Genomic DNA, 221,731 nt, shown 5'->3' on the forward strand with positions numbered 1-221,731 from the left:
TTACATTCCGAACCCGGAAGCTAAGCCTCACAGCGCCGATGGTACTGCAGGGGGGACCCTGTGGGAGAGTAGGACACCGCCGGACTTCTTTTAAGATAAAGAGCCACCCAATGTTGGGTGGCTCTTTGTCGTTAACGAGCGCAATCGTCGACGCGCATCGTCGTTCACACAAGCGTGCGGACGCACAGCCGCTGATCGTTAGGTGTGCTCGGGAAGGCGCAGCGTGACGACGGTCCCCGAACCCTCGGCAGATCGGATCGACACGTCGCCGCCGTGACGGCGCAGAATCGTTGCCACGAGCGTGAGGCCGATGCCCGAGCCGCTCACATCGCGCGCGTTCTGTGCGCGGGCGAGCTCGTCGAACACCGACGGAAGGTCGGCCGCGGGAACACCGCGTCCTGAGTCCGCGACCTCGAGCACGACCCATCCACTGTCTTCGCGCAGCCGCACCTCGATGGGGCCCGAGGTCGAGTACTTCACGGCATTGCCGAGCACGTTGTCGATGGCCAACGACAACAGATCCAAGTCGGCGTCGAGCTGCGGCACGGGCCACGGCACACGCGTCACGACGAAAACGATGCGCGCTCGCGTATGCGGATGCTGCTGAGCGATCGCTTCGATGGCCTCGGTGACGAGTGCCTCGACGTCGACCGGCTCGCGCTCCAGCGGCCGCGTCTCGAGCTCTGCGAGCTTGCGCAGATCACGCACGAGCCCGCTGAGCTTCTGCGTCTGGTGATCGATCGTGTGCCAGGCATCCGCGGGTTCGTCCGACGGTGGGCGCGTCGCATCAATCGCGTTCGTGTCGGCGAGTGCAGCGCTCTGCGCGGCGACCGCGGTGGCGCGGATCGCCGTGAGCGGGTTCTTCAGCTCGTGATCGAGGCGTGCCAGGAATCGTCGGTGGTTCTCGCGCTCGTGCTGCGCTGCGGCGTCGACGGCCGCGGCGAGGGTGGCGGCCTGCGCGTCTGCGGCCTGGGAGTCCCGCCGACGGCGGCGGCGCCGGGAGAGGAAGGCCACGGCCGGCACGGCGGACAGCAGAAGCCCGGCGGCGAACACGGCACCCGGCAACGCGATCTCGATGGCGAGGACACGCTGGTCATCGGCGAGCAGCAGTGCGCCAGCCGTGAGCGAGCACAGGGCGACGGGTGCGATCGTCGTGACGCCCAGGGCGGCGCCCGCACGATCGGCGACGCGTCGGGGCGCGGGTCCGGATGTCTGCGCGGTCATGCGGCTGTCACCTTCGCTCCGAACATGTAGCCCATGCCCTGCACGGTGTCGATGAACGGCTGGTCGGCGGCGCCCTCGCCGAGCTCACGCCGCAGTTCGGCGATGCGATGGTCGACAGCGCGACTCGACGATGCGAAGTCGAACCCCCACAGCGTCGCGAGCAGATGATCGCGCGAGTGCACCTCCTGCGGATGCAGCAGGAAGAACTCGAGCAGCGTGAACGCCTTCGGGGTGAGGGTGAGTTCGGTGTCGCCCCTCCACGCCCGTCGCGCCGTGCGATCGAGCGTGAGGTCGCGGGCACGCAGCCGCTGCGCCGAGCGGAGCGAACCGACGCCCTGCGCCGTGCGACGCAGCACCGCCCGGATGCGCGAGATCAGCTCGTGCGGGTCGAACGGCTTGTTGAGATAGTCGTCGGCTCCCTCGTCGAGCGCGGCACTGCGCTCCCACGACTCGCCCACCTGGGTGAGCAGGATGATCGGAAGCCACAGTTGCCGCGATCGCACGCGGCGCACGAACTCGCGTCCGTCGATGTGCGGCATCAGGACATCGCACACGATGAGGTCGGGCACGTCACGCTCGACCTCGATCAACCCGGCGCGGCCGTCGTCGGCGACGCGCACGTCGAAGCCGCTGCGGCCGAGGAACGCCGCGAGCGCCCCCGTGATCGCCTCGTCGTCATCGACCAGGAGGATGCGGGGGCGCGCGGAGACGGTCACGGTCAGCCGTGCCGGAGGGTGTTCGCGGTTCCCCGGTCGGCGACGGTAGGGGTCGTGCCCGTCCAGTAGACGATGCTCGCGCTGCCGGTGACGGTGAGGCTCCCGACGCCCTCGGCGAAGACGACCGTTCCCGACCCGGAGAGGGTGAGATTCTCGACGTCATCGGCGATCACGACGCCGGCGTCGATGTCGATCACCAGATCTGCGCACGCGCCCTCGACGCGGATGACGGCGCCGTCCTGATTCAGCGTCTCGGATGGGCACGTCAGGGTGATGGTCGCCTCGGCGAGCATCCGCTCGCGGTCAGCCGCGTTCTCCGGCGTGAGACCCGAACCGCCGGGCGTCGAACCCTGGTCCGCCCCGCCGTCATCGGTGGCGGCATCCGCGGCATCCTCGGCATCCGATGCGCCGGCCTGCGGGGCATCCGTCTCTGCGGACGTCTGCTGCGGAGCCGGGACCCGATCGTCGGCGGCATCGGAGCGATCCACGATCGCGGCCGAGCATCCACTCAGGGCGCCGACGAGAACGGTGCTGGCGAGGACGATGCCGGCGAGAGCGGTGCGGAGCTCTCGGGCGGTCGCACGAAGAGGGCGTCGCGTGGTGCGCATGGTGTCCATCCTGTCGTAGGGGAGTGGCGGTCGAGACCAGCGGTCAGAGCGCGGCGGGGATGAAGATCTCGACGCGGCGGTTGAGCTGGCGGCCGGCCGGGTTGTCGACACCGTCGATCTCGTTCGCGGCCACGGGGCGACTCTCGCCGTATCCCTCGGCGGTGAAGCGTGTTGCGACACCGCGATCCTCGAGCCCGTCGACGACAGCATCCGCTCGATCCTCGGAAAGCCGCTGGTTGTACGCGTCGTCCCCGATCGCATCGGTATGCCCCGAGACGACGGCATCGCCGACGCCGAGCGTCGTGAGCACCTCGGCGACCGCGTCGAGCGTCGACGAGGCGTCGGCGCGGATGTCGCTGCGGTCGAAGTCGAACAGCACGCCGTCATCGAAGGTCAGGGTAGTGCCGCACGACTCGAGAGGGGCCAGAGCGCCGAGCGGTGGGAAGACCCCGAGCCGCGGTACCTCGGGGAGCGGGTCGGCCTTCACGTCCTCGCCGTTGACCTTCGCGGTGCCGTCGCCCCAGTTCTGGATCGTGAGGTCGCCGTCGCTGTAGTTGCCGGAGCCGTCGCCGAAGTTCTGGATCGTGACGCCCTGGCCCTCGAAGTCGCCGGAGCCGTCGCCGAAGTTCTGGATGGTGACGTCGCCGTCGGTGTAATTCCCCGATCCGTCGCCGAAGATCTGCACGGTCTTCGAGGCATCGGTGTAGTTACCCGATCCGTCGCCGAAGTTCTGGATCGTGACGACACCGTCGGAGTAGTTGCCGGAGCCGTCGCCGAAGTTCTGGATCGTCACGCCGTTGATCGTCGAGGTGCCAGAGCCGTCGCCGTAGTTCTGCACCGATCCATCGGGCCCGGTGAAGGTGCCGGAGCCGTCGCCGTACAGGTAGGCGCTGCCGGTGCCCGAGGTGACCTCGCCCGAGGCGTCGCAGTGCGCGGGCGTCGCGGTGACGCCGGGGATGTCGGCGAGGGCGGTGTTCATCTCGATCGTGAAGGCCGAGGCCGAGGTGTCGAGGAGAGAGAGGTCGGGCAGCACGAAGAGCGGCACCGGCGGGAACTGCCCCACGTCGTAGCCGGGCACGGTGTCGGCGCTCGAAGCGGCGGTCGCGGTCGGGGTCGAGGCAGGGCGGGGAGTGGCCGATCCGGCGGGTGCGGCCGACGGTTGCGGAGCGCATCCGGCCAGTGCGCCGCCGGTGAGAGCGAGCGCGGCGACGAGCCCTGCGGTGAGAGTGGAGCGCCGAGCGGTGGTGCGTGCGGTGGTCATGGAACGAGCGTATCGAGCGGATGTGGCGGGGCTGTCGCTGCGATGTCGCAGTTCTGAGACATCTCAGCGGGCGAGGCGCGCCTCCAGCACGGAGGCGGTCGAGCGCACGGCATCCGCCAGGTCGCCCTCGGTCACGGCGTCGCCCGCCCAGGTGACGGCCACAGCGGCGACCGGCCAGCCGTTGCGGTCGCGTACGGCCGCGCCGACCGATCGGAGCCCGTCGGCGACCTCGCTGTCCTCGGTCGCATAGCCGCGGGCCCGCACCTCGCGCAGCACCTCGCGCAGGGCCGACGGCGTGCGCGGCCCGACACCCGTGCGATCCGTGAACGACGAGGCGCTCGGGTACAGCGCCCGCACCTGTTCGCGGGGGAGTGCGGCGAGCATCGCCCGGCCGCTCGCGGTGAGGTGGGCGGGTAACCGCACCCCGACGTCGGTGATGAGCGCCGGGCGTCGGGGTGCGCGCTCCTCGACGATGTAGAGCACGTCGCCGCCGCTCATCACCGCGAGGTGCGCGCTCTCGCCGAGGCGGTCGGACAGCGCGGCCACGAGCGGGCGCCCCAGCCGGGCGAGCGGCTGCTGCCGCGCGTATCCGCCCGCGAGCTCGAAGGCCGAGGTGCCCAGACTCCACCGGCGGTCCTCGCGCAGGTGCAGCACGAATCCGTGCGCGGCGAGCGTCGCGAGCAGGTGGTAGACGGTCGAGCGCGGCAGGTCGAGCTCGCGGGCGATCGCGGATGCCGCCACCGGGGCGGGGCGCCCGGCCAGGTAGCTGAGGATGCGCAGGGTGTGCTCGGCAGCCGGCACCTGTGCGGGCAGCGCCGGGCGTGACACGGGTGTGCCCGCAGCGGCATCCGAACTGTCTGGGATCACAGACACAGCATCGCATGATCGGCTGTCGCGGACGAGCCCACGGGTGTGGAATCGAGACATGAGTGAACTCACCCCCGTGCTCGTCGGCGCCGCCCCGCTGGCGCCCGCCGATGTCGTCGCCGTGGCGCGCCACGGCGCCCCCGTGGTGATCGCCCCCGAGGCGCTGGCCCGCGTCGCCGAGACCCGTGCCGTGATCGACGGCCTGGCCGCCGACCCGCATCCGCACTACGGCGTCTCGACCGGGTTCGGCGCCCTCGCCACCACATTCATCGCCCCCGATCGTCGCCTGCAGCTGCAGGCCAGCCTGATTCGCTCGCACGCCGCGGGCACGGGAGCCGAGGTCGAGGCCGAGGTCGTGCGCGGGCTGCAGCTGCTCCGCCTGCAGACCCTCGCCTCCGGTCGCACCGGCGTGCGCCCGGTCGTGGTCGAGACCTACGCCGCGCTGCTCAACGCGGGGATCGTCCCGGTCGTGCGCGAGTACGGCTCGCTCGGCTGCTCGGGCGACCTCGCGCCGCTCGCCCACATCGCGCTCGCGGCGATGGGCGAGGGCGAGGTGCGCACCGCCGACGGAGCGCTCGTCGCGGCATCCGATGCCCTGCGCTCCGCCGGGATCACCCCGGTGACCCTCGTCGAGAAGGAGGGCCTCGCCCTCATCAACGGCACCGACGGGATGCTCGGGATGCTGGTGCTCGCGCTCCACGACCTCGACGAGCTGCTGCTCACCGCTGACATCGCCGCCGCCATGTCGATCGAGTCGCAGCTCGGGACGGATGCCGTCTTCGCCGCCGACCTCATGGCGCTGCGCCCGCAGGCGGGCCAGGGCGTCTCCGCGGCGAACCTGCGCGCGTTCCTCGGGGACTCGCCGATCGTGCACAGCCACAAGGGGCCGGAGGACGGACGTGTGCAGGACGCGTACTCGCTGCGCTGCTCGCCGCAGGTGCACGGCGCCGCGCGCGACACGGCCGGATACGCGGCGACGATCGCCGGCCGCGAGCTCGCCAGCGTCATCGACAACCCGGTGATCACGGTCGACGGGCGGATCGAGTCGAACGGCAACTTCCACGGGGCTCCGGTCGCTGCCGTGCTCGACTTCCTCGCGATCTCGGTCGCCGATGTGGCCTCCGTATCGGAGCGTCGCACCGACCGGGCGCTCGACCCCGCGCGCAACCACGGTCTGCCGCCCTTCCTCGCCGACGAGGTCGGCGTGGATTCCGGCCTCATGATCGCGCAGTACGCCGCGGCCGGCATCGTGTCGGAGCTCAAGCGCCTCGCCGTCCCGGCATCCGTCGACTCGATCCCGTCGTCCGCGATGCAGGAGGACCATGTGTCGATGGGGTGGGCGGCCGCCCGCAAGCTGCGCCGCGCGATCGACGGTCTCGGTCGCGTGCTCGCGATCGAGATCCTCACCGGCGCCCGCGCGCTCGACCTGCGTGCGCCGCTGCAGGCAGGGCCCGCCACCGGAGCCGTGCGCGACCTCGTGCGCACGGTCGCCGCGGGTCCCGGACCCGACCGTTTCCTCTCTCCCGATATGGAGGCCGTGACCGCCCTGGTGCAGTCCGGCGCCGTCGGCCGCATTGCGAAGGAGCACGCGAATGACTGACCAGAAGCCGACCCTCACCGACACCACGCGGACCGTGCGCGCCGCGCGCGGGAATCAGCGCACGGCCAAGAGCTGGGGCGCCGAGGCCGCCAAGCGGATGCTGATGAACAACCTCGACCCGGAGGTGGCGGAACATCCCGAGAGCCTCGTCGTCTACGGCGGCACCGGACGTGCGGCGCGCAGCTGGGAGGCGTACGACGCGATCGTCCGCACCCTCGACGAACTCGAGCCCGACGAGACGCTGCTGGTGCAGTCGGGCAAGCCGGTGGGCGTCTTCCGCACGCACGAGTGGGCGCCGCGGGTGCTCATCGCCAACTCGAACCTCGTGGGCGACTGGGCGACGTGGCCCGAGTTCCGCCGGCTCGAAGAACTCGGCCTGCTCATGTACGGGCAGATGACGGCGGGCTCGTGGATCTACATCGGCACGCAGGGGATCCTGCAGGGCACCTACGAGACCTTCGCCGCCGTCGCCCGCTCGCTCGGGCGCGACTCGCTGCGCGGCACCCTGACTCTCACCGGCGGGGCCGGCGGCATGGGCGGGGCGCAGCCGCTCGCGGTCACCATGAACGACGGGGCCGTGCTGATCGTCGACGTCGACGAGTCGCGCCTCGCCCGCCGGGTCGAGCACGGCTACCTCGACGAGTACACGACCGACCTCGATGCGGCCGTCGCCCGCGCGCTGGCCGCGAAGGAGGCCGGGGAGGCGCTCTCGGTGGGTGTCGTCGGCAACGCCGCCGAGGTGTTCCCGGAGCTGCTGCGGCGGGGCGTGGCGATCGACATCGTCACCGATCAGACGAGTGCGCACGACCCGCTCGCGTACCTGCCGATCGGCGTTTCCGTCGCCGACTGGAAGTCCGAGGCGGAGCGTGATCCCGAGGAGTTCACCCGGCGATCCCGGGAGTCGATGGCGGCGCACGTCGCTGCGATGGTCGCCTTCCAGGATGCCGGGGCCGCGGTGTTCGATTACGGCAACTCGATCCGCCGCGAGGCGGAGCTCGGCGGCTTCGACCGGGCGTTCGCGTTCCCCGGTTTCGTGCCGGCATACATCCGCCCGCAGTTCGAGGAGGGGCGCGGGCCGTTCCGGTGGGCCGCGCTCTCGGGCGACCCCGGGGACATCGCCAAGACCGATCGGGCGATCGCCGAGCTGTTCCCCGAGGACGCCGCGCTGCACCGCTGGCTGGAGAAGGCCGGCGAGAAGGTGCACTTCGAGGGACTGCCCGCCCGCATCTGCTGGCTCGGATACAAGGAGCGCCACCTCGCGGGCCTCAAGTTCAACGAGATGGTGGCGTCGGGCGAGCTGACGGCTCCGATCGTGATCGGACGCGACCACCTCGATTCGGGTTCCGTGGCGTCGCCGTACCGCGAGACCGAGGCGATGAAGGACGGCTCGGACGCGATCGCCGACTGGCCCCTGCTCAATGCGCTGCTCAACACGTCCTCGGGCGCCTCGTGGGTGTCGCTGCACCACGGCGGCGGCGTCGGCATCGGCAGATCCTTGCACGCGGGACAGGTCACGGTCGCGGACGGCAGCGAGCTCGCGGCGCAGAAGCTCGAGCGCGTGCTCACGAACGATCCGGGTACCGGCGTGATGCGGCACGTGGATGCCGGGTACGAACACGCCCGCGAGGTGGCGCGCGAGCGCGGCCTGAACATTCCGATGCTCTGAGCGCGCTTCCGGATACGAAAGGCTGACGGCATGACGATCCTGGTCACGAACATCGGCGAGCTCACGACGAACGTTGAAGGCGGTGGGGGCCCTTCGACAGGCTCAGGGACCCAGACAAGCTCAGGGGCCCATGCCGTCGCAAGGACCCATGCGGGGTCAGGCACTATGCACGATGCGGCCGTGCTGATCGATGCCGGGCGAATCGCGTGGGTGGGGACGGCGGCGGATGCTCCCGACGCCGATGAGGTCGTGGATGCCGCAGGTCGGGCGGTGATCCCCGGATTCGTCGACAGCCACAGTCACCTGGTCTTCGGCGGTGATCGGGCCGTCGAGTTCGAGGAGCGGATGGCCGGACGCAAGTACGCGGCCGGCGGCATCCGCTCGACCGTCGCCGCCACGCGCGCCGCGACAGAGGACGAGCTGCGTGCGCGGGTGCGTGGGTTCCTCGATGAGATGCTCGCCCAGGGCACGACGACCGTCGAGATCAAGAGCGGTTACGGGCTGAGCGTCGCCGACGAGGAACGCCTCGTCCGTCTCGCCGCCGAGGTGACACCCGAGGTGACGTTCCTCGGTGCGCACGTCGTGCCGGCCGAGTATGCCGATCGCGGGGACGAGTACGTCGACCTGGTCACCGGGCCGATGCTCGACGCCTGCGCGCCGCACGCGAGATGGATCGACGTGTTCTGCGAGACCGGCGCCTTCACCGTCGCGCAGTCGCGGCGCGTGCTCGAAGCCGGGATCGCGCGGGGGCTGGCCCCGCGCGTGCATGCCAGCCAGCTCGGACCGGGCGAGGGCGTCGCGCTCGCGGTGGAGCTGGGTGCGGCATCCGTCGACCACGGCACGTACCTGACCGATGACGATGTCGCGCTGCTTGCGGCATCCGACACCGTGCTCACGCTGCTGCCTGGTGTGGAGTTCTCGACCCGCCAGCCGTACCCCGATGCGCGACGGCTGATCGACGCGGGCGTCACGGTCGCGCTCGCCTGCGACACCAACCCGGGGTCGAGCTTCACGTCGTCGATACCGTTCTGCATCGCGGTCGCCGTGCGCGACATGGGCATGACCCCGGCCGAGGCCGTGTGGGCGGCGACGGCCGGCGGCGCCCGCGCGCTGCGCCGCGACGACATCGGGATCATCGCTCCGGGAGCACGTGCCGACCTCGTGCTGCTGGATGCGCCGACCCGCATCCACCTCGCCTACCGGCCCGGCGTTCCGCTCGTCGCGCGGGTCTGGAAGGACGGCGTCGCCGTCTGACGGTTGTGGTCTGAGGGGTGCCGTCAGGTGCTCAGTCCGGCGATGATCCGGGCCAAGCCGTAGTCGAAGGCCTGGTCGACGTCGCCGCCGAGACGGAAGGCTCCCGACAGTTCCATCTGCAGGAAGCCCGTCGCCCAGGCGGTGAACAGGCGTGCAGCGTCGAGGGCGTCCGTCTCGCCGACGAGAGCGGCGCAGGCACGCAACACGGATGCCGAGGAGCGGTGCAGCGCAGCCTCCGGAGTCGCCGGCGAGAACAGGAGGCGGAACGCCTCGGGGTGCTCGTGGGCGAAGGCTCGGTAGGCGACGGCCAGCGCGGCGAGATCCTCGCCGACCGCATCGAGACGCGAGGTCAGTTCGTCGACGGATGCCTCGGACACGGCGGAGAGCAGGGCGTCGCGATCGCGTACGCGCTTGTAGAGGGAAGGCGCGCGCACGCCGACGCGCAGCGCGACGGCCTGCATCGTGAGACCCGCCGGCCCCGCCTCCTCGAGGATTGCGCGACCGGCCGCGATGATCGCCTCGGTCGAGGTGCGTTCGGGTGCCGGCATGGTCGCCTCCTGGGGCCGTCGTCGATGGCTATTGACAATAGCCATGATAGCTACGTATCGTAGCCTTCGCAATCGGATCGCCGGTCGCACGTCCAGAAAGGACCCGCCATGCTCCTCGCTCCTCATCTCCACCGCCTCGGTAACGACATCGTCGCGTCCTACCTGATCGAGACGGATGCGGGCATCACCCTCATCGACGCTGGCATGCCCGGCCACTGGCGCGACCTGCAGCGCACGCTCGCCAAGATCGGCCGGCCCGTCTCCGACATCCGCGGCGTCGTGCTCACCCACGGCGACAGCGACCACATCGGATTCGCCGAGCGGCTGCGGCGAGAGGCGGGAGTGCCCGTCTTCATCCACTCCGCCGATGCCCACCGCGTGCGCACGGGCGAAAAGCCGAAGACGCCGATGGGGTCTGCGAAGCTCGGACCGATGCTGTCGTTCCTCGGCTACGGCATCCGCAAGCGTGCGCTGCGCACCCCGCAGGTCGCCGAGGTGCACGAGATCGCCGACGGCGATGTGCTCGACCTGCCCGGCTCGCCCGTGGTGATCGGCATGCCGGGGCACTCGCCGGGCAGCATCGCCGTGCACGTTCCGGTCGTCGATGCCGTCTTCGTCGGCGACGCGCTCGCCACCCGACACGTGCTCACCGGAAAGGTCGGTGCTCAGCCCGCCCCGTTCACGGATGAGCCGACGGAAGCGCTCGCCTCCCTCGGCCGGCTCGCCGGGGTGGAGGCGTCCTGGGTGCTTCCCGGGCACGGGGCACCCTGGCGCGGCTCACCGGCCGACATCGCGACTGCGGTGCGGGCATCCGCCTGAGGGCGCTGCCCGGGGCTCAGCGTCCGGCGAGTACCGCCGCCGTGTCGCTGATCGTGATCTGCGGCGGGTAGAGGCCCATCACCTGGATTGCCGCTGCGTGGTTCTCGGAGGTGGAGCCCGCGCAGGCGTCGGCGGCCACGGTGACGTGCGCCCCGGCATCCGCGGCGGCGAGTGCCGTCGAGATCACGCAGCAGTCCGTCGAGACGCCGGCGAGCACGATGCGAGCGCCGCGTCCGACGATCCGCTCGATCTCGGCGCCCCACTTGCCGAACGTCGGCAGGTCGAGCGTCGGCAGCGGCGACAGGGCGGATGCCTCGGGCACGAGTGCGAACAGCGGATCGGTCGCGGGCTGATCGGCGAACGGCCAGGCGGCGAAGTAGTCGCCCCACGAGGTCGAGCGGTCGGCCGTCGGCATCCACCGCGTCACGAGCACGCGCTCGCCGAAGGACTCCGCCAGCGCCCGGATGCGGGGCATCGCCTCGGTGAAGAACGGCGACCCCCACGCGGAGTCGGGCGCCGCGAAGATCGCCTGCGGGTCGATCACGACCAACCAGGGCTGCTCGGCGATGCTCACGCCTCCTGCCGCCGGATCCTGCCCGCGCGGGCGAAGTACGTCACCAGGAACGAGAGCACGAGGGCGAAGAAGACGCCGAGGTTCGCGTAGGCCCACTCGCCCTCCTTGCCGCCGATGAGGAACAGCAGGTAGCCCTGCCAGTTGTTCCACGCGGCGTCCTCGGCGAAGTTGTTCACGACGAGTCCCCAGCCGATCACGCTCGTGACGACCATGGTGCCGATCGAGGTCCAGTCCCACGCGCCGTATCGTCCGTTCGCATCGAACAGCGCCTGCTCGTCGTAGTCCGTGCGGCGACGCAGGATGTCGGCGATGAGGATGCCCGCCCACGCGGCGAGCGGAACGCCGAGCGTGATGAGGAAGCTCTGGAACGGGCCGAGGAAGTCGGTCGCGAAGAACACGACGAAGATGGTGCCCGCGGTCAGGATCGCCCCGTCGATCGCGGCGGCAGAGGGTCGGGGGATGCGGATGCCGAGGCTGAGCAGCGTGAGGCCCGAGGAGTAGATGCCGAGCACCGCGCCCGAGACGAGGGCCAGGACGGCGGTGAGGAGGAAGGGCACGAGCACCCAGACCGGGAGGATCGTCGCGAGCGCACCGATCGGGTCGTTCTGGACGGCCAAGAGCAGTTCGTCGTTCGAGCCCGCGAGCAGCAGACCGAACACGACCAGGATCACGGGGGCCACCGAGCCGCCGATCGTGTTCCACGCGACGATCGCCCCGTCGGATGCCGTGCGCTTCTGGTAGCGCGACCAGTCGGCGGCGATGTTGATCCAGCCGAGTCCGAAACCGGTCATCACCATGACGAGGGCGCCGATGACCTGCCCGATTCCGCCGTCCGGGCGGGCGAGCACGGCTTCGAGGTCGATGCTCGGGGCGGCCAGGATGACGTACAGCACGGTGACGGCGCCCGTGAGCCAGGTGAGGACCGACTGCATCTTCATGATGGCGTGGTAGCCGAGCACCGAGGCGCCCACGATGAGCGCCGCGACGATGACGGTCGCCGTGATCTTGAGCGCGATGCTGTCGCCGTCGCCGCCCAGCTGCGTGATCACGGTGGCCGTCGCGAGCACGGCCATGATGGCGAGGAACGTCTCCCAGCCGATCGACGTCAGCCACGACACGATTCCGGGAACCTTCTGCCCGTGAACTCCGAACGCGGCGCGCGAGAGGACCATGGTCGGCGCCGACCCGCGCTTGCCGGCGATCGCGATCAACCCGCAGAGCAGGAACGACACCACGATGCCGATGATCGAGACGATCGTCGCCTGCCAGAAGGAGATGCCGAAACCGAGCACGAACGACCCGTACGACATTCCGAACACCGACACGTTCGCCGCGAACCACGGCCAGAACAGGTCGCGCGGCTTCGCGGTGCGCTCGGACTCGGGGATGATCTCGATGCCGGCGCGCTCGATGAGGCCGGGCGGGTTCTGCGTCATCCCCTCATCCTGGCACCGTGCGCCGACATCGGGGCGAATACGACGAACCGACCGTGTCAGGAGCGGAAGAACGCCTCAGCGGTGCGGGTGAGATCGTGGAGGTCGGAGACACCGGCGAGCTCGCGTGCGGAGTGCATCGACAGGATCGGGATGCCGACGTCGACCGTGCGGATGCCGAGGCGGGTCGCCGTGATCGGTCCGATCGTCGAGCCGCAGGGCACGCCGTTGTTCGACACGAACTCCTGCGTGGTGACGCCGGCCCGCTCGCACCAGGAGTGCCAGGCGGCGGCGCCGACGGCATCCGTCGCATAGCGCTGGTTCGCGTTGATCTTGAGGATCGGACCCGACCCGAGAACGGGCTGCACGACGGGGTCGTGCTTGCCGACGTAGTTCGGGTGCACCGAGTGACCCACGTCGCTCGACAGGCACCACGACGACGCGAAGGCGCGGCGGCGCTCCGTGGCATCCGCCCCCAGCCCGTCGGAGATGCGCCCGAGGATGTCTTCGAGGAAGGGTCCGGCGGCGCCGGAGCGCGAGTTCGAGCCGAGCTCCTCGTGGTCGAAGGCCGCGAGCACGGCGATCGGGCCGCCCGCCGCCGTGTCGTGCGCGGCGAGGGCCACGACGCCCGCGTGCACCGAGGCGAGGTCGTCGAGGCGGCCGGAGGCGAAGAACGCGTCGTCCTTGCCGAACACGGCGCCTCGGGCGGTGTCGGCGATCACGACGTCGTAGCCGCGGATGTCTGCGGCGTCGACACCGGCGGATGCCGCGAGCTCGCCCAGCACATCGGCTTCGGTCGGGTCGCCCAGGCCCCAGACAGGTTGCGTCTCGACCTGCTTGTCGAGTGCGAGGCCGCTGTTCGCGGTGCGGTCGAGGTGGATCGCCAACTGCGGCAACCGGAGGAGCGCGCCGGTGTCGGCGAGCACGATGCGGCCGTCGCGGAGGGCGAGGCGGCCGGCGAGGCGAAGCTCGCGGTCGAGCCAGGAGTTCAGCAGCGGGCCACCGTAGACCTCGACGGCGGCCTGCAGCCAGCCGCGGGTGCCGGTGGTCGGCTGCGGCTTCAGCTTGAACCCGGGGGAGTCGGTGTGCGCCCCGAAGACGTGCACGGGTGTGGTCGGTGCGGCGTCCGTCGGCACCACCCAGGCGATCGCCGCGCCGTCGCGCACCACGACGAAGCGGCCGCCGGGCTGTGCGGGCCAGGCGTCCTCTTCATTCAGGCGAGTGAAGCCCGCGCCTTCGAGGCGTCGGGCGACCTCGGCCGCAGCGTGATAGCTCGAGGGGGATGCGGCGACGAAGTCGACGAGGTCCTCGGCGTGGGCGAGGGCGACCGGAGTGACGGGCATGGAGGGCCTTCCTGCAGACGGGCGTCCTTCGAGCGTACCCGCGGATGTGGTTGCGCTGCCGCGCGCGCCGGCTCCTGAGCGGGCAGGGCGAGACGAAGGACCGTGCGCGGCCGGTCGCATCATCGGCATCGATGTCGGAGCCGCCCCGTAGCCTGGACGCATGCTCGCTCGCACAGCCCTCGAGGTCGCCGACTGGCGCCGCCGCGTCTTCTCTCTCTACGCCGCCGTCCGCGACGCCGATTCGCCGGAAGACGCCCACGAACTCTGGCGTATCGAGCGCGACGACCTCATGCTGCATCACCCCGCCACGGCGCTGCTGCCCGAGGACCGCGTGATGTTCGAGGGGCTGCCGATCGCCTCATACGACCCTCAGTGGCGGTTCGAACTGCCGATCCTCGAGGCCGAGCCGGGCGGGTTCGATTTCGCGACCGGCACCGACGGCATCGTGCCGTTCGAACGCATCGGCCGGGTCGAGGTGCCGGATGTCGGCTCGCTCGACGTCTGGCGGCTGACCACGTACGGCGGCGGACTGTTCATCCCGGTGCGCGACGGGCTCGCCGGAAAGCCCGGCGGCACCTACGGCGGCGGACGCTACCTCGTCGACACGATCAAGGGCGCGGATCTGGGGTCGGATGCCGCGGGCGGCACGATCGTTCTCGACTTCAACTTCGCCTACAACCCGTCATGCGCCTACGACCCGGCGTGGGCGTGCCCGCTCGCCCAGCCCGGCAACGTCCTCCCCGTCGCGGTGCCGGTGGGGGAGATGTACGCGGGCTGAGCCTGTCGAAGCGTCCCGCCCCCGCCGATCGGCCGCGACTCACTTCCTCCCGAGCCGCGGCACCAGCGCCGGCGTGCGGTCGCGGTAGGCGACGTAGTCGGCGCGGTCGCCCCACTTCTTCTGGGCACGCGCCTCCAACAGTGGGATGCCGCTCACCCGCGTGAGCAGCAGGATCACGAACAGCGGCGAGAGCACGGCGACCCACTGCCACCCGGTGAGCACGGGCGCGGCGGTGACGAAGACGCCGACCCAGATCACGATCTCGCCGAAGTAGTTGGGGTGGCGCGAGCGCGACCACAGCCCGGTGCGGATGAACTCGTCGCGATTGCGCGGGTCCTTCCGGAACGCCGACTTCTGCGCATCGGCGACGACCTCGATCACCATGCCGAGCGCCCACACGACGATCCCGACGATGCTCAGCCATCCGAGCGTCGGACGGGCCGCGGCATCCGTGCTGATCGCGATCCACGCGGCCGCTGCGGTCAGCGACACCCATGCGCCCTGGATCACCCAGACCTGCAGGAAACGCAGCGGCGAGCCCTTGATCTCGTCGAACCGGCCGTCCGATCCGGCCTTGTGCACGCGCACGGCGAGGAACGAGCCCAGGCGCGCGGCCCACAGCATCACCATCGCCGCGAGGATCCAGCTGCGCGCATCGGGCATCGGCGTCAGCAGCACGAGCGCGGCCGAGATGATGAAGAACGTGGCGCTGCCGGTGAGGTCGAAGAACCGCTCGGTGCGCAGGAGGAACGCGGGGATGAAGGCGAGGATCTGGATGGCGAACGCCGCCGCGACCGCGAGCGCGAACAGCGGGATGCCGCCGAGCGATGCGCCGTTCTGGCTGCCGGCGAAAGCGACGAGCGCTCCGATGACGAGCGCAGCGACGATCGCGATGAGCGAGGTGCGGGAGGAGCGGGTGTTCGTGGGCGTCGGCGACGACATGGGGTGCTTTCCGTTTCTCAGAGGTAGAGGTCGTTGACGGTGCCGGCCGCGCGGTCGAGCACGACGTTCCGCTTGAGCTTCATGGTGGGGGTGACGAGCTCGCGGTCGTCGAGGTCGGCGAGCACGACGCTGAACCGGCGCACCTGCTCGCTGTGCGCGACGAGCGCGTTGGCGGCGTCGACGGCGTGCTGCAGACGGGAGTGCAGGGCGGGTTCGGCGACGGCGCGGATGTCGGTGTGGGGGCCGTCAGGGAGGACGATGCTTTCGGCGGATGCCCAGGCCCGCGTCTGCTCAGGATCGAGGATCAGCAGCGCCGACAGGTAGGGCTTCCCCTCGCCGACCATCACGGCGTGCGAGACGAGCGGGTCGGATTCGACCGAGCTCTCCCAGCGGGTCGGCACGATCGTCTTGCCGTTCGAGGTGACGATCACGTCCTTCAACCGGCCCTCGAGGATCAACCGGCCCTGGTCGTCGAGCCGCCCGAGGTCGCCGGTGCGGAAGAAGCCGTCGACGAAGGCATCCGCGTTGTGCGCCGGGTCGCGGTACCCGTCGAACACGCCGACTCCGCGGGCGAGCACTTCGCCGTCGTCGCTGATGCGCACGATGAGACCGGGGAGGGGCGGGCCGACGGTGCCCGACGAGATGAGGCCAGGCAGGTTGCCGGTGAGGGGCGCCGTCGTCTCGGTGAGCCCGTAGCCCTCGATGACGGGCACGCCGAGGCCGCGGAAGAACAGCGACAGCTCGGGGTCGAGCGCCGCGCCGCCGGAGAGGATGTACCCGACGCGGCCGCCCATCACACTGCGCAGGCGGCGGTAGAAGAGCGCGTCGAAGAAGCGATGGCGCAAGGTGAGCCCGAGTGCTGTCGCGCGGGTGCGTCCGTTCTCGCTCCGCTCCGCCCGGCGACCCCAGGCGGTGGCGGTCGATACCGCCGCGGCCCACACGCGCGCGAGACCCTTGTCGGATGCCTTCGCCGCCGCAGCCGCCTGGATCTTCTCGAGCACCCGCGGCACGACGACGAGGAACGTCGGGCGCAGGGTGTCGAGGGTCGAGACGACCGTCGAGGGGTCGGACAGGTGTGCGATGCGCATGCCGCTCGCCAGGCAGATCAGCTGGAGTCCTCGCGCCAGCACATGGGCGAGCGGCAGGAAGATCACGGTGTTGCCGTTCTCGTTCACGATCTCGCGGTACGCGGCTGCGATGTTGAGCACCTGACCGAGGAAGTTGCGGTGCGTGAGCACGACGCCCTTCGGGGTGCCGGTCGTTCCGGAGGTGTAGACGATCGTCGCAGGGTCGTCCTGTGTGGCGGATGCTCGGCGGGCCTCGAGCTCGTCGTCGGTGACGTCGGCCCCGAGGACGACCAGGTCGGTGAGGGTTCCGGATGCCGCGGCTCCGGGCACGTCGGCGTGCGGGGTCGCGGCATCCATCGTCCACGTGCCGAGCGCGGGCTCGGCGGACTGCGCCAGTGCCGCCTGCAGGAGCTCGGCGTGCGCCGTGCCGCCGGCGATCGCCAGGCGTACGCCGGCGTCGGCGACGATCGCGTTCACCTGCGACGGCGACGACGTGTCGTAGATCGGCACCACGACGGCACCGGCGAACCAGGCTGCGAGGTCGGCGACCGCCCACTCGTAACGCGTCGGCGCCATGATCGCGATCGGATCACCGGCGCGGATGCCGCGGGCGATGAATCCCTTCGCGAGGGCCCGCGCCTCCGCTGCGAACGCACGGGTCGTGACGGGGTGCCAGGCGCCGGCCCGCTCGACCTCGAAGGCGACGTGGTCGGGCGACGATTCTTCGCGTCGGGTCAACAGGTCGGTCACGTTGCGGTAGTCCTCGAGGCTGGCGAGGGCGGGTGTCGACGACTCGATCATGGGGAGGTCCTCTCGTCGTGCGGGCGCGCTGAATCACCCGTCTGCACCTGTTCGGAGCGGGTGGGGATTCGGATGGGAGGGAGATCCCCGGAGCGTCCGTGTGCGTCGATGGAGGTGTCGTTTCTCGGCGGGCCGGGTCGCAGTCTATCGCCCGCGGTTCGCGACGCCTCGGTTGTGCGCGAGGATCGCGATGAGGGATGCTGCGGGCGCGACGATCATCAGTGCGAAGCTCCAGGCCCCGATCGTCGACGTCAGCATCACTGCGCCGAGCACGAAGAGGGCGGCTCCGAGCGTGCGGAGTGCGAGCGTTCCGCGGGGAGCGATGGCGGGAGGGCCGTAGAAGGGGACGGGAGTGTTGGCATTCGCGCGCAGCGTCAGCTGCAGTGCCGTGAGGAACATAGCCGCTCCGGCGATGGTCAGAATCCAGCCGAACGCTCCCATCCGCCCAGTCAAACACATTCAGGCGAATGAGCCGGACGGCTGGCATCCCCGCGGAGGATGGGGTGAGATGTGGAGGGGCTGACGGGAATCGAACCCGCGCTGTCTGCTTGGGAAGCAGAAGTTCTACCATTGAACTACAGCCCCGCACCCCGCATCCTCGCGGAACGGGGTGACGCCAGCCTACCCGGCCGGGCCGACAAGGCCAAAGCGCGCCCCCGGCGAAAGGCCGGGGGCGCGATCGGGCGTCAGCCTGCGATGGATCGGACGATCAGAAGGATGCCTTGATCTGCGCTCCGGTCGCCCAGCTCTTCGACACCGTAATCTTCACCTTGCCCTTGTAGCCGAACAGGGAGCAGGTCTTCCCGGCCCCGTTCACGGTGATCGTTCCCGAGCAGAACACGTTGCCGCTGGCCGTGCTCATCGTGAATTTCTGCGAGCTCGTGGCCATATGCGAGCCCATCACGCGGAACGACACGGTGCTCTGCTTCGCTGTCACCGTGGTCGAACAGCTGAGGCCGTCGTATCCACAGGTCTTGTACGACACCGCCGCATTCGCCGCCTGCGGCACCGCCACCGTTCCGCCCGCCACCACGAGGGCGGCCAACGCCAGCGCTACCAGTCGGTTCTTCTTCGTCTTCATCGACATGTTTGTTCTCCGGTCATCATTCATTGATGGATGACGCACCCGGGGGAGTGCGTCATCAGTCCAGACGATCGAGTTTCCGGATTCGGTCGTTGCATGCGGGCATACTTCGTGGACGCGAACCGAGCGGCAACTAGGCTGGTGCCCGTGCTTCTCAGTGATCGCGACATCAGGGCAGACCTCGCTTCCGGAAAGATCGGGCTCACCCCGCACGACCCGGCGATGGTGCAGCCGTCGAGCGTCGACGTGCGGCTCGATCGGTACTTCCGGCTGTTCGACAACCACAAGTACCCCTTCATCGATCCCTCGGTCGATCAGCCCGAGCTCACGCGTCTGATCGAGGTCGACCCCGACGAGCCGTTCATCCTGCACCCCGGAGAGTTCGCGCTCGGCGCGACTTTCGAGCAGGTCTCGCTCGCCGACGACGTCGCCGCTCGCCTCGAGGGCAAGTCCTCGCTCGGACGCCTCGGCCTCATCACCCACTCCACCGCCGGATTCATCGACCCGGGCTTCACCGGACACGTCACGCTCGAACTCGCCAACGTCGCGACGCTCCCCATCAAGCTGTGGCCGGGCATGAAGATCGGCCAGCTCTGCTTCTTCCGCCTGACGTCGCCCGCCGAGAACCCCTACGGCTCCGGCCCCTACGGCAACCGGTACCAGGGACAGCGCGGGCCCACAGCATCCCGTTCCTTCCAGAACTTCCACCGCACAGACGTCGGCGTCACCGACGTCGGAGCCCTCGGAGGCTGACATGACCAGCGACAGCACCACCCCGTCCGAGCCCGAGAAGCGCGAGGAGGACGTGGCGGATGCCGTCGTCCCGCCGCCTCCCGTCTTCGACGATGCCGCGGCGGCTGCGGTCGTGCCGCCGCCACCCGTCTTCGACGACAACCGGGCCGACGTGGTCGTGCCGCCGCCGCCCTCGTTCGACGGGCCGCTGACCGGTTCGGTCCCCGGAGCGGGGGATTCGGCACCCGCCCCTCTGCGTCGGCGCCCGCTCCCGCCGGTCGCCGTGCCCGAGCCCGGACCCTTGGCGCCGGAACCCGACCCGGCTTTCGTGGCGCCCGAGGTGCCGGCCTCCGGCGGATATCGGGGCTGGACCGTCGCGATCTTCAGCTTCCTCGTGCTGCTGTTGGCCGGGGCGATCGCGCTCGTGATCTATCTCGCGACGAGCACGACGCTGAACTTCCCGAGCTTCGATTCGGCCTCGTCTGACGACGGATCGAGCACGGTCTCCACCTCGTCGCCGGTGGCCGACGCCGACGACCTGGTCGATCCGGACGACCTGCCGGGGGTCGGCGTCGTCGCGGGCCAGCCCTGCAGCGACTTCTGCGGCCAGGTCGCCACGGCGGTCGGTGCGCGCGTCGTCGGGCAGGACGGTGACGTCGACTGGCGCATCGCCGAACCGTGGATATCTGAGGAGATCGCACAGCAGGGCGTGCGCGAGCGTACGGTCGGCGCGTATTCGTCGTCGGTCGGCACTCTGGAATTCACAGTGTGGAGCTTCGACGACGACGCGACGGCGCTGACGGGTTTCGAGGCGCAGAACCTCGACCGCGGAGAGCCGACCGAGAGCGACACCGTCTACGCCGACGGCAGGGGACAGCAGAACACGTACGTCGACGCCGCGGGTATGACGATCATCTGGGTCGTGGCCGATGAGGACGGGCATCCGTGGGTGCTACAGGTGGTCGGTCCCGACGACGACGCCGTGCACCAGTTCTACCTCGCGCTGCCGATCTGATCGCGGCGCTCGGCGTTCATAACTCCGGAGAAACGCGCCGCGAAGACGTCGGAACCCGGATTGTGAGGCGTTCGGCGGGCGGTCTTCCGGAGTTGTGAACGCGAGGCGTGGCACTCACTCACGACGGATGCCGTGGGATCGGGGCCAGATCGGTGATTGCGGTGGTTTCGGGTGCGGTCTGTCCTGAGTTCGGGACAGACGCAAACACATGAAGGAGGGGCGGACGCCGAAGCATCCGCCCCTCCTTCATGGGGTATCTCGGGTCAGGCGTCGCGTCCGCGACTGAAGCCGGCGTCGAAGCCGCGCTCGTAGGCGTTCTGCGCCATGCGGGCGACGCGGTGCGAGCCGTGGCCACGCTGTCCGTGGCGCTCGCCGTGAGCGTGCTCGCCGTGGTTGCGACCGTGGCCGTGCTCGTGGTGACCGCAGTCCGGTCCGAAGGCGCGACCGTGACCGGGGCCGAAGGCGCGCTCGCCGTCGGCATCCGGGCCGAAGTCGTGCCCCGGGCCGAAACCGTGACCGGGTCCGTACGCGTGATCGGGGCCGAAGCCGCGCCCGTGACCGAAGCCGTGCCGCGGTCCCGCGTGCTTTGCGAAGCGTCCGCGCGGGCCGAAGCCGTGGCGGCGCGAGCGGGGCAGAGGGGTCTCCTCGTCCCAGCCGAACGCGCGGGCGATCTTCTCGAGTGAGGCGAGGGTGGTGGTGAGCTCGTCCTCGGAAACGGCTTCGGTGACCTTCGCGCGGATACCGTCGACGATCGCGCCGAGGCGCTCCTTCGCAGCGCGTCCCTCGTCGGTGAGCGCCCAGCCGTCGCCGTCGGCGACGACCCAACCGCGCTCGATGAAGCGGTGCAGCTTGTGCTCGTTCAGGGGGCGTCGGGCCGGCATCGTGCCGTCGACGACGTTGAGGAGCCGCCAGTCGCGGCGGCCGACCTCGTCGCCCTCGCGCTCGAAGGCGGAGGCGAACTCGGCCGCCATCAGGCGGTCGACGGCCTTCAACCAGTAGCCGAAGGGGCGGGTGGTGTTCTCGGGGTTCTGTTCAGAGGTGTTCATGGGATGCGTCCTTTTGCATGTCAGGGTGCACGTGTATGTCACTGTGCATGTACATGTAGTGTGACATGTGATGTGAATGCATGTCAAGTCGCATGTAAAATCGAGGGGTGAGCACCGAAGAGACCGACCCCGCCGAAGCGATCGCCCAGGCGCTGTCCCGCCTGCGCGGACGCCGACCGGGAGATCGCGGCGAACGCGGAGGCCCCCACGGCCACGGGCACGGCGGCCCGCACGGCTGGCACGGCGGCCCCCACGGTGGCGACCACGGCGGACCCTTCGGGTACGGGCAGCCGGGCATGCCGCCGTGGATGGGTGATCCGTCGGGCCGGATCGGCGGTCCCGCGCGCATGCGGATGCTCGAAGCTCTGGCCGCGGCATCCGCACCGCTCAGCGTGAGCGAACTCGGCGCGGCCATCGGCGTCGACCAGCCGCGCGCCTCACGGCTGGTGCAGCAGGGTGTCGCCCACGGATTCCTGCGCCGCGAGGCCGACCCCGACGACGCACGCCGCACGCGCATCGCGCTCACCGACGAGGGGCGCAGTTTCGCCCGTGGCCTGCGGGGTGAGCGGCGTCAGATGCTCAGCGGCGCCCTCGCCGCCTTCAGCGACGAGGAGCGCACCGAGCTCGCGCGCCTCCTCACGAAGCTCGCCGACAACTGGCAACGCTGACCCCTTCGTCTTTCGAATCGCTCACTTTGCCGTCTCGGACGCCTGCCGACGACGAAGTGCGCTACTCGAAAGCCGGGAAGAGGGCGACTCAGCGCGGAGCCTTCACCGGGAGCAGCAGCAGGAAGCCGATGATCAGCACGATCACGATGCCCAGGATGCCGAACGCCGTCTGCGCCGTGAGCACGATGAGGAGCGTCCAGGCGCCCGAGGCCATCCAGCTCGCCGCCCGGCCGGTCGTCGCGTAGAGACCGAAGATCTCGCCCTCGCGCCCGGCCGGCGTGACCCGGGCGAGGAACGAACGGGCCGCCGCCTGCGCCGGTCCGACGAACGCGCAGAGGATGAGCCCGCCGATCCAGAACACCATCGCCCCGCCGTCGCGCAGCAGGAAGACCGCGAGCCCGGCGACGACCATCGACCCGATCGACACGAGGATGATGCGCTTGGGGCCGACCCGGTCGTCGAGGCGCCCGGCGAGGATCGTCGAGACGCCGGCGATGAGGTTCGCGGCGATGCCGAAGATGATGATGTCGTCGGTCTCGAAACGGAAGACCGCGGTGCCGATGATCGCCCCGAACGCGAACACTCCGCCGAGGCCGTCGCGGAAGACCGCACTCGAGAGCAGGTACCAGAACGTCGGACGCGTCTCGGGGTCGCGGTAGAGGCCGGCGACGTCCTTCACCAGCACCGCGTACGAGCGGAAGAACCCGACTTTGCGGTCGGGGCGGCCGAGCGAGGGCTCCGGCACGTTGAGGAAGATCGGGATGCTGAACACGATCGCCCACACCGCGCAGCCGACGGCGATCAGGCGGTAGACGAGGCCGTTGTCGGTCGGCATCCCGAACCAGTCGACGGCGTTGAGCGCGACGACGATCGCGAGGGCGATGATGCCGCCGAGGTATCCGAAGCCCCAGCCGAGGCCCGAGATGCGGCCGACGTTCTTCGCGTTGGCGATGCCGATCAGCATCGCGTTGGAGTTGACCGCCGCGATCTCCTGGAACACCGTCGCCGCCGAGATCAGCGCGACACCCAGCCAGAACAGGCTCGGCACGGGCTCGACGAACCACAGTCCGAGCATGCACAGGATCAGCGCGCCGGTGCCGAGGCCGAGCCACAGCTTCTGGCGCCCCGCGGCATCCGCGCGCTGGCCCAGCACGGGCGCGAGCAGCAGGATGCCGAACGCCGCGATCGTCGACCCGAGGCCGAGACCCGACGTCAGGTCGGCCTCGGCCGCGAGACGCGTCGGGTCGTTCTCGTCGAGCGCTGCGATGTCGGCGGGCAGGAATCCCTCGCCGACGAGGTAGAGCGCGGTGAAGACGAAGGTCAGGATGACGGTGTTGAAGGGCTGCGTCGCCCAGTCCCACAGTGCCCACGAGAAGACCTGCTTCTTGGGAGCGGGAGTCTCGCCGCGCAGGTCGAGGCCGATCACGGCGACGGCGCCGCTGTTCGCCGTGGCGACCGGCTCGGGGACGCCGGGCTGAGGTTCGGGTGCGCTCATGTCTCGAAGTCTGGCCGCCCGCGGTGAACGGGCGGTGACGCCACTCCGGACGATCGGTCGGATGCCGTGGACGAGACGTCGGGCGCGCGGCATCCGCCTGCTCCAGGCTGGAAGCATGACGATCACCTCTCCCGTGCCCACCACAGCATCCGCCCCCGCTGAACGGATGCGCTACGGCGGGCTGATCGTCGTCATGCTCATGAGCTTCCTGCTGGTGACGGCGGAGTTCCTGCCGAACGGCGTGCTCACCGAGATGGCCACCGCCCTCGGCGTGACCCCGGGCCAGGCCGGCCAGACCGTCACGGTCACCGCGCTCGTCGGATTCATCGTCGCGCCGACCATCGGGCTGGTCTTCCCGCGTCTCGACCGCCGGTCGCTGCTGGTCTGGATGGCGCTCGCCGCGGCCGTCTCGAACCTCATCGTGGCGATCGCCCCGAACCTCATCATCGTGCTGCTCGCCCGGTTCCTGCTGGGCGCGGCGATCAGCGCCTTCTGGTCGATGTCGATCACCGTGGCCGCGCGTATCGCGGGGCCCGAGCGCCTCGGCCGCGCCGTGATGTTCACCGCCGCCGGCACCTCGCTCGCGACGGTCGCCGGTGTGCCCCTCGGCGTCATGCTCGCCGAGATCGTCGACTGGCGCACGGTGTTCGCGATCGCCGGCGTCGCCACCGGACTGCTCGCGATCGCCCTGCGCGCTCTGCTGCCCTCGGTGCCCGCGGCGCAGGCGTCGAGCATCCGTCTGCTGGTCGACACGATCCGCCAGCCGGGCATCGGCCTCGGCCTCATCGGGCACGTGTTCGTCGTGCTCGGGCACTTCCTCGCCTACACCTACGTGCGGCTCGCGCTCGAGCGCATCCCCGACGCGGATGCCACGACCATCGTCGTGCTGCTCGCCCTGTTCGGCGCCGGAGGGCTCATCGGCAACCTCGTCATCGGCTTCGTGATCGACAAGACCTTCGCGTTCTTCGCCGTGCTCGCGCCGCTGGTGATCGCGGTGTCGGTCGCGTCGATGCTGCTGCTGTCGGGCTCGGTCACCGGGATCGCCGTCGTCGTGTTCGTGTGGGGCTTCTTCTTCGCCTCGTGGCTGATCGTCGTGAACACCTGGGTCGGGCATCGGATGCCGTCGCGCCTGGAGGCCGGAGGCAGCCTGGTCGTCGTTGGATTCCAGGGGGCGATCATGCTGGCGGCGGGACTCGGCGGGTTCCTCGTCGACGGTGCCGGGGTCGAGGTCGCCTACGTGATCGGTGCGGCGCTCCTGGTCGTGGGTGCCGTGCTCTTCGGCTTCTCCAACCGCGTGCGCGGCTGAACTCGCGCGGGGTGGGCCCTTCGACAGGCTCAGGGACCCAGTTCGTGTAACCGGGTCGCTGAGCCTGTCGAAGCGTCCCGCCCCGCGCGCGCCGACCTACGCGGAGACGGGGGTGCGGTGCGCGAGGCGCCACGACGACGGTGTCATGCCGGTGCGCCGGCGGAAGGCGCGGCTGAACCCCTCGTCCGAGGCGTAGCCCAGCGCGCGCGAGATGTCCGACACCGAGTCGCCGGCGTCGAGCATCCGCTTGGCCTGATCGACGCGCACCTCGGTGACGTACTCGGCAGGGGAGCGGCCGATCGCACTGCGGAACCGCTCGGCGAACACCGATCGCGACATGGCGCCGACGCTCGCGAGGCGCTCCACGGTCCAGTCGCGGCCGGGTTCGTCGTGGATCGCGTCGATCACGCGGTCGAGGAAAGGGTCGGCCGACAGGGATGGCCACCCGGCGGGCGCGCAGCCGTTCTCGGCCCACGCGCGGATCACCGAGAGGAAGACGGTGGTGGCCATGAGCTTGCAGATGACCGGGTCGGTGCGCCGCAGCGGGAACTGCGTCGGGTCGACGAGGCCCATGCTCGCCGCGAGTGTCGCGGCGGCGGGTTCGAGGGCGTCGAAACCGGTGACGGTCACGAGATCGGGCAGCAGGACGAGCAACGGGGATGCCGCATCGGCGAGCTCGATGTCGAGCACGATGAGAGTGGTATCGCCGTCGGCTTCGAGGGCGAAGGGAGAGCCGCCTCGGGTGAGGAACGCATCGCCGGCGACGAGCAGATCCCGCGGTGCGCCCAGGTCGACCGAGACTTCCTGCGAGGAGCGGTCGACGTCGAGACGGCATCCGGCCTTAAGCGGTGGATGCCCCGCCACCGCGCCCTCGGCGACGTAGACGAGCGTCATCGCCCCCGGCATCATCGGCAGCAGGTCGCCCGAGGAGATGGGGACGCGGCGGGCGAAGCCCACGCGGAGGTCGACGGTCGCGAGCACGCGCGCCAGAGCATCCGCATCCACAGTCATGCTTTCGGGAACGCTGTCGTCGCCGCCCTTATTCCGGTCATAGGAACCACCGATACCGTGGAACCACCCCCACCCGAGGAGTCCCGTGTTCCGTACGCCCGACCGCCTGTACCGAGTTCTCGCGATCGCGGAGGCGATCACCTGGACCCTCCTGATCGGGGGGATCATCGCCCGGGCGCTGGGCGCCCCCGGCGTCGTCGTCACGATCGGCGGCGGCATCCACGGGTTCGTGTTCCTCGCCTACGGGGCGACGGCACTGCTCGTGGCGATCAGCCAGCGCTGGCACCCGGGTGTCGCCGTTCTCGCCGTCGCGAGTGCCGTGGTGCCGTACGCGACCATCCCCATGGAGATCTGGCTGCACCGCTCGGGCCGACTCGAGGGAGCGTGGCGTCTCGACGCCACCGATGACCCGCGCGACCGCCGCTGGTACGACCGCCTGATGCGCTGGTTCCTGCGCCGTCCCGTCGTGCTGGTGCTGCTGCTCGCCGTCGCGATCGTCGCCCTCTACGTGATCCTTCTGCTCGCGGGTCCTCCCGGCGGCAAGTGACGACCGTCCAGACGGTCTCGCTCAGGGCGTGATGACGATCGCGTTCCGATCGGCGATCTCCGCGAGCGCAAAGGCGGGATCGCCGCTCGTGCAGTCCACGATGACGTACAGCCCGACGCCCACCGCGCTGAACGCTCGAGCCGCCATGATCCAGCTGCGGCCGGTGTCCTGGCCGACGACCTGACGGTTCTCGACGGTGTCGTTGCCGCTGATCTGGTAGCTGAACGCACCGGTCGTCGCGTTCGGCGTGATGTCACCGGGCGTTCCGCCGAGGACCGTGGCGATCATGGCATCCGAGGTCGCGCTGTCGTCATCGGCGACGAGGATGTCGTCACCGATCAGGCCCTGCCAGAAGTGGGCGGTGCAGTAGCCGTCGACCGTGGCGTAACTCCAGTTGCCCTGACCGTCGTCGGGTGATGCGATCTCCCAACCGTCGTCGGTGAGGAGCCCGTCTCCCCACTGGATGTAGGCGGTGGCAGGGAGGGAGCTGCCGTCGTCGAACGACATCGTCGTCGGGAGGTCGTCATCGGCGGAGGTGCTCGGCGACTCGTCGGGCATCGGCGCGGGCGTTGACGTGTCGTCGGACGCCGGGACGTCGGCGGGGATCTGGGCGTAGAGGCATCCGCTCAGGGGCAGGAGGGCGGCGGCCACGACGACCGCGGCGGCGAGGCGGGGCAGAGGCATCCAAGGCATATGCGGAGCCTAATCACCCGTGCGCCGTCGTGCACAGGGGGAGGAATGCCCACCTGATTTCAGTGCGCGGTTGCGATGCCGAGGCGGTCGTGCACCATCACCGCGGCGACTCGCGCTCCCGCCCCCGCGGCGACGATCAGTTGCTGCGGTCCGGGTGCCGCCGCATCGCCCGCCGCGTACAGCCCGGCGATGTCGGTGCGTCCGGAGCGGTCGGTGAGCAGATGCCCGGCGGCGTCGCGCGCCGGATCGATGCCGTCGAGGAACGGCAGCGTCGCGTCCCATTCCGGGCGGACGAATCCACCATCGACCGCGACGGACGTGCCGTCGGCGAGCCGTACGGCCTCGAGCCGCCCGCGGTCGCCGACGAGTTCGACGATCGGATGCCGCTGCACCACCACACCGGCGGCCGCGAGCTGTGCTTCCTCGACCGCGGTCACGACCGCTGACCCGTTCGTGAACACCGTGAGGCTCTCGGTCCATCGGGAGATCAATCGAGCGCGATCGGCGAGGTCGTCGGTCTCGCCGATGAGCGCGAGCGTGCGCCCCTGCAACTCCCAGGCGTCGCAGGCGGCGCAGCTGAAGAGGCTCATGCCGTAGAAGCCGCGCAGATTCGGCACGTCCGGCAGCGTCTCGCGCAGCCCCGTCGCGATCAGGACGGCCGGGGCGGATGCCGTGCCGGCGGGCTCGCGTCGTCCGATCTCGGCCGTGAACCCGGCATCCGTCCGTCGCAGCGAGGCCACCCGCACCCGGGAGCGGATCTCGACGTTCGGGTAGGCCGCGAGCTCCTCGCGGGCGATTCGGCGCAGTTCGTGCGGTGGGATGCCGTCGCGCGTGAGGAAACCGTGCGAGGCGAGCGTGGCGGCGTTACGCGGCCGGTCGGCGTCGACCACGAGCACGCGGGCGAGCGAGCGGCCGAGGTTGAGGGCGGCTGAGAGCCCAGCGGGTCCACCGCCGATGATGATCACGTCGTACTCGGTGTGGTCCACAGTATCCTCCCGAGAGTAAGGGTCACCTAACTTCAATCCTGCCATGCGGGGAATGGTCGGGCACAGCCGCCGCAAAATCAAAGTTGAGCCTTTTCATATCAAGTTTGTTTGACAGTCATCTTCCGTCGATGTACAGTTGAGCCATCGCGACTCAGGTTTTCCTGATCGCCGCAGATTTCAGACCAACCATCGTCAGCAACACAAAGGAGAACAACATGGCACGTGCTGTGGGAATCGACCTCGGTACGACGAACTCCGTCGTCAGCGTCCTCGAGGGCGGCGAGCCGAAGGTCATCGCCAACGCCGAGGGCTTCCGCACCACCCCGTCGGTGGTCGCCTTCACCAAGGACGGCGAGGTGCTCGTCGGCGAGACCGCCAAGCGCCAGGCCGTCACGAACGTCGACCGCACCATCGCGTCGGTCAAGCGTCACATCGGAACCGACTGGACCTTCGACGTCGACGGCAAGAAGTGGACGCCGCAGGAGATCTCCGCGCGCATCCTCATGAAGCTCAAGCGCGACGCCGAGTCGTACCTGGGCGACACGGTGACCGACGCGGTCATCACCGTCCCCGCGTACTTCAACGACGCCGAGCGTCAGGCCACCAAGGAGGCCGGCGAGATCTCGGGCCTCAACGTCCTGCGCATCATCAACGAGCCCACCGCCGCGGCTCTCGCTTACGGCCTCGACAAGGGCAAGGAAGACGAGCTCATCCTGGTCTTCGACCTCGGTGGCGGAACGTTCGACGTCTCCCTCCTCGAGGTGGGCAAGGACGACGACTTCTCGACCATCCAGGTGCGCGCCACCGCCGGTGACAACCGCCTCGGTGGAGACGACTGGGACCAGCGCCTCGTCGACTACCTGATCTCGCAGTTCAAGTCCACGACCGGCGTCGACGTCTCGGGCGACAAGATCGCCCTGCAGCGTCTCAAGGAGGCCGCGGAGCAGGCGAAGAAGGAGCTGTCGTCCTCGACGAGCACCTCGATCAACCTCCCGTACCTCTCGCTCACCGACTCGGGCCCCGTCTCGCTCAGCGAGACGATCACCCGTGCGAAGTTCGAGGACCTCACGAAGGACCTGCTCGACCGCACCAAGAAGCCCTTCGAGGACGTCATCCGCGAAGCCGGCATCAAGGTCGCCGACATCGACCACATCGTGCTCGTCGGTGGTTCGACGCGTATGCCCGCCGTCGCCGAGCTCGTCAAGCGCGAGACCGGCAAGGAAGCCAACAAGGGCGTGAACCCGGATGAGGTCGTCGCCGTCGGCGCCGCCCTGCAGGCCGGTGTCCTGAAGGGAGAGCGCAAGGACGTCCTCCTCATCGACGTCACCCCGCTGAGCCTCGGCATCGAGACCAAGGGCGGAATGATGACGAAGCTCATCGACCGCAACACCGCGATCCCGACGAAGCGCAGCGAGACCTTCACCACGGCAGACGACAACCAGCCGTCCGTCGCGATCCAGGTCTTCCAGGGCGAGCGCGAGTTCACCCGCGACAACAAGCCGCTCGGAACGTTCGAGCTCACCGGAATAGCTCCAGCCCCCCGCGGCATCCCGCAGGTCGAGGTGACCTTCGACATCGACGCCAACGGCATCGTGCACGTGTCCGCCAAGGACAAGGGCACCGGCAAGGAGCAGTCGATGACGATCACCGGCGGCTCGTCGCTGTCGAAGGACGACATCGAGCGCATGGTGCGCGAGGCCGAGGAGAACGCCGCCGAGGACAAGAAGCGCCGTGAGGCCGCCGAGGTCCGCAACCAGGCCGAGACCCTCGCGTACTCGATCGACAAGCTGATCAAGGACAACGAGGACAAGCTCCCCGCCGACGTCAAGGAGTCGGTCCAGGCCGACGTCGACGCCCTCAAGACGGCTCTGGCCGGCGAGGACGACGACGCCGTGAAGACCGCGTTCGACAAGCTCAACGAGTCGCAGACGAAGCTGGGCGAGGCGATCTACGCGCAGTCGCAGGCGGATGCCGCGGCCGGTGCCGCTCCCGAGGGCGACGCTCCTCAGGGCGAAGCATCCTCCGACGAGGATGTCATCGACGCCGAGGTCGTCGACGACGAGGACGAGAAGAAGTAATCATGGTGGACAAGAACTTCGACGACAACGCCGGGGTTCCGGAAGAGGGGTCGGCCGCGAATGCGGCCGGCCCCCAGCCGCAGAACCCGGACTCCACCGAGGCCGCAGCGGCCGAAGGATCGGACGAGACGCCGGTCGACGCGATGGATTCGGTTCCTGAGCCTGTCGAAGGGCTGACGGTCGACGACATCCTCGGCGCGACGCAGACCGGCGAGGCTGCGGCGGAGGATGCCGTGCTCGCCGACCTCGAGTCGACGCTGCTCAACGACCTCAAGCGCCTGCAGGCCGAGTACGCGAACTACCGTCGCCGTACCGAGGAGCAGCGCCAGGTCGAGATCGAGCGCGCGAAGGGCGAGGCCGTCAAGGGCCTGATCCCGGTGCTCGACGACCTCGATCGTGCCAGCCAGCACGGCGACCTCGTCGAGGGCACCCCCTTCGCCGTGATCGCCGAGAAGGTGCGTGCGGTGGTGGAGCGCCTCGGCGTCGTCTCATACGGCGCGGCGGGCGAGGAATTCGACCCGCAGCGGCACGAGGCCATCTTCCAGCAGCCGACGCCCGGCGCGACGGCGACCACGATCCTCGAGGTCGTCGAGGTGGGCTACCGCCTCGGAGACGTCGAACTGCGTCCCGCGAAGGTCGTCGTCGCCGCTCCGGCCGAGTAGGCAGGTGATCGATGGCTAGCCAGGATTGGTTCGACAAGGACTTCTACAAGACCCTCGGGGTCTCGAAGGACGTCAGCGAGGCCGACCTCAAGAAGGCCTACCGCAAGCTGGCCCGGAAGTACCACCCGGACTCCAACCAGGGTGACGCCAAGGCCGAGGCGACCTTCAAGGAGATCAGCGAGGCGTACTCGGTGCTCTCCGATGCCGAGCAGCGCAAGGAGTACGACGAGATCCGCGCCATGGGCTCGGGCGCCCGCTTCACAGCGGGTGGCTCGGGCGCCGGCGGGTTCGAAGACGTCTTCAGCCGCTTCGGTCAGGGGAATCGCGGACAGTCCGCCGACTTCGAGGACATCTTCGCGATGTTCAACCAGGGTCAGAGCGGCGGAGGCTTCGGCAACGGGCGATTCGGGCAGACGAGCGGCGGGTTCCGCGGCTTCGGTGGTCCGCAGCGCGGCGCCGATGTCACGGCCCGCACGACCCTCGATTTCGCCACCGCCGTGCAGGGGGAGACGATCTCGCTGCAGGGCGACGACGGTAAGCCGTTCAAGGTGAAGATCCCGGCCGGGGTCGCCGACGGGCAGAAGATCCGTCTGCGCGGTCGCGGCCGGCCTTCGCCGGACGGCGGGGAGAGCGGCGACATCGTGGTGCAGATCACGGTGCGCCCGCACCCCGTCTTCACCCGCGACGGCCTCAACCTGCGTCTCGTGGTTCCAGTGACCTTCACCGAGGCCACGCTGGGCGCGACCATCGAGGTCCCCACGCTGGGCGGCGACATCGTCAAGCTGCGCGTCGCCCCCGGCACTCCCTCCGGGCGGGTACTGCGGGTCAAGGGCCGTGGCGTCACGACCAGTAAGGGCACCGGCGATCTACTCGCCGAGCTCCAGGTGGCCGTGCCGACGCACCTCGACGATGCGGCGCGCGAGGCGCTCGAGAAGTTCCAGGCGCTGGAGCCCACCGAGAACCCCCGCGCCGAACTCATGGCGAAGGCACGGCGATGATGAGCATCCGCTCTGCGCACGCGAAGACGGAGGTGTCGGATGGATGCTGACACCCCCGTCTTCGCGATCGCGGTCGCGGCCGAGCTCGCGGGCATGCACCCGCAGACCCTGCGCCAGTACGACCGCATCGGCCTGGTCACCCCCGGCCGCACGCGTGGCGGCTCGCGCCGCTATTCGCACCGCAACATTGAGCAGCTCCGCGAGGTGGCGCAGCTGTCGTCGGAGGGCGTGAGCCTGCCGGCGATCGCCCGCCTCCTCGACCTCGAGGACGAGAATCGGATGCTGCGCCGCCGCGTCGCCGAGCTCGAGGCGTCTCTGCGCTCCGAGCGCGAGAACCGCCCCGGCGTGCGCGTGTTCGCCGCCGGTTCCGCCGGCGTCGTGCCGATGCCCTCGGGCCGCCGCATCCGCCGATCCACCGAAGTGGTTCTCTGGAACCCGCGCGACAACCGCAGCTGAGGTTCCTCGGGGCGGGACCCATCGACAGGCTCAGGGACCCAGTTCCTCGGAACTGCTTCGGCTCGCTGACTCACCGCGCTGGGTCGCTGAGCCTGTCGAAGCGTCGCAGGGCACCTGCCGCATGCACCTGTGTATCCTGTCAACTGTTAACAGGAGGTCGGAGTGACACAGATCGTCAAGCGGGCGGAGTCGCTCGGGGCCCAGGTCGCCCGGGTACTGCGGCAGAGAATCGTGCGCGGGGATCTCGCGCCCGGCACCCGCATCACCGAAGAGGCGCTCGCCGAGGAGTTCGACGTGAGCCGCGGTCCGATCCGCGACGCCCTCACCCAGCTCAGCTTCGAGAACCTCGTCGAGGTGCAGCGCCCGCGCGGCGTGTACATCGTGGGTCTCACGAAAGACGACGTCGACCAGCTCTACAGTCTGCGCGGCGCGCTCGAACAGCTCGCCCTCTCGCGGGCGATGCGGGTCGACGACGCCTCCCGCTGGGCGCCCATGGCGGCGGCCGTCGGGCGCATGGGCGCTGCCGCGGACGCCGGTGATCACGCGGCTTTCGTGACCGCCGACCTCGACTTCCACTCCCAGATCTACGCGCTCGCCGACCACCCGCGGCTCGAGGGGGCGTGGAGCCAGTACCTCCCGACCTTCGCCGCACTGCTCGAGGTCACGATCAACCACGACGAAGATCTGCATGAGTCCTCGGGCGATCACTTCACGCTCATGGACGTCATGCGCACCGGAACGCCGGACGAGGCATCCGCTGTCCTGGCCGCCCACCTCGACGGCGCCCGCGACCGCATGCTCGCCGAGATCCAGACCCGCGACTGACCTCACCTCCTCACCCCCGGCTTTCGAATCGCTCACTTTGCGCTTTCCGGCCGTCGAAACGACAAGGTGAGCGATTCGAAAGCCTGCCGGGTCGGGGCGGGTACAGGCCGGCGAGGAAGGCGGATGCCGGCGCGCAGTGTTGACTGTTAACAGTCAACACTGTTAGCCTCGCGATGTCGACAACACGGTCGACCCACGTAGAGGAGCAAAGATGCCCCGCAAGCGCATCACCCGGGCGGCCGCCGCACTCGCCGCCCTCGCAGCCACCGCTCTCGTCGTCTCGGCCTGCACCAAGGTCGAAGAGGGCGAAGATGCCGCGTCGGCATTCCCCGAGAACGACATCCGCCTGATCATCCAGGCCAACCCGGGCGGCGGATCCGACCTGTCGTCGCGCGCCCTCGCGACCGAGCTCGAGAAGATCCTCGGCGTCAGCGTCATCCCCGAGAACATGCCCGGTGCCGCCGGCGCTCTCGCGATGGAGTACGTCGGTTCGCAGGACGCCGACGGCTACGTGATCGGCTTCGCCCCGGTCGAGATCGCGATGCTCAACACCACGCAGGGCGCGAACGTGCTCCCCGAGGACTTCGACCTGCTCGGCCAGATCATGCTCGCCCCCGGCGTCATCACGGTCGGCGCGAACAGCGGCATCGAGACCCTCGAAGACCTCGTCGCCCAGGCGAAGTCCGGTCCGGTCACCGTCGCCAACTCCGGCGCCGGCTCGATCTGGGAGGCCGCGACGATCGGCCTCGGCACGGCGACCGACGCCGACTTCACCCCGGTTCCCTACGACGGCGGCGCGACCGCCGTCGCCGCCGCGGCATCCGGCGAGACCGTCGCGGCTGTCTCGGGTCTCGGCGAGGCGCTCGCGCAGGGCGAGTCCGTGCGCATCCTCGCCGTCATGAACGACGAGCGTCACCCCGACGCCGAAGACGTCGAGACGGTCGAAGAGGCCATCGGCGACGACGTCGTGTTCGGTGGCTGGGGCGGCATCTACGCGCCGAAGGGTCTGCCCGACGACGTGAAGTCGACGCTCGAGGCCGCGGTCAAGGAGGCCGTCGAGTCCGACAGCTACCAGAAGTTCCAGGCGGATGCCGGCAACCTCGTCGTGTACCGCGACTCGGCCGAGTGGACGACGTTCGTCGACGACCAGTTCACGCTGTTCCAGGACCTCCTGGGCTGAGAGCACTCCTGCGGGGCCGGCGTCCGTCGGCCCCGCAGCGCACCCCTCCAACGAAGGAGAACCCCATGTCGACTCCCGACATCGCCGCTGAGTCGGCCGCGACCGACGAGTACGAGGGAGCCCCCGCGTCGCGCGGCCTCGAGATCGCGTTCGGCGTCGTGGCCCTCGCCTTCACCGCGGGCTACGTCTTCCTCGCCACGCAGATCCCACTGCGCCGCGAGGCCGCCCCCGGCCAGATCGACGCCCGCTTCTGGCCCATGGTCATCGGCGTCACCGGCGTGGTCATCGCGATCGCGATCCTCGCCATCGCCCTCACCCGACCGGCGCCCACCCGCGAAGACCTCGAGCGCATCCAGCCCGGCGGCTACCTGCGCGTCATCGCCACCCTCGCGATCACCGGAGCCTTCATCGCCCTCTGGTCGCTCGGCACCGTCATCCTGTTCGGCTACCGCATCGAGGTGTTCCCGGTCGCGGCCGCCCTGCTGATGGCCGCCCTCATGCTCCTCTACGGCCACCGTCGGTGGCTGAGCCTCGTCATCTACTCCGCCTCCGTCACGGCGTTCGTCTACGTCGTGTTCGGGATGCTCCTGAGGATTCCCCTGTGAACGCGCTCATGGAGGGGCTGAACTCGCTCCTCGACATCTCGATCCTGCTCTACATGGGCGTCGGCCTCGTGCTCGGCTTCATGGTCGGAGCATTCCCCGGCATCACCGCGACCATGGCCGTCGCCCTCGCCGCCGGCTTCACGATGACCCTCGAGCCCGTGCAGGGCCTTGCGGTGCTGCTGACGATCTATGTCGCCGCCAACTTCGGCGACCGCGTGCCGTCGATCCTCATCAACACCCCGGGTACCCCGGCATCCATCGCCACCACCCTCGACGGGTATCCGATGGCGAAGCAGGGCAGGGCCGGACTCGCGCTCACGATCTCGGCGATCGTCTCGGCCGTCGGCATCCTCGCCTCGCTCGTGCTGTTCTCGGTCGCGGCCGTGCCGATCGCCAGCTTCGCCCGCGACTACTTCAAGTCGCCCGAGCTGTTCGCGCTCGTCGTCTTCGGCATCTCGATCATGATCGGCATCTCGTCGAAGTCGATGCTCAAGGGCATCCTCGCCGGACTCTTCGGACTCATGCTCGGCAGCGTCGGCACCTACGCCGCGACCGCCGACCAGCGCTTCACCTTCGGCATTCTCGAGCTCGTCGAGGGCGTCAACTTCATCGCCGTGATCATCGGCCTCTTCGGTATCGCCGAGCTGTTCGACCAACTGCTCACGTACAAGAAGTCGAACGTGCGCCCCATCTCGAGCCTCGGCCGCTGGTGGCCGAACCGCAAGGAGCTGAAGCAGTCCGGCCGCGCCACCGCTGTCGGCGGGGCCGTCGGCCTCGGCGTCGGACTCATCCCGGCCGCCGGTGGCGACATCGCGGGCCTCATCGGATGGGAGCGCGCGCGCAAGGTGTCGAAGCATCCCGAGATGTTCGGCAAGGGGTCGATCGAGGGCGTCGCGGCATCCGACACCGCCTCCAGCGCTACGCTCGGCGGATCGCTCACCACCACGATGGCGCTCGGCATCCCCGGCGACTCCGTCATGGCGGTCATGATCGGTTCGATGATCATCTGGGGCATCACCCCCGGCCCGACGCTGTTCACCAACCGCCCCGATCTCGTCGTCTCGATCGTCGGCATCATGCTTGTGGCGACCCTCCTCTCGCTCGCGCTCAGCCTCGTGCGCATGAAGGGCATGGTGAAGCTACTCGACGTGCCGCAACCGTACCTGTGGAGCGGCATCCTGATCTTCTGCATCATCGGCACCTACGCGACCTCGAACAGCCTCTCGACCGTCGTCACGATGCTCGTCTTCGGAGTGATCGGCGTGCTGCTCAAGCGCATGCAGGTGCCGGCCGGCCCCGTCGTTCTCGGCCTGCTGCTCGGTCCGCTCGCCGAGGAGAACCTCGCCCGCACCCTGGCGATCCTCCCGACCCGCCCGTTCTTCGAGGTCGTCAGCCCGATCGCGATCGTGCTGCTCGCCCTCGCCGTGCTCTCGATCGTGATGCCCGCGATCCGCGCCGCCCGCAAGCCGCGCGGCGAGCGGAAGTCGCTGGAGGACTCGATCCTCGACGACGAAAGCGTCGAGCAGATCGAGAAGGCGCACGACGAACTCGCCGCGAACCCCGACCTGCTCACGTCGACCGTGCGCAACGTCGACACATCCCCCCGCGCGCTCCGCAAGGCGCGCAAGAACTCCAAGGAGAACGAGAAGTGACCCGCTACGACATCCTGACCGCCGTCCCCACCGCGTTCCACCGCGACGGCAGCCTCGACCTGGAGGGGTCGCGCGCGATCTTCCGCTTCGTCGGGCAGTCGGGCAACGAGGGCGCGTTCATCCTCGGCACGACGGGGGAGTTCCCCGCGGTCGACGTCGAAGAGTTCCGCGCGCTGGTCGGCGCGGCGATCTCCGAGCTCGCCGACACCATGCGCGTGATCGTGCACGTCGGCCAGCCCAGCACCTTCGAGGCGGTGCGCCTGGTCGAGATCGCCCGCGGGCTCGGAGCGACCGAGTTCGCCGCCCTCACGCCGTACTACCTGAAGTCGACCGACGACGCGATCTTCGACTACTTCCAGGCGGTGTCGGATGCCGTCGGCGACGGGCGCCTGTACGTGTACATCTACCCGGCGCGCAGTGGCAACCCCGTCTCGCCCGAGTTGCTTGTGCGCCTCGCGGCGCTGCCGAACATCGTGGGGGCGAAGCTCAGTGAGCTGACGCTCGAGCAGATCGCGGCCTACCGCGCCGTCGTGCCCGCCGACTTCGACCTCTACACCGGAGCCGACCGCGACCTGATCGCCGCCGTCGGCGCGGGTGCGCAGGGTGTGGTCTCGGGTGTCTCGTCGGTGACGCCGAAGCCCTTCCGCGCGCTGGCGGATGCCGGGCGCTCGGGGGATGCCGCAGCGATCGCCGCCGCGCAGACCGCGGTCGACGACGTGGTGTCGCTGATCGGCGGCGACATGGCGCGCATGAAGGAGGCGTACCGCGTGCTGAACGTGGTCGACGCCTACTGCCGCATGGCGATCGCGGAGCCCACGGATGCCGAGCGCACCGCCGTCGCCGAGGTCGTCGCCGCGCACCGCTGAGGTTCCTCGGGGAGGGACGCTTCGACAAGCTCAGCGACCCAGTCTCGAGCTCAGCGACCCAGTCTCGTGCTCAGCGACCCAAACTCGGTTCTGGGTCCCTGAGCCTGTCGAAGGGCCCCGCCCCGTGCTCGGCGCCCCAGTCTCCACGGGGCCCCGCCCACAGGAAACCGAAAGGTGGCCTTCCTAGCGTCGAAGGCGGGTTCCCCCGCCCGCTCCGCGCCTGGCGCGCGGTGTCCTGCCACGAAGGAAGGCTCCCTCATGACGAACACCACCGCCCACAACTCCGCCGCCACGGCCTGGGGACTCCTCGTCCTCCGCGTCGTCGTCGGCGGCATCTTCTTCGCTCACGGCGCGCAGAAGATCTTCGAATACACGCTCGCCGGCACCACCCAGAGCTTCGCCGGGATGGGCGTGCCGCTGCCCGAGGTCGCGGCTCCGTTCGTCGCCTTCCTCGAACTGATCGGCGGGGCGATGCTCGTGCTCGGTCTCTTCACGCGCCTCGCCGGCGTGCTGCTCGCGATCGACATGGTCGTGGCGCTCGTGCTGGTGCACCTGCCCGCCGGGTTCTGGGTCGGTGAGGGCGGATACGAGTTCGTCGCCCTGCTCGGTGCTTCCGCGCTGGCGATCGCCTTCACGGGCGCCGGGCGCTTCTCGGTCGACCGCGGCGTGCTCCGCGGGCGCGCCCCGGCCTGGCTCGCCTGAGTCCGGATCGCAGAACGACGGATGCCACGGGGCTCAGCCCCGCGGCATCCGTCGTTCTGCATTCCCCGCGGACGGTTAGCCGGCCGCGACGTACACCCACGCCGTGACGCCGGAGGCGAGCGAGACCTCACGGCGCGCGTAGTCGGCGACCTCGTAGGCGTCGGTCGCGGCGAGTTCGGCGTCGTCGAGTTCGAGGAACGCGCCGGCGACGGCATCCGTCGGCGCGCCGGGGTGGAGGATCGGATGCCGGTCGGATCCGCTCGTGGCGATGACCGCGGCATCCGTGATCGTGACCCAGTCGAACCGGAATCCCGGGAGCGAATCGTCGGTCGTCACGACCTCGCGTCCGTACAGCGCGCGCTGTACGCCCGGCTGCCGAAGGGTTCCGTAGGAGAAGACGCGGCGCATCGTCTCAGCGTATCGAGCGATTCGAATCGCTCACTTCGTCGTTCGCGCACCTCGGAAACCGAAAAGCAAGCGATTCGAAAGCTAATGCGGTTGCGTAACCATTTTACGCTTGACATCACGAAGACTACGAAGTTATCTTTGTGAAACCGATTTCACGCACCCGGGCGAGAAGTCGGCTGCACCGTCGCAGAGAACTTGCTGGCCAAAGGAGTGAACAGTGAAGTCGAACCCCGTACACCCGTCCCACCGCGCGCGTGCGCTGCGGATCACCGGCCTCGTCGCCGTCGGCGCGATCGCCCTCGCGGGCTGCGCGTCGAGCGGAGAGAGCGATGCCGGAAGCGCCGGAGGAGAGCTGACGTTCTCGAACTGGCAGTTCCTCGAAGACGGCAAAGGCCCCATCATCTGGGACGCCGTCAAGGGATACACCGGACCGAACGACGACATCGAGCTCACCAAGGTCGAGATCCCGTTCGCGAACTACGCCGACAAGCTGAGCACCGAGCTCGGCGCCGGCGGCGGCCCCGACGTCATGGTGCTGCAGGACAGCCAGTTCGCCTCGCTGGTGGATGCCGGCGTGCTCGAGCCCCTCGACGACATCGCCGACGAGCTCGGCGACGACCTCAACAACACGAACGAGGCGGGCGTCTTCGACGGCGGGCAGTACGGCTTCAACTGGGAGCGCCCGACGTACAGCACCGTCATCTACAACAAGGACATCTTCGCGGAGCTGGGCCTCGAGGCCCCGACCACGTTCGAGGAGTTCCTCACCACCGCGCAGACGATCAAGGACGAGCTGGGCATCGCCGGTTGGGCGGGCCGTCACCAGACCGCCGAGATCGACGGCTGGACGCTCGAGATGGCCAACTGGATCTACGGATTCGGCGGCGAGCTCAGCGACGGCGAGAAGCTCACGATCGACAAGGCCGAGAACATCGAGGCCGTCGAGGCGTTCCTCGAGACCTTCGCCTCGGGCGTCGCACCCATCGGCGACGACGCGTCGACGTTCCGCGCGAAGTTCGGCCAGGGCCAGGTCGGGATGCTGTTCGAGAACTCGGGCGTCGCAACGACGATCACGAGCAACCCCGACAACGCCGTGAACGGGCAGAACATGGGCGCCGCCCCGCTGCCGCTCGCGAACCCCGGCTCGAACTCGCAGCTGATCATCGCCGTCAACGCGAACAGCGACAACAAGGAGGCCGCGAAGGACTTCGTGCGCTGGGTGCTCGGCGAAGAGGGTCAGACCGCGATCCGCGCCGGCCTCGGAGCCTCCGCCATGGCGACCGACGTCGAGCCCGACGCCGCCTTCCTCGAGGAGAACCCCTGGGCCACCCAGTTCCTCGAGGCCGCCAAGACCTCGAAGTCGACCCTCGTCGAAGGCTTCGAGACCGAGAGCAAGGTCATCTGGCGCGAGGTGCTCACCGCGGTCGAAGACCTCCGGGTCAACGGCGGCGACGTGAAGGCCAAGCTCGCCGAGGTGCAGGAAGCCCTCGAGGCCGAACTCGGCTGAGCATCCCGGGGAGCGGGCGGATGTTCCACCCGCTCCCCGGCCCGTCAGGCACACCCGAAAGGACACCGGCCATGGCCACCCCCACGCTCGAGGCGCCGCAGACGGCGCCCCCTGCCTCGCCGCCGAGGCGACGCCGCGACAGCGGCGCGATCTCGCGCTTCATCGAGCGCAACGGCGCCTACCTCTTCCTCTTCCCGGCGATCGCGTACCTGGCGATCTTCACGGTCTTCCCGCTGATCCGCGGCGTGCTGCTGTCGTTCACCGCGACGAAGCTCGTCAACCCCGCGGGCGGTCGGCCGGTCGGCCTCGAGAACTACGAGTACCTGCTCTCGAGCGACAAGTTCTGGTCGTCGGTCGCCACCACCTTGCTCTACACGCTCTTCACCGTCGTGTTCTCGGTCGCGATCGGCACCGCCGGCGCCCTGCTGCTGAACACCGCATTCAAGGGGCGCGGCATCATCCGCGCCATCGCGACGATCCCATGGGCCGTGCCGACGGTCGCCGCCGCCCTCATCTTCGTGTGGATCTACAACAACGAGCAGGGCATCCTGAACCGCACGACCAGCGCGCTGGGTCTCGGGCAGCACGGCTGGCTGGTCGATCCGCAGTACGGGCTCTTCGCCGTCACGCTCGCCACGGTCTGGAAGCTCACCCCGCTCGTCATGCTCGTGATGCTGAGCGCACTGCAGAGCGTGCCGCACGAGTTGCGCGAGGCGACCTGGGTCGACGGGGCGACGCGCTTCCAGTCGTTCCGCGCCGTAACTCTCCCGCACATCATGCCGACCGTCCGAGTCATCACGCTGCTCATGACGATCTGGTCGATCCGGCGATTCGAGATCATCTTCCTCATCACCGGCGGCGGACCGCTCGATGTCACCAACACGCTCGTGGTGAACGTCTACCGCACCGCCTTCCAGGACCAGAACCTCGGGCGGGCCGCCGCGATCGGCGCCCTCGGCCTCGTGCTGTCGCTGTTGGTCACGGTCGTGTACTTCGTCGTCGAGCAGATCCAGGAACGTCAGGAGAGCCAGCGATGACCACCGTGCGCATTCCCACCGACCTCCCGCGCCGTCGGGGCGTCACCGCCAAGTTCGGCAGCCTCGGCAAGGCCGCGCTCATCACGCTGCTCGTCGTGTTCGCCGGCTTCCCCGTGTACTGGATGCTGTCGACCTCGCTCGGAACAGAGGCATCCCTCTACGGCGGATCCCAGCCGCTCGTTCCCGAGGTGCAGAACATCGGGCAGTGGGGCGGGTTCCTCGCCGACATCCCGATCTTCCGCTGGCTCGGCAACTCGTTCGTGATCGCCGCGGGCACCACGATCCTCAGTCTCGTGCTGGCGACCATGGCCGCCTACGCGCTCAGCCGCTACAAGTTCCACGGTCGCGGCGTCGCCGGGTTCATCTTCTTCAGCACCCAGATGCTGCCCGAAGCGCTCATCATCGTGCCGCTGTACGCGATCTTCGCCGGGGCTGGGCTGCTCAACAGCCACTGGGGCCTGGTGCTCGCCGACACCGCGTTCGTGATGCCGGTCGCCATGTTCATCATCAAGAGCGGCATCGACAAGATCCCCTACGAGATCGAAGAGTCGGCGCGCATCGACGGATGCTCCCGCCTGCGCATCCTGACCACGATCGTGCTGCCGCTGATCATGCCGAGCATCGCAGCCGCGTCGGTCATCGCGTTCTTCGACGGCTGGAACGAGTTCATGTTCGCGAACACGTTCATCTCGTCGAGCGATCTGTGGCCGGCATCCGTGGGGCTGTCGTCGTTCCTCGGCCAGTTCTACACACCGATGAACGTCGTGATGTTCTGCGCGCTGCTGTTCGCCCTGCCCGCCATCATCTTCTTCCTGTGGGCGCAGCGCGGCATCGTGTCGGGCCTGACCGCCGGATCCGTCAAGGGCTGAGCGCCCTGCAACCTGGAGTATCGAAAGACATGTCTGAAGGAATCGATCCGCTGTTCTCGGTGCGCGACAAGGTGGTGGTCGTCACCGGCGGCTTCGGCCAGATCGGCGCGGAGTTCGTGCGCGAACTGCACGGGCGCGGTGCGCGCGTGGCCGTGACCTCCCGTCGCGAGATCGCCGATCCGTCGGCAGAGCTCGGCATCGCCGACCCCGAGGGGCGTCTGCTCGCCGTCGCGATGGACATCACCGATCAGCAGAGCGTGGATGCCGGATTCGACCGGGTCGTGGAGACCTGGGGAGTGCCGACCGTCGTCGTCAACAACGCCGGACTCGACACCCAGCCCAGCGCGCCGCCGGAGGTCTCGGGCCCGTTCGAGAAGTTCCCCGCCGAGGTGTTCCGCGAGGTCGTCGACACGAATCTCGTCGGCACGTTCCTCGTCACCCAGGCCGCCGGACGTCGGATGCGCGATGCCGGACTCGGCGGATCGATCGTCAACGTCGGGTCGATCTACGGCATGGTCTCGCCGGTGCAGGACATCTACGCCTACAAAGAGGAGCAGACCGGCATCCCGTTCATCAAGCCGGTCGCCTACTCGGCCGCGAAGTCGGGGCTCTACAACCTCACCCGCTACTGCGCGACGTACTGGGGTCGTGCCGGCATCCGCGTCAACACCCTCACGCCCTCGGGCGTGCGGCGCGATACGCAGGACGCGACGTTCCAGGCGAACTACACCGCGCGCATGCCGATCGGTCGCATGGCTGAGGCGAACGAGTTCAACGGCGCCCTGGTGTTCCTGGCGTCGGATGCCTCGACCTACATGACCGGATCGAACGTGGTCGTCGACGGAGGGTGGACCGCATGGTGAACGACCTGCTGGGAACGCGGCTCTTCATGGCGGCCGTCACCCCGATGCGCGCCGACGAGAGCGTCGACCACGACGCGCTCGCCGCGATGCTCGACGGTGACATCCGCCGCGGCGTCGAGGGCGTGTACGTGTGCGGATCATCGGGCGAGGGCGTCCTGCTGTCGGAGGCCGAGCGCATCGCCGTGGCCGAGACCGCCGTCGCTGCCGCCGTCGGGCGCGTGCCGGTCGTCTCGCACGTCGGTGCGATGTCGACGGGGGAGGCGGTGCGCATCGCGGCCGCCGCGAAGGATGCCGGGGTCGGTGCGATCTCGATGATCCCGCCGCTCTACTACGGTTACTCGACGGCTGATGTCGTGCGGCACTTCCGCACCGTGATCGACGCCGTGGACCTGCCATTCGTGCTCTACAACATCCCGCAGTTCACCGGCCGCGACATCTCGGAGGGCGGCTTCGACGAGCTGCTGGCACTGCCGCAGGTCATCGGCGTGAAGCACACCTCGCGCAACCTCTACGGCGCCGAGCGCATCCTGCACCGGTACCCGCAGCAGACCCTCATCAACGGGTTCGACGAGTTCTACCTGCCCGCGCTGTCGATCGGGGCGCGCGGGGCGATCGGCACCACCGTCGCGCTGCAGATCGACCTGTTCCTGTCGCTGCGACGCCGGTTCGAGGCGAGCGATCTCGCGGGGGCCCGCGCGGTGCAGGTGCGCATCAACGACACGGTCGAGGCGATGGTCGAGGTCGGCGTCTTCGGTGCCGCGAAGTATCTCGGGGGCAAAGCATCCGATCTGTCGCTCGGCGACTGCCGCTCGCCCCTGCCCGCGCTCGCCGACGAGGATCGCACGCGTCTCGACGCCGTCCACGCGCGCCTGCAGCAGCACATCGCGACCACCGCCGAGGAGGATTCGTTCGACCGGCGATAGGGTGAAGCATCCGGGCAGCAGAGGGCGGAACATGACCACGATCTACGACGTCGCTTCGCGCGCCGGAGTGTCACCGGCGACCGTCTCGCGGGTGTTCAACGGCACGAAGGTCTCGCCCGAGAAGGTCGATGCGGTGCGCGCCGCCGCCGCCGAGCTGAACTTCACGCCCAACCGCGCCGCCCGCACGCTGCGCCGCCAGAGTGCCGAGGTGATCGCGCTCGTCATCCCCGACATCGAGAACCCCTACTTCACCGAGATGGCGCGCGGTGTCGAGGACGTCGCGAGCGAGGCCGGCTACTCGGTCGTGCTGTGCAACTCCGACTCGCAGCTCGAGAAGGAGGCGACGTACCTGCAGATCGCCGTCGCCGAGCACATGGCGGGCGTCATCATCGCGACGGCGTCGCCGGCGACTTCGCTCGACAGCATCCTGTCGACGGGCCGTCCTGTCGTCGCGGTCGACCGTGCGACCCGCTACGATCTCGACGGCGTCGTGATGGCCAACCGGGAAGCGGCGATCGCGGCGACCGAGTCGCTGATCGCCGCCGGGTACCGCCGTATCGCCTACATCGGCGGTCCGGAAGACATCGACACCGCCGCCGACCGCGCGGCCGGGTGGCGGCAGGCGCTGACGGATGTCGGGCGCGAAGCCGACATCGCGGCTCTGCAGAGGTTCGCGACGTTCCGGGTCGACGGGGCGCGCGCGGCGATGGAGGAGCTGCTGGCTCTGCCCGAGCCGCCGGATGCCGTCGTCGCCGGCAACAACCTCATCGGCGTCGGCGCGATCCAGGTGCTCACCGAGCGCGGTCTCACGCCTCCCGCCTTCGGTGTCTCGGTGGTCGGTTCGCTGCCGTTCACGACGCTGTCGCCGACGGCCGTGAGTCTCGTGCGCCTGCCCGCGCGGCACATGGGGGTGACGGCCGCGCGGATGTTGCTCGAGCGCATCGCGGGCGATGCTCAGCCCGCCCGCACCGTGGTGCTGCGCGGCGAGACCCAGCACGCGCCCCCCCCCCGGACGGCGCCCCTCCGGCGGGCGGCGCCCCCACAGACCCCGGTTCCTGAGCGAGCGAAGCGAGACGAAGGGCCGCCCCGTGATGCTTCGACAGGCTCAGCAACCCAGGGCCGGGTGACGCGATCTGACTACGCAACCACGATTCCTGCTTGCGATCTGAAATCGATTTCAGATACGCTGAACCCAGCGTGATCAAGGAGGACCACATGCGCTGCACCCTCGGGGTCGACGTCGGCACATCGAGCACCAAGGGCGTGCTCGCCAGCGAAGACGGCACGATCCTCGCCACCGCCACCCGCGCCCACGACGTCTCGCGTCCCCGCATCGGGTGGGTCGAGATGGATGCCGCGATCTGGTGGACCGAGTTCGCCGAGATCGCCCGCGAACTCCTCGCCGCGCAGCCCGACGTCGAGGTCACCGCCGTCGGCGTGAGCGGCATGGGCCCGTGCATCCTGCTCGCCGACGAGAACGATGAGCCCGTGCGCCCGGCGATCCTCTACGGCGTCGACACCCGCGCGACCGCGCAGATCGAGCGCATCACCGCCGACCTCGGCATCGACGAGATCACCCGCGTCGGCGGGTCGGTGCTCACCTCACAGGCCGGCGGCCCGAAGATCGCCTGGATCGCCGAGGAAGAACCGGATGCCTGGGCGCGCGCCCGCCGCCTCTTCATGCCGGCGTCGTGGCTCGCCCGCAAGCTCACCGGTGCGTACGTGCTCGACCACCAGTCGGCCAGCCAGGTGTCGCCGCTCTACGACATCGAGAACGAGCGTTGGCACGCACCCTTCTGGGGTCGCTACGCGACCGCGATCGTGCAGCCGCGCCTCGCCTGGGCGGGCGATATCGCCGGAACGGTGACGGCGCAGGCATCCGAGATCACCGGCATCCCGGCCGGCACTCCCGTCATCACCGGCACCATCGACGCCTGGACCGAGGCGGTCAGCGTCGGCGCGCACGAGGTCGGCGACCTCATGCTCATGTACGGCACGACGATGTTCCTGGTGGCGACGGGCGAAGACACCCTCCGCACCCCGTCGATGTGGACCACGGCCGGGGCCTTCCCCGGCACCCGCAACCTCGCCGGCGGGCTGTCGACCTCGGGCGCGCTGACCGCGTGGCTCAAGGACCTGACGGATGCCGACTACCCGCAGCTCCTCGCCGAGGCCGAGGCATCCGGGGCCGGTGCCCGCGGCCTGCTCGTGCTGCCGTACTTCGCGGGGGAGCGCACCCCGATCCAGGATCCCGACGCCCGCGGCGTGATCGCCGGACTCACCCTCGAGCACACGCGCGGCGACCTCTATCGCGCGGCCCTCGAGGCGACGGCGCTCGGCGTGCGGCACAACGTCGAGACGATGCGCGCGGCGGGTGCCGACATCCGCCGCATCGTCGCGGTCGGCGGTGGCACACAGGGGCGGCTTTGGCTCCAGGTCGTCTCCGACGTCACCGGCCTCGTGCAGGAGGTTCCGGCGACCACGATCGGCGCGAGCTACGGCGCGGCCTTCCTCGCCGCGGTGGCCACCGCCGACGAGGCTCCGCTCATCACCGACTGGAACCCGGTGACCGAGACCATCGCTCCGAACGCCGATCTGCGCGGGACCTACGACACTCTCTTCGACCGGTACGTGCGCCTGTACGCCGGAACCGAAGACGTCGTCCACGAACTCGCCGCCGAGCAGCGCGGCGCCACCCACTGAAGACCCCACACCTCGGAGGAACCATGACATACACCCTGCCGACCCCGGCATCCCGCCCGGCATCCGCCCCGAAGACCGCGTACCTGATCGCCTCCGGCGACCTGCGCGAGGCCGCCAACACGGGCGGCTGGCCCGTGCAGGTCGAGCTCGAAGCGGGCGTCACCGGCGTCTTCAACGACCTCGGCTGGACCGTGATCCGCGCCAACGAGGTCGACCCCGCCACCGGCCATGGCTTCATCTCGAGCCAGCGCATGGGTCTCGAGGTGTTCAAGAACATCCCGACGGATGCTCCGCTCATCGTCGCCGAGGCCGTCTGGCAGTACTCGCACCACGTGCTCGCCGGGCTCCGCACGCACCAGGGCCCGATCCTCACGGTCGCGAACTTCGCGGGCGACTGGCCCGGCCTCGTCGGCCTGCTCGGCCTCAACGCCGGACTCACCAAGATGGACAAGCCCTACGCCTCGATCTGGTCGGTCGACTTCACCGACGAGTGGTTCAAGGCGGGCATCAAGGAGTGGACCGAGACCGGTGCCATCACCCACGACGCCTCGCACGTGCGCCCGCTGCCCGAGCTGCCCGACAGCCCCGAGAAGCAGCTCGGCGAGGCGCTCGCCGCCGAACTGCTCGCCGAGAAGGCCATCATCGGCGTCTTCGACGAGGGCTGCATGGGCATGTACAACGCCATCTTCGACGACGAACTGCTCAACCAGACCGGCATCTACAAGGAGCGCCTCTCGCAGTCGGCCCTCTACGCCGAGATGCTCGAGGTCACCGAAGATGAGGCGAACGGCGCTTACGACTGGCTCATCGACGCGGGCATGACCTTCGTCTACGGTGAGGATGCCGCCACCGAGCTCACCCGCGAGCAGGTGCAGTGGCAGCTCAAGATGTACATCGCCGCGCTCCGCATCGCCGACGACTTCGGCCTCGACGCGGTCGGCATCCAGTACCAGCAGGGGCTGAAGGATCTGGTGCCGGCATCCGACCTGGCCGAAGGCATCCTGAACTCCACCGAGCGCCCGCCGGTCACCTCGCGCGACGGCTCGCGCGTGCTGCACGAGGGCCGCGCGTTCCCGCACTTCAACGAGGCCGACGAGGGCGTCGCGGTCGACGCGCTCGTGACCGACCGGGTGTGGCGCGCGATGGGCCTCGTGCCCGACAACACCCTGCACGACGTGCGCTGGGGTGAGGACTACGACGGCCAGTTCGTGTGGGTGTACGAGATCTCGGGCTCGGTGCCCGCCTCGCACCTCGGCGGATGGCAGAACGCCGAAGGGTGGCGTCAGGGTCACGTGTTCTTCCCTGCGGGCGGCGCCACGATCAACGGCGTCTCGAAGCCGGGCGAGCTCGTGCTGTCGCGCGTGTTCATCGCCGATGGCATCCTGCAGGCCGACATCTTCCGGGCATCCGTCGTCGAGCTGCCCGCGGAAGAGACCCAGCGCCGCAAGGACGCCACCAACCCCGAGTGGCCGATCGCCCACGTCGTGCTGCACGGCGTCTCGCGCGACCAGTTCATGGCCCGCCACAAGGCCAACCACGCCCAGACGGTCTACGCGCCCGACGCCGAGACCGCCGACAAGGCGCTCATCGCCAAGGCGGCGATGTTCGCGGGCATGGGCATCAAGGTCAACCTCGTCGGCGACGTCGCGGTCTGAGAACCCCGGAGGGGGCGAGGGGCGGATGCTTCGGCATCCGCCCCTCTGCTGTGCCGCCCTGCGACGCTTCGACAGGCTCAGCGACCCAGGGCTGGTCTCGCCAACTGGGCGCCTGAGCCGCAACTGGGTCCCTGAGCCGCGACTGGGTCCCTGAGCCTGTCGAAGGGCCCCGCCCCGTGACGCTCAGACCTCGGTATTGCGCGACACGTACGCCGTGCGCTCGACCACCGGGCGCACCAGTTCGCTGATGCCGCGCCGTTCCAGAAGCGCCGCGTCGTCGGCATCCGTCGACGTCACGAATGCCGGGTCGACGCCGGACTCGCACGCATCCACCCACGCCTGGAAGATCGAGCCGCCGGGGCTCATCGCCCCGCGGCTGATCGGCGTCTCGTTCTCGTCGACCTCGACCACGATGCCGAGCGTGCGCGGCGGCGCGGGGCGACGCTCGCGCAGCTCGGGGATGAGCTCGGCGAAGCGGCGCCCGATCGGCTTCGCCGCCCCGCTCTGGTCGACGAGCCCGAGCGTGTACTCCAGGTCGGGGAAGTCGGCGAGCTCGCGGCTGACATCGTGCGAGCACCACCACGTCACACCCCACAGGTCGTCGGTGCGCGCCACCGAGCGCAGCGTCGCCTCGAGGAAGTCGGGCGTCTGGTCGGGGGTGAGGCAGTTCGACGGCGCCCCGACCTCCTGCAGCCAGATCGGCTTGTGCGGATCGGTCGCGAACCCGCGCGCGAGCTCGATCATGTACTCCGCATGACGATCGGATGCGGTCGACCGCCCGCCGTACTTCTGCGCGGTGCCGTTGAAGATCCACGAGTGCACGGTGGTCATCGCCCCGAGCCGTGAGGCCAGCGCGGGGGTGAAGCCGTGGCCGTCCATGTACCAGGCGGCGTCGTACTCGCTGTGCACGTGCTGCTGCGCGGGAGCGGATGCTTCGGCCGCATCGAGCAGCGTCGTGATCCAGTTCGCGGCTTCGGCCTCGGTGACCGGCCAGGGGGAGGGGTGCGTCTGCGCCGAGAACTGGTTCGTCTCGTTGCCGAGCGTGAAGCCGAGGAAGTTGCGGGCATCCGTCAGCCGCTCGCCCAGGCGCGTGACCAGTTCGGCCTGCGCGCTGAGGGCCTCGGGGTGCGTGAACATGTTCTTGTCGTGCCAGGTGAACAGCCATGACGGAATGAAGTCGAAGCTCGACAGGTGCCCCTGGATCACGTCGACGCTCGCATCGAGCCCGAACTCGGCGGCGACGTCGACCACCGCGCGCACGTCGTCGACGGCCTCTTCGCGGATCAGCGTGCGGTTGGGCTGCAGCACCGTCCACAGCGGGAAGATGCGCAGGTGGTCGAGGCCGAGGTCGGCGAGGGCCGCGAAGTCGCGGCGCACCTCGTCGAGGTCGAGCGACATCCACGCGTGCATCCACTTCGATCGCGGCGTGTAGTTGGCGCCGAAGCGCAGGGGGCTGTTCTGGGCGACACTGTCCATCCGTCCAGCCTAGCCACGCGGCATCCGTCGGCTGCGGCCGGCCTGATGGCTTTCGAATCGCTCACTTTGCCGTTTCCGGGCCGCCGAAACTGCAAAGTGAGCGATTCGAGAGCCCGGAGGGGCTACCGGGCCCCGGAGAACGCCCGGTAGTCGGCGTGGGAGACCTCGGCGTAGGCGCGGGCCCAGTCGAGGATCGCCTCGCCGACCACGCGCCCACCCCCCATGTACCCGGCGACCTCGGTGGCGGTGACGCACTGACTGTGGGCGCGGGCGATCACGGCCGCGCAGGCCTGGGCGTAGGTGACGAACGGGCCGTCGTCGAGCTCCTCGACCTCGACCCCGCCCTTCATGTCGTGGAATTGCCGCACGTAGTAGTCGGCCGCGGGCCCGCGCAGGTGACCGAGGAACGGATCTGACACCGCCTGCAGGATCCGCTGCATCGCGACCACCCGTGCGCCCTCGCCATGCTCGGCGATGACGCGCTGGAGCCCGGCGGGCTGCTCGACCCGGCCGTACTCCACGAGCACGCTCTGCGATGCCTGCTTCGGCTGCATGAGCAGAGTGCCGCCCGTGCCGTCCTGGAACAGCACCAGATAGCAGCGCGTGCCGACGCTCCCGACCCCGACCACGCGACGCGCGACGTCGCTGACGCCGTAGTGCTCGAACAGCAGGGTGACGTCGGCGCTTGCGTTGCGGCGGTACTGCAGCACCAGCTCGTGCACGACCGCGTGCACCTCGGGGCCGACGGGGCTGGTCGTGGGCTCCTGGTGCACGAAGCGGCGGCGTCCGTCGGCATCCGCCTCGGTCAAACGGCGTACGGCGCGCTCGCCGGTGCGGCGCTCGGCCTGCCGCACCGACCGGCGGATCGCCTTGCGCGCGGCCGGGTCGAGCAGCCCGCGCGAGGACTCCACGTCGAAGTGCGTGAAGTAGCGGGCGGTCGGCGTGAGCTGCGTCGCCCGTCGGATGCCGCGGACGTACGACGCGACGGCCGCGCGCACCGCCTCGTCGATGACCTCATCGCTGCGTCCCGTGGCGCGCCCACCGACGACGATGCTCGCCGCGAGCCGCTTGACGTCCCACTCCCAGGGCGCCCAGGCCGCCTCGTCGAAGTCGTTGAGGTCGAACATCAGGCTGCGCTCGGCCGAGGCGTAGAACCCGAAGTTCGACACGTGCGCGTCGCCGCAGGATGCGACGAGGATGCCGGAGTGCGGGGCATCCGCGAGGTCGGCCGCCATCAGCGCCGCCGTACCGCGGTAGAACGCGAAGGGGCTCGCGGCCATGCGCTCGGCGCGCAACGGCACCAGCTCGGGGATGCGGTCATGGTTCTGCCGGTCGAGGATGCCGAGCGGATCGCGCGGCGTCACGGCGAGGGCCGCGAGAGCGCGGCGCGGGGTGCGCTTGCGGGAGGCGGCGCCCCGTTCGCGCAGCGCGTCGCGCGTGATCGGGGGCGTCCAATCCGGGTTCATGGGGTCATTGTGGCAGTCCGGCGGGCGTCAGTGGGAGGGTTTCGAATCGCCTACTTTTCGGTGCCCGGGCCGGCAGAACTGCAAAGTGAGCGATTCGAAAGTGGGGAGCCGGGTGGGAGACTTGAGGGGTGATCCGCCCAGCCGACCTCCGAGGGACGGATGCCGTCGCCATCGGGCGCCTCGTCGAGGACTACCTCCTTCAGACCGAGAGCGAGAAGGTCGCGCACGGTGCGGCGCCGGCATCCGACGCCCTGCCCGAGTCGTACCGCCGCGAGGTCGACGACCCGGCGGATGCCTACGCCGACTGCGCCGTGTGCGTCGCCGAGCTCGACGGCGAGGTCGTCGGGGTCGTGGTGTTGCGACCGGATGCCGCGGGCATCGAGATCAAGCGCCTCTGGGCATCGCCCGAGGTGCGGGGTCGGGGCGTGGGCTCGGGGCTGCTCGACGCGGCGATCGCGACAGGCGTCGGCGACGTGCGCCTGTCGGTCTGGGACTGGCGGGTCGACGTCATCCGTCTGTACGAATCTCGCGGTTTCGTGCAGGTGCCGTCGTGGGACGATCGCCCGGCGCTGGTCTGCATGCGCCTCGGGCGCTGAGCGGGGCGGTGGAGGCGCGTCTGCGGTGCGAGCGCGCGTCTGCGCGTCAGGCCGGCGGCAACCGCAGAACGCCGGGCGTCTCGCCGCCGGTGAGGTCGTCGGCGATGCGGATGCTGCGCGCCAGATCGTCGAGTGCACCGTCGAGGGTGCCGAAGCGCTCGCGCTCGCTGCAGATCGCGGTGAGGGTGACGAGGTGCGTGCCCGTGTCCCACGTGTAGGTCGTGAACGGCGGGGCGCTCGGCGACGGCGGCATCGCGACGACGAGCTTCTCACCCGCGCCGAGGGCCGTGCGGAACGACACCGTGTCGTCAAACTCCATCGGCATCGACGCCCGCGCGATGCGCACCTCGGGGGTGAGTTCCTGGGTGGTGGCCATCGCGACGACCAGCTCGGGGTCGGCCTTCCACGTCCACACCAGCACGCGTCCGTCGGCGCGCTTCATGAGCATCGGGGCGGCCTGACTCATCATCCACGCGCCGAGGCGCGACCCCGGTCGCTCGGTCGCGCCGAGCGCCGCGTTCGCCTGGCCGAGCAGCATCCGGATGGCCGCCTTGCGGTGGCGCCGGCCTTTCCAGCCCAGGGAGTCGGTCACGGGGATCCACAGCGAGGGGTCGGCATCCGCAGTCAGGCGCATGCCTCCACGGTAGAGCGTCAAGCCGTGAGGATGCCGGTGGGCCGCGAAGGCTCGCCCAGGGGCCTCGGGTAGAGTTGCCAGCGCCCTCACGGGCACCGCCCTCCGGGGCACTCCTGGCCGCGAACCGTAAGGCAGCATGTCTGTTTCTCCCTCCGACTCGACCAGCGCACCCGACACCGGGGAGCGACCGCTGCGCATCCTGATCGGCGCCGACACGTTCGCGCCCGACATCAACGGCGCCGCCCGCTTCGCCGAGCGTCTGGCCGCGGGCCTCGTGCAGCGCGGTCACGACGTGCACGTGTCGGCTCCCAACCAGGCCTACCGCCGTTCGCGCCCGCACACCGAGATCATCGAGGGCGAGCGCATGACGCTGCACCGGTTGCCGTCGGTGCGCTGGGCGCCGCACGACTGGCTGCGCTTCGTATGGCCGTGGCGGTCGAAGCACTACGCCCGCACCGTGCTCGACCGGGTCAACCCCGACGTCGTGCACATCCAGTCGCACATCGTGATCGGCCGCGGCCTCGCGCGCATCGCGCGCCAGCGCGGTATCCCGGTGATCGCCACGAACCACGTCATGGCCGAGAACATCCTCGAGCACACGACGATGCCGGATGCCGTCAACCGCTTCATCACGAAGCACGCCTGGGCCGACGCCAAGCGCACCTTCGACCTGACGCGCGCGGTCACCACGCCTACGCGCCGTGCCGCCGACTTCCTCGAGAGCACGGTTGCGGTGCAGAACGTGATCCCGGTGAGCTGCGGAATCGACCGTAGCCAGTACACCCCGGTGATGGGCGCGCGCGAGAAGAACCGCATCGTCTTCGTCGGGCGCCTGACGGCCGAGAAGCAGGTCGAGGTCATCCTGCAGGCGATGACGAAGCTCGACCCCGCGCTCGACACCACGTTCGACATCGTCGGCGGTGGCGACCAGCGCAAGCAGCTCGAGACCCTCGCGAACCAGCTGGGCCTGGGTGACCGGGTCACCTTCCACGGCCGCACGACGGATGCGGAATTGCGCGCGATCCTGTCGCGGGCGAGCCTGTTCGTGATCGCGTCGATCGCCGAGCTGCAGTCGATCGCGACGATGGAGGCCATGGCCTCGGCGCTGCCGATCGTCGCCGCGGATGCCGTCGCGCTCCCGCACCTCGTGCACGACGGTGAGAACGGCTACCTGTTCGAGCCGGGCAACGTCGACGAACTCGCGGCCCGCCTGACGGACGTGCTGACCGCGGAGCCCGCCGAGTTCGAGCGGATGCAGCAGGCGTCGCTCGACGGCGTGATCATTCACGACATCAACCGCACCCTCGACACCTTCGAGGCACTGTACCGCGACGCCCCGCTGCCCGAGTGACGCGTATGCACGTCGTGTTCTTCGGCGACCAGCACCTCGACTCGCTCGGTGGGGCGCAGGTCTCGATGCGACTGCAGCGGGAGTTCCTCGAGCGCGCCGGGCACACCGTCACCGTGGTCGCGCCGCGCATGCGCGGGTCGCGCGCTGCGGGAGAGACGGATGCCGCGTACCTCGACCTGCCTTCGATGCCGATCACACTCGACCGCGAGTACTCGATGACGTGGCCGGGTCGGGCGACCGACCGCTTCCTCGACCGCGCGATGACCACGCGCCCGCCCGTCGATCTCGTGCACGTGCAGGCCGACTTCTGGGGGGCGTTCATCGGCCACCGGTATGCCCAGCGCCACGGAATCCCGGTCGTGCACACGATGCACAATCGGGTCGACGTCGGCATCGCCGCCGTCACGCCCCTGCATCGCCCGGTGCTCGCGGCGCTGAACCTGTGGCGCCGCGCGGCGCTGCGCCGCGTCGGCGCGCAGGTCGGCGGGAGCGACGGCTGGGCGTTCCTGCGCGGACTCGCGGCCGGAGCATCCGCCGTCACCGCCCCCTCGACGCACTTCGCCCGCCGACTCGAGCAGCACGACGTCTTCGGCCGGGTCGACGTGATCTGGAACGGCATCGACGACGACGTGCGCGCTTCGGTGCTCGCCGGGGCCCCGGCCGAGCGCGCGCCGGGTCGCCCGCGGTTCGTGTGGCTCGGGCGCATGAGCCCCGAGAAGCGGTTGCTGCCGTTCCTCGAGGCGTGGAACGCGGCGGGTATCGACGCCGACCTCGAGATCATCGGGGGCGGCGGTCAGCGCGCGGCGGCCGAGAAGCTCGTCGCCGGACGCTCGGGCGTGCACTTCGCCGGGCGGCTCACCTACCCGCAGACGCTGGCCCGCATCGCCGCGGCCGACGCGCTCGTGCAGACCTCGATCGGCTTCGAGACGCAGGGCATGACCCCGTTCGAGGCCGCGACGCTCGGCACGCCCTCGATCATCAGCGACCCCGATATCGCCGCGGAGCTCGGCGGCGGCTTCTGGGCAGTGGATGCTTCTTCGACGGGCTCAGGGACCCAGGGGCTCGAAGCCGCACGCGTCGCGGCGCTCGCCGAGACGCTACGAGTCGCGGCATCCGACATCGCCGCCGGAGCGGCGCCCACCCCGCTGCCCGCGGTGGCCGAGGCGTTCCGGCAGTCGTCGCGCACCGCCGCGATGATCGAGGTCTACGAACGCGTGCTCGCCGAGGGGTGAGTCTTCGCCGCGCGTGCCCTTACAGGAACGCGTAGAACAGCGACGAGATCCAGCCGAGGACGATGCCCAGCAGCTGCACACCGCCCACGCCGATCGCGATGCCCGCGAACACCTGCCCGCCGGGGCGTCGCACGGCGATGAGACCGAGCACGAGGGCGGCGGCACTGGCGAGGAACGAGACGATGCCGAACAGCAGCGTGAAGACGCCGTATCCGCCGTCGCCGTACGTCGAGTAGTAGCCGATCGATGAGAGCAGGAACGGCTGGATCAGGACCTGCAGAGCGCCGATCGCGGCGACGGCGAGGGCGATGATGAAGGCGACGCGCGCGAGCGTGTTGGTCGACCCGGCGGGGCGGGTCGTTGCGGGAGCCGCGCCGTATGCGGGCTGCTGCTGGGTGGACGCGTAGGGGGCAGCGCCCGGGTGCGCGTACGCGCTTTGCTGCGGTGTCTGCTGGCCATAGGGCTGCGGCTGCGGCTGGGCCTGAGGCTGGCCGTATGCCGGCGCCTGCTGCGGTGCCTGCTGACCGTAGGGCGGCTGCGGGGTTCCGTACGGCGGCGCGACCGGGTACTGCGGGTTCGCGGGGAGAGCGGATGCCGCGGGCGGAGCGCTGGCGAACTGCTGCTGCTGCGGCGGCTGGGGCGGGTTCGTGGAGTTCCCGTTCGGGGCCGTCGGCGGAACAGGGGGCAGCTGCGGGTCGCTCATGCGTCCGAGCGTAGTCGTCTGAGGCGCCGGGTGGGGTGAACGGTTGGAGATGCAGTGCGCGCGGGGTGGGCTCTTCGACAGGCTCAGGGACCCAGTGGGTGGGCGGTGCGCGGGGTGGGCCCTTCGACAGGCTCAGGGACCCAGTGGGTGGGCGGTTCGAGGAACTGGGCCCTTCGACAGGCTCAGGGGCCAGTCGGTGGGCGGCGCGAGGAACTGGGCCCTTCGGCAGGCTCAGGGCCCCGGTGGGTGGGAGGTGGAACGAACTGGGTCGCTGAGCCTGTCGAAGCGTCCCCGCCCGAGAGGCATCCGGCGTCAGCGGTAGGCGTGGCCGGACTCGGCTCGGTGCAGGGGTTCGCGCTCCGCGACGCGGCTCCAGTCGGTGGGGGTGGCGCGGTATCCGTCACGGCGAAGTTCGACGACCGTGGCGACGAGGGCCCAGATGGCCAGGGCGGCGAGGAGGATGAGGAGTACCATGGCAGAAACGCTACGGTCGACGCCGATCCGCCACGAGTGGCAGGATGGACGCATATCGTATGAAAACTGCCAATCGGGAGCGCGCATGAAGACAGTGGCCTGCATCGTCCAGGACGGATTCGCCCCGTTCGAGTTCGGCCTCGCCTGCGAGGCCTTCGGGCTCGACCGGTCGAACGACGGCGTCCCGAACTTCGACTTCCGTGTCATCGCGCCGCATCCCGGCGTCGTCGCCTCCAAGCTCGGCTTCTCGATCAACGTCGAGCACGACCTCTCCTTCGCCTACGAGGCCGATCTCGTCGTGTTCTGCCCCGTTCCGCGCGAGTACTGGGATCGCATCGACCCGCTGCTCCTCGACGTCGCGCGTCACGCGGTCGCGCGGGGGGCCTGGGTGCTCACGATCTGCAGCGCCTCGTTCATCCTCGGCGCGGCGGGCGTGCTCGACGGGCGTCGCGCCACCACGCACTGGATGTACTCGGAGATCATGGCGTCGATGTACCCCGAGGTCGAGATCGACCCCGACGTGCTCTTCGTGCAGGACGGCCGGATCATCACGAGCGCCGGCACGGCCGCGGGCATCGACGCGTGCCTGCACCTGCTGCGGCAGGAGCTCGGCGCTGAGCTCACCAACCGCATCGCCCGCCGCATGGTCGTGCCGCCCCAGCGCGACGGCGGGCAGGCGCAGTTCATCGACCGTCCGATCCCGGTCGTGCCGAGCGACTCGCTCGCCGCGGTCGCCGACTGGGCCGTGGAACACCTGCGTGACGACCTCGGAGTCGATCAGCTCGCCGCCCGCGCTCTCATGTCGCCGCGCACCTTCGCGCGCCGGTTCAAGGCCGAGTACGGGGCGACGCCCGCGGCCTGGCTCGCGCGCCAGCGCATCATCCATGCACAGCGGATGCTGGAACGCACCGACTTCCCGCTCGACCGGGTCGCCGATGAGTGCGGGTTCGGGTCGGCGGCTGTATTGCGTCAGAACTTCGCGCGCGTGCTCGGGCTGACCCCCACTGCCTACCGTGCCCGCTTCTCCTGCGCCGATGACGAGATGCCCGCGGCGTAAGTGTCTCGGGGTGGGGCCCTTCGACAGGCTCAGGGACCCAGTGTCGCGGGCGCGAGGCTCTCTTCGGGAGGAGATCTCGCGTTCGGCAGGAGGCATCCGCTGTTCTGGTCCTGCGGAGGGTGTGTTCTCCTGCAGGGCGTGCGTCCGGACCTGGGTCGCTGAGCCTGTCGAAGCGTCCCCGCAGGGAGCGTGCGTCGCCCCGCGTCAGAGGGCGCGCGTCGTGGAGCGCTCGACGAGCGAGCAGGGCAGCAGCACGTGCGCGGCATCCTGGTCGGGGGTCGCGAGGCGCGAGAGCAGCAGTTCGACCGCGCCGTGCGCCATGTCGAGGATCGGCTGGCGCACCGTCGTGAGATCGAACGCCTGCCACGAAGACATCGCCACATCGTCGAACCCGAGGATCGAGACCGCGTCCGGCACGGCGACGCCGAGCTCTTTCGCCGCGTTGAGCGCACCGAAGGCGACGAGGTCGTTGTGGCAGAACAGTGCGGTGGGCGGCTCAGGCAGCCGTAGCAGTCGGGTCGTGGCGTCGAAGGCGCGGGTGTAGTCGAGGTCGGCGACCTCGAGCAGGCTCTCGTCGAAGGCGACCCCGGCGGCCTCGAACTCGAGCAGGAATCCGCGGTGACGGTCGTTGACGGATGCTGCGCCCAAAGGTCCGGAGATCACACCGATGCGCCGGTGGCCGAGGCCGAGCAGGTGCCGGGCTGCGATGCGTCCGCCCTCGAAGTTGTCGGGCGAGATCGAGTCGGCCGCGGGGGCGGCGCCGGGGCCCATGGTCACCGAGGGGACGCCGAGTGAGACGATGCGCCCCTCGTCGTCGGGGGAGAGCAACGTGGTGGTGAGGATGACGCCGTCGACGTTCGTCTCCCAGAGCGTGCGCGCGAGGTCTTCGGTGGTGTCGGCGCGACCCGAGAGGATGAGTGTGCGGTAGCCGGCGTGATTGAGCTCGCTGCTGATGGTGTGCAGCAGTTCGGCGTAGTAGCTGTTGCGCGGATCGCCGAGCACGACGCCGATCGTCTGGGTGCGGCTGGTGACGAGGCTGCGGGCGCTGAGGTTGGGCCGGTAGCCGAGCTTCTCGATCGCCGCCTCGACTTTCGCGCGGATGTCGTCGGACACTCCTTCGCGCCCGTTGACGATGCGCGAGACCGTCGTCTGCGAGACTCCGGCCGCCTTGGCGACATCGATGCTCGTGACACCGCGGGACTTCGGCGGCATGGGATCTCCTCTGGGGCGACGACGGCAGGTTTCCCCATCGTAGACGGACGCTTGACAACCTCGGATGAATACGTAACCATTCTGGAGGAAGCAACCCGATGTGGCAATGGAGACACGATGCAGATTCTGGGATCCGAACGATGAACGGTCCGCTCGACGGCGTGGTGATCGCCGACTTCTCGCAGCTCCTGCAGGGGCCCTTCGCGACACAGGCCATGGCCGATCTGGGGGCCCGCGTCATCAAGATCGAGCCGCTCGGCGGTGACTGGACCCGCTCGTACGCGATGCTCAACGCGTACCCCGGCGGCGAGTCGGTCAGCTACCTGGCCTTCAACCGCAACAAGGAGTCGATCGCGATCGACCTCAAGTCGGAGGAGGGGCTCGCGCTCGCGCGCAGCATCATCCTCCAGGCCGACGTCGTGGTCGAGAACTTCCGCCCCGGTGTCATGGACCGCCTCGGCATCGGCTACGAGGCCTCGAAGGCCGACAACCCCGGGCTCGTCTACGTGGCCTCGTCGGGCTTCGGCGTCGACGGCCCCTACGCGAAGCGCCCCGGTCAGGACCTCCTGGCGCAGTCCGTCGCCGGACTCCCGCACCTGCAGGGGGATGCCGACGATCCGCCCGTGCCCGTGGGCGTCAGCGCCGCCGACGTCTCGGCCAGCCTGCACATCATCTACGGCACCCTCGCCGCCCTGGTCGAGCGGGCACGCACCGGTCTCGGCCAGCGCGTCGACGTGTCGCTGCTCAACAGCATCATCGCCTTCCAGACACAGGAGTTCGTGGCCGCGATGGCCGCACCGACCCCGCCGCAGCGCCCCGAGAACGGGGCGGGCAACGCCTTCACCGGCGCCCCGTACGGCATCTATCGCACGCGCGACGGATGGATCGCGATCGCCATGACCCCGCTGAAGCTCATCGCCGAGGTGCTCGGCATCCCCGAGCTGGCGCACGAGGAATCGAAGAACGTCATGGACGGGCGGGATGCCGTCAAGCCGCTCATCGATGCGAAGACCGCCGAGTGGGAGCGCGATGCCCTGCTCGACGAGCTCCTGCGACACGACGTGTGGTGCGCCCCGGTCAACGACTTCGTCGACGTGCCGAACGACCCGCAGGTCGTGCACAACCGCATGTTCCGCACGGTCGAGCACCCACTCGCGGGCGAGGTCACGCTCGTCGCGCCGCCCATCCGGTTCTCGAACCAGCAGACCGAGCGCTTCGACGCTCCGCCGCTGCTCGGCGCCGACAGCCGCCGCATCGCCGAGGAGTTCGGCGGGATGGATGCTGCGACCGCCGACTCCCTCATCGAGAAGGGGGTGCTCCGTGGCTGAGCAGAACGACAGCGCCGGCTCGGCATCCGCCCCGAACCCGTCGGATGCCGTCGTGCGCACCGACGTCGTCGGGCGCACACTCGTCGTCACGATCGACCGACCCGAGGTGCGAAACGCGGTCGACCTGCGTGTGGCGCGCGCCCTGGCGGATGCCTTCACCCGCGCCGAGGACGACCCCGAGATCTGGACCGTCGTGCTGACGGGCGCGGGCGACCGCGCCTTCAGCGCCGGCGCCGACCTCAAGGCCGTGTTCCGCGGCGAGGTCGTGCACGACCCCGAGCGGCCGGAGCGCGGTTTCGCGGGACTCGTGAAGCACGACATCTCAAAGCCCGTGATCGCGGCGGTCAACGGCCTGGCGGTCGGCGGCGGCTTCGAGATGGTGCTGCACTGTGACCTGGCGGTGGCCGTCGCATCGGCGGTCTTCGGGTTCCCCGAGCCGCGCGTGGGCAAGATGGCCGCGGCCGGCGGAGCGTTCCGGATCGGCGGGCAGATCCCGCCCAAGCTCGCCGCCGAGCTGCTGTTCACGGGAACGCCGATCAGCGCCGCCCGTGCCGCCGAGCTCGGCCTCGTGAACCGCGTCGTGCCCGACGGCGAGGCGCTCACCGCGGCCCTCGCTCTCGCCGACGAGATCAACCGCAACTCGCCGCTGTCGGTGCGCGCGAGCAAACGCGTGCTGCTCGGGATCGATCCGGGTGTGCAGCGCGACGGCGACGACTGGGCGCGCATCGCCGCGGCCGATGACGAACTGCTCCGTTCGGCGGATGCCGAGGAGGGGGTGCGCGCCTTCGTCGAGAAGCGCGAGCCCCGCTGGACCGGGAAGTAGGAGAGACATGACCATTCAGACCGAGCGCCCCGCAGAGACGCGGACGCGCGAGCAGATCGCGGCGAGCATCCGCCGTACCGTCCTGCTCGAAGCCGAGATCGCCGGCAGCGGGCACTACGGGCCCAGCCTGTCGTGCGCCGACCTGCTCGTGGGGCTGTACTACGGGTTCCTGCGCATCGATCCGGCGCGACCCGATCTCGTAGATCGCGACCGCCTCGTGCTCAGCAAGGGGCACGCGTGCTCGGCGCTGTACGCCGTACTCGGTGACCTCGGCTTCTTCCCGCTCGACGAGCTGCGCACGTACACGCGCCTCGGCACCGCCTTCGGTGACCACCCCGACATGAAGAAGGTCGCGGGCCTCGACTTCTCGTCGGGCGCGCTCGGGCACGGCCTCTCGGTCGCGTTGGGTATGGCGCTGCACGCCCGCGTCCGCGGCGACGAGTCCCGCACCGTCGCGATCATCGGCGACGGTGAGCTCAACGAGGGGCAGATCTGGGAGGCCGCCGGCTTCGCGGGCGCCAATCGGGTCTCGAACCTGCTCGCGATCGTCGACGTCAACACCGTCTGCGTCGACGGAACCACGCGCGAGGTACTCGACTACGAGCCGATCGGCGACAAGTGGGCCGCATTCGGATGGGCGGTCGAGCGCATCGACGGCCACGACCTCGACGCTATCGACGCGGCGCTCGCGCGCTTCGAGCAGCGTCGCGCCGAGGGCGGTCAGCCCACCGTCATCGTCGCCGACACCGTCGCGGGCAAGGGTGTTCCGCCCATCGAGGGCATGGCCGAATGGCACATCGGCTACCTCGGCGGGGCCGACCTCGCCACCGCCCTCGAGACCGTGGACGACGTGCACGCCCCCGCCCAGGAAGGAGCGAAGCGATGACCCTGCTCCGCCAGCCCACCGTTCTCACCGACCCGGTCTCGTTCGACCACGAGGGACGGAACGGCTATCCGACGCGTTCGATCGGCACGATCCTCGCCGACCTCGCCGATGAGGACTCCCGCATCATGGCCGGCAGCGCCGACCTCACCTGGTCGACGTTCATGGCCGACTTCGCCGAGCGGCATCCCGATCGCTTCCTGCAGGTCGGCATCGCCGAGCGCAACATGTTCGGCATCGCCGCCGGTCTCGCCTCCTGCGGTGCCGTGCCGTACATGTCGACGTTCTCGGCGTTCGCCGCCCTGCAGAGCCTCGACGTGATCCGCAATGACCACGCCTACACGAACCTCCCCGTGCGCACCATCGGTACCCACACCGGCATCTCGATGGGGTACTTCGGGTCGTCGCACCACGCGATCGAAGACATCGGAGCCCTGCGCTCGATCCCGAACCTCACCGTGCTCTCGCCCGCCGACCACGCCTCCACCGAGGCTCTCGTGCGCGCGACCGTCGACCTGCCCGGGCCGGTGTACTTCCGGCTCGGACGCGGCGCCGCAGGGCCCGACGTCTATGACGCCGGCACCGATGTCGTGTTCGGCGAGGCGAGCGTCGTGCGCGAGGGATCCGGCGTGCTCGTGATCGCGAGCGGCATCACGGTGCACCCGGCGCGCGACGCCGCCGACGCGCTCCGCTCCGAGGGCCGCGTGTCGCCCACCGTGGTCGATCTGCATACGATTCGGCCCTTCCCCGAGGAGCAGATCGCTCGGCTCGCCGAGTCGCACGACGTGGTCATGGTGGTCGAGGACCACATGGTCGACGGCGGCATCGGCACGAGCGTGCTGACCACGCTCTCGGAGTTCGGCATCGCGCGCCCGGTGTACCGCCACGGTCTGCGCGACTTCGCGATCTTCGGTCCGCCCACGCACCTCTACCGGTACTACGGTCTCGATGCCGACGGCATCCGCACCGTCGTCGAGCGCGCCGCCGCTCGCACGCCCGCCGATCCCCGCACGCCGCTGTGGACCGACGACGACCGCGGCCGCGCGCTCACCGCGCAGCAGGAGCAGGATGCCGCGCGCAAGCCGGAGGTCGTCTTTGGGTGAGGCGCCCGGCGCCCGCTCCGCTGAACTCGGTGCCGATTCGATCAGGAGGGTGCGCTTCGCGGACGTCGGACGCGTCGAGATCGAATCGGCACCGCGACCCGAACCCGGGCCAGGTGAGGTCGTCGTCCGGGTGACGAGCTGCGGTCTCTGCGGCTCCGACGCCACGATGCTCAGCGGGCGGCATCCGGTCATCCGGCCGCCGCTCGTGCCCGGTCACGAGATCGTCGGTGTCGTCGCGCGGGTCGGTGCGCAGGCGGTCGCCGGTGTCGGCGCGCGCGTCGCCGTGCTGCCGCAGGTCGGCTGCGGAGAATGCCGCCAGTGCCGGCGGGGGCATCCGCGGCTGTGCGCCCGGATGCGCCTGATCGGCGGGCAGATCGTCGGGGGAGCGTCCGAGGAGGTCGTCGTGCCCGCCGATGCGCTCGTCGTCGTGCCCGCCGATGTGCCGGATGCCGTGCTTCCGATCGTCGAGCCCCTCGCCGTCGCGGCGCACGCCGTTGCGCGCGTGCCCGCGCTCGCGGGGCTCGAGGTTCTGGTGGTCGGCGGCGGGCCGATCGGTCTGCTCGTGGCGCTCGCCGCGGGAGCTGCCGGGGCCGCCGTGACGCTCGTCGAGCCGGTCGAGGCGCGCCGCGCCGTCGTGGCGCACTTCGGGGTGGCGGTCGTCGGAGCCGTGCCCGAGTGTGAGGTCGACGTGGTGTTCGACTGCGTGGGCGGGGCGGAGTTGCCGTCGTCGCTGCTGGGGTCGGTCGTCGCCGGGGGCACGCTCGTGCTCGTCGGGGTCGCGGCTCCGCAGGTGACGTTCGACGGCATCCTGCTGCAGCGTCAGGAACGCGCGATTCTCGGCTCGCACATGTACACCCGTGAGGACTTCGAGGCTGCGCTCGGGTTGCTCGCCGGTGGGCTGCTGCGAACGGATGCCGCATCGCTCGCGCTGCTGTTCGACCGGCGTCCGCTCGAGGGTGCGGTGTCGGCGTTCGAGGATCTCGTGGGGCGCCGCTCGCCTGCGCTGAAGATCCTGCTCGTGCCCTGAGGTTCCCTGTGGCGAGCCCTTCGACAGGCTCAGGGACCCAGTTCCTCGGGGTGGGCCCTTCGACAGGCTCAGGGACCCAGTTCCGCGGGGTGGGCCCTTCGACAGGCTCAGGGACCCAGTCTCCGGGTCGCTGGGTCTCCCCACTGGGTCGCTGAGCTCACCCCACTGGGTCGCTGAGCCTGTCGAAGCGCCCCGCCCCGCGCACACGCCGAGGGGCCAAGACTCGCCCGACGGCATCCGCCCGGCGTGTCCTGATCCCTCACGAAGCGCGTCAGCGGCGGGCGGGCTCCGTCGGGCGAGCGGATGCCTCAGCCGAAGCATCCGTCGCCGCAGCTTCCGACGACGACCCCGCCGACGAACCCGCCGCGCGGGCCGGGCTCACGAGTGTCTCGGGCAGGAAGGTGATCCCGACCAGTCCGACCACGCTGAGCGCGATGAGATACACGGCGACGAGCCACGGCTGGCCGCCGCTCGCGGCCACGAGCGCCGTCGCGACGAGGGGCGCGGTGCCGCCGACGATCGCGACCGGAATCTCGCGCGAGATCGCGATGCCGCTCCAGCGCATCGAGGTCGGGAAGAGTTCGGCGAGCATGGCCGCCGAGACCCCGATCGTCGAGCCCTGGATCACCGCGAGTCCGATCACGAGGGCGAGGGCGACGAGCACCGGGTTCTCGGTCTGGAACAGCAGGAACATCGGGAACGCGTAGGCGATGCCGAAGATCGCGGCGCCGATCAGCACGGGTTTGCGACCGATGCGGTCGGCGAGGCGTCCGAAGAGCGGGGCGGCGGGCATGGTCAGCACCTGGGCGATGATGAGTCCGATGAGCGCGTGCGTGGGGTTCACCGAGAGCGTGCCGGTGACGTAAGAGAGCGCGTAGGTACCGACGACGTAGGTCCACGGCAGGGCGAACACGAAGATCGCCATGCCGGCGAGCAGGGTGCGCCAGTGGTCGCGCACGGCCTGCACGAGCGGTGCGCGGCGAATCTCGCCTTCGCGCTCGACGGCTTCGAAGGCGGCGGTCTCCTTGACCTTGAGGCGGAAGTACAGCGCGAACGCGACGATCACGATGCTCGCGATGAACGGGATTCGCCAGCCCCACGACAGGAACTGCTCGCTGGGCAGCAGGCTCACGAGCGCGAACGTGCCGGTGGCGAGGGCCATCCCGAGGTAGACGGCGGCCCCCGGGAACCCGGCGATGTAGGCGCGGTTCTGCACCGCGCTCGACTCGCTCGCCATCGTCATCGCCCCGGCGAACTCGGCGCCGGCGCCCGCTCCCTGGAAGATGCGCAGGAAGATCAGCGCGATCGGTGCCCAGACCCCGATGGTCTCGGCGGTGGGCAGCAGGCCGATGATCGTGGTCGCGGCGCCCATCATCAGCAGGGTCACGAGCAGGGTGGCCTTGCGGCCGACGCGGTCGCCGTAGTGGGCGAAGATCAGGCCGCCGATCGGGCGGGCTCCGAATCCGACGGCGAAGGTGGCGAAGGCGCCCAGCATGCCGGCGAGGTCGCCGCCGCCGGGGAAGAAGAGGGGCGCGAAGACAAGTGCCGATGCGAGCCCGTAGAGGGTGAAGTCGTACCACTCGATGACCGTGCCGACCGAGCTGCCTACGACGGCGCGGTTGCGTTGCTGCTTCGAGTCCAGGCCGAGGCCGTCGATATCGGATGCGTGGGACATGACACTCCTTCGTGCTTTGTCGTCGTGACCACGCGGGCGTGGTTACGTAACCATCGTTGGTTGCGTATTCATCGTAACCAGAGAGGGCCGATCGCGCCAGGGTTGAGACGCGCGCTGGCTGTCAGGCGCGCCAATGCGCGGGTGAGGGCAGGGTGTGATCGCGCACGTCGACACCGTCGGGAGTGACGGATGCCGTGGCGTACAGCAACGACTGCGTGGGGTACCCGTGCGGGCGGTTGTCGCGGATGATCGCGCGGTCGTCCTCAGGGGAGAGTTCGGCGCTCTCGGCGAGGAGGGCGGTCCACTCGGCCGCCCAGTCCGCACTGTCGACGGCGGGAGTGAGCGCGCGGAATCGCGGAAGCCAGGTGCGGATGCGCGGGGTCACCGCGTCGTCGAGATCGTCGTGCGCGATCATGTGCGTGCCCAGGGCGACCGGGGTCTCGCGCAGCTCGGCGCCGTCCCACGAGAGCACGCGCGCCCCCTCGGGCCGGACCTCGAGCAGGTTGAACCCGTGCATCGGCAGCGGTCCTTCGGGGGAGCGGCCCGCGACCGATTCGAGCGCGAGCGACCCGCGCGAGACGGCGCGCTCGTCGGGCAACTCCTGCACGTCGGCGCGGTTGAGCAGCACGGCGAGGCGTCGGCGTTGCGGATCGACGGCGAGCCAGGCGCCCCCGGCACGACGATCGCGGATGCCGACCACGCCCGGGTACTGATCGGGCCACCACGGGCCGAGGGCATCCCACTCGCGCTGGGGGTCTTCATCGCGCACCGCGAGGAGCCTCACGGACGCGGCATCCTCGACATCGATCACGACCGTGCACACGCCCTCGAGTCTAGGCGCGCCCGTCGCCCCGGGTGTGGTTGCTGCGCACGAGACCACCCCTCGTCGAGACCCATCGCCCGCGTCGAGACCCATCGCCCGCAACGTCGAGAGTGGTGGGTTTCGACGACGGCGGTGGGTTTCGGCGAGGGGAGAGAGCGAGGGGCGGGGTGAAGGGAGGCAGGGGGTGGGCCGGAGTGGCATCGGGCGGAGTGCTCGCTGTGGGGCGGAGTTTCTCGGGTGAAGCATCCGCCCATCGCGGAGTTCTCCGCCCGTTGGGGAGGAGATCTCTCGTTCCGGAGGATCGAAAGAGCGGATGCTTCCTGCGGAACGCGAGTTCTCCTCCGCTGCGTGCGACTCCGCCCCGGACCCCCGGATGCTGGGGCAGAATCGAACCGTGAACATCGTCGTCGGAGTCACGGGCGGCATCGCCGCGTACAAGACGGTGCACCTCGTGCGCCTGCTCATCAAGGCCGGTCATGACGTGACCGTCGTGCCCACCGAAGACGCGCTGCGCTTCGTCGGCACCCCCACGTGGGAGGCGATCAGCCGTCACCCCGTCACTACGAGCGTGCACGACGATGTCGCCCGCGTGCGGCACGTCGCGCTCGGTCAGGCCGCCAAGCTCGTGATCGTCGCCCCGGCCACGGCCAACACCATCGCATCGATGACCGCCGGGCTCGCGGGCGACCTGCTCGGCACGACGCTGCTCGCCACGGAGGCGCCCGTGCTGATCGCACCCGCGATGCACGCCGAGATGTGGCGACATCCGGCGACGCAGGCGAACATCGCCACCCTCCGCGAACGCGGCGTGCACCTCGTCGGCCCGGCCGACGGCGAGCTCGCCGGCGGAGACAGCGGACCAGGTCGCATGTCGGAACCCGAGGAGATCTTCGCTGCGGCGCAGGCACTGCTCGCCCCGGGTGACCTCGCGGGGCTCCGCGTCGCCGTCTCGGCGGGCGGCACCCGTGAGCCGATCGACCCCGTGCGCTTCCTCGGCAACCGTTCGAGCGGGCGGCAGGGCGCCGCGCTCGCCGCGGAGGCCGCCGCTCGTGGCGCGCAGGTCACGCTCGTCGCCGCGCACATCGACGCCGCCGTGCTCGCCTCGGCGACGCATCCGTCGGTCGCGATCGTGCCCGTCGGCACGGCCGCCGAGCTCGGGACCGCGATGAAGGATGCCGCGGCATCCGCCGATGTGGTGATCATGGCCGCCGCGGTCGCCGACTACCGCCCGGCCGAAGCCGCGCCGCACAAGCTCACGAAGGCCGAGGGCGGTCTGGGTCGCATCGAGCTCGTCGAGAACGAGGACGTCGTGGCGGCGCTCGCCGCGGCACGCGCTGCCGGCCGCGCCCCCGAGGGGCAGACGATCGTCGCGTTCGCGGCCGAGACACTGACGGATGCCGCGCAGCGGCGTGAGCGCGCCCGCGGCAAGCGCGAGCGCAAGGGTGTCGACCTGCTGGCCGTGAACCTCGCGGATGCCGAGCACGGGTTCGAGCGCGCCGACAACGCGGTCGAGGTGATCGGCGACGGTGGGGTGGTCGTGGCGGAGGCGTCCGGAAGCAAGCGCGAGGTCGCGGGCGCGATCTGGGATGCGGTGCGGATGCTGCGCTGACCGGGGGATTGTCGGTTCGGCGGCGTCCTGTTAAACTTGAGTCAACATCACTCAACTTTGAGTGACCATCGACCAGAAGGAGTCTCCCAGGAGGGACAGATGACCAACCCCCAGACCGGTTCTCAGAACGACCAGCAGTCCGCACTCGAGCAATTCGGGATCAACCTCACCGATCGCGCACGGCAGGGCAAGCTCGACCCCGTGATCGGACGCGACAGCGAGATCCGTCGCGTGAGCCAGGTGCTCACCCGCCGCACCAAGAACAACCCGGTGCTCATCGGTGAGCCCGGCGTCGGCAAGACCGCCGTCGTCGAAGGCCTCGCCCAGCGCATCGTCGCGGGCGATGTCGCCGAGTCGCTCAAGGATAAAGAGCTGGTGTCGCTCGACATCTCGGCGCTCGTCGCCGGTGCGATGTACCGCGGGCAGTTCGAAGAGCGCCTGAAGAGCGTGCTCAAAGAGATCACCGAGTCCGACGGTCAGGTCATCACCTTCATCGACGAGCTGCACGTGCTCATGGGCGCGGGCGGCGGCGAGGGGTCGGTCGCGGCATCCAACATGCTCAAGCCCATGCTCGCCCGCGGCGAGCTGCGTCTCATCGGCGCGACCACGCTCAACGAGTACCGCGAGTTCATCGAGAAGGATGCCGCGCTCGAACGCCGCTTCCAGCAGGTGTACGTCGGGGAGCCCACAGTCGAAGACACGATCGCCATCCTCCGTGGGCTCAAGGGGCGCTATGAGGCGCACCACGGGGTCACCATCTCCGACAGCGCCCTGGTCGCCGCCGCCGCGCTGTCGAACCGGTACTTGCCGTCGCGGCAGCTGCCCGACAAGGCGATCGACCTCATCGACGAATCGATGTCGCGCCTCAAGATGGAGATCGACTCGTCGCCCGTCGAGATCGACCAGCTCAAGCGGCAGGTCGATCGGATGAAGCTCGAAGAGCTCGCCCTCAAGCGCGAGAAGGATGCCGCCTCGAAGGAGCGCCTCGGCACGCTGCGCGAGCAGCTGGTGGGCATGGAGGCGCAGCTCGCCGAGCTCGAGGCCCGGTGGGCCCGCGAGCGGCAGGGGCTGAACCGCGTCGGTGAGCTCAAAAAGCAGCTCGATGACGCCGTGACGCAGCGTGATCTCGCGATGCGCGAGGCCGATTACACCCGCGCGTCGAAGCTCGAGTACGAGACCATCAAGCGCCTCGAGCGCGACATCGCCGAGGCCGAGCAGGCCGAGGCCACGGCATCCACCGAACCCCGCATGGTCAACGAGCAGGTCACCGATGAGGACATCGCCGCCGTGATCGCGGCGTGGACCGGCATCCCCGTCGGTCGTCTGCTGCAGGGCGAGAGCGAGCGTCTGCTGCACCTCGAAGGCGAGCTCGGTCGACGCCTGATCGGCCAGAAAGACGCCGTGAAGGCCGTGTCAGATGCCGTGCGCCGCTCGCGCGCGGGCATCAGCGACCCCGGTCGCCCGACCGGATCGTTCCTCTTCCTCGGACCGACCGGTGTCGGAAAGACGGAGCTCGCGAAGGCCCTCGCCGACTTCCTCTTCGACGACGAGCACGCCATGGTGCGCATCGACATGTCGGAGTACGGCGAGAAGCACTCCGTGTCACGGCTCGTCGGTGCCCCTCCCGGGTATGTCGGCTACGAGCAGGGCGGCCAGTTGACCGAGGCCGTGCGGCGGCGCCCCTACAGTGTCGTGCTGCTCGACGAGGTCGAGAAGGCGCACCCCGAGGTGTTCGACGTGCTGCTGCAGGTGCTCGACGACGGGCGTCTCACCGACGGTCAGGGCCGCACGGTCGACTTCTCGAACGTGATCCTGATCCTCACGTCGAACATCGGCTCGCCGATCCTCATCGACCCGACGCTGTCGCCCGACGCCAAGCGCGAGCAGGTGATGGCGCTCGTGCGCCAGGCGTTCCGCCCCGAGTTCCTCAACCGTCTCGACGACATCGTGATGTTCCAGGCGCTCAGCGAAGACGACCTCGCTCAGATCGTCGAGCTGTCGATCGACCAACTGCACACGCGGTTGCACGACCGTCGGCTCGCGCTCGCGGTCACGCCCGATGCGCGATCGTGGCTCGCCGAGCGCGGGTACGATCCGGTATTCGGAGCGCGTCCGCTGCGCCGCCTCATCCAGAGCGAGGTGCAGAACAAGCTCGCGACCGCGCTGCTCTCGGGCGGTGTGCGCGACGGCGACACGGTGCGCGTCGACGTCGCGGCCGACGGCACGGGGCTCGTGCTCACGGCCGAGGCCCCGGCATCCGTTCCCGACGACGATGACGACGTGATCGAGGCCGAACTCCTCGACTGAGCCGCCGCGGCTGCGACGCTTCGACAGGCTCAGCGACCCATCCACGGGGTCCGTGATCCGGCACGGGTCCCTGAGCCCAACTGGGTCCCTGAGCCTGTCGAAGGGCCCACCCCGAGACGCCCCCACATGAAAGGGCCCGGTCCGCAAGCTGCGGACCGGGCCCTTTTCGGCGTCGAAACGAGGTCAGGCGCTGAGGATGACCGTCTCGGCGATCGGGCGGCGCACGCGCGGCGCGGTCTCGCGCTGCTGCAGCACCTCGGGGAGCGCGGCGACATCACCGAACTCGCCGACGGCGAAGACCGTGACGGCCGAGAAACGGGGCTCGAGGTCGGCGAACTCGCGCACGGCCTCGGGGTCGAAACCGCTCATCTGGTGCACGAGCAGGCCCTCGTGGTGCGCCTGCACCGAGAAGTGCGCGACGGCCTGGCCGAGGTCGTAGAGGGCGTGGGTGATCGGCGTGCCGTCTTCGGTGGCGGTCTCGGCGACGGCGACGACGAGGGCGGCGGCGTTCACGGCCCACGCCTGGTTGAAGCCGACGAGCGAGTCTACGATCTGCGCGTGCAGGGCGGTCCCCCGGCGGGCCACGATGAAGCGCCACGGCTGCGAGTTGTTGGCGGAGGGCGTCCAGCGGGCGGCCTCGAGGGAGGCGGCGAGCTTGGCCTCGTCGATCGCGTTCTCGGCGTCGAAGGCGCGGGGGCTCCAGCGCTCGGCGAGAACGTCGAGCACCGGGTGCTCGGTGGGGGCGGTGCGGACGAGGGTGGGAATGCTCACGGTGGTGCCTTTCAGACGGGGTGCCGATCGGACTCCGTCGTCCGCGTACGCGTGTCTGAACGCATGTGCCCGCATGGATATTCCTGAGGAGGTGCGGGTTTCGCCGGATGACGATTCGCCGAGGCCCACCGGGAACGCCGAGACCCACCACCCCCGACGTGCGGGGCGGGGGTCTCGACGACCGTGATGGGTCTCGGCGCGCGGGGCGGGCGCGTCAGCCGCGCAGCGCCTCGGTGAGCTTGACCCGCGAGCCCATGCGCAGCAGCGAGTTCTCGTAGATCTTCGCGCCGATGGCGATCGCGGCGACGCAGCTGGCGAGCAGGATCGCGAGCGACAGGATCGGCTCCCACCACTGCGCCTCGCCGACGAACAGGCGCATCGGCATCCCGACCGGGGCCGAGAACGGCACGTACGACATGATCGTCAGCACCAGCGGGTTGTCGTTGAAGACGATGACGAGGATGTACGGCGCCATGATCAGCATCGTGATCGGCGTCGTGGTGGCGCCGATGTCCTCCTGCCGCGAGACCATCGAGGCCGCCGCGGCGAACAGCGAGGCCAGCAGCACGAACCCGAACAGGAAGAACACCGCGAACCAGATGATCGGGGTGCCGAGCATCGTGAGCACGTCGTTCTGACCCGTGGCGATGAGTCCGATCGTCGCGACCGCCGCCAGCACAAGGATCTGCGCCATCGCGAGGATCGTGTTGCCGATCACCTTGCCCGCGAGCAATGTGCGGGCCGGCATCGCCGACAGCAGCAACTCGACCACGCGGGTCTGCTTCTCTTCGACGACGCTCTGCGCGATCGTGCCGCCGAACGTCGATGCCGCCATGAGGAACACCAGACCGAATGCGAGCGCGATGAAGTAGCGCAGCAGCGGATTCGTGGTCGCGGGTTCGAGGATCTGCACCTCAGGGGCCTGCGAGAGTCCCGAGACGAGCGAGCTGGGGGCATCCTTCAGCGCGAGGATCGTGACGCCGGTCGGTCCGGTGCCCGACACGACGGCCGCGTCGACCTTCTCGTCGCGCACGAGCGCCTCGGCGGCCGCGTCGTCGGCGACCTCGGTCACCTCGACGCCCGGCAGCGCCGACACGACGCTCGAGGTCTCGGCGGTGACGGCGACCGGCGTCTTGTCGTCGGCGCCGCTCTTGCTCGCGAAGCCTCCGATCAGGATGCCGGCGAGGGCGATCGCCATCAGGATGACGGTCGAGATGATGAAGGCCTTGCTGCGGAGCTTCGAACCGATCTCGCGCTCGGCCACGAGCCAGATACCGCTGGAGCTGCGCAGGGGCGAGCCGCCCCCGGGGGTCGACGTGGTCACTGGATGACCTCCTTGAAGATCTGGGCGAGGGACGGATGCTTGGGCGCGAAGCTCGCGACGTCGCCGTGAGCGACCGCGGTGCGCAGGACGCGCTGCGCGGTCTCGGCGTCGTCGGTGTCGAACAGGGCGTAGCCGCCCTCGAAGTCGACGACCGTGACGCCCGGTTCGGTGCGCAGCCAGCCGGCGTCGCCCGCCGACACCAGCTCGTAGCGGCTGCCGGCGTGCTCGGCGCGCAGTGCGTCGCGCGAACCGGCGGCACGGATCGTGCCCCCGGCGAGGATCACGAGGTCGTCGCACAGGCGCTCGACGACATCGAGCTGGTGCGAGGAGAAGAGGATCGAGGCGCCCTGCGTCGCGGTCGCCTGCAGTGTCGAGGCGACGACGTCGACCGCGAGCGGGTCGAGGCCCGAGAACGGTTCGTCGAGGATGAGCACCTTGGGCCCGTGCACGAGCGCGGCGGCGATCTGCGCGCGCTGCTGGTTACCGAGCGACAGCGACTCGATCGTGTCGTTCAGACGCTCGCCGAGACCGAGATCGGTGAGGATCGCGGTGGCGCGGGTGGAGGCATCCGCCTTGCCGAACCCGTGCAGACGGGCGAGGTAGACGATCTGCTCGAGCACCTTCATCTTGGGGTAGAGTCCGCGCTCCTCGGGCATGTAGCCGAAGTTGCGGCGGTCGTCGCCGGTGACCGGCGTGCCGTCGAGGGTGACGGTGCCGGAGTCCGACGAGAGGAGTCCGAGCACGATGCGCATGGTCGTGGTCTTGCCCGCACCGTTGCCGCCCACGAAGCCGGTGAGCCGGCCGGGGGCGACGTCGAACGAGACGTCATCGAGCACGCGCCGCGAGCCGTAGCTCTTGGTGATGCCGTGGAGTTCGAGCTTTCCTGAGGTCATGCCTCCACGTTAGGGACGGGGCGGATGCCGCGGCATCCCCCCTGCGGGGGATTGTCGACCGTCCACCGCGCGGCTGACCTACCGGCGTGCGCTGCGCAGGACGGTGCGGACGACGAGTCCGGCGACGAGCGCCCAGAAGGCGGCGCTGACGCCGAGCACCGAGATGCCGGATGCCGCGACCAGGAAGGAGACGACGGCGGGGAGGCGCTCGCCGGGGTCGTCGATCGCCTGCTGCACGGCCGATCCGAAGGCGGCGAACAGGGCGAGGCCGGCGACGGCGGGGATGACGGCGGCGGGGGCGAGGAGCACGAGGGCGGCGAACGCGGCGGACGCGGCTCCGAGCACGAGGTACGACGCCCCGGTCGAGACACCGGCGACCCAGCGGCGCTTCGGGTCGGGGTCGGCGTCGGGCGAGGCGGCGAGGGCGGCGCTGATCGCGGCGAGGTTGATCGCGTGCCCGCCGGCCGGAGCGCCGATCGCCGTGCCGAGGCCGGTGACAAGCATCGCCGGACGCCACGGCACCTCGTAACCGAAGCTGCGCATGATCGCGACGCCGGGAACGTTCTGCGACGCCATCGTCACGATGAAGAGGGGCAGAGCGAGGCCGACGATCGCGCCGACCGTGAAGGTGGGCGCGGTGAGCTCGACGCGGGGCAGCAGGATCGCCGGATCGATCGCCGTGCCCTGGCGCACGAGGTCGACCGCGACGACGACCGCCGCGGAGACGAACGCGATCGGCACCGCCCAGCGCGGGGCGAGGCGCGCGACGATCAGCCACGTCACCACCACCGGAACCACGCCCCAGGGGTTCTCGACGATGCCGGTGATCGGCGCGAGGCAGAGCGGCAGCAGCACGCCCGCGAGCATCGCCTGCGCGATCGACGCGGGGATGCGGGCGATGAATCCGCCGAGCGCGGGCCACAGGGCGGTGAGCAGGATGAGCGCCGCCGTGACGAGGAATGCCCCGACCGCGGCGGGCCAGCCGCCCTCGATCGCGCCCGCGGTGGTGCCGGTCGCGGCGAGCAGCGCGGCACCGGGTGTCGACCACGCGACGGTGATCGGCATCCGATAGCGCCAGGCGAGCACGATGCACGCGAGGCCCATCGTGAGGCTCGCGGCGAGCAGGCCGCTGGCGGCCTGGGCGGCGGATGCCCCGACCGCCGAGAGCCCGGTGAGCACGACCGCGAACGAGCTGGTGAAGCCGACGAGCGCCGTGACGATGCCCGCGAGGATCGGGCGCGAGAGCGGGGCGGAGGGCGCGGCGGATGCTGCGGGCGCGGCGGCGGACATGGATCCGAGGCTATCGCCCCGGCGGGCGCGGGCGAGCGTGCCGTTCTCGCCGGGAGGTCAGGCGAGGCCGAGGCGGTGGGCGAGCACCACGGCCTGCACGCGGTCGCGGGCGCCGAGCTTCTGCAGGATGCGCGAGACGTGGGTCTTCACGGTGGCCTCGCCGATGAACAGCGCGGCCGCGATCTCGGCGTTGCTGCGGGCGTCGGCGAGGAGGGTCAGCACCTCGGACTCGCGCTCGGTGAACGGCTCGGCGAGGACGGTCGCGGTCTCCGGCGGGGGTGTGGTCGCGGTGACGGTCGGCGCTGCGGGGCGAGGGGCGGATGCCCCGGCGAACCGGGCGAGCACGCGGCGGGTCACTTCGGGCGCCAGCATCCCGTCGCCCGCCGCCAGCGCGCGCACGGCGGCGATGAGGTCTTCGGGGCCGGCGTTCTTGAGCAGGAACCCGCTGGCTCCGGCATCCAACGCCTGGTAGAGGTAGTCGTCGCGGTCGAAGGTCGTGACGATCGCGATGGCCGCGGTGATGTCGGCGTCGGCGACGATGCGCCGGGTCGCCTCGATGCCGTCCATGTCGGGCATCTGCACGTCCATCGTGATCACGTCGGGCCGCAGCGCCGACGCCTGTGCGACCGCGTCGGCGCCGGTCGCGGCCTCTCCGACGATCTCGATGTCGGGCTGCGTGCCGAGGATCGTGCGGAACCCTGCGCGCAGCATCGCGTGGTCGTCGACCAGGAGCACACGGATCGGGGCGACGGTCATTCGGGGGTCCTCACGGATCGCGGGGCGGTGGACAGTGGAACTCGCGCGCGCACGCGGAGTCCGCCGGGGGAGCGCGGGGTGACCTCGATCGTGCCGCCCGAGGCGATGGCGCGCTCGCGCATGCCGAGCTGGCCGAGGCCCGGGCGCAGCTGGCCGACCATGCGGCCGGTGTTGACGATTTCGATCTCGACGCTCGTGTCGTCGTAGCGCACCCGCACGTCGGCGGTCGCGCCGAGGCCGGCGTGACGACGTGCGTTGGTGAGCGACTCCTGCGTGATCCGGTAGAGGTTCACGGCGACGACCGAGGGAACCTCGACCGGCTCCCCGATCACCGTGTAGTCGGTGGGCAGCCCCGCTTCGGTCGACGCGTCGACCAGCTCGCGGATGTCGTCGAGCCCCAGCGTCGATGCCTGCTCGGTGGTCTCCCCGCCCGGGGCGCGCAGCGTCTCGAGCAACTGACGCAGTTCGCCGATCGCATCGCGCGCCGACCCCTCGACACCGGCGAGGAGGTCCTTCGCCTTGCCGGCATCCTGATCGATCACGAGTCGGGCCGCCCCCGCCTGCACCCCCATCACCGAGACGTGGTGCGCGACCACGTCGTGCAGTTCGCGGGCGATCCGCACGCGGTCGAGGGCGACCGCCTGCGCGGCGGTGACCTCGCGCTCGCGCTCGAGCTCGGCCGTGCGCTCCTCGAGCACCGCGCGTTCGGATGCCGCGATCCACGAGCGCTCGCCGAAGTAGTACGCCCCGCCGAAGTAGAGGAGGTTGATCAGGATCTGGATCATCATGAACGCGACGTACGGCGACATCGCGCCCGCGACGACCTCGGCCTCGTCGGCCTGGCCGATCGCGTCACGGTACATCGTGATCAGCAGCCACGACAGCATGCCGACGATGATGCCGGCGCGCACGATGAGCGCGGCGCGACGGTTGTTCATCCACGCGCCGGCGGTGTAGATGGCGATGAACATCGCGATGTTGCCGACGTAGACCTCGGGGATCCGGATCGTGACGGCCGCGAAGTACGCGGCGGAGACGACGAGCGCGACGACCGCCGGGTAGCGCCGCCGGAATGCCAGCGGGGCGGTGACGATGACGGCGTAGACGAGGGCGGTCCAGAGTTCGGCCTGCTCGTCGCCGTAGATCTGCGAGATCGACGACAGCACGGCGCTGAGGATCGCGCCGACGAACAGCACGGCGGCGAGCAGCAGATCGCTGCGGTGGTCGCGCGCGGTCGGCGTGCGCTGGAACTCGGCGGGCATCCCTCCACCGTAGGGCGCGGGGTGGGGCGGCGGCATCCCCCGTGCGGTGGATGCGGGGGCTGCTTGCGGGGCGGGGCCCTTCGACAGGCTCAGGGACCCAGTGCCTCGGGGCGGGGCCCTGAGCCTGTCGAAGCACCCGAGCCGAGAAACTCGCCGGTTCCAGCACCCCGTTGACACCGGTTCCTCGGCGGACGAGTATCGGCCAAGCGGAAGATCGCGCCGGGAGACGCATCGCCGTCAGCATCCGATGCATCGACGAAGGAGTCCGCGCATGACCGCTCAAGGCCGCATCCTGATCGACCTGTTCGTGACGCTCGACGGCGTCGCGCAGGGGCCGGGTGGCACCGACGAAGACACCTCGGGCGGGTTCCGCTTCAGCGGGTGGCAGGCGGGGCATCCGAGCGACGGCGTGGGCCCGCAGATCGAGCGCGGGATGCGCGAGCTCGACGCGTTGCTGCTCGGACGCCGCACGTACGACATCTTTGCCTCGTACTGGCCGCATCACACCGACGGCGACGTGGGGGCGATCGGACGGCTGTTCAACGACGTGTCGAAGTACGTCGCGACCCGCGACGCGCACTATCCGCTCGACTGGGCGGGAAGCGTGCGGGTCGGCACCGACCTCGCCGCAGAGATCGCCGGGATGCGGTCCGCCCACCGTGAGGTGCACGTGATCGGCAGCGTCGACCTCGTGCACTCGCTGCTCGCCGAGGGATTCTTCGACGAACTGAACCTGTGGGTCTACCCGATCCTGCTCGGCGCCGGCAAGAAGGTGTTCGACGACGGCGCGCTCCCCGCGGTGCTCGAGCTGATCGAACCGGCGGTCACCGACGAGGCGGGCGTCACGCTGCTCCGCTACCGCCGCACCGACCGCATCCCGGCGGTGTCGACCTTCTAGCGGTCAGCCAGGATCCGCTCGATCACCCGCGCGACCCCGTCATCATCGTTCGACTCCGCGATCTCGTCGGCGGCATCCTGTACGACGGCATCCGCGTCGGCCATCGCGACCCCGCGGCCGGCCCAGCGCAGCATCTCGACATCGTTGAGGGCATCGCCGAACGCCATCACATCGGTGCGGTCGATGCCGAGGTGGGCGCAGAGGCGGGCAAGGCCGGTGGCCTTCGTGACGCCCTCGGCCATCACCTCGACGAACGGCGCACCCGACAGGGTCGCCTCGAAGCCGGTGAGTCCCAGCGAGGTCAGTGCATCGAACAGGGCGGACGGCGCGAGCTCGGGATGCCGGATCACGAACTTGAGGCTCGGGGCGTCGAGCACCTGATCGAGCGGCACGCCGCCCATCGTCTTCGGGTCGCGCTTGTGGTCGGAGAGGTCGGCGATCGCCGCGTACCCCTCCTGGGCGACGAAGGTCTCGCCGCCCTCGCGCACGCTCGCGAACAGCAGGCCGGGCACGCTCGCGCGCAGCGCCTCGGCCAGCGTGCGGATGGTTTCGGCCGGCAGTTCTTCGGCGAACAGCATCCGTCCGTCGGTGAGGTGCGTGGCGTAGGCGCCGTTGCTGCAGAGTGCCCAGTCGCGGAAGTCGGCGTCGCCGGCGATCGCGCGCAGGCCGATCGGCTGCCGGGCCGTGACGGGAACGACGTGGATGCCGCGGGCCCGCGCCGCATCGAGCGCCGCCCGTGTGCGGGGTGTGACCGACGAGGTCGAGTCGAGCAGGGTGCCGTCGAGATCGGTGGCGATCAGCCGGAGGGTCATGGCCGACGCGTCACGAGAAGATCATCGGCAGGTCGTCATCGTCGTCCGCGCCCCCGAGGTCGATGTCGGCGACGACCGGCACGTGGTCGCTGGGCTGCTCGCCCTTGCGCTCGTCGCGGTGGATCGAGGCGCCGGTGACCGCGTCGGCGAGCGTGCGCGACCCGAGGATGAAGTCGATGCGGATGCCCTCGTTGCGGGGGAACTTGAGGCGCTGGTAGTCCCAGTAGGTGTAGCCCTCGGGGAGGAGCGGGCGCACGACGTCGGTGAGCCCGGCATCCGCCATCGCGAAGAATGCGGCGCGCTCGGCGGGGGAGACGTGCGTGGAGACGCCCTCGACGATGTCGGGGTCGCCGTTGTCGGTGTCGAACGGGATGATGTTGAAGTCGCCGACGAGCGCGAGCGGCAGAGCGGGGTTCGCCGCGAGCTCGGCCGCGGTCGAGTTCTTGAGCGCCTCGAGCCAGTGCAGCTTGTAGGCGTAGTGCGGGTCGTCGAGCGAACGGCCGTTGGGCACGTACAGGCTCCACACCCGCACGCCGTCGACCATCACGCCGAGCGCGCGCGCCTCGAGCGGAGCATCCGGGCCCTCGTGCCCCTTCGCGAAGCCGGGCATGCCGTCGAAGCCGGTACGCACATCGCTCATCGGCAGGCGGCTGGCGATCGCGACGCCGTTCCACTGATTGAGGCCGTGCACCTCGACCTGGTACCCCGCCTCTTCGAACGGCCCGTAGGGGAACTGCTCGGGTTTGCACTTGATCTCCTGCATCGCGAGCACGTCGATGTCTTCGCGAACGGCGAACTCGACGGTGCGGGCGACACGGGTACGGATGGAGTTGACGTTCCAGGTGGCCAAGCGCATGCATCCAGCCTAGTTGCGGCCTCCGACACGCTTGGTGCGGGGTGCGACACGCAGATGACGCCATCACGACATCTGACAGCGCAGTCATAGCGCGTCTCTCCTACACTGGATGCCGTGACCGCACTCGACGCAGACCGCCAGAACCTCCTCGCCCTCATCCAGGACGAGGCGGTGTTCCACGGCGACTTCACTCTCTCCAGTGGCAAGAAGGCGACGTACTACGTCGACATGCGCAAGCTCACGCTCGATCATCGCGCCGCGCCCGCCATCGGTCGCATCATGCTCGACCTGATCTCCGACCTCGACGTCGTCGCCGTCGGCGGGCTCACGCTCGGTGCCGATCCGATCGCGAACTCGGTGCTGCACGCTTCCGTCGCGACCGAGCATCCGCTCGACGCGTTCGTCGTGCGCAAGGAGCCGAAGGACCATGGTCGCGGTCGTCAGATCGAAGGGGCGGATGTCGCGGGCAAGCGCGTCGTCGTGCTCGAAGACACCTCGACCACCGGCCAGTCGGCGCTCAAGGCGGTCGAGGCGCTGCGCAAGGAGGGTGCGGAGGCCGTCGCCGTCGCCGTGATCGTCGACCGCAAGACCGGCGCCCAGGCCGCGATCGAAGCCGAGGGCCTCGAGTGGCGCGCGGCGTTCGACCTCGACGACCTCGGGCTCGACCCCCAGTGACCCGCTACGCCCTCGCCGTCGACGTCGGCGGCACGAAGATGGAGGCCGCCCTCGTCTCGGAGGACGGCACGCTCGTCGACGGCTCCCGCAGCCGACAGGCGACCGGGCGCGAGGCGACGCCGGCATCCTTCGACGCCGCGGTGGCCGCGATCGTGAAGCACGCCCTGGCCGCCCTTCCCGCGGATGCCGAGCTCGTCGGCGCCGGTGCGGGAAGCGCCGGGCCCGTCGATCGCCCGAGCGGCACGATCGTGCCGGTGAACATGCCCTCGGCGCGCGGCTACGGACTCGCCGCAGCGGTGCGGCGCGAAGCATCCGCCGTGCTCGGCCGCGACGTGCCGACCGTGCTCGGTCACGACGGCGGGGCGCTCGCGCTCGCCGAGGCGTGGCGCGGGGCGACGCAGGATGCTCGCGCGTCGCTGTCGATCGTCGTCTCGACCGGCGTCGGCGGAGGCTTCGTCGTGAACGGCGCGTACATCCCGGGCGCCTCCGGCAATGCCGGGCACCTCGGGCAGATCCGCCGTGAGGGCGGGCTGACGCTCGAGGAGATCGCTTCGGGGCCCGCCAGCGTCACCTGGGCGCAGCAGCAGGGATGGGTCGGGGCGACGGGTGAAGACCTCGCGCGCGACTCGACGGCCGGCGACACCATCGCCCGCGCCGCGATCGAGCGGTCGGCAAAGGCCGTCGGCGAAGCCCTGGCGGATGCCGCCACCCTCGTCGACCTCGACATGGTCGCAATCGGCGGAGGCTTCTCGCGGGTCTCCGACGACTACATCGCGCTGGTGCAGGAGGCGCTCACCGCGAGCGCCGTGCACGAGTACTCCCGTCGCGCCCGCGTCGTGCGCTCGGGGCTGGGCGACGAGGGCCCGCTGATCGGTGCCGCGGCGCTCGTGCTGCGGTAACTCGCCGTCCGGTCAGCGACCGGGGACGTAGAGGTGTCGAGCGGGGCCCTCGAAGCGGGCGACCGCGATCTTGAGTTCGGTGACGTCATCCGCGACGGCGTCGATGCGAGTGGTGAGCTTGTCGATGCGGGTGGTGAGCTTCATGTCTACGGCGTCGATGCGAGCGGTGAGCGTCGTGTCGACCGCATCAATGCGTCGCACGCACCAGGCGAAGCCCGCGAGCATGGTGGTGCCGAGGGTCAGCACGACCCCGATTGCACTGAGCACGATCGCGAAAGTCTCTGCGGACACGAACACGCTCCTATTGTGCGACCTGATCTCGGGTTTCGCCACCGACGATACGTGTCGTGCGAGGCGTGTCGCGACGCGCCCCGTGCCATGAAGCTGAACTGGGGGAAACTTCTCTTTCAGCGGGGCTGTGCAGGAGGAGTGGGAGAGAGCGCGGACGGCATCCGTTCACGCTCCTAACAAATACCGCGTACCCTCGAGACAGGACGACGAAAGGGGCACGCATGCGCGTACTCGGACTGCTCTCGGGCACCTCGCACGACGGGATCGACGTGGTGGTGGTCGACTTCGCCGAGAGCGACGGCGCCCTGCGCGGCATGGTGCTCCACGAGGACAGCGTGCCGTACGCGCCCGAACTGCGCGCCCGCCTCGTCGCCGCGCTGCCGCCCGCGCAGACGACGCTCGCCGAGGTGTGCGAGCTCGACACCCTCATCGGCCAGGCCTTCGCCGAGGTCGCTTCGGCCGCCGCGGCATCCGTCGGGGGAGTGGATGCCGTCTGCACCCACGGCCAGACCGTCTACCACTGGGTCGAAGACGATCATGCCCGCGGCACCCTGCAGATCGGACAGCCCGCATGGATCGCCGAGGCCGTGGGTGCGCCGGTCGTCTCCGACGTGCGCATCCGTGACATCACCGCCGGCGGGCATGGCGCCCCGCTCGTCTCCTTCCTCGACGAACTGCTGCTGCGTGGTCGGGGCGACGTGGCCGCCGCCCTCAACCTCGGCGGCATCGCGAACATGACGGTCGTCGCCGACGGCCGCGTCTCGGCCTACGACATCGGTCCCGCCAACGCGCTCGTCGACGCCGTCGTGGTCGACCGCGCGCTCAACGACAAGGGCTACGACGAGGATGCCGCGATCGCCCGAGCCGGCGCGACGGACGAGGCGCTGCTCGCCGACCTCCTCGCCGATCCCTACTACGCGCTCACCGCGCCCAAGAGCACCGGCAAGGAGCACTTCCACCTCGACTACGTGCGCGCGCACGTCGCGGATCGCGACATCTCCGACGCCGATCTGGTGCGCACCCTCACCGAACTCACCGTCCGCACGGTCGCGCAGGACGTCGTGGCCGCCGGCATCCGCTTCCTCGCCGTGTCGGGCGGAGGATGCCACAACCCGGTGATCCTCGACGGCCTGCGCTCCGCCCTGCCCGAAGTCGACGTGGTGCTCGCCGATGAACTGGGGGCGTCGGTCGACAGCAAGGAGGCGATCCTCTTCGCGCTGATCGGCTGGTGCACGATGCACGGTGTCGCCGCGATCGTGCCGGGTGGCACGGGCGCTCGTGCGCCACGCATCCTCGGTACGATCACGCCGGGCGAAGGACCGCTCCGGATGCCGGAGCCCGTCGCCGCGGTGACGAGCCTGACGCTGGCGACCGCCGGCTGAGATCGGGCGGTCGGCCGGCTAGCGCCGCTGGTCTTCGTCCCAGGGGCCTTCCCACCAGTTGCCGCCACGGTCGTCGGAGTCGCCCCCGCGTCGCCGCGACCGCACGAACTGCACGATGACCAGGGTGAGCGAGCTGAGCCCGATCACGATCAGCACCAGGAAGAGCATGTCGCTCTGGTTCACGGTCGCTTCCCCTCCGCGGCATCCGCCACGATCTTGGCGATGCGCGCATCGCGCGTCTCGGCGCGCTTGGCCATCGCGATGTGCGTGAGCCCGAACTTCTTCACCGACTTCGGGAACGCGTCCCAGTTCGCGCGCGCGGCAGGCACCGCATCGAGCGCCGCGGCCAGCTCGGGCGGCTCGATCCCGGCTTCGGGTCCGTCGAGCACGGTCCATGAGCCGTTCGCCTTGGCGGCGTCGAGCACGCGGATGCCGGCGGGTGCGAGTAGCCCCGCCGCTTCGAGCTCCGCGATCCGGGCCTTGTTCGTCGCTGCCCAGCCGCTGCCGGGCCGGCGGGGCGAGAACCACTGCGCGTTCACCCCGTCGAAGGTGCGCACGGGACCGTCGATCCAACCGAAGCAGAGGGCGTGGCGCACGGCGTCCTCATAGACGAGTCCGCCGCCCGCGCCGCCGCGCACGCTCAGCAGCCAGACGCCGGCGGTTCGTTCGTGGTTCTCGTCGAGCCAGGAACGCCAGGCCGCAGCATCCGCCGCTGTGAGGCGCTCGCCGTCGTCGAGAACGCCCATGTCAGTCCTCGTCGAGCGTCGGGATCGACTCGGTGACCGTGGGAAGCAGGTCGGCGACCGAGTCGACGATCTCGTCGGGGCGGAACGGGTACTTCTCGATCTCGGCCTGATCGCTGATGCCGGTGAGCACGAGCACCGTGTGCAGGCCCGCCTCGATGCCGGCGACGATGTCGGTGTCCATGCGGTCGCCGATCATGCCGGTTTTCTTCGAGTGCGCGCCGATCTTGTTGAGCGCCGAGCGGAACATCATCGGGTTCGGCTTGCCGACCACGTAGGGCTCCTTGCCGGTCGCCTTCGTGATGAGCGCCGCGATGGCGCCCGTCGCCGGCAGCACGCCGTCGGCGCTGGGGCCGGTCGCGTCGGGGTTGGTGACGATGAAGCGCGAGCCGTTGATGATGTGGCGGATGGCCTTGGTGATCGCCTCGAACGAGTAATTGCGCGTCTCGCCGACGACGACGAAGTCGGGGTTCGTCTCGGTCATGATGAACCCGGCTTCGTGCAGGGCGGTGAGGATGCCGGCTTCGCCGATCACGAACGCCGAACCACCGGGAAGCTGCTGCGCGAGGAAGTCGGCCGTCGCGAGCGCCGAGGTCCAGATGCGTTCCTCGGGCACGATCAGTCCGCTCGCGCGGAGACGAGCCGAGAGGTCACGTGCGGTGAAGATCGAGTTGTTGGTGAGCACGAGATAGGGGATCTCGTTCTGCTCCCACCCGGCGAGCAACTCGGACGCGCCGGGGATAGCCGTGTTCTCGTGCACGAGAACGCCGTCCATGTCGGTCAGCCAGCATTCGATGTCGTCGCGGTGTTGTCCCATGTGCTCAGCCTAGAGCCAGCGGGTTTCCCGCGCCTGAGCGTGTTGCGCCGACGCTCAGGCCCCGAGCCAGACCACCTCGGCCGCGCCGTCGGGCAACTCCGCCGCGACACCGTCGATCTCGACACCGGATGCCGTCACCCGCACCGTCGACGCGACGTCGAGGCCGAGGGATTCGAGGGCGCGCAGCAGCTCCGGGTCGCGGTCGTCGACGCGCAGCACCGTGCCGGTGTGGCCGGTCGGAGCATCCGCCAGCAGCACGAACGGCACCCGCTCGACGTTGCCCTCGGCATCCGGGATCGCATCGCCGTGGGGGTCGAAACGCGGGCGACCGAGGCGGGCGTCGATGCCCTCGAGAAGGCGGTCGCTGATCGTGTGCTCCAGCACCTCGGCCTCGTCGTGCACCTCGTGCCAGCCGTAGCCGAACTCCTGCACGAGCCACGTCTCGATCAGCCGATGGCGGCGCACCATCGCGAGGGCGCGGCGGGTTCCGGCATCCGTCAGGCGCACCGCGCCGTAGGGAACGTGCGACACGAGGCCGGCCGCGGCGAGCTTCTTCACCATCTCCGTGACCGACGAGGGAGCGATGCCGAGCTTGCCGGCGAGCACCGACGGTGTGATCGGTGCGTCCTGCCACTCGGTGTGCGCGTACACCGTCTTCAGGTAGTCGTCTGCTGCCGGGGATGCCACCGCACCAGTGTAGGCGAGCGCGTCCCCGCGCCCCGGCCCGGGCGTCAGTTCGCGACGGCGACCAGGATGCCGAACGCCGCCTGGCCGGCGAAGAAGATCACGAGGAAGCCCAGGATCGCCCCGGCCAGCGAGAGGCGCCCGTCGTAATCGGGCACCTCGGCGATGCCGATCTTGCGGGCGCGGAACGTCAGCACCAGCGTCGCGACGCCGAGCGCGAGCTGCGTCCAGGGGCTGGCCGGGCCGATGACGGTCGGGAAGGCGACCAGCACGCCGCCGAGCAGACCGCACGCGAGTCCGATCCAGCTGAGGAGACGGACGTTGCGGCGGGCGGTGTCGGCGGACATGACATCGAGCCTATCCGCGCCCCGGACGCGCGCCGTTCAGGCCCCCGTGAGCACCAGCCAGAGCAGGGCGGCGTTCAACGCGATCAGCAGCGCCGAGGCGACGATCCCGGCGGCGGTGGTGAAGCCGCGATTCGCCCACGCACCGAGCGTGCGCTTCTGCGCCGTGAGCGCCACCAACGGGATGAGCGCGAACGGGATGCCGAACGACAGCACCACCTGGCTGAGCACCAGAGCAAGCGTCGGATCGACGTTCAGACCGAGGATCACGAGGGCGGGGATGAGGGTGACCAGTCGGCGGGCGAGCAGCGGGATGCGCACGTGCAGCAGGCCGTGCATGATCTCCGCTCCGGCGTAGGCGCCGACGGAGGTCGAGGCGAGACCCGAGGCGAGGAGGCCGACGGCGAAGAACGTGGCGACGACCGGGCCGAGTCCTGCCGTGAGGGCGGCGTGCGCGCCCTCGAGAGAGTCGGTGCCCTCGACGCCCGCGAGGTTCGCCGCCGCGAGCAACAGGATGCCGAGGTTCACCGAGCCCGCGATGATCATCGCGATCGTGACGTCCCAGCGGGTGGCGGTGAGCAGGCGACGGATGCGCGACGTCTCGGTGCGCGCGGCCTCGGTCGTGGCATCCGCGGGCGTCTGGTGCGGGTTGGCACCGAACCGGTCGCGGGTGAGCGCGGAATGCGCGTAGATGGCGTGCGGCATGATCGTCGCCCCCAGGATGGACGCCGCGAGCAGCACCGATCCGGTTCCCTCGAAGCGCGGAACCAGGCCGCCGATGACGCCCGCCGGGTCCGGCGGCGCGACGAAGACGCCGGCGACGAAGCCGATCGTGATGATCGCCATGAGCGCGATGATGACGAACTCGAAGGGGCGCGCGCCGCGACGGTTCTGCACCGTGAGCAGGATCATCGAGACCGCACCCGTGATGAAGCCGCCGAGCAGAAGAGGCACGTTGAAGAGGAGGTTCAGGGCCACCGCGCCGCCGATGATCTCGGCGAGGTCGGTCGCCATCGCCACGAGCTCGGCCTGCAGCCAGTACGAGCGTCGGGCCCAGCGGTTGCGCAGGCGGGAGCCGAGGACCTCGGGCAGGCTCTGTCCCGTCACGACGCCGAGCTTGGCCGACAGGTATTGGATCAGCCAGGCCATCACGTTGCCCGCGATCACGACCCAGACGAGCAGATATCCGTACTGGGCGCCCGCGGTCATGTTGCTCGCGACGTTGCCGGGGTCGAGATAGGCGACACCCGCGACGAGCGCAGGCCCGAGCAACCACAGGCTGCGCGGAGGCGTGGTGCGGGTGGTCGGGGCGTCGATCACCGATATATTTTTCGGCACGCCGAAACTCTACTCCCGTGGCGAGGCGGATAGCCTGGCGGGATGGAAGAGCAGACGCCGGAGCGCACCACCCACGGCGTCGGGCCCTGGCCCGGAGAGGCATCGGAGTGGCCCCCGGGCGCGGAGTACGACCCCGAACTCCTCGAGCACGGCGACACCCGCAACGTGATCGATCGATACCGCTACTGGCGGATGGAGGCGATCGTCGCCGACCTCGACACGCACCGGCATCCGTTCCATGTCGCCATCGAGAACTGGCAGCACGACATGAACATCGGGTCGATCGTGCGCAGCGCCAACGCGTTCCTCGCCGACACCGTGCACATCATCGGACGGCGCCGCTGGAACAAGCGCGGCGCCATGGTCACCGACCGCTACCAGCACGTCGTGCACCACGAAGACATCGAAACCTTCGCGGCGTGGGCCGCGGCGGAGGGGATGCCGATCGTCGCCGTCGACAATGTCGAGGGGTCGGTGCCGGTCGACAAGGCCGAGCTGCCCGAACGGTGCGTGCTGCTGTTCGGTCAGGAGGGGCCGGGGCTGTCGGCGGAGGCGCTCGCCGCGGCATCCGCCCACATCGAGATCACCCAGTACGGCTCGACGCGTTCGATCAACGCCAGTGCCGCAGCCGCCGTGATCATGTACGAGTGGTGCCGGCGGTACGCGGACTGATCACCCGATCCGGGCGCTGATCCGGATCTCGTCCGCGACCGTCACGCGCACGTCGTGCAGGCGCACGGTCACCCCGCCCACCGCGAGGCTCGCGTTCAGGTCGTGGCGTCGCCCGATCTCGGCGCGGATCGTCTTGCGCGCGGCGCGCAGAGCGAGGGCGATGAACGGGTTGCGGCTGCCGACGCGCAGGTCGCGCACCGTGAGCACTCCATCGGGATCGATGCCGATGCGCGCACTGCCGCGGGCGGATGCCGAGAGGAGGCGCCAGCGCACCTCGGCGGCTCCGTCGACGCGGATGCCGTCGGCTCCGTCCTGCGCGGCGGTGACCGTGAGTCGGCGGGGGCGCGCGCCGGACGCCTGGAATGCCGGACGAAGGAGGGCGGTGAGGAGCGGCGTCAGGTCGGAGGTGCGCATCGAGGCGAGGAACGACCCGCGCATTCCCGCGCCGCCCTCGGCGAGGGTGAGGCCGTAGCGGCTCTCGGGGCGCCCCTCGGCGACGGGGGAGGCGTAGACCTGCCATTCGATCGGTGCGTCGTCGATCTGCGCGTCGATGGCGAGGGGAATGCCCTCGATCTCGACGGGGCGCGCGAGCATCCGCACCGTGCGTGCTGCACCGCGTCGACGCTCGACGATCTCGGGTGTGACGGGCGGGAGGGATGCCGTCGGCGTGCGGTCGTGTCGGGGCGCGCCGAGGTCGAGAGCGACGCCGCTCGCGTCGACGACGAGCTGATCGAGGTCGTCGCCGTCGACCGTCGCCGAGATGCGCACGTCATCGATGCCGCGGATCTCGAACTCGGACGGGTCGGGGCGCAACGACGCCCGCGCCCACCGCGTCACGGTGAGGGAGTCGCCGGGCCAGTCGTGCGTCGTCATCCGGCGTCAGTCGCGATCGATTCCGAGGACGTGTCGATACAGTGCGCTGACGTCGCGGTCGAGGGCGTCGATTCGGCTGTGGACGCTCCGGATCTCGGTCTTCATCACGTGGATGAAGAGCGTCGAGACGATCGTGATCATGCCGAACATCGCCGCGGCGAAGACACCGATCAGTACCCATACCTGCGGTTCGTCCATGCCCAGCATTCCTCCATTGTCGATCGCGAGCCTTCAGACTTCCAGGCCGGGTCAGGGTGAAGTTTCGCCGGAGACAAGATGTGTGGAGAACGCGTCGAAGGGCGCAGTTGTGCAGGACTAGACGCCGGCTGTCATCCATCGACCCGAGCGCACGCGCCAGCCGAGGGTCGCGAGCCTCGCGAGCAGGTAGACGCCGAAGAACGCCACGGCGAGCCAGATGAGCCCCGCGGTATCGTCGACTCCGAGCGCCGAGATGAGCCAGAGCGTCGGGAGGAACGGCACGAGGGTGAGGCCGCCCGCGATCGCGAGGTACCGTGCGTCGTTCGCGCCCATCAGTACCCCGTCGAGCACGAACACGACACCCGCCACCGGCTGCGCGACGGCGAGCACGAGGAGCGCGGGCTGCACGAGGGCGGCGATCTCGGCATCCCCCGTGAAGACGATCCCCAGCACGCCGGAAAGAGCGGCGATCACCCCGCCCACGATGACGCCGAACCACACGCCCCAGGCGACCGTGCGCCCGAGCACGCGCTGCACCTGGCGTTCGTCTCCGGCGCCGAGCTCCTTGCCGATCAGCGCCTGCGCGGCGATCGCGAGCGCGTCGAGCGCGAACGCAGCCGCCGAGAAGATCGTGAAGACGATCTGCCACCCGGCCAGTTCGTCGGTGCCGACGGCGGTCGCGACGGCCACGGTCGCGAGCAGCGCGACGCGCAGGCTCACGGTACGCAGGAACAGCCATCCGCCCGATCTCGCGGTGCTCGCGAGTCCGGTGCGCTGCGCGCGGAGCGAGGCGTCGTGCTTCGCGGCGAGTCGGCGCACCACCAGCACGTACGCACCGACCATGCCCCACTGCGCCGTGACCGTGCCCGCCGCGGAGCCGGCGATGCCCCACCCGAGCCCGTAGATGAAGAGCACGTTGAGCAGCGCGTTCGCGCCGAAGCCGAGTCCCGCGATCCAGAGCGGGGTCATCGTGTTCTGCATGCCGCGCAGCAGGCCCGTGGCGGCGAACACGATGAGCATGGCGGGCAGGCCCCACATCGAGATCACGAGGTAGTCGTTGGCCTGCGCAGAGACGGCCTCGCTCGCACCGAACAGGGAGACGAGCCAGGGGGAGGAGACAGCGCCCACCACCGCGAGCACCGACCCGAGCCCGAGCGCGAGCCACATGCCGTTGATACCGACGCTCACGGCCTCGCCCGGCTGCCCCGCACCGAAGCGTCGCGCGACGGCGGGCGTCGTGGAGTAGGCGAGGAACACCATCAGGCCCACGATGGTCTGCAGCACGGCTCCGGCGATGCCGAGGCCGGCGAGCGGCGTCGTGCCGAGGTGGCCGATGAGTGCGGCGTCGACGATGAGGAACGCCGGTTCGGCGATCAGCGCGCCGAGGGCGGGGACGGCGAGGCGCAGGATCTCTCGGTTGAGGGAGCGGCGCGCGGTCATCCTCCGAGCCTATTGGCCACCGCCGACACGGTGACGCGCCCGCGCCCGGCGGCGCGCGGCAGGCGCACGTGACGGAGGAGAACTCGCGCAGGGGAGGATCGATCGGCCGAAAGCATCCTCCGCAGCCCGAGATCTCCTCCCGAGCGTGCGCCCGCGCCCGGCGGCGGGGACGGTCGTAGGGTGGAAGGAGGTCGGATGCCGCAGATCGGAGCGTCATGACGGATCCCCGTGAGGAGGCCGCCCGCTATCGGGCGCGGCAGCAGGCGCGCCACGACGGCGACGAGGCGGATGCTGAGGACGGCGTGGCTCCGGGCATCGCCGCGGCCGTCGACCGGGCCGCCTTCATCGAGACGGCGATCCAGGTCGCGATCCGGCGCGGCGAATTCGACGACCTCCCCGGTGCCGGCAAGCCGCTGGAGGGCCTCGGGACGCATCACGATCCCGACTGGTGGATCCGTCGCAAGATCGAGACCGAGAACCTCACCGGCCTCGGTCCACCGGCGCTGCTGTTGCGCTCGGAGGATCGAGAGCTCGAGGGCGAACTCGACCGACTCGGTCGGGAGGCGGACGTCCGCTCCGTGCTCGAGGACTTCAACCGTCGCGTGAAAGAGGCTCGTCGGCAGCTCCAGGGCGGGCCGCCCGTCGTCACCGAGCCGCGCGATGTGGAGGCCGAGGTCGAGGCATGGGCGACGCGCCGGGCCGAGCGGTCGGCGGCCGCGGCGGCGACAGCGCCCGCGAGTCCGAAGCGCCGCCGGTTCGGCCTGCGCAGACGCTGACCGTTCGTGACGGATTCCCTTCGTCCCTGGACACGATGTCGGGGGTGCGTCCTAGGGTGGAGCGTATGACTGATGCGCTTCCTTCGGGCCTCGCCCTCGACGAGTTCAGCTCCGACATCCGCCCGCAGGACGACCTCTATCGCCACGTCAACGGCGCCTGGCTCGACCGCACCGAGATCCCCGGAGACAAGGCTCGCTGGGGATCGTTCCACCTGCTCGCCGAGCAGGCCGAGAAAGACGTGCGGGCGATCATCGAGGAGTCGCAGGATGCCGAGACCGGCACCCTCGCGCGCAAGATCGGCGACCTCTTCGCGAGCTTCATGGACACCGATCGCATCGCTGCCGCGGGTACGGCCCCCCTCGCCGAGACCCTCGCCGAGATCGACGCGATCGACGATGTCGCTTCCTTCCTGCGCACCGTCGGCGCCTACGACCGCGACGGCCGCGCCGCCGTGATCGGGCTCTACGTCGACGGCGATCCCGGCAACCCCGAGCGCTACGTGCCTGTGCTCGTGCAGGCGGGGCTGTCGCTCCCCGACGAGAGCTACTTCCGCCTCGACACGTTCGCCGACACGCGCGCCGCATATCGCGCGCACCTCGAGCGTCTCCTCGCGCTGGCGGGGATCGCGGATGCCGCGGCGAACGCCGAGCGGTCGATCGCGCTCGAGACCGAACTCGCCGGTCACCACTGGGACAACGTGCGCAGCCGCGACGCGGTCGCCACCTACAACCTCAAGACCTGGGACGAGTTGCAGGAGCTCGCGGGCGTCGACCTCACCCCGTGGCGCGAGGCCGTCAGCCCGTCGAACTCGGGTGCCTTCGACGAGGTCGTCGTCTCGCAGCCGAGCTTCTTCGAGGGCCTCGGCTCGCTGCTCACGCCCGAGCGCCTCGACGACTGGAAGGCGTGGTTGCGCGCCAAGGCCGTGCATGCCGCCGCCGCATACCTCACCGACGACCTGGTCGAGGAGAACTTCTCGTTCTACGGCACCCAGCTCACCGGCGTACCCACCATCCGCGAGCGGTGGAAGCGCGGCGTCTCGCTCACCGAGGGCGCCCTCGGTGAGGCGATCGGCAAGGTCTACGTCGAACGGCATTACCCGGCGACGGCGAAGGCCGCGATGGACGAGCTGGTCGCGAACCTCATCGAGGCGTACCGGCAGAGCATCACCGCTCTCGAGTGGATGACGCCCGAGACGCGCGAGCGTGCCCTCGCCAAGCTCGACTCCTTCACGCCCAAGATCGGCCACCCCGAAGTGTGGCGCGACTACTCGAGCCTCGAGATCGACGCCGCCGACCTGCTCGGCAACGTACGCCGTGCGTCGACCTTCGAGCATGACCGCAACATCGACAAGGTCGGCAAGCCCATCGACCGCACCGAGTGGCACATGCCGCCGCAGATGGTCAACGCGTACTACAACCCGTCGATGAACGAGATCGTCTTCCCGGCCGCGATCCTGCAGTACCCCTTCTTCGACGCGTCGCGCGATGCGGCCGCCAACTACGGCGGCATCGGCGCCGTGATCGGGCACGAGATCGGCCACGGGTTCGACGACCAGGGCAGCCGCTACGACGGTGACGGTCGACTCGAGGACTGGTGGACGGATGCCGACCGCTCGGCGTTCGAGGAGCGCACCAAGGCCCTCATCGCGCAGTACGACGCGCTGGTTCCGGAAGGGCTCGACGCCGAGCACCACGTCAACGGTGCCCTGACGATCGGTGAGAACATCGGCGACCTCGGCGGTCTCGGTATCGCGCTCAAGGCGTACGAGCTCTCGCTGAACGGCGCCGAGGCGCCCGTCATCGACGGACTCACCGGCGTGCAGCGGCTGCTGCTCTCGTGGGCGCAGGTGTGGCAGCAGAAGAGCCGTGAGGCCGAGACGCTGCGTCTGCTCACGATCGATCCGCACTCGCCGAACGAGTTCCGCTGCAACCAGATCGTGCGCAACATCGACGCCTTCTACGAGGCCTTCGACGTGACCTCCGGCGATGCTCTGTGGCTCGCAGAAGACGCACGCGTGACGATCTGGTGACCAATCACCGGAGTCTGTGAGACCGTCCCACGCGGCGGGGTTACGATAGCCCTGCCGCGGGGGACGAGCCCCTCGGCATCCCGCCATCCGTCTCCCCGATAAGGATCACGCGTGGGCTCCCCCCAACCCTCGATTCCCGAGCCTGTCGACGGCTCGAACGCGGTGCTGCGTCGCTCACAGCGCCCCACCAGACGTAGTCCTCGGCGCGCAGCCGTGGGGCGTCGGTCCTTCACCGCGACTCTCGGCGCCCTCGAGAATCTGGTCGATTCCGGCGCGCAGGTCTCGGTGCACGTCGTCGATCTCGACAGTCACGTGCACGTGCTCGCGGGCGACGACCACGTCACCATGCCGGTCGCCGGACTCGGCGTCGTGCCGCTCCTCATCGAGGTCGCCGCAGGCTTCGAGAGCGGCGCCCTCGACCCGCTCGAGATCATCGACCGCTCGAGCGTCGAGGAGGTGTCGACCTCGGGACTGTGGCGTCATCTGCACGCACCGGCCCTGCCGCTCGAAGACCTCGCCGTGCTCGCCGCCACCGCGGGAGACCCGATCGCGGTCAATGCCCTGCTCCGCAAGGTCGGACACGACCGCGTGCGCGAGCGCATCGAAGCCCTCGGCCTGCGGCGCACCGCCGTGCTCGACCGGTTCCGCGACCAGCGCGGCCCCGACGACGCCCCGCAGGTCGCCGTCGGCTCCACGCGCGAATTCGCCGGCCTCTTCTCGGCCCTCGTGAACTCCGCCGTGGTGGACGCCGCGGTCAGCGCTCGAGTGTCGGAGTGGCTCAGCCTCAACCAGGATCTGAGTCTGGTCGCGGCATCCACCGGCCTCGATCCCTTCGCTCACGACCACGACGCGCACGGCCTCCTCTTCGTCAACAAGACCGGGCGCGACCGGGGCGTGCGCGCCGAGGCGGGGGTGCTTGCGGGCCCGCGCGCCGGCGTCGCCTACTCGCTCATCGTCTGCTTCGACGACCTCTCGATCACCCACCGGTTGCGTGCGCACGATGCGTTCCGCGTGCTCGGCGTCGAGCTCATGGAGTACACGCACTGACCGACCCGCGGGGCGGGATGCTTCGACAGGCTCAGCAACCCAGTTGTGTGACTGGGCCCTGAGCCTTTCGAAGGGCCCGCGAGTGACTGGGTCCCTGAGCGCACACTGGGTCCCTGGGCTTGTCGAAGGGGCCACCACCAGACCCCCGAACGCTAGGGTCGAGGGATGCCACGACCCGACTGGACCCCGCACCGCCGCGACGACGGCGAACTGCTCGGCTGGATCCACCCGGCGGGCGATGACTGGGTCGCCGTCGATGTGCTCGGACGCCCGGCATCCGCTCCCACCGAATGGCTCGATGCCGAGGCTGCTCTCGACGAGCGAGGCATCGCCTGGCTCGCCGATCCGTGGATGCTCGAGGGCGAAGCGGATCGTCCGTTGCGGGTGCGCATCGTCGAGGTGACGCCCGACCGAGAAGCCGCTCCCGGACGCATCGTCGTGAAGATCGATGACTTCGGCGACGTCACCCGTCCGGCGACCGAGCCGTACGTGCTGCCGTGGCCGATCCCGAGCCGCCTGCGGCCGCCGCGCGCCGACGACCCCGACCCGCGCACCCTCTAGGCCGCGCACCCTCTAACCCCCGCCCCTCTGACCGACGCCGCCCCGGTCAGGGCAGAGACGGATGCTGCTCGGCAGCGCGCTGCTTCGGGATGAAGAGCGAGAGTACGAGCGCCACGATGCCCGCGGCGATCGCCAGCCAGAAGCACACCTGGAACGCGTCGTGCGTCGGCACAGCGACACCGTCGACGTCGATGCTCATGGCCGCGAGCACGCCGCCCATGACGGCGGAGGCGCTCGAGGTTCCCACCGAGCGGAACAGCGCATTGAGGCCGTTCGAGGCACCGGTCTCGTTCGCGGGTACCGAGCGCATGATGATCATCGGCATCGCGGCGAAGGTGAACCCGATGCCGACACCGATGAGCAGGTTGCCGACGAGGATGTGCCACACCTCGCTCGACAGCAGCAGCACGAAGAGGTAGGCGAGCACGATCGCTGCCGCGCCGACGGTGAAGAGCGGGCGGGGGCCGACGGTGCGCTCGAGCCAGCCCGACAGCGGCGAGATGACCATCATCACGAGTCCGGCGGGCATGACGACGAGCGAGGCCGCGATCATGTCGAGTCCGAAGCCCGCGCCGGTGCCGACGGGCATCTCGAGCATCTGCGGGAAGGTCACGTTCGAGGCGAAGAGCGCGAAGCCCATACCGATCGCGGCGATGTTCGTGAAGAGCACAGCGGGGCGCGCGGCGACGCGCAGATCGAGCAGGGGATCGGTCGTGCGCAGCTGGTACCAGCCCCAGACCAGCAGCACGACGAGTCCGCCGATGATGCAGGCGAGGGTCGGCAGCGAGGTCCAGCCCCATTCCGCTCCGCGCGAGACGAAGAGCAGGATGCCGGTGAGGCCGATCGCGAGGCCGATCGCCCCGAGTACGTCGAGGCGTCCGGGTGAGCGGAGCACGTCCTCGGGCACGACGAAGAAGATCAGCAGCAGTCCCACCGCGCCGAGCGCGGCGGCGAGCCAGAACAGGGCGTGCCAGTCGGCGTTGACCGCGAGGTAGGCGGCGATCGGCATCCCGAGCGCTCCGCCCACGCCCATCGTCGCGCTCATGAGGGCGACCGCGGTGCCGAGGCGTTCGGGAGGCAGCACGTCGCGCATGATCGCGATGCCGAGGGGCACCACTCCGGTGACCGCACCCTGCAGTCCGCGCCCGATGATCACCCCGACGATCGAGCCCGACAGAGCGGCAATGAGCGAGCCGACGATCAGCAGGGCGAGCAGCACCATGGCCACGCGGCGCTTGCCGTACATGTCGCCGAGTCGGCCGGAGATCGGCGTCGCGACCGCGGCGACGAGCAGCGTGATCGTGACGACCCAGGTGGTGTCTTCGCGCGAGGAGTTCAGCAGCGCCGGAAGCTCGGCCTGCAGCGGCACGACCAGCGTGAACATGAACGACGAGCAGAGCCCCGCGAAGGCCAGAACCGCGACGATCGCCCACCGCGGAGTGTTCCGTGAGAGTCGTTTCCTGGCCTTGTCGTCGTTCGCTCCCACCGACTCAGGCTATCGGCGTCCGACAGGGGTGAGGGCCGTCGGGCCGCATGTCAGAGCGGCGGCAGCACGAAGTCGCCGGTCTCGCCCGGGTTGACCGCGACCTCCCAGCGGAAGCCGTCGGGGTCGGAGAAGTACCCCGAGTACCCGCCCCAGTCGCGCTCGCGCCCCGCGCTCACCGGCGCCCCGAGCTGGGCGACCTCGGCGAGCACCGCATCGACCTCGGACGGTGTGGCGAGGTTGTGGGAGAGGGTGATCGGGGCGACGCCGGATGCCGGGGCTTCGCCGATCTCGGCGGTGAAGCCCTCGACCGACCACAGCGACAGCATGAGACGCTCGCCGATCGGCAGCATCAGCACGTCGTCGCCCGAGAACATCGGTTCCCAGCCGAGCCCGTCGACGTAGAAGGCGCGGGTGCGCGCGAGGTCTGAGACGGCGAGGGTGATGAAGCTGAGTCGTTGTTCCATGCGGGCGAGTCTGTCACCGGCATCCGACATCCGGAACCGGCCGCCGAATCCGCCGGACGACCGATCGCGTCAGCGCACGTCCTTCATGAGCTTCAGCACCGGCTTGATCGACAGCAGCAGGCCGACGCCGACGAGGATCGCGATGCCGCCCAGGATCGAGAAGTACGGCACCTCGTTGTCGGGGTCGTAGTACCCGACCAGCCAGCCCGAGATCGCCGTGCCGAGCGCGACCGATAGGAAGAACAGCGCCACCATCTGCGTGTGGAACACCTTCGGTGCGAGCTTGGTCGTGACCGACAGACCGACCGGCGAGAGCAGCAGCTCGGCCACTGTGAACACGAACAGGATGCCGACAATCGCCAGCAGCGGCGTGGAGTTCGGCCCGCCGCCGGCGAACGGGAGGAAGAGCAGGAAGGCCGTGCCCATGATGATCGCGCTGAGCCCGAACTTCGCGGGCGTCGACGGCTGGCGCTTGCCGAGGCGGGTCCAGATCGCGGCGAAGACGCCGGAGAGGATGATGATGAAGACGGGGTTGATGGACTGCACCCACGAGACCGGCATCTCCCAGCCGAAGAGGTCGCGGTTCAGGCGTTCGTCGGAGTAGACCGTGAGCACCGTGAACTGCTGCTGGTAGAGCGACCAGAAGGCCACGCTCGTGACGAACAGCGGCAGGAACCCCCACACCCGTGAGCGCTCGGTGCTGTCGATGCGCCGGCTCGAGAGAATCACCGCGAAGTACGCGATCGCGGCCACGACGGTCACGCCGATCACGATCGGGGCGAGGTTGTCGGCGCGGATGACGCCGAGCAGCACGAGCACGACGATGACGACGACGGCGGCGATGCCGATGATCGCGACCACCGGGTAGCGCGTCGCGGGCAGCGGGTTCGGCACGCGCCGCGCCTCGTCGGGCAGCGCACGGCGGCCGAAGGCGTACTGCACGAGTCCCAGCGTCATGCCGATCGCGGCGAGTCCGAAGCCGTAGTGGAACCCGAGGGTCGACTGCAGGATGCCGGTGAGGATCGGCCCCAGGAACGCCCCGAGGTTGATGCCGAGGTAGAACAGCGAGAATCCGGCATCCCGGCGCACGTCGTCGGGCGCATAGAGCGTCCCGACCACCGAGGTCGCATTGGCCTTGAGACCGCCCGAGCCGAGTGCCACCAGGATCAGCCCCACGCCCACGCCGAGGAGTCCCGGCAGGAACGCCAGGGAGAGGTGCCCGGCGACGATGACCATGGCGCTCACGAAGAGCACACGCTCCGAGCCGAACAGTCGATCCGCGAGCCAGGCGCCGAGGATGGTCGACAGGTACACCGAGCCGCCGTAGGCGCCGACGATGCCGCCGGCGACCGCCTGCGGGATGCCGAGACCGCCGTCGGTCACGGAGTAGTACAGGTAGATGAGCAGGATGCCCTGCATGCCGTAGAAGCTGAACCGCTCCCACATCTCCACGCCGAACACGTGCACGAGCGCCCACGGCTGCCCGAAGAAACGGGTGTTCTCGTCGCGGGGCGGGCGGGTCTGTGCGGTCGAACTCATGGTTCGACGGTAGTCCTCGCGGTCGCTGCGTGCGAGGGGCAGAAGGCTCCGACCTCGCGGAGAGCCGCAGATAGAATGGGGGATGCCGCGGCATCCGCGTGCCGCATCCTCACTCGCATCCGACCATTGGAGCCACCATGGCCGAACAGTCCCGCCTCGACAAGGTCATCGCCCTCGCCCGCCACCGCGGGTTCGTGTTCCAAGCGGGTGAGATCTACGGCGGTTCGCGCTCGGCCTGGGACTACGGCCCCCTCGGCACGGAGCTCAAGGAGAACATCCGTCGTCAGTGGTGGCAGACGTTCGTGCGCGGTCGCGGCGACATGGTCGGCCTCGACTCGAGCATCATCCTGCCCAAGCGCGTGTGGGAGGCCTCGGGCCACGTCGCCACCTTCACCGACCCGCTCGTCGAGTGCCTCAGCTGTCACAAGCGCTTCCGCGCCGACAACCTCATCGAGGACTTCGAGGCGCGCAAGGGTCGCAAGGCCGAGAACGGCCTCGCCGACATCCCCTGCCCGAACTGCGGCACCAAGGGTCAGTACACCGAGCCCAAGTCGTTCTCGGGTCTCGTGAAGACCTACCTCGGTGTCGTCGACGACGAGTCGGGCCTGCACTACCTGCGCCCCGAGACCGCGCAGGGCATCTTCGTGAACTTCTCGAACGTGCTCACCGCCAGCCGCAAGAAGCCGCCGTTCGGCATCGGCCAGGTCGGCAAGGCGTTCCGCAACGAGATCACCCCCGGTAACTTCATCTTCCGCACCCGTGAGTTCGAGCAGATGGAGATCGAGTTCTTCACCCCACCGGCCGACGCGCAGGAGTGGTTCGAGCATTGGGTTGAGGCCTGCTGGAACTGGTTCATCGACCTGGGCATCGATCCCGAGAACATGCGCCAGTTCGACGTGCCCGAAGACGACCGCGCGCACTACTCCGCCGGCACGATCGACGTCGAGTACAAGTTCGGCTTCCAGGGCAAGGAGTGGGGCGAGCTCATGGGTGTCGCCAACCGCACCGACTACGACCTCTCCAGCCACAGCGAAGCATCCGGCCAGAGCCTGACGTACTTCGACCAGGCGACCGGCGAGCGGTACACGCCGTACGTGATCGAGCCCTCGTTCGGCCTCACGCGCGCCATGATGGCGTTCCTCGTCGACGCGTACCGCGAAGAAGAGGTGCCCAACGCCAAGGGCGGCACCGACGTGCGCACCGTGCTCAAGCTCGACCCGCGCCTCGCGCCGGTCAAGGCCGCGGTGCTGCCGCTGTCGCGCAACGAGCGCCTGTCGCCGCTCGCCCGCGAGGTCGCCGACACCCTGCGCAGCTCGTGGGCCGTCGACTTCGACGACGCGGGTGCGATCGGTCGCCGTTACCGCCGCCAGGACGAGATCGGCACCCCGTTCTGCGTCACGGTCGACTTCGACTCGCTCGACGACCGCGCCGTCACCGTGCGCGACCGCGACACCATGGCGCAGGAGCGCGTCTCGATCGACGAGCTGCACGCCTACCTGGCCGAGCGCCTGAAGGGCGCGTGAGTCGCGGCATCCGCTCGTCCTGATCCCGGGCGGATGCCGAGCCACCCCCTCTCGCCCGAACCACCCCTCTGCGCACCGTTCGCAGAGGGGTGTTTCGTCTCTGGAGGGGTGGCTCGGCGCAGGTCTATGCTGACCGCATGGTCGAGGACTGGAGCGAGTTCAACGTCGCGATGGCGGGGGCGACCGCCGCGCTCGCCGGACTCGTGATCGTCGCCGCGAGCGTCAACATCGCCGAGATCGTGAAGTCCCGCACCCTCACCGCACGATTGCTCGCGGGCATCGCGGCGCTCGTGCTCGCGCTCGCCGTCTCGGCCCTCGGCCTCGTGCCCGGCCTCGACCTCACCTGGTACGGAGTGCTCATCGTCGCCGCGACCCTGCTGATGTCGGTGTTCCAGGTCAACGTGACGCGCCTGATCGCGCGCGACCCGAATCCCGCCGACCGTGCGCGGCCGCTCAAGTATCTGATCGGCTTCCTGCCGCTCGTCGCGTATCTCGTCGCCGGTGTGCTGGTGGGGGTGGGGCATCCGTCGGGGTTGTATCTGGCTGCCGCCGGATGCCTGCTCGCGATCGTCTCGGCGATCGTCGTGTCGTGGGTCGCACTGGTCGAGGTGCTGCGCTGAGCGCAGCAGGCCGGACGACCAGCGAATGCCGCGATCTCAGCCCGTGACCGTGAGCTCCATCTCGGGGGTGTCGCCCGCTTCGACCCACGCGAGCGAGCGTTCGAGCACACCCCGGAGCACGTCGAGGTCGACCTCGTCGAGGTCCTTGATGTAGAGGCATCCGGCGCCGGTCGTGTGTGGGCCGAGCGCGGCCAGCGCTTCTTCGTGCGCCGCGACGCCGTCGAGCAGGTAGACCGTCGTTGCGGCCTTGCGCGGCGCGAAGCCCAGCAGGCCGGAGTCGCCCTCGGTGCCGGTCGGGTACCGGTAGTGGCAGGATCCGAACCCGATGATCGTGCCCCAGGTGACGGGCTCGCGGCCCGTGACCTCCTGCATGAGCGCGGTCAGCGTTTCGGCATCCCGCCGGCGCTTCGCGGGGGAGGATCGGGCGATCAGACCCGCGACGTCGTCACCGGTGGGCTGCATGATCAGGCCTTCTCGGCTTTCGCGGCGGCCTTCATCGCCTTCTTGTGCTCGCGCACCTTCGTGAGCGATTCGGGCGAGACGATGTCGGCGACGCTGCGGAAAGACCCGTCGACGCCGTAGTCGCCCGCAGCCTCACGCCATCCGGCGCCCGTGAAGCCGTACTGCTTGCCGAGCAGCGCAAGGAAGATCTTTGCCTTCTGCTCGCCGAACCCCGGCAGGGCCTTGAGTCGCTTCAGCACCTCGGCGCCGTCCGGGTCGCCCTGAGTCCAGATCGCCGCGGCGTCCCCGCCCCAGTCATCGACGATGGTCTGGCACAGCGTCTGCACGCGCGTCGCCATCGATCCCGGGAACCGGTGCACGGCCGGCGTGGTCTTGAACGCCTCGAGGAACTCCTCGGGGTCCATGCCCGCGATCGCCGAGGCATCCGACGCCCCCGTGCGCTGCTCGATCTTCAGCGGCCCCGCGAACGCGGTCTCCATCGGCACCTGCTGATCCAGCAGCATCCCGACCAGGAGCGCGAGCGGATTGTCGGTCAGGAGCGCGTCGGCGGCGGTGTCTCCGGTGATGTGAAGGGCCATGCGTTCATTCTCGCACCGGGCGCGGTCTCTCGTGGGGCGCTCCGCGATGGAAGCCCGCGACCGGCGTCAGGCGGTGGCGGCGTCGTCGAGCGGGGCGACGGCCGGGACGGCGGGCTGCTCGGGCGACAGGCCGTAGAGGGTCGCAAGAGCGGCGGCGAAGTCGTCGGCGCGGCCGGCGGCGGCGAGCTCGTGCGCGCGCGTCGTCGGCTCGTGCAGCAGCACGCCGGCGAGGTGACGCAGCGCCTGCTCGACCTTGCCGTCCTCATCGCCGCGCGCGCGGGCGCGGTCGATCTCGGAGTCGAGCAGCGAGAAGATGTGCGAGCGCAGGGCGATCACCGACGGCGTCACGCTCTGGCGGGCGCCCACGACGTGGAAGGTGTCGGCGGCTTCGCGCACGACGGTGCGCGCGGCATCCGTCGCCTGCAGCTCTTCGAGCGGGGCGTGCAGACGGATGGTTTCGAGGTCGAGCAACGCGACGCCTTCGAGACCCGCGACGGCCGGGTCGACGTTGCGGGGCATGCCGAGGTCGACGACCAGCTGTCCACGCTGGGGCCCTGAGCCTGTCGAAGGGGAGACCGGGCATCCGGCCGCAGCCAGCCCGACGGGCGCCTGCAGATGCTGCGGCCCGAGCACCGGCTCGGTGGCCGTGGTGCACGTGATGAGCAGGCTGGACCGCGCGGCGGTGCGCGCGTAGTCGGCCTCGGCGACAGGGCGGATGCCGTGCTTCGCGGCGAAGATCTCGGCGCGGCCCGACGGCGAGTACACGGAGATGTCGACGGCACCGCGTTCGCGGAGTGTCGCCAGGGTGACGGCCGCGTAGGCACCGGTGCCGACGAGCAGCACGCGCTCGGCCGACCAGTCGGCGATGCGGGAGTCGGCGAGTTCGAGGGCGAGCCGCACGAGCGAGCGGCCGGCGCGGCCGAGGGCGGTGACGTTCTTGACCTTGCGCTGTGCCTGGCTGGCGCGCTGGAACAGGCGCTCGAGCTCGGGGGAGGTCGTGCCCTCCTTGCGGGCCGACTTCAGTGCGCGGCGCACCTGGCCGGCGATCTCGCCCTCGCCGGAGACGACGGATTCGAGACCCGAGGCCACGGAGAACAGGTGCTCGGCGACGTGGCGACCCGAGTGCACGGAGTAGGCGCCGTCGAGTTCAGCGGCGGGAACGCCGGTCGCGGCCTCGACCGCTTCGAGCACGGCCTCGACGCCGATGGCGCCCGCGGCGGTGACGGGTTCGTCCATTTCCACGTACGCCTCGAAGCGGTTGCACGTCGCGAGAACAACGGCACCCTGCACGCACGGCGTCATGCCCACGAGAGTGGGGGCGACATCGTCGGGGGTGCGGCTCAGGCGTTCGAGCAGATCGAAGCTGGCGGTCTTGTGACTCGCCGTGACACACAGCAGCACCCTTCGATTGTACCGGAGGCTCCCGACACCGAGGTCGCCGGGCCCACAGCATCCGCATCGGGGCCGGATGCGAGGATGGAGGCATGGCCCTCTCCGACGCCCCCCTCCTGCGCGCCCTCGCGGGCGAGCGCCCCGCTCAGACCCCCGTGTGGTTCATGCGCCAGGCGGGCAGGTCGCTGCCCGAGTACCGCGAGTTGCGGGTCGGCACGCGGATGCTCGACGCCTGCCTCACCCCCGATCTCGCCGCCGAGATCACGCTGCAGCCGGTGCGACGTCACGGCGTCGACGCGGCCGTCTTCTTCAGCGACATCGTCATCCCGCTGCGCCTCGCCGGAGTCGAGGTCGAGATCGAACCGGGGCGCGGCCCGGTGTTCCCGAACCCGGTGCGCACGGCATCCGATGTCGACCGCATCACGGCGATCGATCCCGCATCGCTCGATGCCACCGCGATCTCCGAGGCCGTGCGCCTCACCGTCGCCGAGCTCGGCGACACCCCGCTCATCGGCTTCGCGGGAGCTCCCTTCACCCTCGCGGCCTACCTCGTCGAGGGCGGCCCGTCGAAGGAGCACCTGCGGGCACGGGCCATGATGCACGCCGACTCCGATTCGTGGAACCGTCTGGCCGGATGGCTGGCGCAGGTCTCGCGGGTCTTCCTCTCGGCACAGCGGGATGCCGGGGCATCCGTCGTGCAGCTCTTCGACTCATGGGCGGGCGGACTCAGCCCCGCCGACTACCGCGCCTTCGTGCGCCCGCACTCGAAGACCGCACTCGAGGGCATCGGGCTGCCGACCATCCACTTCGGCGTCGGCACCGGACCGTTCCTCGCCGACATGCGCCTCGACGGCGCGGCCGACGGCGTCGGCGTCGACTGGCGGCAGCCGCTCGACGAGGCGGCCGCGATCCTCGGCCCCGACACCACGGTGCAGGGCAACATCGACCCGGCACTGCTGTCGGCCCCGTGGCCGGTGCTCGAGGCGCACGTGCTCGACGTGCTGGCGCGCGGCCGCGCCGCCCGCGCCCACATCGTCAACCTCGGCCACGGCGTGCCGCCCGAGACCGACCCCGATCAGCTCACGCGCATCGTCGAACTGGTGCACGCTCAGCGCGACTGAGCGCCCCTCGCCGGGTTATCCCCGGCGGGCGCTGAGCCGCACGATGCGAGGATGGAAGGCATGACCGAGCCCTCCGAACTCGCCGCCCGCGCCGCCGAGAAGCACGTCGTCGTGATCGGCGGTGGGATCGGCGGTCTCATCGCCGCCCGCGAGTGCGCCAAGGTCGGCATGCGCGTCACGGTGCTCGAGGCTTCGGATGCCGTCGGTGGCGCGATCCGTCGGGCCGAACTCGACGGGGTCGCCGTCGATGCGGGCGCCGAGAGCTTCGCGACCCGCGGCGGCCACGTGCGCGCGCTCCTCGCCGAGCTCGGAATCGACGACCGCATCGTCGCCCCCGCTCCGGGCGGAGCCTGGCTCGCCGGTGTGCCCGGTGTCGGAGCCGCACCGCTGCCCGCGGGCGGCCTGCTCGGTATCCCCGCGAACCCGTTCCAGGACGACGTGCGCCGAATCATCGGCTGGTCGGGCGCCTGGCGTGCCTACCTCGATCGCGTGCGTCCCCCGCTGACCATCGGCCACGAGCACAGCCTCGGCAAGCTCGTCTCCACGCGTATGGGCGACAAGGTCCGCGACCGCCTCGTCGCCCCCGTCACGACCGGGGTGTACTCCGCATCGCCCGCCGACATCGACGTCGACATCGCCGCACCGGGCCTCAACGCCGCGCTCACGCGCACCGGGTCGTTGTCGGGCGCGGTGTCCGCGCTGCGCGACCAGGGGGCGGCTCGCGCCGCCGAGAAGAAGCCGGGTGCCGCGGTCGAAGGACTCGACGGCGGCATGACGGTGCTCGTCGACGCCCTGCTCGCCGACCTCGAGAGCTTCCGCGTCGAGGTGCGCACGGCATCGTCCGTGCGCGCGATCACGCGCGACGGCGACGGCTGGATCGTCGTCGCCGATGCGCCGATCGACCCCGCTGACGAGATCGCGCCCGAAGCATCCGACGACGAGGTCGTGGCGGTCGCCGAGGAGTGGCAGGCGGATGCCGTCGTCGTCGCCGTCGATGAGCGCACCGCCCGCGCGCTGCTCGCCGGGGTCGTTCCTTCGTTCGCCTCCGCTGCTGACGCCCCGGCCCCCGAGATCGAGATCGTGACCCTGCTCCTCGACGCTCCGGCCCTCGACGCGGCCCCCCGTGGCACCGGGGTGCTGACGGTTCCCGGCAGCCACGTCGCCAAGGCGCTCACGCACTCCACCGCGAAGTGGGAGTGGGTGCGCGAGGCGGCCGGCGACCGTCACGTGGTGCGGGTGTCGTTCGGCGCGCAGGGCGAGCCTGCGGCGACCGCGACTCTCGACGACCATGCGGCGGCGGCCCTCGCGCTGCGCGAGGCATCCGCTCTGCTCGGCGTCGATCTGGCGCCCTCGGCTCTGGTCGCCGCGCACCGCGCGCGCTACGTGCAGGCGCAGCCGGCATCCGTGATCGGCTCGGCCGAGCGGCGCTCCGCGGCGCGGGCGGCGGTGCAGGCCGTTCCGGGACTCGCGGCGGTCGGCGCCTGGCTCGCGGGAACCGGTCTCGCGCAGGTGATCCCCGACGCGACCGACGAGACCGATCGACTGCGACGCACGCTCATCTGGGAGTGAACGCCGCGCACCTGTCAACCCCCACAACTCTCAATGCCGAAAATGGCATATGGGGTTACGCTGGGAACCTGGCCGACGGGGATCGAACGCCTGCGGCTCGACCGGAACAACGTGAGGAGACCCCATGAAGGGGAAGATCGGACTCGTCGTCGGACTCGGCGTCGGCTACGTCCTCGGCACACGTGCCGGGCGGGAGCGCTACGAGCAGATCAAGACGCAGTGGCTCAAGGTCTGGAACCTCGACCCCGTGCAGGAGCGCGTCGACCAGGTGAAGGATTTCGTGGGCCAGAAGGCCGCAGCGGTTCCCGGCGCTCTCTGGAACGGTGCCGTGAAGGTCATCAAGTCGGTCGGCGGTGACGGCACCCCCGGGCAGAAGCTCGACTCGGTGATCGCTGCGGGCAAGGACGTCGCCGAGGACCTCGAGGATGCCGCCGAAGAGGTGAAGGAGCGCGTAGACGACGCGAAGAAGTCCTCGACCTCGAAGACCTCCTCCGCCAACGCGTCTTCGTCGACCGGGGCGGCTCGCAAGCCCGCCGCCAAAAAGCCGGCCGCGCGTAAGCCCGCCGCGAAGAAGACCGGGAACTGATCATGCCCCGCGGCTATCGCGACCGCGCCGATGACAGCTTCCTGTCGCTGATCGGCGACCTCCCCGAACTCGTCTCGAACCTCGTCAAGGCCGAGATCAACGCCGCAAAGGCGTGGGTCTCGCGCACCGCGAAGGATGCCGGTATCGGCTCCCTGTGGTTCGTCGTCGCCCTGTTCTTCCTGTTCTGGGCGATCCCGGTGCTGCTCGTCTTCGCCATCGCGGGCATCGCGTCGTGGTGGCCCGTGTGGCTCTCGGCACTGGCGGTGTTCGGCATCCTGATCCTGGCCGTGCTGTTCTTCGCGCTGCTCGGTCTTCTCAAGTTCCGCAAGGTGCTGCGCCGGGAGAACCCCGCGCAGGCCGTCGCCACAGACGTTCGCATCGTGAAGGAGGCCGGCGACAATGACGAATTCTGACCTGCCGATCACCGCTGTCCCCGCCGGTATCGTCGACCCGGTCGCTTCGGCGCGGGCGGAACTCAAGGCGGCCCTCGCCGCCATCGAGATCAAGGGCAACGTGCCGCGTCGCCTCGACAAGGCCTCGAAGCGTGCGGCTGTGCGCCTGCGGCACTTCTCCGAACGCAACCCCGCGGGGGCGATCGCGATCGCCGTCGGAGCGGCGGCCGTCGTCGGCAGCGCCGTCTGGGTGATCGCGCGCGCCATCTCGCGCTGACCGCTTCTCTTCGCGAAGCCCCGGAACTGAGGTTCCGGGGCGTCGTCGTTTCGAGGCGACGGTTTTTGCACGCCGGGCCGCATTCGCCGCCGCCCGATAAAAGGGGCAGACTGGGATCATGTCCGATGAGAGCGCAGAGAACCCGTCCGGCTTCACCCTCTGGGCCGTGTGGCGACGCAACCCCGATGCGGCGGTCACCGAGTCCGACTCGACCGAACTCGAGACGATCGTCTCGCACATCGAGGACTCCGGCATCACCGTCCGCGGTTTCTACGACGTCTCGGGTCTCAAGGCCGACGCCGACCTCATGGTCTGGCTGCACGGTGACACCGCCGAAGACCTGCAGAAGGCGCTGCGCCGTCTGCGCCGCACCGAGTTGCTGCGTTCGCTCCTGCCCGTCTGGAACGTCATGGGCGTGCACCGCGACGCCGAGTTCAACCGGGCCCACGTGCCGGGCTTCCTGCGCGGCGTCGAGCCCAAGGACTGGCTCTGCCTCTACCCGTTCGTGCGCACGCCCGAGTGGTACCTCGCCCCGGAGGGCGAGCGTCGCGAGATGCTCATCGACCACGGGCGCAAGGGCGCCGCGTTCACCGGCGTCGTCGCCAACACCGTCGCGGCCTTCGCGCTGGGCGACTACGAGTGGATCCTCCCGATGGAGGCCGATGACGTCACCGATCTCGTCGACATGATGCGCGATCTCCGGTACACCGAGGCTCGACGCTTCGTGAAGGAGGAGGTGCCCTTCTACACGGGGCGCAGGCTCCGGTTCGACGAGATCGCGGACGTGCTGCAGTAGGCCGGCCGTGACCACTCCGATCCGTCTCGGCACCCGCCGCAGCGCCCTCGCGCAGGCTCAGTCCGGTCACGTCGCCGTCGCCCTGGAGAAGGTCGTCGGCCGCCCCGTCGTTCTCGTCCCGATCACCTCCGAGGGCGACACCAACCGTGCCTCGCTGTCGGAGATCGGTGGGCAGGGCATCTTCGCCACGCGTCTGCGCGAGGCTCTGCTGGCGGGGGAGTGCGACTTCCTTGTGCACTCGCTCAAGGACCTGCCGACCGCGATCCCCGAGGGCCTCGTGATCGCCGCGACCCCCGTGCGTGAAGACGCCCGCGATGTCGTCATCACGCGCGGCGGCACGCCGTTGCACGAACTGCACGCGGGCAGCACGGTCGGCACGGGGTCGCCCCGCCGTATCGCGCAGGTGCGCCGTCGCGCGCCGCAGTCGACGGTCGTCGACCTGCGCGGCAACGTCGACTCGCGCCTCGCTCGCGTCGCTTCGGGTGAGCTGGACGCCGTCATCCTCGCCGCCGCGGGCCTGTCGCGCCTGGGGACGGATTCCCCGCTGCATCGGGAGAAGCTGGGGCTGACCGAGTGGCCGACGGCTCCGGGGCAGGGATCGCTCGCGGTCGAGACCACCGCGGATGCCCCGGCCGAACTGCGCGACGCCCTCGCTGCTCTCGACGATGCGCCCACCCGCCTCGCGATCACGCTCGAGCGCGCGATCCTCGAGGGTCTGGACGCCGGATGTCAAGCCCCCATGGCTGCGCACGCCGTCGTCGAAGGGGCCGAGATCCGCGTCAGGACGGTCGTCTACGACCCCGAGAGCGATCGCCGGATCGGGCTCGACGTCACCGAACCTCTGAACGAGGGGTATATTCAACGGAACGGCAGTGGCAATGATGCGGATGCTGCCGATGGTGCAGATCCGATCCAGGCTGTTCGATCGCTGGGATTGGCTGTCGCCCGTCGGCTGCTCGAACAAGGGGCGGCCGACCTCGTCCCCCGAGAGCAATCCTGATGACCACGACACCCGAATCGAAGCACGACAAGCCTCTAGACGGCTGGCGGATCCTCGTCCCCCGCGGAGGCCCCTGGGGCGACGGCGTCGCCGCGAGCCTGCGTCTGCAGGGAGCGGTCCCCGTCGTCGCGCCTCTCATCAACTTCGCGCCGACGACCGATCAGGCGGCGCTCGACGTCGCCCTCGAGCAGCTCGCGGCCGGCGCCTACGATTGGCTGACGGTGACGAGCGCGACCACGGTCGACGTGCTCTTCGCGCACCGTGCGGTCGTGCCGGCGACGACGCGCATCGCGGCGGTCGGTGAGACCACGGCCGCGGCGTTGCAGGCGGTCGGGTACGAGGTCGCGCTGGTGCCCTCGCAGGACAACTCCGCCGAGGGAATGGCGCAGCAGATGATCTCGCTCGAGACCGAACCGCGTCGCATCCTCGCCCTCCGAAGCGAGATCGCCAAGCCGGTGTTGAGCGTGCTGCTCAACGAGGCGGGGCACGACGTCGACAGCGTGGTGGCGTATCGCACGGTCGGCGTGCCGGTGACGGATCGCATCAAGCGCGACGTCGAGAACGGCCGCATCAACGCGATCCTCATCACGAGCGGTTCGGTCGCCGAGCAGGTGCGCGAGCAGTTCCCCGAGATCCCCGATGACACGCTGCTCGCGGCGATCGGTCCGCGTACCGCGCGCGATGCCCGCAATGCCGGGCTGCCGGTGTCGGTGGTCGCGGATCGCCAGACGGTCGACGCCCTGATCGACGCGGTTTCGCACTTCACCCTTCCGCACTCCGCCGACGAGTTCACGCCGTGAGCTTCCCCGAGGTGCGCCTGCGACGTCTGCGCCAGTCGCCGGCCGTCCGCCAGCTCGTGCGCGAGACCAGCCTGCAGCCGCAGCAGCTCGTCCTGCCGATGTTCGTGCGTGAAGGTCTCACCGACCCCGCGCCGATCGGATCCATGCCCGGGGTCGTCCAGCACTCGATGGACTCGCTCCGCGCGGCGGCCGTCGAAGCGGCCGAGACCGGCGTCGGTGGCGTCATGCTGTTCGGTGTCCCCGCGGTGCGTGATGCCCGCGGATCCGGTGCGGACGCGCCGCACGGCATCCTGAACCTCGCGACCGAGGCGCTGGCCGCCGAGGTCGGCGACGCCCTCGTCGTGCAGACCGATCTCTGCCTCGACGAGTTCACCGATCACGGTCATTGCGGTGTGCTCGACGCGCATGGCGCCGTCGACAACGACGCGACCCTCGAGCGTTACACCTCGATGGCTCTCGCCCAGGCGCGCGCGGGTTCGCAGCTGCTCGGGCTCTCCGGGATGATGGACGGGCAGGTCGCCGCCATCCGCCGGGCGCTCGACGCCGAGGGCTTCACCGACACGATCCTCATGTCGTACGCGGCGAAATACGCGAGCGCGTTCTACGGCCCCTTCCGTGAAGCCGTCGACTCACAGCTCAGCGGGGACCGTCGCACCTATCAGCTCGACCCCGGCAACCGCCGCGAGGGCGTGCGCGAAGCCGTCGTCGACGAGCAGGAGGGCGCCGACATCGTCATGGTCAAGCCGGCGATGGCCTTCCTCGACGTTCTGCGCGAGGTGCGTGACACCGTGCATATTCCGGTCTGGGCATACCAGGTGTCGGGCGAGTACGCGATGATCGAGGCCGCCGCGGCGAAGGGCTGGATCGACCGCCGCGCCGCGATCCTCGAGTCGCTGCTCTCGATCCGCCGCGCCGGCGCCGACGCCGTTCTGACGTACTGGGCGACCGAGGCCGCCCGCTGGCTGCGCGACTGATCGGTCGCCGCCGCATTTCGAGAGGAAGCACCATGTCCGATCGCAACGATGATCTCTTCTCCGCCGCCCGTGCGGTGATCCCCGGCGGAGTGAACTCGCCCGTGCGGGCCTACGGCTCGGTCGGCGGCACCCCCCGCTTCCTCGCCTCCGCGCAGGGAGCGACGGTGACGGATGCCGCGGGCACGACGTACATCGACCTCGTCGCCTCGTGGGGGCCTGCGCTGCTCGGTCATGCGCACCCGGAGGTCGTCGCGGCGGTGCAGGAGGCCGCGACCCGTGGCCTGTCGTTCGGCGCTCCCACCGAGGGAGAAGTCGAACTCGCGGCACTGATCGCCGATCGGGTGCGCTTCGGAGAGGTCCGGCCCATCGAGCGCGTGCGCCTGGTGTCGACGGGCACCGAGGCGACCATGACCGCCATCCGTCTCGCCCGCGGGGCGACCGGTCGCGATCTGCTGGTGAAGTTCGCGGGCCACTACCACGGTCACTCCGACGGGCTCCTGGCCGCAGCGGGCTCAGGCGTCGCGACGCTCGCGCTACCGGGGTCGGCGGGTGTGCCCGCCCCGATCGCCGCGCAGACGCTCGTGATCGACTACAACGACCCCGAGGCACTCGCGGCCGTCTTCGCCGAGCACGGTCAGCGGATCGCGGCGGTCATCGTCGAGGCATCCGCGGCGAACATGGGCGTCGTCGCCCCGCTGCCGGGGTTCAACCGCCTCATCGCCGACACCGCCCACGCGCACGGCGCGCTGATGATCCTCGACGAGGTGCTCACGGGCTTCCGCGTGCACCCGGCCGGTTTCTGGGGCCTGCAGGCCGCGGAGGGCGAGGACTACCTGCCCGATATCGTCACCTTCGGCAAGGTCGTCGGCGGAGGGATGCCGTTGGCCGCGCTCGGTGGGCGCGCCGACGTCATGGACCTCCTGGCGCCGCTGGGCCCGGTCTATCAGGCCGGCACGCTCTCGGGGAACCCGCTGTCCGTCGCGGCGGGTCTCGCCACGCTGCGCCTCGCGACGCCCGAGGTCTACGCGACCATCGACGCGGCCGCCGACCGGCTCTCGCGCGCGCTCGACGCGGCGCTCGCGGATGCCGGGGTCGAGCACGCGGTGGCGAAGGCCGGGAACCTCTTCAACGCCTCGTTCCGCGCTTCCGCGCCCCGCGACTACGCCGAGGCCCAGGCGCAGGAGTCGTTCCGCTACGCACCGTTCTTCCACTCCCTGCGCGAGCAGGGCATCGCCCTGCCGCCGAGCGTGTTCGAGGCGTGGTTCCTCACCGCCGCCCACGGTGATGAGGAACTCCTGCGCATCGAGGCGGCGCTGCCCCTCGCGGCCGCCGCCGCGGCATCCGCCCGCCCCTGAGTGAGCGTATTCCCACAACGGATCGTTGTGTTCCTGTGAGCAAGATCCAGACAACTGGGAGGATGCCGCTGGCAGACTGGGTGTCATGGTGACGTTGCTGTTGGATCAGACGCAACTCGAGATCGTGCTCTCGCCGCTGGAACGTGCCGCGAGCTTCCACCGCGACAACCTCCGCATCGTGCGCGAGACGATCACCAAGGTGCAGCTCACCGATGATGCCTGGACGTGGCTCCGCGGCGTTCCGAACCCCGGCACCCACATCCCCGGCATCCTCGCCGCGGGAACGTGGAAGGCCGCGGGCAGCACCGACTTCGTACTCATCCGCAAACGCCGCCCGAGCGTCGTGATCGACCTCACGGGCGATGAGCAGTACCGCCGCCTCATCCTGACCACCCGGCACGGCCTCGCCCTGACCCAGGCTCTGCGGCTCGAGGTCTCCCAGGAGCCCGCCGACGTCGAGGAGATCGTGTCGACCGGCTCGATCCCCACGAAGCAGCCCCGCCGCCCGGTGATCCGGCCGCGGCCCGCCTGAGCCGCTGCTCTCGCAGACCACAGCGAAACGCCCTCTCGACCGTCGGTCGGGAGGGCGCTTCGCTGTGCGGCGGGTGATCAGTCGCGCGGGCGGTACTCGCCGTGCTCGTGGTGCTGGTCGGACTCGTCGCCCTGGTCGTAGTCGTCGGCGTTGGCGAGCTCGTCGTCGGTCGCCGTGAGCGGGACCTCCGGGATGATCTCGATCACCGTGGTGCGCGGAGCGCCGTCGGCGGGGGCGGATTCGTCGGATGCTTCGCCGTCGCGGCTCTCGTCGGTGACCGCGTCGTCGGTCGTCTCTGCGGGTGCCTCACCGAGGGGGTAGTCCTTCGGCTCGTCCTCGAAATAGGTGCGGGCGGCATCGGCGAGCATCGAGCTCACCGCGGCCGAGCGCGGGTCGACCTCCTCGGCCTGCTCCTCCGCGGTCTCCTCGTCGGCGCTGTCGGTCGAAGGACCCAGGTCGTCGAACACCTCGACCCCGGCCTCCTCGCCGATCGGCACGCCCGCGGCCTCGCCATCGACGGCGTGGGCCGGAGCATCGACGCCCGGGAAGGACGAAGCCTCCTCCTCGGCCGGGGTGCCGTTACCGAAGAGGATGTCGTCGAAGGAGGGCAGTCCCGCAGCCGATACCTCGATCGGGGCGTCCTGCGGGGCATCCGCGTCGGTGACGGGATCTTCCTCGGCCGTCGGCTCGACGTCGGCCGTCTCCTCGACGTCGGTCGCGTCGGCGCTGCCTTCATCGGATGCGCGGTCCTCATCGGCACCGTCGGATGCGTCGGCCCCTTCGGATGCGTCCGGTGCGGCTGCGTCGTCGATCGAGACGTCGACGGAGCCCTCGGCATCCGCCTGTTCCTCGACCACGTCGCCGTCGTTCACGATCGCCGCTCCCGCGCCGGAGGCGACGACGGCCGCCGCGACGGGGCCGCCGGGAACCGCGGCCGCAGCGTCCGCGGCGATGGCGGATGCCGCCAGCGCTGCCGTTTCGTCCGTCGTGGCATCCGCGTCTGCATCTGCCGGAGCGGCGGTCTCCGCCGGAGTCTCGGCAGGAGCCGCCGGCGCCGCCGGGGGAGCGACGAGTTGCGTGGCCAGAAGGCCGGCGTGCGGCTCGAGCCGACCGCCGCGGGTCAGCTGGATGAAGACGTCTTCGAGCGTCGGGCCGCGCTGCACGAGCGTGGTGAGGGCGATTCCTGCATCCGCGGCGACCGCGCCCACGCGGCGGGCGTCGGTGCCGCGCACCGTGAGGCCGGAGCGCAGGATCTCGATGTCGAAACCGGCGGCGGCGAGGGCGGCGGTCAGCGCGGCGCGATCGGCCGCATCGACGATGACGGCGCCCGCCGAGGGATCGGCGAGCTCCTCGATACCGCTCGCGAGCACGAGCTGCCCCTTCGAGAGGACGAGCACGTTGTCGGCGACCTGCTCGACCTCGCTGAGCACATGCGACGACACCAGCACGGTGCGGCCCTCGTCGGCGAGACGGCGCATGAGCAGGCGCATCCAGCGGATGCCTTCGGGGTCGAGTCCGTTCGCGGGCTCGTCGAACACGAGGGCTCCCGGGTCGCCGAGCAGGGCGTTCGCGACGCTCAGGCGCTGGCGCATGCCGAGGGAGAAGCCTCCGATGCGGGCATCCGCCTCGTTCTCGAGCCCGACCAGCGCGAGCACCTCGGCGACGCGGCCGAGCGGGATGTCGTTCGCCTTGGCGGCGATGGTGAGCTGACGGCTCGCGGTGCGGCGCGGGCGGTAGACGGTCTCCTCGAGAACCGAACCGATCACCCGCAGCGGCTGGCGCAGGTCGGCGTACGACTGGCCGCCGATCGTCGCGGTGCCGGACGTCGGGCGCACCTGGCCCAGAAGCATCCGCAGCGTCGTCGTCTTGCCGGCACCGTTGGGGCCGAGGAATGCGGTGACCGCACCCGGCTCGATCCGAGCAGAGAAGTCGGAAACGGCGGTCACCTCATTGAAGCGCTTCGTCACGCCCGAGAATTCGAGAACCTGTCCGTTGGCCATGCGCGACCTCTCCTTGCTTGGTCAATTCCCCCTATCCTGCCGGAAAACCGCTCGGATCGCGCATTTCCTGTGGATTGCGAGCCCGCGCGGCGACCGGGGTAGCCTGGCTCCCGTGACCGAGACCTCTGCTGCCGACCGCGTCCTCGTCCGCACGGAAGGGGCTCTGGGGCGGCTCACACTGCAGCGGCCCGAGGCGATCAACGCCCTCGACCTGGGTATGGTGCAGACGCTCACCGCGGCGCTCGAGGCCTGGCGCACCGACACCGACGTGCAGATCGTGCTACTCGACGGCGAGGGCGAGCGCGGCTTCTGCGCCGGGGGAGACGTGCGCGCCCTGCACGCGCAGATCGTGTCGGGGCATCCCGAGGCGACGGCCGACTTCTTCCGCGCGGAGTACGCGCTCAACGCCATGATCGCCGAGTATCCGAAGCCGATCGTCGCCTTCGCCGACGGCATCACGATGGGCGGCGGCATCGGCCTCGCCGGTCACGCGGCGATCCGCATCGTGACCGAGCGCTCGAAGCTCGCGATGCCCGAGACGCGCATCGGCTTCACCCCCGACGTCGGGGGTACCTGGCTGCTGGGACGTGCGCCGGGCCGCGTCGGCGAGTACCTCGCCCTGACGGGCGGATCGATGAGTGGCGCGGATGCCATCGCCCTCGGCTTCGCGGACTACTACGTGCCCTCCGCCAACCTCGACGCCCTGCGCGAAGCGCTCGCCTTCCGTGCCGATCCGACCGGGCCCAGCGAGATCGTGCTGCTGTTCGACGAGACGCCGGAGCCGTCGGAGCTGTCGCCGTCGCCGGCGTGGATCGACGACGCCTTCTCCGCCGACACGGTCTTCGAGATCGTCGACCGGCTGCAGGCGCAGGGAACGACGGATGCCGCCGCCACGGCCGATCTGCTCGAGGGGCTCGCGCCGACCGGGCTGGTCGTGACGCTCGAGGCGGTGCGCGAGGCGCGGGCGGCGTCCGGGTTGCGGGAAGCGCTCGAGGGCGAGTACCGCCGGGTGCTGTGGTTCGTGCACGAGCACCCGGATCTCGTCGAGGGCATCCGCGCGCAGCTGGTCGACAAGGACCGCGACCCGAAGTGGCAGCCGGCGTCGCTCGCCGAGCTCGGGGCGGATGCCGGAGCGGACGCCCGCGCGTACGTGCCGGAGACGCCGCTGTTCTGAGATTCCGTGCGTTCTCGCGCCTTCGAGTGGTTCGCTGTGAGCGAAGGTTCCGAACTCGACGGTACGAATGTCGGACCTTCGTGGCACTCTATGGTGTGGCCGATCGCGGTCGCCCAATTCCCCCACACCTGAGTCCGCAGCTTCACCTCTCAGAAAGTCCGCCTGTGCTGGGTAAAATCCTCGTTCGATATCTGTCCAGATATAAATGGCTGCTCGCGGCCGTGCTGGTCTTCCAGTTCGCCAGCGCGCTCGCCACTCTGTACCTGCCGCGTCTCAACGAAGACATCATCAACAAGGGCGTCGCACAGTCCGACACCGACTACATCTGGCGCACGGGACTGTTCATGCTCGCCGTGTCGCTGGGTCAGATCGTCGCTGCGATCATCGCGACGTACTTCGCCGCTCGCGCATCGATGGGCGCCGGCCGTGACATCCGCGCCGACGTCTTCCGCAAGGTGAGCGGATTCTCCGAGCGCGAGGTCTCGCAGTTCGGCGCCGGATCCCTCATCACCCGCAACACGAACGACGTGCAGCAGGTGCAGATGCTGGCGATGATGGGGGCGACCATGCTCGTCACCGCTCCGCTGCTGGCGATCGGCGGCATCATCTTCGCGGTGCAGACGAACATCGGGCTGAGCTGGCTCATCGCCGTCTCGGTGCCGCTGCTGCTGATCGTCGCGGGAATCATCGTCAGCCGGATGGTCCCGCTGTTCCGCAGCTACCAGGGCAAGCTCGACACCGTGAACCGCGTGATGCGCGAGCAGCTCACCGGCGTCCGCGTCGTGCGCGCGTTCGTGCGCGAGCGCATCGAGGAAGAGCGCTTCCGCGGGGCGAACACCGACATCATGGTCGTCGGCCGCAAGGTCGGTTCGCTCTTCGTGCTGCTCTTCCCGCTCTTCATGCTGATCCTCAACGTCACGGTCGTGGCGGTCGTCTGGTTCGGCGGTGTCGAGGTCAACAGCGGCACGGTGCAGGTGGGCACGATCTTCGCGTTCATGCAGTACATCGGCCAGATCATGGGCGGTGTCATCATGGCCAGCTTCATGGCGATCATGATTCCGCGCGCCGCCGTCTCGGCAGAGCGCATCGGTGAGGTCCTCGACACGGTCTCGAGCATGGAGCGTCCGACGAACGGCGTCACGTCGTTCCCCGCTCCCGGTTCGGTCGCCTTCGACGACGTCGAGTTCACCTACCCGGGTGCCGACGCGCCCGTTCTCACGGGGATCAGCTTCGCTGCAGAGCCGGGAGAGACGGTCGCGATCGTCGGTTCCACCGGTGCCGGCAAGACGACGCTCGTCTCGCTCATCCCGCGTCTGTTCGACGTGTCGGGAGGCGCGGTGTTCGTCGGCGGCGCCGACGTGCGCTCCGCCGATGTCGAGTCGCTGTGGGCGACGATCGGTCTCGTACCGCAGCGCCCCTTCCTCTTCACGGGCACCGTCGCATCGAACCTGCGCTACGGGCGCGAGGACGCGACCGACGAAGAGCTCTGGCAGGCGCTCGAGATCGCCCAGGGTCGGGACTTCGTCGAAGAGATGCCGCAGGGCCTCGAATCGCGCATCACCCAGGGCGGAACGAACGTCTCCGGTGGTCAGCGACAGCGACTCGCGATCGCCCGCGCGATCGTTCATCAGCCGCAGATCCTGGTGTTCGACGACTCGTTCTCGGCGCTCGACCTCACGACCGATGCGCACCTGCGGCAGGCGTTGTGGCGAGAGCTGCCGCACGTGACGAAGATCGTCGTCGCGCAGCGCGTCTCGTCGATCACCGATGCCGACCGAATCGTCGTGCTCGAAGGCGGCACCATGGTCGGTGTCGGCACGCACGAGGAGCTGCTCGAGACGAGCGCGACCTATCGAGAGATCGTCGAGTCGCAGCTGGGGGTGGACGCATGAGCGAGCAGAACTCACCGCAGAAGCGGCGCGGTCGTGCCGCGGCGCCGGCGACCACTGTCGTCGAGGTCGAACTGACCGACGAGGAGAAGTACGAGGCGGAGCTCGCCGAGAAGGCCCGACAGGACGGCGGTGGCTGGGACAGCGTCGCTCCCGGGAAGGCCGACAACTTCGGCAAGAGCTTCTCCCGCATGATCGGGCTCCTCAAGCCCTCGGCGGTCTGGTTCGTCATCGTGTCGATCCTCGGGGCGATCGGAGTCGTGCTCACCGTCGCGGCGCCCAAGGTCCTCGGTGAGGCGACGAACCTCATCTACAAGGGGTTCCTCTCCGTCCAGCTGGGCCAAGCGAACGGGGACTTCCCCGGCTTCCCGGCCGGTACGTCGCAGGACGACGTGGTGGCGACTCTGCGACAGGCCGACCAGACCGACTACGCCAATCAGGTGGCCGCACTCGGCGACTTCCAGGTCGGCGACGGCGTGGATTTCGACGCGTTGCGGTGGGTCATCGCCGCCGTGCTCGCGATCTACGTGGTCGCGGCGTTCCTCAGCTGGGTCCAGGGCTATGTGATCAACGTCATCATGGTGCGCACCATGTGGCGCCTGCGTGAGCAGGTCGAGGCGAAGATCAACCGACTGCCGCTGTCGTACTTCGACAAGGTGCAGCGCGGTGACCTCATCTCGCGTGTGACCAACGACATCGACAACATCACGCAGACGATGCAGCAGTCGCTGTCGGGCGCGATCACGGCTGTGCTCACGGTCGTGGGCGTGCTGGTGCTCATGTTCTCGATCTCGTGGCAGCTCGCGCTGGTCGCTCTCGTGGCGCTCCCGCTCATGGGCGTGATCTTCGGCGTCATCGGGCCCCGCTCGCAGAAGGCGTTCGGTACTCAGTGGCGCAAGGTGGGCCGTCTGAACGCCCGCGTCGAAGAAGCCTTCTCGGGTCACGCGCTCGTCAAGGTCTTCGGGCGTGAGCAGGATGCCCTCGACAAGTTCCAGGACGAGAACGAAGAGCTCTTCCAGGCGGCGTTCAAGGCGCAGTTCCTCTCGGGGATCATCATGCCGGCCATGACCTTTGTGGGCAGCCTGACATACGTGGGCATCGCGGTGCTCGGCGGTCTCATGGTCGCGAACGGGCAGTTGCGTCTCGGCGACGTCCAGGCGTTCATCCAGTACTCGCAGCAGTTCACTCAGCCGCTGTCGGAGCTGGGCGGGATGGCGGCCGTCGTGCAGTCGGGTACGGCTTCGGCCGAGCGCGTGTTCGAGCTGCTCGACACGGAAGAACAGGAGGCCGATGCGCCCGATGCTCCGGAGCTCGCCGACGGCGAGGGCGTCGTGCAGTTCGAGAACGTCGCGTTCTCGTACACGCCCGAGCGTCCACTCATCACCGATCTCTCGTTCCGGGTCGAGCCCGGTCAGACGGTCGCGATCGTCGGACCCACCGGTGCAGGAAAGACGACTCTCGTCAACCTCATCATGCGGTTCTACGAGCTCAACGGCGGGCGCATCCTGCTCGACGGGCAGGACATCTCCGAGGTCACCCGCGACGAGCTGCGTTCGCGCACCGGTATGGTGCTGCAAGATCCGTGGCTCTTCAACGGCAGCATCCGCGAGAACATCCGCTACGGTCGGTCCACCGCGACCGATGACGAGGTGCTCGAGGCCGCGAAGGCGACGTACGTCGACCGCTTCGTGCATGCGCTGCCGGACGGGTACGACACCGTGCTCGACGAGGACGCGTCGAACGTCTCGGCGGGTGAGCGTCAGCTCATCACGATCGCCCGGGCCTTCGTCGCCAAGCCGTCGATCCTCATCCTCGATGAGGCGACCTCGGCGGTCGACACCCGTACCGAGCTGCTGCTGCAGAACGCGATGGCGGCGCTCCGTGAGGGGCGCACGTCGTTCGTGATCGCGCACCGTCTGTCGACGATCCGCGACGCCGACCTCATCCTCGTGATGGAGCACGGCGACATCGTCGAGAAGGGCACGCACGACGAGCTCATCGCGGCACAGGGCGCATACTGGCGCCTGTACCAGTCGCAGTTCGAGCAGGCGGCGACCGACATCGACGCCGAGGAGGCCCTCACCGGGTCGACGCCGACGGTCATCACGGGTGACGCCGACGACGCGGATGCCGCCGAGGCCGCCGCTGCGGATGCCGTCGCCGGAGCATCGGTCGGAGCCCAGCAGCCCGCAGCCGAGGCCGCTGCGGCTCAGGCCGTGGTCGAGCATCCGTCTCCCGAAGGTGACACCGGCCGCGGCTGACCGCCGCAACTTACCCGCCACCGGCACCCGGGCTCACGCCCCCACGAAGCGCCCCGACCCGCACCCGCGGGCCGGGGCGCTTTCGCGCGTGGCACCCATGCGCGTGGCGCCGTGTGCGTGGCGGCCGTGCGCGTGAGCAGCTGCGCTCCGCAGCACGTTCGCTGCCCGTCATCCGCTCGCCCCGGCCATCCGCCGGGGCTCACTGCCTGCCCGGGCATTCGCTCACGTCCGCTCGTCTGCACGGAGCGCGCATGTCTGCACGGAGCGCGCACGTCTGCACGGCGATCCCGCGGTTCTCGCCGTGCAGACGTGATCCAGCCGTGCAGGTGTGACGGTCCGACTTCATCTGCAGGGAGAAGGGACATCTGCATTCGGGCGCGAAGAGTCACGACACGCCTCTCGGGCGGGTCCGGAGGGGCTGTGCGACGGCCCCTCGCGGAGTCAAGAACCCCGCGCCTACTCCGAGTCGAGGCCGAACAGGTTGAGCGGGTGCGTGAGGCGCCACCAGATGCCGGGGCCTTCGACATCGTCGTCGAGCACGAGTTCCGTCGTCGTCGCGTCGATCGGGCCGGTCGTGCTCAGCGATCCCACCGCGTCGCCGCCCTCCCGCGCGTCGCCAAGCGAGAAGCTCGTCGAGGTCGTCGCCGCGGCGCCGTTCCAGAGCAGTACGTCGGCGTCGGCATCCGTCACGATGTCGACCTCCTCGCCCCACTCGGTGCGCACCTGACCGACGACCGTGCCGGCCGGAACGGCGGGTTCCTGGGCGAGGAGTGCTGCCTCGACCTCGGCGAACAACGACCGAGTGGCAGCGAGCCGCTGCTCGTCGTCGTCCTGGTTCAGCACCGCGGCGTAGAGCTGCACCGTGCTGTCGTCGACGGTCACGTTCTTCGCCGTGAGCAGGTTCCACCCGACGAGCGTGCCGGTCTTGATACCGACGACGCCGGGATCGGCGAGCATACCGTTCGTGTTGGTGACCAGGCCCGCGCCCGGCAGTTCGACAGCCGGTGTGCCGACGATCTCCGCGAACACGGGATTCTTCATCGCCAACTCGCCGAGCCGCACCAGCGCGTCGGGGGTCGCGACGTTGCCGACGTCGAAGCCCGAGGGCGTGACGACCGTGATGTCGCTGAGCCCGCGCTCGCGCAACCACACCTCGGCCGCGGCCGCGAACTCCTGATCCGACCCCCAGATCTCCCGCGCGAGACGGTCGACGTAGTTGTTCGCCGAGCCGAGCAGCGTGCCCTGCAGCATCTGGTACTCCGTGAGCACCCCGCCGACCGGCACATCGAGCGACGACTGATCCGAGATCCGGTACGACCAGTACGTCTGGCTGTCGGCGTAGGTGAAGGAGAATTCGGGGCCCTGTTCGCCGAGCGCCAGGGGCATCTGATCGAGAACCATCAGGGAGCTGACCACCTTGGTGATACTCGCGATGCTCGCAGCATCCAGCGAGGATGCCGTGGAACCGATGCCGCCCACCCCGACGGCCGCGCTCCCGACGCCGGGCCAGGTGACCGTGGCCGCGGGAGCCGCGACCGTGGTGAACTCGACCGAATGAACGGTGGGGGCGACCTCGTGCAGCGGCCAGAGGAGGGTCGTGCCCGCGTAGGCGCCGACCAGCCCGAGCACCATGCCGATCGGCACGAGCACGCGGGCGCTCGCGATCGCCGGGCGCAGGCGGGCGCCGCGCATGATCGCGACGGCAGGATCCTCGACGTATGGCTCGTCATAGGTGCGCGCAGCGGAGCCCGCTGCCACAGCAGCGGTGTCGATCCAGGTCAGGGCGGTGGCCGGGCGCTTCTCATCGGCCCATGCGGCCTCGGGCGTCTCCGGTGCATCGGATGCCTCGCCATCGGTCTCGGCATCGACGCCGTCGAGGTCAGCACTCGCGACACCCGCGTCCGCGCCTTCCAGGGCGACGGCGTCGCCCTGTGCCGGCGACGACACGCTCGCCTCTGCCAGCGCCGCCCCTGCCGGCGCCGCGTCTGCCGGAACGGATGCCGTCGCCACGCCAGTGGACTCGCCCGGGGCGTCGGCCGCGCGCGCGCCGGAGTCGGGCGCAGCGGCGATGTCGGCGTCGGCGGGAGGGAGGGTCACCCGTTTACGGTACCCAATCCCCGGGCTGATCTGCGGCGATGCGTCACGGGCGGGCGCGGGTGTCGGCGCGCGGGTATGCTGGTCAGCACAACCACGGGAGTCCGGCGAGCCGGGCTGAGAGGGAGCGAATCGCGCTTCGACCGTCGAACCTGATCTGGGTCATGCCAGCGCAGGGAGGAGTTCAGATGACTACGTCCACGCCCGAATCCGCCGCGAAGAACGCCGGCGAGACGGCATCCGCACCGGCATCCGCCGCGACGAAGCCGGCATCCGCGAAGGCCGCCGCCAGCATCTGGCGCTGGCGCGTCGTCGACATCGTCGTCGCCAGCGTGCTCGGTGTCGCCGCCGGCCTGATCTTCCTGGCCTGGAACGTCGGCTACCTCGGCCCGAAGGCGCTCCTCGAGCCGCTGCTCCCGGGCCTGCAGGGGCTGCTCGACGGGCCGTGGCTGTTCGCCGGTGTGCTCGGCGGACTGATCATCCGCAAGGCGGGCGCGGCGATCTACGTCGAGCTGCTCGCCGCGGTCGTGTCAGCGCTGATCGGCAACCAGTGGGGCGGATTCCTCACGCTCGAGGCCGGCCTCGTGCAGGGGCTCGGCGCCGAGCTGATCTTCCTGCTCTTCTTCTACCGCCGCTGGTCGCTGCCCGTCGCGATCCTCGCCGGAGCCGGCGCGGCCCTCGCGGGCGGTATCAACAACCTCATCCTCTGGTACGCCGGGTCGGGCACCGAGTTCACGGTGATCTACCTGATCAGCACGGTCGTATCGGGCGCGGTGATCGCCGGGGCCCTGTCGTGGGTGCTGGCGCGCGGTATCGCGGCCACGGGAGCGCTCGACCGGTTCGGTTCGGGCCGTGAGGCGCGCGTCCGCGTCTGATGACGACGGATCAGGCCGGCCCCGCGACGGTCGAGGCGACCGCGTGGGGCTGGCGTCACGCCAGCCGGTTGGCGTGGGCGCTGCAGGACGTCTCGTTCCGGATCGAACCGGGCGAGCGCGTGCTCGTGCTCGGCGCGTCCGGTGCCGGCAAGTCGACGCTGCTGCAGGGCCTCGCCGGGGTACTCGGTGGCGACGAGGAGGGCGAGTCGCAGGGCTCGCTGCTCGTCGACGGGCAGATGGCCGCCGCGACGCGCGGACGCACCGGCCTCGTGCTGCAGGACCCGGATTCGCAGGTGATCCTCGCCCGGGTCGGTGACGACGTCGCCTTCGGGTGCGAGAATCTCGGCATCCCGCGCGCCGAGATCTGGCCGCGTGTGACGCAGGCGCTCGACGCGGTCGGCCTCGATGTGCCCCTCGATCGCCCGACCAAGGCGCTGTCGGGCGGGCAGAAGCAGCGGCTCGCGCTCGCCGGCATCCTGGCGATGCGTCCGGGCCTGGTACTGCTCGACGAGCCGACCGCCAACCTCGATCCCGAGGGTGTGGTCGAGGTGCGCGACGCGGTGGAGCGGATGCTGCAGGCGCACCCCGCGACGCTGATCGTCGTCGAGCACCGTCTCGACGTGTGGCTGCCGCTCATCACCCGGGTGATCGTCGTCGGGCAGGGCGGGGTCGTCGCCGATGGATCGCCCGCGCAGGTGCTCGGGGAGCAGGGTAGCCGGCTCGCGTCCGACGGCGTGTGGGTTCCCGGGTTCACTCCGGATGCTCCGCCCGCCCCACTGTCGACGCCCGGTGAGGTGCTGATCTCGGCCCGCGACCTCGCCGTCGCCCGGGTGAAGGGTAAGCCGGTCGCAACCGGCATCGACCTCGACGTGCATGCAGGGCAGGTTCTCGCGATCACCGGACCGAACGGGGCCGGCAAGTCGACCCTCGGGCTCACGCTCGCCGGGCTCCTGCAGCCTGCGGGCGGTGCGGTCACGGCATCCGCTGCGCTCGCCGCCGACATCGGTCGGGCCCCGATCGACTGGGCGTCGCGTGATCTGCTCACCCGCATCGGCATGGTCTTCCAGGAGCCCGAGCACCAACTGCTGGCGAAGACCGTGCAGGACGAGCTCGCGGTCGGCCCGCGCGCCCTCGGCATCCCGGAAGACGAGATCGTGGCGCGCAGCGACGAACTGCTGCACCGACTGCGCCTCGACCGCCTCGCGCGCGCCAACCCGTACACGCTGTCGGGCGGGGAGAAGCGGCGGCTGACGGTCGCAGCGGCCCTCGCCACCCGACCGCGGATGCTCGTGCTCGACGAGCCGACCTTCGGGCAGGACGCCCGCACCTGGGCCGAACTCGTCGCGATGCTCGCCGCTCTGCGCGACGAGGGCACCGCGATCGTCACGATCACGCACGACCTCGATGTCGCTCGCGCACTCCACGCCGAACGCTACGAGCTGGGCGGCATCCGATGACCGTCCTCGACACCACCGCTCGCACCGGACGCATCGCCGGCATCAACCCCGTCGCCAAGCTCGGGGTGAGCGCCCTGATCGCGATCCCGCTGATCCTCACACTCGATCCGGTCTCGGCCTCCGTCGCCCTCGTGCTCGAGTGCGTGCTGTTCTTCTTCGCCGGCATCGGGTGGCGCGAGTTCTGGCTGCGTACCTGGCCCGTGTGGCTCGCGGCGCCACTCACCGCGGTCACGATCGCCCTCTACGGCGAGACGAGCGGCACGATCTACGTCGAGTGGTTCGTGCTGCGCATCAGCGACGGGTCGCTCGCTCTCGCCCTCGCGACGTTCCTGCGCGTGCTCGCGATCGCGCTGCCGTCGGTCGTGCTGTTCATCACCGTCGACCCCACCGACCTCGCCGACGGGCTCGCGCAGGTGCTCAAACTGCCCGCCCGGTTCGTGCTCGGTGCGCTCGCCGGGTTGCGCATGATCGGGCTGTTCCTCGACGACTGGCGGGCGCTCGAACTCGCGCGACGGGCCCGCGGGGTCGCCGATCGCGGACGCATCCGCCGCTTCTTCGGCATGGCCTTCGCACTGCTCGTGCTCTCGATCCGCCGGGGGGCGAAGCTGGCGACCGCTATGGAGGCGCGCGGCTTCGGAGCGCCCGGCCGGCGCACGTGGGCGCGCGAGTCGCGGTTCGGTGCGGCCGAATGGATGCTGCTCGCGATCGGTCTCGCGATCTCCGGAGTGGCCGTGGCCGCCGCGATCGCGACCGGGGCGTGGAACTTCATCCTCGGGCCGAGTTCCTAGCGCGGGGTGCTCAGGTCTCGTTCCAGAGCCGTGTATAGAACTCGAGCCGCTCGTCGTCACGCTCGACGCCATAGGCCTCGAGCAGGGTGTCCTCCCACCCGGGGCCGAAGTTCCATCCGGTGCTGAGGGCCGCCGCGGCGAGATCGGCCCAGCGGTCGGCGAGTCCGAGGGCGGCGAGATCGACGTGTGCGACCGGGTCACCGACGGCGTCGAGGAGCGTGTTGGGCATGCAGGCGTCGCCGTGGCACACGACGAGACGGTCGATCGGCGGTGCCGTGTGCAGCTCGGTCGGCACGATGACGCCGCGCTCGGCGGCATTCGAGACGCGCCACTCGACGCTCCACTCCCATGGGCAGTCGGCGACGGGGAGCGTATCGTGCAGCATCCGCAGGGCACGACCGACGGCGGGCACCGCGATCTCGGCCCTGCCCGCCCATCGGGGGTCGACGGCGCTGAACGCGTCGAGCGCCCGGGTGACGAGCCACTCGTGGGCGTCGTCCTCGCCCTGCGCGAGCACCTCGGGCACCGCGATCCAGCGGCGGGCCCAGCGCATCCGCTCGGCCTCGTCGTGCATGTTCGCCTCGTCGTCGAGCGGCCCCCACTTGATGTAGCGCCCGTCGTCGGCGCGGAAGGTGAGGCCCCCGATGTTGTTGCGCCAGACCGGGGTCACGGCGGCCCGACCGGCGAGGCCGCGCACGCGCGCAGGGACCTCGAGAGAGGTGTCGGGGATGCTCATCCCTCCAGTCTGCCGCGCCGCGCGTTCATAACTCCTCAGAATCGGGTGTGCCCCGGGCGTGGCTCCGCGTCATTCCGGGGGTGAGCCGGGTCCGCGGGCTCGATTCTCCGGAGTTGTGAACGCCGACCGGCGTAGGCTCGCTCACACGCGGCCGTCCCGAGGGATCGTGGTGAAACCAAGAACCACGTAGGCTGAGACTCAGTCGCACGACCTGATCGGTCGAGTCGACGTTCGAAGGAGAACACCATGCAGATCAGCGGACAGGGCGCGCTCATCACGGGCGGCGCCTCGGGGTTGGGGCTCGCGACCGCGCGTCGGCTCGCCGCCGACGGCGCTCACATCACGATCATCGACCTCTCGACGTCGAAGGGGGCCGAACTCGCCGACGAGCTCGGCGGACTCTTCGTGCCGGCCGACGTCACCAGCGTCGACGAGGTGCAGGATGCCGTGGCCCAGGCGCAGGCGGTCGCCCCGCTGCGCGTCGTGGTCAACTGCGCCGGCATCGCGCCGCCCGCGAAGGTGCTCGACCGCGACGGCAATCCCGCCGTGCTCGCCGACTTCGAGCGCATCGTGCGCATCAACCTCGTCGGCACGTTCAACGTGCTGTCGCAGGCATCCGCCGTCATCGCGAAGAACTCTCTGCTCGGTGACGGGAACGACCGCGGCGTGATCGTGAACACCGCCAGCGTCGCCGCGTTCGACGGGCAGATCGGCCAGCCCGCGTATGCCGCGTCGAAGGGCGGCGTGCACGCGATGACCCTTCCGGTCGCCCGTGAGCTCGCGCGCTACGGCATCCGCGTCGTCACCATCGCGCCCGGCATCATGGAGACCCCGATGCTCATGGGCCTGCCGCAGGCCGCGCAGGACTCGCTCGGTCAGCAGGTGCCGCACCCCTCGCGCCTCGGCCGACCCGACGAGTACGCCGCCCTCGTGCAGCACATCGTCGAGAACGACTACCTCAACGGCGAGACGATCCGCCTCGACGGCGCGATCCGCATGGCGCCGAAGTAAATGGCGCCGAAGTAAATCGATCGCCCCGGCATTCGACCCAAAAGGAGACCCATGTCACTCGAAGGAAAGACCATCCTGATGTCCGGCGGCAGCCGCGGGATCGGACTCGCGATCGCGTTGCGCGCCGCCGCGGACGGCGCGAACATCGCCATGCTCGCGAAGACCGACACCCCGCACCCCAAGCTCGAGGGCACGATCCACACCGCCGCCGAGCAGATCCGCGCGGCCGGCGGGCAGGCGCTCGCGATCGTCGGCGACGTGCGTGACGACTCCGACATCACCGAGGCCGTGATGAAGACGCAGGGCGAGTTCGGCGGCATCGACATCGTCGTCAACAACGCCAGCGTCATCGACCTCTCGCGCTCGCTCGACCTCGACCCCAAGAAGTACGACCTGATGCAGGACGTGAACGTCCGTGGCACGTTCATGCTGTCGCGCGCGGCCGTGCCGATGCTGAAGGATGCCGAGAACCCGCACATCCTGTCGCTCTCGCCGCCGCTCAACCCCACGCCGAAGTGGCTCGGTGCGCACACCGGGTACACGCTCGCGAAGTTCGGGATGACGATGGCGACGCTCGGTCTCGCCGCGGAGTTCGCGCGCGACGGCATCGCGGCGAACACGCTCTGGCCGCGCACGACCATCGCGACGGCGGCGGTGCAGAACCTGCTCGGCGGCGACAAGGTCATGGCCGCGAGCCGCACCCCCGACATCTATGCGGATGCCGCGTACGAGGTGCTCCTGCAGCCGGCCGGGTCGTACACGGGGCAGACGCTCATCGTCGAGGACGTGCTCGAGGCCGCCGGGGTGACCGACTTCTCGGGCTACGCCGCGATCCCGGGGACCCCGGATTCGGCGCTGTTCCCCGACATCTTCCTCGACTGAGGCGGGTGGCTCGCGGGGGACGCTTCGACAGGCTCAGCGACCCAGTTGCGTTACCTCTCCCTGTCGCGCCACTGGGTCCCTGAGCTTGTCGAAGGGCCCCGCCCGAAGTCACTGGGTCCCTGAGCTTGTCGAAGGGCCCACCGCGCGTCGCTCAGAAGAGCAGGTACACCGCGCCGAGCACCGTGAGCACGATGACGATGCGGTCGAAGAGTTGCTGATCGAGCCTCTTGGCGACGGCGAGCCCGATCAGCGCACCGATGACGACGAGCGGGACGAGCGCGGCATCCATCAGCAGCACCTGCCCCTCGAAGAGTCCGAGCCCCGCGAGGAACGGCACCTTGATCAGGTTGATGATCGCGAAGAACCACGCCGAGGTGCCGAGGAACACCTGCACCGGGGTGCGCGTCGCGAGGAAGTACATCGACATCACCGGGCCCCCGGCGTTCGCGACCATCGTCGTGAACCCGCCGAGTGTGCCGTAGGTGCCCGCGAGCAGGATGCCGCCGCGTCTCGGCCCCACGGCATCCGTTCTGTTCTGGCGCCACCGGCGCCACAGCGTCACCGCGATCATCACCAGGAGGATCACGCCGATCGCGCGTCGCACCACACCGTCTCCGGTGAGCGCCAGGAACGCGAAACCGGCCAGCAACCCCAGCACGACGGCGGGCGCGAGGCGCAGCAGCGTCGGCCAGTGCGCGTGCCGGCGGTAGGCGATGAGGGCGAACACGTCGCCGACCATCAGGAGCAGCAGCATCGCCGCGGTCGACGTGCGGGCCGGAAGCACCGCCGCGAACAGGGCGATCGCGAGGATGCTGCCGCCGGGGAGCGCCGTCTTCGAGATGCCGATCGTCAGCGCCGCGAGGGCGAGCGCGACCCATGCCCAGGGATCGAGGGCGATCACGGGGCGATCATCGATCGATCTCGGCGATGGGAGCGTCGTATCCGCGAGCGACGGCGAGGTCGCGGGGCAGGACGCCGTCGCCGTCGCGGATCGACACGTCGGCGCCGCCGTCGATGAGCGCACGCACGGCCTCGGCGTAGACGGCCGAGCCGTCGCCCAGCACGATCGCCTCGTGCAGCGCAGTCCAGCCGAGGTTGTTCACGTGATCGGGGTCGGCGCCGGCCTCGATGAGCACGCGAGCGGCGGCGGCACGATTCGCCTTCGTCGCGGCGACCAGCGCCGTCGTCCCGCCCGCGCCGCGCGCCTCGATGTCGGCGCCGTCGGCCAGAGCCGTGCGCACGCGGTCGGCGTCGCCCTCGGTCGCGGCGGCGAGCAGTTCGCGGGTGGCATCGGACACGGGGGCCTCCTCGGCGGGCGGGTCGGTGGCAGCGGACGACGGGACGGGAGCGGATGCCGTGCAGGCCGACGCCGAGAACATCACGCCGAGCGCGAGTGCTCCGGTGGCCAGCATCCGTCCCGTCCGCGTGGTTCTGGTATACCAAATCGCCCCGGGAAGGCGGAAGCCGCGTCAGCCGCGGACGGCTGCGAGAGCAGCGGCGAAGCGCGCAGAGCGCTGTTCGATGTCGGTCCAGTCCTGAGCCTTGAGTGACGCTCCGTTGGCGAGGTCGCCACCCGCGCCCACGGCGACGGCGCCGGCTGCGAACCAGGCCGCGAGATTGTCGGGGTTCACGCCACCGGTCGGCATGAGCGGAGCGTCGGGGAACGGGCCGCGCAGCGCGCCCAGGTAGGAGGGCCCACCGAGCGATGCCGGGAAGATCTTGACGACGTCGACGCCGAGCTCGAGCGCCCCCATGACCTCGGTCGGGGTCATGGCGCCGGTCATCACGACACGGCCGGTGTCGAGCATCGAGCGGGTGAGGTGGGGGAGCGTGCCCGGGCTCACGAGGAACTCCGCACCCGCGTCGGCGGCGAGCGTCGCCTGCTCGGCGGTGGTCACGGTACCGGCGCCGACATAGGCGGCGTCGCCGTGGCGGGCGATGAGCTCGCGGATGACGGCGGGGGCGTCGGGGGTCGAGAACGTGACCTCGATACCGGTCACCCCGCCGCGGATGATGGCCTCGGATGCTTCGAGGGCGAGCTCGGGGGTGGAGGCGCGGAGCACGGCGAGGACTCCGGTGGCACGGGCGCGGGTGAGACGGTCGGACATCATGCTCCTTGTGGTGGGGGTCTTTCTATTCTCGCCGACGCCAACTTGTCATAACAACGCGCGCGACCGCGTGCGTCACACCCGCCAGTCGTCGATCAGATCCTTCGACTCCTTGAGCCCGAGGCCCGCCTCTTCGCGCAGCAGCTTGATCGCGGCGATCTGCTGTCCGGCGGCGACGAGGCGGTCGATCTCGGCAACAGCCTCGGTCGGGAGCGAGGCGCGCAGCGAGGTGACGTCGTGGAAGACCGGCGGCTGGATCGGTATCGCCGTCGTGGCGGGGGCGGCGCCCACGTGCCAGTGGTCGATCCGGCGCTTCGCGGACTGCAGGCTCTCTCCCGTGTGGTCGCGCAGCGTCTTGATCGCGGCGATCTTGCTGTCGGCGCGCACCAGGTCGTCGATCTTCGCGACCACGTCGGGTGCGATCGGCACCGGAACCCCGGCCGCGACCTCGGGCACCTTCGGCCGCATGCCCCGGAGGGCTGCGGCCAGGATGGCGATCACGATGATCGCGCCGACGATGATCCCGATGATCCACACGAAGTCCATGCCGGTCAGTCTAGGCAGGGCCGCCGACAGTCCAGCCGTCTCCCACCCGCTCGCCGGTACCCTGGAAGGTATGACCGAGAACCCCCGCACGCGCGAGACGCGCCCCGCAGCATCCGCGTCCGCCCCCGAGGGTCGACCCGCCCAGGGCAAGGTGCGCACCACGGGCCCGACCCAGGTGCGCCCGGCGACCGAGGGCTGGACCCAGCAGAAGGATGCCGAGGGGCGTCCGCTGCTGCAGTTCGCGAGCCCCAAGCGCGGCAAGCCGCCCGCGCACCTCGCCGACCTCACGCCGGCCGAGCGCATCGAGAAGGTGAAGGAGTTGGGGCTCCCCGGCTTCCGCGCCAAGCAGCTCGCCACCCACTACTTCACGCACTACACGTCCGACCCCGCGCACATGACCGACCTGCCGGCCGGCATCCGTGACGACCTGGTCGCCGGCATGCTGCCGCCGCTCATGACCGAGGTGCGCCGACTCGAGACCGACCGCGGCGACACGATCAAGTTCCTGTGGCGCCTGCACGACGGCGCCCTCGTCGAGTCGGTGCTCATGCGCTACCCGGGACGCATCACGCTGTGCGTGTCGAGCCAGGCCGGCTGTGGCATGAACTGCCCGTTCTGCGCCACCGGTCAGGCGGGACTCACCCGAAACATGTCGACCGCCGAGATCGTCGAGCAGATCGTGCGCGCCAACCGCGCGATCGCGAACGGCGAGCTGGGTGGCAAGCGCCGTGACGACCACAGCATGGAGCGCGTCTCCAACATCGTCTTCATGGGCATGGGTGAGCCGCTCGCCAACTACAAGCGCGTGATGGATGCCGTGCGTACCATGGTCGCCCCGCAGCCCGAGGGGCTGGGCATGAGCGCCCGCGGCATCACCGTCTCGACCGTCGGCCTTGTGCCCGCGATCAAGAAGCTCGCCGAGGAGAACATCCCGGTGACCTTCGCGCTGTCGCTGCACGCGCCCGACGACCACCTGCGCGATGAGCTCATCCCGGTGAATTCCCGCTGGAAGGTCGACGAGGCCCTCGACGCGGCCTATAACTACTACGCGAAGACCGGTCGCCGCGTCTCGATCGAGTACGCGCTCATCAAGGACATGAACGACCACGCCTGGCGCGCCGACCTTCTCGCCGAGAAGCTCAACCAGCGCGGGCGCGGCTGGGTGCACGTGAACCCCATCCCGCTGAACCCGACGCCGGGCTCGATCTGGACCTCGTCCGAGAAGGACGTCACGGCCGAGTTCGTTCGCCGACTCAACGACGCCGGCATCCCGACGACCCTCCGCGACACCCGCGGCAAGGAGATCGACGGCGCCTGTGGTCAGCTCGTCGCCACGACCGAGGACGAAGCGGCTTCGGCCGCGATGGCCTGAGTTCCCCGCGCATCCCTTCGCCCGTCCGCGGCGCCCAGCCGTTCGGCATCCGTGAGCCAGCGCTCGATCCTCGCGGGTGAGGCGTTCTTGACGCCGAGCATGCGGTGCGCCCGCACCGAGCGGATGCCGCAGAACCGCATCGTGTTGCGCACCACTTGCCGCTGCGCCGGCAGACCCGTGAAGGGCGCTGCGTACCAGGGGGTGTCGGCGAGCAGCAGGAGGCGCCCGTGCGGCGCGGTGAGCAGGCCGATCGGCAGACCCCGCGGCGAGTAGCGGTACTCCTGCTGCGGCAGCAGCGCGCGATCGAAGAAGCCCTTGAGCAGCGCGGGCACCGAGCCCCACCAGAGCGGCGTCGCGACGATGATCGTCTGCACTTCGGCGAGGGCTCGCTTGGCGTCGAGCAGGTCGGGTTCGAGCGTCATGCGCTGCCGGTAGCCGAAGCGCATGTGCGGGTCGAAGTCGAGATCGCGCAGGGCGAGCACGCGGGCATCGCCGTGGCCGTCGGCGTACCGCCGCGCGAGCGATGCGGTGAGGGATGCGGCGTGCGGGTGGCCGTCGATCACGAGAGCGGTCATGCGTCGATTCCAATCTGGACAGTGTCAAGCAGGTGGACAGTGTCAAGATAGGAGACAATGTTGCGCATGTCAAGTTCGAAGACGGGGTATCACCACGGCGATCTCGCGCGCGCGCTCGAAGACGCCGCGATGCAGCTGCTGGAGCGGATGCCGGCCGCCGACATCAGCCTCCGCGAGGTCGCGCGCGCCGCCGACGTCAGCCACAACGCGCCGTACCACCACTTCTCGGATCGCCTCGGTCTGCTCAAAGCACTCGCCGAGCGCAGCATGGCCGACCTGCTCGCCCGGGTTCGGACCGCGACGACGGATGCCGCGACCCCGCGCGCCGCGCTCGCCGCGGGTGGTGAGGCCTACATCCGCTTCGCCGTCGAGCATCCGCATGCCTTCGACGCGGTCTACGACCCCACCGTCTGCGTCCCCGGATCGCCCACCGCCACCATGGCCCCGCTGATCGAGGCGCTCGAAGGCACGCTCGCCGACGCGGCGGCCGCGACCGGGCTCGATCGGCCCACGGATGTCGTTGCGTTGTGGGGCCTCATCCACGGCCTCGGCACCCTCGCAGCCGCCGGGCACTTCGGCCTCGACGACGCCCTCGCCGCGTATGCGGCGGCCCTCGATCGGCTCTTCGCCGCGCTCTGAGTCTCTGCGATCGTCTGATCCGCCGAAACCCATCGCCCCCGTCGAGACCCACCGGCCGCGACGTCGAGGCTGGTGGGTTTCGACGCGCGTGGTGGGTCTCGGTACCGCGTGCGGCACTCGCAGGCCGGCGCACGCCCGAACCTGGGAGCCGTCAAAGCCTTCTTCCACCGCGCGCACAGGCGACCTTTCGTAGATTGTCGGGATGCCCTATTCCGCCCACCGACCGGGTCGCTTCGACTCGCAGGGTCGGATCATCATCGACGGCGACCCGAACGCCCCGACCGATGACCTCGACTTCCTGCGCGATTACGAGCCCACCGGATCCGCCGACGAGCCTTTCGTGACGGACTCCGCGACGCGAGAGATCCCGCGTCCGCAGGCCGCCGAGCAGGCAGAGGCGGATGCCGAGGCATCCGTTCCTTCCCAGCCCGCTCGCGCACCGCGAGCGCCGCGTGTCCGCAAGCCGCGCAAGACCCGCACCCCCGGCTCGCGGCTGCGCCGGCTCGCGATCCTCGGCGGTGCCGAGGGCGAGATCCTCGACCGCGTCCCCGGCGAGACCCCCCGCTTCGTGCAGATGTTCTTCGTGCTCGCCGGCACCGCCCTGGTCTCGGCGATCTCGATGCTCTTCGCTCTGACGACCGGAGTGCAGGCGGCGATCTGGCTGGCCGTGCCGCTCGCGATCGTGTGGGCGCTCATCATCTTCAACCTCGACCGCTTCCTCACCTCGACCATGGCGTCGACGAAGAACGTCTGGCGCCTCATCGGCCTCGCGATCCCGCGAGTGATCATGGCCGCGATCATCGGATTCGTGGTGGCCGAGCCGCTCGTGCTGCAGGTGTTCCACAATGACATCGCGCGTGAGGTCGCATCGACCAACATCACGCAGTCGCAGACCGATCAGGAAGCACTCGAGTCGGGCCCCGAGAAGATCGCCCTCGACGCCGCGACCGCGAAGGTCGCCGAGCTCGAGAACCAGGCGGCGACAGGCATCGTGGCGGGAACGGATTCGTCGTCGGCATCCGAATCCGCCGCCCAGACGACGGTCGACGACCTCACGACCAAGCTCGCCGATCAGCAGACCGTGATCGACCAGGCCCGCGCGCTCTACCAGTGCGAGCTCACCGGCGAGGGCGCGGGCACCGTGCGCGGCTGCACCGGCGTGAACGGCGAGGGCGCGAGCTCCGATGCGGCCCAGGCGCAGCTCGCCCAGGCGCAGCAGACCTACGACGGGCTCGCCGAGCAGCTCCGTGTCGCGAACGAGGAGTTGGCGACGGCCGGCACCGCCGCGAAGGAGAACACCTCGACCTCCGAGGCGACGAACCGTCAGACCGCACAGGATCAGCTCCCCGCCGCGCGCAACACCTACGACCAGGCGTTGGCCGCCTACAACGCCCGAGCGGATGCCGTGGCGCAGGGCAACGCGGGAGCCACGGGCCTGCTCAGCCAGATCAGCGGCCTGAATCGCCTGAGCGAGAAGGAGCCCGCGATCCTCTGGGCGCACATCCTCATCGCCGCGCTGTTCTTCATGATCGAGCTGCTGCCCGTGCTGGTGAAGGTGCTCACCTCGTACGGTGAACCGTCGCTGTACGAGAAGGCCGCCGCGATCCGCAAGCAGGTCGCGCTCGACAAGGTCACGGCCGAGGGCTTCCGCGATCGCGCCGAAGTCGTGCAGACGCAGTCGGCCGCGGTGACCCAGACGGCGGCGCGCACGAGCTGAGGCTTCTGCGCCGCCGACCGGACGTGAACTTCTGAGACCGGTCACGGAATCCGGCCCGCAGTGTCGGCGACCGGCGCTAGCGTTAGACCTATGGTCAACTATCGCTATCTCGGCAACAGCGGTCTCAAGGTCTCTGAGATCACCTACGGCAACTGGGTCACCCACGCCTCTCAGGTCGGCGACGACGCCGCCGTCAAGACGGTGCACGCGGCGCTCGACGCAGGCATCACCACGTTCGACACCGCCGACACCTACGCCAACACCGCGGCCGAGGTCGTGCTCGGAAAGGCCCTCGAGGGTCAGCGCCGCGAGGGTCTCGAGATCTTCACCAAGGTCTACTTCCCGACCGGCGCGAAGGGCCCGAACGACACCGGGCTCAGCCGCAAGCACATCATGGAGTCGATCAACGGCTCGCTGACGCGCCTCGGCACCGACTACGTCGACCTCTACCAGGCGCACCGCTTCGACTACGAGACCCCGCTCGAAGAGACGTTCCAGGCTTTCGCCGACATCGTCCGCCAGGGCAAGGCGCTCTACATCGGCGTCTCGGAGTGGACGGCCGAGCAGCTGCGCGAGGGCCACGCTCTCGCGAAGCAGCTCGGCATCCAGCTCATCTCGAACCAGCCCCAGTACTCGATGCTGTGGCGCGTGATCGAGGGCAAGGTCGTGCCGGCATCCGAAGAACTCGGCATCTCGCAGATCGTCTGGTCGCCGATGGCCCAGGGCGTGCTGAGCGGCAAGTACCTGCCCGGTCAGCCGGTGCCCGAGGGCTCGCGCGCGACCGACCCGCACAGCGGCGCCGACTTCATCAAGAACTTCCTGCAGGATGACATCCTCACCGCCGTCCAGCGCCTCAAGCCGATCGCCGAAGAGGCGGGGCTCACGATGCCGCAGCTCGCGATCGCGTGGGTGCTGCAGAACCCGAACGTCGCCGCGGCCCTGGTCGGGGCATCCCGTCCCGAGCAACTCGCCGACACGGTCAAGGCGTCCGGAGTGAAGCTCGACGCCGACACCCTGGCTGCGATCGACACCGCCCTCGGCGACACCGTCAACCGCGACGCCGAGCACACGTACTCGACCTCGCCGAAGACCCGCCTGGTCTGAGCATCCGCGTCTGACGCAGACGAGGCCCCCTGCCGCACGCCGCGGCAGGGGGCCTCGTGCGTGTGTGCGTGTGCGTTGGTGTGCGTTGTGGGGTGGTGGCGTCGCGGGATGGCGCCGAGACCCACCACGCGCGTCGAAACCCACCGGTTCCGACGTCGCGGACGGTGGGTCTCGACGGGGGTGATGGGTCTCGGCATCCGCTCGGTGGGCAGGAGCGACGCGCAGCTCAAGAGTCGGCGGATGCCGGCGGTGACTGGGTGCCGGCGGTCAGCGGATGTCGGCGCGCGCCACGAGCCACGGCACCGCGACGTCGACGAATCGCTCGATGTCGGATGCCTCGGTGTAGAGATGCACCGAGAGCCGCACGAACCCCGCGCCACCGAAGCTCGTGAAGGCCGTCTCGATGCCGGTTGCGGGAAGGATCTCGGCGCGCAGGGCATCCGCCGCCTCCCGTGTCGATCCGAGCCCGTCCGGCAACCGGATCAGGCGCATCGACGGCACCGGTGACGGCACGGGGGTCAGCGGCTCGACCTCGGTGAAGGGACGGAACGCCGCCGCGATCGCCTCAGCCCCGGCATCCGCCATCTCGGTCATGACCGCGCGCGTGCGCTCCCAGCCGATCTCGTTCTCGACGAACTCGATGGCGGTGGGCGTCGCGAGGTACCCCGTCGCGTCGATCGTGCCCTGGTAATCGAAGCGCGAAGGGAACGGATCGTGCGCGTTCCATGAGTCGATCAGCGGCCAGAGGTCGTCGCGGTCGGCGGCGGTCGTGACCAGCAGGGCCGAGCCGCGGGGTGCGCACGGCCACTTGTGCAGGTTGCCGAACCACCACGTTCCACCCGCCACGGCAGCGGCATCCGGGACCAGGCCCGGCGCGTGCGCGCCGTCGACCAGCGTGCGCGCGCCGTGATGGGCCGCGACATCGGCGATGCGGCGCGTCGGCATCAGTCGCGCGGTCGGCGAGGTGATCTGATCCACGACCACGAGGCGCGTGCGTTCGCCGATCTCGGCCGCGAAGCGGTCGACGACCTCATCGTCGGAGGCGAGCAGGGGGATCGCCACCGTGCGGATCGTCGCTCCGGTCCGGCGTGCGAGTCGCTCGGCGCCCATCGTCACCGCGCCGTAACCATGGTCGGTGACGATGATCTCGTCGCCGGGCTCCAGGTGCATCGCGTTGTAGACCACGGTGGCCGCGGCCGAGGCGTTCGGTACGAACACCGCGTCATCGGGGCGTGCGCCGACGAACGGCGCGGTGCGTTCGCGGGCTTCGCGCGTGCGATCACCGAGCGTCGGGAACCAGGCGACCGGGTTGCGGTCGCCGTGGCGGCGCAGGGCATCCTGGTGCGCGATCACGGCGGTCGGCGGGGCGCCGAACGATCCGTGATTGAGGTGCACGGTCGCGGGATCGAGGGGCCACGCGTCGCGCGCCCGCGCGAACGACCGCAGCGCCACGGGCTCGGGAAAGGCCGTCATCGCGCTCATCCTCCACATTCTGTCTGTTCTCGCCCGACGTCTGCTTCGCCGACCCACCCCGTTCTGCGCGATCCACCCCGCTGCGTCCCCGCCGGAAAGGGGTGGCTCGTGCAGAAGGGGGTGGCTCGGCAGGGGGTGCGGGTGAGCGTCAGGCGAGCGTGATGTCGACCTGGATCTCGGTCGCCAGCTTCTCGAGATCGGTGCGCAGGGCATCGAGATCAGCGGATGCCGGAACCGTCGCCGTGACCGTCGATTCGAACAGGCGCCCACCGGCCATGGCGGCGTCGCGCGTCTCGGTGTCGATGCGCGTGATGCTGAGGGCATGGGAGCTCAGCACTCCGGAGATCTCGTGCACGATGCCCGCGCGGTCGTTGCCCAGCACCGAGAGCGAGATCGAGTTCGCGTCGCGGTGGGCAGCGGCATCCGATCCGGTGTGGATCGTGACCGTGAGCAGTCCGGTCAGGGCGCGCAGTGCTGCCTGCAGCTCGGCGACCCGGTCGGCGGCGACCGAGACCTCGATCACCCCGGCGAAGGTGCCGGCGAGCTCGGCGAGGCGGCTGTTCTCCCAGTTGCCCCCGTGGGCGTCGACGGCATCGGCGACGGCGGCGACGAGGCCCGGACGGTCTGCACCCGCGACGGTGAGGATCAGAGTAGTCATGGCGTCAGCGTAGTCCGGGGCGCAGGACGGGCCCGGACCTAACTCAGGAAGAACGGATGCCGGGGTGCCCGAAACTGCCCGAATCGGCCGTCTTCGGCACGATTTTCCTGAGTTGGGTACGGGTGCTCGGCCCTTCGTCTCGCTGCGCTCGCTCAGGAACCGGGGTCTGGCAACGGTCCCTGAGCGAGGAGCGCAGCGACGAGACGAAGGGCGCTCAGCTCGAGAGGTCGGCCCAGGCGCCGGTGTCGAGGAAGCCGTCGAGGCGGGCGCGGTGCGGGGCGAGGTCCCAGCCCTGCGCCGCGACCCACTCGTCGGAGTAATAGGTGCCGGCGTACCGCACGCCGCTGTCGCAGATCAGGGTCACCACGCTGCCGGTCTCGCCCGCCGCACGCATGCGGGCGATCAGCTCGAAAGCCCCGTAGAGATTCGTGCCTGTCGATCCGCCCGCCCAGTGCAGGGTGCGCTCGCGCAGCAGACGGATCGCCGCGATCGACCCGGCGTCGGGCACTCGGATCATCTCGTCGATCACACTCGGCACGAACGAGGGCTCGACGCGGGGGCGTCCGATGCCCTCGATACGGCTCGGGCGTCCGGCGGGAGCATCCGGAGTCCCGGCCCAACCGTCGTAGAAGGCCGAGCCCTCGGGGTCGACGACCGCGATCTCGGTCGCGTGCCGTCGGTAGCGTACGTATCGGCCGAAGGTCGCGCTCGTGCCGCCGGTCCCGGCGCCGACGACGATCCAGCGGGGGATCGGATGCCGCTCCTGCGACAACTGACTGAACACGCTCTCGGCGATGTTGTTGTTGCCCCGCCAGTCGGTCGCACGCTCGGCGTAGGTGAACTGGTCGAGGTAGTGGCCGTGGCAGTCGGCGGCGAGGCGGCGGGCCTCGTCGGACATGTCTTCGGCGCGATCGACGAAGTGGCAGGTGCCGCCGTAGAACTCGATGAGGTCGATCTTCTCCTGCACGGTCGAGCGCGGTACGACCGTCACGAACGGGAGCCCGAGCATCCGGGCGAAATAGGCCTCGGAGACCGCGGTCGACCCGCTCGACGACTCGACGAGCGTCGTGTCGTGACGGATGAGTCCGTTCACGAGTCCGTAGAGGATCAGCGAGCGCGCGAGGCGGTGCTTGAGGGAGCCGGTCGGATGCACCGACTCGTCCTTCAGGTACAGATCGATGCCCCATTCGGCGGGCAGCGGGAAGACGTGCAGATGGGTGTCGGCGCTGCGGTTGGCGTCGGCCTCCAGCAGAGCGATCGCGTTGCTGGTCCAGGAATCCACCGTTCGAGCGTACCCGGGGTCAGTTGTCGGTGTAGCCGCCTTCGCCGGTGGTGCCGTCATAGGTGAAGGTGCGATCCGACATCCGAATCTCGATGTCGGAGCCGAGGGGTTGCTCCGACAGCAGCAGCTGCTCGAGCTCCGCGGCGCGCTTCAGGTACTCCGAGGTGTCGGCGCCGAACGATGCCGCGAGCTTCATGTCGGTCATGAGGTAGAGGTAGGCGCTGACCGCGGTGCGGTTGAACTCGGTGTCGGGGATCTTCTCCCACAGCGACCCGTCGGTACGCGCGGCCTTGTACTCGTCGATCTTGTTCTGCAGCGTGGCCTCGGCCGAGCCGCCCGTGTTCGGCAGGCTCGGTGCGTCGTCGGGGTCCGCGGGCTCGGCGTCGGTGCCGCCCGGATCGGGTGCCGCCTGACCCGAGTCGTCGGAATCGGATGCCGGTGCCGGATCGGCGCTGTTGCCGCTGTTCGCGGAGACGACGCCGAACACGACCGCGACGAGGACCCCGATCACCACGAGAGCGATGAGCAGGATCGGCAGCGTGCCGCGCCGGGGTGCCGGGGGAGTGGCGGCCGTCGCGCCGTATGCCGGTGCGATGGGGTAGCCGCTCGCGGGGGAGGCGCCCGTGGCGCCCGCGCCCGCCGGATGCTGCGGCGGGTACGTCGTGGTCGACGGATGCGTCGGCGGGGCGGATGTCGGAGCCGGAGTGGATGGCGGGGCGGATGCCGGAACAGGTGCAGAAGCGGGCGGCTGATACGCCGGAGCACCGGGGCGCGCGGGCGGTGCCTGATACGCGGGTGCCGGTCGGTAGGCGGGCGTCGGTCGGTAGCTCGCGGGCGGCTGGTAGGTGGGGCGGTGACCGGGCGGCAGCGGTGCGCCGGGCGGGAATGCCGAGCCCGCGGCATCCGCTCCCACCGGCGGAGCCAACGGCGGCTGCGCGGGCGGCGGGGGAGAGGCGGACGTGGGTGGCTCCGGTGCGACGACCGCGTCGGCATCCGCTCCCGAATCGGACTCGGGTGCCCGGTCGTCGCCCGTCACGGCTGGACCCGCGTGCTGCCGGCGAGGGTCATCCCCCCGCGTCCGTCGACGTGCAGGAGGGAGGCCTGCGACTGCTCCTGCTGCAGTTGGAACTCGAAGCGCGAGCGGTCGCCACGGTGATAGGCGATGAAGTACTCGATCGGGGTGTCGTCGTCGGTGCGGCTCACGCTGCGCAGACGCAACAGCGCGGATCCGGCGCTGACGCCGAGGTGGCCGGCCTGATCGTGCGTCGCGACCGTGGCCTCGGCCGAGCGGACTCCGCGGGTGGCGACGATGCCGTTCTCGGCGAGGGCCCGGTACAGCGAGGAGTCCGACAGATCGACGCCCAGGGTGACGGCGCCTACGGCATCCGGCATCCACGTGGTCGACAGCGACCAGGGCTCGTCGTCGACGTGCCGCAGGCGCTCGAGCACCACGACCCGCGACCCGACGGGGATCTCGAGGGCCGCCGCGATCTCCTCGTCGGCGAAGGTGAACTCGTGGCGCAGCACGTCGCTGTGCACGTGCCCGCCGCGGCGCTCGACGTCGTCGTACAGACCCACGAGCGTGTGCACCAGACTCTCCGCCGTGCGCGGGCGCGAGACGAACGTGCCCTTGCCCTTCACTCGCTCGACGAGTCCCTCGTGCTCCAACTGAGCGAGCGCCTGCCGCACGACCGTGCGCGAGACCCCGTAGCGTTCGCAGAGCCCGTGCTCGCCCGGGAGCGGATCGCCCGGCTGCAGACCATCGCGCGCGATGCCGTCGATGATCAGCTGCCGCAGCTGGTCGTACATGGGCGCGGCGGAATGGCGATCGATCGCATCGGGAAGCACGGCGGACATGTTAGTACGCCACGCCCGCGTGCAGGATCACATTCGCGTACGGGGTGAACTCGCCGGAGCGCACGAACGCGCGTGCTCCGTGGGTGAGCTTCTTGAAGTCGACGTGCGGCACGAGCTCGATCTCGAAGTCCATGCCGGCGAAGCGTTCGCGCAGCGCCTCGAGCACCTCGGGGCTCTTCTCGGCGACCTCGGCCGAGACCGTCGCGCCCTCGACGACGAGCTCGGCGAGCACGGTGTCGAGCACGTCGAAGAACTCCGGGGCTCCCGGACGGTAGGCGAGATCGATGCGCTCCGACCCGGGCGGGATCGGCAGACCCGCGTCGGTCACGACGATCAGGTCGGTGTGCCCGGTCTCGCTGATGACCCGCGACAGTGCGGGGTTGATCGTGGTCGCGGTCTTGCGCATGGCGGCTCCGGTCTCTGAGAAGTGGTCGGCGGTCAGCCGACGGGGGCGGATTCGCGCTCCGCGAGGAACGCGTCGACGTCGGCGCGCAGGGGCAGGCTCGGTGAGGCTCCCTGCTTCGTGACGGTGAGGGCACCTGCGGCCGTCGCCAGGCGCACGGCGTCGGCGAGGCTGCTGCCGTTCGCGAGCGCGGCGCCGAGATAGCCGGCGTAGGCGTCGCCGGCGGCGGTCGTGTCGACGGCGGTGACGGGGAACGGGGGAATGACGGATGCTCCCTCGGCGGTGACCACGCACGATCCCTGTCCCGCGAGCGTGATGACCGCGGCGCCGACGCCCTGGTCGAGGAACCAGCGTCCGGCGCGCTCGGCGGATTCGGCATCCGTCACCTCGATGCCGCTGATGAGCGTCGCTTCGGTCTCGTTCGGCGTGACGATGTCGATATTGGCCCAGACCTCGACCGGCAGGGTCGCCGCGGGCGCCGGGTCGAGGATGACGGTCATGCCGTGCTCGCGCCCGCGCCCCGTGATGTGCGCGGTGAGCGCCGACGGCGTCTCGAGCTGGGTGAGCAGCACCGAGGTCGTGGGCGCGAGGGCGGCGAGTGCCGCGTCGATCTGCTCGGTGTTGAGAGAGGCGTTCGCGAGCGGCACCATCACGATGTCGTTCTGCGCGGAGGCGTCGACGCGGATATGCGCGATGCCGGTCGGGCCGGGCACGGTGCGCAGGTGCGCGAGGTCGACGCCTGCGTCACTCAGCCCGTCGACGACGAGGTCGTGGAAGAGATCGTCGCCCACGCAGCCGACGAAGCTGGTGCGGGCGCCCGAGCGGCCGGCGGCGACGGCCTGGTTGGCGCCCTTGCCGCCGAGCATGAGCGTGAACTGATCGCCGAGTATCGTCTCGCCGCGCGCGGGGAGGCGCTGCGAGAAGGTGGTCACGTCGGCGGTCACGCTGCCGACGATCACGACGCCGGAACGGTCTTCGGGGTGTGCGGTGGCCATGTCGCTCCTGGTCGTCTTCGACGGCGATGTACGTCGGCCGGGGCTTTGACATCGCCCTGCGCCTGTCATTACATTAGCCGAAACCGAACCTGTAACGACAGGTTGTCCCCGAGGAGTCCCGATGACCGTGATCGCCCCCCGCCTGTACGTCGACAGCGCCGACGTCGACCGGGTGTCCCGGCTCCTCGCCGCGGGCGTCGTGCACGGCGTCACCACCAACCCGACGATCCTCGAGCGGGGCGGGCGCACCGCCGCCGAGATCCCCGAGCTCTACGCCCGATGGGAGTCCGAGGGCGCTGCCGAGATCTTCTTCCAGACCTGGGGCGGCGACACCGCGTCGTTCCTGCGCAACGCCGAGCGCATCCGTGAACTCGGACCGCGCGTCGCCGTGAAGGTGCCGGCGACCGCCGACGGTTTCGCCGCGGCATCCGCCCTCGTCGCCGACGGCGCCACCGTGCTCGTGACGGCCGTCTATTCCGTCGCCCAGGCGCTCGCGTGCGCGAGCATCGGTGCACAGTACATCGCGCCGTACCTCGGACGCATGCGGGATGCCGGCATCGACGGCGACGCCGTGATCGCGCGCATGCAGGAGGTCTGCGAGGGCAGCGGGTCGAACGTGCTCGCCGCGTCGCTGCGCACGGCTGACGACATCGTCGGGCTGCGCCTCGCCGGAGTGCCCTACTTCACCGCCGCGCCCGACGTGATCGAGCAGGCGCTCTTCCACGAGGTCAGCGACAGCTCGGCGGCCGAGTTCGACGCCGCCATGGTGCGCCTCGGGGCGTAGGGGTTCGACAGGGCGGGGCCCTTCGACAGGCTCAGGGACCCAGTTCGTGTGAGCCCGTGACTCTGGGTTGCTGAGCCTGTCGAAGCACCCACCCCCGAGACGGATGCCTAGGCCGAGGCGGCCTGGCGCAGCCACCGCTCCACGCCCGCGATGTGGGCCGTGGCGAGCGAGGTGGCGAGTGCGGGGTCGTGCTGGGCGATCGCGTCGGCGATCGCGCGGTGCTCCGAGAGGGTGCGCTCGACCGCGCCGCCCTCGGTGAGTCCGCGCCACACGCGGGCGCGCACGGTCTGACTGCTGAGGTGCTCGATCAGGCTCGCGAGGTACGCGTTCCCGGCCATGCCCACGATCTCGCGGTGGAAGCGGATGTCGTGCTCGACGAGTTCCTCGATCGTGACCGAGGCGTCGACGCGCTCGACCTCCTCGACGAGCGCCGCGACCTGCTCGTCGTCGCCGAGGGTCGCCGCGAGGCCGGTGGCCTGGGACTCCAGCATCCGCCGCACCGCGAAGATCTCGAGCATCGAATCGTCGTCGTGCATGTCGACGACGAACGAGATCGCCTCGAGCAGCAAGTGCGGTTCGAGGCTCGTGACGTAGGTGCCGTCTCCGCGGCGCACGTCGAGCACGCGGATGACCTCGAGGGCCTTCACCGCCTCGCGCATCGAGTTGCGTGACAGGCCCAAGCGCTCCGACAGCTCCTTCTCGGGGGGAAGCCGATCACCGGGCGACAGTTCGCCCGACACGATCATCGCCTTGATCTTCTCGATCGCCTCATCGGTGACTGCCATGGCCGTCATCCTAGCCAGTGATCCGATGTCTGAGGCAGGATGGGCGTATGCGAGTCCTCGATACGCACCTGCACATGTGGGACGAAGAAGTCCTCACCTACACCTGGCTGGAGGGGCCGTACGCCTACCGCTTCGCCGAGATCGAGCTGGAGCACGACCCACTCGACGTCGATCGCCTCGAGGCGGTGTTCGTCCAGGCCGAGACGGCGGAGTCCGATTACGTCGGAGAGGTGCGGTGGGTGCAGTCGCTCGCCGCGCGGGTCGGCGTCGTCGGCATCGTCGCCGGTGCGCAGCTGCACCGCGGCGTCGACACGGTGACGCACCTCGAAGAGCTGGCGACGCATCCGCTGGTCGTCGGCGTGCGACACAACCTGCAGAACGACCCCGACGGCCTTGCCGTGTCGAGCGCCTTCGTGACCGGCGCGCGCGAGGTCGCCGCCCGCGGGTGGACGTTCGACGTGTGCGTGCGCGCGGCGCAACTGCCCGATATCGCCCGCCTCGCCGGTGCCGTGCCGGAACTGCGGATGGTGCTCGACCACCTCGGCAAGCCGGCCGTGGGCACGGCGGACGCCCCGCTCTCGCCGTCCGCGGAATGGGCGCGCGACATCGAAGAGGTGGCGAAGCATCCGGAAGCGTTCTGCAAGCTCTCGGGGCTGCCCGCCGAGTCCGGCGGTGTCTGGAGCGCGGAGCAGTTCGTGCCGTTCCTCGATGCGGCGGCGGATGCCTTCGGCGTCGAGCGCCTGATGTGGGGGAGCGACTGGCCGGTGTCGTCGATCGGACCGGCCGAGGAGGGCGACCCGTACGCTCCGGAAGACGGGTCGGCCACCTACCAGCCGCACGCGCGGCAGCGCTGGCTCGACACCGTGGTCGAGTGGGCCGAGGCGCGCGGGCACGACGTCGACGCGATCCTGTGGGGGAACGGGCGGCGGTTCTACGGGCTCGACACGCTGCGGCCGGTGACGACGGAAGCGCCGCGACGCGGGTTCTTCGGGCGGTTGTTCGGGGGCTGAATCGTGGCCTGAACCAAGGGGCGTAGGGGTTATCCACAGGTCTGCGCCTCTCCCGCGTGCTCACGACGTGAGTTGTGCCAGGCTCTCCTGCGGCGCTTCGGGCGCGGCGAGGGGATCGTATGGACGACTGGAATGTGGATGCCGATGGCGTGCTCGCGCTTCTGACGAGTATCGATACCGTGGGGCCCGACTTCGAGAGGGCGCATCGCGACATCACCGATGCCGCCGAATCGGGAGCGGCGCTGGCGGCGGGTGGACGGACGGTCGTGAAGACCGCGTGGACGACGTTCATCGAAGATCGATCGCTCGTCCCGGGGAAGATCATGCACGAGGTCGCGGCCGCCGCTTCGGCCGTGAGCGAAGCCACGGCCGCGCTGGTGGCGGGCGACGAGCAGATGTCGCTCGATACCACCGCAGCGCAGAGCAGAGCGGAGAGCTGGGGCATCGCTCCCACGGAGGCGTACAGCTCATCGGCAGGTGAGAACTGATGGCGATCTCCGAGGATTCGGTCGTCGAAGTGCTTCCGCCGGCGAACGTCGAGAACCTCGACTCGCTCCTGTCATCGGCGCAGTCGAAACTGGACGCCGCGATGGAGGAGGCGCACAAGCAGTGGCTGACGCTGCCGGACGTTCTCCAGGTCGTCGGGGCCGATGGGATGAACTACATGCTCGACCCGTCTTCTCGCGCAGCGCAGGAGTGGGGCGCCGCACTCGCATCGGCACGGAAGGCACTGGTGGATGCCGCGACCGACGCGCTGCCCGCGTTGGTCACTCGGCGCACGCAGCTGCTCGAGCGGATCGTCGAGGCGAACAGGCAGTCGTCGGATGCCGATGGGGCCGTGGCGCTCGCGGATGCCCAGTACTGGGCCGCGTACGGTAGTGACCCGGAGTCGACCTCGACCACGTCGGCGCGGGAATCGCGGACGGACGCGCTGCATAACCAGGAGCAGGCGCGGGAGGTCGAGTCGCAACTCGAGATCGACATCGAGACGTTCCGGCGCGACGTCGAGGCCGAGGAAGAAGCGATCGCGAGGAGACTGACCGGGATCAGCGGTGGCGACGAGGTGCTCGGTGCCTGGGGAGAAAAGGTGACCGTCTCCCAGACGTTCTGGGGCTTCGCCGAGCAGGCGTATCCCGGTGCGCCTCGCGAGAGCGTCGACTTGACGGGGCACCTGCAGGACGCCATTGAACAGGCGACCGTCGCGCGGATCAACAAGTTGAGCGTGACGGATCCGGCGGCGGCGAAGGAGTGGCTCGATGCGCACCCCGAGTTCGCGGCGACGGTCGGGCTCATCGACCCGGCGGTGGCGGCACGCCTGTGGCAGGGGATGGCGTCGGAATCGACCCGAGGGCCGGCCGACGGTGGCGGTGAGCGCTGGGCGACCGGGCCGCTGGCCCAACTCTTCGATATCGCGCCGTTCACGATCGGCAACCTGAACGGTCTTCTGGCGAAGGACCGTGACGAGTTCAACCGCGAGACACTGCGGCAGACGCTCGACGACCCGGACGCGACCGAAGAGCAGCGTGCCGCGGCCGAGCAGACGCAGAAGGCGTTGGATCGCGCGCTGTCGCACTCGCCGGAGGGGACGGCCGTGCAACTCGTCGCGTTCGAGGTTCCGGCCGACGGCGGGGAGCGCGACATGCGCGCAGCGATCTCAGTGGGAGATCTCGATACCGCACAGTACGTGGGGGTGATGCTCCCCGGGATGGACAGCAGCGTCGCGGTGTCTATCAGAGGTCTCGTTGGAAATGCCATCAACATGCAGGACGCTCATGTTCGAGTCGGTAACGCCGACGCAACTGCTTCGGTGGTGTGGATGGGATTCGAGTCGGCGGGAGCGAATCCGTTCACGAGCGAGTTCCTCGGGCGTGACGATCTCGCGCAGGAGGGGGCGCTGCCACTGGTGCGCTTCCTGGGCGGCGTCGATGCGACGAATCCCTCAGCCGAGACGACCATTCATGCCTACTCATACTCGACGCGGCTCGCGACCTACGCGCTGTCCGCCGGTCCGTACGGTGGTGGCGAAGTCGATCATCTGGTCCTCTACGGATCACCCGGGGTGGCGGAGGCGGTGCGAACGGTGGACGATCTCGTCGGCGTTCCTCCGGGTGAGGTGTATTCGACGAAGTCGGTCGGAGATCAGTTGAGGCTGCCGAGACCCGAGATATTGCAGGTTCAGGCATATGGCTTCGTGATGGCGGCATCAGCCGCGTCGGGTCAGGCAGGCATGGCAGAGCTGGGAGAAGCTCTGTCGGACGTCGGTGTGGACAACGCGGATCCGAACGATCCTTCGTTCTGGAGTGGACACGAGCCGAACGTCTTCGTTTCGGACGGTGTGTTCGGGCATGCCGCCGACGAGACCCCGCGTTCGGACGGGTACTGGAGCCGAGGCTCGGATTCCATCAAGGACGGTGCTCTGATCGCAGCTGGGCGAGGGGATGAGGTTCGATGAGCGTCCGGAAGCCTCGGGTCGTGACTGCCGCGCGGTTGACGGCCGTGGTCGTCTCGTTGATGTTGATGCTGACGCCCGTGCTTGGAAGCTGCGCTCACAGGGAAGAGAGCGACATGAACTCGATCAAGGCTAGTGAACAGTTGAACCTCGCCGTCGAAGCGGTTCAATCGGCGACGGGAACGGAATGGGAGCAGATGACCGAGATGGGGCCGATCGACTGCTCGCCCGATTCAGAGCAGATGGCCGTCTCATGGAAGGCCACGGCGACGGTAGATCGTGATGCGGCGTACACGGCGGTGCGCGAGGCCCTGGAAGACGTCGGGTTCGAGACTCGGACCCTCGGACCGGACTCCAGGACTCCCACTGTCGCATCTCAGACCGGCGACGGATTCGGCCTGGACTTCGCCTACCCGATCGAAGGGGGCCCGCTGTACTTGCACGCTGGGAGCGATTGTTTCCCGCTCGAGGAATGGCCGGATGAGGAGCGCTGATCGATCGCTGGTTCGTGTGCTCGCCCTGCTACTCAGCGTCCATGTTCTGACGGCGTGCGGATCACTAGAAAGAAGCGAGATGACCAGCGATGAGGCACGAGAACAACTGTTGACGGCTGTAGATGTGGTCAAAGGAGCGACCGGACAAGACTGGGACGTCGATGTGGAACCCACTCTTCTCGGTTGCTCTCGAACGCACAGTCAATGGACCACGAGTTGGAGCGGATCACCGACAATGGATCGCGATTCGTCGTACACCTCTGTTCGTGAAGCTCTTGAAGAAGCCGGATTCGCGACCAATATCAACGGTGCGGACACGACGACCCCGGTCTTGTCGGCGCAGGCTGCCGACGGTTTCGGCCTTGACTATTCGCAACCGATTGAGGGCGGGCCGGTCGGATTCAGTGTGAGTAGCGACTGCTTCCCCGAAGGCGAATGAGCGCTCGCGCCGTTCGTAGAGGGAGGGAGCGAAGTCGAATGAGAGGACGGTGTGGGGGCCTTGCCACGCGATGGCTTGCGCCTGCGGCAATGGTGCTGATTCTCGGGCTGACCGGCTGTGCGCACGCAGAAGGGAATGACATGAACTCCGATAAGGCCCGCGAGCAAGTGAGAGTGGCGGCCGAGGCCGTGCAGTCGGCGACAGGCGCCGACTGGGAGCCGATGACGGCAGTCGGTCCGATCGGTTGCTCGCCCGGTCTTGAGCGGATGAAGGCGTCCTGGAAAGGCATTGCAACGGCAGATCGTGATGCGGGATACGCGGCTGTCCGTGAGGCTCTGGAGGGGGTCGGGTTCGAGACGCGCATTCTCGGCCCGAACTCTACGACTCCTGCCGTGGCGTCTCAAACGGTCGACGGTTTCGGACTCGACTTCGCGTACCCGACTGAAGGTGGGCCGCTGTACCTCTACGTGAGCAGCGATTGCTTCCCGCTCGAGGAATGGCCGGATGAGGAGGGCTGAGCGAGTGGCGATCCGCAAACTCGCTGCTGGCGCTGCCGTGCTCGGGTTCGTCCTGACGGGATGCGCTGCCGAGCAAGGGAATGACATGAACTCGACGAAGGGTCTCGAGCAGTTGGATGTCGCGGTGGAGGCGGTGCAGTCGGCGACGGGGACGGAATGGGATCAGGTGACCGAGATCGGGCCGATCGGTTGCTCGCCGGGACTCGAGCAGATCGCTGTGTCGTGGAAGGGGGTGGCAACAGCGGACCGTGATGTTGCGTACGCGGAGGTGCGTGAAGCCCTCGAGGAAGTTGGATTCTCGACTCACATGATCGCTGCGAGTTCGAAGACTCCCTCCGTGGGGTCTCAGACCGGCGATGGTTTCGGGCTCGCATTCTCGTACCCGATCGAGGACGGGCCGATATACCTGTCGGTTGGAAGCGACTGCTTCCCGCTCGAGGAGTGGCCGCCCCGGCCTGTCGACTCCGGCCCCTGACCCCGCACACACAACGGAGGAGATCTCGCGTTCCGCAGGAACATTCGAACCATTTGCTCCTGCGCAACGCGAGATCTCCTCCGTTACGTGTGACGCGCGGCGTTACTCCGAGCGCAGGCGCAGCTGCGCCATGCCGCCGTCGACCTCGATGAACGTGCCGGTCGTCGAGCCGGCGGCCGGCGAGACCAGGTAGGCCACGGCCGCCGCGACCTCGGCCGGGCTCACGAGCCGGCCGTGCGGCTGACGCGCTTCGAGCGCCGCGCGCTCCGCGTCGGGATCGGATGCCGCGCCGAGCAGTCGCCCGACCCAGGGGGTGTCGGCGGTGCCGGGGTTGACGGCGTTGACGCGGATGCCTTCGCGCAGGTGGTCGGCGGCCATCGCGCGGGTGAGGGCCGAGACCGCGCCCTTCGACGCGGTGTACAGCGCGCGCTGCGGAAGGCCGGTCGTGGAGGCGATGGATGCCGTGTTGCACACCGCCGCGGCCGGCGATTCGCGCAGCCACGGCAGGGCGGCCGAGGTCACGCGGGCGATGCCGGTGACGTTGATCGACAGCACGCGAGCCCACTCGTCGTCGTCGTTCGCGCTGATGTCGCCGGTCGCGCCGATCCCGGCGTTGTTCACGACGATGTCGATGCGGCCGAACTTCTCGCCGACCGCTGCGATCGCGGCGTCGACGCTCGGGCGGTCGGAGATGTCGGCGGTGAACGCCGCGAAACGGGCATCCGCTCCCGAGGTGTCGCGGTCGAGCACCGCGACCTGCGCGCCGTCGGCGTGCAGACGGTCGGCGATCGCTGCGCCGATGCCCGAGGCGCCGCCGGTGACGATCGCGACCAGGCCGTCGAGTGCGCCGGTCACTTCGCCGCCTCCCAGGCGACGAACTCCTGACGCTGGTGGCCCAGGCCGTCGATCTCGACCTCGACCACGTCGCCCGGGGCGATGTACGGGAAGTTGCCCGAGAGCGCCACGCCCTGCGGGGTGCCGGTGAGGATGAGGTCGCCGGGCTCCAGGGTCACGTACTGCGACAGGTGGTGCACGATGTGCTCGACCGAGAAGATCATGTCGCTCGTGTTCGAGTCCTGACGCGGCTCGCCGTTGACGAAGCTGCGCAGGCCGAGGGCGTGGTGGTCGACCTCGTCGGGCGTGACGAGCCACGGACCGGTCGGGTTGAAGCCCGCCGCGATCTTGCCCTTCGACCACTGGCCGCCCGAGACGGCCATCTGGAAGTCGCGCTCCGAGACGTCGTTCGCGAGCACGAAGCCTGCGACATGCGCCATCGACTCCTCGGGGGAGTCGAGGTACGCGGCGCGGGTGCCGATGACGATGCCGAGCTCGACCTCCCAGTCGGTCTTGGTGCTGCCGCGGGGGATCGTGACGGTGTCGTTCGGGCCGACCACGGTGTTCGGGGTCTTCAGGAACAGGATCGGGATCTTGGGCGGCTCCGAGCCCGACTCGGCCGCGTGCGCGGCGTAGTTCATGCCGATGCAGATCACCGCGCTGGGACGCGCGATGGGGGCGCCGATGCGGAGTGTCGCGGCATCCCCGAGCTCGGGGAGCTCGCCGGCGTCGCGGGCGGCGGCGACGCGGGAGACGAAGTCGCTCTCGAGGAAATCGCCGTTCACATCGGATGTCACCGAGCGGAGGTCGAGGTATCGGTCACCCTCGACGAGGACGGGGATCTCTGTACCTGGGGTGCCGAGCCGCGCGAACTTCATGATTCTCCTGATCCTTCGGGTGGCCGCCCTGCGACGGCCGTCGTCGTTGACAGTATAGACATCGGATGTTTACACTCCAAGGGATTGCATGGGATTTCTCCATGCCCCGAGAGGAACCGTACCCGTGAGCCGTATCGTCGCACTCGACACCACCGACATCCGCTTCCCCACTTCGCTCAGCCTCGACGGCTCCGACGCGATGAACCCCGACCCCGACTACTCGGCCGCGTACGTGGTCGTGCGCACGGATGCCGAGGACGGCATCGAGGGCCACGCCTTCGTGTTCACGATCGGCCGCGGCAACGACGTGCAGGTCGCGGCGATCGACGCGCTCGCCGGGCACCTCGTCGGACGGGAGATCGAGCCGCTGCTCGACGACATGGGCGGGACGTTCCGCGAGATCATCGGCGACTCGCAGCTGCGCTGGCTCGGCCCGGAGAAGGGCGTCATGCACATGGCGATCGGCGCCGTCATCAACGCGCTGTGGGACATCAAGGCCAAGCGCGCAGGACTCCCGCTGTGGCAGCTGCTCGCCCGCATGACCCCGGAGGAGCTCGTCGACCTCGTCGACTTCCGCTACCTCACCAACGCCCTCACCCGCGAGGAGGCGCTCGAGATGCTCCGCGCCGCCGAGCCCGGACGCATCGAGCGCGAGCGCGAACTGCTCGCCACCGGCTATCCGGGATACACGACCAGCCCCGGCTGGCTCGGCTACTCCGACGAGAAGCTCGAGCGCCTCGCCCGCGAGGCCATGGCCGACGGCTTCACCCAGATCAAGCTCAAGGTCGGCGCCGACCTCGACGACGACATCCGCCGCTTCCGCAAGGCCCGCGAGGTGTGCGGACCCGACTTCCCCATCGCGATCGACGCGAACCAGCGCTGGGAGGTGTCGGAGGCGATCGAGTGGGTGAACGCGCTCGCCGAGTTCCACCCCGCCTGGATCGAGGAGCCGACGAGCCCCGACGACATCCTCGGCCACGCCGAGATCGCCCGCGGCGTCGCCCCCATCCGGGTCGCGACCGGCGAGCACGCCCAGAACCGCATGATCTTCAAGCAGCTGCTGCAGGCCGACGCGATCTCGGTCATGCAGATCGACGCGGTGCGCGTCGCAGGAGTCAACGAGAACATCGCCAACCTGCTGCTCGCCGCCAAGTTCGGGGTGCCGGTCTGCCCGCATGCCGGCGGTGTCGGGCTCTGCGAGGCCGTGCAGCACCTGTCGATGTTCGACTACGTCGCCGTCACCGGCACCCGCGAAGGCCGCATGATCGAGTTCGTCGACCACCTGCACGAGCACTTCGTCGTGCCGACCGACATCCAGGGCGGGTCGTACATGGCCCCCACTGCACCCGGGTCGGGCATGGAGATGAAGGCCGACAGCATCCGCACCTACGCGTGGACGGGCGAGCATGTCGTCGCCTGATCGCGTGCTCGACATCCCCGCCCTCGGTTACGGCGCGGCGAACGTCGGCAACCTCTTCCGTGCGCTGAGCGATGACGACGCCTGGGCGGTGCTGGATGCCGCGTGGGAGAGCGGCATCCGCTACTACGACACCGCCCCGCACTACGGCCTCGGCCTGTCGGAGCGGCGCCTCGGCGCCTTCCTCCGGACGAAGCCGCGCGACGAGTACGTGCTGTCGACGAAGGCCGGGCGGCTCCTGCGCCCCAACCCCGAGCACGTCGCGGGCGGACTCGACACGGCCAACGACTTCCACGTCTCCGACGATCTGCAGAGGGTGTGGGACTTCTCGGCCGACGGCATCCGTCGAAGCCTCGACGAGTCGCGCGAGCGCCTCGGCATCGAGCGCATCGACCTGCTGTACCTGCACGACCCCGAAAGGTTCGACCTCGACCTCGCGCTCGCCGAAGCGCTGCCCGCCATGGAGCAGCTGCGGGCCGACGGTCAGGTGGCGTCGATCGGGATCGGATCGATGGTCTCGGATGCCTTGGCCGCCGCCGTGCGCTCGGCCGACCTCGACCTCATCATGGTCGCGGGCCGCTACACGCTCCTCGAGCAGCCGGCCGCGAGCGACGTGCTGCCCGCCTGCCGGGAGACCGGAACGGGGATCGTCGCGGCATCCGTCTTCAACTCGGGCCTGCTGGCGGCGAGCGAGCCGCGTCGCGACGGCCGGTACGAATACGGCCAGCTGCCCGATGAGCTGTGGGACCGCCTCGTGCGCATCGCCGCGGTCTGCGCCGATCACGGCGTGCCGCTGCCGGCTGCCGCGATCCAGTTCCCGCTGCAGGCGGCCGAGGTGCGCTCGGTCGTCGTGGGCGGCAGTCGCCCCGCGCAGCTCGAGCAGAATGCCGAATACGCGGCGCTCGACATCCCCGCCGAGCTCTGGCAGAACCTGGCCGCCGAGGGGCTCATCCCCGCCGGCTGAGGCCACCGCACCCGTGGCCGCGCGGACCCGAACCGCGCAGGCACGCACCACTCTTGATCGAAGGAACCCCGTGCTCGAAGGCATCCATCCCCTGCTCACCGGTGAACTGCTGTTGCACCTCGACCGGATGGGGCACTCGGACGCGGTCGTGATCGCCGACGCGCACTTTCCCGCCTGGGGTCTCGGCGCCCGTGTGATCGATCTGCCGGGAACGACCACGCCCGAGGTCGTCGCGGCGATCCGCACCGTTCTGCCGCTCGATGATGCGCCGGGCATCGACCTGATGACCTCGGCCGACGGCGAGGTGCTCGACGTGCAGCGCGAGCTGATGGCCGCCGCGGGCACCGAGCTCGAGACCACGCGCTTCGTCGAGCGCTTCGCGTACTACGAGGTCGCGGCATCCGCGTATCTGATGGTGCGCACGGGCGAGACCCGCAAATACGGCAACGCGCTGCTGCGCAAGGGCGTCGTCGGGCACGCCTCGGCCTGAGGTCTCCGTACCTAACTCAGGAAGAATCGACCGTTCGCGCGCCAGAACGACGGTTCGACCGGCTTTCCAGGGTTTTTTCCTGAGTTGGGTACGCCGTCAGCGCCCGACGGTCGACTCGCGCACCACCAGTTCAGCGGCGAACGGCGTCATCGCGGGCGGCGGGGCGCCCGGATCGGCGAGCTGCTGCAGCAGCACCGCCCCGGCGGCGCGACCGATCTCGTAGCCGGGCTGGCGCACGCTGGTGAGCGGCACCACGCCCTGGTGCGCCTGGGCGACGTCGTCGAAGCCGACGATCGCGACGTCGTCCGGCACGCGGATGCCGTGACGCACGAGCTGCGTGAGCACCCCGAGCGCGACCATGTCGTTCGCGGCGAAGATCGCATCGGGCAGGTCGGCCGGGGCGAGCGCCGCGATGCGTGCGCCCGCGGTCATCCCGGCCTCGGTGGTCAGCTGCTCGACGTCGACGACCTCGATCGAGGCGAGCGTTCCGTCGACGGCCCGGTGGAGACCCGCGAGCCGGTCGTTCGACTGGCTGACGGTCGGGGTGCCGAGGAACATCAGCCGCCGGCGCCCGAGCGCGAGGAGGTGCTCGCCGGCGAGGCGGCCGCCGCCGACGTCGTCGAAGAGTACCGAGGCGACCTTGGTCGAGATCGGGATGGGGCCGACGACGACCGAGCGGATGCCGCGATCGGCGAGCGTCTCGAGCCGGGGCACGACGTCGCCGTGCGGATAGATGATGATGCCCTGCACCCGGTGCGCTTCGAACATGTCGAGGTTGCGCTGCTCCTGCGCGCTGTCGCGGTTGCTGTTGCTGAAGAACAGCGACCACCCGGCCTGGCGCGTGACGTCCTCGACGCCGCGGGAGAGTTCGTGGAAGTAGGGCAACCACGCGTCGAGCAGGATCAGCGCGAGGGCTTTGCTGCTGCCTGCGCGCAGTTGTCGCGCCGATTCGTTGGGCACGTAGCCGAGCTCTTCGATGGCCGCCCGCACTTTCTCGCGACTGGACGCGCGGAGCACGTGCGGGTGGTTGAGGTAGTTCGACACCGTCGACGAGGAAACCCCGGCGAGGGCGGCGACGTCTTTGACGCTCGCGGGCATCGATTCTCCGTGATCGGGTCCGGCGCAGGGAGTGGCCGGAGAGTGGGATCAGCGTAACCGACGTTATTGGCACGTTACAAGAAAGTTCTTGACACCGATCGGGCGCGGCGCATAACGTGACCTGCACATCGAGTTGGCACGTGCCAATCGGTGGAGGCGACGGTGCCGCACACCCGCCTCCGAGGGATCTCATGAACATCGGTTGCCACGGGCTCGTCTGGACCGGGAACTTCGACGCCGACGGCATCCGCCTGTCGGCCGAGAAGACCAAGGAGGCCGGGTTCGACCTGATCGAGTTCCCGCTCATGGATCCGTTCTCGTTCGACGTGGCGGCCGCGAAGCAGGCGCTCGCCGAGCATGACCTGGCCGTCAGCGCCTCGCTGGGTCTGTCGGAGGCGACCGACGTCACGAGCTCCGACCCGACGATCGTCGCCGCGGGCGAGGCACTGCTACTCCGCGCCGTCGACGTGCTCGCCGACCTCGGCGGCACGCACTTCTGCGGTGTCATCTACAGCGCCATGAAGAAGTACATGGAGCCGGTCACCGCCGAGGGGCTCGAGAACAGCCGCCGCGCGATCGCGAAGGTCGCCGACCACGCGGCAGAGCGCGGCGTCTCGGTCGCCCTCGAGGTCGTCAATCGCTACGAGACGAACGTGCTCAACACGGCCCGCCAGGCCATCGACTTCGTCGGCCGGATCGATCGGCCGAACCTCGGTATCCACCTCGACACGTACCACATGAACATCGAGGAGTCGGATATGTTCGCGCCGGTGCTCGACGCTGCCCCGCAGTTGCAGTACGTGCACATCGGCGAGAGCCACCGCGGCTACCTCGGCACCGGATCGGTGGACTTCGACACGTTCTTCAAGGCGCTGGGGCGCATCGGTTACGACGGCCCGATCGTGTTCGAGTCGTTCTCGTCGGCGGTCGTCGCGCCGGATCTGAGCCGGATGCTGGGGATCTGGCGCAACCTGTGGACCGACAACGTCGAGCTGGGTGCGCACGCGAACGCGTTCATCCGCGACAAGCTCATCGCGGTCGACTCGATCCGCCTGCACTAGGCGGATCGCCTCGGGCGGGGAACCTGTGACCAAGTTGTTATTACAGGTCTTCCCCTCCGGGACTTCATTAGATACATTTAGGTACAACTTGCGCGGGAGACCGCGGAACGTCAGAATTGATCCGATGTTTAACCCCATCGGGTGAACTCAGCAACGAAGCAGCAGCGAACGAAAACCTTCAAGGAAGCAGGTGAGGCACGTGAGTGATCCCATCCTCAAAGTGGAGGGCATCAGCAAGGGATTCCCCGGTGTCCAGGCACTCAAGGACGTGCATCTCGAAGTGCGCGCGGGTGAGGTTCTCGTCCTCGTCGGAGAGAACGGCGCCGGCAAGTCGACCCTCATGAAGATCCTCTCCGGGATCTACGCCAAGGACGAGGGCACGATCGTGTTCGAGGGCCAGGAGGTCGAACTCACCAGCCCCCTGCAGGCGCAGGAGCTCGGGATCACGATCATCCACCAGGAGCTCAACATGATGCCCGACCTCACGGTCGCGCAGAACATCTTCGTCGGCCGCGAACCGCGCACCGGTCCGTTCCTGTCGGAACGCAAGCTCAACCAGCAGACCGCCGAACTGCTCAAGCGGCTCAACATCCACCTCGACCCCAAGGCCAGCGTCGGCGACCTGACGGTGGCCGAGCAGCAGATGGTCGAGATCGCCAAGGCCCTCTCGTTCAACGCCAAGGTGCTCATCATGGACGAGCCCACCTCGGCCCTCACCGACTCCGAGGTCGAGACGCTGTTCGTGCTGATCGAGCAGCTCAAGGCATCCGGCACCGGCATCGTCTACATCTCGCACCGCATGGACGAGCTGCGCCGCCTCGCCGACCGCGTCAGCGTGCTGCGCGACGGTGCATACATCGGATCACTCGACAAGTCCGAGGTCAGCATCCCGAAGATCATCGAGATGATGGTCGGCCGCGCGATCGACGAGGGAACCCGCCCCACCGCCCGCGAGCACATCAACGACCCGGTGGTGCTCGACGTGCAGGACCTGTCGACCAAGAGCCTGCTCAAGGACATCTCGTTCCAGCTGCACAAGGGCGAGATCCTCGGCTTCGCCGGCCTCATGGGCGCGGGCCGTACCGAGACCGCTCGCGCGATCATCGGTGCCGACCCCAGCGACGGCGGCACGATCACGATCGCCGGCCGGCAGACGAAGATCAGCCAGCCGGCGGATGCCGTCAAGCACGGCGTCGGCTACCTCTCGGAGGACCGCAAGCTCCTCGGGCTGATGCTCGAGCAGGACGTCACCTTCAACACCGTGCTCGCCTCGCTCGGCTCCTACGCCAACGGGATCGGCTGGATGGGCGACGGCAAGGCGAAGAACCGCACCAAGGAGTACGTCCAGCAGCTGCGGGTCAAGACGCCCTCGGTCAACCAGGTCGTGAAGCTGCTCTCGGGCGGCAACCAGCAGAAGGTCGTCATCGCCCGATGGCTGATGCGCGACTGCGACATCCTCATCTTCGACGAGCCGACCCGCGGCATCGACGTCGGAGCGAAGGAAGAGATCTACCGCCTGATGCAGCAGCTCGCTGATCAGGGAAAGTCCATCATCGTCATCTCGTCGGAGCTGCCCGAGATCCTCCGCGTCGCGAACCGCATCGCCGTGTTCGCGAACGGTCGGATCACCGGAACGCTCCGCAACGAGGAAGCCAGCCAGGAGAAGATCATGCAACTCGCAGCCCATGGGGAGGAAGACTGATGAGCACCCCGCAGAACGGGTCGTCGACGACGACGATCATCCAGACCGCCGTGAACGAGAACACCGACAAGCGCGACATCGGCGGCTTCCTCAAGCGCCAGGTGCAGCAGTCGCTTGCGTTCGGCACGCTCGTCGTGCTGTTCATCTTCTTCTCGGTCGCCAGCCCGAACTTCCTCACCTGGAACAACGTCTCCGGCATCCTGCTCTCGACCGCGGTCATCGGCATCCTCGCCCTCGGCACCACGTTCGTGATCATCACCGGCGGCATCGACCTGTCGCTCGGAACCGGCATGGCGCTCTGCTCGGTCATGACGGGTGTGTTCATCACCAACATGGGGTTGCCGGTGTTCGTCGGCGTCCTCGGCGGTATCGCCACCGGCATCCTGATGGGGCTCGTGAACGGCGTGAACATCACGTTCCTCCGCCTGCCCCCGTTCATCGCGACCCTCGCGATGATGATGATCGCCGGCGGTCTCGCCCTGGTGATCTCGGGCGTCGCACCGATCTACTTCTCGGGCTCGGCTCCGGACTTCAAGCAGATCGCCCTCGGCACCCTCATCCCGGGCCTGCCGAACGCCGTCCTCATCACGCTCGTGCTCGCGGTCATCGCGTACCTCGTGCTCTCGAAGACGCTGCTCGGCCGTTACACCTTCGCGATCGGCTCGAACGAAGAGGCCACGCGCCTCTCGGGCGTCAACACCCGCCGCTGGACGATCTTCGTCTACATGTTCGCGGGAGCCTTCACCGGCATCGCCGGCGTCATCATCGCCTCGCGTCTCGACTCGGCCCAGCCGCAGATCGGCACCGGCTACGAGCTGCAGGCCATCGCGGCCGTCATCATCGGCGGCACCTCGCTGCTCGGCGGTCGCGGCTCGATCCTCGGCACCGTGATCGGTGCGCTCATCATGAGCGTGCTCGTCAACGGCCTCCGGATCATGTCGATCCAGTCCGAGTGGCAGAACATCGTCGTCGGCATCGTCATCCTGATCGCGGTGTTCTTCGACTCGCTGCGCAACCGCGCACGCACCTGACCCCGGAGGCGGCGCCGTGCCCGCCGCCTCCGATCGGCGACCCGGCCGACACCCGCGGAGCGATCCGCACCGGCACACCGCACCACGAATGTCCCTCTCCGGCTCCCGGGCCGGCACACACACAAACAACGGAGTTTCCATGAAGTTCGGAAAGAAGGCCGCGTTCGCGGCTCTGATCGCCTCCGCGGCGATCGTCGTGGCAGGCTGCTCGGGCAACACCGGCGGCGGAGACGCGGGCGGCGACGCCGGCAGCGGCGACGAGATGTACATCGCCATGGTCTCGAAGGGCTTCCAGCACCAGTTCTGGCAGGCCGTCAAGAAGGGCGCCGAGGAGCGCGCCGCCGAGCTCGGCGTGACCATCACCTTCGAGGGCCCCGCAGCCGAGACCGAGGTCGACGCGCAGCTGCAGATGCTGCAGACCGCGATCGACAAGACCCCGGATGCCATCGCCTACGCCGCCCTCGACCCCGAGGCCTGCGTCCCGTACCTCGACAAGGCCAAGGCAGCCGACATCCCCGTCGTCTACTTCGACGCACCGTGCGACGGCGACGTGGGCCTGAGCCTCGCCGCCACCGACAGCAAGGTCGCCGGTGCACTGGCCGCCGAGCACATGGCCGAGCTCATCGGCGGTGAGGGCGAGGTCGCCATCGTCGGTCACTCGCAGATCAACTCGACCGGTGTCGAGCGTCGTGACGGCTTCGTCGAGAAGATCGAGTCGGACTACCCCGACATCGAGATCGTCGACATCCAGTACGGCGACGGCGACCACCTGAAGTCGGCCGACATCGCGAAGGCCATGATCGCCGCGCACCCCGACCTCAAGGGCATCTACGGCACCAACGAGGGCTCGGCCATCGGTGTCGTGAACGCCGTCAACGAGCTCGGTCTCGAGAAGGGCAAGCTCACCATCGTCGGATTCGACTCCGGTGCGGCCCAGATCAACGCGATCAAGGACGGCACGATGGCCGGCGCCATCACGCAGGACCCGATCGGCATCGGCGCGCAGGTCGTGCAGGCCGCGTACGACGCCGCCAACGGCGAGACCGTCGAGGAGTTCTACGACACGGGTTCGTACTGGTACGACAGCACGAACCTCGAGGACGAGAAGATCGCCGCGGTTCTCTACCAGTGATCTGATCTCCCGGATCGAGAGGCCCCTCACCTTCGGGTGGGGGGCCTCTTCGTGTCTCGGGGCCCTTCGTCTCGCTTCGCTCGCTCAGGAACCGGCCAAGGCACCCGGTTCCTGAGCGAGGAGCGCAGCGACGAGACGAAGGGCCCCAGGGAACCGGCCAAGGCACCCGGTTCCTGAGCGAGGAGCGCAGCGACGAGACGAAGGGCCCCAGGCAACGGAAAGGCCCGGTATCCGAGGGGGACACACCGGGCCTTTCCCAACCGGAGAGAGGGGGGGATCCTCCGGTTGCATCCGCCGTCAGAGACGGCGGAGGAATGTGAGCTGCGACGAGGGTTCCACGATCAGCTCTTGCAGCGCCGCGTTGAACGGCACGCCGGCCGGGGCCGAGATGTGCGCCTGGAACGCTGCCTCATCGCGATAGACCTCGTACACGAAGAAGCGATCAGGATCGTCGACGAGTCGCGTGGCATCGAAGACCACGTTACCTGTTTCTGCCTGTACTTCCCTAGCGAACTCGCGCAGAAGTTCGGCGACGCGATCTCCCTCGCCGGGGCGGGCCGTGAAGGTCGCGTGCAGGATGGTGGGGGCGGATGCTTCGGACAACGGTGTCTCCAGAGGTCGGGCGGTTCAGTGCGAGAGCGTGAGCAGGCGTGCGGGGTTGGTGACGAGCATCCGATCCACGGCCTCGTCTCCGATGAGGGCGCGCAGGCGGGGCACGTAGCGCTCGCCCAGGTAGGCGAGCCCGGGCATCCCGCCGTAGGCGAGGTAGCGGGTGCGGCGGGCGACGTCGCCGCCGAGCAGCACCCGGTCGCCGGCGCCGCGCTCGACGACCGCCGCAGTGAGGGCGAGCAGCTCGGCGTCCGATCGTGTGCGCGGCCGGGCCATGCCGTCGTAGCCGAGGTACGCGCCGCGCTCGGCGAGCGAGGCGTGCAGGCCCGGGTCGGGGTCGCGGTCGGCATGCGCCAAGACGACACGATCGGATGCCGCGCCCGCAGCCGCGAGCAGATCGAGCACCTCGTGCGCCGCCGTGCAGAACTCGAGGTGCACCATGATCGGGGCCCCGGTCTCGCGGTGCGCGGCGGCGATGGCGTCGAGGGTGGTGCGCTCGAAGTCGCTGATGCGCCAGTAGTCGATGCCGGCCTTGAGCAGCCCGGCGCGCACGGGGGCTCCGTCGGGGGCGTGTGCGGCGCGTGGAGTCTCCGAGGTGATGGCCTCGCTGTCGTCGACCGGCATCCCGTCGACGATGTCGCGCACGAACATGTCGGCCAACCGGTCGACGCCCCAGGTGCGGATCGGATGCTCCGGCGCGTAGTGCGCCTCGCGGTGCCGTCCGGTCGTGGCGACGATGCGCAGCCCGGTCGCGGCGCTGATGCGTGCGACGGCCTCGGGGTTGCGTCCGACACCGAACGGGGTCGCGTCGACCATCGCGGCGAAACCGCTGTCGCGCAGGCTCTCGGCTTCGGCGCCCGAGCGCGCCTCGTCGTCGAGCTCGTCGCCGGGCAGCAACGGGCTCACCTGGAAGAGGTGCTCGTGATAGTTCGTCGCCCCGAGCTGCGCCGGGTCGATGTCGCCGAGGACGGTGCGGATCATCGGCGCGCGAACTCTGCTGCCTCGGCCAGCTGCTCGACGACCTCGGGCGTCAGGTCGAGCTCGAACACATCGGCGACGACCTGCGACCAGCCGTGGATGAAGTAACGCCAGCCATCGACGACGTGCAGCGACCGCGCCTCCTCCTGCGCCCTCGCCTGGTGCAGGAACTCCAACGATCCGCGGTAGTTGAACTCCCACACGTAGGCGTTCTCGGGAAAGACGACATCGTCGGGCAGGGGAGAGCCGGGGCGGTCCTTGCCGAGCCCGGTGGCGTTCACGATCACCGAGCCTGCGGGTGCGGCGGCGACCAGCGTCGCGGCCTCCGCGGGGGTGTCGGTACGCACGTAGCGGATGAGCCCCTCTGCCGTGCCATGCTGCTCGTGCACCGCGCGCAGGTGTTCCAGCGCCTCGTCGCTGCGGGCCGTCACGGTCACGCGGGCGGGAGCATCCGCTCGTTCGGCGAGCGCCCAGCTGAGGGCCGTGCCCGAGCCGCCGGCCCCGAGGATGACGACCTCGGCGCCGGTGCGCGCGAAGTGATCGGCGGGCAGGAAGTCGTTGAGGGCGAGGTCGACCGTGATCGGGTCCTTGGCGCGGCCGATGATCCGGTCGCCGCGCTTCGAGATGCTCGAGATCTCGCTGCACGAGACAGCGAACGGGTCGAGCTCGTCGAACAGGTCGGATGCCGCCGCGAACACGTTCATCTTGTGCGTCGTGACGAGCGCACCGCGGTGGTTCGGGTCGTCGCGGATCTGCTCGACCATCGCGACGTACCGCGCGGGCGTGGCGTCCATCGGCAGGTCGTGGCCGACCAGTTCGCGCGTCGGCAGCCCGAGCACGTCGGCCCAGCGGGGGAAGACCTGCATGATCGACGACGAGCCGGTGCTCACGCCGACGAAGCCCATGTACCCGGCGGTGGTGGACGCGGCGGTGCTCGGGTCGGCGGGGAGGGAAGTGGTCATCGGATTCTCCTACGGGGCTCTCACGGGGAAGCGGGGTTCGGCGCCCCGGAGCACGGCGATCACGTCGTCGAGCGAGAAGGACCCCATGTTGTCGACGGCTTGGGTCGTCTGGGCGCCGAGGTGCGGCGTGACGATCACCCGATCGGCGAGGGCGTCGGCGAGCAGCGGACTGTCCTTCGCGGCGGTGTCGCCGTCGAGGGTGTCGGCCGCGTACCCGGCGAGGACGCCGTCGTGCAGGGCTTCGGCGACGGCGGCCTCATCGATCAGGTCGCCGCGCGCGGTGTTGACGATGATGCTGCCGCGGCGCATGCGGGCGAGCCGCGCGGCGTCGACGAGCAACTGTCCGCCCGGAGCGTGCAGCGAGATCAGGTCGGCCGTCTCGAACAGGGCGTCGAGCTCTGCGGGCTCGGCGCCCGCGGCGCGCACGACGTCGGCCGGGAGGAACGGATCGGCGGCGAGGATGCGGCATCCGAATCCGCTCAACCGCTTCGCGACGCCCTGACCGATGCGGCCGAAGCCGACGATGCCGACGGTCGCCGCTCCCAGCTCGCGGCCGCGGCGCACGCCCCAGTCGCCGGTCCGTACCCGGCGATCGCCGTCGGGCACGAACCGCAGGGCGGCGAGCATCAGGCCCACCGCGTGGTCGGCGACGGCATCCGCATTCGCACCCGGGGTGTTCGACACCGGGATGCCGCGACGGCGGGCGGCGTCGAGGTCGACGGCCTCGGTGCCCACGCCGTAGCGGGCGATGATCTTGAGCTTCGGCGCGGCGGCGAGGTGCGCGTCGGTGACGGGGCCGGTGCCTGCGATCCAGGCATCCGCCCCGTGCAGCAACACGCGCAACTCGTCGAGGTCGTGGTGCGCCGGCCCGCGCAGGATGCGGTGGCCGGCGATCGCCGCGCGCTCGACGAGGTCGAGGTCGCCGTCGGAGAACGAGCGGCTCGTGACGAGGATGACGCCCATCAGCCGGCCCGTCCGGCGAACCAGGGGGCGAGCGCCGTGTACGCGTCGGTGAATCGCGCGTGGCGCTCGGCGTAGATCGCGTGGCGGGCGGCGTCGGGCGCGAACTCGGCGGTGACCTCGCTCAGCGCGCGGGCAGCCGAGAAGTCGGCGAGCCCGAGGCCGACGGCGCCGGTGACCGCGGCCCCGAGGCTGTTCGCCTCTTCGACGATCGTGCGGCGGCGTACCGGCACGCCCCAGACGTCGGCGAGCACCGAGAGGTACACGTCGCTCTGCGCGCCGCCGCCGACCGCGTCGATCCGGTCGATCGTCGCGCCCGAGGCGCGGAACGCCTGGATGCACGTGAGCAGGTTGAACGCCGTGCCCTCGAGCACCGAACGCACGAGGTGCGCGCGGGTGTGGTGGCGGGCGAGGCCGACGAAGGCGCCGCGGGCATCCGGATCCCAGAGGGGTGAGCGCTCGCCGAGCAGGTACGGCAGGAAGTAGAGGTCATCGGTGTCGACGTCGGCGGATGCCTCGGCGGTGAGGCGCCCGGTCTCGGGGTGAGCCGGATCGGCGGAGAGGGCCTCGGCGATCCACTGGACGGATGCTCCGCCCGCCTGCATCGTCGCGGTGGGCACGAACGACCCCGGCACGACGTTGTCGAACGAGAAGGTGCGCATCGCCGGGTCGTGCAACGGAGCATCCGCCGCGAAGGAGATCCACGACGAGGTGCCCAGGCACACGTACGCGCCATCTTCGGGCGCGACGACACCGGAGCCGACCGCCGCGAGCGGGCCGTCGCCGCCACCCATCACCACGCGCACACCCGCATGCAGGCCGAGGGCCTCGGCCGCGGCATCCGTCAGCGGTCCGGCGATCGCCGTGGAGTCGAGGATTTCGGGGAACAGAGCGGGATCGAGCCGCGCCGCCTGCAGAACCTCGTCCGACCATGTGCCGGTGCGCTGATCGTAGGCGTTGGTGCCCGAGGCGTCGGAGCGGTCGGTCGCGAGACGCCCGGTGAGGCGCAGCACGATGAAGTCCTTCGCGATGCAGAACCGGCGCACGCGCGCCCAGACGTCGGGCTCGTTGTCGCGCACCCACATGATCTTCTCGACCGAGTAGGTGGGGTTCAGGCGGTGGCCCAGGATGCCGTAGGCGTGCTCGGCACCGAGTGCCTGCTCGAGCTCGCGCTGCTGCGCGCCCGAGCGGGTGTCGGCCCAGATGATCGCCGGGCGCGCGGGTTCGCCGTCGGCGTCGAGTAGCACGGCACCCATCATCTGCCCGCCCACGACGAGGCCGGCCACCTCGGAGGGGAGCGTGCTGGTCTTCGCGATCAGGGTGCGGGTCGCCTCGACGACTGCGTCCCACCAGTCGATCGGGTTCTGCTCGGCGATGCCGCCCGCGGCGAAGTGCGCGGGGTAGGGCACCGTGACCGACGACACCAGGCGTCCGTCGTCGTGGTGCAGTGAGGCCTTGTTGCCGGTGGTGCCGAGGTCGTGGGCGATCAGCATGGTCGGGTCAGCTCGCGGTCGTGTACGGGCGCAGGTCGGCCGAGCCGTCGGTGCTGCGGTAGGCGCGGGAGCCCATGCCGTGCTCGAGCACCCAGCCGTAGTCGTGGCCGGCGCCACCGGGGTACACCGCGAGGAACGCGTACGGCTCGTCGCCGGTGTTGATCGAGCGGTGCGCCCAGCCCGGCGGGATGTACCCGATGGTGCCGGGCAGCATGTCGAGCCACTCGGTGCGCTCGCCGTCGAACATCAGGAGCCCGCCGCGACCCTTCAGTGCGAGGTAGATCTCGCCCTGGTGGTTCGGGTGCTGGTGGCCCTTGGTCATCCAGAGTTCGCCGGATGTGTCGCCGGGCATGATCGTGGTGATCGACTGGGGGAGCTCGCGGTCGACCTCGGGAACCGGCGAGCTGACGACGGTGTAGACGACGGGATTGTCTCCTTCGGCCGCGGTCTTCCAGGCGTCGTGGTCGAGGAAGAGGCCCTCGAGGTCCGACATCCGCCGGGTGAGAGTGGGGCCCTCGGGCGAGAGGGTCAGCTTCTCGGTGTCGAAGGCGATCGCCATCGGCTGGATCGGCGGGGTGTGGAACGCGGGCATCGGTGCTCCTTGTCGCGGTGTGCGTCGTTGCACAGGCGCGGGACCCGACACCTGTAATAACAAGTGAGCATACCTGTTACTACAGGTTGGCGTCTACACCCATCTGCGCGGGGTCTCGTGCGCAGGTGCGCGGTCAGCCTGCGATTCGAATCGCTCACTTTGCAGAAATCCGGCCCGGTAAACCGAAAAGTGAGCGATTCGAACGGATGCCGGGGCTACCCGGCCTGGCGGGCGCGGTAGGCGGCGACGGCATTGCGGTTGGCGCAGGTGGGGGAGCAGTAGCGCTTCGAGCGGTTGCGGCTGAGGTCGAGGGCGATCGCCTCGCAGGTGTCGTCGTCGCAGATCGACAGGCGCGAACCCTCGTCCTGTCGGATCACGTCGATCAGCGCCATCGCGGTCTCGATCAGCACGCGCTCGGCGAGTGGCCGTTCGTCGCCGACGGCGTGCAGGTGCCAGTCGGTGTCGCCGTGGCGCACGAGCTGCGGCGCGACGGGAGTGTCGGTGAGTACGTCGTTCACGCGCGCGGCCATCTCGTCGCGCGGGGCGAGCAGCAGGGCGCGCAGGCGCGGGCGGATGCTGCGCAGATCGGCGATCTCGGCATCGTCGCGGTCGAGGCGGCCGGTGTATGGGAACTCCTCGAGGAAGCCCTCCTCGTCGGCGAGGGTCTCGAGCGTGTCGGGGTGCTCGGCGGAGTTCACGAGCCAGACGGATGCCTGCAGAGCATCCGCCGTGTCATCGGTGAAGATCATGTTGACATGTTACATTCGCCGCGAGTAGCGTCACATGCCATGAGCACTGTGGCCGATGACGTACGGGCGACGCGCGGCGTGCGACTGGGTCTTCCGCTGGCGATCGGTGCGGCGTTCGCGTTCGGCATGTCGGGTGCCTGGGCGCGCGGACTGATCGACGCGGGGTGGACGCCGGGCGCGGCCGTCACCGCCCGCATCTGGGTCGCAGCGCTCGTGCTGCTGATACCGACGATCCTGACGCTGCGCGGGCGCTGGCACCTGCTGCGCCGCAACGCCGGTATCATCGCCGCGTACGGGCTGCTCGCGGTCACCGCCACGCAACTGTTCTACTTCCAGGCCGTCGCCGTGATGGACGTCGGGTTGGCCCTGCTCATCGAGTACACCGCGCCGGTCGCCGTCATCCTCTGGCTCTGGATCCGCCGGGGTGAGAAGCCCAGTCGCCGCAGCATCCTGGGTGCCGCGATCGCCTTCGTCGGTCTCGTGCTCATGCTCGACATCGTCACCGGTGCAGATGTCAACGTCGCCGGCATCCTCTGGGCGCTCGGCGCGATGGTCGGCGCCGCGACCTACTTCGTGCTCTCCGCGAAGGCCGACACCGGCCTCCCGCCGCTCGCGCTCGCCGGCAGTGGACTGCTGCTCGGTGCGGTCGGGTTGACGAGCGCCGGAGCGGTCGGCATCCTCCCGATCGCCTGGAGCACCGACGACATCGCCTACCGCTTCGGCACCGTGCCCTGGTTCGTCCCTGTGTTGGCGATGGGCGTGCTCGCGACGGCGCTCGCGTACCTGCTCGGCATCGCCTCGACGCGGATGCTCGGATCCCGCCTCGCCTCGTTCGTGGCGCTCGCCGAGGTCGTCGCGGCGCTGCTGTTCGGGTGGCTGCTGCTCGGGCAGTTGCCCGATCTGCTGCAGGCGCTCGGTGGGGCACTCGTGCTTGCGGGTGTCGTGGTCGTGAAGCTCGGTGAGCCCGCGCCGCCCGCCGAGTTCGTCGAGCCGGTGGCCGAGGGTGCCGCGGGGTGGGATGCTTCGACAGGCTCAGTAACCCAGTAACAGCACGAGGCCCCGACTGGGCCCCTGCACAGGCTGGGTCCCTGAGCCTGTCGAAGGGCCCCGCCCCCGAGACCGTCTAATGCATACGAATAGACGCCCTCAAGCAATCCCCAGGCGACCTATCTCGCCGTATGTATACAATCGAGCCATGACCCTCTCCGTCGAGCGCACCACGGCCGGTGATCGCGCCTACGCGACACTGCTCGACGGCATCCAGTCCGGAACGATCCCCGCGGGCACGGTGCTCGGCGAGGTCGAGCAGGCCGCGCGCCTCGGCGTGAGCCGAACCCCGCTGCGTGAAGCCCTTCGCCGCCTCGCCGCCGACGGCCTCGTCGTGCAGCAGTCTCCGCGCGTCACCGTCGTGGCGGACCTCGACGCCACCGATATCCGCGAGCTGTTCGAGATCCGCCGGGCGCTCGAAGAGACCTCTGCCCGCCTCGCCGCCGCTCGCGGAGACGCCGGAGCCTTCGCGGCTCTCGCCGAGGAGTTCGCGCACGTCGACCTCGACGCGTCCGAGGGGCGCGACGCCTACTACGCCCTGATCTCCCGCTTCGACGCCGCCCTCGACGCCGCCGTTTCCAACGACTACATCGCCGCCGCCCTCCGCACCGTGCGTACGCACCTCGTGCGGGTGCGCCGCATGGCCCGTGACAAGCCCGCCCGGCTCGCGGCATCCGCCTCCGAGCACCGCACGATCGCGCAGGCGCTCGCCGCCCGCGACGGCGATCTCGCCGCTCACGCCACGCACGTGCACCTGCACAACGCGCTCACCGGCATCCTCGACTCCCTCCCCGAGAACTCCCTCTCCGCCGAACCGGCGACAGCCCCCGCGACCGAAGGAAGACCATGACCGTCACCCACCACGTCCGCGTGCACCGCAGCGAAGAGAACCTCGCGCGCGAAGACCAGCTCGCCTGGAAGATCGCCGAGGTGGCCGCTGACCCGGTCGAGGTCGAGCCCGCCGTCGTCGACATGATCATCAATCGCATCATCGACAACGCCTCGGTGGCGGCGGCATCCCTCACCCGCGCGCCGATCAACGCGGCCCGCGCCCAGGCGTTCAGCCACCCCGTCTCGACCGGCGGTGCCGGGGCGAACCTCTTCGGCGCGGCCCTCGACCGCCGCACCAGTCCCGAGTGGGCGGCGTGGGCGAACGGCGTGGCCGTGCGCGAACTCGACTACCACGACACCTTCCTCGCCGCCGAGTACTCGCACCCCGGCGACAACATCCCGCCGATCCTCGCGGTCGCCCAGCACACCGGCGCCGACGGTCGCGCGCTCGTGCGCGGCATCGCGACCGGCTACGAGATCCAGATGGACCTCGTGCGCGCGATCTGTCTGCACAAGCACAAGATCGACCACGTCGCGCACCTCGGTCCGTCGGCCGCCGCCGGCATCGGCACGCTTCTCGGCCTCGACGTCGAGACGATCTACCAGGCCGTCGGTCAGGGACTGCACACCACCACCGCCACGCGCCAGAGCCGCAAGGGTGAGATCTCGACGTGGAAGGCGCACGCCCCGGCCTTCGCCGGCAAGATGGCCGTCGAGGCGGTCGATCGCGCGATGCGCGGGCAGACCAGCCCGGCCCCGATCTACGAGGGTGAAGACGGCGTGATCGCATGGATGCTCGACGGAAAGGATGCCGCGTACGATGTGCCGCTGCCCGCCGCCGGCGAGCCGAAGCGCGCGATCCTTGACTCGTATACGAAGGAGCACTCGGCCGAGTACCAGGCGCAGGCGTGGATCGATCTCGCCCGCAAGCTCGGCACCGAGAACCCGGTGCTGCGCGACCCGGCGAACATCGAAGCGATCGTGCTGCACACCAGCCACCACACCCACTACGTGATCGGGTCGGGTGCGAACGACCCGCAGAAGTACGACCCGACGGCATCGCGTGAGACGCTCGACCACTCGATCCCGTACATCTTCGCCGTCGCGCTGCAGGACGGCGGCTGGCACCACGTCGACTCCTACGCCCCTTCGCGTGCCGGGCGTGAAGACACCGTCGCGCTGTGGCACAAGATCACCACGGCCGAGGATGCCGAGTGGACCCGTCGCTACCACTCCGAGGATCCCGATGTGAAGGCGTTCGGCGGTCGCGTCGAGTTCCGGCTGACCGACGGCTCGACCGTCGTCGACGAGATCGCCGTGGCCGATGCGCATCCGCTCGGTGCTCGCCCGTTCGCGCGGGAGAACTACATCGCGAAGTTCCGTCTGCTGGCCGAGCCCGTGCTCGAGCCCGCCGAGATCGAGCGGTTCCTCGAGCTCGTGCAGCGCCTTCCCGAGCTCACCGCGGCCGAGGTCGCCGAGCTGTCTATCGTCGCGAAGCCCGGCCTGCTCGACGCCGCTCCGACACCCGCGGGGCTGTTCTAGTGGCCTGCGACCCTTCGACAGGCTCAGGGACCCAGGCGGTCGCCTCGTCCCGGAGCCCCGAGGATGGGTTGCTGAGCCCCCAGGATGGGTTGTTGAGCCCGTCGAAGCACCCCATCCGACACCACGAGATCGAGGAGAGCTGATGCTGTACTCCACCGTCACTCCGGCCGAGAAGCGCCGCCTGTTCCGCGAACGGCTCGCGAGCGGTGAACTGCTGCGGTTCCCGGGCGCGTTCAATCCCTTGAGCGCGCGGCTGATCGCCGAGAAGGGATTCGAGGGCGTCTACATCTCGGGCGCCGTGCTGTCGGCCGACCTCGGCCTCCCCGACATCGGGCTCACGACGCTCACCGAGGTCGCCGGCCGCGCGAAGCAGATCGCCCGCATGACCGATCTGCCCGCGATCGTCGACGCCGACACCGGCTTCGGCGAGCCGATGAACGTCGCGCGCACGATCCAGGAACTCGAGGACGCCGGACTCGCCGGCATGCACATCGAGGACCAGGTGAACCCCAAGCGTTGCGGACACCTCGACGGCAAGAGCGTCGTCGATGAGAACACCGCGATCAAGCGCATCCGGGCCGCCGCGGACGCGCGCCGCGACGAGAATTTCCTGCTCATGGCGCGCACCGACATCCGGGCGATCGAGGGGCTGGATGCCGCCATCGATCGCGCGAAGGCGCTGGTGGATGCCGGGGCCGACGCGATCTTCCCCGAAGCGATGCGCGAACTCTCGGAGTTCGAGGCGATGGCCGAGGCGCTCGACGTGCCGATCCTTGCGAACATGACCGAGTTCGGGAAGAGCGAGCTGTTCTCGACCGCTCAGCTGCAGAGCGCGGGCGTGAGCATCGTCATCTGGCCGGTGTCGCTGCTGCGGACCGCGATGGGCGCGGCCGGTCGTGCGCTCGATACGCTGAACACGGAGGGGCACCTGACGTCGATGCTCGGAGAGATGCAGCACCGCGCCGATCTGTACGAGCTCATCGACTACGAGTCGTACAACCACTTCGACTCGGGGGTCTTCAACTTCACGATCGACCAGAGCGGTCGCTGAGCACGGCAGCACACAACGCAGCACACGAAGGAGTGAGCATGACCGAACCGGACATCAAGAAGGGCCTCGCCGGGGTCGTGGTCGACACGACCTCGATCTCGAAGGTCAACCCCGAGACGAACAGCCTGCTCTACCGCGGATACCCGGTGCAGGAGCTCGCCGCGACGCAGTCGTTCGAGGCTGTCGCGTACCTGCTCTGGCACGGGGAGCTGCCGACGCCCGAGGAGCTCGCGGCGTTCCGCGTCGAGGAGCGTCGCCACCGCGCGCTCGCCGACAACGTGAAGGCCGCGATCGACCTGGTTCCCGTCGAGGCGCACCCGATGGACGAGGTCCGCACGGCGGTCAGCCTGATCGGAGCCTCCGATCCCGGTGCCGGAGGCTCGGTGCTCGACGCCGGCGGCAGCCCCGAGCAGAACCTCGAACGCAGCATCCGTCTGTTCGCCGCGCTGCCGGCCATCGTGGCCTACGGCCAGCGCCGCCGGCGCGGGCAGGAGCTCATCGAGCCGCGGGATGACCTGGACTACTCGGCCAACTTCCTCTGGATGACGTTCGGCGAGGAGGCGGATGCCGTGGTCGTCGACGCGTTCAATCGCTCGATGATCCTCTACGCCGAGCACTCGTTCAACGCCTCCACGTTCACGGCGCGGGTCATCACCTCGACGCTCAGCGACCTGTATTCGGCCGTCGTCGGGGCGATCGGCGCCCTCAAAGGACCGCTGCACGGCGGTGCCAACGAGGCCGTGCTGCACATCTTCGACGAGATCGGCTCGGCGGATGCCGTCGAGGCGTGGCTCGACAAGGCCCTGGCCGAGAAGCGCAAGATCATGGGCTTCGGGCACCGCGTGTACAAGAAGGGCGACTCGCGGGTGCCGACGATGAAGGCGGCGCTCGACACGCTCGTCGCGCACTTCGACCGGTCGGAGGTCGCGGCGCTCTACGACGCACTCGAGTCGGAGTTCGTCGCCCGCAAGGGCATCTATCCGAACCTCGACTACCCCTCGGGTCCGGCATACAACCTGATCGGCTTCGACACGCTCACGTTCACGCCGCTCTTCGTCGCGGCGCGGGTGACGGGCTGGACGGCGCACGTGATCGAGCAGGCCGGAGCCAACGCGCTGATCCGCCCGCTGTCGGAGTACGTCGGGCCGGAGGAGCGGCACGTCGAGGGCTGACGAACCTGCACGTATGAGAGAGCCTGGGGCCCTTCGTCAGGCTCAGGGACCCAGGCTCTTTCGGTACCGGTGAGTGGGGGCCCTTCGGCAGGCTCAGGGACCCAGGCTCTCTCGGTGCGGCATCCGCTCTCTCGTCAGCCGATGTTCTCGACGGCGGCGCGAGCGCGCGCACCCGCCTGCGAGGCGGTACCGTCATTGCTCTCCATCGTGCTGCGCAGCAGCGTGATGATGTTGCGCACCTCGTCAGCGGCGTTCTTCCACCGCAGCTCCTTGCCGCGGTACTCCTCGGAGACCCCGTCGGCGGAGTAGTCGGCCATGGCGTTCTGCACGGCCTTGTCGCGGTCGGCGATCAGGCTCTCGAGCAGGCTCGAGACGCGGGTGAACTCTCCCTGGACCTCCTGCGAGGCGGCGACGCTGTAGGCGCGGCGATCTTCGTATGCCATTTCTGTCTCCTCGTTCTCAGCGTCCGGCGAAGCGTGCGGCCTCGAAGGACGCCCCGCTCTCGGCTCCACGGGTCTGGTCGACCATCTCGGACTCTCCCTCGCGGAACGCGCGGTCCATGCCCGAGATGCCGCCGAGCACGGCGGCGAGCGACGTGTTCAGTTCCGCGGCGACGTCGTCGGTGCGGAGCTTGAAGCTGTCGAACGCCGCTTTCGCCGCTCCCGCGTGCACCTGCATCAGCGGGTCGGCGGCGACCACGAGCTGCTTCACGAGCGCTCCGAGATCGTCGCTCGATCCCGATGTCTGCTTGCCGAGAACGCTGAGCGTCTCGGCTCCCATGTCGAACTTCATACTCCGGCTTCCTTTCGTCGCCCACTCTTCCCTGTGATCGCGGAGAGGCGATCATCCCCGATGGGCGAGGAGAGAGTAACAGGGCTGCCACGCTCGGCGGCGAAGTTATCCACAGGTGCGTACGAATGCTTTCTGATGCCATACGCGGTCATTGAGTTCCCTCGCGAGGAGGGGCGACACCGTCGGCGATGTCCATCACCGACTGTCGGAACGACTGCGACGCAGGGTCGAGGTACCCCACGGATGGCGGATCCCAGGGCTGGAGCAGCGCCCCCACCGGGCTCAGCACGAGCTGCGCCGGGTCGATCCGGTAGAACGGCAGATCCGAGCGCTGCACGTTGTGCCCACCCGTCGCAGCGCCGCGCGCCACGATCGCCGGTTCATCGGATTCCGAGTCGCCGACCACCCCGCCGTCCGAGCTGAACGTCTGCGTCCCCAGGATGCGAGCGGGATCGACGGGATGCTCTCCGAGCCTCCCCAACGGCGCGATCCAGTCACCGCCGAGCGGGTGAGTACCGCTCGCGATCGTCGCGTGCATCGCGAGCTGCCCCGCACTCATCTGACGGGCGAGCTCGCGCGCCGTCCGCTCACTGATCCCCGCCGACCCGTACAGCCAGGCGTTGCTGACGAGCCCGGGATGCTCGGCGATCATCTGGGTGCCTGCGGTGGTCCCCAGTGAATGCAGGCCGAGATCCAGCTGCACCCCGGGCGACTGCGCGCGGAACCCGTGCAGGAGCCGTGCCAGGCGAACCGCGCCGTTGTCGGGCCGCTCGATGTTCAGCACGTTGAACATCGACCCCGAGTCCCATTCCATGAACATCACGGTGGCCGTCGTCGCCGACGAGCCCGGAGCAGCGAGGTGTGCGGAGACCGCTTCCTGCATCGCCTCGGCGCTGCCCGCCCACGCCGGCAGCTTCCCGAGGTCCTCGTGGATCCCGTGGGTGAGTGTGGTGATCTGATCGGCGCTGTCGACGTCGCCCCACCCGATGCTGGCGCGCGGGCTGCCGTCGTCGGTCTCCGCGAAGAGCGAGAGCAGAAGCGGCCTCGGATCGTCGTCGAGGACCTCCGACAGGCCCCGCAACTGCTCGCGGTGCTCGTCGCTCAGGGCATCATCCGCGAGCATCTGTGACAGGGACTCCCGGTTGAAGTCGTCGCGCGTCGTCGCCGGGATTCCGTTGAGATTGCCGACCGCGAAGGGAGCGACCGTGAACAACTGGACGAGCGCCGCCGGATCGAACCGCATCCACAAGCGCCGTGCTCGCCCCGGATCGATCAGACCCACAGCGCTCGCGAAATCGGGGTGCCGTTCGACCCAGCGGCGCACGTCGTCGCGGTCGGCTCGTCCCATCCAGGAGATGCGCTCGGCCGAAGCATCCGACAGCGAGCGCGTCAGGCGGTCGGCGAGCGGCTCGGGCGAGCCCGGGCGGCCCGGGTACGCCGCACGCATCCCGCCCCAGTAGTCCTGCGACACACCGACCCGCGCGCCCCAGGCATCCGACACCTCGTCGCCCCCGCTGATCGCGCGCAGACCGCTCGCGAGATCGTCTTCGGCCTGCTCGACGTCGTGGCGCAACCGCGCGATCTCGGCGTCGAGCTCGCCGAGCGCGGCCTCGGTGGTGGTTCGGGCATCCCAGGCCGCCATCCGCCGGGATGCGGCGGTGAGGGCGGCCGCCGACCGCGCGTCCGCATCGTTCTCCCGCACGTAACGGGCCTCGGCCTCGGCGGCATCGCGCAGCGCGTCGTCGTACCGCTCGTTGGCGCTCGCGACGCGGGCTGCGAGGAGATCTCGGCGGCGCTGCAGGTCGGGGAACACGGCGTCCGCGGCATCCGTCAATCGCGTTCGCGCGGCCGCCAGTGCTTCGACGAAGCTCTCCGCCGATCGCGCCGGCCGGTCCAGCAGATGGTGGGCGCTCTGCGCCCCGCGCACATCGAAGACCTCGCTCATCCGGCGCCAGCGGTCCGTCGCCTGCGTCATCGCGTCGTCGACTTCCTCGGCTGCGAGCCGCAGTCGATCGGCCAATGCGTGCAGCTTCGCCGAGTCCAGTACGGTCGGGAGCGCGCCCGAGCATCCGTTCATCGTCGGCACCCGCCCGCCGTGATGCGTGACCCTCCGTACACGGCCGGCGACGAGTCGCGCCACGCGTACTCCGCGGCGCGGAGGTCGTCGGCCATCGTCTCGTCGCCGGTCACCACCGCGATCGTCGCCGCCCCCACGGCGTCGGCCGCCGCGTTCACGGCGTACATGATCTTGCCCGGGACGAGGCGCCGTTCCTCCAGGAACGCGTTCCACGCCGACGCGAGCACTCGCCGCCCGTCCGCGACGAGTGCGACGCCCCCCTCGAACGCCGCCTCCTCGATCGCGTCGCGACTCCGCTCGAAGTGCGGCGCGGTGTCATCGAGCCCCTTCAGAACGCCCAGGACCCCGTCGGGATCCACTCGCCATTCACTCATGTTCACTTTCCTCCGGTCTGCCCGACCCCACGGTCGAGCGCCGGGAGCGTAACAAAGCGATCTCCGAGAGAGGCGGAGTTATCCACAGGGACGCTCCGGCAAGTGTCCTCGTATGTATAAACTCGCCGACCGTGGGTGCGCGTGGGGCGCACTCGCAAAGGGGGGTCATGAGCACGGTGCAGAAGGCGGATGGCGGCGTCGACGCGTTCGTCTACAGCGTGCGAGCCGATACCAGGGCGTGGTGTCCCGCCCTGGTCTCGGATCTCCTCCCGCTGCTGGCGTCGCTGACGTGCGCGGCTCTCGCGTTCGCGGCGGATCGGGCCCTGCTCGGCACGGCGCTGATCCTGCTCGCGACCGCCGTCATCGCTGTGCAGACCGTCGCCCTCGCGGTCGCCGGACGCACCCTCGGCGCGTGGGTGTTCGGGATCCGCGTCGTCGAGAGATCGAGCGGATGCCCCTCCGGGCGGTTGCTCGCCGCCGACGTCGTCGCCGGACGCCTCGGCGCCTTCGACATCCGTCGCGGACGAGACCCGATCACCCCAGCCGTCGCCGCCTATCGCTTCCCCGAACCGACTGTGTCCTCCCGTGCGCCGATCCGGGCGACGAATGCCGTCGCGCTCCTCGATTCCGGTCAGCGGCTGCCGTTCGCGCGTGCCCTCGTGGTCGGCAGGAATCCGACGGTGGATGCCCGCGGCGACCAGCGGTTCTCCTGGCCCGATCTCTCGCGCACCCTCTCGAAGACCCACGCGCGACTCGAGTGGGACGGCGAGAGTGTCTGGATCACCGATCTCGGCTCCGCCAACGGCACGACGTTGGAGATCGGTGTGGAGCGCACGACGCTCGATCCCTTCGTCCCGACGCGGATGCGCGCGGATGCCGTGCTCTGGCTGGGGGATCGAAACCTGACGATCGCCGGTTCCCGCCGCGATCGCCGGGCCGCCCTCGAAGAGTCCGACCTCCGCGATGTGTCTCTCCCGGAGGTGCATCGTGCCTGACCTCCGCGACCGTGCGCTCATCGAGGAGGCGCGCACGCAGCGCTTCCGGCTCGGAGCCGCGATGCTCTACGGGCGCATCTCCGAGCGCCGCACCGTGAACGACAACGTCCGGCGATTCATCGCCTCGATCATCGTCGCGGCTCTCGCTTGCGCCGTTTGCGTCGGCATCTCGTTCGTCACCGATCTGCTCGAGAGGCAGGCGGCCGAGAAGGCCCGGCAGAACGCGACGATCAGCATCATCGAAGAGGAGCCCGTGTGAGCGATTTCACCCGCCTGAGTGTTCGAGGCGCGTCACGACGAGCCGAGATCGCCGTGTCGAGCGACGATCCGCTCGGCATCCTGCTGCCTCACCTGATCGATGCCCTGGCCGAACCCGCCGGTGCCGATGCCCGGCCCCTGGCGCTCGTGACGGCGATGGGTGACTCGCTCGACCTCGAGCGTTCCGCCCGCGAACAGGACCTCGGTGACGGATCGGTGCTCCATCTGATCCCGTTCGATTCCGCGCCGCCGCCACCGATGGTGATCGACGTCGTCGACGTGGTCGCCGACGAGCTCGACGGGCGCCACGACCGCTGGAGCGAGGCGTCGCGCGTCGTCGTCAGCGCGGTGGGCGTGGCGTTGTGCGCAGCAACCGTATCGATCGCGGTGCCGCTCACGGGCCCCGCCGGGATCGCGGCCCGGTTCGGTTTCCTGGGCGTGCTCGTCGTTTTCGCCGTGGGCTTCGGCCTGCTCGGCCGCTCGCGGATCGCGACGGTGCTCGCGACAGCGGCGATCGGCGCCGGCATCCCGGCCGCCACGCAGATGGCGGATGCTCGGGCCGCGCAGCATCCGATGTCCGTGATGCCGAGCGCCGCGCTGTGGATCGTGCTCGTGTGCTCGGGAGTGCTGGTGCTCGCGGTGGGGGTTGCGCGTCGCTCGCGCGGAGCGATGGTCGGGGGTGCGTTGGGCATCGCGCTGAGCGCTCCGCTGATCACCGCTCTGGCAGCGGGCATGCCGCAGGCGCAGGCGACTGCCGTGATCGGAGTCATCGCCGCTCTGCTGGTGGGGCTCGTGCCGTGGATCGCGCTCTCGGCGTCCGGGTTGACGGGTCTCGACCACCGAGTCGCGGAGAACGCCGACCTTCCTCGGCCCGCCGCGCTCGATGCGGTGAGCGAGGCGTATCGCACCCTCGACGGAGTCGTGGCGGTGCTGGGCGTGATGACGGCGTTCTGCGGCATCGTCCTCTGGATGTCGGGCGGCGTCTGGGCGCGGCTTCTCGCGGTGGTGCTCGCTCTCGTGCTGATGCTGCGCTCGCGGGCGTTCCCGCTCCGTGCCCAGGGGTTCCTGCTTTGGGCGGCGGCGATGGGGATCACGGGGGGCGCGGCCGCGACGCTCATCCTGCAGGACTCGCTCGGGTGGGTCGCCGCGGCCGGCGCCGTGGTGATCGGCACGGTGGCGGCCACGGCGGGACTCGCGCGTCCGAGGGCGCACCAGCGTGCGAGGCTCCGTTCCTTCGGCGACGCGCTCGAGACCGCGGCCGTGGTCGCCACGGTGCCGCTCGCCGTGGGCGTGTTCGGGATCTACGCCGATCTGCTCGCGCTGTTCGGGGGCGGCGCATGACCCCGATCGATCGCGGGGGCGTGCCCGTCGCGATGTTCGGCAGTGGCGCGCGCTTGCACTCCCGTCTCACCTCGTGGGACGCGGCAATCACGCGGCCGATGGGGGCCGTGCATCGGATCGGGTTCGTGCACCTCGCCGCCGGCGCCGGTGCGACATCGATCGCCGGCGAGGTCGTGAGACTGCTCCGGCGGCGACGGACGGCTCCGCCCCTCGTGGTCGATCTGTCGCCCGAAGGCGATCTCGCGCGCCGACTCGGGGTCGCGGAGACCGCGCCGCGTCGGGATCGGCGGGTGTTCCGCACGAGTGTCGACGCCCGACGGATGGTGCAGGAGGTCTCCGGGGTTCTCGGTTCACGCCCCTCGGACGCCGCCTCCTCCCCGGTCGCGGCGTGGAGGCGCGAGATCTCGCCGATCATGCGCTTCCACGAGATCGTGGTCGCGGACTTCGGCACGCGAGACCCCGATCGCGAGCTCGCCGAGATCGCCGCGCTCTGCGACGCGATCTGCGTGGTCGCGCCTGCGCAGCGCGTGGGCGCCGAGCTGGCCCGGGTCGTGGCCGAGGCGGTCGCTGCCCTTTCCGATGCGCCTCGCACCGTCATCGCCCTCGTCGACGTGGCGCGGGAAGCCCGGCGGATTCCGGCCGTGCTCGCGGCACAGACCGCGCACCCGGTGATCCTCATTCCGCACGACACGTCCTTGGCCGGCGGCGGATCGGCTCGATCGTTCCGGGCGCGGCAGGCTCTCCTGCGTGTGGCCGGCGCGCTCGTCGAAGAGGTCGACGCGTGACGCAGCGTATCGTTCACCGTCCGGCGCGCGCCGTCCTCCCGGCGGAGCCTCCGGAGGGCATCGTGCTGACCGCTCCGCCGGCGAGCAATGACGCCGCCGCCGGATTCCCGCTGCAGTCGGTGCTGCCGATCGTCGGCAGCCTGTCGTCGATCACGATGATGGTGCTCCTGCGCGGCAACCCGATGTTCGTCGTGATCGGCGCGGTGATCCTCGTCGTGGCCCTGGTCGGCGGCATCGGCATGGCCTTCACGACTCGGGGCAACGCGGCGCGACAGCGTCGCCTGCAGCGCGAGCGCTATCTCGATCACCTCGAGCGGGTGCGTGTGCAACAGCATGGGCGGGCGGAGGACGTACGTGGCGCAGCTCTCCTGCGGCATCCGTCCCCCTCGGCCCTCGTCGAGATCGGGCATGATCCGGCGCGTCGCTGGGAGTGCCGCCCGTCCGATCCCGACTTCCTCCACGCGCGCATCGGCACCGGAGATCTCCCAGTACTCCCGGTCGCTCTGCCCGAGGAATCGAATCCCGTGCAGCCGTACGACCCGATCATGAAGGCTGCGGCCGAACGGCTGGTGCGATCGGCGGGGGTGGTCCAGGGGATGCCGGCGACGATCGATCTCTCCACCGGCGGCCAGTACGCGATCGTCGGTGAACGGGTGCACGCGCTGAGAGCCGCGCGAGCGCTCGCGGTGCAGCTCGCGACGTTCCATTCGCCCGATGAGGTGCACCTCGCAGCCGTGGTTCCGGCATCCGCTGTCGCCGACTGGTGCGGGTTCGATCTGCTCCCGCACGTCAACGCCCCTCGTCCCGCCGGCGACCAGCCGCTCGCGCGCCGTTCCGGCCCGGACCTCGACGCGCTGATCGCCGTGATCGCTCCCGAGCTGCGCGACCGCGTCGCGACCACGACGGCGGCGCGTCGTGCGGGCCGGCGCATCCGGCCGGTGCGTCTCGTGCTCTTCATCGATGAGGGCGACGGCTACGCGACGACCCCGCCGCGTTGGGACTCGGTCCTCGACGCCGCGGATCTCGGCATCACGATCGTGCACCTCGTCGACGATCGCCTCAAGGAGCCCGAGAACGTGGTCGCCCGCATCACGGTCGACGCTGATCGGGGCGGCATCGAGACCCTCGCCGATCCCGGAGCGACGGTGGTCTACGCTCCGGATGCCGTCGAACAACGGATGCTCGAGACGATCGCCCGTCCGCTCGCCGCGCTGCGGATCAGCAGGGCGACGGCGGCGGAGGCGACCGACGCCGTGGCTCCCGACCTCGGGGAGATGCTGGGGCTCGGCGATGTGGCACGCATCGATCCCGACCGGGCGTGGGGTCCCCGATCCTCGGCGGACTTCCTCCGGGTGCCGATCGGCGTCGACGACACGGGCGCACCCGTGCTCCTCGATCTCAAGGAGTCCGCGCAACTGGGCATGGGACCGCACGGCATCTGCATCGGAGCGACGGGATCGGGCAAGAGCGAACTGTTGCGCACTCTCGTGCTCGGCCTGGCGGCGACGCACGGCCCGGAAGATCTCAGCATGATCCTCGTCGACTACAAGGGAGGGGCGGCGTTCGCACCGTTCGCGCGGCTTCCGCACGTCGCCGGGATCATCGACAACCTCGCCGATGATCCCCAACTCACCGAACGCGCACGTGCGAGCATCAACGGTGAGGTGGTGCGTCGGCAGCAGCTGCTGAAGGCGGCCGACAACTCGGCGTCGATCACGCACTACCGGCAGCTTCGACGCACGCGCCCCGAACTGCCTGCGTTGCCCCACCTCTTCCTCGTCATCGACGAGTTCGGCGAACTCCTGACCGCCGAACCGGAGTTCGTCGATCTGCTTCTCACGATCGGCCGCATCGGTCGATCGATCGGTGTGCACCTCCTGCTCTCGAGCCAGCGGATCGAGTCGGGGCGCCTCCGCGGACTCGAGACCTACCTGTCGTACCGGATCGGATTGCGCACGTTCTCGGCGGCCGAGAGCGCCATGGTGCTCGACACCCAGGACGCCTTCCACCTGCCGGCGATTCCGGGGTACGCCTACCTCAAGGTCGACACCTCGGTGTACACCCGGCTCCGCGCGGGGTACGTCTCGGGGCCGGTCGACGATGTGCGGGAGCATCCGGTCGAGACCGCGGAGGAACCCCAGGTGAGGATGATCGGCGCATACGACCGGATGCCGTCGGTGGCGGATGCTGCGGATGTGGCGGATGCGGCGGCGGATGCCGAGCCCGAGCCGTCGCCGCTGCGGGAGCATGCCCCGACGGAGGCGGCGCTCCCGGAACGTGCCCTGGTGGATGTGGCCGTGGAGCGACTCGCGAAGGGCGCGCCTCGCACGCGTCCGGTGTGGTTGGCACCGCTTCCCCTGCGCGTCGCTCTGGGGAGCCTGCTGCCATCGAGCGCCGCGGCCGACGACGTCACGGGTCTCAGCATCCCGATCGGACTGCTCGATGAGCCGGCGCACCAGCGGCAGCTGCCGTGGAGCCTCGATCTGACCCGATCCGGTGGGCATGTCAGCGTGATGGGCGCGCCCCAGTCGGGTCGGTCGACGTTCCTGCGCACCGTCGCCGCGTCGATCGCCGTGACGCGCACCCCGCAACAGGTGAGCGTCTACGGCCTCGACCTCACCGGCGGTGGTCTCGCGCGCATCGAGGGCTTCCCGCATGTCGGTGGGGTCGCGACCCGTGGGCATCGGGAGCGCGTCGGGCGTCTGCTCGAAGAGCTCACGACGATGCTCGGCGTGCGCGAGCAGCTGTTCCGCCGGGAGGGGATCGATTCGGTCGACGACCTGCGCCGCCGCCATGCGGCCGGGGAGCTGCCGCTTCTGCCCTCAGCCGATGTCGTGCTGCTCGTCGACGGATACGCATCTCTTCGGGCCGACTTCGAGGAGAACGAGGAAGCGCTGCAGCGCCTCATCGACCGCGGCGGCAGTTTCGGCATCCATGTGGTGGTGACCCTCAACCGCTGGGCCGATCTCCGCACGCCCCAGCAGGGAGTGGTCGGCACGCGCATCGAACTGGGGCTGAACGATCCGAGCGATTCGCAGGTCTCGCGCAAGCTCTCGTCGTCGCTGCGGAGCGACGAGCCCGGCCGGGCGCTGACGGATGCCTCCGAGTTCGCGCACGTCGCGCTCCCCGTTCTCGAAGACGACGAGTCCGCCGAGATCGGCGAGCTGATGGAGACGCTCGCACGGCAGTCGGCGCTGTCGTGGGCGGGGCCGGAGGCGATGCCGATCCGGTTGCTCCCGGAGGATCTCGATCCACAGGCGGTGCCGGATGTCGGGACCGATCCGTCGTCGATCCCGTTGGGGCTGCGGCAGGACACGATGCGGGGATTCTCGCTCGACCTGGCGCGGAACGATCCGCACCTGCTGGTGTTGGGAGACACCGGCTGCGGGAAGACGACCGTGCTGCGCGGGATCGTGCGGGGAGCGCTGGCGGGGCACACGGCGGAGGATCTCGTGATCGCTCTCATGGACGTGCGGGGAGAGCTCGCCGAGGAGGTGCCGGAGTCGTACCTGGGCGGGCACGCCGCCTCCGCCCCGCTCGCGCGTCAGCTCGCGGAGTCGATCGCGATCGAGCTCGAGAAGAGGCAGACGGCGAAAGCGGCCGGTCCGCGCATCCTCGTGGTGATCGACGACTTCGACGTGCTCGCCGCCGGAGGAACCGAGCCGTTGCGACCGCTGATGCCGTACCTCGCGTCGGCGCGCGACCTCGGTCTGAACGTCGTCATCACCCGACCCGTGCTCGGAGCATCGCGCGCGATGTACGACACCGGGCTCCAGTCGCTGCGAGACACCGGCGGGTCGACGCTGGTCATGAGCGGAGACCGCGGCGAGGGGCCACTGCTGCCCAAGGTGTTCGCCGAGCAGATGGTGCCGGGGCGAGCGCGTTTCCTGCAGCGCGGCTCGAGGGCGACTCTCGTGCAGATCGCGCGGTTCGAGGCGGGCGGCAGAAGCTGAGAGGCGGATGCCGGTCGTGGCGGCGTTCGGTCGGAAAAGCATACCGATATGCCACGCATGAGGACATTATGCTGTGCTGGTGAGTGAAAACGAGACACCGGAGACCCCGCCCACCCCAGACCCGGCGCCGCCCGCGCCGCCCGCTGCACCGGCGCCACCACCACCGGCGGTAGCGCCGGACGTGACACAGCCGGCGCCCCCGCCCTCACCCTCGGCACCCGCCCCGGGTGCGGCCGGCCCGACTCCGGATACCGCAAGCTACGTCCCCGGGACGCATCAGCTTCCGACGGCGGAGCCCCAGGCCTTCCCGTTCGCTCCCGACCAGGGACTCGCGGTGGGCGTCGTTCCCGCGCCCGCCGGCGGAGAGTTCGGGCCGAACAAGAAGCTCCCGCTCGGCGCGATCATCGGGATCATCGCGGGTGGAGTCGTCGTGCTCCTGGTGCTCGCCGCCGCCATCATCGTGCCGTTGCTCGGTCGTGGCGGCGGTGACGCGGGCGGGGGAGCCGCGGGCGACGAGCCCGCGCCCGCGGCGTCGACCCCGGAGGAGTGGGTCGAGGCGTACCTCACGGCGGTCTCCGAAGGGGATGCCGAAGAGGCGGCGAAGTACCTCGACACCTCGTCGTACAGCGACGAGCTTCTCACGGACGAGGTCTTGGCGGCCTCGCTCGAGCTCGGCGCGATCGAAGACATCGAGGTCGGCGAGGCGGAGGAGGGCGAGTACAGCGACGTGACCGTGACGGCCACATTCACCATCGGCGGCACCGAGGTGTCGCGCGACTTCGAGATCTACCAGAGCGAGTACGACGGTGAGATCACGATGCTCGACGGTGCCGCACGCGTCTCGACCTACAGCTTCGACGACATCGGACTGACGGTCAACGGCGTGGAGGTGCCGGATGATGCCCTGGTCTTCCCGGGTACGTACGAGTTCGGCACGGTCCTCGAGGAGTTCGCCATCGAGGGCGAGTCGACTCTCATCGTGGCCGACGACAAGAGCGAGGAGGCGGTCACGATGCTCCGGCCTGTGCTGAGCGAGGCAGGGGTGGCGTCGTATCGCGAACTCGTCACGGCGTCGCTGCGGGAATGCCTGGCGCTCAAGACGCTGAACACGCCGTGCGGTATGGACGTGACCGGCATGGAGAAGGACGGCTACGCCGTCGTCGACGGCGCGGTGTCGCGCGTGATGAGTGCCGAGGGTGAAGCCGCGCTCACCGGCCTCGTCGGCGAGGTCAGTGACCGCGCCGTGGTCTCGACATATGAGAGCTTCGGGATCGACCTCACCGTCGAGGCGCAGAACGCCGCGGGTCAGCGCGGTACGTACACGACCTACTATTCGGGCCTCCTCTCCCCGAAGGTCGACTTCGCCGCCGACGACCCGAAGGTCGTCTGGGAGTAGTCGCGGCATCCGATAGCGAACGCGGAAGGGCCCGGCATCCGAGGGGGATGCCGGGCCCTTCCATGGGTGGGCCCTTCGACGGGCTCAGGGACCCAGGTCCTCAGCCGCGGGCGACCTCGAGCTCGATGACCGACCACGACAGGGCCGGCAGGGTCGCGCGTACGGTGCCGTCGACGACCTCGGCGGCCAGCGGCACCATGTGCACGGTGTCGGGGGTCGTCTCGAGGTTCGCGGTCGAGCGGTCGCCGCCCTCGGGGATCGTGAGCGTCTCGGCCTGGCGCAGCCGCAGGTCGCCCAGGCCGTGCAGGTCGATCGTCAGATCGTTCGCCGAGTCCAGCGAGCGGTTCGCCACGAACACGACCAGGCGTCCGGTCTCCTCGTCCCACGTGGCCGCCGCATCGACCGAGTCGACGTCGCCGTAGCGCTTCGTCGCGATCTGCGAGGCCGAGACCGCGAGGCGCAGGATGCGCCCCTTCGCGAGACGCGCCATCCGCTCGAACGGCCAGAAGCTGGTCTGGCGCCAGGCCGGGCCGTTCTCCTCCGAGCGGATCGGGGCGATCACGTTCACGAGCTGCGCCTGGTTGGCGATGCGCACGCGGTCACCATGCCGCAGCAGGCTGTTGAGCAGAGTGCCGACGACGACGGCATCCGTCACCGAGTAGGTGTCCTCGATGAGGCGCGGGTGCTCGCGCCAGCCTGCCTTCGCGATCTCACCGGCCTCGACGTCGTTGTACTTGCGCTGATCCCACACGTTCCATTCGTCGAACGAGATGTCGACCTGCTTGGTGTGCTTGCCGGCGGCCTTGACCGCGTCGACCGTCGCGATGACGCCCTCGATGAAGGCGTCCATGTCGACCGACTCCGCGAGGAACGACTCGGTGTCGCCGTCGTGCTCCTGGTAGTACGCGTGCATCGAGACGTAGTCGACCTCGTCGTAGGCGTGCGTGAGCACGGTGTGCTCCCACGACCCGAACGTCGGCATCTGGCGGTTCGACGACCCGACCGCCACGAGCTCGATCGACGAGTCGACGAGCTTCATGGCCTTGGCCGACTCCTGCGCGAGACGCCCGTACTCGGCCGCCGTCTTGCCGCCGATCTGCCACGGCCCGTCGAGCTCGTTGCCCAAGCACCACAGCTTGATGTCGAAGGGCTGCTCGGCACCGTTCTTGCGCCGCAGATCCGACCAGTACGTGCCGCCCGGGTGGTTGGCGTACTCGACGAGCGCGCGGGCCTCCTCGACGCCACGGGTGCCGAGGTTGATCGCCTCCATCACCTCGACGTCGGCCTCCTTCGCCCAGTCCATGAACTCGTGCAGACCGAAGGCGTTGGTCTCGATCGTGTGCCAGGCGCCGTCGATGCGCACGGGACGGTCCTCGACCGGGCCGACGCCGTCTTCCCAGCGGTAGCCCGAGACGAAGTTGCCGCCCGGGTACCGCACGACCGTCGGCCCCATCTCCTTCACCAGGGCGAGGACGTCCTGACGGAATCCTCGTTCATCGGCCTGCGGATGCCCCGGCTCGTAGATGCCGGTGTACACGCAGCGCCCCATGTGCTCGACGAAGGACCCGAAGAGCCTCCGGGGAACGTCGGCGATGGTGAAGTCGCGGTCGATGGTGATGCGGGCGTGAGACATTGCTCTCCTTGGTTGCGGCGGATGCCGGGGTGCGGGGTGCGGGGGGACTACTGACCGCCGAAGCCGCTGGTCGCGACTCCCTTGACGATCTGCTTCTGGAAGATGAGGAACACGACGATGAGCGGCAGCGCGGCGAGCACGGCCTGGGCCATGACCTGCGCGTACTGCACGCCGTAGGCGCTGATCACGGTCTGGAGTCCGACCGGCAGCGTCATGAGCGTGGTGTCGTTGATCACGAGGAACGGCCAGAGGAAGTTGTTCCATGCCCCGATGAACACGAAGATCGCCACGGATGCCAGGATCGGCCGCGACAGCGGCAGCACGATCGACCAGAAGATGCGCAGGCGGCTGGCGCCGTCGACGCGGGCGGCGTCCTCGAGTTCGATGGGGATCGCGTCGAAGAACTTCTTGAGGATGAACACCATCGCCGGAGCGACGACCTGCGGCAGGATCAGGCCCCAGTGCGTGTCGATCAGGTTGAACGCGAGCATCTCGTAGAACAGCGGGATGATCAGCACCTGCGGCGGCACGACGATCGAGGCGATGATCACGACGAACAGCCACTTGCGGCCGGTGAAGTCGAGCCGCGAGAAGGCATAGGCGGCCAGCGCCGAGATCGTCAGGGTGATGAGGGTCACGGCGATCGAGGTCCACAGGCTGTTGAGCGCCCAGACGTAGACGTTGCCCTGCGAGAGGATCGCGGTGAACGCCTCGAACGTCGGGCCACTCGCGCCGATCCACCCGGGGTCGCCGGACGCGGCATCCGTCTCGGTCTTGAAGGCGGTCGCGACCGCCCAGAGGAACGGCAGCAGCCAGCCGATCGCGAGGAGCGCCAGCACCACGAACGCGGCGATGCGCAGGGGTGAGAACGGTTTCTGGCCGGGGAGCTTCGGGCGGGCGGTGCGGCGATGCCGCGGAACGGTGAGCGTGCGGGTGTGGTCGGCGGATACGGATTCGGTGGGAACGAGGGTGGCGGAGGACATCACTGCTCCTTCTTGCGGCGCGTGACCAGAGCCTGCGCGACGCCGATGATGACGATGAGGGCGAAGAAGACGTACGAGATCGCCGCGGAGTATCCGAAGCGGTAGTTCACGAAGCCGGCTTCGTAGATGTACTGCACGATCGAGCGGGTGGTGTCACTCGCGACGCCACCGAGCATCTGGTACGCCTGGTCGAACAGTTTCAGCGAGGCGAGGATCTGCAGGATGAGGATCAGCACGGTCGCCGGGCCCAGCTGCGGGAGGGTGATCGACCAGAACTGGCGCCACGCGCCGGCCCCGTCGAGGGATGCCGCCTCGTACTGCTGCGGCGGGATGTTCTGCATGGCCGCGAGGTAGAGCAGGAAGTTGAACCCGACCGTCCACCACACGGTCGCGATCACGATCGAGAGCATGTTGGTGTCGGAGTTCTGCAGCCACGCGATCGGCTCGAGCCCGAAGAACTCCAGGATGTTGTTGGCCGCGCCGATCTGCGGGTTGAAGATCCAGACCCAGATCTGCGAGATCACGGTGGAGGCGAGCAGGTACGGCATGAAGAACGACAGGCGCCACAGCCACTGGCCGGGGAGCCCGCGGTCGACGAGCGCCGCCATGAGGAGTGCCACGGCCACGAGCGGCACGGTCGAGAGCAGCGTGAACCACACCGTGTTCCACATCGACTGCCACATGACGGGGTCGACGAGCGCTTCGGCGTAGTTCGCGAAGCCGACGAACCCGCCGCCGGCGCCGGTGAGCGACTGGTCGGTGAAGCTCAGGTAGATGCCGTGCAGGATCGGCCATGCCAGGAACAGCACGAACGCGATGAGGAACGGGACGAGGAAGGCCCAGCTGATGAGCTGCTCGCGCTTGCGGGTGCCGGCGCGGCGGGGGCGGAAGTCGGATGCTCCGCCCGTCACGAGGGTGCGGGTGGCGGTCGAGGTCATGGCTTCCACGTCCCCTCGGGGTCGGCCGGATTGGGTCTGCGCAGAAGTGTGTTGACGCGCGCCTCGAAGCGGTCGATCGCGGCGGCCGGGTCGGCGCCCGAGAGGAGCACGTTCTGCACGGCGGCGCCGAACTCGCCCTGGAAGCTCGAGCCGGAACCGGTGAACCACGCGGTCGGGTCGTAGACGACGTTGTCGGCGGCCGAGGCGTAGTGCGCCTGCGGCACGAGGTCGTCGTAGGCGGGCGAGGAGGTGACCGGGAGGTAGGCGGGGATGTGCCCGGCCTCGGCCCACTCGAAGGAGCCCTTCAGCATGTCGGCGACGAAGCGGTAGACGAGGTCGCGGCGCTCCTCGTTCGCGTTCGCCTGGTGGGGCAGCACGAAGGAGTGCGAGTCGGCGTAGACGGCGGGGGTGCCGTAGATCGTGGGGATGGTCGTCGCGTCGAAGGGCAGGTTCGCGGCCTGCATCGTGCGCAGCTCCCACACGCCGGTCATGAGCATGCCGCTCTTGCCGGTCGCGAACTCGGCCACGGCCCCGCCGTAGTCGGCCTGCGCCGCCGCGATCTCGCCGTCGAGGAGCGTCTGCATGAACGTGAGCGCCTCGACCGCGGCATCCTTGTCGATCACGGCCTTGCCGCCGACGGGCAGTTCGATCTGCAGGCCGTGCTGGGCGTACAGGCCGTAGAACAGACGCCACATCTGGGCGCCGTCGCCGAGGTAGCCAAACGAGAGCGCGTGCCCGGATGCCTGGGCGCCGACCTCGCGGAGCTGATCGACGAACTCCTCGGGCGACGACGTCTCGCGCAGTGCGCCGTCGGAGTCGAGCACGCCCGCGGCGTCGCAGATGTCGGTGTTGAACATGAGCACGAAGGGGTGGGCGTCGAGCGCGACGCTGAAGAGCCGGTCGCCGACGAAGCCCTTCTCCCAGATCGGGCCGGGGAAGGTCGAGCGGTCGACGCCGAGCTCGGCGAGGCGGTCGACGTCCCAACTGTCGAGCAGGCCGCCCGGCGCCCAGCCGTTCACGCGGGTGGCGTGCATGACCGCGACGTCGGGGGCGCGGCCACCGGCACCCGCCATCGCGAGCTTCGTGTAGTACGGGGTGCCCCAGGCGAGCACGGTGGGGCGGATGCGGTAGTCGGACTGCGCGGAGTTCACTCCGTCGAGCAGCGACGACATCGTCACGCCGTCGCCTCCCGAGAGCAGGTGCCAGAACTGCAGGGTCTCGGTGCGAGAGCCTGCGGGGGAGAGGGGGGAGCAGCCGGCGAGCAGGGCCGCGCCGGCGGTGAGCGTGGCGGCGGTGAGGAACTGCCTACGGGACAGATCGAGCGGGGGCGTCATCGTCACTCCTTCGTGACCGGATGGTGGACGCCCCATCATTACATCGATGTAATCACGGCGCAAGCATCCGTCCTCCCACCGTCCTGGCTTTCGAATCGCCCTCTTTGCCGTTCGCCCGCGCCGAAAGCCGCAAAGTGAGCGATTCGAACGCCCTGTGTGGGGTGCGACGGGCGACGGGCGACGGGCGACGGTTGGTGGGGCGGGCGGATGCCGGGGCTCAGGGCGTGTAGCCGCGGGGGGTCGCGCGGGTGCTGTCGCGCTCGATCAGGTGGTGCGAGAGGGTGAGGGCGCGCGGGGGAGCGGCCCGGTCGTCCATGCGCGACTCGAGCAGGCCCAGCGCCGCGACCGCGAACGCGCCGCGATCGAAGGCCACGGTCGTCAGCGATGGTGAGGTGTACTTCGAGAACTCCACGTCGTCGAAGCCCGTGACGATCACGTCTTCCGGCACGCGGATGCCGCGGTCGTGCAGGGCGTGCAGGGCGCCCATCGCGAGCGAGTCGGTGAAGGCGACGATCGCATCGAAGGCGACGCCACGGTCGAACAGCGTGCGCACGGCATCCGCCCCGCCCGCCATCGCCCACGGCAGTCGGTTCACCTCGAGCGCGGGATCGCGGGGGATGCCGGCCTCGCGGAGGGCATCGTGCACGCCTTCGAGGCGCAGGCGGCTGGTCGCCGTCGCGAACGCAGGATCGTCGTCGGCGCCGACGACGGCGATGCGCCGGGCGCCGCGCGCGAGCACGTGCCGGGTCGCATCGGCCGCTGCGGCGCGGCTGTCGACGCGCACGTGGTCGGCGCGCTGCTGCTCGACCTCGCCGATCACGACGAGAGGCGGCAGACGGTCGGCGTACTTGAGCACGCTGTCCTCGAGGCGGATGGGGTTGAGGATCAGGCCGTCGACGAGGTGGGCGCGGGCACGCGAGACGAGTTCCTTCTCGCGCTCGGGCTCGGATGCCGTCTCCTCGATCTGCACGGCGAGCCCTCGCTCGTGCGCGGCCTCGACGATGCGATGCACGAGCTCGGCCGAGAACGCGGTCGCGAGGTCGGGGAGCGCGACGGCGATGATCCCGGAGCGGCCCTTGCGCAGTCCGCGGGCGCTGAGGTTCGGCACGAAGTCGAGCTGCGCCATCGCCGCCTCGACCTTGGAGCGCGTGTCGTCGTTCACGGGAACCGTGCCGGTGACGACGTTCGAGACCGTCTTCGGCGAAACGCCCGCGAGGGCGGCGACGTCTTTCATCGTCGCGCGGCGCGGGGGGCTCGTCGTCATGCGGTCAGCCTACCGGCGAGCACGTCCCGCCCCGCAGTACATCGTTGTAGAGCGGCGCCGGCTGGCTATGCTGGCGCGATGGGCAACGAACGCAACTGGGCGGGTAACCTCACGTATCGGGCATCCCGGGTGGAGCATCCGGAGTCGATCGACGAGCTGCGGGCGCTGCTCGCCCAGGGCGGTCCGGTGCGGATGCTGGGCTCGCGCCACTGCTTCAACGACATCGCCGACACCGACGGCGTGCTTCTCGCCCTCGACCGGCTGCCCGCCGTCTTCGAGGTCAACGCGGAGCGCGACAGCGTGCGGGTGTCGGGAGGGCTGCGGTACGGCGACATCGCCCCGCTGCTCGCCGCCGAGCGGCTCGCCCTCGCCAACCTCGCCTCGCTGCCGCACATCTCGGTCGCCGGGGCCGTGGCGACCGGTACCCATGGCTCCGGCGACGCGATCGGGTCGCTCGCCGACGCCGTGCGCGCCCTCACGATCGCCACGCCCGCAGGCGACACGGTCGAACTGCGCCGCGGTGACGCCGACTTCGACGGAGCGGTCGTGAGCCTCGGCGCCCTCGGTGCCGTCGTCGACGTGACCCTCGACGTCGAGCCGACATACGACGTCGCCCAGCACGTGTTCGAGCACCCGTCGTGGGATGTGATCCTCGCCGACCTCGAAGCGGTCACCGGCATCGGCACGAGCGTCAGCATCTTCTCGACCTGGCAGCACACCGACGTGGCCGATCAGATCTGGGTCAAGCAGCGCCTCCCCGAAGCCCGAGAGGCCGCACGCGACTCGCTGTTCGAGAGCCTGGGGGCCGAGGCCGCGACGAGCAAGCGGCATCCGATCCTCGGCGTCGACCCCGTCGCGTGCACCGAGCAGCTCGGCGTCGCCGGGCCCTGGTTCGAGCGCCTCGCGCACTTCAAGCTCGAGTTCACGCCCTCGGCCGGTGCCGAGATCCAGAGCGAGTACCTCGTGCCGCGCGCCGACGCGGTCGCGGCGATCCAGGCCGTGCGCTCGCTCGCCGGGCAGATCGCCCCGCTGCTGCTCGTGAACGAGATCCGCACGGTGAAGGCCGACGACCTCTGGCTGAGTTCGTCGTACGGCACGGATGCCGTCGGCATCCACTTCACATGGAAGCCCGATGAGGCCGCCGTGCGCGACTTCCTCCCGACGCTCGAGGCGGCGCTGCCGCCGACGGCCCGCCCGCACTGGGGCAAGGTGTTCACGCTCGATGCCGCCGAGGTGCGCGAGCGGTACCCGCGCTTCGACGACTTCGCGGCGCTCGCCGCGCGCTTCGACCCCGAGCGACGGTTGGTGAACCCGTACCTGGAGCGGTTGGGGCTGTAGGGTCCTTCGTCTCGTCGCTGCGCTCCTCGCTCAGGAACCGGGTGTGTGCGGGGTGGGGCCCTACGCGGTCGGCACCCACACCCGCATGGTCGAGGGGCCGCGGCGGGCCCAATCGTGGTACGCGACGAGCGGTGCGTCGACGACCGCGCCGGTCGAACGCACCCGCACCGGCAGCGTCACCCGTCCTCCCGCCTCGACGGGTTCACCCGCCACCACGCCCTCTCCCACGTCCACTCCGAGGTCGACCGACTCGAGCGCCAGGACCACCGGCCCGCGTTCGATCGCAACGCTGCCGCGCACGGCATCCACCATCGGATGCGGCGCCGTCGCGCGCACCGCGAGCGGCAAGGTCAGCTCGACCACGTCGCCGGCCCGGAAGGCGCGACGCACCGCGAACGCGCCCGGAGCCGCCGGATGCTCCGACACCCCGTCGCCCGTCGACACGCGCACCACGGCATCCGTCGCCCAGTCCGGCACGCGCAGCGTCAGGGTGAACTCCGCATCCTCGACCGCGCGCACGCGGATGCCGCCGTCGACCGGGTATCCCGTCTCGACGTCGAACGCCACGTGCCGCCCGTCGGGCAGCGTCGTGCGCACCGACGCCGGCGCGTACTGGTGCAGTTGCACGCCGTCGTCGTCGGCGGTCGCGACGTAGGCGGCGAGGCTGGCGAAGGTGCGGGCGACGTTGGGCGGGCAGCACGACACCTCGAACCACGGCGCCCGCAGCGACGACGAGGCGCGCTTCGAGGTGCCGTCCGGGTCGGCGGGAACGCCGGGCACTCGCTGGTGCAGCGTGTTCGCGTAGTAGAAGCCGCGTCCGTCGGATGCCGGCGAGGTCGCCACGACGTTGAACAGCGTGCGCTCGATGAGGTCGGCGTGCCGCGGGTCGGCCGTCGCGAGCAGCAGACGCCAGGAGAACATGATCGAGCCGATCCCCGCGCAGGTCTCGGAGTAGGCGCGGTCCGGCGGCAGCTCCCAGTCCTCGCCGAAGGCCTCGTCCTGGTGGTGCGAGCCCTGGCCACCGGTGACGTAGGTGCGGCGCTCGACCGTGCGGTCCCACTGCGCGCGCAGGGCGTCGAGCAGTCCGGCATCCGATCGTTCGATCGCCACGTCCGTCGCTCCGGCCGAGAGATAGTTCGCGCGCACCGCGTGTCCGCGCAGCGCCGTCGCCTCGCGCACCGGCACGTCATCCTGGAAGTACTCCTGGCCCCACTCGATCTCGGCGAGGGAGCCGTGCCCGTGCCGTTCGACGAAGAGCGCCGCCTGATCGATGTAGCGCTGCTCGCCGAGCGCGCGGCCGAGTTCGGCGAGACCGACCTCGACCTCGGCGTGACCGCAGATCGCGTCCCGGCCGTCCGCGCCGAACTCTCGGCACACCAGGTCGGCCGCGCGACGGGCCACCCCGACGAGGCCGTCGTCGGCATCGGGCCGCGTGCGGTGCCGGGCGACCGCCGCCTGGAAGAGGTGCCCCAGGCAGTAGAGCTCGTGGCCCCACTCCAGGTCCGACCAGCGCTCGCGCTGGCCGGGGCGCCCGAACATCGTGTTCAGGTAGCCGTCGGATTCCTGCGCCGCGGCGACGCGCGCCACGACCCCGCGGAACCGCTGCTCGAGAACGGCGTCGGCCGCGGCATGCGTCCGGCTGATCTCCCACGCCAGCGCCTCGAGGTACTTGTAGATCTCGGAGTCGGAGAACTCCCGTCCACGGCGGCCGGCGGGCAGGGTGCCGGCGACCGCCAGGTCGTAGTTCGGCAACCAGCCCTCCGACTCGAGACGCGACTCGATGTGCGCGAGCGTCGCCTCGCCGTTGACGGCCTGGCGCGCGGCCCAGAACCCTCCGGTGATGTGCACCTCGTCGAGGCCGAGGGGGCGCAGGCGCCCGTGGGTGGGAACCACGGGAGCGGCCGGTGCGGTGGTGTCGAGCATGGTCATCCCTTGAAAGCGCCCGACATGAAGCCGCGCACGTAGTGTCGTTGGAGGATCAGGAAGAGAAGGATGCAGGGGAGCGCGAGCACCACGACCCCCGCCTCGGTCGCGCCGTAGTCGACGACGCCCTGCACCTGGCCGCGCAGGTTCGCCACCGCGAGCGGCAGCGTCATGCGGTTGGTGTCGTTGATGAGGATCAGCGGGGCCATGAAGTCGTTCCACGCGGTGAGGAAGGCGAACAGCCCGACCGTCACGAGCCCGGGCTTCACCGCCGGCAGCAGCACCCGCCACAGGGCTCCCCAGCTGGAGCATCCGTCGACCATCGCCGCCTCATCCATCTCCCGCGGGATCGACTCGAACGAGATGCGCATCATGAACATCGAGAACGGCAGCTGGAACATCGTGATCACCAGCGCCACCCCGATGAGCGAGTTCTGCAGGCCGACCGCGTTGAGGATCACGTAGAGCGGGATCAGCAGCGTCGCGTACGGCACCATCAGGATCGCGAGCGTCAGCAGGAACAGCGCGTTCTTGCCGGGGAACGAGAACCGGGCGAACGCGTAGCCGCCCAGCAGCGAGATGAACAGCGTGAGCGCGACCGTGAGCACCGAGACGAACAGCGAGTTGCCGAGGTAGACCCAGATGCCGGCCTGGTACTCGCCGAGGGCGGCGTAGTTGCCGAACCCCCAGCCGTCGGTCTGGCTCGTGCCCGCCATCGGGCTGACCGACGAGACGCCGGTCCAGATGAGCGGGTAGAGGAAGATCACCGCGAGCGCGGTGGTGAAGACCCAGTACGGGATGCCGTAGACCACGCGGGCGGCCTTCGACCGGTAGCGCGGGGCGGCGGGCTGGCTGTGCGGGGCGACGATGGAGCGGGTGAGTGTCTGAGACATGGGCGGATCCTCGTTTCAGTTCTCATCCGTGCGGCGGAAAGCGCGCAGCTGGAAGACATTGATGACGATGAGGGCGAGCAGCACGATCACCGAGAGCGCACCGGCGATGCCGAGGCTGTTCTGGCCCTGGAAGGCCACGTTGTAGATGAGCTGCACGACCGTCATGGTGCTGTTATCGGGGCCGCCCTTGGTGAGGATGTAGAACTGCTCGAACGCGAGCAGCGACCCGGTCACGCACATCACGGTCGTGAGGGCGAAGGTCGGCTTCAACAGCGGCACGGTGATGTGCCGGAACGTCTGCCAGCGGCTCGCACCGTCGATGCGGGCCGCCTCGTACACGTCGTCGGGGATGCCCTGCAGGCCGACGAGCATCAGCAGCATGTAGAACCCGGCGTAGCGCCAGACGATGAGGAAGATCGTCGACCAGAGTGCGCCGTCGGGGGTGCCGAGGAACGTGATGCCCCACGACTTCATGAGGTCGGCGAAGGGGCCGGCGATCGGCGAGTACAGCACGTAGAACAGCAGCGAGGCGGATGCCAGGCCGAGGGCGCTGGGGATCAGGAACGCCGTGCGCAGGAAGCCCTTCCAGCGCGTCGACTCCTGCACGAGGAGCGCGAGCCCGAGGCCCAGCGCGATGAGGATCACGGTGGTGATCACCGTGTACAGCAGGGTGAAGCGCACCGAGTCCCAGAAGAGGCGGTGGGTGACGGCATCCGCGTAGTTCTCGGGGAAGTTGAGGCCCTGGTTGCCGCTGAGCAGCGGCCAATCGGATGCCGACATCTGCAGCACGAGCGCCAGCGGCACGATGAACAGCAGGGCGACGAAGATCGCCGTCGGAGCGGCGTAGAGCCAGCCCTGCACGGGGCCGCCGAATCCGGTGCGCGCACGGCGGCGGCGCAGCGGGGGTGCGGTCGAGGTCATCACGGTGTCTCTTTCGATCGGGTCGGGCGAGGGGTGCGGTGGGGCGAGGGGTGCGGTGGGGCGGCGATTCCGCCGCCCCACCGGTGGATCACTGCGACAGGATCGCCGTGATCTCCTCGTTGTCGGCCGGGACGGAGTCCTCGCCGTTCAGCACCGCGTTGCGCACGAGCGTGAGCCACGGGCTGCCGGGGGCGTTGAACGCCTGCTGGAAGTTCATCGCGACCGGGGTGCTGCCCTGTGCGGCGACCTCGTTGATCGTGACGAGCCGCGGGTCGGCGGCGGCGTACTCGTTGTCGGCGAGGTCGGAGCGCGAGACGGCGTTGCCGTCTTTCGCGAGCACCTCGACCTGGGCCTCTTCCGACATCATCCACTGCAGGAAGTTCCACGCCTGCGCGGACTTCTTCGAGTCCTTCGAGACGCCGATCCCGTCGCCGCCCACGAACGTCGAGGCACCGCCGTCGACTCCGGGGATGCCGGCGACCCCGGCATCGAACTCGAGAGAGGGGAGCAGCGTCGCGGGGAACGGCATGACGCCGACCTTGCCCTCGCTGAACGCGGCCGTCCACGTCGGGCCGGTCTCGTCGGTCGACGAGGGCAACACCGCTCCGGCATCCTGCAGCTCGGCCCAGGTGTCGTACACGGCCTGTGCCGAGTCGCTGTCGAGCAGCGACTCGGTGCCGTCGTCGTTCATGACCTGGTCGCCCGAGGCCCAGACCGACGGGAACCAGGTGAAGACGAGGCATCCGCCGCAGTTGAGGCCGGTGGCGGTGCCGTAGACGTCGGGCTTGTCGAGCGCCTGCACGGCCTGCGCCGCGGCCGAGAACTCCTCGAGCGTGGCGGGCGCCTTCTCGGGGTCGAGGCCCGCTTCGGCGAAGAGCTCCTTGTTCCAGAAGAGCATCGACAGGTCGAGGGCGAACGGCAGCACGTGCTCCTTGCCGTCGAGCGTGCCGGCCGAGAGGTGGCCGGGGTTGATCGCGTCCTTGTAGTCGAGGCCGTCGATCTGCTCGGAGATGTCCTGGAACAGGCCCTGCTCGACCCAGTTGGGCACGTAGACGATGTCGGCGGCGAACAGGTCGGGCAGTCCGCCGGATCCGGCGGCCGCGCCGACCTTCGCGACGTAGTCGTCGTTGGGGACGACCGTGAGCTCGACCTGGTTCTCGTGCGAGGCGTTGTACGCGTCGACGAGCAGGTTGGCTTGGCGCTCGATCGGCGCACGGGTCCACAGGGTGAGTGTCGAGCCGTCGTCCACGCCCTCGGCGGGGATGGGCTCGGCGGGACCGGTGTCGCCGCCTCCGGCGGCGCAGGCCGCGAGCGGGGTGACGAGCAGGCCGGTGACGGCGAGGGCGGTGACCGTGCGTCTGAATGCACGGCGTCGGGTGATGTGCATGGGATTGCCTCCAGAACTCTTCGGTGAGCGGATGCTGTCGTCGGGCGACGGCGGTGTCGAGGTCGATCTCAGGGTGAGTTTCGAAATCTCCGAAAACCCTTTCGAAAGGTATATCGTGAAGTTCGGCGCGCGGTCAAGAGATCGTCCGATAACCTTTCAGCAACCTTCAGGGGGCGAGAGATGGCAATGAACGAGTCAGCGGGCAGGGCGGCGACGCTCAGCGACGTCGCCCGGCGAGCGGGTGTGTCGACCGCGACGGCATCCAAGGCCCTCAACGATCGCGGCGATGTCGCCGCCGCCACCCGCACTCGCGTGCTCGCCGCCGCCGACGAGCTCTCGTTCACCCCGAACGCCATGGCCCGCGGCCTGCTCGCCGGGCGCACGGGCACCGTCGGTCTGCTCACGAGCGACCTCGAGGGTCGCTTCATGATTCCGATCCTCATGGGCGCCGAAGACGCGTTCGGGGCGGGCCGCATCAACGTGTTCCTCTGCGACGCCCGGGGTGACAGCATCCGCGAGCAGCACCACCTGCGCGAGCTGCTCAGTCGCCGCGTCGACGGGATTATCGTCGTGGGGCGTCAGACCGACCCGCGCCCCTCGCTCGGGCAAGATCTACCGGTGCCCGTCGTCTACGCGTACGCGCCGTCCGACGACCCGCGCGACCTCTCGCTCACCCCCGACAACTACGCGGGCGGACGCCTGGCGATCGAGCACCTGCTCGCCTGCGGGCGTCGGCGCATCGCGCACATCTCGGGGGAACCCTCGTACGCCGCAGCTCAGGACCGCCTCGCCGGAGCCCGCGCAGCGCTCGGCGAAGCGGGGCTCGAACTCGTCGGTGAACCGATGTTCTCCGAGTGGACCGAGCACTGGGGGCGGGATGCCGCGGCTCTCCTGCTGCAGCGGCATCCCGACATCGACGCGATCTTCTGCGGGTCCGATCAGATCGCCCGCGGCGTGCTCGACTCGGCGCGCGACCTCGGCCGTTCGGTGCCCGACGACCTGGCCGTCATCGGCTACGACAACTGGGAGGTGCTCGCCACCAACGCGCGGCCCGAGCTCACCAGCATCGACGCCAACCTGCAGCAGCTCGGACGCCAGGCGGCGCTGCGCGTGTTCGACGCGATCGATGGCATCGACATCGGCGAGGGCTCGCACCACCTGCCGGTGCGCCTCGTCATCCGCGGCTCGACCATCGCCCGGCGATAGGGAAGCACCCACCACCCGGAGGCTCAGACCTCGTCGCGCCAGGAGTGCCGCGGCTCGTACCCCAGCACCCGGCGGGCCTTCTCGATCGACAGCAGCGTCTCGGTCGGCCCGACCTCACGGGTGACCGGCACTCCGGGGAACACCTCCGCGATGAGCTCGGCGTTCGGCCGCGACATCACCGTGTCGGCGGCCGCGATGATGAACCGGTCGAAGCCCGGAGCCGCGTTCTCGAGCGCGCGCTGCACCGCCTGGGCGCCGTCGCGGGCGTCGATGTAGCCCCACAGGTTCCATTTGCGCAGCGTCGCATCGGCGTCGAAGTCGGGGAACGCGGCGTAGTCCTCGGGGTCCATGACGTTCGAGAACCGCAGCCCCGTGATCGACACCTCGGGGTGCCAGCGCACGAGCTCGGTCGCCAGCTGCTCCTCGAGGGTCTTGACCAGCGAGTAGACCGACTCGGGGCGGGCCGGGTAGTCCTCGTCGACCGGGATATAGGGCGGCGGCACGTCGAACGGCAGGCCCAGCACGGTCTCGCTCGACGCGTACACGATGCGTCGGATGCCGAGGCGCACCGCCGCCCAGAACACGTTGAACGTGGCCGGCATGTTGTTGTGGAACGTCGCGACATCGCTGCGGATGCCGGGGGCCGGGATCGCGCCGAGATGCACGACCGCGTCGATGCCGTCGTGGCGGTCGCCGACCGCGGTGAACGCGTCGATGACCTGCCCGTAGTCCGTCAGATCGACCTGCACGAATTCCGGGCCGCGGACCCCCGCGACGTCCATCCCGATGACCTCGTACCCGTTCGCCCGGAGTTCCCTCGCAACGACGCGGCCGAGCTTGCCCGATGATCCGGTGAGAGCGATGCGCATGTCACCACAGTGCCACGGCATCCGCCTGGTGGCTTTCGAATCGCTCACTTTGCACTTTCCGGGGTCGAAATTCGACGAAGTGAGCGATTCGAAAGCCGGCGGGACCTCAGCGGGCCAGCCACCCGCGCAGCCGCCGCGTCACCCAGGGGAGCACGAGGTACGCCATGATCGGCGTCAGCACCGCGGTGGTGACGAGCACCCGCAGCCAGATCGGCAGCGCGTCCCACCCCGGAACGGGCGACATCGCATACGTGAAGGCGAGGTTCACGGGGAAGAACCCGAGCCAGATCGACACCGCCTGCTTCCATCGCGGCGGGGCCTTCACGACCGCGATCTCCGACGCCCCCTCGGCGGTCTGCACCGTGATCGTGCCGGTCGTCGGCTCGTCGAACCACCCTTCGATGCCCGTGCGGCGTCGTGAGCGCTCGCTGCGCACGAAGCCCTCGCCCATCGACAGCCACCAGCCGCGCTCGCCGGAGTCTTCCCACGCGGTGAGCGTCTGCTCGTCGGCGAACCGGTAGAGCATGTGCCAGGTGTCGGACTCGTCGCCCGATCGCACCCACCCCGATCCGAGGAATCCCGGGTACTTGTTCGCCAGGTTCACGCCGGTCTGCACCCACGCGGTCGCCTCGGCGATGCGGGCGGGGTCGACCTCGCGGCGGATGGACACGGTGATGGGTTCGCTGGACATGGTGCGGTCCTCGGAGAGAGCGGGCGACCCGGATCGCGGGCCGACGAAGGGATGCGCCGGGGTGATGGCGCGTCGTCGATTCTATTCGGCGCGTGTGACGGGCGGATTACGAGCCGTGCTCGCGATCCCGGCGCAGAATGGACGCATGAGCACGCGCAGCGAAGCCGTTCTGATCGACGTCGTCCGCACCCCGGTCGGGCGCGGCAAGCCCGGGGGTGCGCTCTCGGGGGTGCACCCGGTCGACCTCGCCGCGGGGGTGCTGCAGGTGGTGCTCGAGCGCAACGGTCTCGACTCGCGTCAGATCGACGACGTGCTGCTCGGCTGCGTGAGCCAGGTCGGCGAGCAGTCGACGAACATCGCGCGGCAGGCGGCGCTGGCCGCCGGGTTCGACGAGAGCGTGCCCGCGGCGACGATCGACCGGCAGTGCGGGTCGAGTCAGCAGGCGGTGCACATCGCGGCTCAGGGAATCATGGCCGGTGCCTACGACATCGTGATCGCGGGCGGGGTCGAGTCGATGAGTCGCGTGCCGCTGGGGTCGTCGACGGTGGGCGGTTCCCCGATGTCGCCGCGGCTGCGCGCCCGGTATCCCGAGGGGCTGGTGAACCAGGGCGTCTCGGCCGAGCTGATCGCGCAGCGCTGGGGGCTCGACCGCGACGCGCTCGACGCCTACGCGGCCGAGTCGCATCGGCGGGCGGCGGATGCCTGGGCCGAGGGCTTCTTCGACCGTACCGTCGTCGCGGTCGCCGAGGTGCCGGATGCCGTCACCGACGAGACCGTCCGACCCGGCACAACGGCCTCCGGACTGGCCGGATTGAACCCCGCCTTTCGGACGGATGCCCTCGCCGACCGCTTCCCGGACCTCGACTGGCGGATCACCCCGGGAAACTCCTCCCCGCTCACCGACGGCGCCTCGGCGGCACTGCTGATGAGCGCCGAGCGCGCGGCATCGCTCGGGCTCACGCCGCGCGCCGGCATCCGCTCCTTCGTCGTCGTCGGTGACGACCCACTGATGATGCTGACCGGCCCGATCCCCGCGACCCGGCGCATCCTCGAGCGCACCGGTCTCACGATCGATGATCTCGATGCGTACGAGGTCAACGAGGCGTTCGCGTCAGTGCCGCTGGCGTGGGCGGCCGAGGTCGGCGCCGATCCGGCGAAGCTCAACCCGCGCGGCGGGGCGATCGCCCTCGGCCACGCGCTCGGGTCGTCGGGCACGCGCCTGCTCGGCACCCTCGTCGACCACCTCGAGCAGACGGGTGGGCGCCGTGGCCTGCAGACGATGTGCGAGGGCGGCGGCATGGCCAACGCGATGCTCGTCGAGCGGCTGTAGCGCGATTCGCTTTCGAATCGCTCACTTTGCAGTTTTAGAGGTCCGAGATCGGCAAAGTGAGCGACTCGAACGCCCGGGGCGTGTCACCGGAGTGCTGCGCGGACCCTGTTGACGAGCACCTCGGGCCGTCGGAGAAGTACCGATGTCACCTCGATGACCGTCCAGCCTGCGGCTCGGAGCGCCGCGATCCGCTCGATGTCGCGTGCCCATTGCGTGTCGTGCACCATCCCGAGATACTCGACCGCCACGCGGTGCTCGGGGTATGCCATGTCGACACAGCCGAGGAACACGCCCCGGTCATCGAACACGTCGATATTGAGATCGGGCTCGGGGAGTCCTGCGGCAAGGAGGATGCACCGTACCTGGGATTCTCGCGGCGACCAGGAATCCTCCCGAATGAGGTCGAGGGCCGCGCGTAGCCGCTCCGCTCCCCGCCGGCGCCCCTTGTTCATCAGCATCCGGATGTCCTCGACCGTCGTCAGCGACGGTCGCCCGATGTGTCGACGGCCGATGCCAGGCCGCCATGCGCGACAGAAGTAGTCGCCGAGGGCAACGAGATCGGAGACGCTCAGGGCGCCCATCGACACCCATGTCGCCGCGGGCGACGTCACGCGCAGGCCGTCGTGTTCGCCGATCTCCGTCATGCTCGCCAGGGTGCGATGGCCCACGATGCCGGATGCCCGAGGAAACGCGACGGCCCCGGAAGCGCTCACATGCAGGGCGAGATCGGATGCTTCGGCGACGCGACCGTCGGGGGCGAACTCGAGCGGCAGAGGGGCGCCCCAGATCGACGCGGCGGTGGAATGACTGAAGAAGTGCCCATGATGCCGGCCAGGATCGTATGCCCGGGCGCGCACCACCCGCATTCGTCGCTGTCGCGCGTACGGGTCGGCGTCGTCGACGATCGGCGGTGTTGCGGCATCCGCCCTGATCCGCACGCCGTAGAAAGGCGCGTCGAGGTCGCGTCGACGCAACCGCGCGCGGCTCACGCCATACGCCCGGGCGAGGCGCACCGGAAAGGCGGCGCCGACGTCGTCGGGGAGCTCTTCGTGGCTAGTCATGCTGACACCGTCGCAGCATTCGCGCGTCGCGACTGCAGTAGTTCACAACCGGTGCGCGCCGTGCTCGAGTCGCTCACTTCGCAGTTTTCCGGGGCTTCCAACGGCGAAGTGAGCGATTCCGAAGCCGAGTCGTCGCGCGATCGGCTTCACGCCCACGGGCGGTGGAGGAGAAGTCCCTCCCCTTTTCGAATAGCGCACTTCGTCGATTCCACCGCCCGAAAACGACCAAGTGAGCGACTCGAAAGCCGGAGAAGGGCGACTACTCCGCCGAGCGACGCCGGCGGGGGGCGGCCGAGCGTGGGGGGATGCGGCGCATGTGCTCGCGCGCCTTCTCGAGCGGGGCGCTGAGCGAGCGGATGTCGTCGGCGTCGAGCGGTGCGAGGAACAGTCGTCGCAGTTCACCGATGTGCCCCGGGAACACCGCGGCCAGTACGGCCTGCCCGGCTTCGGTGATCGTCAGGGTCACGCCGCGTTCGTCGTCGGGGGAGGGCGCGCGCGTCACGAGTCCTCTCTTCTCGAGCAGCCCGGCCTGATGGGTGAGGCCGCTGCGGCTGATCACGATGCCGTCGGCCAGCGCCGTCATCCGCGCGCTGCCGGTGGGGGAATCTCCGAGGGTCGCCAGCAGCTGGAACTGCACGTAGCTGAGGTCGCCGGTCTCTTTCAGCTGCTGCTCGACGGCGTGGCGCAGAAGGCTGCTCACCTCGATCAGGGCGAAGTAGGCGCCGAGCTCGGCGGGGTCGAGAGGAGGGGTGTCGGCGGCCATGCCTCCAGTGTAGGTGTTTCGATCTCGAATTAGTTGCTTCAATATCGAAGCAGTGCTACGGTTCGATAAGTGCTTCGATTTCGAAGCATCCGAACAGAGGAAGTCATCATGAAGGCAGTACGTTTCCACCAGCTCGGCGGGCCCGAAGTTCTGCGGGTCGACGAGGTCGAGATTCCCGAGCCGGGCGCGGGCCAGGTGCGCATCCGCGTCGCAGGTGCCGGATTCAACCCCGCAGACGGCGGCATCCGCGGCGGCACGCTCCCGTTCCCCGTCGCCCTGCCGCACGTTCCCGGCTACGACGTCGCCGGTACGCTCGACGCGCTCGGCGCGGGTGTCGACGGCCTCGCGGTCGGCGACGCGGTCGTCGGCTTCCTCTCGATGACCGACGACGGAGCGGATGCCGAATACGCGATCGCTCCCGCAGAGCTACTGGTTCGTGCGCCGCGTGCGGCTGCGTTGGCGGATGCTGCCGCGCTCCCGTCCGTCGCGCTCACGGCGTGGCAGGCGTTGTTCGAACTCGGCGAGCTCGCGCGAGGGCAGCGGATCCTGATCGTCGGGGCCGGGGGAACCGTCGGCGGCTACGCCGTGCAGTTGGCGAAGAACGCGGGCGCGTTCGTGATCGCGACGGCGAGTGCGCGCAGTCGTGCGCAGGTGACGGATGCCGGTGCCGACCAGATCATCGACCACGCCGATGAGTCGCTGATCGCCGAGATCTTCGAACCCGTCGATCTGCTGCTCAACCTTGCGCCCATCGAGCCCGCCGAGTTCGAGGCCGCCGTCGCCCTGGTGCGCGACGGTGGCGTGGTCGTCAGTACGACTGTGTGGATGCCGACGCCGGGCGACGCCTCGCGCGAGGTGCGCGGCGCCACGGTGTTCGTACGCAGCGATCCCGCGCAGCTCGCACACCTGGTGTCGCTCGTCGACGCGGGGGAGCTGCGCCTTGCCGATTCCCGCAAGGTCGGCCTCGGCGAGGTCGCCGCGGTGCACGCCGAGGCGGCGGCGGGTACCCTCCGCGGCAAGGTCGTCGTCGTCCCGGCATCCTGAGTGGCATCCGGGTTCCGGGTTGGCCGATTCGAATCGCTCACTTTGCGCTTCTGGACCGCAAAAGAGTGAAAAGTGAGCGACTCGATAGCCGAAGCTCTCGAGACGGAGAAGACCCCCGCCGACCCGATTCGGCGGGGGTCTGCGGGCGCTTGGCGCCCGAGGCGCGGAATCCTGTGACTTCCCGATCCGGTCTGAGTCGTCCGCGCACCTGCAGTTGTAGTTCGCCGAAGTGACCGGCCGGTGAACGCCGCCTCAACATCCGGCGTTCGAAATACATGGATGCCCTAGTAATTCGCAGGAGTCCCGCATAAACTCGCGATGTGCCAACGATGGCACGAAGGGACGTCGCACAATGACTCGTACCATCCCGCATTTCGTGGGCGGATCGCTCCAGTCTCCGACCGGAGGGCACCTCGCCGACGTGTTCGATCCCAGCACCGGCGCCGTGCAGGCGCGGGTTCCGCTCGCCTCGGCCGACGAGGTCCGCGCCGTCATCGCGAACGCCGAAGCCGCCCAGCCCGCCTGGGCCGCGACGAACCCGCAGAAGCGTGCCCGTGTGCTGCTGCGTTTCCTCGACCTGGTGCAGCGCGAGATGCAGCCGCTCGCCGAGCTGCTCGCGAGCGAGCACGGCAAGACGGTCGACGACGCGAAGGGCGACATCCAGCGCGGCCTCGAGGTCATCGAGTTCGCCGCCGGCGCCCCGCACCTGCTCAAGGGCGAGTATTCCACCGGCGCGGGCGCCGGCATCGACGTCTATTCGATGCGCCAGCCCCTCGGCGTCGTCGCCGCGATCACGCCCTTCAACTTCCCCGCGATGATCCCGCTCTGGAAGGCCGGCCCAGCGCTCGCCGCGGGCAATGCCGTGGTGCTCAAGCCCAGCGAACGCGACCCCTCGGTGCCCGTTCGGTTGGCCGAGCTCTTCCTCGAAGCGGGACTCCCTGCAGGCGTGCTCAATGTCGTGCACGGCGACAAGGAGGCCGTCGATACGCTCCTCACCGACGACCGCATCCGCGCGGTCGGCTTCGTCGGGTCGACCCCGATCGCCGAGTACATCTACGCGACGGCGGCCGCGCACGGCAAACGCGCCCAGTGCTTCGGGGGTGCGAAGAACCACATGATCGTGATGCCCGACGCCGACCTCGACCAGGCCGTCGACGCGCTGATCGGCGCAGGCTACGGATCGGCCGGCGAGCGCTGCATGGCGATCTCGGTGGCCGTTCCGGTGGGGCAGGCGACGGCGGATGCTCTCGCCGCCAAGCTGCTCGAACGCATCGCGCATCTGCGGGTCGGCCCCTCGCTCGCGGCCGATGTCGACTACGGCCCGCTCGTCACCCGCCAGGCGGTCGAGCGGGTCGAGGGATACATCCAGCAGGGCGTGGACGAGGGGGCGACGCTGCTCGCCGACGGCCGCGGTTTCACGGTCGCCGGCCACGAGGAGGGGTTCTACCTCGGACCGACGCTGTTCGACCACGTCACCACCGACATGGCGATCTACCGCGAGGAGATCTTCGGCCCGGTGCTCGTGATCGCCCGCGCCGCCGACTACGAAGAGGCGCTGCGGATGGCGTCGGAGCACGAGTACGGCAACGGCGTCGCGATCTTCACGCGCGATGGCGACGCGGCCCGCGACTTCGCCGCCCGCGTTGAGGTCGGGATGGTCGGGGTGAACGTGCCGATCCCCGTGCCGATCGCATACTACACGTTCGGCGGATGGAAGCGCAGCGGGTTCGGCGACCTCAACCAGCACGGCGCCGACGCCTTCCGCTTCTACACGAAGACCAAGACGGTGACGAGCCGCTGGCCCTCCGCGGGCATCCGCGACGGCGCCAGCTTCGTCATCCCCACCATGCACTGACCAGGGCCCTTCGACAGGCTCAGGGACCCAACTTCAAGGAGTCGATGATGACCATGACCGACGTCACCACCCCGCTCACCGCCGACGAGCGCGAGGCGATCCTCGAGGCCGTGCGCGAGTTCGCCGAGACCGAGCTCGCCCCGCACGCGCTCGAGCGCGACGAGAAGCACCTCTTCCCCCGCGAGTCGCTCGGCCGGGGCGGCGAGCTCGGACTCGGCGGCATCTACGTGCGCGAGGAGTCCGGCGGCACCGGCCTCAGCCGCGCCGACACCGTCGCGATCTTCGAGGAGCTCGCGAAGGGCGACCCCACGGTCGCCGCCTACATCTCGATCCACAACATGGTCGCGTGGATGATCGACACCTACGGCAGCGACGAGCAGATCGCCCGCTGGATGCCCGATCTCACCGCGATGGCCGAGTTCGGCGGATACTGCCTCACCGAGCCGGGAGCCGGATCGGATGCCGCGAACATCGCCACGAGTGCGGTGCGCGACGGTGACGACTACGTGCTCACCGGCGTGAAGCAGTTCATCTCGGGTGCGGGCGAGGCCGCGGTGTACGTCGTGATGGCGCGCACCGGCGGCCCGGGTGCCTCCGGCATCTCGGCGCTCCTCGTGCCCGGCGATGCCGAGGGTCTCAGCTTCGGCGCCCCTGAGAAGAAGATGGGGTGGCACGCCCAGCCCACCAGACAGGTGATCTTCGACGGGGTGCGGGTGCCGGCATCCGCTCTGCTGGGTGAGGAGGGCCGCGGCTTCGCGATCGCGATGTCGGCCCTCAACGGCGGACGCCTCAACATCGCCGCCTGCTCGCTCGGCGGCGCCCAGTGGGCGCTCGACCGGGCCGTGCAATACGTGCACGAGCGCGTCGCGTTCGGCGAGCCGCTCGCCGAGAAGCAGTCGATCCTGTTCCAGGTCGCCGATATGCGCACCGAGCTGCAGGCCGCACGGCTGATGGTGCGCGACGGCGCCGCGGCGGTCGACGCGAAGGCACCGGACGCCACGATGCGGTGCGCCATGGCCAAGCGCTTCGCGACGGATGCCGGCTTCGACATCGCCAACCGCGCGCTGCAGTTGCACGGCGGCTACGGCTACCTGCAGGACTACGGGATCGAGAAGGTCGTGCGCGATCTGCGGGTGCACCAGATCCTCGAGGGCACGAACGAGGTCATGCGGCTCATCGTCGGACGCGAGATGCTGCGGCCGTCGGGATCCGCCTCGATGCGGAGCGCATCATGAGCGTGTCTCCGGAAAAACGAGTCGTCGCCTTCCTCGGCCTGGGTCATATGGGCCTGCCGATGGCGGTCAACCTGGTGAAGGCGGGCCACGAGGTGCACGGTTTCGACCTCGTGCCCGCGGCGGTGGATGCGGCGCGCGCCGCCGGCATCCCGATCGCGGCCAGCGGGGCGGATGCCGCAGCCGACGCGGATGTCGTCATCACGATGTTCCCCGCCGGGAAGCACGTGCTCGACGCCTACCGGGGTGGCCTGCTCGCCGTGGCCCGTCCCGGCACGCTGTTCATCGAGTCTTCGACGATCGCGGTCGACGAGGCGCGGGCCGCGCACGCGCTCGCGCTCGCCGCGGGGCACCGCAACATCGACGCCCCCGTGTCGGGTGGGGTGGTCGGTGCCGAGAACGGCACGCTCGCGTTCATGGTCGGTGGCAGCGACGAGGACTTCGCCGCGGCCCTCCCGCTGCTCGAGGCGATGGGCAAGCGAATCGTGCACTGTGGAGGCCCCGGTCTCGGCCAGGCGGCGAAGGTCTGCAACAACATGGTGCTCGCGGTGTCGCAGATCGCCGTCGCCGAGGCGTTCGTGCTGGGGGAGCGGTTGGGGCTCGAGCATCAGGCGCTGTTCGACGTGGTGTCGCAGGCATCCGGTCAGTGCTGGTCGATCACGACCAACTGTCCCGTGCCGGGGCCTGTGCCGACGAGCCCCGCGAACCGCGACTACCAGCCCGGCTTCGCCGGAGCGCTCATGGCGAAAGACCTTGGGCTCGCCCTGCAGGCGATCGAACAGACGTCGACGGACGCCCGGATGGGCCGACTCGCCCAGGAGCTCTACGCCGCCTACGCGGCTGGCGACGGCGCCGCCCACGACTTCTCCGGCATCATCACCGACATCCGGTCCGGCCAGGTGTAGCCCGGACCGGCTTTCGAATCGCTCACTTCGTCGATTCCGGCCGCCGAAAACTGCAAGGTGAGCGATTCGAAACGCCGGGTGAGACGACAGACTGGAACCCGACGACGTGACGGAGGAGCAGAGAGATGACCGAGTACGAGACGATCCTGGTCGAGCAGCGCGGACGGGTGGGGTGGATCACCCTGAACCGGCCGCATGCCCTCAACGCCCTGAACGGGCGGGTGTCGCAGGAGGTCACGGCGGCCGCCCTCGCCTTCGATGCCGACGAGGGAGTCGGGGCGATCGTGGTGACCGGCTCCGAGAAGGCCTTCGCGGCCGGCGCCGACATCAAGGAGATGGAGGGCATGTCGTCGGCCGAGATGCTCGCCACCGATCACTTCGGCGCGTGGAACGACTTCGCGGCCGTGCGCACCCCGGTCATCGCCGCGGTCGCGGGCTTCGCCCTGGGCGGCGGATGCGAGCTGGCGATGATGTGCGACATCATCCTGGCAGCCGACACCGCGAAGTTCGGGCAGCCCGAGATCAACCTCGGCGTGATCCCCGGCATGGGCGGAACGCAGCGCCTCATCCGCGCGGTCGGTTACTACAAGGCCGCCGAACTCGTGCTCTCGGGTCGCATCATCGGTGCCGAGGAGGCCGAGCGGATCGGTCTCGCCTCACGGGTCGTGCCGGCATCCGATCTGCTGACCGAGGCAAGCGCGCTCGCCGACACGATCGCGTCGAAGTCGCTGCCCTCTCTGTACGCGGCGAAGGCTGCGCTCGACACCGCGATGGAGACGAGCCTCGCCGACGGCCTCGCGCACGAGAAGCAGGCGTTCGCGCTGCTCTTCGACACCGAGGACCAGAAGGAAGGGATGTCGGCGTTCCGCGAGAAGCGGCAGCCCGACTTCCGGAACAGATGACCGGATCCGCCCGCTCAGCCCCGCAGCGCCTCGACGATCTTGGCGATGCGGCGGTCACGGGTGGCCTCCTGCTTGGCCTCGGCGACGGAGCGCGCATGCTCCTTGCGGGTCGAGTAGTTGAGCGCGTCGAAGGCGGTGCGCAGCGCGGGGTCGGCGTCGAGGGCCGCGGTGAGCGCGGCGGGTTCGTCGACCGTGCGCTCGCCGGCGTCGAGGCGGATCACGGCGTCGACCTCGTCGCCGATCTCGACGCCCAACTCGGCGCGCGCGGCCTTGCTGAGCCCGATGAGGTTGCGCCCGCCCATCCGGCTGAGGCGCAGCCGCGCGGTGCGGTCGCCGATCGTCACCGCGACCGGGAACGCCTTGCCGGCGCCGAACGAGGCGACCTGCTCGTCCGTGAGGACGATGGCGGTCGCCGGGCCGCTGGCCGGGAGAGTGGTGTGCACACGCAGTTCGCTCATGCGCACAGAGTACGCCGCGGTCAGGCTTTGTCGAGCTCCGCTACGAGGGTGCGGTTGCGCTCTGCGATCACGCGCCGCATGTACTCGCGCAGGAAGAGCGCGTCGACCGCGCGCCCGATCGGACCGAACGGCGAGCGGAACGTCACGACGTCGCGCATCAGCGTGCCCCGCGGATGCTTCGCGAAAGAGTGCACGTGCAGGAACGACCCGAACGGCCCCGAGATCTGCCGATCGCGGAAGCCGCGCGGAGCATCGAGATCGAACACCTGCGACCGCAGCCGGAACGGGATGCCGAAGTGCCGGGCCCGCCATGTGACCGTCGACCCCTCGGTGAACACGCCGCCCGCCGGTGCCTCGACCATCGTCTCGCCGTGTGCTGCCATCGACCGCACGTGCAGTTCCGGGTCGAGGGAAGCCGCGAACACCGCCTCGACGGGAGCCGCGATCACGGTTTCGAGCACGAACTGCGCCATGTCAGAGCGGTTCCGGGGTCGGGCGCGGGTCGGTGAAGTCGCCGGCGTCCTTGCGCAGGCGGGCGACGATCGCGACGAGCTCGGCGGCGTCGCCGGCGGCGATCCCGGGAGACGCGAAGACCTCGGCGTTGAGCGCGGCGGTGGCCCGCTCGACGAGGTCGCGGCCGGCCGGAGTGAGCGCGAGCAGGGCCGCGCGGCCGTCGTGCGGGTGCGGTTCGCGCACGATCAGCCCGTCGCGCACGAGGCGGTCGGCGGTGCTGGTCACCGTGGTCGCGTGCACCTGGAGGCGGGCGACGACGCTCGACAGAGGCAGGCGCCCCTCCCGACTGAACGCGAGCAGACGCAGCACCTCGTAGCGGGCGAAGCTGAGGGCGAAGGGCTTGAGGGTCTGGTCGACGCGGGCGAGCAGGAGCTGCTGCGCCCGCATGACCGAGGTCACCACGGCCATACCGTCGGCGGCATCCGTCCATCCGTGCGCGAGCCACTGCCGCTTCGCTTCGGCGAGCGGATCCACGGGCAGGGGGCGGGGACGGGCCACGCCTCTAACGTACTCGGCGCGAGCGCCGGCGAGCGGATGCCGTCACTGCTGGTTCTCAGTTTCAGTGAAGTTGAGACGCAGTGTCGCAGGGATAGAATCGAGGCAGTCGTGAGGAGCAATCGATGAAGATCTTCGTCCTGGTCAAAGAGGTGCCCGACACCTACGGTGACCGCAAGCTGAACCTGGAGACCGGGCTGGCCGATCGGGCCGCCGGCGACGTGGTGCTCGACGAGATCACCGAGCGTGCGCTCGAGGTCGCTCTCGCCCACGCCGATGCGACCGAGGGCACGGAGATCGTCGCCGTCTCGATGGCCCCGGAGGGGTCGACCGCGACGGTGCGACGAGCGCTCGCGATCGGCGCGGCCTCCGCGGTGCACATCGCCGACGAGCAGCTCTCCGGCGCCGACCTCGGGCTCACCGCCGAGGTGCTCGCCGCCGCGATCCGCCGCGGCGCCCCCGACCTCGTCATCACCGGCAACCTGTCGACCGACGGCTCCGGCGGGGTGATCCCCGCCATGCTCGCGGAGCACCTGGGCTGGGCGCAGGCGACGGCGCTCACTGCGGTCGAGATCGGGGCGGATGCCGTCACCGGAACCCGCGCGACGGACTTCGGGTCGCAGTCCGTGACCGCCGCACTCCCCGCCGTGATCTCGATCACCGAGGCGCTGCCGGACGCCCGCTTTCCGAACTTCAAGGGCATCATGGCCGCGAAGAAGAAGCCGGTGGAGGTGCTCTCGCTCGCTGATCTCGAGGTCTCGGCGGACCCCTCCGAGGCACCGCGCACCATCATGACCGCGGTCGCCGAGAAGCCCCCGCGCGCGGCCGGCATCAAGATCACCGACGAGGGCGACGCCGCCCAGCAGCTCGTCGACTACCTCGTAGAGAACAGGCTGGTGTGACATGGGCTACCCCGAGAACCCGATCCTCGTGCTCGTCGACGTCGACCCCGCGGGCGCTCCCGCGAGCAGCACGGCGGCGCTGATCGGCGCGGCGTCGACGATCGGCTCCCCGGTAGCGCTGGTCGTCGGCGGATCGGCCGAGTCCGCCGCGCAGGCGGCTGCGGCGGGAGCATCCGTCGTGCTGACCGCCGATGCGGATGCCGCCGCCCTCGCCGTGCCCGTGGTGGATGCCCTGCAGGCCGCGTTCGACCGGGTGCAGCCCGATGCCGTGCTCGTGTCGAACTCGATCGCCGGTCGCGACGCCGCCGCGCGTCTCGCCGCGCGCGCCCGGCTCGCACTGTCGGTCGACGCGATCGGGGTGTCCCGCGACGACGAGGGTGTGGTCGCGCACCACTCCGTCTACGGCGGCGCATACCTCGTCGACTCCGCGCCGACCTACGGTGCACCCGTCATCACGGTGCGCCAGGGCGCGGTGGATGCCCGGGCCGAGGCTGTGTCGTCGCCGGTGGTCGAGGCGCTCGAGGTGGCGGGTTCGGGTGCCGCCACGGCATCCGTCGGCCCGGTCGAGGCCGTCGAGCAGACGTCGTCGCGGCCCGAACTGCGTGGAGCGACCCGGGTCGTCTCGGGTGGTCGAGGGCTGGCCTCCAAGGAGAAGTTCGTGCTCGTCGAGGAGCTCGCCGATGCGCTCGGTGCGGCCGTCGGGGCGTCGCGAGCAGCGGTCGACGCGGGATACATCCCGCAGTCGCACCAGGTCGGGCAGACCGGTGTCTCGGTGTCGCCGCAGCTGTACGTCGCGCTGGGCATCTCAGGAGCGATCCAGCACCGCGCTGGGATGCAGACCTCGAAGACCATCGTGGCGATCAATAAAGACGGCGAAGCTCCGATCTTCGACGTCGCGGACTTCGGTATCGTCGGCGACCTGTTCACGATCGTGCCGCAGGTGATCGCCGCCCTCGAGGCGCGGAAGTAGGGGAGTCGATGGTCGCTGAGGGTCAGGACGGGCGGATGCTGCGCCGCGGTCTGCCGCGCACGCCCGGCGGCGAGCCCTGGCCGCCCGCGGGCCCTTCGTCTCGTCGCTCCGCTCCTCGCTCAGGAACCGAGTCTCTTGCTCCGGTTCCTGAGCGAGCGAAGCGAGACGAAGGATCTCGCGCAGCGGCCGCTGCACGGGACGGCGTCGCTGACCGGAACTGGGTCGCTGAGCCTGTCGAAGCGTCCCCCCACGAGGCGACTGTCGTCCTCCGTCGCGGTCTCCCGCGCACGCCCGGCGGCGAGCCGTGGCCTCCCGTCGGAGTTTCCGCGGGGCGGGGCCCTTCGACAGGCTCAGGGACCCAGGTTGCCGCGGGGCGGGGCCCTTCGACAGGCTCAGGGACCCAGGTGTCGGAGCCGGTCGCTGAGCCGAACGGTGTCGCTGAACAGGGCTGGGTCGCTGAGCCTGTCGAAGCGTCCCCGCACGAGACACCGTTCGGCATCCGTCGCGGTCTGCCCCGCACCGCCGGGGGCGATCCCTGGCCGCCCGCGGGTACCGTCGCCTCCGCGGGGCGGGGCCCTTCGGCAGGCTCAGGGACCCAGTCCGTCGAGCCGGTCGCCGGACAGTCCTGGGTCGCTGAGCCCGTCGAAGCGTCCCTCCGCCAGACCCCCGACGTCTCCCTCCCACTCCCCGCCACCCGCACTGTCTGGGACGGCACGGCCCCGCGCCACATCACGGCGCCCCCGGCCGCGGCATCCGCTCGTCCCCGTCCGACGTGGACCCAGGGCATCGCCGTGCTCTTCGGCGCCGCGGCCCTCGGGGTGCTCGCGGCGGCCACCGTCGCGCTCGTACGCACGCTGCTGAGCTTCCCGTTCATGCAGGACTTCCTCACGGCGTTCCCGGGTGAGTACACCTCTCCGATCGCCGTCGAGCCGGGCTTCGCGCCGTGGGTGAGCTGGGCGCACTTCTTCAACGTCTTCCTGATGGTGCTGATCATCCGTTCGGGCCTGCGCGTGCGCACCGAGAAGCGGCCGACCGTTTTCTGGGCGCCGCGCGGCAATCCCAAGGGCAAGATCAGCCTGACGCTGTGGTTCCATCAGGCGCTCGACATCCTGTGGCTGGTGAACGGCGTGATCTTCGTGGTGCTGCTCATCGTCACCGGTCACTGGGTGCGGATCGTGCCGACCAGCTGGGAGGTCTTCCCGAACGCGCTGTCGGCGGCCTTGCAGTACGTGTCGTTCGACTGGCCGCACGAGAACGGCTGGAACAACTACAACAGCCTGCAGCAGCTCGCCTACTTCGTCACCGTGTTCATCGCGGCGCCGCTCGCGGCCATCACCGGTTTCCGCATGTCGGGGCTGTGGCCGAAGAAGGCCGAGAAGCTGTCGAAGGCGTACCCGGTGGAGTGGGCGCGGGCGCTGCACTTCCCGATCATGCTGTACTTCGTGGCGTTCATCATCGCGCACGTGGCACTGGTGATGCTGACCGGGTTCCTGCGCAACCTCAACCACATGTACGCCTCGCAGGATGCCGTGACGTGGACGGGCTTCTGGGTGTTCATGGCGTCGCTCGTCGTGATCGCCGTGGCCTGGGTGGCCGCCCGCCCCCTCGTGCTCGCCCCCATCGCGAAGGTCTTCGGCAAGGTGTCGGGGCGCTGAGGCCGACGGCCGGTCGACGCCGAGACCCACCATCAACATCGAAACCCACCACGCCCGACGTGGGCGGTGGTGGGTTTCGGTGACGGTGTGGGGTTTCGGCGACCCGCCCGCAGGGACTCAGCGCGTGAAGCGCACCTCGGTCAGCGTCTCGCCGAGGAACGGCTCGGTGTGGGTGGCGCCGTCGAGCGTGAAGCCGTTGCGCACGTAGAAGCGGTGCGCGCGGGGGTTGTCCTCGGCGACCCAGAGGTACAGCGGGGCGTCCTTCTCGATCGTGGCGTCGAACAGCTTCTGGCCGATGCCGGTGCCGTGGTACGCGTCGAGCAGGTAGATGAAGTACAGCTCGCGCAGCGCCGGGGCGTCCTTGTCGCGGGCGGGGCCGGAGCCGGCGAACCCGACGATCTCGCCGTCGACGAGGGCGGCGCGCATCGTGAAGTCGGGGCCCTGCGAGGCCCAGTGCGTCCACAGTTCGGCCATGCGACGCGGCGACACCTTCTCGAGGGCGGCCTTGCTGATGAGGTGGTCGTAGGTCTCGTGCCAGCACTGGGCGTGCACGCGACCGAGGGCTTCCGCGTCCACATCACGGACCGGACGGACGATGACTTCAGGCTGGGCTTCGGCGCTCATGTTCGTGACTCTACGCGCGGCATCCGCTATCCGGAAATCGAACGGATGCCGTCGGCGACCGCTCCGGTGGGCATGGAGGAATCCGACAACGATGTTCGCGGATCGTTCGTGGATCAATACGATCGATCCTCGTGAACGTGATCTGGCGCACCCTCCTGGTGATCTTCCGAGCCCGCTCCCGCGTGCGGCGGGGCAAGACTCTCGACGCGACCGCGGTGGGCAGCATCCGTCTGACGACCCTGCCGACCGACACCGACATCCTGCGCCACATGAACAACGGTCGCTATCTGTCGCTGTTCGATCTGGGGCGGTGGGACCTGCTGATCCGAAGCGGACTGTTCGACGCCATGAAGGACAACGGCTGGTACGCCGTCGTGTCGAGCGAGACGATCACGTTCCGCCGGTCGCTCGTGCCGTGGAAGCGGTTCGAGGTGCAGTCGCGGTTCATCGGGCACGACGACAAGGCGCTGTTCCTCGAGCACCGCGCGGTCGTGAAGGGGCAGATCTACGCACGGGCGATCATCCGGGCGCGGATGCTGCGGCGCACCGGCGGCACGGTCGCGAACGAGGAGCTGTTCGCCGCGGTGGGCAAGCCCGAGGGCGTGCCCGAGATCGACGCCTGGGTGCACGACTGGGCCGCGGCATCCGCCCTTCCGCCCGTTCGTGCGGAGGCGCCGAGCGACTGGAGCTGAGCGCTTCTCTCGCCCGCATTTTCCCCTGTTCTCGAGGTATATCGGTGTGCCTCGCACGACTTCGGAGTTTCGCCTCGACACACCGCCGTGACGCTGTTTAGCCTGGCGTGTCGCCCGCGATCTCCGAAGTCGTGCGGGCGCGGGATCGGGAGTCGGGGGAACATGAGCGATTTGCAGGAGGGCGACGGGATGCCTCCGGGCATCGTGTTCGCGATCGTGTGCGGGGTGGGCGTGGTGATCTTCTGGGGCCTCGGGGCGCTCTCCATCGTCGGCTTCCTCGGCGTCTCCGACGTGGCGAGCGCGGCGTCGTTGCTCGCCTGCGTGTTCGCGACGGGGGCCGGCGTGATCGGTGTCATCGGATGCCGACTCCGGTGGGTGTGGGTGCGGTGGGCGGCGCTCGTGCAGGCGGTCGTGATCGTGGCGGTGATGATCCCGTCGTGGATCCAGTCACCGCAGAGCACCGGATGGATCGCCCTCTTCGTCGCCTACGCCGGCCTGCAATTCCTGCCGTCGTCGCACCGGTGGTACCACCCGAAACCTCACGTGCCCGGGTCGCCGGTGCCGATTCCCGGGGTGCACTCATGACGGATTCGACACGCGCCGTGCTCGGGCTGGGGACAGATCCGCGGATGCCGCCGACGGTCGTCGCCATGCTCATCGTGCAGGTGGTGATCGTCGTGGGTTGGGCTTTCAGCCTGGCGGCGCCGCTGACTCTCGCCTGGGCCGACCTCGCTGGTGACACTGTCTCCGCATCGCACGAGCTGGGGCTCAGTCTTCAGCTGACCGCACTCGCACTTCCCGCTGCCTTCGCCTCTGTCGTGAGCGTGGGCGGAGTTCTCGGCCTGTTCCGCCAGACCATGTCAGGCGACTTCGCGATGCTCGTGCAGGCGCTCGCGGTCGTGATGACGGCAGCGGGCGGGCTCATTGCGATCTTCACGGGCACGATCCTGGTGCTGCTGCTCGTGCCCCTCCTGCTCGTGAGCGTCGCTCTGTCGAAGGTCCGCTCGTCGCGGCGATGGTTCGAGGGCGGGGGCTTCGCCGACTCGCCGACGCCGTGGGTGACATGCGCGCTGGCTCTCACGACATTGGCGATTCCTCTCTGGATCGTGTGCTCGGCCTGGGCCTTCCTGAGTGTGCTCCTCTCGCTGTTGCTCTGGATGTCGGGCGAGGGCATCATCGACGCTGTCGGCATCCTCGGCATCTCCCTGGTCTCGCTGGGACCGGTGGCGAACATCACGGTGCTCCTCGCCGTGGCTCGTCGCTGGCGGATGCCGCGGGGCCCGGTACTCGCCGGATCGGTGCTCGCGGCGATCGGTCTCGTCATCCTGGCGCCGACGCTCTGGTGGGCCGCCGTGCTCGCCGGGGTGCCGTCCGTGCTGCTGTGGGTTCCCGCGATCGCCCGGGAGTTCGCGACTCCCGCGCCCGACACGACTTCGGAGGTTTCGCCGCGACACCCCGGCTGAGGCATCCGTCCCTCGGCGTGTCGGCTCGGAACCCCGAAGTTGTGCGGGGAGAGACCTAGGGTGAGAGACATGGCAGAGTCGTCTCCCGCATCGGATGCCGCGGCATCCGCCCCGATCGCCGATCAGGCCGTCGAGCTCGCCCGTCGCTGGGTCGTCGAGGCGGCCGCGGCCGACGTGGATCCGGCGGCCGAACGGCTGGCCGGTGTGCTGCGCGACGAGAACGGTCTGCCGTTCACTCTCGGATTCGTCGACGGCGTCATGCGGCCCGAGAGCCTCGGGGCCGCGGCATCCCGCCTGCACCGGATCGCGCCGATCGTGCCCGAGTTCCTGCCTTGGTACCTGCGCGGTGCCGTGAAGCTCGGCGGCGGCATCGCTCCCGTGCTCCCGGCTCCCACCGTGCCGATCGCCCGCCGGGTTCTGCGCGAGATGGTGGGACACCTCGTCGTCGACGCCCGCCCCGCGAAGCTGGGGCCGGCGATCGAGCGCATCAAGGGAACCGGTGCGCGCCTCAACCTCAACCTGCTCGGCGAGGCCGTGCTCGGGGAGGGCGAGGCGCAGCGCCGCCTCGACGGCATCCACGATCTGATCCGCCGACCCGACGTCGACTACGTCTCGGTCAAGGTCTCGGCGGTCGTCAGCCACATCTCGATGTGGGCGTTCGACGAGGTCGTCGATCGGGTGGTCGAGCGGCTGCTGCCGCTGTACCTCACGGCGTCCTCCGACGGCACCTTCATCAATCTCGACATGGAGGAGTACCGCGACCTCGACCTCACGATCGCGGTGTTCACGCGCATCCTCGAGGACCCGCGTCTGGCGAACCTGCATGCCGGCATCGTGTTGCAGGCCTACCTGCCCGACGCCCTGCCCGCGCTGCAGGAACTCACCGCATGGGCGCAGGACCGCGTCGCGCACGGCGGTGCCCCCATCAAGATCCGTCTCGTCAAGGGCGCGAACCTCGCCATGGAGCGCGTCGAGGCGACCATGCACGGGTGGACCCCGGCGACATACGACACCAAGCTCGACACGGATGCCAACTACCTCCGGTGCCTCGACTGGGCGCTGCACCCCGAACGCACCGCTGCCGTGCACCTCGGCGTCGCGGGCCACAACCTGTTCGGCATCGCCTACGCCTGGCTGCTCGCGGGTGAGCGCGGTGTGCGCGACGAGGTCGAGTTCGAGATGCTGCTCGGCATGGCGCAGGGGCAGGTGCAGGCGATTTCGCGCGAGGTCGGCCCCGTGCTGCTCTACGTGCCGGTCGTCGCTCCCGCCGAGTTCGACGTCGCGATCAGCTACCTCGTGCGCCGCCTCGAGGAGAACGCGTCGAGTGACAACTTCCTCTCGGCCGCATTCCAGCTCGGCGACGACGAGACGCTGTTCGCGCGTGAGCGGGACCGCTTCCTCGACGCCCTCGACCGCTCGACCGACCCGAACCTGCGCACCGGCCCGCGTCGGCGTCAGGACCGCCTGGCTCCGATGCACGAGTCCGTGCGCCCGGTGTTCGTCGACCCGCAGCCCGAGGCCGACCTCACGAAGGCCGTGCTCGGCATTTCCCGCGGCTCGAGCGGCGACGACGGGTTCGACGGCGAGCCCTACCTCGAGACCGCCGTCTACTCGCCGCGCGAGATCATCGATGAGACCGCGGGCGCGCCGGGCTTCACGAACGCGATCGACAGCGACCCGGCCCTCCCCGCCAACCGCGAGTGGGCACGCGTCATCCGCGAGCGCATCGCGACGTCGACCGCCGGTGACGACACGCTCGCGACCGCTCGCGTCGACGAGGGCGGTGACCTCGAGCGCATCATCCGGACGGTGCGGGGTGCCGCGCCGAGCTGGGGTTCGCGACCCGCCGCCGACCGCTCCGAGGTGCTGCTGCGCGCGGCCGCTGCACTGGAATCGCGCCGCGGAGAATTGATCGAGGTCGCGGCATCCGAGACCGGAAAGATCTTCGCCGAGGCCGATGTCGAGGTCAGTGAGGCCGTCGACTTCGCCCGCTACTACGCGGCGACCGCGCGCGAGCTCGACGCGATCGCCGGGGCGGCCTTCGTTCCCGCATCCGTCACCGTCGTCACGCCGCCCTGGAACTTCCCGGTCGCGATCCCGGCCGGGGGTGTGCTGGCCGCGCTCGCCGCGGGATCGGGCGTCATCTTCAAGCCGGCGCCGCAGGCGCGACGCTGCGCCGCCGTGATCGCCGAGGCGCTCTGGCAGGCGGGCGTTCCCCGCGATGTGCTCGCCCTCGTCGACATCGAGGAGGGCGAGCTCGGACAGCAGCTGATCACCCATGAGGCCGTGGATCGTGTGATCCTCACCGGGTCGTGGGACACGGCGGCCCTCTTCCGATCGTGGCGCGCCGACCTGCCGCTGCTCGCCGAGACCAGCGGCAAGAACGCGATGATCATCACCCCCTCGGCCGATCTCGACCTCGCGGTCGCCGACCTCGTCAAGAGCGCCTTCGGGCATGCCGGGCAGAAGTGCTCGGCGGCATCCCTCGCGATCCTCGTCGGACCGGTCGGGCGTTCGCAGCGCTTCGCGCGGCAGTTGGCTGATGCCGTCCGCTCGCTGCACATCGGCTGGCCCACCGACCCGCTCGCCGAGGTCGGCCCGGTGATCGAGAAGCCGCAGGGCAAGCTCGCCTGGGCGCTCTCGGAGCTCGAGGGTGACGAGAAGTGGCTGATCGAACCGTCGCTCTCGTCGGATGACGACGGCAGCGGACGCCTCTGGACCCCGGGGGTGCGTGTCGGGGTGCGTGCCGGGTCGCGGTTCCACCTCGAGGAGTTCTTCGGCCCGGTGCTCGGCGTCATGTACGCGCCGACCCTGGCGGCCGCGATCGAGATGCAGAACGCCGTCGCCTACGGTCTCACCGCAGGGCTCCACACGCAGGACCCCGGCGACCTCGCGACTTGGCTCGACCGGGTGCAAGCCGGCAACCTCTACGTGAACCGCGGCATCACCGGGGCGATCGTGCAGCGGCAGCCGTTCGGCGGGTGGAAGCGCTCGTCGGTCGGTCCCGGCACGAAGGCCGGCGGCCCGAACTATCTCGTCGGCCTCGGGTCGTGGCGCTCGCGCCCCGGGTCGACCCCGTCGAGCACGCTGCATCTGCGCGGCCTCGACTCCCGCATCACGGCGCTCATCGAGTCGGCCCAGCCCTCGCTCGACTACGAGTCGTTCGAGTGGCTGCGCAAGTCGGCGCTGTCGGACGCCCTCGCCTGGGACCGCGAGTTCGGCCGGGTGCGCGACGTCTCGCGCCTGGGGGTCGAGCGCAACCTGTTCCGGTATCGCCCACTGCCCGTGGAGCTGCGGGCGACGGCGGATGCTCCGCTGCAGGAGGTGCTCCGAACGGTGCTCGCCGCGGTGCGCGCCGGGGCGGGGTTCGTGCTGTCGGTGTCGGCAGGGCTTCCGGCCGGGGTGCGCCACGCGCTGGGCGATCTCGACGCGGCGGTGTTCCTCGAGACGGACGAGGAGTGGCTCGCGCGCATGGGCGGCTCGCGGTCGGACTCGGATGCCGAGGGTGCGGATGCCGCGGCTGCGGAGCTCTCCGCGCCCCGGGCGTCGCGCGTCCGCCTGATCGGGTCCCGCCCCGCGGTGGCGGCGGCGCATGCCGCGCTCGCCCACGCGGTCGACGGCGATCCCGACCGTGCGGTATACGACGGCGAGGTGACATCGGCCGGACGCATCGAGCTGCTGCCCTTCGTGCACGAGCAGGCGATCTCGATCACCGCGCACCGCTTCGGCAACCCGGACCCGGTCTTCGCCGAGGTCATCTGAGGGGTTCTCCCGGGTTTCGAATCGCTCACTTTGTCGCTCCGCAGGGTCGAAAGCGACGAAGTGAGCGATTCGAAAGCCTGCCGAAGTGACGAGTGTAAAGAATTCTTGACATCGCACTCGTGCCAGACGTATTCTCATGTCAAGAATCCTTTACATGGAGGTGCGTCGTGGTCTACGAAGAGCGCAATGCCTGGGCAGGTCTCATCGTCAGCCTGATCGTCATCCCGGCGTATGTCGTCGTGGTGCTGCAGCAGGCGACGACGCGACCGATCGAGAGCGTCGACTGGTTCCCGCTGATGCTCTGGGCGATCGGCATCGGCATCGTGGGCACGATCGTGCTCAGCATCCTCTGGGGCATGATCGCCCACCGCCGTGATCCCGACGGCACCGGCCGCAGCGACATCCGCGACCGCGACATCAGCCGCATGGGTGGACGGGTCGAGCAGTCGTTCATCGTGATCGCGGGGCTCGGGGTCATCGGGCTCTGCGCGCTCGGCGCCGACGTCTTCTGGATCGCGAACACGATGTTCCTGGGCTTCGCCGTCTCGGCCATCGTGGGCGGCATCGCCCGGGTCGTCGCCTACCGTCGGGGACTCGTCTGATGGTCAAGCCCACACTCGTCTCGAACAGCATCCGCACCCAACGCGAGGCCGCAGGCCTCACCCAGGCCGAACTCGCCCGCACGATCGGCGTCACCCGGCAGACCCTCATCGCGATCGAGCAGCAGAAGTACTCGCCCACGCTCGAACTCGCGTTCCAGATCGCCCGTGCGTTCGACGTCGGGCTCGACGACCTCTTCTCCTACCCGGAGGCGTGACATGACGACCACGATGCAGGTGTGGAGGAATCCGGCCTACGGCCCGGTATCCGGCCAGCGCCACGAGCGGATGCCGGTGCCCGAACCCGGTCCCGGTGAGGTGCTGCTGCGCATCCGCGCCACCGCCCTCAACGCCGGCGACGTGCGCCTCATGCTCGGCGACCCCCTGCTCGTGCGGCCGATCTTCGGGATGCGCCGTCCGACGCAGTCGATCCGGGGAATGGACGTCGCCGGGACGGTGGTCGCGGTCGGCGACGGTGTGGCGGATGCTTCGCCCGGCGACGAGGCTGTCGTCGAACTGCCCGCCGGGGGAGGGCTGGCCGAGTACGCGGTCGCGCCCGCCGATCGACTCGCGGGGCGACCGGCATCCGTCGATCCGAGCGTCGCCGCGTGCCTGCCGATCGCGGGTGGCACAGCCTGGCAGGCGCTGGACGCGGCCGGGATCACGCCCGGCGGCGCGGCTGCCCCGGGCAGGCGGATGCTGGTGCTCGGCGCCTCCGGGGGAGTGGGCACGTTCGCGGTGCAGCTCGCCGCCCTGCGCGGCGCCGAGGTCTGGGCGACGTGCGGGGAGCGCAACAGCGCGCTGGTCGAGGAACTCGGTGCCGTGCGAGTGCTCGATCACCGCAGGTCACCGGTGAGCGACCTGCCTGCGGAGCATTTCGACGCGGTGATCGACGTCGTCGGCGGGATGCCGCTGCGTCCGCTGCAGCGACTCGTGCGCGACGGCGGCACGGTCGTGCTCGTCAGCGGCGACGGTGGGCATGTGCTCGGCCCGATCCCGCGGATGCTGAAAGCCGCCGTGCTGTCGATCGGTTCGCGCCGTCGCATCCGTCCCCTGGCGGCGGCGCCGAAGCCCGAGATCGTGCGCGAGCTCCTCGCGCTGATCGGGGCCGGAGCTCTGCGACCGGTGATCGAACGCGAGTACCCCTTCGCCGAGGCATCCGCCGCCCTCGCCCACGTCGAGGCCGGCCACACCGTCGGCAAGGTCGTCGTCACCGCCGCTGTGTAGACGGCATCCCCCCCGGCTTTCGAATCGCTCACTTTGCGCCTCCAGGGCCTCCGAAACGACGAAGTGAGCGATTCGAAACGCGAATCAACCGAACCCCCGCCGCTCTGGCCCCCCACAGCCGGCGGATGGCACAATGAAACCGGCGTGCCCGAATCGCATCTTCCCCGCCGTCTCGCAGAAACGAGTGAGTGGGTCGAACTTCCGCCGGGCCCCTGGACAGCGTCCGCCGCACCCGTTCATTCGAGGAGCATCCATGTCGACGCCTGAGACCGCCGTGGCATCCGCCCCCGCGCGTACCGCGCACCACCGCCGCTACCTGATGTGCCGTCCCGAGCACTTCACGGTCAACTACTCCATCAACCCGTGGATGGAGCCGAGTCGCCCCACCGACACCGCCAACGCGGTCGCCCAGTGGCAGAAGCTCTACGACCTCTATATCGAGCTCGGCCACGAGGTCGAGCTCATCGAGCCGCTCGCCGGCTACCCCGACATGGTCTACACGGCCAACGGCGGATTCCTCATCGACGGCCGCGCGTACGTGCCCGAGTTCCGTTTCGTCGAACGTCAGGGCGAGGCGCCCGCGTTCGCCGACTGGTTCCGCGCCAACGGCTACGACACGGTCATGCCGAAGGAGGTCAACGAGGGCGAGGGAGACTTCCTGCTCGTCGGCGACGTGATCCTCGCGGGCACCGGGTTCCGCTCGACCGGCGACAGCCACCGCGAGGTCGGCGAGGTCTTCGGCCGCGAGGTCGTCTCTCTGGGCCTCACCGACCCGCGTTTCTACCACCTCGACACCGCCATCGCGGTGCTCGACCCCGTGCAGGGTGTCGAGAACGGCGGCCCCGAGCGCGCGAACATCGCCTACCTGCCGGGCGCGTTCGACGACGCGAGCCGTGCGATCCTCGAGGAGCGTTTCCCCGACGCGATCCTCGTCTCCGACGAGGACGGCGCCGTGTTCGGCCTCAACTCGGCCAGCGACGGCTACAACGTCATCATCTCGCCGCGCGCGAAGGGCTTCGAGAAGCAGTTGCGCGAACGCGGCTACAACCCGATCACCGTCGACCTCTCCGAGCTGCTGCTCGGCGGCGGCGGCATCAAGTGCTGCACGCTCGAACTGCGGGGTGCGAAGTGACGACGGATGCTGTGACGACGGACGCTTCGACAGGCTCAGCGACCCAGGCGACGCACGTCGCCCACAACTACCACCCGCTGCCGGTGAACATCGCCCGAGGTGACGGTGCCTGGGTGACGGATGTCGAGGGCAAGCGCTACCTCGACCTGCTCGCCGCGTACTCGGCCGTGAACTTCGGGCACCGGTATCCGGCGCTCGTCGCGGCCCTCACCGAGCAGCTCGGCCGCGTGACGCTCGTCAGCCGCGCGTTCCAGAGCGACCAGCTCGAGCCGTTCGCCGCGGCGCTCGCGAAGCTCGCCGGCAAGGACCTCGTGCTGCCGATGAACACGGGTGCCGAGGCCGTCGAGACCGGCATCAAGGTCGCGCGCGCCTGGGGCTACCGGGTCAAGGGAATCGCCGAGGG

Annotated in this window: 217 protein-coding genes, 1 tRNA gene, 1 rRNA gene and 1 riboswitch (1 of these 220 cut by a window edge); of the genes, 120 read left to right on the plus strand and 99 right to left on the minus strand. The window is 69.8% G+C overall.

Translation table 11 applies throughout. The features are described 5' to 3' along the window. Positions 1–85, plus strand: a 5S ribosomal RNA gene (gene rrf / locus ACFY9N_RS15445); the annotation flags it as partial. Positions 86–198: 113 nt separating this feature from the next. On the opposite strand, the gene ACFY9N_RS15450 is transcribed toward rrf, so the two are convergent. From ACFY9N_RS15450 to ACFY9N_RS15470, 5 genes are all read right to left on the minus strand, one after another. Further along, positions 199–1,224, minus strand: a complete 1,026-nt coding sequence (locus ACFY9N_RS15450) for a sensor histidine kinase (RefSeq protein WP_391479695.1) — start codon at positions 1,222–1,224, stop codon at positions 199–201. Then, positions 1,221–1,940, minus strand: coding sequence for a response regulator transcription factor (locus tag ACFY9N_RS15455; protein WP_391479696.1), 720 nt, complete (start codon positions 1,938–1,940; stop codon positions 1,221–1,223). The genes ACFY9N_RS15450 and ACFY9N_RS15455 overlap by 4 nt, the downstream gene beginning before the upstream one ends. Before the next feature lie 2 nt (positions 1,941–1,942). Continuing rightward, positions 1,943–2,548, minus strand: coding sequence for a DUF3060 domain-containing protein (locus ACFY9N_RS15460; RefSeq protein WP_391479697.1), 606 nt, complete (start codon positions 2,546–2,548; stop codon positions 1,943–1,945). 43 nt (positions 2,549–2,591) lie between these two features. Next, positions 2,592–3,809, minus strand: a complete 1,218-nt coding sequence (locus ACFY9N_RS15465; protein WP_391479698.1) for an OmpA family protein — start codon at positions 3,807–3,809, stop codon at positions 2,592–2,594. 63 nt (positions 3,810–3,872) lie between these two features. Continuing rightward, positions 3,873–4,682, minus strand: coding sequence for an IclR family transcriptional regulator (locus ACFY9N_RS15470; protein ID WP_391479699.1), 810 nt, complete (start codon positions 4,680–4,682; stop codon positions 3,873–3,875). Between the two features lie 52 nt (positions 4,683–4,734). Between ACFY9N_RS15470 and hutH the strand changes: the two genes are divergently transcribed. Genes hutH through hutI form a run of 3 tightly spaced genes read left to right on the plus strand, consistent with a single transcriptional unit; the run spans position 4,735 to position 9,196 of the window. Next, positions 4,735–6,276: a histidine ammonia-lyase gene (gene hutH, locus ACFY9N_RS15475; RefSeq protein WP_391479700.1), complete on the plus strand. Its 1,542-nt coding sequence runs from the start codon at positions 4,735–4,737 to the stop codon at positions 6,274–6,276. Then, positions 6,269–7,942, plus strand: coding sequence for a urocanate hydratase (gene hutU, locus ACFY9N_RS15480; protein ID WP_391479701.1), 1,674 nt, complete (start codon positions 6,269–6,271; stop codon positions 7,940–7,942). The genes hutH and hutU overlap by 8 nt, the downstream gene beginning before the upstream one ends. A gap of 30 nt (positions 7,943–7,972) precedes the next feature. Beyond that, on the plus strand, positions 7,973–9,196 hold the full coding sequence (gene hutI, locus ACFY9N_RS15485) for an imidazolonepropionase (RefSeq protein ID WP_391479702.1): 1,224 nt from the start codon (positions 7,973–7,975) through the stop codon (positions 9,194–9,196). Positions 9,197–9,219: 23 nt separating this feature from the next. On the opposite strand, the gene ACFY9N_RS15490 is transcribed toward hutI, so the two are convergent. Further along, entirely contained in the window at positions 9,220–9,744 is a 525-nt protein-coding gene (locus tag ACFY9N_RS15490; protein ID WP_391479703.1) for a TetR/AcrR family transcriptional regulator, read from the minus strand. Positions 9,745–9,852: 108 nt separating this feature from the next. Between ACFY9N_RS15490 and ACFY9N_RS15495 the strand changes: the two genes are divergently transcribed. Continuing rightward, positions 9,853–10,563 carry an MBL fold metallo-hydrolase gene (locus tag ACFY9N_RS15495; RefSeq protein ID WP_391479704.1) on the plus strand — a complete coding sequence of 237 codons (711 nt, stop codon included), beginning with the start codon at positions 9,853–9,855 and terminating at the stop codon, positions 10,561–10,563. 16 nt (positions 10,564–10,579) lie between these two features. On the opposite strand, the gene ACFY9N_RS15500 is transcribed toward ACFY9N_RS15495, so the two are convergent. The 3 genes from ACFY9N_RS15500 to ACFY9N_RS15510 are packed head-to-tail and all read right to left on the minus strand — an operon-like array spanning position 10,580 to position 13,913. After that, a complete protein-coding gene (locus tag ACFY9N_RS15500; RefSeq protein ID WP_391479705.1) occupies positions 10,580–11,137 on the minus strand; it encodes a cysteine hydrolase family protein in 558 nt (185 codons plus the stop codon). Beyond that, the gene (locus ACFY9N_RS15505) at positions 11,134–12,573 is read right to left on the minus strand and encodes a purine-cytosine permease family protein (RefSeq protein WP_391479706.1); all 1,440 of its coding nucleotides are present in this window, start codon (positions 12,571–12,573) and stop codon (positions 11,134–11,136) included. Before ACFY9N_RS15505 ends, ACFY9N_RS15500 begins: the two co-directional genes overlap by 4 nt. A gap of 56 nt (positions 12,574–12,629) precedes the next feature. Beyond that, positions 12,630–13,913, minus strand: coding sequence for a M18 family aminopeptidase (locus tag ACFY9N_RS15510; RefSeq protein WP_391479707.1), 1,284 nt, complete (start codon positions 13,911–13,913; stop codon positions 12,630–12,632). Positions 13,914–14,073: 160 nt separating this feature from the next. On the opposite strand from ACFY9N_RS15510, the gene ACFY9N_RS15515 reads away from it, so the two are divergent. After that, complete coding sequence (locus tag ACFY9N_RS15515) at positions 14,074–14,691, plus strand: DUF1684 domain-containing protein (protein WP_391479708.1); 618 nt, start codon at positions 14,074–14,076, stop codon at positions 14,689–14,691. Positions 14,692–14,730: 39 nt separating this feature from the next. On the opposite strand, the gene ACFY9N_RS15520 is transcribed toward ACFY9N_RS15515, so the two are convergent. The 5 genes from ACFY9N_RS15520 to ACFY9N_RS15540 all read right to left on the minus strand — a co-directional run bounded on the left by ACFY9N_RS15520 (position 14,731) and on the right by ACFY9N_RS15540 (position 18,582). After that, a complete protein-coding gene (locus ACFY9N_RS15520) occupies positions 14,731–15,633 on the minus strand; it encodes a DUF1295 domain-containing protein (RefSeq protein WP_391479710.1) in 903 nt (300 codons plus the stop codon). Between the two features lie 17 nt (positions 15,634–15,650). After that, a complete protein-coding gene (locus ACFY9N_RS15525) occupies positions 15,651–17,501 on the minus strand; it encodes an AMP-dependent synthetase/ligase (protein WP_391479711.1) in 1,851 nt (616 codons plus the stop codon). A 144-nt stretch (positions 17,502–17,645) separates the two neighbouring features. Next, positions 17,646–17,942 (minus strand): hypothetical protein, encoded by a 297-nt coding sequence (locus ACFY9N_RS15530; protein WP_391479713.1) that lies wholly within the window; start codon positions 17,940–17,942, stop codon positions 17,646–17,648. Between the two features lie 70 nt (positions 17,943–18,012). Beyond that, positions 18,013–18,086, minus strand: a tRNA-Gly gene (locus ACFY9N_RS15535). 124 nt (positions 18,087–18,210) lie between these two features. Further along, the gene (locus tag ACFY9N_RS15540; RefSeq protein WP_391479714.1) at positions 18,211–18,582 is read right to left on the minus strand and encodes a hypothetical protein; all 372 of its coding nucleotides are present in this window, start codon (positions 18,580–18,582) and stop codon (positions 18,211–18,213) included. A gap of 150 nt (positions 18,583–18,732) precedes the next feature. On the opposite strand from ACFY9N_RS15540, the gene dcd reads away from it, so the two are divergent. Further along, positions 18,733–19,338, plus strand: coding sequence for a dCTP deaminase (dcd, locus tag ACFY9N_RS15545; RefSeq protein WP_391479715.1), 606 nt, complete (start codon positions 18,733–18,735; stop codon positions 19,336–19,338). A 1-nt stretch (position 19,339) separates the two neighbouring features. Next, positions 19,340–20,332: a hypothetical protein gene (locus tag ACFY9N_RS15550; protein WP_391479716.1), complete on the plus strand. Its 993-nt coding sequence runs from the start codon at positions 19,340–19,342 to the stop codon at positions 20,330–20,332. Positions 20,333–20,595: 263 nt separating this feature from the next. On the opposite strand, the gene ACFY9N_RS15555 is transcribed toward ACFY9N_RS15550, so the two are convergent. Then, positions 20,596–21,378: a hypothetical protein gene (locus ACFY9N_RS15555; protein WP_391479718.1), complete on the minus strand. Its 783-nt coding sequence runs from the start codon at positions 21,376–21,378 to the stop codon at positions 20,596–20,598. A 107-nt stretch (positions 21,379–21,485) separates the two neighbouring features. Here ACFY9N_RS15555 and ACFY9N_RS15560 point away from each other — a divergent pair, with 107 nt between their 5' ends. Continuing rightward, entirely contained in the window at positions 21,486–22,046 is a 561-nt protein-coding gene (locus tag ACFY9N_RS15560) for a MarR family winged helix-turn-helix transcriptional regulator (RefSeq protein ID WP_391479719.1), read from the plus strand. Positions 22,047–22,134: 88 nt separating this feature from the next. Here the strand turns inward: ACFY9N_RS15560 and ACFY9N_RS15565 are convergent, their stop codons facing one another. After that, complete coding sequence (locus ACFY9N_RS15565; protein WP_391479721.1) at positions 22,135–23,541, minus strand: MFS transporter; 1,407 nt, start codon at positions 23,539–23,541, stop codon at positions 22,135–22,137. A gap of 115 nt (positions 23,542–23,656) precedes the next feature. Between ACFY9N_RS15565 and ACFY9N_RS15570 the strand changes: the two genes are divergently transcribed. Then, complete coding sequence (locus ACFY9N_RS15570) at positions 23,657–24,847, plus strand: MFS transporter (RefSeq protein ID WP_391479723.1); 1,191 nt, start codon at positions 23,657–23,659, stop codon at positions 24,845–24,847. Between the two features lie 96 nt (positions 24,848–24,943). Here ACFY9N_RS15570 and ACFY9N_RS15575 read toward each other — a convergent pair whose 3' ends face one another. After that, entirely contained in the window at positions 24,944–25,858 is a 915-nt protein-coding gene (locus ACFY9N_RS15575) for a helix-turn-helix domain-containing protein (RefSeq protein ID WP_391479724.1), read from the minus strand. A gap of 85 nt (positions 25,859–25,943) precedes the next feature. Between ACFY9N_RS15575 and ACFY9N_RS15580 the strand changes: the two genes are divergently transcribed. Further along, entirely contained in the window at positions 25,944–26,405 is a 462-nt protein-coding gene (locus tag ACFY9N_RS15580; RefSeq protein ID WP_391479725.1) for a DUF3817 domain-containing protein, read from the plus strand. A gap of 21 nt (positions 26,406–26,426) precedes the next feature. Here ACFY9N_RS15580 and ACFY9N_RS15585 read toward each other — a convergent pair whose 3' ends face one another. Next, entirely contained in the window at positions 26,427–27,098 is a 672-nt protein-coding gene (locus ACFY9N_RS15585) for a hypothetical protein (RefSeq protein ID WP_391479727.1), read from the minus strand. Between the two features lie 59 nt (positions 27,099–27,157). After that, on the minus strand, positions 27,158–28,129 hold the full coding sequence (locus ACFY9N_RS15590) for an NAD(P)/FAD-dependent oxidoreductase (RefSeq protein WP_391479728.1): 972 nt from the start codon (positions 28,127–28,129) through the stop codon (positions 27,158–27,160). A 170-nt stretch (positions 28,130–28,299) separates the two neighbouring features. Between ACFY9N_RS15590 and dnaK the strand changes: the two genes are divergently transcribed. From dnaK to ACFY9N_RS15640, 10 genes are all read left to right on the plus strand, one after another. Next, a complete protein-coding gene (gene dnaK / locus ACFY9N_RS15595; RefSeq protein WP_391479729.1) occupies positions 28,300–30,162 on the plus strand; it encodes a molecular chaperone DnaK in 1,863 nt (620 codons plus the stop codon). A 2-nt stretch (positions 30,163–30,164) separates the two neighbouring features. Next, positions 30,165–30,824: a nucleotide exchange factor GrpE gene (locus tag ACFY9N_RS15600; RefSeq protein ID WP_391479731.1), complete on the plus strand. Its 660-nt coding sequence runs from the start codon at positions 30,165–30,167 to the stop codon at positions 30,822–30,824. Positions 30,825–30,835: 11 nt separating this feature from the next. After that, positions 30,836–31,822 carry a DnaJ C-terminal domain-containing protein gene (locus tag ACFY9N_RS15605; protein WP_391479733.1) on the plus strand — a complete coding sequence of 329 codons (987 nt, stop codon included), beginning with the start codon at positions 30,836–30,838 and terminating at the stop codon, positions 31,820–31,822. A gap of 39 nt (positions 31,823–31,861) precedes the next feature. Continuing rightward, a complete protein-coding gene (locus ACFY9N_RS15610) occupies positions 31,862–32,278 on the plus strand; it encodes a heat shock protein transcriptional repressor HspR (protein WP_391479735.1) in 417 nt (138 codons plus the stop codon). A 162-nt stretch (positions 32,279–32,440) separates the two neighbouring features. Continuing rightward, the gene (locus tag ACFY9N_RS15615) at positions 32,441–33,103 is read left to right on the plus strand and encodes a GntR family transcriptional regulator (RefSeq protein ID WP_391479737.1); all 663 of its coding nucleotides are present in this window, start codon (positions 32,441–32,443) and stop codon (positions 33,101–33,103) included. Between the two features lie 211 nt (positions 33,104–33,314). Next, positions 33,315–34,283: a tripartite tricarboxylate transporter substrate binding protein gene (locus ACFY9N_RS15620; RefSeq protein WP_391479739.1), complete on the plus strand. Its 969-nt coding sequence runs from the start codon at positions 33,315–33,317 to the stop codon at positions 34,281–34,283. A gap of 65 nt (positions 34,284–34,348) precedes the next feature. Continuing rightward, positions 34,349–34,888: a tripartite tricarboxylate transporter TctB family protein gene (locus ACFY9N_RS15625; protein WP_391479740.1), complete on the plus strand. Its 540-nt coding sequence runs from the start codon at positions 34,349–34,351 to the stop codon at positions 34,886–34,888. After that, entirely contained in the window at positions 34,885–36,540 is a 1,656-nt protein-coding gene (locus tag ACFY9N_RS15630; RefSeq protein WP_391479741.1) for a tripartite tricarboxylate transporter permease, read from the plus strand. The genes ACFY9N_RS15625 and ACFY9N_RS15630 overlap by 4 nt, the downstream gene beginning before the upstream one ends. After that, complete coding sequence (locus ACFY9N_RS15635) at positions 36,537–37,406, plus strand: dihydrodipicolinate synthase family protein (RefSeq protein WP_391479743.1); 870 nt, start codon at positions 36,537–36,539, stop codon at positions 37,404–37,406. The genes ACFY9N_RS15630 and ACFY9N_RS15635 overlap by 4 nt, the downstream gene beginning before the upstream one ends. 258 nt (positions 37,407–37,664) lie before the next feature. After that, positions 37,665–38,108: a DoxX family protein gene (locus ACFY9N_RS15640; RefSeq protein WP_391479745.1), complete on the plus strand. Its 444-nt coding sequence runs from the start codon at positions 37,665–37,667 to the stop codon at positions 38,106–38,108. A gap of 75 nt (positions 38,109–38,183) precedes the next feature. On the opposite strand, the gene ACFY9N_RS15645 is transcribed toward ACFY9N_RS15640, so the two are convergent. Continuing rightward, positions 38,184–38,516, minus strand: coding sequence for a gamma-glutamylcyclotransferase family protein (locus ACFY9N_RS15645; protein WP_391479746.1), 333 nt, complete (start codon positions 38,514–38,516; stop codon positions 38,184–38,186). A 217-nt stretch (positions 38,517–38,733) separates the two neighbouring features. On the opposite strand from ACFY9N_RS15645, the gene ACFY9N_RS15650 reads away from it, so the two are divergent. The 8 genes from ACFY9N_RS15650 to ACFY9N_RS15685 all read left to right on the plus strand — a co-directional run bounded on the left by ACFY9N_RS15650 (position 38,734) and on the right by ACFY9N_RS15685 (position 48,073). After that, a complete protein-coding gene (locus tag ACFY9N_RS15650) occupies positions 38,734–40,023 on the plus strand; it encodes an ABC transporter substrate-binding protein (protein ID WP_391479747.1) in 1,290 nt (429 codons plus the stop codon). Positions 40,024–40,094: 71 nt separating this feature from the next. Further along, positions 40,095–41,060: a carbohydrate ABC transporter permease gene (locus ACFY9N_RS15655; protein WP_391479748.1), complete on the plus strand. Its 966-nt coding sequence runs from the start codon at positions 40,095–40,097 to the stop codon at positions 41,058–41,060. Then, complete coding sequence (locus ACFY9N_RS15660) at positions 41,057–41,929, plus strand: carbohydrate ABC transporter permease (protein WP_391479750.1); 873 nt, start codon at positions 41,057–41,059, stop codon at positions 41,927–41,929. The genes ACFY9N_RS15655 and ACFY9N_RS15660 overlap by 4 nt, the downstream gene beginning before the upstream one ends. Before the next feature lie 29 nt (positions 41,930–41,958). Then, the gene (locus tag ACFY9N_RS15665) at positions 41,959–42,792 is read left to right on the plus strand and encodes an SDR family oxidoreductase (protein ID WP_391479751.1); all 834 of its coding nucleotides are present in this window, start codon (positions 41,959–41,961) and stop codon (positions 42,790–42,792) included. After that, positions 42,786–43,715 carry a dihydrodipicolinate synthase family protein gene (locus tag ACFY9N_RS15670; RefSeq protein WP_391479752.1) on the plus strand — a complete coding sequence of 310 codons (930 nt, stop codon included), beginning with the start codon at positions 42,786–42,788 and terminating at the stop codon, positions 43,713–43,715. The genes ACFY9N_RS15665 and ACFY9N_RS15670 overlap by 7 nt, the downstream gene beginning before the upstream one ends. A gap of 31 nt (positions 43,716–43,746) precedes the next feature. Continuing rightward, positions 43,747–44,916 carry a LacI family DNA-binding transcriptional regulator gene (locus tag ACFY9N_RS15675; protein WP_391479753.1) on the plus strand — a complete coding sequence of 390 codons (1,170 nt, stop codon included), beginning with the start codon at positions 43,747–43,749 and terminating at the stop codon, positions 44,914–44,916. After that, a complete protein-coding gene (locus tag ACFY9N_RS15680; RefSeq protein ID WP_391479755.1) occupies positions 44,913–46,418 on the plus strand; it encodes an FGGY-family carbohydrate kinase in 1,506 nt (501 codons plus the stop codon). The genes ACFY9N_RS15675 and ACFY9N_RS15680 overlap by 4 nt, the downstream gene beginning before the upstream one ends. A gap of 23 nt (positions 46,419–46,441) precedes the next feature. Next, entirely contained in the window at positions 46,442–48,073 is a 1,632-nt protein-coding gene (locus ACFY9N_RS15685) for a fucose isomerase (RefSeq protein ID WP_391479756.1), read from the plus strand. 183 nt (positions 48,074–48,256) lie between these two features. On the opposite strand, the gene ACFY9N_RS15690 is transcribed toward ACFY9N_RS15685, so the two are convergent. Next, the gene (locus ACFY9N_RS15690; protein WP_391479758.1) at positions 48,257–49,549 is read right to left on the minus strand and encodes a glycosyl hydrolase; all 1,293 of its coding nucleotides are present in this window, start codon (positions 49,547–49,549) and stop codon (positions 48,257–48,259) included. A 122-nt stretch (positions 49,550–49,671) separates the two neighbouring features. Then, complete coding sequence (locus ACFY9N_RS15695; protein WP_391479759.1) at positions 49,672–51,015, minus strand: DUF2252 domain-containing protein; 1,344 nt, start codon at positions 51,013–51,015, stop codon at positions 49,672–49,674. A 128-nt stretch (positions 51,016–51,143) separates the two neighbouring features. On the opposite strand from ACFY9N_RS15695, the gene ACFY9N_RS15700 reads away from it, so the two are divergent. After that, positions 51,144–51,611 (plus strand): GNAT family N-acetyltransferase, encoded by a 468-nt coding sequence (locus ACFY9N_RS15700; RefSeq protein ID WP_391479760.1) that lies wholly within the window; start codon positions 51,144–51,146, stop codon positions 51,609–51,611. Between the two features lie 46 nt (positions 51,612–51,657). Here the strand turns inward: ACFY9N_RS15700 and ACFY9N_RS15705 are convergent, their stop codons facing one another. Next, the gene (locus ACFY9N_RS15705; RefSeq protein WP_391479761.1) at positions 51,658–52,245 is read right to left on the minus strand and encodes a hypothetical protein; all 588 of its coding nucleotides are present in this window, start codon (positions 52,243–52,245) and stop codon (positions 51,658–51,660) included. 136 nt (positions 52,246–52,381) lie between these two features. Here ACFY9N_RS15705 and ACFY9N_RS15710 point away from each other — a divergent pair, with 136 nt between their 5' ends. Continuing rightward, on the plus strand, positions 52,382–53,596 hold the full coding sequence (locus ACFY9N_RS15710) for a glycosyltransferase (protein WP_391479763.1): 1,215 nt from the start codon (positions 52,382–52,384) through the stop codon (positions 53,594–53,596). A gap of 5 nt (positions 53,597–53,601) precedes the next feature. Then, positions 53,602–54,828 (plus strand): glycosyltransferase, encoded by a 1,227-nt coding sequence (locus tag ACFY9N_RS15715; protein WP_391479998.1) that lies wholly within the window; start codon positions 53,602–53,604, stop codon positions 54,826–54,828. A 19-nt stretch (positions 54,829–54,847) separates the two neighbouring features. Here the strand turns inward: ACFY9N_RS15715 and ACFY9N_RS15720 are convergent, their stop codons facing one another. Beyond that, positions 54,848–55,531: a hypothetical protein gene (locus tag ACFY9N_RS15720; RefSeq protein WP_391479764.1), complete on the minus strand. Its 684-nt coding sequence runs from the start codon at positions 55,529–55,531 to the stop codon at positions 54,848–54,850. 312 nt (positions 55,532–55,843) lie between these two features. Further along, on the minus strand, positions 55,844–56,005 hold the full coding sequence (locus ACFY9N_RS15725; protein ID WP_391479765.1) for a hypothetical protein: 162 nt from the start codon (positions 56,003–56,005) through the stop codon (positions 55,844–55,846). 85 nt (positions 56,006–56,090) lie between these two features. On the opposite strand from ACFY9N_RS15725, the gene ACFY9N_RS15730 reads away from it, so the two are divergent. Next, positions 56,091–57,062, plus strand: coding sequence for a GlxA family transcriptional regulator (locus ACFY9N_RS15730; protein WP_391479766.1), 972 nt, complete (start codon positions 56,091–56,093; stop codon positions 57,060–57,062). Positions 57,063–57,266: 204 nt separating this feature from the next. Here the strand turns inward: ACFY9N_RS15730 and ACFY9N_RS15735 are convergent, their stop codons facing one another. Next, positions 57,267–58,274 carry a LacI family DNA-binding transcriptional regulator gene (locus ACFY9N_RS15735; protein ID WP_391479767.1) on the minus strand — a complete coding sequence of 336 codons (1,008 nt, stop codon included), beginning with the start codon at positions 58,272–58,274 and terminating at the stop codon, positions 57,267–57,269. 140 nt (positions 58,275–58,414) lie between these two features. Between ACFY9N_RS15735 and ACFY9N_RS15740 the strand changes: the two genes are divergently transcribed. Genes ACFY9N_RS15740 through ACFY9N_RS15760 form a run of 5 tightly spaced genes read left to right on the plus strand, consistent with a single transcriptional unit; the run spans position 58,415 to position 63,438 of the window. Then, the gene (locus ACFY9N_RS15740) at positions 58,415–59,602 is read left to right on the plus strand and encodes a CaiB/BaiF CoA transferase family protein (RefSeq protein WP_391479769.1); all 1,188 of its coding nucleotides are present in this window, start codon (positions 58,415–58,417) and stop codon (positions 59,600–59,602) included. Further along, a complete protein-coding gene (locus ACFY9N_RS15745; RefSeq protein WP_391479770.1) occupies positions 59,595–60,425 on the plus strand; it encodes an enoyl-CoA hydratase-related protein in 831 nt (276 codons plus the stop codon). Before ACFY9N_RS15740 ends, ACFY9N_RS15745 begins: the two co-directional genes overlap by 8 nt. A gap of 7 nt (positions 60,426–60,432) precedes the next feature. After that, on the plus strand, positions 60,433–61,311 hold the full coding sequence (locus ACFY9N_RS15750) for a transketolase (protein ID WP_391479771.1): 879 nt from the start codon (positions 60,433–60,435) through the stop codon (positions 61,309–61,311). Further along, positions 61,308–62,411, plus strand: coding sequence for a transketolase family protein (locus ACFY9N_RS15755; protein WP_391479772.1), 1,104 nt, complete (start codon positions 61,308–61,310; stop codon positions 62,409–62,411). The genes ACFY9N_RS15750 and ACFY9N_RS15755 overlap by 4 nt, the downstream gene beginning before the upstream one ends. A 49-nt stretch (positions 62,412–62,460) precedes the next feature. Further along, the gene (locus ACFY9N_RS15760) at positions 62,461–63,438 is read left to right on the plus strand and encodes a zinc-binding dehydrogenase (protein ID WP_391479773.1); all 978 of its coding nucleotides are present in this window, start codon (positions 62,461–62,463) and stop codon (positions 63,436–63,438) included. Positions 63,439–63,709: 271 nt separating this feature from the next. Here the strand turns inward: ACFY9N_RS15760 and ACFY9N_RS15765 are convergent, their stop codons facing one another. Then, positions 63,710–65,113 carry an MFS transporter gene (locus ACFY9N_RS15765; protein WP_391479775.1) on the minus strand — a complete coding sequence of 468 codons (1,404 nt, stop codon included), beginning with the start codon at positions 65,111–65,113 and terminating at the stop codon, positions 63,710–63,712. Between the two features lie 121 nt (positions 65,114–65,234). Next, positions 65,235–65,936 carry an NRDE family protein gene (locus ACFY9N_RS15770; RefSeq protein ID WP_391479776.1) on the minus strand — a complete coding sequence of 234 codons (702 nt, stop codon included), beginning with the start codon at positions 65,934–65,936 and terminating at the stop codon, positions 65,235–65,237. 394 nt (positions 65,937–66,330) lie between these two features. Here ACFY9N_RS15770 and coaBC point away from each other — a divergent pair, with 394 nt between their 5' ends. After that, positions 66,331–67,545 carry a bifunctional phosphopantothenoylcysteine decarboxylase/phosphopantothenate--cysteine ligase CoaBC gene (gene coaBC, locus ACFY9N_RS15775; protein ID WP_391479778.1) on the plus strand — a complete coding sequence of 405 codons (1,215 nt, stop codon included), beginning with the start codon at positions 66,331–66,333 and terminating at the stop codon, positions 67,543–67,545. Positions 67,546–67,644: 99 nt separating this feature from the next. Continuing rightward, complete coding sequence (locus ACFY9N_RS15780; protein ID WP_391479780.1) at positions 67,645–69,852, plus strand: ATP-dependent Clp protease ATP-binding subunit; 2,208 nt, start codon at positions 67,645–67,647, stop codon at positions 69,850–69,852. 183 nt (positions 69,853–70,035) lie between these two features. Here ACFY9N_RS15780 and ACFY9N_RS15785 read toward each other — a convergent pair whose 3' ends face one another. The 6 genes from ACFY9N_RS15785 to ACFY9N_RS15810 form a co-directional block, all read right to left on the minus strand. Further along, complete coding sequence (locus ACFY9N_RS15785) at positions 70,036–70,623, minus strand: nitroreductase family protein (protein WP_391479782.1); 588 nt, start codon at positions 70,621–70,623, stop codon at positions 70,036–70,038. A 214-nt stretch (positions 70,624–70,837) separates the two neighbouring features. Continuing rightward, on the minus strand, positions 70,838–71,947 hold the full coding sequence (locus tag ACFY9N_RS15790) for an ABC transporter permease (protein WP_391479783.1): 1,110 nt from the start codon (positions 71,945–71,947) through the stop codon (positions 70,838–70,840). Then, positions 71,944–72,840: an ABC transporter ATP-binding protein gene (locus tag ACFY9N_RS15795; protein WP_391479784.1), complete on the minus strand. Its 897-nt coding sequence runs from the start codon at positions 72,838–72,840 to the stop codon at positions 71,944–71,946. The genes ACFY9N_RS15790 and ACFY9N_RS15795 overlap by 4 nt, the downstream gene beginning before the upstream one ends. Positions 72,841–72,918: 78 nt before the next feature. Beyond that, positions 72,919–74,130: a benzoate/H(+) symporter BenE family transporter gene (locus ACFY9N_RS15800; protein ID WP_391479785.1), complete on the minus strand. Its 1,212-nt coding sequence runs from the start codon at positions 74,128–74,130 to the stop codon at positions 72,919–72,921. Between the two features lie 57 nt (positions 74,131–74,187). Further along, on the minus strand, positions 74,188–74,886 hold the full coding sequence (locus ACFY9N_RS15805) for a response regulator (RefSeq protein ID WP_391479788.1): 699 nt from the start codon (positions 74,884–74,886) through the stop codon (positions 74,188–74,190). Then, on the minus strand, positions 74,883–76,148 hold the full coding sequence (locus tag ACFY9N_RS15810; protein WP_391479789.1) for a sensor histidine kinase: 1,266 nt from the start codon (positions 76,146–76,148) through the stop codon (positions 74,883–74,885). Before ACFY9N_RS15810 ends, ACFY9N_RS15805 begins: the two co-directional genes overlap by 4 nt. 271 nt (positions 76,149–76,419) lie before the next feature. Between ACFY9N_RS15810 and ACFY9N_RS15815 the strand changes: the two genes are divergently transcribed. Further along, positions 76,420–77,046, plus strand: a complete 627-nt coding sequence (locus ACFY9N_RS15815) for a dihydrofolate reductase family protein (RefSeq protein ID WP_391479790.1) — start codon at positions 76,420–76,422, stop codon at positions 77,044–77,046. Here the strand turns inward: ACFY9N_RS15815 and ACFY9N_RS15820 are convergent. Further along, entirely contained in the window at positions 77,043–77,858 is an 816-nt protein-coding gene (locus ACFY9N_RS15820) for an HAD family hydrolase (RefSeq protein ID WP_391479792.1), read from the minus strand. The two genes, ACFY9N_RS15815 and ACFY9N_RS15820, sit on opposite strands and share 4 nt — an antisense overlap. A gap of 10 nt (positions 77,859–77,868) precedes the next feature. Next, the gene (locus tag ACFY9N_RS15825) at positions 77,869–78,714 is read right to left on the minus strand and encodes an exodeoxyribonuclease III (RefSeq protein ID WP_391479794.1); all 846 of its coding nucleotides are present in this window, start codon (positions 78,712–78,714) and stop codon (positions 77,869–77,871) included. Between the two features lie 114 nt (positions 78,715–78,828). Here ACFY9N_RS15825 and pyrE point away from each other — a divergent pair, with 114 nt between their 5' ends. Together pyrE and ACFY9N_RS15835 are read left to right on the plus strand one after the other, a co-directional pair. Next, positions 78,829–79,389 (plus strand): orotate phosphoribosyltransferase, encoded by a 561-nt coding sequence (gene pyrE / locus ACFY9N_RS15830; protein WP_391479795.1) that lies wholly within the window; start codon positions 78,829–78,831, stop codon positions 79,387–79,389. Continuing rightward, positions 79,386–80,288 (plus strand): ROK family protein, encoded by a 903-nt coding sequence (locus ACFY9N_RS15835; protein WP_391479797.1) that lies wholly within the window; start codon positions 79,386–79,388, stop codon positions 80,286–80,288. Before pyrE ends, ACFY9N_RS15835 begins: the two co-directional genes overlap by 4 nt. 12 nt (positions 80,289–80,300) lie before the next feature. Here ACFY9N_RS15835 and ACFY9N_RS15840 read toward each other — a convergent pair whose 3' ends face one another. Beyond that, on the minus strand, positions 80,301–80,579 hold the full coding sequence (locus tag ACFY9N_RS15840) for a hypothetical protein (RefSeq protein WP_391479798.1): 279 nt from the start codon (positions 80,577–80,579) through the stop codon (positions 80,301–80,303). 221 nt (positions 80,580–80,800) lie between these two features. Between ACFY9N_RS15840 and ACFY9N_RS15845 the strand changes: the two genes are divergently transcribed. Next, positions 80,801–81,961, plus strand: coding sequence for an anhydro-N-acetylmuramic acid kinase (locus ACFY9N_RS15845; protein ID WP_391479800.1), 1,161 nt, complete (start codon positions 80,801–80,803; stop codon positions 81,959–81,961). Between the two features lie 18 nt (positions 81,962–81,979). Here ACFY9N_RS15845 and ACFY9N_RS15850 read toward each other — a convergent pair whose 3' ends face one another. Genes ACFY9N_RS15850 through ACFY9N_RS15875 form a run of 6 tightly spaced genes read right to left on the minus strand, consistent with a single transcriptional unit; the run spans position 81,980 to position 85,887 of the window. Further along, a complete protein-coding gene (locus ACFY9N_RS15850; RefSeq protein WP_391479801.1) occupies positions 81,980–82,144 on the minus strand; it encodes a hypothetical protein in 165 nt (54 codons plus the stop codon). Continuing rightward, positions 82,141–82,707, minus strand: a complete 567-nt coding sequence (locus ACFY9N_RS15855; RefSeq protein WP_391479802.1) for a YdeI family protein — start codon at positions 82,705–82,707, stop codon at positions 82,141–82,143. The genes ACFY9N_RS15850 and ACFY9N_RS15855 overlap by 4 nt, the downstream gene beginning before the upstream one ends. 1 nt (position 82,708) lies before the next feature. Beyond that, positions 82,709–83,521: an HAD-IIA family hydrolase gene (locus ACFY9N_RS15860; RefSeq protein ID WP_391479803.1), complete on the minus strand. Its 813-nt coding sequence runs from the start codon at positions 83,519–83,521 to the stop codon at positions 82,709–82,711. Between the two features lie 54 nt (positions 83,522–83,575). Then, a complete protein-coding gene (locus ACFY9N_RS15865; protein ID WP_391479804.1) occupies positions 83,576–84,208 on the minus strand; it encodes a metal-dependent transcriptional regulator in 633 nt (210 codons plus the stop codon). 44 nt (positions 84,209–84,252) lie between these two features. Further along, entirely contained in the window at positions 84,253–84,552 is a 300-nt protein-coding gene (locus ACFY9N_RS15870; RefSeq protein WP_391479805.1) for a hypothetical protein, read from the minus strand. 36 nt (positions 84,553–84,588) lie between these two features. Further along, on the minus strand, positions 84,589–85,887 hold the full coding sequence (locus tag ACFY9N_RS15875; protein ID WP_391479806.1) for an Nramp family divalent metal transporter: 1,299 nt from the start codon (positions 85,885–85,887) through the stop codon (positions 84,589–84,591). Positions 85,888–85,929: 42 nt separating this feature from the next. On the opposite strand from ACFY9N_RS15875, the gene ACFY9N_RS15880 reads away from it, so the two are divergent. Then, positions 85,930–86,559, plus strand: a complete 630-nt coding sequence (locus ACFY9N_RS15880; RefSeq protein ID WP_391479808.1) for a TrmH family RNA methyltransferase — start codon at positions 85,930–85,932, stop codon at positions 86,557–86,559. Here the strand turns inward: ACFY9N_RS15880 and ACFY9N_RS15885 are convergent, their stop codons facing one another. The 3 genes from ACFY9N_RS15885 to ACFY9N_RS15895 all read right to left on the minus strand — a co-directional run bounded on the left by ACFY9N_RS15885 (position 86,560) and on the right by ACFY9N_RS15895 (position 89,070). Then, complete coding sequence (locus ACFY9N_RS15885; RefSeq protein WP_391479810.1) at positions 86,560–87,432, minus strand: hypothetical protein; 873 nt, start codon at positions 87,430–87,432, stop codon at positions 86,560–86,562. A 6-nt stretch (positions 87,433–87,438) separates the two neighbouring features. Further along, complete coding sequence (locus tag ACFY9N_RS15890; protein ID WP_391479812.1) at positions 87,439–87,630, minus strand: hypothetical protein; 192 nt, start codon at positions 87,628–87,630, stop codon at positions 87,439–87,441. Between the two features lie 117 nt (positions 87,631–87,747). After that, positions 87,748–89,070, minus strand: a complete 1,323-nt coding sequence (locus tag ACFY9N_RS15895; protein ID WP_391479813.1) for an MATE family efflux transporter — start codon at positions 89,068–89,070, stop codon at positions 87,748–87,750. 215 nt (positions 89,071–89,285) lie between these two features. Here ACFY9N_RS15895 and ACFY9N_RS15900 point away from each other — a divergent pair, with 215 nt between their 5' ends. The 4 genes from ACFY9N_RS15900 to ACFY9N_RS15915 all read left to right on the plus strand — a co-directional run bounded on the left by ACFY9N_RS15900 (position 89,286) and on the right by ACFY9N_RS15915 (position 93,484). Then, entirely contained in the window at positions 89,286–89,846 is a 561-nt protein-coding gene (locus ACFY9N_RS15900) for a DUF1992 domain-containing protein (protein WP_391479814.1), read from the plus strand. A 65-nt stretch (positions 89,847–89,911) separates the two neighbouring features. After that, positions 89,912–91,876, plus strand: a complete 1,965-nt coding sequence (locus ACFY9N_RS15905) for a M13 family metallopeptidase (protein WP_391479815.1) — start codon at positions 89,912–89,914, stop codon at positions 91,874–91,876. 213 nt (positions 91,877–92,089) lie between these two features. Then, positions 92,090–92,923 carry a serine hydrolase gene (locus tag ACFY9N_RS15910; RefSeq protein ID WP_391479817.1) on the plus strand — a complete coding sequence of 278 codons (834 nt, stop codon included), beginning with the start codon at positions 92,090–92,092 and terminating at the stop codon, positions 92,921–92,923. A 165-nt stretch (positions 92,924–93,088) separates the two neighbouring features. Further along, entirely contained in the window at positions 93,089–93,484 is a 396-nt protein-coding gene (locus ACFY9N_RS15915; protein WP_391479818.1) for a hypothetical protein, read from the plus strand. Between the two features lie 46 nt (positions 93,485–93,530). Here the strand turns inward: ACFY9N_RS15915 and ACFY9N_RS15920 are convergent, their stop codons facing one another. The 3 genes from ACFY9N_RS15920 to ACFY9N_RS15930 all read right to left on the minus strand — a co-directional run bounded on the left by ACFY9N_RS15920 (position 93,531) and on the right by ACFY9N_RS15930 (position 96,973). After that, complete coding sequence (locus tag ACFY9N_RS15920) at positions 93,531–94,970, minus strand: MFS transporter (protein ID WP_391479820.1); 1,440 nt, start codon at positions 94,968–94,970, stop codon at positions 93,531–93,533. Between the two features lie 50 nt (positions 94,971–95,020). Beyond that, positions 95,021–95,434 (minus strand): VOC family protein, encoded by a 414-nt coding sequence (locus tag ACFY9N_RS15925; RefSeq protein WP_391479821.1) that lies wholly within the window; start codon positions 95,432–95,434, stop codon positions 95,021–95,023. 69 nt (positions 95,435–95,503) lie between these two features. Then, on the minus strand, positions 95,504–96,973 hold the full coding sequence (locus ACFY9N_RS15930) for a peptide MFS transporter (protein WP_391479822.1): 1,470 nt from the start codon (positions 96,971–96,973) through the stop codon (positions 95,504–95,506). Between the two features lie 137 nt (positions 96,974–97,110). On the opposite strand from ACFY9N_RS15930, the gene ACFY9N_RS15935 reads away from it, so the two are divergent. Together ACFY9N_RS15935 and ACFY9N_RS15940 are read left to right on the plus strand one after the other, a co-directional pair. Next, positions 97,111–98,496 (plus strand): glycine--tRNA ligase, encoded by a 1,386-nt coding sequence (locus ACFY9N_RS15935; protein WP_391479823.1) that lies wholly within the window; start codon positions 97,111–97,113, stop codon positions 98,494–98,496. A 137-nt stretch (positions 98,497–98,633) separates the two neighbouring features. Then, positions 98,634–99,116, plus strand: coding sequence for a hypothetical protein (locus ACFY9N_RS15940; RefSeq protein ID WP_391479824.1), 483 nt, complete (start codon positions 98,634–98,636; stop codon positions 99,114–99,116). A 36-nt stretch (positions 99,117–99,152) separates the two neighbouring features. On the opposite strand, the gene ACFY9N_RS15945 is transcribed toward ACFY9N_RS15940, so the two are convergent. The 3 genes from ACFY9N_RS15945 to ACFY9N_RS15955 all read right to left on the minus strand — a co-directional run bounded on the left by ACFY9N_RS15945 (position 99,153) and on the right by ACFY9N_RS15955 (position 101,557). After that, positions 99,153–99,578, minus strand: a complete 426-nt coding sequence (locus tag ACFY9N_RS15945) for a DUF1801 domain-containing protein (RefSeq protein WP_391479825.1) — start codon at positions 99,576–99,578, stop codon at positions 99,153–99,155. A 2-nt stretch (positions 99,579–99,580) separates the two neighbouring features. Beyond that, complete coding sequence (locus ACFY9N_RS15950; RefSeq protein WP_391479826.1) at positions 99,581–100,156, minus strand: HhH-GPD-type base excision DNA repair protein; 576 nt, start codon at positions 100,154–100,156, stop codon at positions 99,581–99,583. A 66-nt stretch (positions 100,157–100,222) separates the two neighbouring features. Further along, positions 100,223–101,557, minus strand: a complete 1,335-nt coding sequence (locus tag ACFY9N_RS15955) for a glutamyl-tRNA reductase (RefSeq protein WP_391479827.1) — start codon at positions 101,555–101,557, stop codon at positions 100,223–100,225. A gap of 83 nt (positions 101,558–101,640) precedes the next feature. On the opposite strand from ACFY9N_RS15955, the gene hemE reads away from it, so the two are divergent. The 11 genes from hemE (at position 101,641) to ACFY9N_RS16010 (ending at position 110,950) form a co-directional block, all read left to right on the plus strand. After that, positions 101,641–102,669 (plus strand): uroporphyrinogen decarboxylase, encoded by a 1,029-nt coding sequence (gene hemE / locus ACFY9N_RS15960; RefSeq protein WP_391479828.1) that lies wholly within the window; start codon positions 101,641–101,643, stop codon positions 102,667–102,669. Positions 102,670–102,729: 60 nt separating this feature from the next. After that, a complete protein-coding gene (gene hemG, locus ACFY9N_RS15965) occupies positions 102,730–104,238 on the plus strand; it encodes a protoporphyrinogen oxidase (RefSeq protein WP_391479829.1) in 1,509 nt (502 codons plus the stop codon). 124 nt (positions 104,239–104,362) lie between these two features. Next, positions 104,363–104,824, plus strand: a complete 462-nt coding sequence (locus ACFY9N_RS15970; protein WP_391479831.1) for a hypothetical protein — start codon at positions 104,363–104,365, stop codon at positions 104,822–104,824. A 2-nt stretch (positions 104,825–104,826) separates the two neighbouring features. After that, a complete protein-coding gene (locus ACFY9N_RS15975) occupies positions 104,827–105,237 on the plus strand; it encodes a phage holin family protein (protein WP_391479832.1) in 411 nt (136 codons plus the stop codon). Continuing rightward, positions 105,224–105,493: a hypothetical protein gene (locus ACFY9N_RS15980; protein WP_391479833.1), complete on the plus strand. Its 270-nt coding sequence runs from the start codon at positions 105,224–105,226 to the stop codon at positions 105,491–105,493. The genes ACFY9N_RS15975 and ACFY9N_RS15980 overlap by 14 nt, the downstream gene beginning before the upstream one ends. A 118-nt stretch (positions 105,494–105,611) precedes the next feature. Then, positions 105,612–106,289 (plus strand): hydrogen peroxide-dependent heme synthase, encoded by a 678-nt coding sequence (hemQ, locus tag ACFY9N_RS15985; RefSeq protein WP_391479834.1) that lies wholly within the window; start codon positions 105,612–105,614, stop codon positions 106,287–106,289. Positions 106,290–106,296: 7 nt separating this feature from the next. Next, positions 106,297–107,289, plus strand: coding sequence for a hydroxymethylbilane synthase (gene hemC / locus ACFY9N_RS15990; RefSeq protein ID WP_391479836.1), 993 nt, complete (start codon positions 106,297–106,299; stop codon positions 107,287–107,289). Next, complete coding sequence (locus ACFY9N_RS15995; RefSeq protein ID WP_391479837.1) at positions 107,289–108,089, plus strand: uroporphyrinogen-III synthase; 801 nt, start codon at positions 107,289–107,291, stop codon at positions 108,087–108,089. Before hemC ends, ACFY9N_RS15995 begins: the two co-directional genes overlap by 1 nt. Beyond that, positions 108,086–109,063, plus strand: coding sequence for a porphobilinogen synthase (gene hemB / locus ACFY9N_RS16000; RefSeq protein WP_391479838.1), 978 nt, complete (start codon positions 108,086–108,088; stop codon positions 109,061–109,063). Before ACFY9N_RS15995 ends, hemB begins: the two co-directional genes overlap by 4 nt. Before the next feature lie 32 nt (positions 109,064–109,095). Then, entirely contained in the window at positions 109,096–110,418 is a 1,323-nt protein-coding gene (locus tag ACFY9N_RS16005) for a glutamate-1-semialdehyde 2,1-aminomutase (protein ID WP_391479839.1), read from the plus strand. A gap of 85 nt (positions 110,419–110,503) precedes the next feature. Continuing rightward, entirely contained in the window at positions 110,504–110,950 is a 447-nt protein-coding gene (locus ACFY9N_RS16010; RefSeq protein WP_391479840.1) for a hypothetical protein, read from the plus strand. A gap of 77 nt (positions 110,951–111,027) precedes the next feature. On the opposite strand, the gene ACFY9N_RS16015 is transcribed toward ACFY9N_RS16010, so the two are convergent. Beyond that, positions 111,028–112,950: an ATP-binding cassette domain-containing protein gene (locus ACFY9N_RS16015; protein WP_391479841.1), complete on the minus strand. Its 1,923-nt coding sequence runs from the start codon at positions 112,948–112,950 to the stop codon at positions 111,028–111,030. Positions 112,951–113,062: 112 nt separating this feature from the next. On the opposite strand from ACFY9N_RS16015, the gene ACFY9N_RS16020 reads away from it, so the two are divergent. From ACFY9N_RS16020 to ACFY9N_RS16030, 3 genes are all read left to right on the plus strand, one after another. Beyond that, positions 113,063–114,124 carry an enoyl-CoA hydratase/isomerase family protein gene (locus ACFY9N_RS16020; protein WP_391479843.1) on the plus strand — a complete coding sequence of 354 codons (1,062 nt, stop codon included), beginning with the start codon at positions 113,063–113,065 and terminating at the stop codon, positions 114,122–114,124. A 164-nt stretch (positions 114,125–114,288) separates the two neighbouring features. Further along, positions 114,289–116,016, plus strand: coding sequence for an ABC transporter ATP-binding protein (locus tag ACFY9N_RS16025; RefSeq protein WP_391479845.1), 1,728 nt, complete (start codon positions 114,289–114,291; stop codon positions 116,014–116,016). Next, the gene (locus ACFY9N_RS16030; RefSeq protein ID WP_391479847.1) at positions 116,013–118,274 is read left to right on the plus strand and encodes an ABC transporter ATP-binding protein; all 2,262 of its coding nucleotides are present in this window, start codon (positions 116,013–116,015) and stop codon (positions 118,272–118,274) included. Before ACFY9N_RS16025 ends, ACFY9N_RS16030 begins: the two co-directional genes overlap by 4 nt. A gap of 456 nt (positions 118,275–118,730) precedes the next feature. Here ACFY9N_RS16030 and ACFY9N_RS16035 read toward each other — a convergent pair whose 3' ends face one another. Then, positions 118,731–120,371 carry a D-alanyl-D-alanine carboxypeptidase family protein gene (locus ACFY9N_RS16035; protein ID WP_391479848.1) on the minus strand — a complete coding sequence of 547 codons (1,641 nt, stop codon included), beginning with the start codon at positions 120,369–120,371 and terminating at the stop codon, positions 118,731–118,733. An 83-nt stretch (positions 120,372–120,454) separates the two neighbouring features. Beyond that, positions 120,455–120,566: riboswitch (TPP riboswitch) on the plus strand. Between ACFY9N_RS16035 and ACFY9N_RS16040 the strand changes: the two genes are divergently transcribed. The 3 genes from ACFY9N_RS16040 to ACFY9N_RS16050 all read left to right on the plus strand — a co-directional run bounded on the left by ACFY9N_RS16040 (position 120,557) and on the right by ACFY9N_RS16050 (position 123,488). Next, positions 120,557–121,243 (plus strand): ECF transporter S component, encoded by a 687-nt coding sequence (locus tag ACFY9N_RS16040; protein ID WP_391479850.1) that lies wholly within the window; start codon positions 120,557–120,559, stop codon positions 121,241–121,243. Its footprint overlaps the riboswitch before it by 10 nt. Continuing rightward, positions 121,243–122,700 carry an ABC transporter ATP-binding protein gene (locus ACFY9N_RS16045; protein WP_391479851.1) on the plus strand — a complete coding sequence of 486 codons (1,458 nt, stop codon included), beginning with the start codon at positions 121,243–121,245 and terminating at the stop codon, positions 122,698–122,700. The genes ACFY9N_RS16040 and ACFY9N_RS16045 overlap by 1 nt, the downstream gene beginning before the upstream one ends. Next, a complete protein-coding gene (locus ACFY9N_RS16050; protein ID WP_247633740.1) occupies positions 122,697–123,488 on the plus strand; it encodes an energy-coupling factor transporter transmembrane protein EcfT in 792 nt (263 codons plus the stop codon). Before ACFY9N_RS16045 ends, ACFY9N_RS16050 begins: the two co-directional genes overlap by 4 nt. Before the next feature lie 10 nt (positions 123,489–123,498). On the opposite strand, the gene ACFY9N_RS16055 is transcribed toward ACFY9N_RS16050, so the two are convergent. Next, positions 123,499–124,224, minus strand: a complete 726-nt coding sequence (locus ACFY9N_RS16055) for a phosphotransferase (protein WP_391479853.1) — start codon at positions 124,222–124,224, stop codon at positions 123,499–123,501. A gap of 246 nt (positions 124,225–124,470) precedes the next feature. Here ACFY9N_RS16055 and ACFY9N_RS16060 point away from each other — a divergent pair, with 246 nt between their 5' ends. Both ACFY9N_RS16060 and ACFY9N_RS16065 read left to right on the plus strand, forming a co-directional pair. After that, positions 124,471–125,235: an SDR family NAD(P)-dependent oxidoreductase gene (locus ACFY9N_RS16060; protein WP_391479854.1), complete on the plus strand. Its 765-nt coding sequence runs from the start codon at positions 124,471–124,473 to the stop codon at positions 125,233–125,235. A gap of 51 nt (positions 125,236–125,286) precedes the next feature. After that, positions 125,287–126,117 carry an SDR family oxidoreductase gene (locus ACFY9N_RS16065; protein ID WP_391479855.1) on the plus strand — a complete coding sequence of 277 codons (831 nt, stop codon included), beginning with the start codon at positions 125,287–125,289 and terminating at the stop codon, positions 126,115–126,117. A 151-nt stretch (positions 126,118–126,268) separates the two neighbouring features. On the opposite strand, the gene ACFY9N_RS16070 is transcribed toward ACFY9N_RS16065, so the two are convergent. The 4 genes from ACFY9N_RS16070 to ACFY9N_RS16085 all read right to left on the minus strand — a co-directional run bounded on the left by ACFY9N_RS16070 (position 126,269) and on the right by ACFY9N_RS16085 (position 128,771). After that, complete coding sequence (locus tag ACFY9N_RS16070) at positions 126,269–127,018, minus strand: sulfite exporter TauE/SafE family protein (protein WP_391479856.1); 750 nt, start codon at positions 127,016–127,018, stop codon at positions 126,269–126,271. Positions 127,019–127,025: 7 nt separating this feature from the next. Further along, on the minus strand, positions 127,026–127,529 hold the full coding sequence (locus ACFY9N_RS16075) for an ankyrin repeat domain-containing protein (protein WP_391479857.1): 504 nt from the start codon (positions 127,527–127,529) through the stop codon (positions 127,026–127,028). A 57-nt stretch (positions 127,530–127,586) separates the two neighbouring features. Beyond that, positions 127,587–128,225: a bifunctional 4-hydroxy-2-oxoglutarate aldolase/2-dehydro-3-deoxy-phosphogluconate aldolase gene (locus ACFY9N_RS16080; protein ID WP_391479858.1), complete on the minus strand. Its 639-nt coding sequence runs from the start codon at positions 128,223–128,225 to the stop codon at positions 127,587–127,589. Between the two features lie 75 nt (positions 128,226–128,300). Beyond that, positions 128,301–128,771 carry a hypothetical protein gene (locus tag ACFY9N_RS16085; RefSeq protein ID WP_391479859.1) on the minus strand — a complete coding sequence of 157 codons (471 nt, stop codon included), beginning with the start codon at positions 128,769–128,771 and terminating at the stop codon, positions 128,301–128,303. Positions 128,772–128,841: 70 nt separating this feature from the next. On the opposite strand from ACFY9N_RS16085, the gene rlmN reads away from it, so the two are divergent. After that, entirely contained in the window at positions 128,842–130,143 is a 1,302-nt protein-coding gene (rlmN, locus tag ACFY9N_RS16090) for a 23S rRNA (adenine(2503)-C(2))-methyltransferase RlmN (RefSeq protein ID WP_391479861.1), read from the plus strand. Here the strand turns inward: rlmN and ACFY9N_RS16095 are convergent. Next, the gene (locus ACFY9N_RS16095; protein WP_391479862.1) at positions 130,092–130,718 is read right to left on the minus strand and encodes an NAD(P)H-dependent oxidoreductase; all 627 of its coding nucleotides are present in this window, start codon (positions 130,716–130,718) and stop codon (positions 130,092–130,094) included. The two genes, rlmN and ACFY9N_RS16095, sit on opposite strands and share 52 nt — an antisense overlap. A gap of 66 nt (positions 130,719–130,784) precedes the next feature. On the opposite strand from ACFY9N_RS16095, the gene ACFY9N_RS16100 reads away from it, so the two are divergent. The 3 genes from ACFY9N_RS16100 to ACFY9N_RS16110 all read left to right on the plus strand — a co-directional run bounded on the left by ACFY9N_RS16100 (position 130,785) and on the right by ACFY9N_RS16110 (position 134,178). Beyond that, the gene (locus ACFY9N_RS16100; protein ID WP_391479863.1) at positions 130,785–131,357 is read left to right on the plus strand and encodes a TetR/AcrR family transcriptional regulator; all 573 of its coding nucleotides are present in this window, start codon (positions 130,785–130,787) and stop codon (positions 131,355–131,357) included. Positions 131,358–131,559: 202 nt separating this feature from the next. Beyond that, a complete protein-coding gene (locus ACFY9N_RS16105) occupies positions 131,560–133,074 on the plus strand; it encodes a DUF4407 domain-containing protein (protein ID WP_391479865.1) in 1,515 nt (504 codons plus the stop codon). Positions 133,075–133,164: 90 nt separating this feature from the next. Continuing rightward, positions 133,165–134,178, plus strand: coding sequence for an aldo/keto reductase family protein (locus ACFY9N_RS16110; protein ID WP_391479867.1), 1,014 nt, complete (start codon positions 133,165–133,167; stop codon positions 134,176–134,178). A gap of 267 nt (positions 134,179–134,445) precedes the next feature. Here ACFY9N_RS16110 and ACFY9N_RS16115 read toward each other — a convergent pair whose 3' ends face one another. The 7 genes from ACFY9N_RS16115 to ACFY9N_RS16145 form a co-directional block, all read right to left on the minus strand. Further along, positions 134,446–135,651, minus strand: a complete 1,206-nt coding sequence (locus ACFY9N_RS16115) for an aminotransferase class V-fold PLP-dependent enzyme (RefSeq protein ID WP_391479868.1) — start codon at positions 135,649–135,651, stop codon at positions 134,446–134,448. A 148-nt stretch (positions 135,652–135,799) separates the two neighbouring features. After that, the gene (locus ACFY9N_RS16120; RefSeq protein WP_391479869.1) at positions 135,800–136,309 is read right to left on the minus strand and encodes a glycine cleavage system protein R; all 510 of its coding nucleotides are present in this window, start codon (positions 136,307–136,309) and stop codon (positions 135,800–135,802) included. A 214-nt stretch (positions 136,310–136,523) separates the two neighbouring features. After that, positions 136,524–137,591: a PLP-dependent cysteine synthase family protein gene (locus tag ACFY9N_RS16125; RefSeq protein WP_391479870.1), complete on the minus strand. Its 1,068-nt coding sequence runs from the start codon at positions 137,589–137,591 to the stop codon at positions 136,524–136,526. A gap of 19 nt (positions 137,592–137,610) precedes the next feature. Then, a complete protein-coding gene (locus ACFY9N_RS16130; protein WP_391479872.1) occupies positions 137,611–138,627 on the minus strand; it encodes a hypothetical protein in 1,017 nt (338 codons plus the stop codon). Further along, entirely contained in the window at positions 138,624–139,448 is an 825-nt protein-coding gene (locus ACFY9N_RS16135; protein ID WP_391479873.1) for a GntR family transcriptional regulator, read from the minus strand. The genes ACFY9N_RS16130 and ACFY9N_RS16135 overlap by 4 nt, the downstream gene beginning before the upstream one ends. A gap of 1 nt (position 139,449) precedes the next feature. Then, positions 139,450–139,854 carry a D-ribose pyranase gene (rbsD, locus tag ACFY9N_RS16140; protein WP_391479875.1) on the minus strand — a complete coding sequence of 135 codons (405 nt, stop codon included), beginning with the start codon at positions 139,852–139,854 and terminating at the stop codon, positions 139,450–139,452. A gap of 32 nt (positions 139,855–139,886) precedes the next feature. Further along, the gene (locus ACFY9N_RS16145; RefSeq protein WP_391479877.1) at positions 139,887–140,846 is read right to left on the minus strand and encodes a ribokinase; all 960 of its coding nucleotides are present in this window, start codon (positions 140,844–140,846) and stop codon (positions 139,887–139,889) included. Positions 140,847–140,967: 121 nt separating this feature from the next. Between ACFY9N_RS16145 and ACFY9N_RS16150 the strand changes: the two genes are divergently transcribed. Further along, positions 140,968–141,630, plus strand: a complete 663-nt coding sequence (locus tag ACFY9N_RS16150) for a transaldolase family protein (RefSeq protein ID WP_391479878.1) — start codon at positions 140,968–140,970, stop codon at positions 141,628–141,630. A 107-nt stretch (positions 141,631–141,737) separates the two neighbouring features. On the opposite strand, the gene ACFY9N_RS16155 is transcribed toward ACFY9N_RS16150, so the two are convergent. After that, positions 141,738–142,415 (minus strand): FadR/GntR family transcriptional regulator, encoded by a 678-nt coding sequence (locus ACFY9N_RS16155; RefSeq protein ID WP_391479880.1) that lies wholly within the window; start codon positions 142,413–142,415, stop codon positions 141,738–141,740. Positions 142,416–142,462: 47 nt separating this feature from the next. Here ACFY9N_RS16155 and ACFY9N_RS16160 point away from each other — a divergent pair, with 47 nt between their 5' ends. From ACFY9N_RS16160 to ACFY9N_RS16190, 7 genes are all read left to right on the plus strand, one after another. Continuing rightward, the gene (locus tag ACFY9N_RS16160; RefSeq protein WP_391479881.1) at positions 142,463–143,425 is read left to right on the plus strand and encodes an amidohydrolase family protein; all 963 of its coding nucleotides are present in this window, start codon (positions 142,463–142,465) and stop codon (positions 143,423–143,425) included. 119 nt (positions 143,426–143,544) lie between these two features. Continuing rightward, on the plus strand, positions 143,545–143,913 hold the full coding sequence (locus ACFY9N_RS16165) for a DUF6507 family protein (protein WP_391479883.1): 369 nt from the start codon (positions 143,545–143,547) through the stop codon (positions 143,911–143,913). Positions 143,914–144,263: 350 nt separating this feature from the next. Next, positions 144,264–145,877 carry an alpha/beta hydrolase gene (locus ACFY9N_RS16170; protein ID WP_391479884.1) on the plus strand — a complete coding sequence of 538 codons (1,614 nt, stop codon included), beginning with the start codon at positions 144,264–144,266 and terminating at the stop codon, positions 145,875–145,877. Positions 145,878–145,897: 20 nt separating this feature from the next. Beyond that, complete coding sequence (locus tag ACFY9N_RS16175) at positions 145,898–146,368, plus strand: hypothetical protein (protein ID WP_391479885.1); 471 nt, start codon at positions 145,898–145,900, stop codon at positions 146,366–146,368. Positions 146,369–146,447: 79 nt separating this feature from the next. Then, a complete protein-coding gene (locus ACFY9N_RS16180; RefSeq protein ID WP_391479887.1) occupies positions 146,448–146,807 on the plus strand; it encodes a hypothetical protein in 360 nt (119 codons plus the stop codon). 89 nt (positions 146,808–146,896) lie between these two features. Continuing rightward, the gene (locus ACFY9N_RS16185; RefSeq protein WP_391479889.1) at positions 146,897–147,325 is read left to right on the plus strand and encodes a hypothetical protein; all 429 of its coding nucleotides are present in this window, start codon (positions 146,897–146,899) and stop codon (positions 147,323–147,325) included. A 4-nt stretch (positions 147,326–147,329) separates the two neighbouring features. Further along, on the plus strand, positions 147,330–147,800 hold the full coding sequence (locus ACFY9N_RS16190; RefSeq protein ID WP_391479890.1) for a hypothetical protein: 471 nt from the start codon (positions 147,330–147,332) through the stop codon (positions 147,798–147,800). 102 nt (positions 147,801–147,902) lie between these two features. Here the strand turns inward: ACFY9N_RS16190 and ACFY9N_RS16195 are convergent, their stop codons facing one another. Then, positions 147,903–148,655: an SDR family NAD(P)-dependent oxidoreductase gene (locus ACFY9N_RS16195; protein WP_391479892.1), complete on the minus strand. Its 753-nt coding sequence runs from the start codon at positions 148,653–148,655 to the stop codon at positions 147,903–147,905. Continuing rightward, positions 148,652–149,512: a fumarylacetoacetate hydrolase family protein gene (locus tag ACFY9N_RS16200; RefSeq protein WP_391479893.1), complete on the minus strand. Its 861-nt coding sequence runs from the start codon at positions 149,510–149,512 to the stop codon at positions 148,652–148,654. Before ACFY9N_RS16200 ends, ACFY9N_RS16195 begins: the two co-directional genes overlap by 4 nt. 124 nt (positions 149,513–149,636) lie before the next feature. Here ACFY9N_RS16200 and ACFY9N_RS16205 point away from each other — a divergent pair, with 124 nt between their 5' ends. From ACFY9N_RS16205 to ACFY9N_RS16215, 3 genes are all read left to right on the plus strand, one after another. After that, positions 149,637–150,932: an L-fuconate dehydratase gene (locus tag ACFY9N_RS16205; RefSeq protein WP_391479894.1), complete on the plus strand. Its 1,296-nt coding sequence runs from the start codon at positions 149,637–149,639 to the stop codon at positions 150,930–150,932. Continuing rightward, positions 150,919–151,893, plus strand: coding sequence for an aldo/keto reductase (locus ACFY9N_RS16210; protein WP_391479895.1), 975 nt, complete (start codon positions 150,919–150,921; stop codon positions 151,891–151,893). The genes ACFY9N_RS16205 and ACFY9N_RS16210 overlap by 14 nt, the downstream gene beginning before the upstream one ends. 70 nt (positions 151,894–151,963) lie before the next feature. Beyond that, positions 151,964–152,383 (plus strand): RbsD/FucU family protein, encoded by a 420-nt coding sequence (locus ACFY9N_RS16215; RefSeq protein WP_391479897.1) that lies wholly within the window; start codon positions 151,964–151,966, stop codon positions 152,381–152,383. 96 nt (positions 152,384–152,479) lie between these two features. On the opposite strand, the gene ACFY9N_RS16220 is transcribed toward ACFY9N_RS16215, so the two are convergent. Continuing rightward, the gene (locus ACFY9N_RS16220; protein WP_391479899.1) at positions 152,480–153,481 is read right to left on the minus strand and encodes a LacI family DNA-binding transcriptional regulator; all 1,002 of its coding nucleotides are present in this window, start codon (positions 153,479–153,481) and stop codon (positions 152,480–152,482) included. A 191-nt stretch (positions 153,482–153,672) separates the two neighbouring features. On the opposite strand from ACFY9N_RS16220, the gene ACFY9N_RS16225 reads away from it, so the two are divergent. The 4 genes from ACFY9N_RS16225 (at position 153,673) to ACFY9N_RS16240 (ending at position 158,407) form a co-directional block, all read left to right on the plus strand. Next, positions 153,673–154,542, plus strand: coding sequence for a sugar phosphate isomerase/epimerase family protein (locus ACFY9N_RS16225; protein ID WP_391479900.1), 870 nt, complete (start codon positions 153,673–153,675; stop codon positions 154,540–154,542). Between the two features lie 199 nt (positions 154,543–154,741). Further along, complete coding sequence (locus ACFY9N_RS16230) at positions 154,742–156,244, plus strand: sugar ABC transporter ATP-binding protein (RefSeq protein ID WP_391479902.1); 1,503 nt, start codon at positions 154,742–154,744, stop codon at positions 156,242–156,244. Next, complete coding sequence (locus ACFY9N_RS16235) at positions 156,244–157,275, plus strand: ABC transporter permease (RefSeq protein WP_391479903.1); 1,032 nt, start codon at positions 156,244–156,246, stop codon at positions 157,273–157,275. Before ACFY9N_RS16230 ends, ACFY9N_RS16235 begins: the two co-directional genes overlap by 1 nt. Positions 157,276–157,414: 139 nt before the next feature. Continuing rightward, complete coding sequence (locus ACFY9N_RS16240) at positions 157,415–158,407, plus strand: ABC transporter substrate-binding protein (RefSeq protein ID WP_391479904.1); 993 nt, start codon at positions 157,415–157,417, stop codon at positions 158,405–158,407. A 297-nt stretch (positions 158,408–158,704) separates the two neighbouring features. On the opposite strand, the gene ACFY9N_RS16245 is transcribed toward ACFY9N_RS16240, so the two are convergent. The 7 genes from ACFY9N_RS16245 to ACFY9N_RS16275 all read right to left on the minus strand — a co-directional run bounded on the left by ACFY9N_RS16245 (position 158,705) and on the right by ACFY9N_RS16275 (position 164,750). Then, the gene (locus ACFY9N_RS16245) at positions 158,705–159,010 is read right to left on the minus strand and encodes a putative quinol monooxygenase (RefSeq protein ID WP_391479905.1); all 306 of its coding nucleotides are present in this window, start codon (positions 159,008–159,010) and stop codon (positions 158,705–158,707) included. Between the two features lie 24 nt (positions 159,011–159,034). Continuing rightward, entirely contained in the window at positions 159,035–159,997 is a 963-nt protein-coding gene (locus ACFY9N_RS16250; protein ID WP_391479907.1) for a phosphotriesterase, read from the minus strand. Then, entirely contained in the window at positions 159,994–160,956 is a 963-nt protein-coding gene (locus tag ACFY9N_RS16255; protein WP_391479908.1) for a shikimate dehydrogenase family protein, read from the minus strand. The genes ACFY9N_RS16250 and ACFY9N_RS16255 overlap by 4 nt, the downstream gene beginning before the upstream one ends. A 9-nt stretch (positions 160,957–160,965) precedes the next feature. Further along, positions 160,966–161,919, minus strand: a complete 954-nt coding sequence (locus ACFY9N_RS16260; protein WP_391479909.1) for a phosphoglycerate dehydrogenase — start codon at positions 161,917–161,919, stop codon at positions 160,966–160,968. Continuing rightward, positions 161,919–163,409 (minus strand): xylulokinase, encoded by a 1,491-nt coding sequence (gene xylB / locus ACFY9N_RS16265; protein ID WP_391479910.1) that lies wholly within the window; start codon positions 163,407–163,409, stop codon positions 161,919–161,921. The genes ACFY9N_RS16260 and xylB overlap by 1 nt, the downstream gene beginning before the upstream one ends. Positions 163,410–163,416: 7 nt before the next feature. After that, positions 163,417–164,001, minus strand: a complete 585-nt coding sequence (locus ACFY9N_RS16270) for a glucose-6-phosphate isomerase family protein (protein ID WP_391479911.1) — start codon at positions 163,999–164,001, stop codon at positions 163,417–163,419. Positions 164,002–164,216: 215 nt separating this feature from the next. Beyond that, positions 164,217–164,750, minus strand: coding sequence for a CGNR zinc finger domain-containing protein (locus ACFY9N_RS16275; RefSeq protein WP_391479912.1), 534 nt, complete (start codon positions 164,748–164,750; stop codon positions 164,217–164,219). Positions 164,751–164,789: 39 nt separating this feature from the next. Here ACFY9N_RS16275 and ACFY9N_RS16280 point away from each other — a divergent pair, with 39 nt between their 5' ends. From ACFY9N_RS16280 to ACFY9N_RS16300, 5 genes are all read left to right on the plus strand, one after another. Further along, positions 164,790–165,797, plus strand: coding sequence for a DMT family transporter (locus ACFY9N_RS16280; protein WP_391479913.1), 1,008 nt, complete (start codon positions 164,790–164,792; stop codon positions 165,795–165,797). A 148-nt stretch (positions 165,798–165,945) separates the two neighbouring features. Continuing rightward, positions 165,946–166,647 carry a GntR family transcriptional regulator gene (locus ACFY9N_RS16285; RefSeq protein ID WP_391479915.1) on the plus strand — a complete coding sequence of 234 codons (702 nt, stop codon included), beginning with the start codon at positions 165,946–165,948 and terminating at the stop codon, positions 166,645–166,647. Continuing rightward, positions 166,644–168,170, plus strand: coding sequence for an MmgE/PrpD family protein (locus tag ACFY9N_RS16290; protein ID WP_391479916.1), 1,527 nt, complete (start codon positions 166,644–166,646; stop codon positions 168,168–168,170). The genes ACFY9N_RS16285 and ACFY9N_RS16290 overlap by 4 nt, the downstream gene beginning before the upstream one ends. A gap of 142 nt (positions 168,171–168,312) precedes the next feature. Then, on the plus strand, positions 168,313–169,221 hold the full coding sequence (gene prpB / locus ACFY9N_RS16295) for a methylisocitrate lyase (protein WP_391479917.1): 909 nt from the start codon (positions 168,313–168,315) through the stop codon (positions 169,219–169,221). Between the two features lie 38 nt (positions 169,222–169,259). Then, positions 169,260–170,393 carry a bifunctional 2-methylcitrate synthase/citrate synthase gene (locus ACFY9N_RS16300; RefSeq protein WP_391479919.1) on the plus strand — a complete coding sequence of 378 codons (1,134 nt, stop codon included), beginning with the start codon at positions 169,260–169,262 and terminating at the stop codon, positions 170,391–170,393. A gap of 134 nt (positions 170,394–170,527) precedes the next feature. On the opposite strand, the gene ACFY9N_RS16305 is transcribed toward ACFY9N_RS16300, so the two are convergent. The 4 genes from ACFY9N_RS16305 to ACFY9N_RS16320 form a co-directional block, all read right to left on the minus strand. Continuing rightward, positions 170,528–170,836 carry a pore-forming ESAT-6 family protein gene (locus ACFY9N_RS16305; protein ID WP_391479920.1) on the minus strand — a complete coding sequence of 103 codons (309 nt, stop codon included), beginning with the start codon at positions 170,834–170,836 and terminating at the stop codon, positions 170,528–170,530. 16 nt (positions 170,837–170,852) lie between these two features. Beyond that, positions 170,853–171,185, minus strand: a complete 333-nt coding sequence (locus ACFY9N_RS16310; RefSeq protein ID WP_391479921.1) for a hypothetical protein — start codon at positions 171,183–171,185, stop codon at positions 170,853–170,855. Between the two features lie 148 nt (positions 171,186–171,333). After that, on the minus strand, positions 171,334–173,262 hold the full coding sequence (locus ACFY9N_RS16315; RefSeq protein WP_391479999.1) for an alpha/beta hydrolase: 1,929 nt from the start codon (positions 173,260–173,262) through the stop codon (positions 171,334–171,336). After that, complete coding sequence (locus ACFY9N_RS16320) at positions 173,259–173,636, minus strand: DUF6507 family protein (RefSeq protein ID WP_391479922.1); 378 nt, start codon at positions 173,634–173,636, stop codon at positions 173,259–173,261. Before ACFY9N_RS16320 ends, ACFY9N_RS16315 begins: the two co-directional genes overlap by 4 nt. A 167-nt stretch (positions 173,637–173,803) precedes the next feature. On the opposite strand from ACFY9N_RS16320, the gene ACFY9N_RS16325 reads away from it, so the two are divergent. The 6 genes from ACFY9N_RS16325 (at position 173,804) to ACFY9N_RS16350 (ending at position 182,364) form a co-directional block, all read left to right on the plus strand. Beyond that, the gene (locus ACFY9N_RS16325) at positions 173,804–174,631 is read left to right on the plus strand and encodes an FHA domain-containing protein (protein WP_391479924.1); all 828 of its coding nucleotides are present in this window, start codon (positions 173,804–173,806) and stop codon (positions 174,629–174,631) included. After that, entirely contained in the window at positions 174,624–174,890 is a 267-nt protein-coding gene (locus ACFY9N_RS16330; RefSeq protein WP_391479925.1) for a hypothetical protein, read from the plus strand. The genes ACFY9N_RS16325 and ACFY9N_RS16330 overlap by 8 nt, the downstream gene beginning before the upstream one ends. Further along, positions 174,887–176,230 (plus strand): EsaB/YukD family protein, encoded by a 1,344-nt coding sequence (locus ACFY9N_RS16335; protein WP_391479926.1) that lies wholly within the window; start codon positions 174,887–174,889, stop codon positions 176,228–176,230. Before ACFY9N_RS16330 ends, ACFY9N_RS16335 begins: the two co-directional genes overlap by 4 nt. Continuing rightward, on the plus strand, positions 176,227–177,015 hold the full coding sequence (locus ACFY9N_RS16340; protein ID WP_391479927.1) for a hypothetical protein: 789 nt from the start codon (positions 176,227–176,229) through the stop codon (positions 177,013–177,015). Before ACFY9N_RS16335 ends, ACFY9N_RS16340 begins: the two co-directional genes overlap by 4 nt. Continuing rightward, complete coding sequence (gene eccCa, locus ACFY9N_RS16345; protein ID WP_391479929.1) at positions 177,012–180,968, plus strand: type VII secretion protein EccCa; 3,957 nt, start codon at positions 177,012–177,014, stop codon at positions 180,966–180,968. The genes ACFY9N_RS16340 and eccCa overlap by 4 nt, the downstream gene beginning before the upstream one ends. Positions 180,969–181,302: 334 nt before the next feature. Further along, complete coding sequence (locus ACFY9N_RS16350) at positions 181,303–182,364, plus strand: hypothetical protein (protein ID WP_391479930.1); 1,062 nt, start codon at positions 181,303–181,305, stop codon at positions 182,362–182,364. A 100-nt stretch (positions 182,365–182,464) separates the two neighbouring features. Here the strand turns inward: ACFY9N_RS16350 and ACFY9N_RS16355 are convergent, their stop codons facing one another. The 5 genes from ACFY9N_RS16355 to ACFY9N_RS16375 form a co-directional block, all read right to left on the minus strand. Next, positions 182,465–183,997 carry an alpha-N-arabinofuranosidase gene (locus ACFY9N_RS16355; RefSeq protein WP_391479931.1) on the minus strand — a complete coding sequence of 511 codons (1,533 nt, stop codon included), beginning with the start codon at positions 183,995–183,997 and terminating at the stop codon, positions 182,465–182,467. Between the two features lie 47 nt (positions 183,998–184,044). Then, entirely contained in the window at positions 184,045–184,980 is a 936-nt protein-coding gene (locus tag ACFY9N_RS16360; RefSeq protein WP_391479932.1) for a carbohydrate ABC transporter permease, read from the minus strand. Continuing rightward, entirely contained in the window at positions 184,980–185,918 is a 939-nt protein-coding gene (locus tag ACFY9N_RS16365) for a carbohydrate ABC transporter permease (RefSeq protein WP_391479933.1), read from the minus strand. The genes ACFY9N_RS16360 and ACFY9N_RS16365 overlap by 1 nt, the downstream gene beginning before the upstream one ends. After that, positions 185,915–187,252 carry an extracellular solute-binding protein gene (locus ACFY9N_RS16370; protein ID WP_391479934.1) on the minus strand — a complete coding sequence of 446 codons (1,338 nt, stop codon included), beginning with the start codon at positions 187,250–187,252 and terminating at the stop codon, positions 185,915–185,917. The genes ACFY9N_RS16365 and ACFY9N_RS16370 overlap by 4 nt, the downstream gene beginning before the upstream one ends. Positions 187,253–187,469: 217 nt before the next feature. Further along, positions 187,470–188,516, minus strand: a complete 1,047-nt coding sequence (locus ACFY9N_RS16375) for a LacI family DNA-binding transcriptional regulator (RefSeq protein ID WP_391479935.1) — start codon at positions 188,514–188,516, stop codon at positions 187,470–187,472. 78 nt (positions 188,517–188,594) lie between these two features. Between ACFY9N_RS16375 and ACFY9N_RS16380 the strand changes: the two genes are divergently transcribed. Further along, a complete protein-coding gene (locus ACFY9N_RS16380; protein WP_391479936.1) occupies positions 188,595–189,854 on the plus strand; it encodes a D-arabinono-1,4-lactone oxidase in 1,260 nt (419 codons plus the stop codon). Positions 189,855–189,914: 60 nt separating this feature from the next. On the opposite strand, the gene ACFY9N_RS16385 is transcribed toward ACFY9N_RS16380, so the two are convergent. From ACFY9N_RS16385 to ACFY9N_RS16400, 4 genes are all read right to left on the minus strand, one after another. Next, positions 189,915–191,783 carry a glycoside hydrolase family 127 protein gene (locus tag ACFY9N_RS16385; protein ID WP_391479938.1) on the minus strand — a complete coding sequence of 623 codons (1,869 nt, stop codon included), beginning with the start codon at positions 191,781–191,783 and terminating at the stop codon, positions 189,915–189,917. Continuing rightward, positions 191,780–192,670, minus strand: coding sequence for a carbohydrate ABC transporter permease (locus ACFY9N_RS16390; protein WP_391479939.1), 891 nt, complete (start codon positions 192,668–192,670; stop codon positions 191,780–191,782). The genes ACFY9N_RS16385 and ACFY9N_RS16390 overlap by 4 nt, the downstream gene beginning before the upstream one ends. A 15-nt stretch (positions 192,671–192,685) precedes the next feature. Beyond that, complete coding sequence (locus tag ACFY9N_RS16395) at positions 192,686–193,591, minus strand: carbohydrate ABC transporter permease (RefSeq protein ID WP_391479941.1); 906 nt, start codon at positions 193,589–193,591, stop codon at positions 192,686–192,688. 88 nt (positions 193,592–193,679) lie between these two features. After that, on the minus strand, positions 193,680–194,978 hold the full coding sequence (locus tag ACFY9N_RS16400; protein ID WP_391479942.1) for an ABC transporter substrate-binding protein: 1,299 nt from the start codon (positions 194,976–194,978) through the stop codon (positions 193,680–193,682). A gap of 186 nt (positions 194,979–195,164) precedes the next feature. Here ACFY9N_RS16400 and ACFY9N_RS16405 point away from each other — a divergent pair, with 186 nt between their 5' ends. Then, entirely contained in the window at positions 195,165–196,184 is a 1,020-nt protein-coding gene (locus ACFY9N_RS16405; protein ID WP_391479943.1) for a LacI family DNA-binding transcriptional regulator, read from the plus strand. 23 nt (positions 196,185–196,207) lie between these two features. Here the strand turns inward: ACFY9N_RS16405 and ACFY9N_RS16410 are convergent, their stop codons facing one another. Then, complete coding sequence (locus tag ACFY9N_RS16410) at positions 196,208–197,053, minus strand: NAD-dependent epimerase/dehydratase family protein (protein ID WP_391479945.1); 846 nt, start codon at positions 197,051–197,053, stop codon at positions 196,208–196,210. 106 nt (positions 197,054–197,159) lie between these two features. Beyond that, positions 197,160–197,744: an antibiotic biosynthesis monooxygenase gene (locus ACFY9N_RS16415; RefSeq protein WP_391479947.1), complete on the minus strand. Its 585-nt coding sequence runs from the start codon at positions 197,742–197,744 to the stop codon at positions 197,160–197,162. Positions 197,745–197,889: 145 nt separating this feature from the next. Here ACFY9N_RS16415 and ACFY9N_RS16420 point away from each other — a divergent pair, with 145 nt between their 5' ends. Further along, positions 197,890–199,074 carry a thiolase family protein gene (locus ACFY9N_RS16420; RefSeq protein WP_391479948.1) on the plus strand — a complete coding sequence of 395 codons (1,185 nt, stop codon included), beginning with the start codon at positions 197,890–197,892 and terminating at the stop codon, positions 199,072–199,074. A gap of 83 nt (positions 199,075–199,157) precedes the next feature. Here ACFY9N_RS16420 and ACFY9N_RS16425 read toward each other — a convergent pair whose 3' ends face one another. Both ACFY9N_RS16425 and ACFY9N_RS16430 read right to left on the minus strand, forming a co-directional pair. Beyond that, positions 199,158–200,135: a DUF559 domain-containing protein gene (locus ACFY9N_RS16425; RefSeq protein WP_391479950.1), complete on the minus strand. Its 978-nt coding sequence runs from the start codon at positions 200,133–200,135 to the stop codon at positions 199,158–199,160. A gap of 259 nt (positions 200,136–200,394) precedes the next feature. Further along, on the minus strand, positions 200,395–200,898 hold the full coding sequence (locus ACFY9N_RS16430; RefSeq protein WP_391479951.1) for a MarR family winged helix-turn-helix transcriptional regulator: 504 nt from the start codon (positions 200,896–200,898) through the stop codon (positions 200,395–200,397). Between the two features lie 108 nt (positions 200,899–201,006). On the opposite strand from ACFY9N_RS16430, the gene ACFY9N_RS16435 reads away from it, so the two are divergent. From ACFY9N_RS16435 to ACFY9N_RS16455, 5 genes are all read left to right on the plus strand, one after another. Beyond that, positions 201,007–201,942, plus strand: a complete 936-nt coding sequence (locus ACFY9N_RS16435) for an NADP-dependent oxidoreductase (RefSeq protein WP_391479953.1) — start codon at positions 201,007–201,009, stop codon at positions 201,940–201,942. A 352-nt stretch (positions 201,943–202,294) separates the two neighbouring features. After that, positions 202,295–203,797 (plus strand): CoA-acylating methylmalonate-semialdehyde dehydrogenase, encoded by a 1,503-nt coding sequence (locus ACFY9N_RS16440; RefSeq protein WP_391479954.1) that lies wholly within the window; start codon positions 202,295–202,297, stop codon positions 203,795–203,797. Positions 203,798–203,844: 47 nt separating this feature from the next. Further along, positions 203,845–205,032, plus strand: a complete 1,188-nt coding sequence (locus ACFY9N_RS16445; RefSeq protein WP_391479955.1) for an acyl-CoA dehydrogenase family protein — start codon at positions 203,845–203,847, stop codon at positions 205,030–205,032. Next, the gene (mmsB, locus tag ACFY9N_RS16450) at positions 205,029–205,934 is read left to right on the plus strand and encodes a 3-hydroxyisobutyrate dehydrogenase (protein ID WP_391479957.1); all 906 of its coding nucleotides are present in this window, start codon (positions 205,029–205,031) and stop codon (positions 205,932–205,934) included. Before ACFY9N_RS16445 ends, mmsB begins: the two co-directional genes overlap by 4 nt. A 125-nt stretch (positions 205,935–206,059) precedes the next feature. Further along, positions 206,060–206,836: an enoyl-CoA hydratase-related protein gene (locus ACFY9N_RS16455; protein ID WP_391479958.1), complete on the plus strand. Its 777-nt coding sequence runs from the start codon at positions 206,060–206,062 to the stop codon at positions 206,834–206,836. Between the two features lie 14 nt (positions 206,837–206,850). On the opposite strand, the gene ACFY9N_RS16460 is transcribed toward ACFY9N_RS16455, so the two are convergent. From ACFY9N_RS16460 to ACFY9N_RS16470, 3 genes are read right to left on the minus strand one after another with little or no spacing between them, the layout of a single operon-like run. Further along, positions 206,851–207,294 carry a YdeI/OmpD-associated family protein gene (locus tag ACFY9N_RS16460; protein ID WP_391479959.1) on the minus strand — a complete coding sequence of 148 codons (444 nt, stop codon included), beginning with the start codon at positions 207,292–207,294 and terminating at the stop codon, positions 206,851–206,853. Positions 207,295–207,314: 20 nt separating this feature from the next. Next, entirely contained in the window at positions 207,315–207,767 is a 453-nt protein-coding gene (locus tag ACFY9N_RS16465) for an SRPBCC family protein (RefSeq protein ID WP_391479960.1), read from the minus strand. Between the two features lies 1 nt (position 207,768). Continuing rightward, positions 207,769–208,305, minus strand: coding sequence for a MarR family winged helix-turn-helix transcriptional regulator (locus ACFY9N_RS16470; RefSeq protein WP_391479961.1), 537 nt, complete (start codon positions 208,303–208,305; stop codon positions 207,769–207,771). Positions 208,306–208,427: 122 nt separating this feature from the next. Here ACFY9N_RS16470 and ACFY9N_RS16475 point away from each other — a divergent pair, with 122 nt between their 5' ends. The 3 genes from ACFY9N_RS16475 (at position 208,428) to ACFY9N_RS16485 (ending at position 211,829) form a co-directional block, all read left to right on the plus strand. After that, positions 208,428–209,204: an electron transfer flavoprotein subunit beta/FixA family protein gene (locus ACFY9N_RS16475; protein WP_391479963.1), complete on the plus strand. Its 777-nt coding sequence runs from the start codon at positions 208,428–208,430 to the stop codon at positions 209,202–209,204. A gap of 1 nt (position 209,205) precedes the next feature. Then, the gene (locus tag ACFY9N_RS16480) at positions 209,206–210,174 is read left to right on the plus strand and encodes an electron transfer flavoprotein subunit alpha/FixB family protein (RefSeq protein ID WP_391479965.1); all 969 of its coding nucleotides are present in this window, start codon (positions 209,206–209,208) and stop codon (positions 210,172–210,174) included. Positions 210,175–210,578: 404 nt separating this feature from the next. Next, positions 210,579–211,829, plus strand: a complete 1,251-nt coding sequence (locus tag ACFY9N_RS16485; protein WP_391479966.1) for a cytochrome b/b6 domain-containing protein — start codon at positions 210,579–210,581, stop codon at positions 211,827–211,829. A gap of 117 nt (positions 211,830–211,946) precedes the next feature. Here the strand turns inward: ACFY9N_RS16485 and ACFY9N_RS16490 are convergent, their stop codons facing one another. Beyond that, positions 211,947–212,453 carry a GNAT family N-acetyltransferase gene (locus ACFY9N_RS16490; protein WP_391479967.1) on the minus strand — a complete coding sequence of 169 codons (507 nt, stop codon included), beginning with the start codon at positions 212,451–212,453 and terminating at the stop codon, positions 211,947–211,949. Between the two features lie 131 nt (positions 212,454–212,584). On the opposite strand from ACFY9N_RS16490, the gene ACFY9N_RS16495 reads away from it, so the two are divergent. The 9 genes from ACFY9N_RS16495 to rocD form a co-directional block, all read left to right on the plus strand. Next, positions 212,585–213,145, plus strand: coding sequence for an acyl-CoA thioesterase (locus ACFY9N_RS16495; RefSeq protein ID WP_391479968.1), 561 nt, complete (start codon positions 212,585–212,587; stop codon positions 213,143–213,145). Positions 213,146–213,307: 162 nt separating this feature from the next. Then, positions 213,308–213,730 carry a hypothetical protein gene (locus ACFY9N_RS16500; protein WP_391479969.1) on the plus strand — a complete coding sequence of 141 codons (423 nt, stop codon included), beginning with the start codon at positions 213,308–213,310 and terminating at the stop codon, positions 213,728–213,730. Continuing rightward, positions 213,727–214,608 (plus strand): hypothetical protein, encoded by an 882-nt coding sequence (locus tag ACFY9N_RS16505; protein ID WP_391479970.1) that lies wholly within the window; start codon positions 213,727–213,729, stop codon positions 214,606–214,608. The genes ACFY9N_RS16500 and ACFY9N_RS16505 overlap by 4 nt, the downstream gene beginning before the upstream one ends. A gap of 69 nt (positions 214,609–214,677) precedes the next feature. Next, on the plus strand, positions 214,678–218,370 hold the full coding sequence (locus tag ACFY9N_RS16510; RefSeq protein WP_391479973.1) for a proline dehydrogenase family protein: 3,693 nt from the start codon (positions 214,678–214,680) through the stop codon (positions 218,368–218,370). Between the two features lie 167 nt (positions 218,371–218,537). Then, positions 218,538–218,972: a hypothetical protein gene (locus ACFY9N_RS16515; protein ID WP_391479974.1), complete on the plus strand. Its 435-nt coding sequence runs from the start codon at positions 218,538–218,540 to the stop codon at positions 218,970–218,972. After that, positions 218,972–219,187: a helix-turn-helix transcriptional regulator gene (locus ACFY9N_RS16520; RefSeq protein ID WP_391479975.1), complete on the plus strand. Its 216-nt coding sequence runs from the start codon at positions 218,972–218,974 to the stop codon at positions 219,185–219,187. The genes ACFY9N_RS16515 and ACFY9N_RS16520 overlap by 1 nt, the downstream gene beginning before the upstream one ends. A 1-nt stretch (position 219,188) precedes the next feature. Next, on the plus strand, positions 219,189–220,196 hold the full coding sequence (locus ACFY9N_RS16525) for an NAD(P)-dependent alcohol dehydrogenase (RefSeq protein ID WP_391479976.1): 1,008 nt from the start codon (positions 219,189–219,191) through the stop codon (positions 220,194–220,196). A 253-nt stretch (positions 220,197–220,449) separates the two neighbouring features. Beyond that, positions 220,450–221,328, plus strand: a complete 879-nt coding sequence (gene ddaH, locus ACFY9N_RS16530; protein ID WP_391479977.1) for a dimethylargininase — start codon at positions 220,450–220,452, stop codon at positions 221,326–221,328. Next, positions 221,325–221,731: the start of an ornithine--oxo-acid transaminase gene (rocD, locus tag ACFY9N_RS16535; RefSeq protein WP_391479979.1), read on the plus strand. It continues 814 nt past the right edge of the window; the window shows 407 of its 1,221 coding nt (coding positions 1–407); its start codon is at positions 221,325–221,327; its stop codon lies beyond the right edge, outside the window. The genes ddaH and rocD overlap by 4 nt, the downstream gene beginning before the upstream one ends.

It is taken from the genome of Microbacterium sp. NPDC008134 (assembly GCF_042957055.1).
Taxonomy (GTDB): Bacteria; Actinomycetota; Actinomycetes; order Actinomycetales; family Microbacteriaceae; genus Microbacterium.

Excerpts from the sequence above, each read along its gene's own strand:
- hemQ (WP_391479834.1), top strand. The coding sequence starts at position 105,612 with ATGTCCGATGAGAGCGCAGAGAACCCGTCCGGCTTCACCCTCTGGGCC.
- ACFY9N_RS15810 (WP_391479789.1), bottom strand. The coding sequence starts at position 76,148 with ATGCCCGCCGAGTTCCAGCGCACGCCGACCGCGCGCGACCACCGCAGC.
- ACFY9N_RS15640 (WP_391479745.1), top strand. The coding sequence starts at position 37,665 with ATGACGAACACCACCGCCCACAACTCCGCCGCCACGGCCTGGGGACTC.
- ACFY9N_RS16415 (WP_391479947.1), bottom strand. The coding sequence starts at position 197,744 with ATGTCCAGCGAACCCATCACCGTGTCCATCCGCCGCGAGGTCGACCCC.
- ACFY9N_RS16285 (WP_391479915.1), top strand. The coding sequence starts at position 165,946 with ATGACCCTCTCCGTCGAGCGCACCACGGCCGGTGATCGCGCCTACGCG.
- ACFY9N_RS16165 (WP_391479883.1), top strand. The coding sequence starts at position 143,545 with ATGGACGACTGGAATGTGGATGCCGATGGCGTGCTCGCGCTTCTGACG.
- ACFY9N_RS15620 (WP_391479739.1), top strand. The coding sequence starts at position 33,315 with ATGCCCCGCAAGCGCATCACCCGGGCGGCCGCCGCACTCGCCGCCCTC.
- ACFY9N_RS15860 (WP_391479803.1), bottom strand. The coding sequence starts at position 83,521 with ATGGGACAACACCGCGACGACATCGAATGCTGGCTGACCGACATGGAC.
- ACFY9N_RS16315 (WP_391479999.1), bottom strand. The coding sequence starts at position 173,262 with ATGAACGGATGCTCGGGCGCGCTCCCGACCGTACTGGACTCGGCGAAG.
- ACFY9N_RS16390 (WP_391479939.1), bottom strand. The coding sequence starts at position 192,670 with ATGTCTCAGACACTCACCCGCTCCATCGTCGCCCCGCACAGCCAGCCC.
- ACFY9N_RS15750 (WP_391479771.1), top strand. The coding sequence starts at position 60,433 with ATGACCATTCAGACCGAGCGCCCCGCAGAGACGCGGACGCGCGAGCAG.
- ACFY9N_RS15655 (WP_391479748.1), top strand. The coding sequence starts at position 40,095 with ATGGCCACCCCCACGCTCGAGGCGCCGCAGACGGCGCCCCCTGCCTCG.
- ACFY9N_RS16240 (WP_391479904.1), top strand. The coding sequence starts at position 157,415 with ATGAAGTTCGGAAAGAAGGCCGCGTTCGCGGCTCTGATCGCCTCCGCG.
- ACFY9N_RS16395 (WP_391479941.1), bottom strand. The coding sequence starts at position 193,591 with ATGACCTCGACCGCACCCCCGCTGCGCCGCCGCCGTGCGCGCACCGGA.
- ACFY9N_RS16380 (WP_391479936.1), top strand. The coding sequence starts at position 188,595 with ATGGGCAACGAACGCAACTGGGCGGGTAACCTCACGTATCGGGCATCC.
- ACFY9N_RS16010 (WP_391479840.1), top strand. The coding sequence starts at position 110,504 with ATGGTGACGTTGCTGTTGGATCAGACGCAACTCGAGATCGTGCTCTCG.
- ACFY9N_RS15665 (WP_391479751.1), top strand. The coding sequence starts at position 41,959 with ATGTCTGAAGGAATCGATCCGCTGTTCTCGGTGCGCGACAAGGTGGTG.
- ACFY9N_RS15870 (WP_391479805.1), bottom strand. The coding sequence starts at position 84,552 with ATGTCCGCCGACACCGCCCGCCGCAACGTCCGTCTCCTCAGCTGGATC.
- ACFY9N_RS16325 (WP_391479924.1), top strand. The coding sequence starts at position 173,804 with ATGAGCACGGTGCAGAAGGCGGATGGCGGCGTCGACGCGTTCGTCTAC.
- ACFY9N_RS15720 (WP_391479764.1), bottom strand. The coding sequence starts at position 55,531 with ATGAGCGACCCGCAGCTGCCCCCTGTTCCGCCGACGGCCCCGAACGGG.
- ACFY9N_RS16030 (WP_391479847.1), top strand. The coding sequence starts at position 116,013 with ATGAGCGAGCAGAACTCACCGCAGAAGCGGCGCGGTCGTGCCGCGGCG.
- ACFY9N_RS15550 (WP_391479716.1), top strand. The coding sequence starts at position 19,340 with ATGACCAGCGACAGCACCACCCCGTCCGAGCCCGAGAAGCGCGAGGAG.
- ACFY9N_RS15795 (WP_391479784.1), bottom strand. The coding sequence starts at position 72,840 with ATGACCTCAGGAAAGCTCGAACTCCACGGCATCACCAAGAGCTACGGC.
- ACFY9N_RS16055 (WP_391479853.1), bottom strand. The coding sequence starts at position 124,224 with ATGAGCATCCCCGACACCTCTCTCGAGGTCCCTGCGCGCGTGCGCGGC.
- ACFY9N_RS16400 (WP_391479942.1), bottom strand. The coding sequence starts at position 194,978 with ATGCACATCACCCGACGCCGTGCATTCAGACGCACGGTCACCGCCCTC.
- ACFY9N_RS15805 (WP_391479788.1), bottom strand. The coding sequence starts at position 74,886 with ATGACCGTCGCCCCGATCCGTGTGCTCCTGGTCGACGACCACGCGATG.
- ACFY9N_RS15765 (WP_391479775.1), bottom strand. The coding sequence starts at position 65,113 with ATGTCCCACGCATCCGATATCGACGGCCTCGGCCTGGACTCGAAGCAG.
- ACFY9N_RS16500 (WP_391479969.1), top strand. The coding sequence starts at position 213,308 with ATGAGCGATTTGCAGGAGGGCGACGGGATGCCTCCGGGCATCGTGTTC.
- ACFY9N_RS16120 (WP_391479869.1), bottom strand. The coding sequence starts at position 136,309 with ATGACTACTCTGATCCTCACCGTCGCGGGTGCAGACCGTCCGGGCCTC.
- ACFY9N_RS16430 (WP_391479951.1), bottom strand. The coding sequence starts at position 200,898 with ATGGCCGCCGACACCCCTCCTCTCGACCCCGCCGAGCTCGGCGCCTAC.
- ACFY9N_RS16235 (WP_391479903.1), top strand. The coding sequence starts at position 156,244 with ATGAGCACCCCGCAGAACGGGTCGTCGACGACGACGATCATCCAGACC.
- ACFY9N_RS16085 (WP_391479859.1), bottom strand. The coding sequence starts at position 128,771 with ATGGACTTCGTGTGGATCATCGGGATCATCGTCGGCGCGATCATCGTG.
- ACFY9N_RS15755 (WP_391479772.1), top strand. The coding sequence starts at position 61,308 with ATGACCCTGCTCCGCCAGCCCACCGTTCTCACCGACCCGGTCTCGTTC.
- ACFY9N_RS15980 (WP_391479833.1), top strand. The coding sequence starts at position 105,224 with ATGACGAATTCTGACCTGCCGATCACCGCTGTCCCCGCCGGTATCGTC.
- ACFY9N_RS15515 (WP_391479708.1), top strand. The coding sequence starts at position 14,074 with ATGCTCGCTCGCACAGCCCTCGAGGTCGCCGACTGGCGCCGCCGCGTC.
- ACFY9N_RS16040 (WP_391479850.1), top strand. The coding sequence starts at position 120,557 with ATGACTACGTCCACGCCCGAATCCGCCGCGAAGAACGCCGGCGAGACG.
- ACFY9N_RS16135 (WP_391479873.1), bottom strand. The coding sequence starts at position 139,448 with ATGTCCGCCGTGCTTCCCGATGCGATCGATCGCCATTCCGCCGCGCCC.
- ACFY9N_RS15930 (WP_391479822.1), bottom strand. The coding sequence starts at position 96,973 with ATGAGTTCGACCGCACAGACCCGCCCGCCCCGCGACGAGAACACCCGT.
- ACFY9N_RS15490 (WP_391479703.1), bottom strand. The coding sequence starts at position 9,744 with ATGCCGGCACCCGAACGCACCTCGACCGAGGCGATCATCGCGGCCGGT.
- ACFY9N_RS16490 (WP_391479967.1), bottom strand. The coding sequence starts at position 212,453 with ATGAGCGCCGAAGCCCAGCCTGAAGTCATCGTCCGTCCGGTCCGTGAT.
- ACFY9N_RS16255 (WP_391479908.1), bottom strand. The coding sequence starts at position 160,956 with ATGACCACTTCCCTCCCCGCCGACCCGAGCACCGCCGCGTCCACCACC.
- ACFY9N_RS16260 (WP_391479909.1), bottom strand. The coding sequence starts at position 161,919 with ATGGGCGTCATCCTCGTCACGAGCCGCTCGTTCTCCGACGGCGACCTC.
- dnaK (WP_391479729.1), top strand. The coding sequence starts at position 28,300 with ATGGCACGTGCTGTGGGAATCGACCTCGGTACGACGAACTCCGTCGTC.
- ACFY9N_RS15885 (WP_391479810.1), bottom strand. The coding sequence starts at position 87,432 with ATGACGACGCACGACTGGCCCGGCGACTCCCTCACCGTGACGCGGTGG.
- ACFY9N_RS15610 (WP_391479735.1), top strand. The coding sequence starts at position 31,862 with ATGGATGCTGACACCCCCGTCTTCGCGATCGCGGTCGCGGCCGAGCTC.
- ACFY9N_RS15705 (WP_391479761.1), bottom strand. The coding sequence starts at position 52,245 with ATGCGCCTGACTGCGGATGCCGACCCCTCGCTGTGGATCCCCGTGACC.
- ACFY9N_RS15540 (WP_391479714.1), bottom strand. The coding sequence starts at position 18,582 with ATGAAGACGAAGAAGAACCGACTGGTAGCGCTGGCGTTGGCCGCCCTC.
- ACFY9N_RS15530 (WP_391479713.1), bottom strand. The coding sequence starts at position 17,942 with ATGGGAGCGTTCGGCTGGATTCTGACCATCGCCGGAGCGGCTATGTTC.
- hutH (WP_391479700.1), top strand. The coding sequence starts at position 4,735 with ATGAGTGAACTCACCCCCGTGCTCGTCGGCGCCGCCCCGCTGGCGCCC.
- ACFY9N_RS15505 (WP_391479706.1), bottom strand. The coding sequence starts at position 12,573 with ATGACGCAGAACCCGCCCGGCCTCATCGAGCGCGCCGGCATCGAGATC.
- ACFY9N_RS15605 (WP_391479733.1), top strand. The coding sequence starts at position 30,836 with ATGGCTAGCCAGGATTGGTTCGACAAGGACTTCTACAAGACCCTCGGG.
- ACFY9N_RS15945 (WP_391479825.1), bottom strand. The coding sequence starts at position 99,578 with ATGCAGCCCACCGGTGACGACGTCGCGGGTCTGATCGCCCGATCCTCC.
- ACFY9N_RS15800 (WP_391479785.1), bottom strand. The coding sequence starts at position 74,130 with ATGTCCGCCGCCGCGCCCGCAGCATCCGCCGCGCCCTCCGCCCCGCTC.
- ACFY9N_RS15590 (WP_391479728.1), bottom strand. The coding sequence starts at position 28,129 with ATGGCAGGATTGAAGTTAGGTGACCCTTACTCTCGGGAGGATACTGTG.
- ACFY9N_RS16420 (WP_391479948.1), top strand. The coding sequence starts at position 197,890 with ATGAGCACGCGCAGCGAAGCCGTTCTGATCGACGTCGTCCGCACCCCG.
- ACFY9N_RS16520 (WP_391479975.1), top strand. The coding sequence starts at position 218,972 with ATGGTCAAGCCCACACTCGTCTCGAACAGCATCCGCACCCAACGCGAG.
- ddaH (WP_391479977.1), top strand. The coding sequence starts at position 220,450 with ATGTCGACGCCTGAGACCGCCGTGGCATCCGCCCCCGCGCGTACCGCG.
- hemG (WP_391479829.1), top strand. The coding sequence starts at position 102,730 with ATGACCGAGCCCTCCGAACTCGCCGCCCGCGCCGCCGAGAAGCACGTC.
- ACFY9N_RS15855 (WP_391479802.1), bottom strand. The coding sequence starts at position 82,707 with ATGGGCGTTCTCGACGACGGCGAGCGCCTCACAGCGGCGGATGCTGCG.
- ACFY9N_RS15780 (WP_391479780.1), top strand. The coding sequence starts at position 67,645 with ATGACCAACCCCCAGACCGGTTCTCAGAACGACCAGCAGTCCGCACTC.
- ACFY9N_RS16475 (WP_391479963.1), top strand. The coding sequence starts at position 208,428 with ATGAAGATCTTCGTCCTGGTCAAAGAGGTGCCCGACACCTACGGTGAC.
- ACFY9N_RS15730 (WP_391479766.1), top strand. The coding sequence starts at position 56,091 with ATGAAGACAGTGGCCTGCATCGTCCAGGACGGATTCGCCCCGTTCGAG.
- ACFY9N_RS15915 (WP_391479818.1), top strand. The coding sequence starts at position 93,089 with ATGCCACGACCCGACTGGACCCCGCACCGCCGCGACGACGGCGAACTG.
- rbsD (WP_391479875.1), bottom strand. The coding sequence starts at position 139,854 with ATGCGCAAGACCGCGACCACGATCAACCCCGCACTGTCGCGGGTCATC.
- ACFY9N_RS15950 (WP_391479826.1), bottom strand. The coding sequence starts at position 100,156 with ATGGCCCTTCACATCACCGGAGACACCGCCGCCGACGCGCTCCTGACC.
- ACFY9N_RS15565 (WP_391479721.1), bottom strand. The coding sequence starts at position 23,541 with ATGAGCGCACCCGAACCTCAGCCCGGCGTCCCCGAGCCGGTCGCCACG.
- ACFY9N_RS16185 (WP_391479889.1), top strand. The coding sequence starts at position 146,897 with ATGGTGCTGATTCTCGGGCTGACCGGCTGTGCGCACGCAGAAGGGAAT.
- ACFY9N_RS15940 (WP_391479824.1), top strand. The coding sequence starts at position 98,634 with ATGGTCGAGGACTGGAGCGAGTTCAACGTCGCGATGGCGGGGGCGACC.
- ACFY9N_RS15465 (WP_391479698.1), bottom strand. The coding sequence starts at position 3,809 with ATGACCACCGCACGCACCACCGCTCGGCGCTCCACTCTCACCGCAGGG.
- hutI (WP_391479702.1), top strand. The coding sequence starts at position 7,973 with ATGACGATCCTGGTCACGAACATCGGCGAGCTCACGACGAACGTTGAA.
- ACFY9N_RS16480 (WP_391479965.1), top strand. The coding sequence starts at position 209,206 with ATGGGCTACCCCGAGAACCCGATCCTCGTGCTCGTCGACGTCGACCCC.
- ACFY9N_RS15935 (WP_391479823.1), top strand. The coding sequence starts at position 97,111 with ATGGCCGAACAGTCCCGCCTCGACAAGGTCATCGCCCTCGCCCGCCAC.
- ACFY9N_RS16270 (WP_391479911.1), bottom strand. The coding sequence starts at position 164,001 with ATGCCCGCGTTCCACACCCCGCCGATCCAGCCGATGGCGATCGCCTTC.
- ACFY9N_RS15685 (WP_391479756.1), top strand. The coding sequence starts at position 46,442 with ATGACATACACCCTGCCGACCCCGGCATCCCGCCCGGCATCCGCCCCG.
- ACFY9N_RS16460 (WP_391479959.1), bottom strand. The coding sequence starts at position 207,294 with ATGAGCGAACTGCGTGTGCACACCACTCTCCCGGCCAGCGGCCCGGCG.
- ACFY9N_RS16015 (WP_391479841.1), bottom strand. The coding sequence starts at position 112,950 with ATGGCCAACGGACAGGTTCTCGAATTCTCGGGCGTGACGAAGCGCTTC.
- ACFY9N_RS16300 (WP_391479919.1), top strand. The coding sequence starts at position 169,260 with ATGACCGAACCGGACATCAAGAAGGGCCTCGCCGGGGTCGTGGTCGAC.
- ACFY9N_RS16385 (WP_391479938.1), bottom strand. The coding sequence starts at position 191,783 with ATGACCATGCTCGACACCACCGCACCGGCCGCTCCCGTGGTTCCCACC.
- ACFY9N_RS16075 (WP_391479857.1), bottom strand. The coding sequence starts at position 127,529 with ATGCTGGCCACCGGAGCACTCGCGCTCGGCGTGATGTTCTCGGCGTCG.
- ACFY9N_RS16310 (WP_391479921.1), bottom strand. The coding sequence starts at position 171,185 with ATGAAGTTCGACATGGGAGCCGAGACGCTCAGCGTTCTCGGCAAGCAG.
- rlmN (WP_391479861.1), top strand. The coding sequence starts at position 128,842 with ATGACCGAGAACCCCCGCACGCGCGAGACGCGCCCCGCAGCATCCGCG.
- ACFY9N_RS16465 (WP_391479960.1), bottom strand. The coding sequence starts at position 207,767 with ATGGCGCAGTTCGTGCTCGAAACCGTGATCGCGGCTCCCGTCGAGGCG.
- ACFY9N_RS15995 (WP_391479837.1), top strand. The coding sequence starts at position 107,289 with ATGACCACGACACCCGAATCGAAGCACGACAAGCCTCTAGACGGCTGG.
- ACFY9N_RS16065 (WP_391479855.1), top strand. The coding sequence starts at position 125,287 with ATGTCACTCGAAGGAAAGACCATCCTGATGTCCGGCGGCAGCCGCGGG.
- ACFY9N_RS16210 (WP_391479895.1), top strand. The coding sequence starts at position 150,919 with ATGTCGTCGCCTGATCGCGTGCTCGACATCCCCGCCCTCGGTTACGGC.
- ACFY9N_RS15895 (WP_391479813.1), bottom strand. The coding sequence starts at position 89,070 with ATGACCGCGCGCCGCTCCCTCAACCGAGAGATCCTGCGCCTCGCCGTC.
- ACFY9N_RS15660 (WP_391479750.1), top strand. The coding sequence starts at position 41,057 with ATGACCACCGTGCGCATTCCCACCGACCTCCCGCGCCGTCGGGGCGTC.
- ACFY9N_RS16365 (WP_391479933.1), bottom strand. The coding sequence starts at position 185,918 with ATGACCTCGACCGCCACCCGCACCCTCGTGACGGGCGGAGCATCCGAC.
- ACFY9N_RS15815 (WP_391479790.1), top strand. The coding sequence starts at position 76,420 with ATGACCGCTCAAGGCCGCATCCTGATCGACCTGTTCGTGACGCTCGAC.
- ACFY9N_RS16340 (WP_391479927.1), top strand. The coding sequence starts at position 176,227 with ATGACCCCGATCGATCGCGGGGGCGTGCCCGTCGCGATGTTCGGCAGT.
- ACFY9N_RS16435 (WP_391479953.1), top strand. The coding sequence starts at position 201,007 with ATGAAGGCAGTACGTTTCCACCAGCTCGGCGGGCCCGAAGTTCTGCGG.
- hutU (WP_391479701.1), top strand. The coding sequence starts at position 6,269 with ATGACTGACCAGAAGCCGACCCTCACCGACACCACGCGGACCGTGCGC.
- prpB (WP_391479917.1), top strand. The coding sequence starts at position 168,313 with ATGCTGTACTCCACCGTCACTCCGGCCGAGAAGCGCCGCCTGTTCCGC.
- ACFY9N_RS15575 (WP_391479724.1), bottom strand. The coding sequence starts at position 25,858 with ATGACTGTGGATGCGGATGCTCTGGCGCGCGTGCTCGCGACCGTCGAC.
- ACFY9N_RS16095 (WP_391479862.1), bottom strand. The coding sequence starts at position 130,718 with ATGACCGCTCTCGTGATCGACGGCCACCCGCACGCCGCATCCCTCACC.
- ACFY9N_RS16180 (WP_391479887.1), top strand. The coding sequence starts at position 146,448 with ATGACCAGCGATGAGGCACGAGAACAACTGTTGACGGCTGTAGATGTG.
- hemE (WP_391479828.1), top strand. The coding sequence starts at position 101,641 with ATGGCCCTCTCCGACGCCCCCCTCCTGCGCGCCCTCGCGGGCGAGCGC.
- ACFY9N_RS15510 (WP_391479707.1), bottom strand. The coding sequence starts at position 13,913 with ATGCCCGTCACTCCGGTCGCCCTCGCCCACGCCGAGGACCTCGTCGAC.
- ACFY9N_RS15625 (WP_391479740.1), top strand. The coding sequence starts at position 34,349 with ATGTCGACTCCCGACATCGCCGCTGAGTCGGCCGCGACCGACGAGTAC.
- ACFY9N_RS16375 (WP_391479935.1), bottom strand. The coding sequence starts at position 188,516 with ATGACGACGAGCCCCCCGCGCCGCGCGACGATGAAAGACGTCGCCGCC.
- ACFY9N_RS16080 (WP_391479858.1), bottom strand. The coding sequence starts at position 128,225 with ATGTCCGACCGTCTCACCCGCGCCCGTGCCACCGGAGTCCTCGCCGTG.
- ACFY9N_RS16150 (WP_391479878.1), top strand. The coding sequence starts at position 140,968 with ATGACCGTGATCGCCCCCCGCCTGTACGTCGACAGCGCCGACGTCGAC.
- ACFY9N_RS16360 (WP_391479932.1), bottom strand. The coding sequence starts at position 184,980 with ATGTCCTCCGCCACCCTCGTTCCCACCGAATCCGTATCCGCCGACCAC.
- ACFY9N_RS16370 (WP_391479934.1), bottom strand. The coding sequence starts at position 187,252 with ATGACGCCCCCGCTCGATCTGTCCCGTAGGCAGTTCCTCACCGCCGCC.
- ACFY9N_RS16200 (WP_391479893.1), bottom strand. The coding sequence starts at position 149,512 with ATGAAGTTCGCGCGGCTCGGCACCCCAGGTACAGAGATCCCCGTCCTC.
- ACFY9N_RS16005 (WP_391479839.1), top strand. The coding sequence starts at position 109,096 with ATGTCCGATCGCAACGATGATCTCTTCTCCGCCGCCCGTGCGGTGATC.
- ACFY9N_RS15715 (WP_391479998.1), top strand. The coding sequence starts at position 53,602 with ATGCACGTCGTGTTCTTCGGCGACCAGCACCTCGACTCGCTCGGTGGG.
- ACFY9N_RS15585 (WP_391479727.1), bottom strand. The coding sequence starts at position 27,098 with ATGCCTTGGATGCCTCTGCCCCGCCTCGCCGCCGCGGTCGTCGTGGCC.
- ACFY9N_RS15725 (WP_391479765.1), bottom strand. The coding sequence starts at position 56,005 with ATGGTACTCCTCATCCTCCTCGCCGCCCTGGCCATCTGGGCCCTCGTC.
- ACFY9N_RS16455 (WP_391479958.1), top strand. The coding sequence starts at position 206,060 with ATGACCGAGTACGAGACGATCCTGGTCGAGCAGCGCGGACGGGTGGGG.
- ACFY9N_RS15880 (WP_391479808.1), top strand. The coding sequence starts at position 85,930 with ATGGAAGAGCAGACGCCGGAGCGCACCACCCACGGCGTCGGGCCCTGG.
- ACFY9N_RS16225 (WP_391479900.1), top strand. The coding sequence starts at position 153,673 with ATGAACATCGGTTGCCACGGGCTCGTCTGGACCGGGAACTTCGACGCC.
- mmsB (WP_391479957.1), top strand. The coding sequence starts at position 205,029 with ATGAGCGTGTCTCCGGAAAAACGAGTCGTCGCCTTCCTCGGCCTGGGT.
- ACFY9N_RS15645 (WP_391479746.1), bottom strand. The coding sequence starts at position 38,516 with ATGCGCCGCGTCTTCTCCTACGGAACCCTTCGGCAGCCGGGCGTACAG.
- ACFY9N_RS16355 (WP_391479931.1), bottom strand. The coding sequence starts at position 183,997 with ATGTCTCACGCCCGCATCACCATCGACCGCGACTTCACCATCGCCGAC.
- ACFY9N_RS16410 (WP_391479945.1), bottom strand. The coding sequence starts at position 197,053 with ATGCGCATCGCTCTCACCGGATCATCGGGCAAGCTCGGCCGCGTCGTT.
- ACFY9N_RS15740 (WP_391479769.1), top strand. The coding sequence starts at position 58,415 with ATGAACGGTCCGCTCGACGGCGTGGTGATCGCCGACTTCTCGCAGCTC.
- ACFY9N_RS15520 (WP_391479710.1), bottom strand. The coding sequence starts at position 15,633 with ATGTCGTCGCCGACGCCCACGAACACCCGCTCCTCCCGCACCTCGCTC.
- ACFY9N_RS16060 (WP_391479854.1), top strand. The coding sequence starts at position 124,471 with ATGCAGATCAGCGGACAGGGCGCGCTCATCACGGGCGGCGCCTCGGGG.
- ACFY9N_RS15970 (WP_391479831.1), top strand. The coding sequence starts at position 104,363 with ATGAAGGGGAAGATCGGACTCGTCGTCGGACTCGGCGTCGGCTACGTC.
- ACFY9N_RS16425 (WP_391479950.1), bottom strand. The coding sequence starts at position 200,135 with ATGACTAGCCACGAAGAGCTCCCCGACGACGTCGGCGCCGCCTTTCCG.
- ACFY9N_RS15450 (WP_391479695.1), bottom strand. The coding sequence starts at position 1,224 with ATGACCGCGCAGACATCCGGACCCGCGCCCCGACGCGTCGCCGATCGT.
- ACFY9N_RS16440 (WP_391479954.1), top strand. The coding sequence starts at position 202,295 with ATGACTCGTACCATCCCGCATTTCGTGGGCGGATCGCTCCAGTCTCCG.
- ACFY9N_RS15925 (WP_391479821.1), bottom strand. The coding sequence starts at position 95,434 with ATGGAACAACGACTCAGCTTCATCACCCTCGCCGTCTCAGACCTCGCG.
- ACFY9N_RS16445 (WP_391479955.1), top strand. The coding sequence starts at position 203,845 with ATGACCATGACCGACGTCACCACCCCGCTCACCGCCGACGAGCGCGAG.
- ACFY9N_RS15460 (WP_391479697.1), bottom strand. The coding sequence starts at position 2,548 with ATGCGCACCACGCGACGCCCTCTTCGTGCGACCGCCCGAGAGCTCCGC.
- ACFY9N_RS16145 (WP_391479877.1), bottom strand. The coding sequence starts at position 140,846 with ATGGCCACCGCACACCCCGAAGACCGTTCCGGCGTCGTGATCGTCGGC.
- ACFY9N_RS16405 (WP_391479943.1), top strand. The coding sequence starts at position 195,165 with ATGAACGAGTCAGCGGGCAGGGCGGCGACGCTCAGCGACGTCGCCCGG.
- ACFY9N_RS15825 (WP_391479794.1), bottom strand. The coding sequence starts at position 78,714 with ATGCGCTTGGCCACCTGGAACGTCAACTCCATCCGTACCCGTGTCGCC.
- ACFY9N_RS16220 (WP_391479899.1), bottom strand. The coding sequence starts at position 153,481 with ATGCCCGCGAGCGTCAAAGACGTCGCCGCCCTCGCCGGGGTTTCCTCG.
- ACFY9N_RS16250 (WP_391479907.1), bottom strand. The coding sequence starts at position 159,997 with ATGATCCGCACCGTCCTCGGCGACATCGACCCGGCGCAGCTCGGGGCG.
- ACFY9N_RS16510 (WP_391479973.1), top strand. The coding sequence starts at position 214,678 with ATGGCAGAGTCGTCTCCCGCATCGGATGCCGCGGCATCCGCCCCGATC.
- ACFY9N_RS16290 (WP_391479916.1), top strand. The coding sequence starts at position 166,644 with ATGACCGTCACCCACCACGTCCGCGTGCACCGCAGCGAAGAGAACCTC.
- ACFY9N_RS15975 (WP_391479832.1), top strand. The coding sequence starts at position 104,827 with ATGCCCCGCGGCTATCGCGACCGCGCCGATGACAGCTTCCTGTCGCTG.
- ACFY9N_RS15890 (WP_391479812.1), bottom strand. The coding sequence starts at position 87,630 with ATGGACGAACCGCAGGTATGGGTACTGATCGGTGTCTTCGCCGCGGCG.
- ACFY9N_RS15555 (WP_391479718.1), bottom strand. The coding sequence starts at position 21,378 with ATGAACACCTCTGAACAGAACCCCGAGAACACCACCCGCCCCTTCGGC.
- ACFY9N_RS15600 (WP_391479731.1), top strand. The coding sequence starts at position 30,165 with ATGGTGGACAAGAACTTCGACGACAACGCCGGGGTTCCGGAAGAGGGG.
- ACFY9N_RS15570 (WP_391479723.1), top strand. The coding sequence starts at position 23,657 with ATGACGATCACCTCTCCCGTGCCCACCACAGCATCCGCCCCCGCTGAA.
- ACFY9N_RS16100 (WP_391479863.1), top strand. The coding sequence starts at position 130,785 with ATGTCAAGTTCGAAGACGGGGTATCACCACGGCGATCTCGCGCGCGCG.
- ACFY9N_RS16305 (WP_391479920.1), bottom strand. The coding sequence starts at position 170,836 with ATGGCATACGAAGATCGCCGCGCCTACAGCGTCGCCGCCTCGCAGGAG.
- ACFY9N_RS15900 (WP_391479814.1), top strand. The coding sequence starts at position 89,286 with ATGACGGATCCCCGTGAGGAGGCCGCCCGCTATCGGGCGCGGCAGCAG.
- ACFY9N_RS15495 (WP_391479704.1), top strand. The coding sequence starts at position 9,853 with ATGCTCCTCGCTCCTCATCTCCACCGCCTCGGTAACGACATCGTCGCG.
- ACFY9N_RS16280 (WP_391479913.1), top strand. The coding sequence starts at position 164,790 with ATGAGCACTGTGGCCGATGACGTACGGGCGACGCGCGGCGTGCGACTG.
- ACFY9N_RS15710 (WP_391479763.1), top strand. The coding sequence starts at position 52,382 with ATGTCTGTTTCTCCCTCCGACTCGACCAGCGCACCCGACACCGGGGAG.
- ACFY9N_RS15690 (WP_391479758.1), bottom strand. The coding sequence starts at position 49,549 with ATGGACAGTGTCGCCCAGAACAGCCCCCTGCGCTTCGGCGCCAACTAC.
- ACFY9N_RS15525 (WP_391479711.1), bottom strand. The coding sequence starts at position 17,501 with ATGATCGAGTCGTCGACACCCGCCCTCGCCAGCCTCGAGGACTACCGC.
- ACFY9N_RS15905 (WP_391479815.1), top strand. The coding sequence starts at position 89,912 with ATGACTGATGCGCTTCCTTCGGGCCTCGCCCTCGACGAGTTCAGCTCC.
- ACFY9N_RS15735 (WP_391479767.1), bottom strand. The coding sequence starts at position 58,274 with ATGCCGCCGAAGTCCCGCGGTGTCACGAGCATCGATGTCGCCAAGGCG.
- ACFY9N_RS16160 (WP_391479881.1), top strand. The coding sequence starts at position 142,463 with ATGCGAGTCCTCGATACGCACCTGCACATGTGGGACGAAGAAGTCCTC.
- ACFY9N_RS15695 (WP_391479759.1), bottom strand. The coding sequence starts at position 51,015 with ATGAACCCGGATTGGACGCCCCCGATCACGCGCGACGCGCTGCGCGAA.
- ACFY9N_RS16115 (WP_391479868.1), bottom strand. The coding sequence starts at position 135,651 with ATGACGGCCTTTCCCGAGCCCGTGGCGCTGCGGTCGTTCGCGCGGGCG.
- ACFY9N_RS15675 (WP_391479753.1), top strand. The coding sequence starts at position 43,747 with ATGACCACGATCTACGACGTCGCTTCGCGCGCCGGAGTGTCACCGGCG.
- ACFY9N_RS16505 (WP_391479970.1), top strand. The coding sequence starts at position 213,727 with ATGACGGATTCGACACGCGCCGTGCTCGGGCTGGGGACAGATCCGCGG.
- ACFY9N_RS16525 (WP_391479976.1), top strand. The coding sequence starts at position 219,189 with ATGACGACCACGATGCAGGTGTGGAGGAATCCGGCCTACGGCCCGGTA.
- ACFY9N_RS16275 (WP_391479912.1), bottom strand. The coding sequence starts at position 164,750 with ATGATCTTCACCGATGACACGGCGGATGCTCTGCAGGCATCCGTCTGG.
- ACFY9N_RS16320 (WP_391479922.1), bottom strand. The coding sequence starts at position 173,636 with ATGAGTGAATGGCGAGTGGATCCCGACGGGGTCCTGGGCGTTCTGAAG.
- ACFY9N_RS15845 (WP_391479800.1), top strand. The coding sequence starts at position 80,801 with ATGCGCGTACTCGGACTGCTCTCGGGCACCTCGCACGACGGGATCGAC.
- ACFY9N_RS15670 (WP_391479752.1), top strand. The coding sequence starts at position 42,786 with ATGGTGAACGACCTGCTGGGAACGCGGCTCTTCATGGCGGCCGTCACC.
- ACFY9N_RS16050 (WP_247633740.1), top strand. The coding sequence starts at position 122,697 with ATGACCGTCCTCGACACCACCGCTCGCACCGGACGCATCGCCGGCATC.
- ACFY9N_RS16155 (WP_391479880.1), bottom strand. The coding sequence starts at position 142,415 with ATGGCAGTCACCGATGAGGCGATCGAGAAGATCAAGGCGATGATCGTG.
- ACFY9N_RS16045 (WP_391479851.1), top strand. The coding sequence starts at position 121,243 with ATGACGACGGATCAGGCCGGCCCCGCGACGGTCGAGGCGACCGCGTGG.
- xylB (WP_391479910.1), bottom strand. The coding sequence starts at position 163,409 with ATGCTGATCGCCCACGACCTCGGCACCACCGGCAACAAGGCCTCACTG.
- ACFY9N_RS16110 (WP_391479867.1), top strand. The coding sequence starts at position 133,165 with ATGGTCAACTATCGCTATCTCGGCAACAGCGGTCTCAAGGTCTCTGAG.
- ACFY9N_RS15820 (WP_391479792.1), bottom strand. The coding sequence starts at position 77,858 with ATGACCCTCCGGCTGATCGCCACCGATCTCGACGGCACCCTGCTCGAC.
- ACFY9N_RS16105 (WP_391479865.1), top strand. The coding sequence starts at position 131,560 with ATGCCCTATTCCGCCCACCGACCGGGTCGCTTCGACTCGCAGGGTCGG.